Below are 230,686 nucleotides of genomic sequence, written 5' to 3' on the forward strand. Positions count from 1 at the left end.
TACGTCCGACGTTCGGCCCCTAGACACAGTTAGGCTCACCCAGTGCACCTCAAGACGCTCACGCTCCGGGGCTTCAAGTCCTTCGCGTCGGCGACCACCCTCGAGCTGGAGCCGGGCATCACCTGCGTGGTGGGACCCAACGGCTCCGGCAAGTCCAACGTGGTCGACGCGCTCTCCTGGGTCATGGGCGAACAGGGTGCCAAGTCCCTGCGCGGCGGCAAGATGGACGACGTCATCTTCGCGGGCACCTCCGGCCGCGCCCCGCTCGGCCGCGCCGAGGTCGCCCTGACCATCGACAACACCGACGGCGCGCTGCCGATCGACTACACCGAGGTCACGATCTCCCGCACGCTGTTCCGCAGCGGCGGTTCCGAGTACGCGATCAACGGCAACAGCTGCCGCCTGCTGGACATCCAGGAGCTCCTGAGCGACTCCGGCATCGGCCGTGAGATGCACGTGGTGGTGGGGCAGGGCCAGCTCGACGCCGTGCTGCGCGCGACGCCGGAGGAGCGCCGCGGCTTCATCGAAGAGGCCGCGGGCGTGCTCAAGCACCGCAAGCGCAAGGAGAAGGCGCTCCGCAAGCTCGAGTCGATGCAGGGCAACCTCGCGCGGCTGGGCGACCTGACCGCCGAGCTGCGCCGGCAGCTCGGCCCGCTGGGCCGCCAGGCGGAGGCGGCCCGCAAGGCGCAGACGGTGCAGCGCGACCTGCGCGACGCCAAGTCGCGCCTCCTCGCCGACGACCTGGCCCAGCTCACCGCCCAGCTCGAGCAGGAGCGCGCGGACGAGCGGTCCCTCCGGGAGCGCCAGGCCGAGACCGAGGCGGCCCTGACCGAGGCGCGCGGCACGTTGGCTCGCCTGGAAGCGGCCATGTCGGCCGAGTCGCAGCAGGTCAGCCAGGCGGGCGACACCGTGTTCGCCCTGTCCCAGACCCGGGAGCGGCTGCGCAGCCTGCAATCGCTGGCCGGGGAGCGGGCCCGCCTGCTGGGCACCGCCGAGCCCGCGCACCAGGGCCAGGACCCCGACGACCTCGAGGCGCAGGCCGCTCGTGCCCGCGCGAGCGAGGAAGAGCTCGTCACCGAGGTCGAGATGGCCCACGAGATCGTGGAGACCGCCGTCGACACCCGGGCCGAGGCCGAGGCGGCCGCCCAGGCCGCCGAGCGCGCGCACGCCGCGCTGCTGCGCGCCGCCGCGGACCGCCGCGAGGGTCTGGCCCGCCTGGCCGGCCAGGTCGCCGCTCGGCGCAGCCGCGTCGAGGCAGCGCAGTCCGAGCTGGACCGGCTGCGCGACGCCCTGCTCCAGGCCGAGGAGCGTGTGGAGGACTCCTCGCGCGATCTCAGCGCGCTCCAGACGGAGGTCGGCGGCGGGCTCGACGGCGACGGGGAGAGCCTCGACGTCGCGCACGAGGCGGCCTCCGAGGTGCTCGAGCTGGCGAAGGCCGAGGTGCGGCACCTCCAGGAGCAGGTGACGACGGCGCAGCGGGACCGCAGCTCGGCGGAGGCGAAGGTCGAGGCGCTGGAGCTGAGCCTGGACCGCAAGGACGGCGCCGGTACGCTCCTGGCCGCCGACCAGGCGGGCGTGCTGGGCTCGGTGGCCGCGCTGCTGGGCATCGAGGCAGGCTTCGAGGACGCGGTAGCGGCAGCGCTCGGCCCGGTGGCCGACGCCGTGGCCGTCGCGGGTGTCGACGAGGCCGTGGACGCCCTGCGGCTGCTCCGGGACGAGGACGCCGGCCGCGCCAGCCTCGTCGTCGGTTCCGACCGCAAGGCGTCGGGCGACGCTGTGACCCGCCCGGCCGTCACCCTTCCCGCCGGTGCCCGCTGGGCCACGGACGTGGTGCAGGTGGCCGGGCCGGCGTCGGCCGCGCTGCTGACGATCCTGCGCGACGTGGTTGTGGTGGACGACTTGGCGCGCGCCCGCGCGCTGGTGCGCGACGAGCCGGTGGTCGCGGTGACCCGCGCCGGCGACCTGCTGGGCGCCACGCGGGCCTGGGGCGGCTCGGCGGCCGCGCCCAGCGTGCTGCACCTGCAGTCGGCGCTGGCCGAGGCGAAGGCCGCCCGCGACGAGGCGGCGGCCCGCGAGACGGACGGCTCGACGCACCTGGAGCGCGCGCGGGCCGAGCGCACGGCAGCGCAGGAACGGTACGACGACACGGCCTCCCGACTGGGGGAGGCCGACGCCGCGCGTGCCGCGGCCGCCGAGCAGCTCGGTTCGCTGGGCGCGGCCGCGCGCGCCGCCCAGGCCGAGGCCGACCGGCACCGTTCCGCCCTGGCCGAGGCGCAGTCCCGCCGGGCGGAGGACGAGATCGAGCTCGAGGCGCTCGTCGAGCGCATGACGATCGCCGAGGAGGAGCCCTCCGACGACGAGGGCTCGGTCGACGAGGTACAGGCCCAGCGCGATGCCGCCGCGGCCGCTGCTACCGCGGCGCGCGGTCGGGAGACCGAGGCCCGGCTGGCGCTGCGTACCGCGGAGGAGCGGGCTCGCGCGGTCTCTGGCCGGGCGCAGGCGCTGACGGCCGCGGCCGAGCAGGAGCGTGCGGCCCGAGCGCGGGCCGCCGAGCGCGAGGAGTCGCGCCGTCAGGACGCGTCGCGCGCCGTGCTGGTGCAGCAGGCGGTCGCGGTGGCGCTGGAGCAGATCGCACGGTCGGTGGACCGTGCGGTGGCCGACAAGGCAGCGGCCGAGGAAGCCCGCGCAGCGGGCTCGGAGCAGCTGGTCGCCGTGCGGGGGAGCGTGGAGTCGCTGACGGGCCAGCTGCGCGAGCTGACCGACGTCGCGCACCGGGACGAGGTCGCCCGCGCGCAGCAGGTGCTGCGCCTGGAGCAGCTGCAGACGCGCGCGTCCGAGGAACTGGGCATGGACCCGGACGTGCTGATGGAGGAGTTCGGCCCGCACCAGCCGGTCCCGGTCTACGAGGGTGAGGCCGAGGTACGCGGGCGCAAGCGCCGCGCGGTGGTCGAGCGCGACGACGAGGGCAACCCCATCCGCTACGAGGGCGACCCTGCGCTGCCGCGCGGCGCCGCGGCGCGTGAGGACGCCCTCATCACCCGGACGCGTGCCCTGCACGAGGCCGGGATGCGGCCCGACGACCCGGCCGCGACCGCGGTGATCGTCGCGGCGGCCGGTGCCGAGCCGGAGGAGGGCCCTGCCGAGGACGAGACCGGCCCGAGCGAGGAGACCGCTCCCGGAGAGCCCAAGCCGGACCGGCTGGTCCCGTACGTCCGCGAGGAGCAGGAGGCCCGGCTGGCCAAGGCCGAGCGCGCGCTGTCGCGGATCGGCGCCGTCAACCCGCTGGCGTTGGAGGAGTTCGCGGCCCTGGAGGAGCGGCACCAGTTCCTCGTGGACCAGCTCGGGGACCTGAAGAAGTCCCGCGAGGACCTGTTGCAGATCGTCGACGACATCGACGAGCGGGTGCAGCAGGTGTTCGCCGAGGCGTTCCAGGACACCGCGGCCAAGTTCCTCGAGATCTTCCCGCGCCTGTTCCCCGGCGGTGAGGGCAAGCTGACGCTCACGGACCCGGACGACCTGCTGACCACGGGCATCGAGGTCGAGGCGCGCCCGGCCGGCAAGAAGGTCAAGCGGCTCTCCCTGCTCTCGGGCGGCGAGCGCTCGCTGGCAGCCGTGGCGTTCCTCGTGGCTATCTTCAAGGCGCGCCCCAGCCCGTTCTACATCATGGACGAGGTCGAGGCGGCGCTCGACGACGTGAACCTCGGCCGGCTCATCGAGATCTTCAAGGAGCTGCAGAAGGACAGCCAGCTCATCGTCATCACGCACCAGAAGCGCACGATGGAGGTCGCGGACGCGCTCTACGGTGTGACGATGCGGGGCGACGGCGTCACGACGCTGATCAGCCAGCGGATGGGCGACCGCGAGACGGTCACCGCCTGAGTCTCGCCCTGAGCCCGAGCCCGAATGGGTTATTTTTCGCACCCTCGGACAAAAGCGTCAGGTGTGAGGGATTTCTCCTGTCCCGCACGCGCGTGTTGTGCGGCGTGTCGCGTCGCTCTGGACGGCACGACCGGACAAGACACGACACAATAGGGCTATGTGGTGGTCGGTCATTTTGCTCGTGGTGTGCCTGGTCCTGGCGGTGGGCGTCTTCGTCGTAGCCAGTCAGATGGACGCGCCCGCGAACAAGACGGAGGAATTTTCGTTCCTCCAGTGGTTCCGGTCCATCATCATCCACCTTCGCGGTGACGCCAAGCGGCGCAGGGACGGCCGACGCCGCGGCGCCTCCGCCGTCGCGACGCACGCGGTGGGCGCCCCCTCCGTCTGGGTCGGCAAGCCTCCCGTCGTCAAGCCCGACACCTCGCCGGTAGACATGGGGATGTCGGAGTTCTTCGCCGCGACCATCGAGTCGAAGCCCGGCTACGTCGACGCCGAGGAGCTGACCGACGTCCTGAACCGGGCTCGGGACCAGGCACAGCGGACCCTGCACGTGCCGCTCGGGACCGTGCCGCTCAGGCCGGCGAACCTGGTCCCCGGCCAGCTGCGGGCGGTCCGGCCGGCCCGGACCGTGCGGACGGTGCAGAAGGTCTCCCAGGAGACGGCCCCGGCTGCGGAAGGCCCGGCCCAGGCCGCGAGCTGAGTCCGCGCTAGACCGTGCGGTGCGAGACGATCACCGGCGTACCCTCACTCCGCTCCGGCCGCCGTGGCCGAGAATTTGAGGGCTCCCACCCCGCCGTCCGCGAGATGAAAGAATCGCGGCGTGAACGAGCTTCCCTGGATCGAGATCATCGCCGCGTTCGTCGTCCTCGCGGGCGGTGGCGGCCTCGCCGGTGTCCTTGTCGGACGACGCCGGAGACGGGCCCAGGACCAGGGCGACGGCCTGGCCACCGAGCAGGCGCCGGAGGCGAGGTCGGAGACGGCGGCGGTCGAGCCGGGCGCGACCGGCTCGACCCGCGAGGCGCCCGACTCGGTCCCCGAGACCACAGGTCCGCCGCGCGCGGTGGTCGAGGCCCCGGCGCCCACCGCGGGCCGCCTGGTGCGGCTCCGCGACCGCCTCGCGCGCTCGGGCTCGCCGCTGGGCGCCCGGCTGCTGTCCGTCCTGTCCCGAGACGCGCTCACCGAGGACGACTGGGACGAGATCGAGGAGGAGCTGCTCCTCGCCGACGTCGGTGCCGGCCCCACCACCGAGCTGCTGGAAGCGCTGCGCACCAGGGTCCGCGTGCTGGGTGTTCGTGAGCCGACGGCGGTGCGCGACCTCCTGCGCTCGGAGCTCGTCGCGCTCCTGCAGCCGGAGCTGGACCGGACGCTGAAGACCGAACCGACCACCGCGGAGGACGGCACCCACCTGCCCGCAGTCACACTCGTGGTGGGCGTGAACGGCACCGGCAAGACGACGACGGTCGGCAAGCTGGCCCGGGTCCTGGTCGCGGACGGCCGCAGCGTTGTGCTCGGCGCCGCCGACACGTTCCGGGCCGCGGCGGCGGACCAGCTCACCACCTGGGGCAACCGCGTGGGGGTGCCGACGGTGCGCTCGGACCGCGAGGGCGCGGACCCGGCGTCGGTGGCGTTCGAGGCCGTCGCCCGCGGCCGGGACGAGAAGATCGACGTGGTGCTCGTGGACACCGCGGGGCGCCTGCAGAACAAGGCCGGCCTTATGGACGAGCTCGGCAAGATCGTGCGCGTGGCCAGCAAGGTTGCCGCGCCGAGCGAGGTGCTGCTGGTGCTGGACGCGACCACCGGTCAGAACGGGCTCTCGCAGGCCCGCGTCTTCGCTGAGGTCGCGGGTGTCACGGGCATCGTGCTGACCAAGCTGGACGGGACCGCGAAGGGCGGGATCGTGGTGCAGGTGCAGCGTGAGCTCGGCGTCCCGGTCAAGCTCATCGGCCTCGGTGAGGGCCCGGACGACCTGGCGCCGTTCGACGTCGAGGACTTCGTGGACGGAATTCTCGGCTGAGCCGGAGATGAACTCGGCTGAGTTAAGGTCTCGAATTCGGCCATGAATTGCCGAACGTCGGCGAAGTGTCCAATATATGAGAACGCTTATGCGCAGACTCGTTACAGGCGGATACCAGAGGAATCACGATCGGATCACGGTTCGCCTGGATATTTAACCCAATTCGGCTGCGAAATAAGACGTTTACATGCTTCCCGGCTGCGTCACGCGCTCGTAACCTCCGTGCAGGTCACGCGTAACGGCTTCCCGGGACGGTAGTCGCGGTGGGCCGAGTCAACAGGATCCGGTCCGGGGAGAGAGGCATCTGATGGAAGAGTTTGCTCTGGACAGTGGAAACACTGCCTGGATGATCACCGCCGCCTCGCTCGTGCTGCTGATGACGCCTGGACTGGCGTTCTTCTACGGCGGCATGGTGCGCGGTAAGAGCGTCCTCAACATGATGATGATGAGCTTCAGCTCGATCGGCGTTGTCGGTCTGATCTGGGTGCTCTACGGCTACTCGCTGACCTTCGGCAGCGACCTCGGTGGTTTCATCGGCAACCCCGCCGACTACTTCGGCCTCGCGATCACCGACGCCGACTCGCTGATGTTCGCCGCCGGTGTCCCGGCGACCGTCGCGGCGGGTTACCAGGCCACGTTCGCGATCATCACGGTCGCCCTCATCTCCGGCGCCATCGCGGACCGCGTCAAGTTCAGCACCTGGCTCGTCTTCGCCGCCCTGTGGGTGACGCTGGTCTACAGCCCCGTCGCGCACATGGTGTGGGGCCTCGGCCTCCTTGGCCCCGAGGGTCCGATCGCCACGGCCCTGTCGGTCCCGATCGACTTCGCCGGCGGCACCGTGGTGCACATCAACGCCGGCACCGCCGGCCTGGTGCTCGCGCTGATCATCGGCAAGCGCAAGGGCTTCGGTACCGAGGCCATGCGCCCGCACAACCTGCCGTTCGTCATGCTCGGCGCCGCCCTCCTGTGGTTCGGCTGGTTCGGCTTCAACGCCGGTTCCGAGTTCGCCGCCGACGGCACCGCGGGCCGCGCCTGGCTGAACACCCTCGTCGCGACCGGCGTCGCAATGCTCGCCTGGATGGCCACGGAGAAGTTCCGTGACGGCGCGCCCACCACGCTCGGTGCCGCTTCCGGCGTCGTGGCCGGCCTGGTCGCCATCACCCCGGCGGCTGCCGCGGTCGACACCTACGGCTCGATCGCCATCGGCCTCGTCGCCGGCATCCTCTGCGCCCTCGCCGTGGGCCTGAAGTTCAAGTTCGGCTTCGACGACTCGCTCGACGTGGTCGGCGTGCACCTGGTCGGTGGCCTCGTCGGCACCGTGCTGCTCGGCTTCTTCGCCACCGACAACGCTGAGTCCTTCGGCGTCTGGTACCCGGACGGCGCGCTCAACGGTCTGTTCTACGGTGGTGGTGTCACGCAGCTGATCACTCAGATCGTCGCCGCGCTGATCGCCGTCGTGTTCAGCGGCGTCGTCACCGCGATCATCGCCTACGGCCTCAAGTTCACCCTGGGCTGGCGCATCTCCGAGGAGGCGGAGGTTAGCGGCATCGACCTCGCCGTCCACGGCGAGACGGCGTACGAGAACTCCGGCTCCACCATCACCGAGGTGCGCTGACCGTGACCACGGTGCAGCAATCGACTTTTCAGGAGGTAAGCGCATGAAGCTCGTCACGGGTGTCATCCAGCCCCACCGTCTCGACGACGTGAAGACGGCGTTGGAGGGTGCGGGGGTTCGCGGTATGACCGTGAGCGAGGCCAGCGGCTACGGCCGTCAGAAGGGCCACACCGAGGTCTACCGCGGTGCTGAGTACACCGTCGACCTGGTGCCCAAGGTCCGCATCGAGGTGCTCGTCACGGACGCTGACGTCACCGCGGTGACCGACGCGCTCGTCGGCGCTGCCCAGACCGGCAAGATCGGTGACGGCAAGGTGTGGGTCGTGTCGGTCGACGACGTGGCCCGCGTGCGCACCGGCGAGCACGGCGACGCCGCCCTCTGACCGGGAGCGCTCACCGTCGTATGACAAGTGACCCGGTGCCCGAGGGCGCCAGGGAGCAGGCGGAGGCCCCGCACCCCACCGTCGGGGTGCGGGGCCTCCGCGACGAACTCCTCACCATCGCCGCGGACCTCACGGGTCCGGGCCGTTCGGGCCTGGCCCGCCGGTCCGCCGTCGGGCAGCGGGTCACCGAGCGTCTCGGCGCGCTGTTCGCCGAGGCGACCAAGGACGTCGAGCAGTCGGGTATCGCCCTGGCGGCCGTCGGCAGCCTCGGCCGGGGCGAGCTCGGCCCGCTGAGCGACCTCGACCTCGTGCTCGTGCACGACGGCCGTACCCACTCGGCAGCCGAGCTGCAGCAGGTGGCCGAGCGGCTCTGGTACCCGCTGTGGGACTCGGGGGTCGACATCGACCACGCGGTGCGGTCGCTGAGCCAGTCCCGGCAGGTGGCGGCCAGCGACCTCCCGGCGGTGATCGGCTGGCTGAGCGTGCGGGCGGTGGCGGGCGACGCCGTCGTCGTGCACCGGGCCGCGTCTGCAGTGCTGACCGACTGGCGCGCCGCCGCGCGGCGGCGCCTGCCCGAGCTCATCTCCTCCACGCGCGACCGCGCGCAGCGCGCAGGCGAGCTCGCCTACCTCATCGAGCCCGACCTCAAGGAGGCGCGCGGCGGCATGCGGGACGCGATCCTGCTGTCCGCGCTGGCGGCGACCTGGCTCACCGACCGCCCGCACGGCGCGGTCGACGCCGCCTACACGCACCTGCTCGACGTGCGCGACACCCTGCAGGTGGTCACTCGGCGGCGCACCAGTCGCCTCCTGCTCGCGGACCTCGAGGAGGTCGCCGAGCGCACCGGGTACGACGACGGCGACGAGCTGCTGGCGAGCCTCGCCGAGTCGGGCCGCGTGATCTCCTACGCGCTCGACATGACCATCCGCCGCGCCCGGCAGTCGCTGTCCCGCCCGGTGGGCGTGGGCAAGCCGATGATGGTCCGCGGACGGCGCACGCCGCCGCGCCTGCGCTCGGTGGGCGACGGCCTGGTGGAGCACGACGGCGAGCTGGTGCTCGGCGTGGGCACACGGCCGGCGTCGGACCCGCTGCTGCCCCTGCGGGCCGCGGCGACGGCGGCGCGGACCGGGCTCGTGCTGTCGCCCGTGACGATCCAGAGCCTGGAGCAGAGCCCGCCACTGCCCGAACCGTGGCCGCCGGCTGCGCGCGAGGCCCTGCTCGCCCTGCTCGCCGCCGGGCCGGCGCAGATCCCCGTCTGGGAGGCGCTCGACCTCGCCGGGGTGGTGACCTCCTGGTTCCCGGAGTGGGCGGACGTGCGCAACCGGCCGCAGCGCGCCGCGATCCACCGGCACACCGTGGACCGGCACCTCATCGAGACGGTGGCGGTGGCCGCCCGGCTGCGGCGTCGGCTGCCGGAGCTCGCACCCGGCGTCGGGCAGGGGACTGGGCCGGACGTCGGGGTGGGCGCCGGCGACCTCCTGCTGCTGTCCGCGCTGCTGCACGACATCGGCAAGGTGCGCGGCGCGGCCGACCACTCCGTCCAGGGCGCCCGGCTGGTGCCGGGCATCCTGGCCCGCGCGGGCTTCCCACCCCAGGTGGTCGACGACGTGACGCGGCTCGTGCGGCACCACCTCACGCTCGCCGACCTGGCCACCCGGGCCGACCCTGACGACCCGGCCACGCTGGAGACACTCCTGGAGGCGGTGGACCACCGGCGCGACCTGCTCGACGTGCTGCGCGCCCTGACCGAGGCCGACACCACGTCGCTGGGGCCCAAGCACTGGACAGGCTGGCGCTCGCAGCTCGTGGACGGGCTGACGGAGCGGGCGCGGAATTTGCTCACCGGATGAACTAGAGCGCTACCTGGATGAACTAGAGCCGACTGGTCTCGATTACGCTAGGCCCGTGTTCAATTCCCTGTCCGACCGGCTTACCTCGACGTTCAAGAACCTGCGCACGCGGGGCCGTCTCTCCGAGGCGGACATCGACGCGACCGTGCGGGAGATCCGCCGCGCCCTCCTCGACGCCGACGTCGCGGTACCAGTGGTGCGCGAGTTCACCGGCGCGGTGCGCGAGCGCGCGCTGTCGTCCGAGGTCTCGGGGGCGCTGAACCCGGCCCAGCAGGTCGTCAAGATCGTCAACGAGGAGCTCGTCGACATCCTCGGCGGGGCCACCCGCCCGCTCACGCTGGCCAAGACGCCGCCGACGGTCATCATGCTCGCGGGCCTCCAGGGCGCCGGTAAGACGACCCTGGCGGGCAAGCTCGCGTACGCACTGAAGGGCCAGGGGCACACCCCGGTGCTGGTCGCCGCCGACCTGCAGCGCCCCAACGCGGTGACGCAGCTGTCCGTGGTCGCGGAGCGTGCCGGCGTGCCGGTGTTCGCGCCGCACCCGGGCAACACGTCCGAGGCCGACGACCCCGCGGCCGACGCGCCCCTGGTCGGCGACCCGGTCGCCGTCGCCCGGGACGGTGTGGCGTACGCGAAGGACCGGCAGCACGACGTGGTGATCGTCGACACCGCCGGCCGACTCGGCATCGACGAGGTGCTGATGCGGCAGGCGGCGGACATCCGCGCGGCCGTGAACCCGGACGAGGTCCTGTTTGTCATCGACGCGATGATCGGCCAGGACGCGGTGAACACTGCCAAGGCCTTCGCCGACGGCGTCGACTTCACCGGCGTCGTGCTCTCCAAGCTGGACGGCGACGCCCGCGGTGGTGCCGCCCTTTCGGTCGCCAAGGTGACCGGCCGGCCGATCATGTTCGCGTCCACCGGCGAGAAGCTGACGGACTTCGAGGTCTTCCACCCCGACCGCATGGCGAGCCGCATCCTCGACATGGGTGACGTGCTCACCCTGATCGAGCAGGCCGAGAAGGCGTTCAACGCCGGCGAGGCCGAGAAGATGGCGCAGAAGCTGGCCACCGGCCAGGACTTCACGCTGGCCGACTTCCTGGTGCAGATGCAGCAGCTGAAGAACATGGGCTCGATGAAGAAGATGCTCGGCATGATGCCGGGCATGAGCCAGATGCGCGACCAGCTCGACCAGTTCGACGAGCGCGAGGTGGGCCGCATCGAGGCGATCATCCACTCGATGACGCCGACCGAGCGTGACAACCCGAAGATCATCAACGGCTCGCGCCGGGCCCGCATCGCCAAGGGATCCGGCACCACCACCACGGCCATCAACCAGCTCCTGGAGCGTTTCGAGAACGCCCAGAAGATGATGAAGCAGATGGCCAAGGGCGGCGGTATGGGCCCGGGCGGGATGCCCGCGATGCCGGGCGGCCCCGGCATGGGTATGGGCAAGAAGTCCCGTGGCAAGACGCTGCCGCCGAAGAAGGGCAAGAAGGGCAAGTCGGGGAACCCGGCCAAGCGGGCCCAGCAGGAGCAGGAGGCCATGCAGCGCGCCCTCGGCGGTGGCGCCGCCGCCAAGCCGGCCGCGTCCGCGGGCTCCGCCTTCGGCGTCGCGCCGAAGAAGGACGAGGCGCCCGACCTGAGCAAGCTCGAGCTCCCTGCGGGTCTGGAGAAGTTCTTGGGCCGCTGACGGCGGTCGGCAGGGCGTGTCCACAGGGTGAGTCGGGGAGATTGAAGGAGCCGGATGTCTGCGCTGGAAGGTCCGACCGCGGCGATCCGCGGGCGCATCCTGCTGGGTGACGACCGCGAGGCCGAGGAGATCTGGGTTCGCGGAGGCCGCGTGAGCCTCACCCGCCCGTCGGCGCAGGGCACCAACATGCGGGTGCTGGAGGGCTGGGCGGTGCCCGGCCTGGTCGACGTGCACTGCCACATCGGGCTCGCGGGCGACGGCGTGGTGTCCCTGGGCGAGGCCGAGAAGCAGGCGGTGGCGGACCGTGACGCCGGGGTGCTGCTGGTCCGCGACGCCGGCTCGCCGCTCGACACCGCGTGGGTGCACGAGCGCGCCGACCTGCCGCACCTGCTGCGAGCGGGTACGCATCTTGCGCTGCCCAAGCGGTACCTGCGCGGCTACGGGCTGGAGCTCGAGTCCCCGGACCAGCTCCCGCAGGCGGTGCGTACCGAGGCCCGCCGCGGCGACGGCTGGGTCAAGCTCGTGGGCGACTGGATCGACCGCTCGCTGGGGGCCGACGGTGACCTGCGGCCCCTGTGGCCCCAGGACATGCTCGTGGAAGCGGTCGCCGTGGCGCACGCCGAGGCAGCCCGGGTAACAGTGCATTCCTTCGCCGCCGAGACCATCGACGGTCTGCTGGCCGCCGGGGTCGACTGCATCGAGCACGGCACCGGCATGACCGCCGAGCACATGGCGGTGGCTGCCGAGCGCGGGGTCGCCGTCACCCCCACCCTGCTGCAGGTGGGGCAGTTCGAGAACATCGCGGCGCAGGCCGACGGCAAGTACCCCCGGTACGCGGAGCGGATGCGTGCCATGTACGCGAACCGCTACCAGCAGGTGCGCGACCTGCACGAGTCGGGTGTGCAGCTCCTGGTCGGCACGGACGCCGGCGGCACCATCTCGCACGGCCGGATCGCCGACGAGTGCGCCGAGCTGGTCGCGGCCGGCATCCCGGCGGCGGAGGTCGTGGCGATGGCGTCCTGGCGGGCGCGCGACTACCTCGGCTTCGGGGCCGTCGTCGAGGGGTCCAGCGCCGACCTCGTGGTGTACCCGGCGGACCCGCGCGAGAACATCGAGGTGCTGCGGTACCCGACCGCCGTCGTGCTGCGCGGTGTGATCTACCCGACCGCGCGCTGACCGCCCAGGGTGTGACGCACACGCGGTTGGTGGGGGCCTGCGGCGTCTGGCACAATGTGCAGGTACTCGGCGCGCCCGGGCCCCTCTCACCCGGTCAGGCCGCGTTCCGGTCCCACCCACTGCTTCACCCCACGTCGCGGTGCTCGGGACCAACCCATCAGATAACAGGAGAGACCACTTCGTGGCTGTCAAGATTCGTCTCAAGCGCCTCGGCAAGATCCGGGCCCCGTACTACCGTGTCGTCGTCGCCGACTCGCGCACCAAGCGCGACGGTCGTGTGATCGAGGAGATCGGCAAGTACCACCCGACCGAGGAGCCGTCGCTCATCGACATCAAGTCGGAGCGCGCACAGTACTGGCTCGGCGTCGGCGCACAGCCGACCGAGCAGGTCGCCGCTCTGCTCAAGGTGACCGGTGACTGGCAGAAGTTCAAGGGCCTGCCGGGCGCCGAGGGCACCCTGCGCGTCAAGGGCGAGAAGGCCGACACGGCTTCCGCTATCGAGGCCGTCAACGCCGATGCCGAGAAGGCCAAGGCCAAGGCTGCCGAGAAGGCTGCTGCCGCCGCCGCCGAGGCACCGGCTGCTGCCGCCGAGGGCGACGAGGCCTGATGCTCTCGGAGGCCCTCGAGCACCTGGTGCGCGGCATCGTGGACAACCCGGAGGACGTTCGCGTCTCTGCGAAGTCGCTGCGCCGTGGTGACCTGCTCGAGGTCCGAGTGCACCCCGACGACCTGGGCCGAGTCATCGGCCGGGGTGGTCGCACGGCCCGCGCTCTGCGCACCGTGGTCGGTGCACTCGCCACCGACGGCCCGGTGCGGGTCGACGTCGTGGACGTCGACCGGCGCTGAACGCCTAGCATTCAGCACGACGACGAGGCCCGGTCCGAACGCGGACCGGGCCTTGCTCATTCTCATTCTCAAGGAGAAACATGCAGCTGACCGTCGCCCGCGTCAGCAAGGCGCACGGGCTCAAGGGCGAGGTGGCCCTCGACGTGCGCACCGACGACCCCGAGACCCGGCTCGCGATCGGCGAGCAGCTCCAGACCGTGCCGGCCGGCGTCGGACCGCTGACCGTGACGCACTCGCGCGAGCACCAGGGCCGGTGGCTGGTCACGTTCGCCGAGGTCACCGGCCGGACCGCGGCGGAGGAGCTGCGCGGCACGGAGCTCGTCGTCGAGCAGGACGCCTCCGACGAGGAGGACGCCTGGTACCCCCACGAGCTCGAGGGCCTACGCGTCGAGCTCGAGGACGGCACCGTGGTGGGCAAGGTCATCACCCTGGAGTACCAGCCCGCGCACGAGGCGCTGCTCATCGAGGAGAGCCTGCCCGACGGCGGAACGGCCCGCACGCTCATCCCGTTCGTCCTGGCGATCGTGCCCGTGGTCGACGTCGCGGGCGGTCGCGTGGTGCTGAGCCCGCCCGGCGGGCTGCTGGCGCGGGACGCGGACGCCGCTGTCGTCGACCGTGCCGATGATGTCGACGTCGCCGACCGGGAAGACGACTGACGTGCGCGTCGACGTCGTCTCGATCTTTCCCGACTACCTGGCGGCGCTCGACCTGTCGCTGGTGGGCAAGGCGCGGCAGCGCGGCCTGCTGGACCTGCGCGTGCACGACCTGCGCGACTGGACCACGGACCGGCACCGTACGGTGGACGACACCCCGTTCGGCGGGGGAGCGGGCATGGTCATGCGACCGGACGTGTGGGGCCTTGCGATCGACGAGGTGCTCGGACTGCCGGACGGGGCCGGGGTACGGCCAGGTGCGCACCTGATCGTGCCGACGCCGTCCGGTGAGGTGTTCACCCAGCGGCACGCCGAGAACCTCGCGTCGGCCGAGCAGCTCGTGTTCGCGTGCGGGCGGTACGAGGGCATCGATGCGCGGGTCGCCGAGCACTACCGCTCCGCCGGGGTCACCGTGCACGAGCTGTCCATCGGCGACTACGTGCTCAACGGCGGCGAGGTCGCCTCGCTCGTCATGATCGAGGCTGTGGCGCGGCTGATCCCCGGCATGGTCGGCAACCCGGACTCGCTGGTGGAGGAGTCGCACGGGGCGGCGGGGCTCCTGGAGTACCCGGTGTACACCAAGCCACCGTCGTGGGCGGAGCTGGAGATCCCGGAGGTGCTGCTGTCCGGGCACCACGCGAAGATCGAGCGCTGGCGCCGGGACCGCGCGCTGGAGCGGACAGCGCAGCGCCGTCCGGACATGATCGCCGCGCTGGACGTGGCGAGCCTGGACAAGCACGACCTGGCGCTGCTCGGGGAGCTCGGTTGGGTGCCCGGCCCGGAGGGCCTCGTGCGGGCCTGATCTCGTACGGTCCAGGTCACACCCGCACGGGTCGTCGTCCCACCCGCATGTGTGGCAAAATGAACCGTTGGTGCGTCGCCGGTCAGGTCTCTGCCACAGGGGACGACCGGGGCGGGTTACCGCCCCCGACCGGGTCAAGCCGCACCACCCTTCACAACCTTCCGGGACTCTGCCGGCCGCCAGGCCGCGTCAGAGCCCACGAGATTCGCGTCTGACCTGTGGCAGGCCCGGAGAGAACAATGCAGAAGCTCGACATGATCGACGCAGCCTCGCTGCGGTCCGACATCCCGGAGTTCCGTGCCGGTGACACCGTCAAGGTCAACGTCAAGGTCGTCGAGGGCAACCGCTCTCGTGTCCAGGCGTTCCAGGGCGTCGTGATCTCCCGCCACGGCGGCGGGATCGGCGAGACGTTCGCCGTCCGCAAGGTCAGCTTCGGTGTCGGTGTGGAGCGTAAGTTCCCGCTGCACGCGCCGACCATCGAGTCGATCGAGCTCGTCACCCGCGGTGACGTGCGCCGCGCGAAGCTCTACTACCTGCGCGAGCTCCGCGGCAAGAAGGCGAAGATCCGCGAGAAGCGCGAGAGCTGAGGCCTACGCCTCAACGCACTCGGAACCGGCCGTCATCCTCTGTTCGAGGGTGGCGGCCGGCGTCGTACCTGCCCAGGTCTGTGCGGATTTCCGACAGGGTCGGTGTGTGATCGCGAGGCCATTTCGCCGCTGGCGCTCCGAGGTGACAGAGTTACCCCCGTGACGAGTTTTGACCGGGTGGTTCCGCCCACCCCTATCGATGGGACGCCCTTGAGCGCAGCAGATCCGTGGGCCGGCAGCGGGGAGCATCGTCGAAGCGGGGCGGCGCACGGTCGGGAGCCGAGAAAGCAGCAGTCAGGCATGTTCTCGATGCTCAAAGAGGTCGGCATCATCGTGATCAGCGCGCTGGTCCTCTCGTGGCTGATCAAGACGCTGCTCGTGCAGCCGTTCTACATCCCGAGCGCCTCCATGGAGGACACCCTCACGCAGGGTGACCGCGTGATGGCGTCGCGCCTGACGCCCGGCCCGTTCGACCTGGAGCACGGGGACATCGTCGTCTTCGTGGACCCGGGCGACTGGCTGCCGCCGTACGTGCCGCCGGAGCGTGGGCCGGTCGGCGATGCCGCGGTGTCGTTCCTGACCACCGTGGGCCTGCTGCCGCAGGACACGGGCGACCACCTCATCAAGCGCCTGATCGGCCTGCCCGGCGACACGGTCGTGTGCTGTGACGCCGAGGGGCGGGTGTCGGTGAACGGCACGCCGATCGACGAGTCGTACATCAAGCCGGGGTCGATCCCGAGCCAGGACCCGTTCGACGTCACCGTGCCCGACGGCATGCTCTGGGTGATGGGCGACAACCGCCAGGACTCCATGGACTCGCGGTACAACCGCAGCAAGCCGGGCGGCGGGTTCGTGCCGGTCGACAACGTGGTGGGGACGGCGTTCGCCACCGTGTGGCCGCTGGACCGCCTGAATTGGCACAGCCGCCCGAACGACGTCTTCGCGGGTGTCCCCGACGCACCTCCCGCGGGGCAGTAGGCCGTGCGCGCGGTACCCACGCTGCGTCAGGAGCGGGCGCTCCTCGCCTCCGGCGCCCGCCTCGTCGCGGGGATGGACGAGGTGGGGCGCGGGGCCCTCGCGGGCCCCGTGAGCGTGGGCGTCGTGGTGGTCGACGCCGCGACGCGCACCGGGCCGAAGGGTGTCGCCGACTCGAAGCTGCTGACGCCGGCCGCGCGCGAGGCGATCGCGCCCGCCGTGCGGCGCTGGGCGGTGGCCTGGGGTGTGGGGCACGCAGGCCCGGCCGAGATCGACGAGCACGGCATCATCGCCGCGCTCCGGATGGCCGGACGGCGCGCGCTCGCCCAGGTGCGGCTCGTGTGCGGTGACGTCGACGTCGTTGTGCTGGACGGCAAGCACAACTGGCTCTCGACCCCGTCGCTCGACCTGTTCGCGGCCGCGGACGCCACTCCCGCCGAGATGGGACCCGAACCCGCCGTGCGGACGCTGATCAAGGCGGACATGACCTGTACGTCGGTGGCCGCGGCCAGCGTGCTGGCCAAGGTGGAGCGCGACGGGATCCTCGTCGAGCTGGCGCAGCGGCACCCCGAGTACGCGTGGGACCAGAACAAGGGCTACAGCGCGAAGGCGCACATGGACGCCCTCGGGCTGCACGGGCCGACACCACAGCACCGCAGATCCTGGAACCTGCCCGGAACTGCCGCGTCGGTGGGATGATGTCGTCGTGAGCGCCGAAGACCTCGAGAACTATGAGACGGAGATGGAGCTCGCGCTCTATCGCGAGTACCGCGACGTGGTGGGCCTGTTTTCCTATGTGGTGGAGACCGAACGCCGGTTCTACCTGGCCAACCAGGTGGACCTGCAGGTCCGGTCCGCCGCGGGCGAGGTGTACTTCGAGCTGCGGCTCGGCGACGCCTGGGTGTGGGACGTCTACCGGTCGGCGCGCTTCGTGAAGTCGGTGCGCGTGGTGACGTTCAAGGACGTGAACGTCGAGGAGCTGGCTAAGGCCGAGCTGGCGCTCTGAAACTTTTCGGAGGCCAGCACAGACCTCCGTGACGAGACCCCAACGCTTCGAGCGGAACGCCGAGCCTGTGGATCGTCGATCTGTGCACAGGTGACCCCGCGTGCGCCGTCGGACCCTCCTGTCGTGACCAAGGCTGGTCACGGAGGTGGACGCGATGGCGAAGAAAGACGGCGTGGGCCGGTACGGCGAGCGGGTGGCGCTGCGGCACGTGGAGGAACGCGGCTGGTCGGTGCTCGACACCAACTGGCGCGGCAAGGACGGGGAGCTCGACATCGTCGCCCTCGACGGCGACGTGCTCGTGGTGGTCGAGGTCAAGACTCGGTCCGGGGTGGGCTTCGGGCATCCCGCGGAGGCGGTCACGCCTCGCAAGCTGGCGCGCATCAAGCGGCTGACGGGGCAGTGGCTCACCGCGTTCCGGGACGGGCTCGCCACGGCCCGGCTGCACGAGGAGGCGATGCCGGGCAGCCCGGTGCCGCTGCTGCCGGACGTGCGCACCCGCTTCGGCGCCATCCGGATCGACGTGGTGGCCGTGACCCTGCCGCGGCAGGGGCGAGCCGTCGTCGAGCACCTCGAGTCGGTGGCCTGATGGGTACGGCGACCACGCGGGCGGTATCGCTCGTCGGGATGCAGGGGCACGTGGTGGAGGTGCAGGCACACCTCGCGGCGTCGGTCCCGGGGTTCTCGCTGGTGGGGCTGCCCGACGCCGCCCTGAGCGAGTCGCGGGACCGGGTGCGGGCCGCGGTGACCTCTACGGGGCTGCAGTGGCCGGTCAAGAAGATCACGGTGAACCTGTCGCCCGCGTCGCTGCGCAAGCAGGGCAGCGCCTACGACCTGGCGATCGCCGTGGCGATCCTGGCGGGCGCCGAAGGGCCGTCGTCCGCCGGGCTGAGCCGGACCGGCCTCGACCGGATGGTGCACCTGGGTGAGCTTGGGCTCGACGGGCGGCTCCAGCCGGTGCGCGGGGTGCTGCCGAGCGTGGCAGCGGCGGTCGACGCGGGATACCCGGACGTCGTCGTGGCGGCCGGGGACCTCGACGAGGCGCGGCTGGTCCCCGGGGCGCGGGTGGTCGGTGCGGCGAGCCTGGCAGAGGTCGTGGCCCTGCACGGCGGGCCGCCCGAGCTGGTGCGGGACGTGGTGACCGTCCGGCCGGCCCGGCCAGCCCTGCCCGCGCGCCAGCCGGGCGACCTGGCCGACGTGATCGGCCAGGAGCGTCCGCGGGCCGCCCTGGAGGTCGCGGCCGCGGGCGGCCACCACCTGCTCCTGGTCGGCCCACCGGGCGCGGGCAAGACGATGCTGGCCTCGCGCCTGCCGGGGATCCTTCCCGACCTCACCGACCGGGAGGCCGTCGAGGTCACCGCCGTGCACTCTGTGGCGGGCACGTTCGACCCGGGCGGAGGACTGATCCGCAGGCCCCCGTTCGAGGACCCGCACCACACGGCCACGCAGGCGGCGGTGGTCGGGGGCGGGTCCGGCGTACCGCGCCCAGGGGCGGTGTCGCGGGCGCACCGGGGCGTGCTCTTTCTGGACGAAGCGCCAGAGTTCGGGAGCAAGGTGCTGGAGACGCTGCGCCAGCCGCTGGAGCAGGGCGAGCTGGTGATCCACCGGTCGGGCGGCGCGGCGCGCTATCCCGCCCGGTTCCAGCTCGTCCTCGCGGCCAACCCGTGCCCGTGCGGGCTGGCGATCGGCAAGGGGCTGGAGTGCACGTGCTCGCCAGCGCTGCGCCGCCGCTACTTCGCACGGCTGTCCGGCCCGCTGCTGGACCGGGTGGACGTGCAGGTCGAGGTGCAGCCCGTCGACCGGGTCGAGCGGGCGGAGGGCACCTCGGAGCCGACCTCGTCGGTGGCGGCCCGGGTCCTGGTCGCGCGCGAGGCTGCGCGGGCCCGGCTGACCGACACGCCCTGGTCCACCAACGCGGAGATGCCGGGGCGGTTCCTGCGGGACCTGCTCAGACCGCATCCCGGCCTGCTGGGTCCCATCGAGCGGGCGATGACCGAGGGCAGGCTCAGCCTGCGTGGGGTGGACCGCGTGCTGCGGATGGCCTGGACCCTTGCCGATCTCGCAGGGCGCGTCGCGCCCACCGCGTCCGACGTCGGGAACGCGCTGTTGCTGCGCACGGGAGGCGACCATGGCTGAACCGCTCTTCGAGCTGCCGCGCACCGAGCTGCGGTTCGACGTCGCCGACGCGGTGTTGGCACGCGCCGCCTGGAGCCGGATCGCCGAGCCGGGCGACCCTGTGGCTGGCGCCCTGGTGGGGCATCTCGGCCCCGCCGGCGCGCTCGACTGGCTGGTCGACGCCGCCCGGGCGCCAGAGCGGGCCGGAGCCACGCTCCGGCGGATCGGTGGCGGTGGTCTGGTAACCGGGGGTCCTGGGCCTGGTGCCGGTGGGGCTTCGGGTGGCCGGGCCGATGCGCCCGGGCGCTTGCTCGGGCCCGTCACCGAGGGCCCGCAGGTGGCCGGGACACGCGCGGCCGGGCTGGTAGTGGCCGCCGTGCGGCGCTGGGCGCCCCGGCTCGACCGGCTCGACCCCGAGGGCGAGCTGGCGGTGCTGGGCCGGTACGGCGGCACGTTCCTCACCCCGGACGACCCTCGCTGGCCGACGACGTTCGCCGACCTCGGCGTTCTCGCGCCGCTGTCCTTGTGGGTGCGTGGTGACCCCGACCTGGCCCGGCTGGCGGCGCGCTCGGTGTCGCTGGTGGGCTCGCGCGCCTGCACCGACTACGGCGTGCGCGTGACGCGCGCGCTGGCGTGCGGCCTGGCCGACCGTGGGTTCACGGTGGTCTCCGGGGGCGCCAACGGCATCGACGCGGAGGCGCACCGTGGTGCGCTGGTCTCGGGATCGCCCACCCTGGCGTTCCTCGCGGGCGGCGTCGACCGGCTCTACCCCGCGAGCAACACTGACCTCCTGTTGCGGGCCATCGAGCAGGGTGCGGTGGTGAGCGAGGTGCCGCCCGGGTCGGTGCCGGGCAAGCAGCGGTTCCTCAAGCGAAACCGGCTGATCGCGGCGTTCACGTCGGGCACGGTCGTGGTCGAGGCCGCGGTGCGGTCGGGGGCGCTGTCCACGGCGAACCACGCGGCGTCGCTGCTGCGCCCGCTGGGCGCCGTGCCGGGCCCGGTCACGTCGATGGCGTCGGCCGGCTGCCACGAGCTGCTCCGGCGCGGCGCTGCCATCTGCGTCACGGATGCCGCCGAGGCCGCCGAGCTGGTCGGCGACCTCGGCGAGACCGCACCGCGGCGGCAGGGCGAGACCCGGGCCGAGGACGACCTCGACGCGGCGGGCAAGGCGGTGCTCGACGCCCTGCCCGCACGGAAGCCGGCGCACGAGCACTCGATAGCCCGAGCGGCGGGACTAGCGCTCGGCGACACGACCGGGGCGCTGGGGCTGCTGGAGCTGATGGGCCTGGCCGAGCAGCGGGACGGAGGGTGGCGCAGGCGATGAACCGGGGGCGACCCGGCCCGACGCGACCTGACCAGGTCGGGTGGGTCGGGCCGGGCGGGGTCGAGTGGGTCCGACCTGGTCAGCGCGTGGGGTCGAGCAGGAGCTTGCCCACGGTCCCGCGCGAGCGCAGCGCCTCGTGCGCGTCCCGGGCGTCGGCGAGCGCGTACTCGCCGCCCGCGACGGCACGGATCTCGCCACGCCCGGCCAGCTCGAACAGCTCCGTCAGCGCGGTGCCGTAGATGTTCCCGGGCAGGCGGAACACGTGCGGCAGCCACATGCCGGCGACGGTGGTGCTGTGGCCCAGCAGGTTGCGCAGCTCGATGGCCTTGGGCTGCGTGCGCCCCGCCATGCCGTAGAAGACGAGGCGGCCGAACGGCGCTAGGGCCGCGATGCTCTGGTCGGTGGTGGTCCCGCCGACCATGTCGAGCACGATGTCGACGCGGCGCCCGTTGGCGTCGATGAGGGTCGTCGTCATGTCGTCGGCACGAGAGTCCACGGCGACGTCGGCCCCGAGCCGGAGGGCCAGGGCGCGCTTGTCGTCGGTGCTCGCCGTCGCGACCACCCGACCGGCGCCCCACGCCTTGGCGAGCTGCACGGCGATGGTGCCGACGCCGCCCGCGGCGGCGTGCACCACCACGGACTCCCCGGGTTCGAGGTGGGCGTTCTTGCGGAGCATGATCCAGGCGGTCGCACCCTGCACCAGCATCGACAGGGCGGTGAGGTCGTCGACGCCGTCCGGCACGGGGAACGTCATGGCCTCGTCGGTGACGGCGCGCTCGGCGTATCCGCCCCCGCCGGTAAGCAGCGCGGCGACCCGCGTGCCGTCCTGCGTGCGGCCGATCACCTCGGAGCCCGGGACGAACGGCAGCTTGGTCGGCGTCTGGTAGGAGTTCTCCACCTGATGGGTGTCGGCGTAGTTCACACCGATGCGCGTGACGTCGATGAGCACCTGCCCGGGCCCTACGGTCGGCTCGGGTACCTCGACGGACTTGAGCATCTCGGGTCCGCCGAACTCGGTCACCTGTACAGCACGCATCTTGTGGTCCTCCTACGGCTCGTCTTGACCAGCTGGTCCGGTCCGCCATCCTGGCATACCGACCGGTCGGAACGAAACCTCGGCGGCGCGCCTTCTCCGTCCTGCGGCGAGCGAGCTGCACACTGGAAAACGTGGACCTTACCGACCTGTCCGGCCTACCTCGGCTACCCGAGCACCAGTCCGACGCCGTGTCCCGGTTCGCCAGCTACCTCGACGCGCAGCGCGGGCACTCCGCCCATACGCGGCGCGCCTATGTGGCGGACGTGACCGACCTGCTCCGGTTCGCGATGCGGCACGGCAGCACACGGCTCGACGCTATCGACCTCACCCTGCTGCGCGGTTGGCTCGCGTCGCAGTCGGAGCGCGGGCTCGCGCGCTCCACGCTCGCGCGCCGGGGCGCCTCCGCCCGCGCGTTCCTGCGCTGGGCGCACCGCACGGGGCTGGTGCCCGTGGACCCGTCGGCCCGCCTCGCGAGCCCCAAGGTGCCCCGCACCCTGCCCACAGTGCTCGACGTCGACGCCGCCGGTCGGCTGCTCGACGGGGCGCGAGCCGCCGCGGACGACGCCGACGAGGCGACGCGGCCGGCGGCCCTGCGGTCGTGGGTCGCCGCGGAGCTGCTGTACGGCGCCGGGATCCGCGTGGGTGAGCTGGTGTCCGTCGACGTCGGGCACGTGGACTCCCGGGACCGGCTCGTGCGGGTGCTCGGCAAGGGCGGCAAGGAACGCGTGGTGCCGTTCGGCATCCCGGCTGCGCGATCAGTGGAGGCCTGGCTGACCGACGGCCGGCCCGCCCTGGTGACCGCCACCACCGGTGACGCCCTGCTCGTGGGGGAGCGCGGCGGCCGCTGGGGCCAGCGCCAGGTGCGCGAGGCCGTGCACCGGCTCGCGGCCCAGGCCGGGGTGGACGACATCGCTCCCCACGCGCTCCGGCACTCCGCCGCCACGCACCTGCTGCAGGGCGGATCCGACCTGCGTGCCGTCCAGGAGGTGCTGGGCCACGCCAACCTGGCGACCACCCAGCGCTACACCCACGTCGACGCCGAGCGCCTACGCACGGTCTACGCCCAGGCGTTCCCGCGCGCCTGAGCGCTCCCATCCGCAGGGCGTCAGCGGTCGGGTAGGAGCACTATCGGCGGGCGGTCCAACAGCGATAGCGGGTCGAGGTAGCGCTCGCCCCTGCGCACGCCCCAGTGCACGCAGGACTGCGGCGCGCAGTGGTTCGGCGCCGTCCTGTCGCCTGGATCACCGTCGCCTGTCCGCGCACCCTCGACCACGCCTATCGCCGTACCGGCGGTGACGGCGGTCCCGGTCGGCACGGAGGCGGCGACCGGCTCCAGGCTGCTGCGCAGGCCGTCGAGGTGGGTGACCACCACTACACCGCGCCGCGCGACCTGTCCGGCGAAGGTCACGACGCCGGGCCCGGGGGAGACCACGCGGGTACCTGCGGGAGCGAGCAGGTCCACTCCGCGGTGCCCCGCGCCCCACTCTTGCTCGGGCGGGTCGAACCGGCGCTCGACGCCGAACGGCGGGTCCACACCGGGGACGGGCGGCACGTACCCGGTCGCCGCGGGATCGTTCCGGCCCGCGCTGCTCGCGGCGCCGGCGGTCGAGGGGGTCCGGACGCCGCCGCCCGACGTGCGCAGCGTCTCGGCATCCGCCTGGACTGCTACGTCAGGTCCGGAACGCAGCGCAGCGGCGGGGGCACCTGCCGCGACCGTGACAAGAGCGAGTGCGAGAGCGAGCAGCGTGGCGCGGACCGCTGTGGGGAACGGGCCGAGGGTACGTGGCGGAGTGGTCATGCCGTCAGCCTCGCCCAGCGGGCCGGCGCTGCGCCGGGCCTGCGAGCCCACCTGTGCACAGCCGGGCCCAGACCGTTCCTGTGGTGATGCTCGCCGCCTACTGCCGCGGTCGCGAGGGGCTCTCAGCGGCCGCGGCCGACGTCACAACCGGGGCACCTCGGCCGAGTCCTCGTTGCCTGGGCTGGTCGGGTAGACTTCCACCCGCGACCGGTATGCGCTCCCCAACCGGCAGACGATCTGTTTGCCCGGCAAGGAGAGCACTGGTCGACAACGCGCGTCACGGTACGTCGCGTCCGGCAGCGGTCCGGCCCACAGGGTCGGCGTCGGGCGCACAGTGACGCCAGGGGCACCGAAGGTGCCGACCCAACCCAAACCGCGGACCGGGCTCTGAGCTCCGGCGCCGCCTGAATTGTGTGCGGAGTCCCCGAGTTGATCTCGGACCGCACCGAAAGGACGTGTCATGGCCGTCGTGTCCATGCGCCAGCTCCTCGAGAGCGGTGTCCACTTCGGACACCAGACCCGCCGTTGGAACCCGAAGATGAAGCGCTTCATCTTCACGGAGCGCAACGGCATCTACATCGTCGACCTGCAGCAGTCGCTGCACTTCATCGACACCGCCTACGACTTCGTCAAGGAGACGGTCGCTCACGGCGGCTCGATCCTCTTCGTCGGCACCAAGAAGCAGGCACAGGAGCCGGTGGCCGAGCAGGCCGCCCGCGTCGGTATGCCGTACGTGAACCACCGCTGGCTCGGTGGCATGCTCACGAACTTCACCACCGTCCACAAGCGCCTTCAGCGGATGAAGGAGCTCGAGGAGATCGACTTCGACGACGTGGCGGCCTCGGGCCTCACGAAGAAGGAGCTCCTGGTGCTGCGCCGCGAGAAGGACAAGCTCGCGCGCACGCTCGGCGGTATCCGGGACATGGCCAAGGTTCCCTCGGCCGTCTGGATCGTCGACACGAACAAGGAGCACCTCGCGGTGGACGAGGCCCGCAAGCTGGGCATCCCCGTCGTGGCGATCCTCGACACCAACTGCGACCCCGACATGGTCGACTACGCGATCCCGGGCAACGACGACGCGATCCGCTCCGTCACGCTGCTCACCCGCGTGATCGCGGACGCCGCTGCCGAGGGCCTCATGCAGCGCCACTCGGGCAACAAGACCGGTGCCGAGGCCGAGGCCGCCGCCGAGCCGCTGGCCGAGTGGGAGCGCGAGCTCCTGGCCGGCGCCGAGGGCACCGTCGAGACCCCGGCCGAGTCCGCCGAGGGCAACGTCACCGACGCCGCCGCCGAGGCTGCTGCTGCCGCCACGCCGGCTGGGCCCGCCGCCGTCGTCGAGGCCGTGGAGGCCGCCGAGGCCACGACGGCTCCGGCCGCCGAGGTCGTCGTCGAGACTGCCCCCGAGGCCGTCGAGGCCGTCGAGGCAGCTCCGGAGGCCGTCGAGGCCCCCGAGGCCGCTGAGGCAGAGGCCGAGACCGAGAAGTGACGCGCTGCGCTGACCGGGCCCGCGTCATGCGTGCCCGGTCAGCGCCCCGCTCCTGAAGGTCGCACGACCTCCCACGAACAACACGACTGCACGGAGGACCAGAACAATGGCGAACTACACCGCCGCTGACATCAAGGCGCTGCGTGAGCGGACCGGCGCCGGCATGCTCGACGTCAAGAAGGCCCTGGACACGGCCGACGGCGACACCGAGAAGGCCATCGAGATCATCCGCACCAAGGGCCTGGCCCGCGCCGCCAAGCGCGAGGGCAACGCCACGTCCGAGGGTCTCGTCGCCGTCAAGGTCGACGACACCGCGGCCGGCCAGGTCGCCACGATGATCGAGCTGAACGCCGAGACGGACTTCGTCGTCAAGAACGAGAAGTTCATCGCGCTGGCCGACGCCGTCCTGACGGCCGCTGCCGCCGCCGGCGCCACCGACGAGGTCTCGGCCTCGGCGGCCCCCACCGCGGAGGGCACCGTCGCCGACCTCATCGCCGCACAGGGCGCCACGCTGGGCGAGAAGATCGTCCTGCGTCGTGTCGCGCGCGTCGAGGGCCCCAAGGTCACGACGTACCTGCACAAGACGGCCAAGGACCTGCCGCCGTCGATCGGTGTGCTCGTCGTCACCGACGAGGCGGGCGCCGCCGTCGCCAAGGACGTCGCGCAGCACATCGCCGCGCTGGCGCCGAAGTACCTCACGCGTGACGAGGTCCCGGCGGACGTCGTCGAGAAGGAGCGTGCGATCGCTCTGGAGACCTCGAAGAACGAGGGCAAGCCGGAGGCCGCGCTGCCCAAGATCGTCGAGGGTCGCCTGAACGGCTTCTTCAAGGAGGTCGTCCTGCTCGACCAGCCGCTGGCCAAGGACCCGAAGACCACTGTCGGCAAGCACGTCGCCGCAGCGAACGGTTCCGTGACCGCGTTCGTGCGTTTCCGCGTCGGTTCCTGACGCAGCTCGTCGGCCCGGTCCGCGCTTCGGCGCGGACCGGGCCGACGCGTACGCGGGCCGGTTCCTCTCGACGGGGCGGTCCGCACGATGTCCCGGCAGTGACGAGAAGAAGGGTGACGGACCAGTGAGCGACGAGGCGACCCAGGACTTCGCGGTGGACGACGAGGGCAAGCCGGCCCGGCGTGTCCTGTTGAAACTGTCGGGTGAGGCATTCGGCGGCGGCAGCGTGGGGCTCGATGCCGACGTCGTCCGGCGGATGGCGAAGGAGATCGGTGTGGCCGTCCGAGACGGCATCCAGGTCGCCATCGTCGTCGGCGGCGGGAACTTCTTCCGCGGCGCCGAGCTGAGCGTGGCCGGGATGGACCGCGCCCGCGCGGACTACATGGGCATGCTCGGCACGGTCATGAACTGCCTGGCCCTCCAGGACTTCCTGGAGCAGGCCGGCGTCAAGACGCGGGTGCAGACCGCCATCACGATGGGCCAGGTCGCCGAGCCCTACATCCCGCTGCGCGCGATCCGGCACATGGAGAAGGGCCGCGTGGTCATCTTCGGTGCGGGCGCGGGCATGCCGTACTTCTCCACCGACACCGTCGCGGTGCAGCGGGCGCTGGAGACGCACTGCGAGCAGGTGGTCATGGGCAAGAACGGCGTCGACGGCGTCTACGACTCGGACCCGCGCCGCAACCCCGACGCGAAGAAGCTTGACCACCTGACCTACACCGACGCCCTCGTGAACCGGCTCGGCGTCATGGACGACACGGCGCTGGCCATGTGCCGCGACAACGACGTCCAGATGCGGGTCTTCGGTATGGAGGGCGAGGGCAACGTCACCCGCGCGCTGGCCGGTGAGCCGATCGGCACGCTGATCACCACACGCTGAGCGCGCGTGCGGCCCGGTCAGCCCCGGGGAAACGCGCGATCCTTTCGATGGCCGGGCAAAGTGTCCGTAGAGTGGCCCCGGCACCACCCGTAGACCGAATGACAGGAGCAGTGGTGATCGACGAGACCCTCCTCGAAGCCGAGGAAAAGATGGAGAAGGCGATCGAGGTCGCCAAGGAGGACTTCGCGGGCATCCGTACCGGTCGCGCGAACGCGGGGATGTTCAGCAAGATCACCGTCGACTACTACGGCGCGCCGACGCCGCTGCAGCAGCTGGCGTCGTTCAACATCCCGGACGCCCGCACCGTGCTGGTCGCCCCGTTCGACAAGAGCTCGGTGCCCGCCGTCGAGAAGGCGCTGCGCGACTCCGACCTGGGTGTGAACCCGGCGACCGACGGCAACGCCATCCGCATCGTGCTGCCCTCCCTGACGGAGGAGCGGCGTCGCGACTACGTGAAGCTCGCCAAGTCGAAGGCCGAGGACTCGCGCGTCTCGGTACGCAACATCCGGCGCAAGGCCAAGGAGACGCTGGACCGCATCGTCAAGGACGGCGAGGCAGGCGAGGACGAGGTCACGCGCGCGGAGAAGGAGCTGGACAAGATCACCAAGAGCCACGTCGAGATCATCGACCAGCTGCTCTCCAGCAAGGAGAGCGAGCTGCTCGAGGTCTGATGTCCGCACCGCCTCGAGACAGAACAGAGCGAGACATTGCGCACACCGACGTGAGCCCCGAACCAGAGCCCGCACCGGCCCCGAAGCAGTCCCGGGCAGGACGTAACCTGCCAGCCGCCATCCTGGTCGGCCTGGGGCTGCTCGCCGCCGTCGGCGCATCGCTGTACTGGCGGCCCGAGCCGTTCGTCCTGTTCGTCGTCCTCCTGATGTGGGCGGGGCTCTGGGAGCTGCGGCAGGCGTTCGCGCGTCGTGACCTGCGGCTGCCGATGGTCCCGCTGTACGTCGGGTCCGCCGGCATGCTCGTCTCGGCGTACCGGGGCGGCCCAGAGGCGCTGTTCGTCGCCTTTGTGCTGACCGTGGCCGCGGCAGTGGTGTGGCGGGCGCTTGACGGCTCGGGCCTGCGGGCCGTGCGGGACTCAGCGGCGGCCGTGTTCGCCGCCGCCTATCTCCCGTTCCTGTGCGGCTTCGTCATCCTGATGCTCGCGCAGCCCGACGGCGAGATCCGCGTGGTGCTGTTCATCCTCATGGCGGTCGCCAACGACACGGGCGGCTACATCGCCGGCGTCCTGCTGGGCCGGCACCCGCTGGCACCGAGCGTCAGCCCCAAGAAGTCCTGGGAAGGGCTGGCGGGCTCGATCGTGCTGGCCACGGCTGTGGGCGTGCTCGGCGCCGTGTACGGCCTCGGCGAGAGCCCGCTGCTCGGTGTTGCGCTCGGCGTCATGACCGCAATCACTGCCACGATCGGCGATCTCGCCGAGTCGCTCCTCAAGCGTGACCTAGAATTGAAGGACATGGGCTCATTGCTCCCGGGGCACGGGGGCGTGCTGGATCGCCTCGACTCGATGATCATCACAGCGCCCTTCGTCTATCTTGTGCTCTCGGTGGTTGCCTGATGAAAACTCCCCTTGCCCAGCCGGTCGTACGGCCGTCGGACGAGACCCCTGCGATCCCGCTGCAGATGGCGCCGAAGCGCCGCGGCAAGCCGCCGAAGCACTTTGCCGACCTCACTCCCGAGGAGCGGGTGGCCTCCGTCGTCGAGGCGGGCGAGCCCGCGTTCCGGGCCAAGCAGCTCGCGACGCACTACTTCACGCACTTCACGAGCGACCCGGCGAAGATGACGGACCTCCCGGCGAGCTCCCGCGACGCCCTGGCGAGCACGATGTTCCCCGAGCTGATGCGGCCCACGCGCAAGCTGGAGGCCGACGGCGGCACCACGGTCAAGACCCTGTGGCACCTGTTCGACGAGGCCAAGGTCGAGTCGGTGCTGATGCGCTATCCGCAGCGCACCACGCTGTGCGTCTCCAGCCAGGCCGGCTGCGGTATGGCCTGCCCGTTCTGCGCGACGGGCCAGCTCGGCCTGACCCGCAACCTGTCGACGGCGGAGATCCTGGAGCAGGTTCGTGCCGCGTTCCGCTCGCTGGCCGACGGCGAGATCCCCGGCGGCGTCACCCGGCTGAACAACCTGGTGTTCATGGGCATGGGCGAACCGCTGGCCAACTACAAGGCAGTCATCGAGACGGTGCGGACCCTGGTGGCGCCGCAGCCGGAGGGCTTCGGTATGTCGGCCCGCAACATCACGGTCTCGACGGTGGGCCTGGTCCCGGCCATGCAGAAGCTGACCAAGGAGGGCATCCCGGTCACGCTGGCACTCTCCCTGCACGCGCCCGACGACGACCTGCGCTCCGAGCTCGTGCCGATCAACACGCGCTGGAGCGTGGACGAGACGCTCGACACCGCGCGGAACTACTTCGAGGTCACCGGTCGTCGGGTGTCCATCGAGTACGCGCTGATCAAGGACATGAACGACCACGCCTGGCGTGCTGACCTGCTGGGCGAGAAGCTCAACGCCCGCGGCCGCGGCTGGGTGCACGTGAACCCGATCCCGCTCAACCCGACCCCCGGTTCGATCTGGACCGCGAGCGACCGGGATGTCGAGGACGAGTTTGTGGCACGATTGCGCGGTCACGGGATCCCGACCACGATCCGTGATACCCGCGGGAGCGATATCGACGGGGCCTGCGGGCAGCTTGCGGCTGAGGAGGACGACGAGTGAGTGGGATGTTCAACAGCGTTCCCGCGATGCGCACCGGGTACGACAAGGACGAGGTCGACGAGTTCTTCGACCACGCCCGGCAGGCTTATGAAGGACGCACTGCAGACCGGCTGACCAGCGCCGACATCCAGGCGTCGACTTTCGACCTGACGCGGGGTGGCTACAACACCCACGAGGTCGACGCGGCGCTCGACCGGCTGGAGGCGGCATTCATCGCCCGGCAGCGTGCGGAGTACGCGGCGGCACACGGCCAGCAGGCCTGGATGAACGCGCTCGCCGAGCGTGCACGTTCCCTGTACGGGCGGCTCGGCCGCCCGGACGGGGACAAGTTCGCGCCCGCCGACCGTGGCTCGCAGGGCTACGACAAGGACGACGTCGACGACCTGTGCGACCGGCTCATCGGGTACTTCGACCGCCAGGAGCCGCTGACCGCTGGCGACATCCGGTCGGCCACGTTCGGCCGGGCCCGCGGCGGCGACGCCTACGACGAGGGTTCGGTGGACGCATTCCTCAGCCGCGCGGTAGAGGTCCTGCTCGGGGTGGAGTGACGCCTCGGCGGTGCGGGCCGCCGGATTGCCGAGATGAGGCTAGGCTCTGTAAGACACGACATCCGACGGCAGACCGCACACTTTGGTTGGAGATGTGGCGGAGTGAGTGACGACGCTGAGTGGCTGGTCGAGCTGGGCGCCGCCCCGTCACCCGCCCAGTTTCTGTACCGGGACGTGATCGCCCGGCAACGTGCCGCCTACAGTTCCTTCGCGCGTGGCTATGAGGTCGACGCCGAGCGGAGGGAGACCTGGGCCGGCAGGTGGTTGCAGCCGGCCATGCGGCATATCGACCTCGGCGGGCGTAAGAAGTCCGCCGTGCGCGTGCTTGACGTCGGATCGGGCATCGGGACCTTCGCGGGGCATCTGGCCCGCGAAGGTTTCGACGTGTGGGCGATCGACATAGCCGACGAGATGGTGAAGCGTACCCGTGCGCGGCTGCGTGGCGTGTACGGATCCGACGCGCAGCGTCGTGCCGTCCGCGGAAGCTTCATGGAGCACGACTTCGCGTCTCAGCGGTTCGACCTGATCCTGGGCGTCGCCTTCGTCCATTGCCTGCCCAAGCCCGTCGACGTGTTGGCGATGCGCAAGATGGCCAGGCTGCTGACCCCGGACGGGATCGCGTACCTGACCACGACGGACGAACCCGACGGCGGGGAGGCTCTCGCGCTCAAGGACGCTATGCGCGGCGAACGCGACGGCACGCTCATGCGTCGCTACCGGACCCGGTACACACCGACGCAGTTCATCGAACGGATCCGTGCGAGTGGCCTCACCCCCTGGTCGTGGCCGAGACAGGGCGCTCCGGTTGAGCTCGACCGCTCGACGCCTAGTAACAACATGCCGATCTTCCAGGACACGCACGTCCGCAGAAAACGCTGGGTCGACGTCGTGGCGACCCGATCCGGGGTGCCGCTCCCGATGCCCACGGTCTACGCCGGCGCTGCAGAACCCGCCCGGTCGCACGAGAAGCCACCCACGGCTCCGCTGGCCGTCGTCGGCTGACCGAGGGGTCTCAAGCGGGTCGTCGCGCGGCGGCAGCCCTGGTTTCGCTCGTGAAGTCGTGCCCGGCGAGCCGGGAGAAAGCGGCCACCACGATCTCGAGGATGGCAGGGTTGCCGTTGTCGGACTCGTAGTGCTTGGCCTCGAGCCAGAACCGGGCGTCGGGCGCACCGCCGTAGTAGTGGTGCTCGATGATGCCGACCGCGCTCGTGGTCCCAGGGTCGGCGACAGTCAGGCTCACGGGCATGAACATGCGGTGCGTGTGGATGGTGACGGAGCCCTCACCGAACCGCGTGTTGAGGTCCTTGCCGAGGATCACGAGGGCCGCGTGTGACTCCCGTACCAGGACGTCAAAGCGCGTGTGGCCGTAGTACCAGCCCGTGACGCGACGGCCGGTGCGGTCCCACCGGAGCCATCGGGGCTCGGGCATCACGAAATGGACCTGGACACCGCGGGCGACGGCCTGTTCCACGATGGTGGGTGAGCGCGAGATCTTGGTCATCCCGATACCGCAACAGACGATGGTCCGGTGGGCGTTCTGGAAGATGTCGGTGAACTGGTCGGTGCCTTTCCGAGCATGGCCGATCTTGGAGATCCCTCGCAGGCGCTGAAGCTCGGCGCGCGCGATCCCGTCTCGGAGGATGCGTACGACGACGGTGGTGCCCAGACCGACGAGCAGAAGCGACATCGTGATGACGACCGTCGTCGTGACGGTGTCGTCCAGGAGGTTGGGGACGAAGGCGAGCAAGAGGTTGGCGACCGAGCCGACCGTGACCAGGAGTAAGCCTCCGCGGGTCCAGCGTTCCATGGCGATGCACCTCCGAGATGGCGATCTCTATGAGAGATATTCATCTACCTCAGGGCCGACTACCGTCACAGGTAATATAACTGTAAATTTCCGATAATGGATGTTCTGGCGGTCGCGACATTGGAGGAGGGCTGAACCTCGACCGGTCAGACGGCGGTCGCGGGCTCCTGGTCCTCGCGTAGGAGCACCTCGTGCCGGGTCGCCGTCAGGAAGCCCCGGATCGCGTCCCGGCTCCGGGTGAGGCAGTCGATCCGCGCCTGGACGCCCACCAGCTCCGTCGCGAGCTGCTCGGCGATCTCGCGCGGGCACGTCGGGTCGTGGCGGTCCGCGGCATCCTCGGCGTCGAGCAGGACCTTGACGAGCCGGGTCGGGATGCCCGCCTGGACCAGCCCCGCCACCCGCGACACCCGGTCCACGTGCGTCTCCGTATAGGTGCGGTAGCCGTTGGGCGCGCGGTCGGCCTCGAGCAGGTCCTGCTGCTCGTAGTACCGGATGAGGCGGGTCGTCACGCCCGTCCGCGCGGCAAGCTCACCGATCTTCATGGTTCTACCTCCGGGCAGACGCTTGACATTGACACTGGTGTCAAACTTTAGCGTTGCCGACATGGAGACAACAGGCAATTCCCCAGCAGCCGGAACGGTCGTCGATCCGCCGTCCGCCCACCCCGGGACGCCACCCGCCGCCGTCCTGCCCTGGTCCTCGCTGCTGGTGCTCGGTGCCGGCACGCTGCTCATGGTCACCGCGGAGATGCTGCCCACCGCGGTGCTCGAACAGATGAGCACCGGGCTCGGCGTCGCCGAGTCGAGCACCGGCCTGCTCGTGTCGGTATGGGCCGCGGTGGTGGTGGTCCTGAGCTTCCCGCTCGTCCGGCTGACGCGCCGGTGGGACCGCCGGGCCGTGATCGCCGGCGGGCTCGTTGTGCTTGCGATCTCGTCGGCGCTGACCGCTCTCGCTCCCACCTACCCGGTGGCGGTCGGCGCGCGCATCGTGGGCGCGGCCGCCGTCGGGCTGCTGTGGGCCACCACGAACGCGCACGTCGCCGACCTGGTCCCCGACCGTCTGCTCGGCCGCGCGATCGCCGTGGTGCTCGGCGGAGCGACGCTCGGGATGGTGGTGGGCACACCCCTGGCCCGCCTGGTGGCCGACGCCGCAGGCTGGCGAGCGGCCTTCTGGGCCCTCGCGGCCCTGGGCCTGCTGGGCGCGGCGGCGGTAAGGCTGGTCGTCGCCCGCGCGGCAGCTTCAGATGGCCCGACGGCGGAGGGCGTCGCCCGGGGCTCCGTCGACGGCGTTGTCGCCGCGCGCCGGGGCAGCGGACGGCTGCTGGCGGTGACCGCGCTCGTCGCGCTGGTCCTGGTGGGCCACTACGGCACGTACACCTACATCACCCGCCTCACCGAGGTGCCCGCCCAGGCGCTGCCCGGCGGGATGAGCGCGCTGCTGCTGGTGTTCGGGCTCGCCTCGGCGGTGGGGGTCGCGCTGGCCGGCCGGCTCGGCGACCGCAGCGGGCCCGCCCTGGTGGTGAGCGTGGCCGCTACCGGGCTGGCCGTCCTCGGCCTCGGCGTCGTGGACGTGAGTCCGGTGGTCGGGATCGCCGTGGTCGTGGCGTGGGGCGTTGTCTCGGGCGCTATGCCGCCGTTCGCCCAGACGCTGATCCTGCGGCTGGCCGGACCGGAGCGACGCTCGTTCGCCGGCGCGCTCATCCCTGTGCTGTTCAACGGGGGCATTGCCGTCGGGGCCGCGCTGGCGTCACTCGTGGTGGCGGCCTCGGGTGTAGCGGGTCTGCCGCTGCTGGCGGCCGTGGTGGTCGCCGCAGCGGCCCTGGGCCTTGCCGTGACGCTCCACCGCGCCTGACCCTCTTGGCTGTGGGCGGGATCATTGCGCCTAAGACGGGCAGGTAGTAGCAACGACCGCGCCCACGACCAATTCGGCCGGAGGGGTTAGCAGGGTGGGGCTACCGGGGTGTCCGAGCCGGTGTTGACGTACGCGTCCGAGACCCAGTTGCCCGGTCCGATGCGGTCCCAGATGTTGCTCGTGCCGTAGGTCCCGGTCACGGTGGTGCCGGTCGCAGTGCACTCGATCACGACGTTCGCGTAGTTGCCCGCCTGCCCGACTGCTGCCGTGTTGGTGCCCGGCCCTGAGCGCACGGTGAGCGGTCCGCCGCTGGTGCGGACGATGCCCCTCGGCCCGGACCCGGTCCACAGGTAGGTGACTGTCGTCCAGGCGTTGTTGGTCAGCCCGACGGCGTCCCAGAAGGTGCCGTCCGCGAGGTCGATCCCCGCGGGGTTGGCGACCTCACGGCCGTAGCCGTCGAGCCCGCCGTTGTAGTTGTCCTGGTAGGCGGCCTGCGCCTGCGGCCTGCCCTGCGGCAGGTCGGTCCAGGACTGGCGGGTCCCGGCCGGGTTCCAGTAGTCGTCGGTGATGTTCCAGGGGCCGACGTCCCAGACCGGGGCGTAGGCGCAGCGGCCGGTGCTCGCGGCGCAGACCCGTACGGAGTAGCTGCCCGACGAATCGTTCGGCGACAGGCCGCGACGCGACGGCAGCGCTACGAAGTGATCGCGTGACGTGATGACGTGCCCGTTCGCGGTGGTCCCGCCCACCAGGCCCTCGCGGGTCGCGAAGACGGAGTAGCTCCGCTCGTTCGCCGAAGGCGCGGCCTCCGCCGCCTCCTCCTGGAGCGAGCTCGACCGGACCGCCTCGGGGGTGAGCGTGACCGCGCGCACTGCCGGGCTCGTGTCGTCCTCGCCGACGAGCGTGATCCGCGCCTGGACGGTCTCGGCCGGCTCCGGGAGCGGGGAACCCGTCGGGACCCACTCGGTCCAGGAGTCTGGGCCCTGGTCGGTGAGGCGTCCGCGTACGTCGACCAGCACGGAGGTACCGGCTGGGGCGGTGGCGTCGACGTCGGCCGCGACGGTGGTCGCCGCCACGTCGAGCGTGACCGGCTCGGCGACGAGCTGGCCGAACGCCTCCTGGTGCGCGGGCGCCTGGGGGGACTCGGGCGCGCTGGCGCCCGCCGGGTCGGCATCCGCCGGCGCGTCGAGCCGGAGCGCCCCGCCGGTGTGGCGCACCCCGGCGTCGTCGGCGGTGGGGGTATCAAGATCGAGGGACCAGGCCTGCGCAGCAGGGCTGGTGCCGGGATCGGCGGCCGGATTCCCGGCGGCGACGACGGTTCCGGAGACGATCAGGAGGGTGAGGGTGGTGGCCGTCAGGAGCGCGGCACGGTGCTGAGTCTTGCGTACCTGGGTCGACATGCACCTGAATCTAGGGGTCCAGCTATTTCACCCGCGAGGGGAAGCGGGTGAAATCTTTGGTCGATGGCCGTGACCCGGTTGGTGCATGATCGTCTGGAGCATCCAAGATCAGTGCGACGAGCAAGGAGAACCACGTGTCCGAGTTTCTGACCGATCGGCCCGGAAAGTACGACCTCGACGGCGACGGGATCACGGACGTCGAGGTCGCAGACACCGACGGCGACGGTGTGGTGGACACCCAGCTGGAGGACTACGACGCTGACGGCGTCCCCGACGTCGAGCTGCACGACACCGATGGTGACGGGCGGCCGGACGTCGTGGTGGAGACCGCCGGCGGGACGCAGACGATCTCCGTGGACACCGACGGCGACGGCGAGGACGACGCGGTCGACTCGTTCCCCGTCTGAGCGGCTAGGCCGGGACCTGAGCCTTCGCGGGCCGGCCGTAGACGAGGCGGCGTAGCGCCACCTCGGCCGGCCCGCGTCGGCCCGTGCGCTCCTGCCAGACGGCGAACACCACGGTGATCGCCCAGACGAGCACGGCGTACAGCAGCATGGTCGACGACGTGAGGTGCTGGCCGAGCCCAAAGCCCCACGCGGCCAGGATCGGCGCGCACAGCACGGACTGCAGCAGGTAGGAGGTCAGCGACCGCTTGCCGACCGCCTGGACCGCGCCGGTGAACGGCCCGTCCGTGGTGAACAGGTTGTTCGACGGCGCGCCGGTGCGGCGCAGCGCCACCCGGTGGCCCAGCAGGCCGAACAGGGCCACGTAGCCCAGGCCGCCGAAGAAGCCGGTGAAGATCTGTACGGGGAGGAACACCCAGGCGGCGTGCTCGGGCACGGCAAGGATGCCGACGTGGTCGAGCGCCGACGGCAGCGGACCCAGCCAGCCGATGGTGATGCCGACGATGGCGACCCGGCGCAGCAGCGGCAGGTGCTCACCCGGGTTCTCCAGGATGCGGCGCCGACCGGCCCAGAACGCCAGCAGGAGCATCATCGGGACCACGAGCATGAGCAAACCCTGCGCGACCGTGCCGACCACCCAGAACCCCAGCCGCTCGACGATCGTGGCGAGGTACGACGTGTTCGTCATCGCGGCGTCCGACGAGGCGAAGCCGGTCAGGATCGCCTGCGCGTCCGGGCTGTCCGCCGGGAGCTGCGCCACGAACCACGCGCCGATCACGGAGAACGCCGTGAGCAGCGCGAGCGCACCGCCGAAGATCGACGCCCACACGATCAGGGTTCGGTCCTTGACCTGGAAGAAGAGCCACACCATGAGCAAGCCGGCCAGGCCGTAGGCGCCGAGCACGTCGCCCATCCACAGCAGGGCCGCGTGCACGAACCCGAACGCGAGCAGCAGCGCGTTGCGCTTCTGCAGGAGCCGGCGGGCGGCATCCTCCGTGGTGCCCGAGGCCACCTGGCGGTTGTAGAGCTGCATCATGCCGTAGCCGAACAGGAACGCGAACATGGGGTAGGTCCGCAGGTCCACCAGGACGATGATCAGGAAGGCCGCGATCTGGTCGAGCACCGACCCGTCGATGGGGTGCGAGCTGCCGATGCCTACCTCGCGACCCCACAGGTAGAACGGCGTGTTCGCGATGGCGATGAGCAACAGCATGAAGCCGCGCGCTAGGTCGGGCGCGGGTGAACGCTCCGACGCCTGGACTGGTCCCCGGGTAAGGGCGGTGGTGGGCATGGGTACATCTCAGCAGTTCGGGGCCGCAACCGCGAGCAAAGGTCACTCTCCCGCGCGGCGGATCTGCGCAGCCGACGGCGCGGGGTGCCGCCCCGCCGTCGGGCCAGAGTTAGTGCATACCGGACTGAACACCCGTTCTGGTACTTTCGTCGCACCATGGACAGGAGGAACGAGTGAGCACGGAAGCACTGCCGCAGCAGGCAGAGGACGAGACCTCGGAGCAGGGCGAGGGCACGGAGCGTGCGGAGAACCTCGAGACCCGCACGGCCGCAAGGCTGCACGAGCTGGTGGTGTCGGGCGCGGACAAGCTGCCCGGTGAGGTCGGTAGCACCGCGTCGCGGCTGGCCGTGGCGCTGCTGTCGTTCGGCAGCCAGGCCGCGGCGAAGGACCAGGACAAGCCCACCACTGCGCTCATGGGCGAGGCCGTCGGGCTCTTTCGCAGCCTCGACGACGACGACCCGGCCAAGCAGCGCGGCGCCCTTGAGCACGCGCTGGAGACCTTCACGACGTCGGCGCTCGGCGGCAAGGAGCGTGCGCAGGTGCTCGAGGTCGCCGAGGAGGCGATGAGCCTGTGGGCCAAGCTGCGCGGGACGTCGTCGGACCTCGCCAAGTCGGACGCCGCGGCGTCGATGCGCTCGCTCACGAGCGCCCTCCGCAAGGACGGCCGGGACGAAGAGGCGGACGAGGCGGAGACCGAGGCCAAGCGCCTGGAGTCCTGACCCCTCCCGCTCGCTGAGTGCTGGGTAGCTGTCGGGTCGATCGCACGAGGCCCGACAGCTGCCCAGCACTCAGTGGGTTCAGGGGCAGGGTTCAGGGGCAGGTGGGGGTGTCCGTCAGGGACACACCGTCCGGCATGTCCGCGGCGGTCGGTGCCCGACCCGCCATCGCGCAGGCTCGGGCGATCATCTGGTCGTCCGAGAAGGTCCACCCCGTGGTGACGCCGTGGTCCTGGATCACGAGCAGCTGCCCGTCGGCGGCGTGCACGTCGCTCGCCGCCGCCTCGCCATCGGGTGAGTAGAGGCGGGTCGCGAGCTCGCCGACCCGCTGGCCCGTCTCGATGTCGAAGAACGCCAGGGCCTGGCCGTGGTTGCGCGCCACGAGGTTCGGCCCCGGCAGCACCGCCATGACGTCGCCGTAGGTGCCGGCCAGGTCGAGCGACTCGGGGGCGCCCGGCGCGTCGACGGTGCGCAGGCGCACCGTCGAGTCCAGGCCGAGCGTGACCAGCCGGCCGCGCGAGGACGGGTCCTCGGCCCCGCTGATCATGTGCACCTGGTCCACGCTGCTGCCGCGCACGGTCCAGACGTCCGCCTCGCCCCGAGCCGCGGCGGCGAGGTCGGCGACCCGCAGCGAGAAGTCGCGGGGCGCGACGGCGACCTGGCTCCCGTCGTCGGCGACCGCCACCCGGCCGGGCTCCGCCCACGGGGACGCCAGCCGCGGCGTCGCGCCCAGCGGCCCGGGGACGTGTGTGGCCCGCTCCTGGAGCCCGGCGTCCAGCAGGTGCAGGCCGGAGCATGCGTCGACCAGCAGTACGTCGTCGGGCGTGCGCTGGGCGCTGACGATCGCCGCGCAGGCCGGGTCGCCCCGGTCGAGTCCCGGCCCGACGAGGTCGCGGAAACCCGCCTCGAACACGGCGGAGGTGCCGCCCTGGGTCCGGTAGGCGTCACCGTCGGGGGTGATCAGCAGCAACCGGTCGCGGTCGAGCCAGACCGGGAGCAGCGGCCGGCCGACGTCGGAGCTGCCCTCGGGCAGGGTCACGGTGCCCAGCCCGTGGATCATCACCGTGCCGTCCGACCAGGACGTAGCGGTGCTCGCGGGCTGGTCCGCCCCGTCCCGGAAGGTGGCCAGGACCGCCGTCGGACCGGGGGACCCGTCCGCCGCTGCCGCGCCGGCCGCGCTCGGCAGCGGAACGTCCCCGTCCGTGTCGGCGGTGCTCCACAGCGCGATCCGGCCGTCCGACGCCGCCGCTACGCGGTCGGTGCCGACCAGGACGGGCGGGCCGGTCTGCCCGATCCCGGACAGGTGCCAGGTGCGGTGCGCGTCCGCGCCGGCGTCGATCTCGCAGACGACCAGCCCGTCGTCGGTGGTGACCAGCGCGCGCGTGGTCCCGTCGTCGATCGCCACCACCCGCGGGTCGGACCAGGTGCGTGGGACCGGGCAGTCCGCGGAGCGCACCGAGCCGTCCGCCCAGCTGTGGACGGTCACCGTCGTGCTGTCGGCGGTCGTGCTCAGGGTTGCCCAGTCACGCAGCGACGGCGACGGCACACCACCCTCGGGCAGGGTGACCGGCTCCTCCTGGGGCGGCTGGAGGGAGTCGAGGCTGCGGACCTCGAGGGTGCCCGCCGCGGCGTCCGCTACGGCCAGGGTGCGGCTGGAGCCGATCGCGAGCGACGTGACCGCCAGGCTTGTGTCCGCCTTGGTGCGGAACGCGAGGCGCTGCTCGGCGGGCCGCTCGGCCCCGTCGTCGGACTGCAGGACCGCCAGGTCCCGGCCGGCGAGGTTGATGCTGCCGATCCGGTGCGTGCCGGACTCGTCGGCGCGCCACGCGATGAGCAGTGTGTCGCCCTCCGGCGTAACTGCGACCGCCGTCGCCCCCGGCAGGTCGAGGTGCGTCTGCCGGCTGGTGCTGCCCTCGGGCAGGGGGCCGAACCGGCCGACCGTCACCCCGAGGTCGTCCACCGCGGCGACCACCGTGCCGTCCGCGCTCCCCGCCACGACGGACCCGGGGTGCAGCGTGCCGGAGACCCTGCCGAACGGTGTGCGGTCGCCGCGCAGGACGGCGGGGGCGCCGTCGTCCGGGTTCCACCGCACCAGGTCGCCGGTATCGGTCCGGCCGACGATCCCGGTGTCCGTCGGGGCGACGTCGGCGAGCTCCGTCTCCTCGGGCACGTCCACGGTGCGCAGCAGGTACGGGTCCGCCGGCTCGTTCGCCGTGACGGCGTTGAACAGCGCGGTGCGGGTCTGCTCGTCGCGCAGCCGGTGTACCGCCTCGACCGCGAGCAGCTGCGCGGTGGCAGGGTCGTCCTGGTGCACCACGTGCGACGTCGCCCCGAGCAGGTGCGCGGCGTTGGCGTTCACCGCCTCGTTCGCGCGGTTCGCCTCCCGCGCAGCAAATCCGAACGCGCCGACGGACAGGACCAGCATGGCCCCCAGGCCCGTGATCGCGAGGCGGCTGCGCAGACCTGCCGAGCTCTGGCGCGCGATGTGTGCGCCGAGGATCTCCTCGGTGCTGACGTCTGGGCCGCGCAGCGGGGCGACGAGCTCGGCGAGCGCGGTGGGCCGGTCCGCGTGGTGCCGCCAGAACCTGCGCTGGCGCAGCCGGGTCAGGTCGGTCCACTTGGGCTCGTGGTCGATCCGCTCGGCGAGCGGGGCCGGCAACGCCGTGGTGCTGATGGTGTCGATCCTGTTCGCCGTCTGGTCCCAGACGATCTTGCCGCTCGTCAGCGCGACCAGGAGGGTCTCGGGCTCACGGTTGTCGAGCCACCAGGCCACCTCCTTGGCCACGTAGTGGGAGCTGGCGGCGCCCTCCGAGGCGAACAGGATGAGGTAGTCCGAACGCTCGAGCTTGCGCTCGATCGCCGCCCACAGGCTGGGGTTGTTCGCCAGGCCGGTCCGGTCGAGAAACACGTTCAGCTTGGGCACGTCGTCGCGCCGGTCGAACTCGAGGAGCTGGGCGTGGAAGGCGGGCGCGAACTCGCCGTCGGAGTCGCGGCTGTAGGACAGGAAGCCGTCGTACCGGTCCGTACTCGGGGCCGCGTGCGCTCTGGCGGTGGGTAACAGGGAGCGGACTCTCCGGTCGGTCATCCTCGCTCCCGCACCTTTCCTCGGCGAATGTTGCGGACCGGGAGAAATATATCCCCGCCCGGTAGTGTCGCCGCAGGTCATAGGAGGAAGGCACAAGATGTCGGCACCAGAGCTGGTGGCCCCCCGCGGCGGCCCCCGAAGGCTGCGGGCGCGCCGGTCGTGGGTGCGCGCAGGGTTCACCGCGCTGTTCGGTGTGGCGTTCGGTCTGGGCCTGTGGGGCTTCTCGATCTACCGGACCTCCCCGGACTTCGCCTGGGGCGCCACCGCGTGGGACGTCGTCTACTACTCCGTCCAGCTCTTCGTGCTCGGCGCCGAGGCGACGAACGAGGGCGGCGACCTGCCCTGGCAGCTGCAGGCGGCACGCTTCCTCGCCCCGGTCGCCACCGGCTACGCCGTCTTCGAGGCCGTGCGCTCGCTGTTCGCCGACCAGTTCGTGCTGATGCGCACCCGCCGGCTGCGCGGGCACGCGATAGTCGTCGGCCGCACCCCCGCTGCCGACCTCATCGCCGAGGCGCTCGCGGCCCGCGGCGCGCTCGTCGCGCGGGCTCCGGCCGGCGACGCCGAGTCGCTGCGCGACGCCGGGGTGGCCGGCGCCGCCGTCCTGTACGCCTGCGAGGCCGAGGACGACGAGCCCGGCGTCAACGTGCTCACCGTCGCCGTGGCCAAACGTGCCCACCGGTACCCCGACCGGGTCGGCCTGCGCCTGAACGCGCACGTCAGCGACCCCGAGCTTGCGCTCGCCCTGCAGGCGCGCCACCTGAGCCACCCGCAGCCGGGCGTGGACTTCTTCACGCTGGACGAGCTCGTCGCCCGCTCCCTGGTCCGCCGGGACGGTGCGGTGGCCCGGGGCGACGCCCCGCACGTCGCGGTGGTGGGGCACGGCACGTTCGGCCGGGCGCTCGTGGTCGCCTTCGCCCGCCTGCGGAGCGTCGAGATCGCATCCGGCGGCGCACCCCTAACGGTCACCCTGGTCGGGCCTGGCGCGCACGACGCCGCCCGGGCGCTGCGCGCCCGCTGGCCCAGCGTGCGCGCAGCGTGCCGGCTCGTGCCGGTAGACACCTTCGCCGACGTCACCGCGGTCGGCAGCCCGCAGCGGGTCTACGTCTGCCACGACGACGACGGCGAGGCGCTCCGGGAAGCGTTGCGCGACAGCGACCTCTGGCGCGCGAGCGAGGGCCCGGTTGTGCTCCGCCTGAACCGCCTGGCCGGGCTGGGCGAGCTGTTCGGCGCCCACGACGGCGCGATCCTCGACGACCTGGACGGCCGGCTCGACGTCGTCGAACCGCGCACGCTGCTGCGCAGGGCGACCGCGCCCGGCGTGCTGGTGCACGACGACGTCTACGACCTGATGGCCGTCTCCGCCCACCTGACCTACCTGCGCAACCAGCGCTCGCGCGGTGTGCCCTGGCAGAGCAGCCCGGCCATGGTCCCGTGGCCCGACCTCTCGGACGACCTGCGAGCCGCCAACCGCGCGCAGGTGCGCGCCATCCCCGACCGGCTCCGCCAGATGGGCTGCACCGTGGCGCCTGCCAGCGGCGGCGAGCACGGCCGGATCCCGGAACCCGTGGTGGACGCGCGGGCCGTGGACGAGCACGAACGCTGGACGGCCGAGAAGCTGGCGGCCGGCTGGACCTACGCCCCGGTGCGCGACGACGCACGGCGGCTGCACCCCGACCTGCGCCCCTGGGCGGACCTGTCCGAGCCCGACCGCGAGAAGGACCGTGCCGCGATCCGTGCGATCCCGGTGATCCTCGCGGACTTCGGCCTCCACGTGGTTCCGCTCGCCGACGACGCCGGCTGGGAAGCGGCGGGAGCGCCCGTGCCGGACCCGCGCGGCGTCGTCCGGGGCTGGCGGGTGTTCGGCCGCGGCCGGGCCGAGCCGGCCGGCGAGGGCTGACGCCGGGCAGCCCGGCCAGGCCTGACGTCGATGGCTGACAGGATGGGGCCCATGCGAAGCGTCACCCTCCTGGGCTCCACCGGTTCCATCGGCACGCAGGCCATCGACGTCATCGGGCGCAACCCCGACCGGTTCCGCGTGGACGCGCTGTCCGCCGGCGGTTCCGACCTGCCCGCCCTCGCGCGGCAGGCCGCGTCGCTCGGCGTGCGCGCCGTCGCGGTGGCCGACGACGGTGCACGCGCCGCGCTGACCACCCTCCTGCGCGAGGCGGGGGCCGACGGCGTAGAGGTGCTCTCCGGTCCGGGCGCCGCGACCGAGCTGGCCGGCCGGGGGAGCGGCGTCGTGCTCAACGGCATCACCGGGTCTGTAGGCCTGCGCCCCACCCTCGCCGCGCTCGCGGCCGGCTCGACGCTGGCGCTCGCGAACAAGGAGTCACTGGTGGTCGGCGGTGCCCTGGTAAAGGCGGCGGTGCGGCACGAGGGGCAGATCGTGCCGGTCGACTCGGAGCACTCGGCCATCGCGCAGGCGCTGCGCTCGGGGTCCGCCGCGGAGGTCCGCAAGCTCGTCGTGACCGCGAGCGGCGGCCCGTTCCGTGGCCGGTCACGGGCCGAGCTGCGGGACGTCACGCCCGCCCAGGCCCTGCGCCATCCCAACTTTTCGATGGGGCGTGTGGTGACCACCAACTCCGCGACCCTGGTGAACAAGGGCCTCGAGGTCATCGAGGCCCACCTGCTGTTCGACCTGCCGTTCAGCGCCATCGACGTGGTGGTCCACCCGCAGCAGCTGATCCACTCGATGGTCGAGTTCGTCGACGGCTCCACCATCGCGCAGGCCGGGCCGCCGCGGATGCTCGTGCCCATCGCGCTCGGCCTGTCCTGGCCGGAGCGGCTGGCCGACGTCGATGTGGCGATCGACTGGACCCAGGCCGCCACCTGGGAGTTCGCACCCCTGGACGACGACGCCTTCCCCGCCGTCCGCCTGGCCCGGCAGGTCGGGGAGGCCGGTGGGACCTACCCGGCGGTCTACAACGCGGCGAACGAGGTGTGCGTGGACGCGTTCCACGACGGCACCATCGGGTTCCTCGACATCGTCGACACCGTGGCCGCCGTCGTGGAGGCGCATGCGGCCACGGAGGCGGGCGACGCGACGTCGGTCGAGGGCGTCCTGGAGGCCGACGCCTGGGCCCGCGCTCGTGCCGCGGAGCTCCTCAAGTCCTGACGGTCCGGCCCTGCGCGACGTCCCTGCTGGGGTGTGGCGACCGGGTGACGCGTGTCGACTGGGATGGCCTGGGGAAACAGTAGGTCTGCGGAGTGCGTTGCTGCCAGTAGACAACGTCTACCGACAGCAACCGAGCTGGCTCGCGGAACCTTTACCCGGAGACCGACCATGCGGCCGCGGCATCGGCCGCCGTCCGTGCGGCGTATCCGTGATCGACAGGGCCGTGCCCGTGCCACGGACCCGCCGCTGTCCCGGTACCGCCGATGATCAGGGTGTCCGCGGCGCGGAGGGTCTCGGTCAGGTAGTCCTTCGCCGCGCGTACCGCGGGCTCCCAGTCGTTGTGCAGGGGCCGCAGGACGGCGCACGCCGAGCTGAGCGTGCAGCCCGTGCCGTGGGTGTTTCGGGTGGGGATCCGCGGGGCGGTCAGGGCGACGACGGCGTCCGGACCCGCCAGGTGGTCGACCGACTCGGCCGACTCCAGGTGCCCGCCCTTCACCAGGGCGAGCCGCGCGCCGAGCTTCAGCAGCGCCCGCGCCTGGTCGGCAGCCTCGGCGGCGTCCCGGGCCGGCTCGACGCCGAGCAGTACCGCGGCCTCGGGCAGGTTGGGCGTGACCAGGTCGGCCATGGGCAGCAGCTCGTCGCGCAGCACCGCCTCGGCGTCTCGCGCCAGGAGCCGGTCGCCCGACGTCGCGACCATCACCGGGTCGAGCACCACGTACGGCGCGCGTCCGGCGGCCCGCAGGTCGCGCAGGGCCGCGGCGATCGCGCGGGCGACGGCGGCGTCCGATGTCATGCCGATCTTCACGGTGTCCACCGCGACGTCGGCGAACAGCGTCTCCAGCTGAGCCGTCACCATGTCGGCGGGCACCGGAAGTACCCGCGTGACGCCGGTGGTGGACTGCGCGGTGAGCCCCGTGAGCACCGCGCAGCCGTAACCGCCGAGCGCCGCGAAGGTCTTCAGGTCTGCCTGGATCCCGGCGCCGCCGGACGGGTCCGACCCGGCGATCGTCAACGCCACCACCGGGTGTCTGGCGGGTCGGATGCGGGGAGCGGCGTCGGGCGCGGGCGCGCTCACGACAGGACCCACGAGGCGTTCCCTTCGCTAGAATTACCTAGAGCAGGTTCACGGGTGCATCTCAGCCGGGCTAGCGCCCTGGCGCCCCGCGCCATTGGGTCCAACCATAGGTCGTCGACGGCGGCGCGGGAACCGTGTCCAAGCAGCCGGCGCAGCCTCAGGCGCGTGCGGGGGCGACGCGGGACTGCGCCCCTGACTCGCGCACCTCGGTGCGGCGAGTCAGAGCCGCAGTCCGGGCTCCTCAGGAGCGGGGTTCGGCCCCGTGCCGCAGCCCGTCGACGAGACCACATCGACCTGTACCAGATCCACCGCCCCGACCCGGAGACGGACGTCGAGTACACGCTCGCGGCGCTGACCTACCTGATCAACTCGGGCAAGGTGCGCGCGATCGGTTCATCCACCATGCCGGCCGCCGACATCGTCGAGGCGCAGTGGGTCGCCGAGCGGCGCGGCCTGGAGCGCTTCCGCACCGAGCAGCCTCCGTACTCCATCCTGAACCGCGGCATCGAGCGCGACGTACTGCCGGTCGCCCAGCAGTACGGCATGGGCACGCTCGTCTGGAGCCCGCTCGCCGGCGGGCTGCTCACCGGCCAGTACCGCAGGGGCCAGAACAACGAGACCTACCGCTCCCGGTTCGGCTTCGAGCACCTGCGTGACGAGCACCGCCTCGACGTCGTCGAGCAGCTCATCCCCGTCGCCCAGGACGCCGGGGTCCCGCTGAACCATCTCGCGATGGCGTTCGCCATCGCCCATCCGGGTGTCACGTCCGCGATCATCGGCCCGCGCACCATGGAGCACCTGGACAGCGCGCTCGCCGGCGCTGAGGTGGCCCTGACGGACGACGTCCTCGACCGGATCGACGCCATCGTGCCGCCCGGTACCGACGTCGGCCGCCTCGACATGGCCTACGACCCGCCGGCCATCCAGCACGCACCCCTGCGCCGTCGACCCGCGGAGCAGCGGGCGGCTGCCGCCTGACGCTGCCGCTCCTCCGCTCAGAGCTTCGTCCACACCTCGCTCAGGACGCCCCGCAGGATCTGTTCCATCTCGGCGAACTCTGCCGGGCCCGTGGTCAGGGGCGGCGCCAGCTGCACCACGGGGTCGCCTCGGTCGTCGGTGCGGCAGTACAGGCCGGCCTCGAGCAGCGCCGGGTTGAGGAGCCCGCGCAGCAGGCGCTCCACCTCGTCGCCGGAGAAGGTCTCCCGGGTGTCCTTGTCCTTGACGAGCTCGATCGACCAGAAGTACCCGGCGCCGCGCACGTCACCCACGATCGGCAGGTCGTGCAGCTGCTCCAGCGTGGACCGGAACGCGGGCGCGTTCTCCTTGACCCGCCCGGTCAGGTCCTCCTGGTCGAAGATGTCGAGGTTCGCCATGGCGACGGCTGCCGAGACCGGGTGCCCGCCGAACGTGTACCCGTGCCCGAAGGTCGTGGTCCCGGTAGCGAACGGCTCGAAGATACGGTCCGAGACGATGCAGGCGCCGATCGGCGAGTAGCCCGAAGACATGCCCTTGGCGCAGGTGATCATGTCGGGCACGTAGCCGTAGTCGTCGCACGCGAAGATCGACCCGACGCGGCCGAACGCGCAGATGACCTCGTCCGAGACCAGCAGGACGTCGTACTTGTCGCAGATCTCGCGCACCCGCTCGAAGTACCCGGGCGGCGGCGGGATGCTGCCGCCCGCGTTCTGCACGGGTTCGAGGAAGACGGCGGCCACCGAGCCGGGCCCCTCCGTCAGGATCAGCGTCTCGATCTGGTCGGCGGCCCAGCGACCGAAGGCCTTCGGGTCGTCGCGGAGGCCTTCGTCGGCCCGGTAGATGTTGGTGTTGGGCACCTTGTGCGTGCCGGGCACCAGGGGCTCGAACGGCTCCTTGATGCGGGGCACACCGGTCACGGACAGGGCGCCGTGGGTGGTGCCGTGGTAGGCCACGGCCCGGGAGATCACCTTGTACTTGCCGGGCTTGCCCTGCAGCTTCCAGTACTGCTTGGCCAGCTTGAACGCCGTCTCGACGGCCTCGGACCCGCCCGTCGTGAAGAACACCCGGTTGAGGTCGCCGGGAGCGTGCTCTGCGAGCCGCTCGGCCAGGTCGATGGCCGGCGGGTGCGCGAACCCCCAGATCGGGAAGTAGGCGAGCTCACCGGCCTGCTTGGCGGCGGCCTCGGCGAGCGATCGGCGGCCGTGCCCGGCCTGGACCACAAAGAGCCCCGAGAGCCCGTCGATGTACCGGCGGCCGGCCGAGTCCCACACGTGGTGGCCCTCGCCGCGCACCAGCGTGGGCACGCCGGACTCCCAGGCGGACTGGCGCGTGAAGTGTCCCCAGAGGTTACGGCGGGCGGCGTCGTCCCGGGGTGTTCCGCGCGGCGTGACGTTCTGCCCTGTGGCTACGGGTGTCTCGGTCATCGCCCAAGGTTATGACCTGTCAGCGCCTTCGAGCCCAGTTGAACACCGCCAGGCCGGTCACCAGGGCGCCGACGGTGACCAGGGCGGTGGCCGCGACCGCCTGGAGCGGGTCGATCAGGGCCGCGTCCAGGGCCACCTGGACGGTGCCGATCAGGGCGTAGACGCCCGCGAACACGGTGATCGCGGAGAGCGTGCCGTCCATCAGCCGACGGCGTCCGCGCTCGCGCTTCGCCTCGGCCTCCCGCTCGCGGTCGCCGTGCAGGCGTTCGAGGGCGGCGAGCCGGGCGGCGATGGGCTCCTGGAGCAGCTCGCGCAGCCGCTCGGTGACCACTGCGGCCTGCTGCTCGAAGTGCGACGCCTGCAGCAGCTGGTTCAGCATCCGGGACTCCAGAGCGGAGGCCAGGAACGTGGGGGAGGTGATGGTGGTCAGCGTGGTGCGGACCTCCGAGGCGAACTCGTGCAGGCGCAGCTGCTCGCGGGTGAGGCGTTCCTTGCGGTCGGCGAGGTCGGCGCCGTTGTTCACGTCGTGGTCGGCGAGCATGGTCGCGACGAGCCGCAGGTGGTCCGCGAGGGTGGCGTTCCAGGCGCTGAACAGCCCGTTGAGGCTGGCCACGAACTCGGCGAGCGAGCCGTACTGGGAGATCTTGAAGTGCGCTGTGCCGACCAGCGCCACGGTCGTGGAGTTGGTGGCCACCGAGACGACGTCGCCCAGGTGCCGCACGCCCTCCAGCAGCACGGGATTGCGCTGGCGCAGGGTCCAGTCGCACAGCGTGGCCGTGCCGTAGGAGACCGGGTGCAGCAGCACCTGCGAGCCGAACGCGGCCAGCAGCTCGTCGCCCATGGTGACCGGCGTGCGCTGTGCCGCGGGTGCGGCCGGGCCGCGCCCCCGGCTCGCCTCGTAGACGGTGGTGACGACGTGCGCGCGCCCCTGGGCGATCTCCGTGCCCTCGCGGACCAGGTCGGTGGTGGCGCGCTGGAGCAGGTCGGCGAGGTCGTACAGCCGCTCCGGCGGCAGTCCGCCGCCGTGGTCGACGTCGACGGGTGAGCCGTCCGGGCCGATCCACCGCACCCGGATGTCGGCGTGCAGGTTGGACAGCCGGAACCGGGCGTCGCGGACCTCCTGCGGCTGCTGGTCGCGGGCCGAGTAGCGGAAGCGCACGTAGTGGTTGCCGAACTCGGTGAACCGGACGTCGCAGGACAGCTCGGCGATGAGCGTCCCGTCGGGCTGCTCCAGGCGCACGTTCGGCATGGACAGCGACACTCCGCCGTACGGGCGGGCGGCGCGGTCGACGCTCGCCCAGACGTCGTCCATCTTGAGGCGGCCGCGCACCGCGAAGGCCTGGACGCCGAGCAGCTCGGGCCGCTCGTCCCGCTCCGCGAGGCTCCGGATCGCCGCGACCGCGGCGGCCGGGCTGACGTCCCGGAGCCCGAACGGGTAGATGTAGATGGTCCTGAGGCGGTCGAGCGTGAGCCAGGTTGCGTCGAGGTTGCGGTACAGCTCAGTCAGGTGCATCCGGTAGGAGCGCAGCTCGCTGGCCAGGATGTAGTTGAGGTGCCGGTCTGTCTCGGCAGCGCGCAGGCCGTCGAGCGCTGGGCCCAGCCGCGCCGAGTGGCCCGCCATCGCCTCGTCGGCCGCCCGGGCGGCGTCGGCCAGCGCACGGAAGTAGCGGATGCGGGTAACGGCCTGCGGCACCAGGACGCGGCGGAACGGGGACGTGGGGTCGGGGATGGCGCGGGCGGCCCGGAGCAGGTCCGCGCAGCGTTCGCCGGCCTGCGTGGCGGCGTCGGCCAGTCGTTCCAGGCTGCCCGCGCTGCGGGCCGCGGAGGTGTGCATCTGGGTGATGAGGGTGCGCAGCAGCACGGCCACGGCGTCGCCCTCCGCCCGGCAGGCGTCGTCCGGGGCCTGGTCGCGGCACGTCTCCCAGGTCTCGACGAAGGCGCGCAGCGGGACGATGATCCGGCCGTGCCGGAAGGTGTACTGCAGGGCGTCGCTCGCCTGCGACCAGAGGTAAACCCCGAGCAGGGCCGCGGCGCGCGGCTGTCCGGCGACGGCGGTCAGCGCGGCAGCGGTCTGCGGGCCGCGCGGGTCGCCGGGCACCGGGTGGCGGCGGTTCGGCGCCTCGCCGTCGTCGCCCATGTTCCAGCGGGAGGCCGCCCAGATCGCGCTGACGTCTACGCCGATCTCGCGCAGCTGCCGCGCCACCCTGGAGTCGCCGTCCGCGGCCGGCCACGCCTCGGTCTGGAACATCGCGGCGAGGCTCTCGGTGAGCAGGGCGGGGCCGTGCGCGTGTAGCTCTCGGAACCTAGAGCTGGACGAATCCGACATGCGGTCAGGTTAATGACCGGTAACCAAAGTTTCAACGAATCACCATGAAATCGACAGGCGGTGAACGTCGGGTGCGTGCCACGAGGGGAGGTGTGCGCCGTCTTCCGGGCTGTCGGAGAGGTGCCGTAGTCTCGGTGCCGTGAGCATCGTTCCGCACATCGTTGGTGTGCTCGTCCTCCTGCTGGGCGTCATGGTTTCCGTCGGGCTGCACGAGCTGGGGCACATGATCCCCGCCAAGAAGTTCGGCGTGCGCGTGAGCCAGTACTTCATCGGTTTTGGGCCCACCGTCTGGTCGCGGACCAAGGGCGAGACGGAGTACGGCATCAAGGCGATCCCGCTGGGCGGGTTCGTGCGGCTCGTGGGCATGATGCCCCCCGCCCCGGCCGGCGCCCGGCGCGGCAAGGGCTTCTTCAGCGAGCTCATCTCGGACGCGCGCGACGCCTCCGTCGCGGAGGTGCGCCCCGGTGAGGAGCACCGCGCCTTCTACAACCTCTCGACGCCCAAGAAGCTGATCGTGATGTTCGGCGGGCCGTTCGTGAACCTCGTGATCGCCACGGTCCTGATCGGCGGGATCCTCGTCGGTTACGGCACCCTTGCCGTGTCCACGACCGTCGCCCAGCTCTCGGAGTGCGTGCCCGCGTCGGTCACGTCCACCGCCACCGGCGACGACTGCGCGGGCCAGCCGGCCGCGCCGGCCGCCGCGGCCGGGCTGGAGCCCGGCGACGAGATCGTCGCCTTCGGCGGCACCGACGTGACGAGCTGGCAGCAGCTCGTCGGCCTCATCAACGAGTCGGCCGGCCGCGAGTCCGAGGTGGCGGTGCTGCGCGACGGCGAGCGGCTCACCCTCTCGGTCACACCCGCCTTGACCGACCGCCCCGTCATCGACGAGCAGGGCGCGGCGGTCCTGGACGCGGACGGCGAGCCGGTCGTCGAGCCCGGCGGGTTCGTCGGCTTCTCCCCGCTCCAGGTGCGGGAGCAGCAGCCGCTCTCCAGCGTCCTGCCCGCCGTGGGCGACCAGGTCTGGCAGACGGCGACGATGGTGGCGACCCTCCCGGTCCGCGTGGCCGACGCCGCCACCCAGGCCTTCACCCCCGAGGAGCGCGCGCAGGACTCCGTGCAGTCCGTGGTCGGCGTCGCCCGGATCAGCGGCGAGATCATGGCCCTGGACGAGGCGATCTTCGACCGCGTGATGATCTACCTGAGCCTGATCGCGAGCCTCAACATCGCGCTGTTCGTCTTCAACATGATCCCGTTCCTCCCCCTCGACGGCGGGCACCTCGTCAACGCCCTCTATGAGGGCGGCAAGCGCACGGTCGCCAGGATCCGTGGGGCGGCGGTCCTGCCCGGCCCGGCCGACGTCGCACGGATGACGCCCGTGGCGTACGTGGTCTTCCTGATCCTGCTCGGCGTGGGCGGCGTACTCATAGTTGCGGACCTGGTGGATCCGGTGCGGATCACGTGACGCCAGACACGATGTGCGTTTTGCACCTTCTGAAGAGTGGATACTGAAGTCGTGAGCGCAATCAGTCTCGGCATGCCCGCAGCACCCCCGCCGGTCCTCGCCCCCCGCCGCAAGACCAGAAAGATCAAGGTCGGCAAGGTGGAGGTCGGTGGTGACGCACCCGTGAGCGTGCAGTCCATGACCACCACGCCCACCACCGACATCAACGCGACCCTCCAGCAGATCGCGGAGCTGACGACGGCGGGCTGCGACATCGTGCGCGTCGCCGTCCCGACGTCCGACGACGCCGAGGTGCTGCCGATCATCGCGAAGAAGTCCCAGATCCCCGTGATCGCGGACATCCACTTCCAGCCCAAGTACGTCTTCCAGGCGATCAACGCCGGCTGCGCGGCCGTCCGCGTCAACCCGGGCAACATCCGCAAGTTCGACGACCAGGTCAAGCAGATCGCCCAGGCCGCGAAGGACGCCGGCATCTCGATCCGCATCGGCGTCAACGCGGGCTCGCTCGACAAGCGCATCCTGGCCAAGTACGGCAAGGCCACCCCGGAAGCCCTGGTGGAGTCCGCGGTCTGGGAGGCGAGCCTCTTCGAGGAGCACGACTTCCACGACTTCAAGATCTCGGTCAAGCACAACGACCCGGTCATCATGGTCGCGGCTTACGAGCTGCTCTCCGAGCGCGGCGACTGGCCCCTGCACCTCGGCGTCACCGAGGCCGGCCCGGCGTTCCAGGGCACCATCAAGTCGGCCACCGCGTTCGGCGCCCTGCTGAGCAAGGGCATCGGCGACACGATCCGCGTCTCACTGTCCGCCCCGCCGGTGGAGGAGGTCAAGGTCGGCAACCAGATCCTGCAGTCCCTGAACCTGCGCCCCCGCAAGCTCGAGATCGTGTCCTGCCCGTCCTGCGGCCGCGCCCAGGTCGACGTGTACACGCTCGCCGAGAAGGTCACCGCAGGCCTGGAGGGCATGACCGTCCCGCTGCGCGTCGCCGTCATGGGCTGCGTCGTCAACGGCCCGGGCGAGGCCCGCGAGGCCGACCTGGGTGTGGCCTCCGGCAACGGCAAGGGCCAGATCTTCGTGCGGGGCGAGGTCATCAAGACCGTCCCCGAGGCGATGATCGTCGAGACCCTCATCGAAGAAGCGATGCGGATCGCGGATGAGATGCCGACGCCGGAGAATGAAGCACAGGCCGGTTCGCCGGTCGTCTCGGTCGGCTGAGCCGGAGCAGAACCGCAGGCTCAGGCGACACCGAAGAGTCTGATCGAACGGAGCAGAGCATGGCCCGCTGGCGCACCCCGGTTCCCGCCGGAGCGCGCCCCGACGGGCCGGCGGAACCGGGCGAACAAGACATCTTGGCGCGCCGTGAACGTCGTGCGGTCGCCCGTGCGCTGACCCGCGCGGACCTTGCGCAGGCGCTCGCGGTCTGCGCCGTCGACCCCGTCGCGTCGGTGCTGGCGACCGCCCGCCTGGAGATCGCGGCGCGGGCCGGCTTCGGTGCCGCCGCGGGGCAGGCGTGGGGTTTTCCCGACACCGGCCCGCTCGAGGCGGTGTGCTGGGCCGGCGCCAACCTGGTGCCTGTTATCCCGTTTGCCGAACCCGCGCGGCGGGCGCAGGCGGTCGTCGCCTTCGCCGACGTGGCGCGAGTGCACGGCCGCCGCTCGTCATCGATCGTGGGGGAGCAGGACGCGGCGCTCGCGCTCTGGGAGCGGCTGTCGCCGCACTGGCCCCCGGCACGCGAGGTGCGGGCGGACCAGCCGTCCATGGCCATCGACAAGGCGCCCCTGCTGGCCCCCGAGCCCACCGTCCGGCGCTCGACGCCCGCGGAGCTCGGCCTCGTGCTGCCGGCCTGCGTGCGCATGTTCACCGAGGAGGTCGGCTATTCGCCGGTCGCCTCGGGCGGCTCCGCCTACACGGAGCGGGTGCGTTCGCTCATCACGGAGGGCCGCTCGTTCATCCGGCTGGTGCCCGACGCCGGCGGGCAGCCCGCCGTCGCGTTCAAGGCCGAGCTCGGCGCGGTGGCCGGCGGCGTCGCGCAGGTCCAGGGTGTCTGGGTGGAGCCCGCCTTCCGCGGCCGCGGCTGGTCCGAGTCGGGCATGGCGGCGGTAGTAGCCGCGACCCGCGCCTCGGTGGCCCCGGTCGTCTCCCTGTACGTGAACGCTTACAACGAGCGAGCGGTCGCCGCGTACCGCCGAGTGGGTTTCGAGCAGGTGGGCACGTTCGCCACGGTCCTCTTCTGACCGCTCCACCCCTTTGAGTCCTAAGTTTCTTCGCTTTGACGCCCCTCAAGGCGAAGAAACTTAGGACTCGAAGGTGAACGGGTAGATCCTCAGCGGAGGAGCTTGGACATCCGGCGGTCCGCCAGGGGCTTGCCGCCCGTCTGGCAGGTCGGGCAGTACTGCATCGAGCGGTCGGCGAACGACACCTCGTGCACCGTGTCGCCGCACGGCGTCCCGTCCCAGCCCGGGCACGGCAGGCCCGCGCGGCCGTGCACACGCATCCCCGCCCGCTTGGCGTCCTTGAGCTCCTTGGCCGGTTTGCCCGACGCCGCTGCGATCGCCTCGGCGAGCACGTCACCGATAGCGGTGTGCAGCCGGGCGGTCTCCTCCGGCGTGAACGACCCCGTCAGCTTGTACGGGCTGAACCGGCTCACCAGCAGGATCTCGTCGCTGTAGGCATTGCCGATGCCCGCGATGGCGCGCTGGTCCCGCAGGAGGCCCTTGACCTGCTGGTTCTTCGCGGACAACAGGCCCGCCAGTACCTCGGTGGTGAACTCGGGGGCGAGCGGTTCCACGCCGAGGGACGCGATCATCGCGATCTCGGCAGGGTCGCGGACCACGTGCACCGCTAGGCGCTTGCGGGTGCCCGCCTCGGTCAGGTCGAACCCGGAGCCGTCGTCGAGCCGCACGCGCAGCGCGAGGATCGCGCCCCGGCTGGAGCCGCCCAGGGATGGCCGGACCGGTTTGGTGGACAGCGCGTCCGACCAGCGCACCCAGCCGCCGCGCGAGAGATGGAAGACGAGGTGGAGCGGGGCGCCGTCGGCCCCCGGACTGCCGGGCGCGGGGGAGACCACGAGGTCCAGCCACTTGCCGTGCCGGGCGACGTCCGTCACCTCGCCCCCGGTGAGCGCGGCGGGCGGCGGGTCGAAGGTCTTGAGCGCGGCGATCGAGCCGACCTCCACCGCGGCGACCGTGCGCCCCGCGGTCCGCGCGCGCAGAAAGTCGGCGAGCGCGGCGACCTCGGGCAGCTCCGGCATGGCCTCATCCTCCGAGACTTCCCGGGGCTCGGCAAGGCCTGCCCGGTCCTGCGCACGCGGCGTCGGGCCCGCCAGGTCGTGAGTTTGCCCCACAAACTCGGCACTTTGCACTGAGGTCGGCTCAGCCCTGGACCGATCTCAGTGCCAACTGCCGACCTCTCGGCCGACTACCGACCTCGCGGGGTCGACCCCAAGGGCGACTGCCGACCTCCCACCACGAATTTCCGGCGAGCCGGAGCGGCCCTCGCGGATAGGCTGTGCCCCATGTCTTCCGCACGCCTCATCCAGGGCGACGTGCTCCGCATGTCGTCCCTCTTCGTCCGAACCCTGCGCGAGGACCCGGCCGAGGCCGAGGTCGCGAGCCACAAGCTCCTCGTGCGGGCCGGGTACATCCGCCGCGCCGCCCCGGGCATCTACTCGTGGCTGCCGCTCGGCCTGCGGGTGCTGGCCAAGATCGAGGCGATCGTCCGCGAGGAGATGGTCGCCATCGGTGGCCAGGAGGTGCACTTCCCGGCGCTGCTGCCGCGGGAGCCCTACGAGGCCACCGGCCGCTGGGAGGAGTACGGCGCCGGCCTGTTCCGCCTCAAGGACCGCAAGGGCGGCGACTACCTGCTCGCGCCCACGCACGAGGAGATGTTCGCGCTCCTGGTGAAGGACCTGTACTCCTCGTACAAGGACCTCCCGGTGATCCTCTTCCAGATCCAGACCAAGTACCGCGACGAGGCACGCCCCCGCGCCGGCCTGATCCGCGGCCGCGAGTTCATCATGAAGGACTCCTACTCCTTCGACGTGAAGGACGAGGGGCTGGAAGTCAGCTACCAGAAGCACCGCGATGCGTACGAGAAGATCTTCCAGCGCCTGGGCCTGGACTACGTGATCGTCTCCGCGATGTCAGGTGCCATGGGCGGCTCCCGCTCCGAGGAGTTCCTGAGCCCGTCCCCGATCGGCGAGGACACCTACGTGCGCTCCGCCGGCGGCTACGCCGCCAACGTCGAGGCAGTGGTCACGCCAGTCCCCGCGGCAATCGGGTACGACGACGCCCCCGCGGCGCACGTCGAGGACACCCCCGACACCCCCACCATCGCCACGCTCGTCGCGGTCGCAAACGAGACGTTCCCGCGCCCCGACCGGCCCTGGACCGCCGCCGACACCCTGAAGAACGTGGTGCTCGCCTTGGTCCAGCCCGACGGGACCCGCGAGCTGGTCGTCGTCGGCCTGCCCGGCGACCGGGAGGTCGACCTCAAGCGCATCGAGGCCGCGCTGACCCCCGCCGAGCCGGAGCCCGCCACCGAGGAGGACTTCAAGAAGTTCCCCCAGCTCGTCAAGGGCTACATCGGCCCGCAGGCGCTCGGCCCCCAGGGCGAGCAGATCGAAGGGGCCGACGGCGAGAAGGTCCCCGCGATCCGCTTCCTCCTCGACCCGCGCGTCGTGCCCGGCACCCGGTGGATCACCGGCGCCAACCAGCCCGGCAAGCACGTGTTCGACCTCGTGGCCGGCCGGGACTTCACCGCTGACGGCACCGTCGAGGCCGCCGAGGTGCGCGCCGGCGACCCGGCACCCGACGGCTCCGGCCCCCTGGAGCTCGCCCGCGGCATCGAGATGGGCCACATCTTCCAGCTCGGCCGCAAGTACGCCGAGGCCCTGGGCCTCGTGGTGCTCGACGAGAACGGCAAGCAGGCCGTCGTCACCATGGGCTCCTACGGCGTCGGCGTCACGCGGGCGCTCGCGGCGCTCGCGGAGGCCAACCACGACGAGCGCGGCCTGGCCTGGCCCGCGCACGTCGCCCCGGTGCACGTGCACCTGGTCGCGGCGGGCAAGGACGCCGAGATCTTCGAGGCCGCGGCGAGGATCGCCGAGGAGCTCGCCGCCCGCGGCGTCGAGGTGCTCTACGACGACCGGGCCGGCAAGACGTCGCCCGGCGTGAAGTTCAAGGACGCCGAGCTGCTCGGCGCCCCGCTCGTGGTCGTGGTGGGCAAGGGCCTGGCCGACGGCGTGATCGAGGTCCGGCCGCGCGCCGGCGAGGCGGAGCAGCTCCCGGTGGCCGACGCCGCCGAGGCGATCGCCGAGCGGGTAGCGGCCCTCCTGGCCTGACCGCCTCTTGGTTGTGGGATCACGCCCACAACCAAGCTGCGGGTCAGGCCTGTTCCGGCAGTCCCGGGAACGGGACTGCCGGGGCGCCCCACTCGGCGCCCGCAAGGGTGGCGTCGGTGAGCAGCGCGATCAGGACGGCGCGGGTGCCCGGTTCGGCGATGCCGACCAGCGAGGCGTAGTTCTGGGCGAGGTCGCCCTCAAGGGCGCGGGCCAGGTCCGGCGTCGTCGTGTCCGCTCCGGGCACCACGTACGCGACGCGACGCGGGTCCTGGTCGGTGCCGTCGACCCCGGCCACGAGCGCCCAGGCCTGGGCCCGGGCGCGGTGCAGGCGCGCGCTCCCCTCGGCGCGGGTCCGGACCTCGCCCTCGGTCTGCGCGGCCCGCACCTCCAGGGCGTAGCCCGCGGTGTCCTCGGCCAGGACCAGCGCGCTCAGGTCCTCGGCCGACAGGCCGGTGGGGACGACGGGCGGTCCTGACGTCGCCGACGCCGGAGCCGCCGACGCGTCCTCGGTCTCGGTCGGGTCCGCTGTGGGGTCCTCCGGCTCGGGGATCTGGGTCGACGGGAGCTCCGGGCTCTGGGCGCCGGTGAGCTCCGCGAGGCTCCGGGCGTGCTGCGTCTGCGACGTGGAGATCGACGCGAGCAGCCGGCCGAGCGGCCCGACCTGCGTCTGGTCGGCCGCGGCCCGGGTGCGCGTGGCGGCGCCGGTCAGGGACGTGACGACGGACCGGGGTGTGGGCTCGGTGATGCTCGCCGAGGCGGAGGCCCTGGCGGACGGTTCGGTCACGATGTCGTCCAGGCCGGAGTCGTACTCACCGCCGAGCTGTTCCGCCTGCTCGACCGCGATGTCCGCGATCTCGGTGAGCTCGATCACGACGTCGGCCCGGACACCGTCGCCCTCCGCGGCGGTCTCGGCCTGGTCGGCCACCAGCAGGGCGTCGGCGACGGCGGTGCGCCGAGCCACCTCGGCCGCGTCCGGCACGGGCTCGGTCGGCGGCGGTGTATCCAACCGCACGCCACAACCTGAGAGAATGATCGCGCAGGTCAGAGCCAGCGCGGTCAGGCCTGACCGACGTCGAGGGCGGGCTGTGGGGCCGTAAGCGTTCATCGTGGCCGATGATGTCATGCTCCAGAACCCGATTTCGTGCCGAGCCGATTGCGTTCGGGTCACGGACGTCACGTTCTACGCGAAGTGCCAGGCCCTGGCGCTTCGTTACGCTAGCCATGCGAAAACAACAGCACATCGGTCGAACCGTTCCGGCTCGAACCGTGCCCCGCACGTGGGGGAGCCGACGGGAGGCAGTCGATGACACAGCATGCGGACGCGGTCCGTGAGGTGGTCGGACCGGTGGTCGAGGCCGCGGGACTGCACCTCGAGGAGGTCACCGCCACCCGGGCGGGCAACAAGTCGGTGGTCCGGGTCATCATCGACCTGCCGGACGACGCGGTGGGCAGCCTCGACTCCGACGCCCTCGGCGAGGCGTCCCGCGCCATCTCCGCGGCGCTGGACACGGACGACGTAGTGCCCGGCGCCTGCACGCTGGAGATCTCGACGCCCGGGACCGCCCGGCCGCTCACCGAGCTGCGGCACTTCAAGCGCGCCCGGACCCGGCTGGTGGCGCTGCGGCTGGCCGACGGCGGCCACGCCGAGGGCCGGCTGACCGACGTGCTGGCCGAGGCCGGCGGAGCGGTGCTGGTGCTCGAGGACAACAGGCGGATCCCGGTCGCCGACGTCGTCCGGGGCCAGGTCGAGGTCGAGCTCAAGCGCCTCGACGACGCCCAGGATGCCGAGGCTGTGGACTTGGGCGAGAGTGCAGGTGAGGGCACCGACGACGACTCGGACGGTGCTGGTACGGACGACACGACCGAGGGTCACCCCGGCCGCAACGAGGAAGGCTGACATGGATATCGACATGACGACCCTGCGAATGCTGGAGCGGGAGCGGGACCTCAGCCTGGACGTCCTCATCGCGGCCATCGAGCAGGCGCTCCTCTCGGCCTACCACCGCACCCCCGACGCCTTCAACCGCGCCCGCGTCGAGGTGGACCGGTCGTCCGGCCACGTCACGGTGTGGGCCCGCGAGGAGCTGCCCGTCGCCGAGGAGCAGGACGACCCGGAGGCCCGCCCCGCAGTGGAGTTCGGCCCCGAGTTCGACGACACGCCGCAGGACTTCGGCCGCATCGCCACCGCCACGGCCCGCCAGGTGATCGTCCAGCGGCTGCGTGACGCCGAGGACGACCAGGTGCTGGGTACCTTCCGCGGCAAGGAGGGCGAGGTCCTCGCCGGCGTCATCCAGCAGGGCCGCGACCCGCGGATGGTGCTGGTGGACGTGGGTGGCACCGAGGCGATCCTGCCGCCGCACGAGCAGGTACCCACCGAGGAGTACGTGCACGGTGAACGCCTGCGCGCCTACGTGGTCGAGGTGAGCCGCGGAATGAAGGGCCCGCAGATCACGTTGAGCCGTACGCACCCGAACCTGGTCCGCAAGCTCTTCGAGCTCGAGGTCCCGGAGATCGCGGACGGCTCGGTGGAGATCACCGCGGTCGCCCGCGAGGCGGGGCACCGCACCAAGATGGCGGTGCGCTCCCGGGTGCCGGGGCTGAACGCCAAGGGCGCGTGCATCGGCCCGATGGGTGCCCGCGTACGCGCGGTGATGGCAGAGCTGCACGGTGAGAAGATCGACATCGTCGACCACAGCGACGACCCCGCCGCGTTCGTGCAGAGCGCCCTGTCGCCCGCCCGTGTGTCCTCAGTCACAGTGGTCGACGCCGACGCGCGTGCAGCTCGCGCCATCGTGCCCGACTACCAGCTGTCCCTCGCGATCGGCAAGGAGGGCCAGAACGCCCGGCTTGCCGCCAAGCTGACGGGCTGGCGCATCGACATCCGCTCGGACGAGGCAACCGACGCCGACGCAGGTGGCGCGGCCGCCGACGCCCAGAGCGGCAGGTAACGCCGGGTGGGTCGGCGCGGTAGACTGTCCGAGTCTGGGCCACGCGCCCGTCTTTCGACCTGCCTCGCACCTGATTCGGGACAGCCCGTCAAGGGTCCGGTGCGCACGTGTGTCGGATGCCGGGGGCGCGACCAGCGGTCTGCACTCCTGCGTCTGGTGCTGGACTGCTCGACGCACGGTGAAGCGGTGGCAGGTCCACAGCGCATCGTCGTCGACGTCCGTGCCTGCCTGCCAGGTCGCGGTGCCTGGGTTCACCCGGAGCCGCGGTGCCTGGCGCTCGCTGAGCGTCGCAGGGCCGTACCGCGCGCACTGCGTGTTGACGGGCCTCTCGATCTCAGCGAGGTCCGAGCACACCTCGGCGAGTGAGTGCATCAGCCGCAAGACTGTTCCGACCGGGGCGCAACCATGCGTCCGGCCGAATTATGCGATTCGTCGACAAGGAAGCGGGTCAGACGCCGATGGGCACCCGATGAGCCCCCAGCGATGAGTACTCAGTACTAACGGTGGTCCTCCCTGTCCCGGGATGGACCGAGACAGGAGAGTTGTGGCCAAGGTCCGCGTCTACGAGCTCGCAAAAGAGCTCGGAGTGGAAAGCAAGTCCTTGCTTGCCGAGCTGAAGTCGGCAGGCGAGTACGTCCGTTCGGCGTCATCGACGCTCGAGCCGCCCGTCGTGCGGCGCATGCGCGACAAGTTCCCCGCCGGCGGCGCAGCCGGCTCGTCCGACAAGGGCGCAGCGGCGAAGCCCGCGAACAGCGCACCCAAGCCGGCCGCGAAGCCCGCGGCCCAGAAGCCTGCCGAGCCCACCCCGGCTCCGGCTGCGGCCCCCGTCCCGGAGGCAGCTCCGGCGCCCGCCAAGGCGCCGGCCAAGACCGAGGCTCCGGCGGCGTCCACCCCGGCGCCCGCCGCCCCGGCCCCCAGCCCTGCGCCGGAGGCTGCTCCCGCAGCGGCTCCGGCCCCGGCAGCAGACGTGGCGCCCGCGGCGTCCGCCAGCTCCGCAACGGCTGCCAAGCCCGGTGCACCCAAGCCTGCCGCGGCTCCCAAGCCCGGTGCGCCCAAGCCCGCCGCCGCAGCGCCCTCGGGCGCGCGTCCGGCTCGGGACGGCGGCCGAGGCGGCCGTCCCAGCGGCGACCGTCCCGGTGGCGGTACCCCGCGTCCGGGCAACAACCCGTTCGCCACCAGCCAGGGCATGCCCCGTCCCGGTGGCGGCCGCGGCCGCCCGGGTGCCGGTCCCAGCGACCGTCCGAGCGGCGACCGTGACCGTCCTGCTGGCGGTAACCCGCGTCCGGGCAACAACCCCTTTGCGCCCAGCCAGGGCATGCCCCGTCCGGGGCAGCGCCCCGAGCGGACCGACGCCCCCAGCGGCGAGCGCTCCGGCGGTCCTCGTCCGGGTGGTCCCCGTCCCGCCGCGCCCCGTCCCGGTGGCACCGGTGGCGGCGGCCCACGTCCTAACCCCGGCATGATGCCGGGCAAGACCTCCATGCCGCGTCCGGGCGACCGCCCGGCCCCGGGTGGCGGCCGTGGCCGTCCTGGTGGCGGCGGCGGTGGCCGTCCTGGTGCCGGTGGCGGCGGACCTGCCGGTGCAGGCGCTCCGGGTCGTCCCGGAGCCGGTGGCGGCGGGGGCGGCTTCGGCGGCCCGCGTCGTGGTGCCGGCGGTCGTGGCGCCACGCAGGGTGCCTTCGGGCGCGCCGGTGGCAAGCCGGTCCGCGGGCGTAAGTCGAGGCGGGCGAAGCGCCAGGAGTTCGAGGCCATGCAGGCCCCGTCGCTCGGTGGCGTGCAGGTCCCTCGTGGCAACGGCACCACCGTCGTCCGGCTGCGCCACGGCGCCTCGCTGAACGACTTCGCCGACAAGATCGACGCCAACCCGGCGGCGCTCGTGACCGTTCTGTTCCACCTGGGCGAGATGGCTACGGCCACGCAGTCGCTCGACGAGGACACGTTCGGCACGCTGGCTACCGAGCTCGGCTACCAGATCGAGATGGTCTCGGCCGAGGAGGAGGACCGCGAGCTGCTCGGGGCCTTCGACATCGACCTGCAGGCCGAGGAGGACGACGAGTCCGACGAGGACCTGGAGATCCGTCCGCCGGTCGTGACCGTCATGGGTCACGTCGACCACGGTAAGACCAAGCTCCTCGACGCGATCCGCAAGTCGGACGTCGTGGCGGGCGAGCACGGCGGGATCACGCAGCACATCGGTGCGTACCAGATCACGCACGAGCACGACGGCGCCGAGCGTGCCATCACGTTCATCGACACCCCGGGTCACGAGGCGTTCACCGCCATGCGTGCTCGTGGTGCGCAGGTCACCGACATCGCGATCCTCGTGGTCGCGGCCGACGACGGCGTGATGCCGCAGACGGTCGAGGCCTTGAACCACGCGCAGGCGGCAGGTGTGCCGATCGTGGTCGCGGTGAACAAGATCGACGTCGAGGGTGCCAACCCGTCGAAGGTCCGTCAGCAGCTCACCGAGTACAACCTGGTGGCCGAGGAGTACGGCGGCGACACGATGTTCGTCGACGTCGCGGCGAAGCCGGGCATCGGTATCGACAGCCTGATCGACGCCGTCCTGCTGACCGCGGACGCGTCGCTCGACCTGCGGGCGAACCCGACCAAGGACGCACGCGGTGTGGCCATCGAGGCGAACCTCGACAAGGGTCGCGGCCCGGTGGCGACGGTGCTCGTCCAGTCCGGCACGCTGCACGTCGGCGACGCGATCGTCGCGGGTACGGCCTACGGCCGTGTCCGTGCGATGTTCGACGAGCACGGCAACCCGGTCGAGGAGGCACTCCCGGCTCGCCCGGTCCAGGTGCTGGGTCTCACCAGCGTCCCGGGCGCCGGTGACACGTTCCTCGTGGCACCGGACGACCGGACCGGCCGCCAGATCGCCGAGAAGCGTCAGGCTGCGGAGCGCGCGGCGAACCTCGCCAAGCGCCGCAAGCGGATCAGCCTCGAGGACTTCGACAGCGAGCTCAAGAAGGGCAAGGTCGAGAGCCTCAACCTCATCCTCAAGGGCGACGTGTCCGGTGCCGTCGAGGCACTGGAGGACGCGCTGCTCAAGATCGATGTGGGCGAGGAGGTCGAGCTGCGGGTCATCCACCGTGGTGTGGGTGCCGTCACGCAGAACGACGTCAACCTGGCCACTGTCGACAGCGCCGTGATCATCGGCTTCAACGTGAAGTACGGCGAGCGCGTCGAGGAGCTGGCGGAGCGCGAAGGCGTCGACGTCAAGTTCTACTCGGTCATCTACCAGGCGATCGAGGACGTCGAGGCGGCCCTCAAGGGCATGCTCAAGCCGGAGTACGAGGAGGTCCAGCTCGGGTCCGCGGAGATCCGTCAGGTCTTCCGTTCCTCGAAGTTCGGCAACATCGCCGGTTCGATGGTTCGTTCGGGCACCATCCGCCGCAACTCGAAGGCGCGGGTGCTCCGCAACGGCACGGTGGTGGGCGACAACCTCACGATCGAGTCGCTGCGCCGCGAGAAGGACGACGTCACGGAGGTCCGCGAGGGCTTCGAGTGCGGTATCGGTCTCGGGTCGTTCAACGACGTCAACGAGGGCGACACCATCGAGACGTTCGAGATGCGCGAGAAGCCGCGCGCCTGACGCTGATGGTTCATTGAGTGCGGGGTATTCGCCCGGCCGGCTCGTCCGGACCGGGCGAATACCCCGCACTCACGCCCCGAAAGGAACAGTTCATGGTCGACAGTCCGCGGGCTCGCAAGCTCGCTGATCGCATCAAGGTGATCGTGGCGCAGATGATCGACACCCGGATCAAGGATCCGCGGCTCGGTTTTATGACGGTCACGGACGTCCGGGTGACCGGTGACCTGCAGAACGCCTCGGTGTTCTACACGGTCTACGGTTCGGACGAGGAGCGGGAGGGTACTGCCGCGGCACTGAAGAGCGCCACGGGCCTGATCCGCTCCGAGGTGGGCAAGCAGACCGGCATCCGCCTGACGCCCACCCTCGAGTTCCACCTCGACTCCATCCCCGATACCGCGGCAAACCTCGACGCGGCGCTGATCGATGCCCGCAAGCGGGACGCCGAGCTCGAGGCGCTGCGCGCCGGCGCCAAGTACGCGGGCGACGAGGACCCGTACAAGAAGCCCCGCGAGGACGCCGAAGAGGCCGAGTGACCTCCGGTCCCGCGCGGCACTCCTCCAGGCGCGGATACTTGTGCCCATGACGTCGCCCACCCCCCAAGCGCCGGTGCGGCGCCCGACGGCCGCCGACGGGTTCGTCGTCGTCGACAAGCCCGCGGGCTGGACCAGCCACGACGTCGTCGGGCGCATGCGGCGCCTGGCCGGGACCCGCAAGGTCGGCCACGCCGGGACGCTGGACCCCATGGCGACGGGTGTGCTCGTGCTGGGCATCGGCAAGGCGACCCGCCTGCTCACCTACGTGGTGGGTGCGGACAAGGACTACGACGCGACGATCCGGCTGGGAGTCGCCACGACCACGGACGACGCCGAGGGTGAGGTCGCCTCGGTGGCCGACCCGGGCGCCGTCGGGCAGGTGGACCGCGCGGCGCTGGACGCCGCGATCGCCGATCTCACGGGCGACATCCTGCAGGTCCCGACGTCGGTGTCCGCGATCAAGGTGGACGGCAAACGCGCGTACGCGCTGGTCCGGGCCGGCGAGGAGGTCGCGCTGCAGGCGCGCCCGGTCACGGTCTCCCGGTTCGAGGTGCTGGACGTCCGCACGGCCACGGCCACGGTGCCGGTCGTCGACGTCGACGTGCGCGTGACCGTCTCCTCCGGCACGTACGTGCGCGCCCTGGCGCGCGACCTGGGCGCGGCGCTCGGCACGGGCGGGCACCTGACGGCGCTGCGCCGGACCCGCGTGGGCGGCTACGACCTGGCCGGTGCCCGCACGCTGGAGCAGCTGGAGGCCCAGGCGGACGCCGACGGCACGCTGGCCACGCTCCCGACTGCCGACGCAGCCCGCGCTATCTTCCCGGTGCGTGAGCTCGACGAGGCGGAGGTGCGCGCGCTCGGCTACGGCCAGTGGGTGGAGCCCTCGGGCCGGGACGAGGTAGTCGCCGCGCTGTCGCCGTCGGGCATCCTCGTGGCGCTGCTGGAGGACACCCGCCGCCGAGGCGAGAACCTCGCCAAACCCGTGCTGGTGCTTGCGCCAGCAGGCTGAGCCCGGCTTGGCCCGGGCTCGGGCTAGGCTCTATGACCGGTGCCAGATGTCGCGCGAGCGGCCGTCGCACCCCGCGCCATCCGATTCATGAGGAGCTATCCGCGTGCAGCTGTGGACGGACCTGGAGCAGGTTCCCCCGGGATTCGGGCCATCTGTGGTGACGATCGGCAACTTCGACGGCGTCCACCGCGGCCATCAGGCGGTCCTCGACCGCATCCTCCGGCTCGCCCGGGGCGATGCGGCGAGCGCCGTCGCGGTGACGTTCCATCCGCACCCGGCGGCGGTCCACCGGCCGACGTCGGCTCCGGAGCTGATCACGGGCCTCGAGGACCGGCTGGCGCTCATGGAGCGAACCGGTCTCGACGCGACCCTGCTGGTCGGCTACACCCTCGACTTCGCGGCGCAGACCCCTGAGGAGTTCGTCTCGCGATACCTCGTGGACGGCCTCGGCGCGCGTACGGTGGTCGTCGGTCACGACGTGCGCTTCGGCAAGCAGAACGCCGGCACCCTGGCCACGATGGTCGAGCTCGGCGGGCAGCACGGGTTCGAGGTCGTCGCGATCGAGGACGTGGGCGACTCGCAGCCGGCCGACGGCGACGGGCACCAGCGCTGGTCGTCGACGGCGGTGCGCGCCCTGCTCGCGGAGGGCGACGTCGACCAGGCCGCCGACGTGCTCGGCCGCCCGCACCTGGTGCGCGGCACGGTGGTGCACGGCGACGCCCGGGGCCGCGAGATGGGCTTCCCGACCGCCAACCTGGGCGACATCACGGGGCTCGTCCCGGCCGACGGCGTCTACGCCGGCTGGCTGCGCCGGGGCTCGGCCGCCACCTGCGCGAGCCTGGCCGGGCCCGAGCATGACCGCACCGCGGTGTCCGGCGCGGGGCTGGGCCAGGAGGAGATCCTGCCCGCAGCGATCTCCGTCGGCACAAACCCGACGTTCGACGGCGTGGAGCGCCGCGTCGAGGCGTACGTGCTCGACCGCACCGACCTCGACCTGTACGACCAGACGGTGGTGCTGGAGTTCGTGGCCCACCTGCGGCCCACCCTGCGCTTCGACGGCATGGAGCCGCTCATCGCCCAGATGAACGACGACGTGGCCCGCTCCCGCAAGATCCTGCGGCCCTGAATGCCCGCGTTGAGGTGGGCATGACGTTCCTCGAGCTTTCCGACCTGTCCGTCGGGTACAGCGGTAACGCCGTCTGCCCGCCGGTCTCGCTGAAGCTGGCTGCCGGCGATGCCGTCGCCGTGATCGGCACCAACGGCACCGGCAAGTCCACGCTGCTGCGCACCGTCCTCGGCCTGCAGGAGCCGCTGTCGGGCAAGGTCAGCGCCTTCGGCCGGCCGGTGGACGAGCGCGAGCGAGGTTTTAGGGCCCGCGTCGCGGGCGTCATGGACGACGACGCGTTCTTTCCCGGCGTGACCGTCCGCGAGCACCTGGTGCTCACCGCACGCGGCCACGGTGTGCCCGGGGCCGGCGCCGCCGTGGATCGGGTGCTCGACCACGTGGGCATCACCGGGCACGGCGGCGCCATGCCGCACACCCTGTCCTCCGGGCAGCGCCGCCGGTTCCTGCTCGCGAGCGCGCTCGTGCGTCCGCGGGACCTGCTTGTGCTCGACGAGCCGGAGCAGCGCCTCGACACCGCCATGCGCGCCCGCCTCGCCGACACGCTGCGCGCCGAGGCGGACGCGGGCACCGCGGTCCTGTTCGCCACCCACGACGACCGGCTCCTGGCCGCGACCGGCGCGAGCGCGCTGTATCTGTCCGACGACGGCGCCGTGCTGGTCGAGCCGGCCGACGCACCGGGTGTGCTGGCGGGCTTCCGGTGACGGGCGCAGGCGCGCACTACGACGCGGGTATCGCCGTCGAACCCCCGCTCCCACGCCTGGTCGGGGACGACGACGAGCGGCTCACCGGGGCTGAGCTGCGCCGGCTGACCGCGCGCGTGCGGGCGCACAACCTGCCCGCCGCGCCGGGCCGGGTGGCGATGGACGTCGGCGAGGTGGTGGTCTCGCTCGCGATCGTCGTGCTGTACGTCTGGGGTTTCGGGGCGCCCCTGCGGGAGGTCCTCGTGTCCGACGCGACGGCCTTCGGCCTGGGACCCGGCCTGGTCCAGGCCCTGGTGCTCGCCCTGGCCGTGGTCGCGGGCACGTCGGTAGCGCTGCGCCTCGGGCCGGCCGGTCTACCCGCCGCCGGTGTGCGCTGGTGGGTCCCCACCGCGGCTGACCGGGCCGGGCTCACCTCTCCGTCGGTAGTGCGGGCGACACTCGTCGGTGTCGGCGCGGGCCTGCTCCTGGGCGGTGTCCCCGCTGCCCTCACCGGCGTCGGCCTCGCCGGTATCGCTGCCGACGCGGCGTTCGGCGGAGCGCTTGGCCTCCTCGTCGTCGCGGGCACGGGAGTGCTGCAGGTGACCGGCGCGGCGTCGGGCAGCGGGCCGGGCCGGGTGCTCGACCTACTGCTGGCCGCGGTGCCGGCGGTGGGCCTCGGGCTCGCGCTGTGGGCGCCCGCCTGGGGCGCCTGGGCCGTGCCGTGGTTCGTCCCGGCCGGGCTGGGCGCGGCCGGAGGGGTCGCGCTCGCGGTCTGGGCGCGGCGGCTGGACCGGCTCCGGGCCGGGGAGCTGCGTGCCCGCGCGTCGGCGGCGCTGCAGGCCTCGGTGGCCGTGCTCTCGCTCGACTCGGGCGGCCTGAGCCGGGCGCTGGGCACCGGCCCGACGGCGTCGCGCATCTTTCCCTGGGTGCCCCGCACCGCGCGGGGTCCGGCGAGCGCGCTGCTCGCGGCCGACGCCGTGCTCCTGCTGCGTTCGCCCGCCGCGCTGGCGGGGCTGGTCGCGCTCGCCGCGGCCGGCGCCGTCGTCGTGCAGGTGCCTGTGCTGGCCGGCGGGATCGGGCTGTGGGCGGTGCTTGCCGGCGCGGGTTACGCCGGGGCCCTGGCCGGCGCCGGGGGCCCGCGGGCGGCGGGGGAGAACCCGCGCCTGGACTCGCTGGTGCCGCTGGGGGCCCGGGCCACCCGCGCCGCCCGCACGGTGTGGCCGGCGCTGACCGCGGGGCTCGTGCTGCTGACCGTCCTGGCGATCAGCGGCGGTGGGCCCTTGCTCGCGACGGCGGCTCCCGCCGCGGTCGTCCTCGGTGCTGCCGCGGTCCGGACCGCCTACCGTGGGCCCGTGCCCTGGGACGTGCCGATGATCGCCACCCCGGCGGGTGGGGTGCCGACCGGGCTGGTGCTGCACCAGCTCAAGGGCCTGGACCTGGCGGTGCTCGGCACGCTCCCGCTCGCCTGGGCCGCGGTGTCGGGGGTGGCTCCGCCAGCGCTCGTCGTCGTGCAGGTGCTGTGCGCCGTCGGCGCGGTCGCCTGGGCGACGCACGCCAAGCGCACCTCGTGACACATTGCACGGGTGATGTCACGGTTCGCCGTCGCGTACGTCCCTCACTGGTGGAAGGCCTTCACCCCAGCGAAGGAGATACCGATGGCCCAGACCACGCAGGCACCGCAGCTCGGCGACCCCAACCAAACTCCGAACGAGGCAGTCGACCTGGCGCAGACGCCGGCCGGCCGCACGGTCCGGCGGATCGGGCACGGTGGCGTGTTCGTGCCCGCCGACCCGGACGACACGGGTAAGCCGCACGAAAGCACAGCGACCCTGATGCCACGCACCGAGGCGGCCGTACGCCGTGATCTGCGCGAGCATCGTTTTGACGCCACGACGTCGTTCGACTACCTGCTGCGGCGCCTGGCCGCACGCTATCCGGAGTCGCACCTGCCCGATGGTGAGCAGCTCGACGAGACCCGGGACGCCCTGATGCGACTCGGTGCCGCCATGATCGAGGCACCGGCGGGGCCGCCGGCACCGGGTGCGCCGCCCGTGCCTCCGCGCGACTCCACGATCCCGTCGGTCTACACCTACTGGGGTCAGTTCATCGACCACGACATCACGCTCAACACCAACGGTCCCGACGACGGCTCCGGCCCGGGTGGCGACCAGGCGCTCGGCGACGTGGTGAGCGACCCGTTCCGTACCTTCTCGCCGAAGGTGGTGCGACGCAGCCTGCACAACGGGCGCGTCCCGCTGCTCGACCTCGACAGCCTCTACGGCTCGGGCCCGCGGTTCAAGGGCGAGAAGGACCGCGGCACCACTCGCAGCGAGGCCGCCTACGTGCCCGGCTCGGCCAAGCTGCGGCTCGGCCGGATCAGCACCGCGGCCATCCCCGGGTTCAACCTCGTGGCGCCCGGCGACGACCCGCAGCGCGACCTGCCCCGCAGTGCCGAGCCGGGCAGCGAGCGGATGCCGCTGATCCCGGACAGCCGCAACGACGAGAACCTCGTGGTGGCGCAGTTCCACGTGGCCATGATCCGGTTCCACAACGCCGTCGTGGACTGGGTGGCGGACAAGGAGCCGTGGAACGCCACGACCCAGCGTGAGCTGTTCGACCGCGCGCAGGAGCTCGTCCGGTTCCACTACCAGTGGCTGGTCGTGAACGACTACCTGCGCACCCTTACCAAGCCCGGGGTGCTCGACTCGGTCCTGGCCACCGGGCCGTCGCTGTTCCGGCCCGCGCGTCGCGTGTCGATGCCGCTGGAGTTCGCGGTGGCGGCGTTCCGGTTCGGGCACTCGATGGTGCGTGGCGCCTACGACTTCAACGTCAACTTCACGGGCGGCGGCCCCGGGGGAGTGGCGAGCCTGGACGACCTGTTCCGGTTCACCGGCAACGGCGGGCTGGCGCCCGAGGGCATCGGCCCGTTCCCCGCCCTACCGTCGAACTGGCCCGTCGAGTGGCCCCGGCTGACCGACAAGGGTGACCCCCTGACGTTCCGCATGGCCCGCAAGATCGACCCCTTCCTGGCGGACGGCCTGGGCGACCTGCTGAACGAGGGCAACTCGGCTCCTGTCCCGATCAAGGCGCTGCTGAAGCACCTCGCGCAGCGCAACCTGCTGCGCGGCTACATGCTGGCGATCCCGACGGGGGAGGCCGTGGCAGCCGAGCTTGGGGTGCGTGCGCTCACGCCGGAGCAGCTGCGGCAGAACGCGTCCCCCGAGGTCTCGGCCGCGCTCGACGACCTGGAGGGCACACCGCTGTGGTACTACGTGCTCAAGGAGGCGGAGGTCCAGGGCAACGGCAACTTTCTCGGTGAGGTGGGCAGCCGCATCCTGGTCGAGACGTTCGTGTACCTGCTGCGCCTGGACGACGAGTCCTACCTGCGTCGGCCGGGCCGCGACTGGACTCCGGCGTACGGGGTCCGGTTCGAGGACCGGCGCCTGATCACGACGCTCCCGGACCTCCTGGCGTTCGCGGGCGTCTCCCCGATCGGTCAGGACGACGCCGGTGCACCGGTCTTCCGCCGCACGGGTGACGGCTATGCGGGCCACGACGGGGCGTGACTGGTCTCACCCCCGTCGTCGGGCAGCAGGGCTCAGCACTGGTAAAGTTGTATCGCCGTCTGAACGGCCGCGGATCCAGAGCGCCCCGGTGAACTAGTCCCGGAGCACCGCGCAACGACACTGAAGGAGAGCCATGCCGCTCGACACTGCCACGAAGCAGCAGATCATTTCCGAGTACGGAACCAAGCCGGGCGACTCGGGCTCGCCGGAGGTGCAGATCGCGCTCCTCACGCAGCGCATCAAGGACCTCACCGAGCACCTCAAGGAGCACAAGCACGACCACCACAGCCGTCGTGGCCTGCTGCTCCTCGTGGGCCAGCGCCGTCGTCTCCAGGGTTACCTCAAGGGGATCGACATCGAGCGCTACCGCGCCCTGGTCGACAAGCTCGGCCTGCGCCGCTGACCGTGACGCCTACCAGCCCGGCCCCCGATGCGGGGGCCGGGCTGGTCTGGTGAGATGCTGTAGCAGTACGAAAGCATGACCACGCCACCCGTGACCTCGTCCGGTCCTCGGTAGTGGCTCCCTGAACTCCTTCGCTCCGGCGAACGGCGGTTCGGTGGGCCTCGATCGATGACCGCCAGGCATGGGGGCGTTCCAAGAGAACACACCCAACAGAAGGAGGGCACCCGTGGAGGGTCCCGAGATCCAGTTCGCCGAGGCCGTTATCGACAACGGTCGCTTCGGCACCCGTACCGTCCGGTTCGAGACCGGACGCCTCGCCAAGCAGGCCGCCGGCGCAGTCGCCGCCTACCTCGACGGCGAGACCATGCTGCTGTCGACCACCGCGGCCGGCAAGCACCCCAAGGACCAGTTCGACTTCTTCCCGCTGACGGTGGACGTCGAGGAGCGGATGTACGCCGCGGGCCGTATCCCCGGCTCGTTCTTCCGCCGCGAGGGTCGCCCGTCGACCGACGCGATCCTGACCTGCCGCCTGACCGACCGCCCGCTGCGCCCCCTGTTCGTCAAGGGCCTGCGCAACGAGGTCCAGATCGTCATCACGGTCATGGCGCTGCACCCCGACGACGCATACGACACGCTGGCGATCAACGCCGCGTCGGCGTCGACCCAGATCTCCGGCCTGCCGTTCGACGGCCCGGTCGGCGCGGTCCGCATCGCGCTGGTCGACGGCCAGTGGGTCGCGTTCCCCAAGTACTCCGACAAGGAGCGCGCGGTCTTCGACATGGTCGTGGCCGGCCGTGTTGTCGGTGACGACGTCGCGATCGCCATGATCGAGGCCGAGGCCACCGACAACGCCTGGACCCTCATCAAGAACGAGGGTGTCGCGGCTCCGAACGAGACGGTCGTCGCCGAGGGCATCGAGGCGGCCAAGCCGTTCATCAAGGCCCTGTGCGACGCGCAGGCGCAGCTCGCCGCGCAGTCCGCCAAGGAGACGCAGGAGTTCCCGCTCTTCCCGGACTACCAGGACGACGCCTTCGCCGCCGTCGAGGCGGCCGTGGCCGCGCCGACGCGCGACGCGCTCACCATCGCGGACAAGCAGCAGCGCGAGAACACGCTCGACGAGCTCAAGGCGAGCGTGCACGACCAGCTCGACGGCCAGTTCGAGGGTCGCGAGAAGGAGCTGTCGGCCGCGTTCCGCTCGCTGCAGAAGAAGCTCGTCCGCCAGCGTGTGCTGACCGACGGCGTCCGCATCGACGGCCGTGGGCTCGCGGACATCCGCACCCTCTCGGCCGAGGTCGAGGTGCTGCCTCGCGTGCACGGCTCGGCGATCTTCGAGCGCGGCGAGACCCAGATCCTGGGCGTCACCACGCTGAACATGCTCCGCATGGAGCAGCAGATCGACTCGCTCGGTCCGGAGACGCGCAAGCGCTACATGCACAACTACAACTTCCCGCCGTACTCGACCGGTGAGACGGGCCGCGTTGGCAGCCCGAAGCGCCGCGAGATCGGCCACGGCGCGCTCGCCGAGCGTGCCCTGGTGCCGGTCCTGCCGAGCCGCGAGGAGTTCCCGTACGCGATCCGCCAGGTGTCCGAGGCTCTCGGCTCCAACGGTTCGACGTCGATGGGCTCCGTCTGCGCCTCGACGCTGTCGCTGCTGAACGCCGGTGTGCCGCTGCGCGCGGCGGTCGCCGGTATCGCGATGGGCCTCGTGTCCGACACCGTGGACGGCGAGACCCGCTACGCCGCGATGACGGACATCCTGGGCGCCGAGGACGCGTTCGGTGACATGGACTTCAAGGTCGCCGGTACCAAGGAGTTCGTCACGGCCATCCAGCTCGACACCAAGCTCGACGGCATCCCCGCCTCGGTGCTGGCTGCGGCGCTGGGCCAGGCCCGCGACGCCCGCCTGACCATCCTCGAGGTGCTCGACGAGGCGATCGACACGCCCGACGAGATGTCCCCGAACGCCCCGCGCGTCATCACGGTGAAGGTCCCCGTCGACAAGATCGGCGAGGTCATCGGGCCGAAGGGCAAGATGATCAACCAGATCCAGGAGGAGACGGGCGCGGACATCTCCATCGAGGACGACGGCACCGTCTACATCGGTGCCACCGACGGCCCTTCGGCCGAGGCCGCCCGCGCGGCGATCAACGCGATCGCCAACCCGCACATCCCCGAGGTGGGAGAGCGGTTCGTCGGAACCGTCGTCAAGACGACGTCGTTCGGCGCCTTCATCTCGCTGTCCCCGGGCAGGGACGGTCTGCTGCACATCAGCCAGATCCGCAAGCTCGTGGGTGGCAAGCGCGTCGAGAACGTCGACGACGTGCTCTCCATCGGCCAGAAGGTCCAGGTCGAGATCGGCGAGATCGACCCGCGCGGCAAGCTCTCGCTGGTCGCCGTGACCGACGAGGACGCGTCTGCCCCGGCCGACGCCGCTGAGCCGGCCGCCGAGGCCACCGCGCCTGCGGACGCCTGACATGACGTGGCACCTGCCGCTCGTCCCGACGGGCGAGCCCGGTGCCGAGCTGACCGCCGGGCAGGACGGTGCGACGATTCGTCGCTCCGTCCTGCCCGGCGGTGTCCGTGTACTCACCGAGCACATGCCGGGCCAGCGCTCGGCGACGGTGGGCGCGTGGATCGGCGTCGGCTCGCGGGACGAGACCGACGGCCACTTCGGCTCGACGCACTTCCTGGAGCACCTGCTCTTCAAGGGGACCGCCCGGCGGTCCGCGATGGACATCGCCGAGGCGTTCGACGCCGTCGGCGGTGAGGCGAACGCCGCCACAGGCAAGGAACACACCTGCTACTACGCGCGGGTGCTGGACTCCGACCTGCCGATGGCGGTCGACGTCATCTCCGACATGGTCACCTCCGCGCGCCTGGACGCCGACGAGCTCGAGACCGAGCGCGGCGTCATCCTCGAAGAGCTCGCGATGAACGACGACGACCCGACCGACGTCGTGCACGAGCAGTTCTCCGCCATGGTCCTGGGCGACCACGCGCTGGGCCGCCCCATCGGCGGCACCCCCGAGACCATCACCGCCGTCCCGCGGGACGCCGTCTGGGACCACTACCGCTGGAACTACCGGCCGGAGACCCTCGTGGTCACGGCCGCGGGCGGGATCGACCACGGCAAGCTCGTGCAGCAGGTGACCCAGGCGCTGTCCGACGGCGGCTGGGACCTCGACGCCGCGATCGCACCGCGCGAGCGCCGGGCCACCACCGAGGACCACGCGGGTGTGCCCGAGGTGGGCACCGAGCGGACCGTCAACCGGCAGGTCGAGCAGGCCAACATCATCGTGGGCTCCACCGGGATCTCGGCGACGGACGACCGGCGCTTCGCGCTGTCCGTGCTGAACGCCGTGCTGGGTGGTGGCATGTCGTCCCGCCTGTTCCAGGAGATCCGCGAGAAGCGGGGCCTGGCGTACTCCACGTACTCGTTCGCGTCCGCCCACGGCGGGCTCGGCACGTTCGGCCTGTACGCGGGCTGCGCGGCGGCCAAGGCGGACCAGGTCACGGCGCTGCTCGTCGAGGAGCTGGAGAAGCTCGCGAACGACGGGATCACCGAGGCCGAGCTCAAGCGGTCCATCGGACAGCTCTCCGGCGGTACCGTGCTCGGGCTGGAGGACTCCGGATCGCGGATGAGCCGGCTCGGCAAGGCCGAGCTCGTGTACGGCGACCTGCTGTCCCTGGCCGAGTCGCTCGAGCGCATCCAGGCGGTCACGTCGGCAGAGGTCCAGACCCTGGCCCAGGACCTGGCCGGCCGCCCCGCTCGGTGATCCGCGTAGGCCCGTTCGAGAACTAGGGTGATTGATCGTGAGTGACATCAAGGTGGCCGTGCTCGGCGCGGCCGGGCGCATGGGCAGGCAGACGTGCGCGGCGGTCGAGGCCGCTGACGGCCTGCAGCTGGTCGCCCGGCTGGACGCCGGCGACAAGGTCTCGGCCGAGACCCTCGCGGGGGCCGACGTCGCCGTCGACTTCACCGTCCCGGCCGTCACCGAGGCCAACATCCATGCGGTGCTGGACGCGGGGGTGCACGCGGTAGTGGGCACCACCGGCTGGGACGACGACGCCCGTGCCCGCGTCACCGCGCACCTCGCGGAGCTGTCCCCCCGAGGCTCCGGCGGCAAGGAGTCGCTGGGTGTGCTCATCGCCCCGAACTTCGGGCTGTCGGCGGTGCTGGCCATGACGTTCGCCGCGAAGGCCGCGCGCTACTTCGAGTCCGCCGAGGTCATCGAGCTGCACCACCCGAACAAGGTGGACGCGCCGTCCGGCACAGCGCAGCACACCGCCGCGGCGATCGCCGCGGCTCGCGCCGAGGCCGGGCTCGGCCGGTCGCCCGACGCCACCGAGGCGGGCTGGGAGGCGCGGGGCGCCGACGTCGACGGCGTGCGGGTGCACGCCGTGCGGCTGCGCGGGCTCGTGGCGCACGAGGAGATCCTCTTCGGCAACGAGGGCGAGCAGCTGATCATCCGGCAGGACTCGTTCGACCGGGCCTCGTTCATGCCCGGTGTGCTGCTCGCGATCCGCTCCGTCGTGTCGCGGCCCGGGCTGACCGTCGGGCTCGAGCACGTGCTGGACCTGTCGTGAGCGAGCCGGGGCCCGACCGCCCGGCCACGCCGTCGCCGTCGTCGACCTGGAAGCCGGCCAAGGGGCTGACGGGCGCCATCGCCGTGACGATGCTGCTCGCGCTGTACGTGTGGCAGATCGCGGGGCGCGGAATCTCGATGATCGGTACGGGCGAGCCGGTGCTGATCGCCATCGGCGCGGGCGTGCTCGTCATCCCGCTGCTGGTCATCGGCCTGATCGCGCGCGAGTACTGGCTGGCGGCGACGGTCCAGTCCATGGCGGACACGCTGTTCGCCGAGGGGAACCTTCCCGTGGACGACCTGCCGCGCTCGCCCGGCGGGCGCATCGACCGGGCGGCCGCTGACGAGGCGTTCGAGCCGTACCGGGTGGCCGTCGAGGCGGCCCCTGAGGACTGGCGCGCCTGGTACCACCTGGCGTTCGGCTACGACGCCTCGGGCGACCGCCGTCGCGCCCGCGAGTCCCTCCGCAAGGCCGCAACCCTCTACCGAACCAGCCCCCGCCCGTAGCCGGGCCCCGAACACACCTTTGAGTCCTAGGTTTCTCCGCTTTGAGGCGCCTCAAAGCGGAGAAACCTAGGACTCAAAGGGGAGTTGTGGCCGGGTCGGCCCGGTCAGTCGGTGAGGCTGGTCCAGCAGTAGAGGCCGTGGCCCGAATCCGCCGCGCGGACGGCTAGCGCGGCGAGCGGTAGCAGCGCGGCCGCGAGATTGCCCGGAGGGATGGCAGGCGCCCCGACGGAGGACCACGCGCGGGCTGCCTCGGCCAGGCGGGTGGGGCCGGCCGAGGCGAGATCGTCGGCGAGCGTCTGGGAGACCGTCACGATCCACGGACCCTCGTCGCCGCCGCTGGAGACGAGCGTCCCGTGCCGGGGGTGCGCGGTGACCTCACCGTAGGGCCTCCCGGACAGCACGCCCGCGAGCCCGCCGAGCATCACGAACGGGTCGACGGACGGCACCGCCACGGCGTCGAACCGCGGCAGGTCGGTGCCCTGGTCGGGCTCGGACGGCCCGCCGGGCGTGTGGAGCGCCGTCGCAGCCACCTCATCGGTAGGTGCGGCGAAGTACTCCGTGCGTATCCCCATGACGCCGATGGTCGCAAGGCCGTGTCACGGGACTGTCACGTGGGCGTGAAACCTGGAGTTTGCCTCGTGGTCCCGCCATTTCGGCGCCGCGGGCCCCGATCGGTGTCAGATCCCGGCGGACCAGCGGTGCTCGATGACCTCGCGGACGCCCGTCGCGAGCGTGCGGCTGCGGCCGTCCTCGCCGAGCCCGCTGGCCTCCAGGAACGCGGCGCGCGCGGCGTCGTCGGCCAGGGCCCAGGTCGTGACGGTGTCGGAGCCGTCCGAGCGGAGGCGGTCGACGGCGGCGGCCAGCAGACGCGACCCGTGCCCCGCGCGCTGCGACTCGGGCAGGACCTCCAGCGACAGCACCTGACCGGGGGAGACGGCGGCGAACCCGACGACGTCGGGCCCGTCGAGCGCGACCAGCACCGCAAAACCGGGACCGGGCGGCGACGTGATCGCGGACGACCAGCGTTCCTGCATGGCCGGGACGTCGAGCGCGTCGATGACACCCTCGCCGAGGACCCCGGTGGAGCGCCAGGAGGCGACCTGCACGGCGGTCACGGCGGACTCGTCACCGACGACGGCGGGACGGACGGACACGTCGGCAGTCTCACTGAACAGGGCCACCCGGCCACCCTAGCTGCCCGCTACAGCGCCACGTACACCGTCTCCTGGTACTCCTCGATGCCCGCCTCGCCGCCCTCGCGGCCCAGGCCGGAGGACTTCACGCCGCCGAACGGCGCGCTCGCGTCGGACACCAGGCCGCGGTTGATGCCGATCATCCCGGCCTCGATGTCGTCCATCGCGCGCTGCGCCCGGGCCAGCGACGTCGTGTACGCGTAGGCGGCCAGGCCGAACGGGGTGCCGTTGGCCAGCTCGTACGCCTCGTCGTCGGACCCGAAGGCCACGATCGGGGCGACCGGACCGAAGATCTCCTCGGTGACGATCCGCGCGTCCCCGCTGATGCCGGTGAGCACCGTGGGCCGGAAGAAGTGGCCCGGGCCGTCGAGCCGGGAGCCGCCGGTGAGGACCTGGGCGCCGTCCGCGACGGCGTCGTCCACCAGGGCGGAGACCTTCTGCACGGCGGCCTCGTTGATGAGCGGGCCCACGTCGGCGCCCGGCCGGGTGCCGGGTGCGGTCACCTTCGCGCCGACGGCTGTGGCGAGCTTCTCGGCGAAGGTGCGCGCCACGGCGTCGTGCACCAGGAACCGGTTGGCCGCCACGCAGGACTGGCCGGAGTTGCGCAGCTTCGCGACCAGCGCGCCCTGGACTGCCGCGTCGAGGTCGGCGTCCTCGAACACGATGAACGGTGCGTTGCCGCCCAGCTCCATCGAGCTGCGCAGCACGTTCTTGGCGGCGTGGGCCAGCAGCACCTGGCCCACGCGGGTGGAGCCGGTGAACGAGACCTTGCGCAGGCGGGGATCCTCGAACAGCGGCTCGGTGACGGGGCCTGCGTGCGTGGTGGGGAGCACGTTGACGATGCCCGTCGGCAGCCCGCGCCGCTCGGCCTCGGAGCGGATGATCTCGGCGAGCAGGAGCGTGGTCAGCGGGGTCAGCTCGGACGGCTTGACCACCACCGTGCACCCGGCGGCCAGCGCCGGGGCGATCTTGCGGGTCGCCATGGCGATGGGAAAGTTCCAGGGCGTGATGAGCAGGGCCGGCCCTACGGCCGGCGACTGACGTACTGCTTGTTGCCGCCCGACGGCGCCGTGCGCACCAGTCCGTCGGCGCGCACCGCCTGCTCGGCGAACCAGCGCAGGAACTCGGCGCCGTAGACGACCTCGGCCCGCGCCTCGGCCAGGGGCTTGCCGGCCTCGGCCGTGATGAGTGCGGCGATGTCGTCGGCGCGGGCGACGAGGCGGTCGAAGACGCCACGCAGCAGCTCGGAGCGTTCCCGCGGCGCCACGGCGCGCCAGGCGGGAGCTGCCGCGTGCGCGGCGTCGAGGGCGCGCACGGCGTCGGCGGGTGTGGCGTCGGAGACGTCGAAGATGGGCTCGGCGGTCGCCGGGTCGGTGACCTCGAACGTGGCGCCGTCCGCGGCAGGGCCCCAGTGCCCGGCGACCAGGAGGCCGGTGGGCAGGTGTGCCACGAGTGCTGGGGAGAGCGTCGTCGCCGTCATAATCCGAGTATCCACAGCCGCGCAAGCCGCTCGGGGGTCTCTCGGGAACCGCGTATCGTCTGGCCCACGCCCGCGAAACGGAGGATCACCATGACCGTGACTGCCGACCTGTACGACGAGCACGGCGAGGCACTGGCCTCGCTCCCGGTCCAGCTGCGCGACTTCGGTGGGGTGCGCGCCTTCTCGGGGCCCGTGCGTACCGTGCGCTGCCACGAGGACAACGCCCTGATCAAGGCGCTGACGCAGACGCCGGGCGAGGGTGCGGTACTCGTGGTGGACGGCGGTGGCTCGCTGCGTACCGCCCTGATGGGCGACCTCATCGCCGCCGCCGCCGTCGAGAACGGCTGGGCCGGCGCGATCATCTACGGGGCGATCCGCGACTCGGTGGCGATCGGCGGGCTGCAGCTCGGCGTGAAGGCGCTGGGCACCAACCCGCGCAAGTCGGCGAAGGCGGGCACGGGCGTGGTGGACGAGCCGGTCGAGATCGGCGGCGTTGTGTTCCGCCCCGGAGCCACGGTGTACGCCGACGAGGACGGTGTGCTGGTCGAGCGATGACCCGCTCGGCGGGTCGGTGGGCACCAAGACCGCTGACCGGGCGGTAAACGGTACGGTAGAGCCATGGTTCTTCCCACTGATCCCGCGCGCCCGTTCGGCGCGGTCCTGACTGCGATGGTCACCCCGATGACGCCCGACGGGGCCGTCGACCTGAAGGCAGCGGTCAAGCTGGCGAAGAAGCTGGTCGACGACGGCAACGACGGCCTCGTCCTGTCCGGCACCACCGGTGAGTCGCCGGTCACGCACACGCCCGAGAAGGAAGAGCTCGTCGCCGCGGTCGTCGAGGCAGTGGGCCACCGCGCCGCCGTCGTGGCCAGCGCCGGCTCGAACGACACCGTGCACGCGATCCGCATGGCCGAGCAGGCCGCGGAGGCCGGTGCGGACGGCCTGCTCGTTGTGTCGCCGTACTACTCGCGGCCCAGCCAGGAGGGCCTGTTCCAGCACTTCACGGCCGTCGCGGACGCGACCGACCTGCCCGTGATGCTGTACGACGTCCCCGGCCGCACCGTGGTGCGCATCGCGCCCGAGACCTACCTGCGTCTGGCCGAGCACCCGCGGATCATCGCGAACAAGGACGCCACGGGCGACGTCTACGCCGCCACCAAGCTGATCCCCGCGACCGGCCTCGCCTGGTACTCCGGCGACGACGGGCTGCTGCTGCCGTTCCTGAGTGTTGGCGGTGCGGGTATTGTGTCTGTGTCGGCCCACCTGGTCGGCGCACACTTCGCGGAGACGGTCCGCCGGTTCGACGCCGGCGACATCGCCGGAGCGATCGAGGTCTTCCGCACCACTACTGGCGTCGTCGACGCGATGAACGGCGCGGGCGCCCAGGCCGTCATGGTCAAGGCGGCGCTCGAGATCCTCGGCGTCACGGACAACCGGTTCCTCCGGCTGCCGAACGTCGCTGCATCGGACGACGAGGTGGTCGCCCTGCGCGCGGTACTGGCCGAGGCCGGTCTGCTGCGCGACGACCAGCCCGCACACCAGCCCGAGGTGAGCGTGCTCGCGGAGGCGAGCACCGCCGTCGGGCTTTGAAACTTTTCTGTTGGAACGAGGCCTTGGAGGCCACGTGAGTCATCCTCACCCTGAACTATCCCTGCCCCCCGCACTGCCTGAAGGCGGACTGCGTGTGGTCGCCCTCGGCGGCCTGGGCGAGGTGGGACGCAACATGGCGGTCCTGGAGCATGCCGGAAAGCTGCTCATCATCGACTGCGGAGTCCTCTTCCCGGAGGACAACCAGCCCGGCGTGGACCTGATCCTGCCGGACTTCGACTACATCAAGGACCGCCTCGACGACATCGAGGCGGTAGTGCTGACGCACGGCCACGAGGACCACATCGGTGCCGTGCCGTATCTGCTGCGGCTCCGCAAGGACATCCCGCTGGTCGGCTCGCGCCTGACGCTCGCCTTCATCGAGGCGAAGCTCAAGGAGCACCGCATCAAGCCCTACACCCTTGAGGTGAAGGAGGGGCAGCGCGAGAAGCTCGGCGTCTTCGACTGCGAGTTCGTCGCGGTCAACCACTCCATCCCGGACGCGCTCGCCGTGGCCGTCACCACCGCCGCAGGCACCCTGCTGCACACCGGTGACTTCAAGATGGACCAGCTGCCGCTCGACGGCCGCATCACCGACCTGCGCGCCTTCGCCCGCCTCGGCGAGAAGGGCGTCGACCTCTTCATGGTCGACTCCACCAACGCCGAGGTGCCGGGCTTCGTGACGCCCGAGGTCGAGATCGGCCCGGTGCTGGACAACGTGTTCGCGCACGCGGACAAGCGGATCATCGTCGCGTCGTTCTCGTCGCACGTGCACCGCGTGCAGCAGGTGCTGCGCGCCGCGCACGCCCACGGCCGGCGCGTCGCCCTCGTGGGCCGCTCCATGGTGCGCAACATGGGCATCGCCGCCGAGCTCGGCTACCTCGACGTGCCGCCGGGCGTGCTGATCGACCTGAGGAAGGCCGACTCGCTGCCCGACGACCAGATCGTCTACATGTCCACCGGCTCCCAGGGCGAGCCGATGGCGGCGCTGTCGCGCATGGCCAACGGCGACCACAAGGTGCAGGTCGAGACCGGCGACACCGTGATCCTGGCCTCGTCCCTCATCCCGGGCAACGAGAACGCCGTGTTCCGCATCATCAACGGCCTCACCCGCCTCGGCGCACGCGTCGTGCACGGCGGCAACGCCAAGGTGCACGTCTCCGGGCACGCCTCGGCCGGCGAGCTCATGTACTGCTACAACATCCTCAAGCCCAAGAACGTCATGCCGGTGCACGGCGAGGTGCGCCACCTCGTCGCCAACGGGGCTCTCGCGGTCCGGACCGGCGTGCCGGCCGACCGCGTGGTGCTCGCCGAGGACGGCGTGGTCGTGGACCTCGTGGACGGCAAGGCCTCAGTGGTCGGCGCCGTGCCCTGCGGGTACGTGTACGTCGACGGCTCGTCGGTCGGCGAGATCACCGACGCCGAGCTCAAGGACCGCGTGGTCCTGGGCCAGGAGGGCTTCGTGTCCGTCTTTGCGGTGATCGACACCGCCACGGGCAAGGTGCTCGCACCGCCGCAGGTGCTGGCCCGCGGTATGGCCGAGGATGCCTCGGTGTTCGACAAGGTGATGCCGGAGGTCACCGCGGCGCTCGAGAGCGCGATCGCGGGCGGGGCCACGGACACGCACCAGCTCCAGCAGATCATGCGCCGCACCATCGGGCGCTACGTGGCGACGCGGCTGCGCCGCAAGCCGATGATCGTCCCGGTCGTCGTCGAGGCGTGACCCGGAGCGCAGCGACCCGAGAGGTCGAGGCGTAGGGACAGCGGGAGAGCATTACTCCCCGGGCGGGGTAACGCTGAGGTAGCACTGCTCCCTCAGCGTTACCCCGCCCGTTGTCATGCCTCGGGAGCGTCCCCAGGAAAGTGCCGTCCGTGTACGAGCCGTGAGAGTCGCGGGGTTCACCCGTGGCTGGTGGTTGCCGGGAATTGCAGGGTGAGTACGGTAGCGGGAACACACCGGAGGCAGTTGATGTCCGATCCGCGCAGTCCCCGCCAGAACGGCGGTTTGCCCTGGGGGAGTCCCGACCCGCAACCAGGCCCTGAGCCGTACCCGGAGCCGCTGGGTAGCCCGGCGCACCCCCAGTCCCCGTACGCCTCGTCGCCCGACGCCGAGCACCCCGCGCGGCCGGAGCGCGCCCACGCGCGCCAGCGCCGCCGTCGGCCCGGTACGCCGCTGCCCGAACCCCCGGCCGGGCTGGGCGTCGGGGTAGTCGTGGCCGCGGGCTGCCTGCTCTTCGTCGAGCTGGCTGAGCTCGCGATCCTGCTCGTCACCGGGACCGAGCGCGAGGCCGGCGGGTTCGGCCTGGGCGCCGGGTTCGACTTCAACGGCGGCATCGCGACCGCGGTGTTCGCGCTCGGGGCCTATCTGGCCACCTGCGCCTGGCTCCACGCCGGCCGCCGGTTCGCCGAGGCGGCGAACCCCAGGGCGCGGTTCGCGCGCGGGCGGGCCTGGATCTGGCTTGGCTGGTGGGTGCCGGTGGTCTCCCTCTGGTTCCCCTACCAGGTGGTCCGGGACATCCGCGACGCGGTGGTGCCCGACGGCGCGCGCCGCGTCAGCCTCAGCCTGTGGTGGCCGTTCTGGCTCCTGGCGAGCTTGCGCCTCTACTCGCTGAGCCCTGGTCCGGGTGAGCTGATCGTCCGCGCTGTCGCGGCGGCGGCGCTGGTCGTCGCGTTCGTCCACTGGATCCGGATCGTCCGGGAGATCACGCGGGCCCAGGAGAAGCTGGCCGGACTCGGCTGATCCCGGCGGGACGCCGCCAGGGGTCAGTGGGTCAGCGAGCCAGGAGCGCGGCGCCCACCGCACCCGCGGCCCGGTCGAACGCCGCCTCCCGCCCGTCGGCGTCGCCGGGCAGGAGGCCTGCGAGCTCGAGCGACACGAGCCCGTGCACCAGACCCCACAGCCCGACGGCGACGTCCAGCACGTGCGCGGCCGGCACGCCGTCGAGCACCCGGGCTACCGCGTCGTGCAGCACCCGGAACGTGGCGCGGTTGACCGCGGACGCCGGGTCGCTGCCGGCGGGCGCCACGCCGCGGTAGAACATGACGCGGTAGAAGTGCGGGTCGGCCAGGGCGAATCTCCGGTAGGCGCCGCTGAGGGCACGCAGGTCCGCCGCCGGTTCGTCGCTCTGCCCGACGGCGGCGAGGTGGTCCGCGAACCGCCGGAAGCCCTCGTCGCTCACCGCCTCGACCAGCGCCTCGCGCGAGCCGAACAGCGCGTAGACCGCGGACGCGCTCGTCCCGGCCTCGGCGGCGACCTTGCGCACGGTGACGGCGGCCTCGCCGTCGGACGAGATGAGCCGGGACGCGACCTCGAAGAGCCGGGTGCGCAGGGCGTCGTCGTGCAGTCTCGGTCGAGCCATGGGGTGAGTCTAAAGCCTTGACGGGAGTTTGCGAACGCTGTTTGATAACAGTGTTACAAAACAACCCCCCAAGGAGGACGTCGTGCTCGAGCTCTCGGACCCGGCCCGCATCACCGCGGGCATAGTGCTGCTGACCATCGTCGGCATCGAGTCGGGCGGGTTCTTCCTGCTCAAGGTCTTCGGTGGCAAGGTCGCGACGACCGACCTGCAGAAGAGCTTCTACCGCGCCGGCCATGCCCACGCGGGCGTGCTGGTGATCCTCGGCCTGCTCTGCGTGCTGCTGGCAGAGGCCACGAGCCTGACCGGGTTCCCGCGCTGGCTCGCCGCCACCGGCGTGCTGTACGCGGCGATCCTCATGCCGGCGGGGTTCTTCTTCTCCGCGATGGGGGAGGGGCGCACCACCCCGAACCGCGCGGTGGTGCTGCTCCCGATCGGCGCGGCGGCCCTGGCCGTGGGCGTGGTGACGCTGGCGATCGGGCTGCTCCTGAGCTGAGCCCGAAGCGGAACCGCAGGCTCAGGTCATACCGATGGAGCCTGAGGACACACCGCGAGGGGTCCTGGGCCGGGCCGTCGGCGGCGGATACGGTTGCGACATCATGGCGACCCGCACGTCGGCCCGGCGAGGTTCCGGGAAGGGATCCGGGCAGGGCGCGAAGAGCGCCAAGCCCAAGGCTGCCGCGTCGAAACGATCGACGCAGCGTCGCGGGGCTGCCCGCCCGGCGAGGCAGGCGGCGTCCGTACCGGGGCGTCCGCCGTGGCCGGTCCGGGCGATCCGCGGCCTGTGGATGGGCATGGCGCACGCCGTCGGCGGCGCCACCCGTGCCGCAGGCCCGCGGACGGCGACCGACCCGACCGGCGGGGGCGCGCCGAACGCGGAACAGCAGGGAGGGCACGAACTGGAACCGGACCACCGGCGCGACGGCGTCGGCTTCGCACTGCTCGCCGTGGCGGTCATCGTCGCCGCACGCGAGTGGTGGGGCATCGACGGCGCCTTCGGCGACGGTGTGCACGCCGTGGTCGCGGGCACGTTCGGCATCGCGGGAGTCGCGCTGCCGGTGCTGCTGATCTGGCTCGCCTTCCGCGTCATGCGCCATCCCGAGCGGGCCCAGCAGAACGGCCGGGTGGCCATCGGGCTCAGCTTCCTGGTGGTCGCCACCTGCTCGCTGGTGCACATCAGCGCCGACCTGCCCTCGCCGGCCAACGGCTTCACCCCCGTGCAGAACGCCGGTGGCGTGATCGGGTTCCTCTTCGCGACCCCGGTGGTCACCGGCCTGACGCAGTGGTTCGCGATCCCGCTGTACGTCCTGGCGGCGTTCTTCGGCATCCTGATCGTCACGGCGACGCCGGTGCACCGGATCCCCGCGCGGCTGCGCGGCCTGTACGACCGGCTGACCGGCAACCACCGCGCGGCCGACGCCGTAGGCGAGGACGGGCTCGCCCTGGCCGACGGCGTCTCGGCGCACGACGGAACCTCCGGGCCGGCCAAGCGCAAGCGCCGGACCAAGCAGGAGATCGCCGCCGAGAAGGAGCGCCTGGCCGGGTTCGTGGGCGACGAGGCCTTCGAGAAGGCCGCCGAGATCGAGGCCGCCGAGCGTGCCGCCAAGGCCGGCAAGCTCACCACGCAACGCATCCCGACCAACGAGTCCGCCGGCAAGGTCACGGGCGCCCCCGCCATCGGCCCCGGGGTCCTCGGACCCGACGGCGAGCGGGCGACGTCGGGCACCAAGGCTGACGGGCCCAGGCCGCCGAAGGCGGGCGAACCCATGCCGCGGGGTGTGCAGCCCATGCTGGAAGGCGACACCGTCTACCTGCTGCCTGACGAGGACCTGCTGGTCGCTGGGCCGCCGCACAAGGCGCGGTCCGCCGCGAACGACCGGGTGGTCGAGTCGCTGACCGGCGTGTTCGAGCAGTTCGGCGTCGACGCCAAGGTCACCGGCTTCAGCCGTGGCCCGACGGTGACCCGGTACGAGGTCGAGGTGGGCGCCAAGACCAAGGTCGAGCGGATCACGTCGCTGTCCAACAACATCGCCTATGCGGTGGCGAGCGCCGACGTGCGGATCCTGTCGCCCATCCCGGGCAAGTCCGCGATCGGCATCGAGATCCCCAACTCGGACCGCGAGACCGTCGTGCTGGGCGACGTGCTGCGCTCGGGCGCCGCGCGGCGCACCGAGCACGCCATGGTGATGGGCGTCGGCAAGGACGTCGAGGGCGGCTACGTCGTCGCGAACCTCGCGAAGATGCCACACATCCTCGTGGCCGGTGCCACCGGCGCCGGAAAGTCGAGCTTCATCAACTCGATGATCACCTCGATCCTGATGCGGTCCACACCCGAGCAGGTGCGCCTCATCCTGGTTGACCCCAAGCGGGTCGAGCTCACCGTCTACGAGGGCATACCGCACCTCATCACGCCCATCATCACCAGCCCCAAGAAGGCCGCGGAGGCCCTCGACTGGGTGGTGCGCGAGATGGACGCGCGGTACGACGACCTGGCGCTGTTCGGCTACAAGCACATCGACGACTTCAACGCCGCCGTCCGGGCCGGCAAGGTCAAGCCGCTGCCCGGTTCCGACCGCAAGATCGCGCCCTACCCGTACCTGCTCGTGGTCGTCGACGAGCTCGCGGACCTCATGATGGTCGCCCCGCGCGACGTCGAGGCCTCGATCCAGCGCATCACCCAGCTCGCGCGCGCCGCAGGCATCCACCTGGTGCTGGCCACGCAGCGACCGTCGGTCGACGTCGTGACCGGCCTGATCAAGGCGAACGTGCCGTCCCGGCTCGCCTTCGCGACGTCGTCCGTGACCGACTCGCGCGTGGTGCTCGACCAGCCGGGCGCCGAGAAGCTCATCGGCCAGGGCGACGCGCTGTTCCTGCCCATGGGTGCGGCCAAGCCGATCCGGGTGCAGGGTGCCTGGGTCACCGAGTCTGAGGTGCACCAGGTCGTCGAGCACGTCAAGAGCCAGCTCAAGCCCGTGTACCGCGAGGACGTCGCCGCGCCCGCCGCGGCCAAGAAGCAGGTCGACGAGGACATCGGCGACGACCTCGACCTGCTGCTGCAGGCCACCGAGCTTGTGGTCACCACCCAGTTCGGCTCCACCTCCATGCTGCAGCGCAAGCTCCGCGTGGGCTTCGCAAAGGCGGGGCGGCTCATGGACCTGCTGGAGTCGCGGGAGATCGTGGGGCCCTCAGAGGGCTCCAAGGCACGCGACGTGCTGGTCCTCGCCGACGAGCTGCCTTCGGCGCTCGCGCTGATCCGCGGGGAGCAGCCGGCGCAGGGTGTCTTCGACCAGGTGACGCCCGACGACGACGGCGACGGCGCCCGCTACGCCGAGGACGACCAGTACGCCGAGGGGACGGACGGCCACATGCCGCCCGTCGCCACGGACTACCACGACGACGCCGAAGCGGTGCGCTGACCGCTCTCGTCAGCCCTCGACCATGCCCGCGGCGATAGATACCGCTAGCGGGCGGGGGGCGAGCCGGGACGCCAGCGACAGCAGCCGGTTGCGCAGGCCGGAGATCACGTACGCCGGCGTGCGGGCGCCGTCCAGGGCGCGGAACGCCGTGGCGACCACCTGAGCGGGGGTCTCCTTCGGCCCGAAGGCCTCGCCGTCGGTGCCTGCCACGTCGAAGAACTCGGTCCGGGTGGGCCCCGGGCACAGGGCCGTGACCCGCAGGCTGGTGCCGCGCAGCTCGTAGGCGAGCGCCTCGGTGAAGTTGAGCACGAACGTCTTGGTCGCCCCGTACACGGCCATGCCCGGGGTGGGCTGGAACGCGCTCGTGCTGGCGACGTTCACGAGGAACCCGCGGCCCGAGCCGGTCAGCTGCGGCAGGAGCGCGTGCGTGAGCTCCACCAGCACTGCCACGTTGAGGCGCACCTCGTCCGCGATCCGTGCCGGGTCGGCGTCGAGCAGCGGCCCGTGGGTCGCGAACCCGGCGTTGTTGACGAGCGAGTCCACGGTGATGTTCCGCTCGTCCAGGAAGGTGCGCAGGCGGCCGACGGCGTCGGCGTCGGTCAGGTCCAGGGCGAGCGGGTGTGCGGTCACGCCGTACTCGGCGGCCAGGGCGTCCGCGAGCTCGGTGAGGCGGTCGATCCGGCGTGCGACGAGCACGAGGTCCGAGCCGCGTGCGGCCAGCGTACGAGCGAAGGCGGTGCCGATGCCGGAGCTGGCACCGGTCACGACAGTAGTGGTGCCGGTGAGGTCCAGAGCCATGATCTCTCCTGATGTAGTCGGTGACAACATAGTGCGCTCTGCACGGGATGTTGTCAACGCCAACATTGAGCTAGACTCGCGGCATGACGCCGTCGGACTACCACCGCCAGAACCTGCGCGGCACGCTCCTGGAGCTGGCCGAGCAGACGGTCCGCACCGCGGGCGTCGAGGCGCTGTCGCTGCGGCAGCTCGCTCGGGACGCGGGTGTGAGCCACGCCGCGCCCGCACGGCACTTCCGCGACCGCCGGGCGCTGCTGGACGCGCTGGCGCTCGCCGGGTTCGAGCGGCTGGACGCGTCGATCGACGCCGCCGCGGCAGGGGAGGGGCCCTTCACCGTGCGGTTCCGGGGCGCGGCGCACGCTTACGTCGGCTTCGCCGTCGAGAACACCGAGCTGCTCGGGCTGATGTTCACGATCAAGCACGAGGAGGGCGCGAGCGCCGAGCTCGTCGAGACGGCCCGGCGCGCGATCGACACGACAGTCGCCCTGCTTGCCCGCGGGCAGGCCGAGGGAGAGGTGGCTCCCGGCGATCCCGAACGCCTCGCGCAGGTGGTGTTCGCGACCGTCCAGGGCGTCGCGATGCTCGTGACGGGCGGGCTCCTCGACGGGACGACGGCGACCGAGCTGACCGACTCCGCGGTGGACGTGCTGCTGCGGGCCCTGCCGGTGCCTTCAGATGAGGGCGCGCGAGCGGTCTTGGCCGACGGCTAGCCCGGGGTGGGGCTTTCCGAGGCGGGCGGTTCGGAGCCCCGTGGGATCACCCGTGGCGGCTCGCCCGTGGGACGGGGCGGCTCGAGCTGCTCCTCCGCAGCGTCGCCTGCGGCATCCTTTGCGATCTGGAGCCGCTCCTCGAGCTCGGCGACGGTGAGCGTGCCCTGGTCCGGGTGTGCGAGCGCCTCACGCGTGCTGCGGAGCCGGTGCGCGGCGGCCAGGTCCACGGTCGTCGCCGCCCAGCGCACGCCTGTGACCCGGGCGGGCGCCCCCGGCGGCTGCTTGATGTCCGCGACCAGCAGCAGCCCGACGGCGGACGCCAGGACGCAGCACTCGGGGCCCTGGTTGGAGAGCAGGTTGCCCAGGCCGTAGGCCGTCCACATCCCGTCGTTCCCGGGGCCGCCGCTCAGGCGCACGAGCTTCTGCGGCACGTGGGCGTGGTGCCCGATCACGAGGTCCACCTGGCCGGACTGGGCCAGGGCGTGCGCCGTCTCCTGCTGGTGCTCGGTCGGCTCGGTGACGTACTCGACGCCGTCGTGCAGGCTCACCACTACGAGGTCCGCGCCCGCGGCCCGTGCCGCCTTCGCCTGCTGGACGATCCGCTGCGCGTCGATGAGGTCCACCGACCAGTCGCCACGGGGCGCGGTGAGCCCGTTCAGCCCGTAGGTCGCTGACAGGTGGGCGATCGTGATGGTGCGGTCGCTCCGGTGCAGCTCGTAGTACTGGGCGCCGAGTGACTCCTGCTCGTCGCGCGCGGTCCCGACGTGGCCCATCTTGGCCTCGTCGAGCGCCCCGAGCGTGGCGGCCAACCCGTCGTACCCGGCGTCGACCGAGTGGTTCGACGCCGTCGAGCAGCCGTCCCAGCCCTGCTCACCCAGGTCCCGGACCAGCTCCGCGGGTGCGCGGAACATGGGGTAGCCCGTCGGCTCCGTGCCCGGCGGCGCGATCGGCACCTCCAGGTGGCACAGGGCCAGGTCCGCCCCGTCGACCCAGGGATCGATGCCGGCCAGCAGGGGTGAGTAGTCGATGCCGGACGGTCCGGTGGCGGACTCGGTTACCGAGACGTGGGGCAGGACGTCGCCCGCGGCCACGAGGGTGAGCTCGATGTCCTGCGGCGGCGGTGGCGGGGGTGGCGTCGTCGGCCCGGAGGGTGGGGCGCTGGAGGGGCTTTCCTGGGCGGTCGTGGGCGTACAGCCGGCAGCGACGAGGAAGACGCAGGCCAGTGCCGCCGACGCGAGGAGCGGCCGGACGCGGACGGGGGTCACCTGGGGATGTTATGGCAGGGCGGCGGCCGGAGCGAGTAATAGCCCCGTGCGCCGTCGGCGGCCCGGTTGCCGGTCCGGGTGCGGGCGAACCGCGGCTAGGCTTGAGCCATGGCCACCGATGCACCGTCACCGTGGAACATCGCGAACGTCGTGACGATGATCCGGATCGTCATGGTCCCGTTCTTCGCCTGGGCGCTGCTCGCCGAGGGCGGGGACGACGTCACGTGGCGCCTCGTGGCCACGGCGATCTTTGTGGTCGCGGCGGTGTCCGACCGGGTGGACGGCTACCTCGCCCGGTCGCGCGGTCTTGTGACCGACCTGGGCAAGCTGCTCGACCCGATCGCGGACAAGCTGCTCGTCGGCGCGGCCCTGATCCTGCTCTGGATCCCGCTCGGCGAGCTGCCGTGGTGGATCCCGGTGGTGATCCTCGTGCGCGAGCTCGGCATCACCTTCATGCGGATGGCCATGCTCAAGTACGAGGTGATGCCCGCCTCCCGGGGCGGAAAGCTCAAGACGGTGCTGCAGCTGGTCGCGATCTCGATGTTCCTGCTGCCGCGCGACGGCTTCGAGTGGTTCACGGTCCTCGCCTGGATCGTGCTGCTGGCCGCGTTCGTCCTGACGGTCGTCACGGGCCTTGAATACGTGTACCAGGGCTGGAAGATCCGCCGGGACGCACGGGCCAAGGCGCCGAACGTATGACCGCTTCGCGCCTGCTGGCCGCTGCGGCCGCGCGCGGGTGGACCGTCGGGGTGGCCGAGTCGCTCACGGGCGGGCTGGTGACAGCGTCGCTCGTCACTGTGCCCGGAGCCTCGAGGGTGCTGCGCGGCGGCATCGTCGCCTACGCCACGGACCTGAAGGCGTCTCTGCTCGGTGTCGACGCCGACCTGCTCGCCGAGCGCGGGGCCGTCGACGAGGCCGTGGCCGCCCAGATGGCGGCCGGCGTGCGTCAGGCGACGGGGTCTGACGTGGGCCTCGCGACGACGGGGGTCGCCGGCCCGGATCCCCAGGACGGCCAGGCGCCGGGTGTGGTCTTCGTCGCAGTGAGCACCCCCGTGGCGTCCGAGGTGCACCGGCTCGAGCTCGACGGCGACCGGTCCCAGGTGATCGGCGACGCCGCCCGTGGAGTGCTGGAGCTCGCCTTGCTCCTCGTCAGCGAGGCACCGGGTGAAAATCACGACGCACCCCCGGCAGATTTTCGATAAGTTACAGACAAGTGAAAGTTCTTGGCCTAATCTTGCACAGGGCTTGACGCGGACGTGCTTCGGGAACAAGGCTCGTATCAACGACGTTGGTCCCGGTGTGATCATGAATAAGCCGACCACCCGGAGCCGGCGTAAGAACACTCCGAGCGCGGGGTACGGTAGATCGACCTCCGGACTCGGAGCACGCACCACACGCAAGGCACGTCCGGTCCAGGCAGGGCAGGGCGTTAGTCCAGGGACAGGCACTGAGAGGGGGCGCGAGATGGTCGTACTACGGCGAGAAATCGGAGACGTGCTGCGTGACACGCGGCAGCGTCAGGGGCGCACCCTGCGCGAGGTTTCGTCGGCGGCGCGAGTGTCGCTGGGTTACCTCAGTGAGGTCGAGCGAGGGCAGAAGGAGGCGTCGTCCGAGCTTCTTGGCTCCATCTGCGAAGCGCTCGACGTGCCACTGTCCTTGGTGCTGCGTGAGGTGAGCGACCGCGTAGCGGTGGCCGAAGGATTCCAGATTCCCGACACGATCCCCGCGGACTTCGTCGCTGGGCTGCTGGCCAGGGGAGGCGACCGGACCGCAGCGCGGCGCGAGGTCGCACAGTCAAACCTGGCGCCGGTCGGCTGAGCCGGCCAGCGCGCGGTAGGGCTGCAACGAGGGCGGGACACCACCAGGTGTCCCGCCCTCGCTCATGCCCGCCGCAGCGCTACGTCTGGTCCGGGGCCTGGCAGGTCGGGCACCAGAACACCGGGCGCTCGTAGGGCTTCTCGTTCGCCGAGCCGACGCTGATCGGCGTGCCGCACCGGTGGCACGGGCGCCCGGCCCGGCCGTGCACGTACATCTCGACGCTGCCCAGGCCGCGGGCGCGTCCCACGGCCACGCTGCGCTCCATGAGCCGTCGGGCCGTGCGGAGCAGGTCGTCGCGCTCGTCCTCGCCCAGCGCCCCTGCCGCTGTCCATGGCCACAGCCGCCGCGCGAACAGCGACTCGGCCATCCAGATGGTGCCGATGCCCGCTACGGTGCGCTGGTCCAGGAGGGCGGCGCACAGGGGCCGGTCCGGTTCGCGGACGAGGCGCGCCGCGCCGTCGGGCAGGCCCGTGGTGGGGAACTCGTCGCCGAGCACGTCCGGGCCCAGCCCGCTGAGGATGCGGTGCTCGTCGTGGGTGCGCAGCAGGTCGAGCATCCCGAGGTGCCATCCGGTGGCGGTCCAGGCGTCCGTGGCGAGTACCGCCCGGATGGCGGGGTGCCGGGCCGAGGCGTCGCGGGAGCCCGTGCGATTCACCTTCCAGAGCCCCTCCATGCGCAGGTGGGTGTGCAGCGTGCGGCCGTCGTCGAACCGGGTGAGCAGGTGCTTGCCGTAGGCGCTGGTCTCCAGCGCGGTGGCTCCCGTGAGGTTCGCGGACCCGGCACTGGGCCAGCGCAGCTCTGCGCGGATGAGCGGCAGGCCGCGCAGCGCGGCGGTGAGGCGTTCGGCGGTGAGGCGCAGTACATCGCCTTCGGGCACGGATGCTCCCCTCGTCGTGGGGCTTCAGCGTAGTGGCCGCCCCACCGGGTCAGGCTGCGCATCCGGCATATCACCCCTCCGGCGGGAGCGTCCGCCGTCGACCCGGTGCTCGACCCGATCAGCTGGTACGCCTTTGTGCCCGGCGGCGGTGAGATGATCCTGGCCGGCGGCGTGGTCCTGGCGCTCGAACAACGGAGTCCGGGGCTGTCTGGCATGCCGTCGAGCCGGGTCTTGTGGTCAGCGGATCGAGATCCGCAAGCCTCGCGGTGTGATCGCGAAGCCCGCGGTCACGAGCGCCCGCGCGGCCGGATGGTGCCGCGCGGCGTCGAGCGCGGGGACACCGTCGACACGCTGGACCACCAGCCGCCCGAGCCGTTCCTCGCGCACCACGCGAGCCAGTGCCGCGGCCGCGGCCGCGAGCCGCGCGGGGCTCCGGGTGAACGACAGCACGGTGCGCCCGCCCCGCTCCACGAACAGGGTGAGGTCGCCGTGCGTGAGCACCACTACCGCCCCGGCCTTGCGGCCAGGCCGGTGGGCTGTGGTGGTCCTGCTGCCGGGCACCTCGTCCGACGCCGGCCCGGTGTCCCGAGCGGGTTCCGGGCCGTGCTCCGGACCTGCCGGCCAGGCGAGCGCCGCACCGTAGGGGTTGGCGGGGTCCATCGCGGCGAGCACGACGGTGCCGGTCGTGCTGGTCGTACCGCTCGCGCCGGTGCTGGTCGCCACGGCCGCCGTCCGCTCCGCCACGTCCAGCTCGGCCTCGACCGTGCGCGAGCGGTCCTGCGCGTCGACGCGCAGCCGGTCGACGGCGCCGGGCAGCGCGAACTGCGACCCGCCCAGGTGCTCCACGAAGTAGCCTCGGCGCACCGCCCCGCGCTCCTCCAGGCCCGACAGCACGCGATACACGTCGCGATAGCCTGCGCCGACCCCCTCGGCCGCCGCGCCGGACCGGGTGAGCACCCCGTGTCGTTCCAGCAGCACCTGGGTCAGGGCGTGCGCGCGCAGGGTCGGGTCGGCCTCGCGAACCGGGAGGGCCGCCCAGCGGCCGCCCCCGCCGGCGGCTGACACGTTCGCCCGGAGGGCCGAGGCGGGGCGCCCCGGCGAGAGGGCGAATCGGGAGCGGCGCACGGGCCGGGCCCGCGCGGCGGTGCGCGGCGCGCGGTGGGCTCCTGAACCGCTGACCCGCTCCCGGAGCGCGCCCAGCCCGTCGTTGGTGACCTGCCCGGCCCAGACGAGGTCCCACAGCGCCTCGAGGACGGCCTCCGGCTCGGCCCCGGTGAGCTCGCTCAGCCGGGTCAGGAAGAAGCCGCCGGAACCGGTCAGCAGGTCCAGCACCGCGCGGTGCAGGTCGGAGTCGAGCAGGCTCTCCTCCTCGATCGGTTCGAGCGCGGGGAGTGTGAGCGGGGCGCCGTCGGCCAGGTGGAGCGAGACCAGGCCGTCCCCGCCGCCGGAGCCAGGCAGGCGGGCGTGCCCGGACCACAGCACCTCGCCCGCGACCGTCAGCTCGTCGAGCAGCACGGGGGAGTAGTCGACCACGCGCGAGGGCAGCACCAGGGTCTCCAGGGCCGACGCCGGGACCGCCGCGCCCGCCAGCTGCTCGATCGCCTGGACCAGGCCGTCGGCGCCGCGCAGCAGCCCGGTGGAGACGTTCTGCCAGCGGGGCAGGAAGGTGCCGAGCGCCTCCTGCTCCACGGGCTCCACCTCGGCCCGCAGGACGGCCAGCGACCGCCGGCGCAACAGGCGGAGCACCCCGGGGTCGCACCACTCGTCGCCGGTGCCGCCGAGCGAACCGGGGCGCAGGCTCCCGCGGGCGAGCACGCCGTTCCCCTCCAGCCTGGCCAGCCCGTGCGCGACGACCGCCACACCGAGCCCGAACCGGTGCGCGACCGCCGGGGCCCCGAACGGCCCATGCGTCCGGGCATGGCGCCGCAGGAGGTCACCGAGCGGGTCGGGCACGGGCTCGGTGAACGTCTCCGGGATGCCCACCGGGAGCGCCACACCGAGCGCGTCGCGCAGTCGGCCGGCGTCCTCAGCGATCGCCCACTGCTCCGCGCCGGCAAACCGGACGCGGATGACCCGGCGGCTTGCCTCCAGCTCGTCGAGCCAGCGGGCTACCGCGTGGCGTGCCTCCTCGCGGGTGCGTGCCTCCAGAGCGTCGAGCGGGTGGGGCCCCGTGCGCCGGAGCAGGTCCCACAGGCCCTCGGCGTCGCGGGCCTGCCGGTCGGGTGCGAGCCCTGCGAGCTCGGCCTCGGTCTGCTCCACGGCGCCCGGGTCCAGGAGGTCAGCCAGGTCGGCGGTGCCCTGCTCGCCGAGCAGCTCGGCGAGCAGCTCCGGGTCGAGCGACAGGGCGGCCGCCCGGCGCTCGGCGAGCGGCGCGTCGCCGTCGTACAGGAACTGGGCCGTGTAGCCGAACAGGAGCGACTGGGCGAACGGCGAGGGGGTCGGCGTCGTGACCTCGACGACGCGGACGCCGCCCGCGCCGATCTCGCGCATGAGGTCGGCCAGCGCGGCGACGTCGAAGTCGTCCTGCAGGCACTCGCGGGCCGCCTCCAGGACTATCGGGAAGTCCGGGAACTGGCTGGCGACCTCCAGCAGCTGGGCGGACCGCTGCCGCTGCTGCCAGAGCGGCTGCCGCTTGTCCGGTCGGCGCCGGGGCAGCAGCAGGGCGCGGGCGGCGGCCTCGCGGAACCGCGCGGCGAACATCACCGACGACCCGAGCTCGTCGCGCACGGCACCCAGCACCTCGTCCGGGTCCAGGAGCAGGTCCTCGAGGGTGACCCGGCCCGGCGTGTGCTGCACCTGCGTGCCGCCGTAGGCATCCTCGTCGTCCAGGTGGATCGCTGAGCCGACGTCCCCTGCCGGGGCGACGTCCCCCGCCGGGGCGATGTCCCCAACCGTGCGCAGGTCCCAGGGGTCGCCCTCCCAGCCGCCGCCGGAGTCGGGCAGGCGCAGCACGATCCCGTCGTCCGAGTGCATGGCGGCCACGTCGAGGCCGAACCGGGCCCGCAGCCGGGCGGCGATCACGAGGGCCCAGGGCGCGTGCACGCGCGCGCCGAGCGGCGAGTGGATCACCACGCGCCAGTCGCCGAGCTCGTCCCGGAACCGTTCGATCACCACTGTCCGGTCGTCGGGCACACGTCCGGTGCCCAGGCGCTGTTCCGTGAGGTAGGCGGCGAGGTTGTCCGCCGCCCAGTCGTCGAGCCCGGCCTCGCGCAGGTGCTTGCGCCCGGCCACGGGGTCGGCAGCCAGTGCGGCGTCGGCCTCTCGCACGAACGCGCCCACCGCGCGGCCGAGCTCGGCCGGGCGGCCCGGTGCGTCGCCCTTCCAGAACGGCAGGCGGCCGGGCAGGCCGGGGGCCGGGGTCACCAGCACGCGGTCGGTGGTGATCTCCTGGATGCGCCAGGTACTCGACCCGAGTGTGAACGTGTCGCCCACCCGGGACTCGTAGACCATCTCCTCGTCCAGCTCGCCGACCCGCTTGCCGCCTCGGTTGCGCCGCCCACCGCTGGTCACGCTGTCGGTGAGCGCGTCGCCGGGCCCGGGGGTGGACCCGCCGTCGGGCCCGCCCCCGGCGGGCGGCTCTGTGGCGAGGAAGACGCCGTAGGCGCCCTTGTCCGGGATGGTGCCGCCGCTCGTGGCGGCCAGGCGCAGCGCTCCCGGCCTGCCGCGCAGCATGCCCGTGGCCCGGTCCCAGGTGATGCGGGCGCGCAGCTCTGCGAAGTCCTCGCTGGGGTAGCGGCCCGCGAGCATGTCCAGCACCGCACGCCAGGTCGCGTCGCCGAGGTGCGCGAACGGCGCCGCGCGGCGGACGAGGGCGAGCAGGTCGTCCTCGGCCCAGTCGTCGACGGCGAGAGCCGCGACCACCTGCTGGGCGAGGACGTCGAGCGGGTTGGCGGGGACATGCATGTGCTCGATCTCGCCGGCGCGCATGCGCTGCGCGATGACCGTCGCGGGCACGAGGTCGCCCCGGAACATCGGGAAGACCACCCCCTTGGACACCGCACCCACCTGGTGGCCGGCCCGGCCGATGCGCTGCAGCCCGCTCGCCACCGATGGCGGCGCGCCGACCTGCACCACGAGGTCGACCGCGCCCATGTCGATGCCGAGCTCCAGGGACGACGTCGCGACCACGGCGGGCAGCCGGCCCTCCTTGAGCTCCGTCTCCGTGCGCGTGCGCTCCGCACGGCTCATCGACCCGTGGTGGGCGCGGGCCAGGATGGTCTCGGGCGGGCCTGCCTGGCCCGGTACCGCCTCGGGCAGACCACGCTGCCCGGGCACGGGCCGGGGGATGCCCGAGGCGGTACCCGACTGGCCGGGCACCAGGGCGGCCCAGGTGCTTGCCGGGTCGGCGACGTCCAGCCCCTGACGCTGCGCCCACACCTCGTTCATGCGGGCGGTCAGCCGCTCGGCGCCGCGCCGGTTGTTGGTGAAGACGATGGTCGAGGTGTGGTCGGCCACGAGGTCGACCACCCGCTCCTCGACGTGCGGCCAGACCGAGGCCCGGCGCAGCGGGCGGGTCGCCTCGCCCGAGAGGTCGATCTCGTCGTCGCCGGTGCCCGTGCTCGTGGCGGCGCCCGGTGCGGCGTCGGACGGGCCGGTGGCAGGCGCGCTGTCGAGGTCCGCGAGGTCCGGGACGGGCACGACGACGTCGATCGCCCACTCCTTGGTGGACGGCGGCTGGACGACGACTACCTCGCGCGCCGAGCTGTCGTCCCGGCCGCCGCCGAGGAACCTGGCGACGGCCTCGACCGGGCGCACGGTGGCGGACAGGCCGATGCGCTGCGCAGGTCGGTCGAGCAGGGCGTCGAGCCGTTCCAGGCTGAGCGCGAGGTGTGCGCCGCGCTTGGTGCCGGCGACGGCGTGGATCTCGTCGAGCACCACTGTCTCGACGCCGGCGAGCCCGGCGCGGGCCGACGAGGTGAGGATGAGGAACAGGGACTCCGGCGTCGTGACGAGGATGTCCGGCGGGCGCGTGGCGAAGGTGCGCCGCTCGCCCGCGGGAGTGTCGCCCGTCCGCATGCCCACGGTCACGTCCGGAACCTCGATGCCGTCCCGGGCCGCGGCCTGGCGGATGCCGGTCAGCGGGGAGCGCAGGTTGCGCTGGACGTCGGCGGCCAGCGCCTTGAGCGGCGACACGTACAGCACGCGGCAGCGGCGGGCCCGCTCCTCGGGCGGGGGAGCGGCCATGATCCGGTCGATCGACCAGAGGAACGCCGCGAGCGTCTTGCCCGACCCGGTCGGCGCGACCACGAGCGCGTGCTGGTCACGGGCGACGGCGTCCCACGCCCCGGCCTGAGCGGCGGTGGGCTGTGCGAACGCGCCGGTGAACCAGGTGCGGGTGGCGGCTCCGAACCGGGAGAGCGGGTCGTCGGGCGTGGACATGGACCCATTCTGGCCCCGACCACTGACACGGGGCAGGGTTGCCGGAGCACGCCTGCGGAGACGTAGGGTTGACGGGTGCGCGAACGGGATTTCTGGCAGCTGATCGACGAGGTCTTCGGTCCTGGGTACGGTCGCGCCCTCGCACGCGAACAGGTGCTGCCCGCGCTCGACGGCCGCACCCCGGCGGTCGCGCTGGACGACGGCGACGAGCCGCGCGACGTGTGGCACGCGCTGTGCGACGCGCTGGACGTGCCCGACGCCGACCGCTGGGGCAAGGACAAGCACCGGCAGGCACCGCCGCCGCGGCGCTGAACGCCGTGCTCTGACCGCCGCGGGACCGTGCTGCTGAGACCGGCGAGATGTCCAGCGACACGCCGATGTGTCCTGCCTTGCCTCGAACACGCGTTCGGCTAGACTTCGACCACAGGCACGGATTTCGGAACGTCGTCCACAGGCGGCGGCCGGAGCAGGCGTCCGTGTCAGTGGCTCCGCGTACGGTCGGCACGACGTACTGAGCCATCCATATCGGCGCACCCAGCGCCCCGAAGACGAAGGTGTTGCACATGCCCGCACCAGCAGACCGCGAAAAGGCTCTTGAAGCGGCCCTCGCTCAGATCGACCGTAGCTTTGGCAAGGGATCGGTCATGCGCCTCGGTGACGAGATCCGCGCACCCATCGAGGTCATCCCGACCGGTTCGATCGCCCTGGACGTGGCGCTCGGTATCGGTGGCCTGCCCCGTGGTCGGGTCGTCGAGATATACGGCCCGGAGTCCTCGGGCAAGACCACGCTCGCCCTGCACGCCGTGGCGAGCGCGCAGCGCAAGGGTGGCATCGCGGCGTTCATCGACGCCGAGCACGCGCTGGACCCGGACTACGCCAAGAAGCTCGGCGTCGACACCGACGCCCTCCTGGTCTCGCAGCCGGACACCGGCGAGCAGGCGCTGGAGATCATGGACATGCTGATCCGCTCCGGCGCGCTCGACATCATCGTGATCGACTCCGTCGCCGCCCTGACGCCCAAGGCCGAGATCGAGGGCGAGATGGGTGACAGCCACGTGGGTCTGCAGGCCCGCCTCATGTCGCAGGCCCTGCGCAAGATCACGGGCGCGCTCAGCTCGTCCGGGACCACCGCCATCTTCATCAACCAGCTGCGCGAGAAGATCGGCGTGTTCTTCGGCTCGCCCGAGACCACCACCGGTGGCAAGGCGCTGAAGTTCTACGCGTCGGTCCGGCTCGACATCCGCCGGATCGAGACCCTCAAGGAGGGCACGGACGCAGTCGGTAACCGCACCCGGGTGAAGGTCGTCAAGAACAAGATGGCCCCGCCGTTCAAGCAGGCCGAGTTCGACATCCTGTACGGCGTGGGCATCTCCCGTGAGGGCGGCCTGATCGACATGGGTGTGGAGCACGGCTTCGTGCGCAAGTCCGGCTCGTGGTTCACCTACGAGGGCGACCAGCTCGGCCAGGGCAAGGAGAACGCGCGGGCCTTCCTGCGGGACAACCCCGACCTCGCCAACGACATCGAGAAGCGCGTCAAGGAGAAGCTGGGCGTGGGGCCGAAGGTCGACGCCCCGGCGGCCGACGCAGCGGAGTCCGCTGCTGCTCCCGCCACCGAGACGGCGCCGCTCGCAGGCACCGTCGCGGCGGCAAGCTCGTCCTCCCGGACGACCACCACGGCGAAGGCCACCAAGGCGACCACCACGCGCTCGAAGGCCACGAAGCCGGCTGCGGCGAAGACCGCGGCCACGGCCGAGGCCGCTGCGGAGAAGGCCCCGTTCTGACGTGCAGTACGGTGATCCAGCGGATGGTCCCGGCGTGGGGAAGCGTCGGGGCCGTCCGGCCACTCGGGAGGGCAGCCGCGTGAGCGGTTTCGGCCGCCCGGGCGGCAAGGGTCGAGGCTATTCGAACGGCAAGGATCGCACCCCCCGGCGCACGGTCGGGGAGCGTCTGGAAGCCGGCGAGATCACCCGGGACGACGCCGTCGAGAAGGCCCGCGAGGTAGTCCTGAGGACCCTGTCTGCGGCGCAGAAGTCCCGGCGCGAGCTGGAGCAGTCGCTGGCCCGCAAGGGCTACCCGGAGGACATCGTCGTGCAGGTCCTCGACCGGTTTGACGAGGTGGGCCTGGTGGACGACGCGACCTACGCCGACACCATCGTCCGCACCCGGCACTCCGAGCGGGGCCTTGCCCGGCGCGGCATTGCCGCGGAGCTACGCCGCCGCGGTATCGACGAGGACACGGCCGTCGAGGCGCTCGATCAGCTCGACCCGGACGACGAGCGGGCCGCGGGTGCGAAGCTGGCCATCAAGCTCATCCACCGCACGCGCAGCATGGAGCGCCAGGTGCGGGTGCGCCGCGCCGTCGGCTCGCTCGCCCGGAAGGGCTACGCGCCCGGCCTGGCGTTCGAGCTGGTCCGCGACGCGCTGGCCGCGGAGGGCGAGGACACGGACGACCTGGCCTACTCCGAGGACTGAGGTGATCCCCGCTGGCGCGGGGATCACCTAGGTCGTACCCGGGCCACAGCTCAGATGCTGTTGGGGCCGCCGGCCGCCGTCGCGATCGCCGTCGGGTTCCCGATGCCGGTGCCCTCGATCGTGGGCGCCGCCGTCCGGCTGGACAGCAGCCGCGCCAGCCGGTGTGCCACGACAGTGAGCAGCCAGTTGATCAGGATGAACACGACCGCCACGATGATCAGCGCCTGCAGCGGGTTCTGCTCGTTGGCCGAGAGGATCTGGGCCGACCGGAGCAGCTCGGAGTACAGGATGAACTGACCGAGCGCCGAGTCCTTGAGTACCACCACGAGCTGCGACACCATCGCGGGCAGCATGGCGACCAGGGCCTGCGGAAGCTGGATCGAGCGAAGTACCTGCCCGGGGGTCAGACCGATCGCCAGCCCTGCCTCGCCCTGCCCCTTCGGCAGGTTCCCGACGCCGGCCCGCACCAGCTCCGCGATGACGGAGCCGTTGTACAGGACGAGGGCCAGCACCACCGCGGCGAACGGCCGGTCGGCGATCCACTGGGCCTGCGCCGAGAAGAAGCTGTAGAAGAAGATCATCATCAGCAGCACGGGCACCGCGCGGAAGAACTCCACGACCACACCCGAGACCGCTCGGACCGCCCGGTTGGCCGACAGCCGGCCCATGCCGAAGAGGATGCCGAACAGGACCGCGCCGACCGTGGCGAACAGCGCTGACCGCAGCGTGTTCTGCAGGCCCGGCAGGTAGTAGTACTGCCAGGCCTCGGCGGACACGGCGTTCAGCCAGAGCGACGACTCGAACTGGCCCCGCTCGTTCAGGACGAGGACGAGCCAGCCGAGACCGGCGAGCACCGCCAGTGCAGCGACGGTGTTGCCGACGACGGAGAAGGCCCGGGCGCGGGGCCCCGGGATGTCGAACAGGATGGAGGCGCTCATCGCTGCACCGCCAGTCGGGTGGACAGCCAGGTGGTGGCCAGCCCGATCGGGATCACGAGGAGCACGTAGCCCACCGCGAAGGTCAGGAAGATCGCGACCATGAGGTCGGGTCGGAACTCGATCATGGTCCTCATCAGCGACGACGTCTCGGTGGCGACCGACGCGGCGGCAGCGACGGTCGAGTTCTTCAGCAGCGCGATGAGCGTGTTGCCCAGCGGCGCGATGGCTCCGCGGAACGCCTGCGGAAAGATGATCAGCCGCGCGGCGGGCAGAAACGAGAGCCCGATGGCCCGCGCGGCCTCGGCCTGCCCCACCGGCACCGTGTTCACGCCGGACCGGATGGCCTCGCAGACAAATGCGGCGTGATAGACGGACAGCCCGATCACCGCGAACCAGAAGAACGTGACGTCGAGCTGGTCCGAGAGCGTGATCCCGAGCTGCGAGAACACCACCAGGTACATGAACGTGAGGATGATCGTCAGGGGTGTGTTCCGGAAGATGGTCACGTAGGCGGTGCCGGCCCACTGGAGCGATGCGATCGGTGAGATGCGCATCAGCGCGAGTACGGAGCCGAGCAGCAGGGACAGCAGTGCGGCCCAGAACGTGAGCTGGATGTTGACCCAGAACGCGCCCAGGACGTCGAACCGCGCGAAGAGCTCGGCGAACCCGGCGAAGAAGTCGTCCACGGTCACCTTTCAGGAGGGGTGGTCAGGGTGTCTCGGCAGGAGCCGACGACACCGGACGTGCCCGGCGCAGGACCGGCAGCCAGCCAGGGGAGGCGGACGGTCCCGCGTCGGGCACGCTGGATCAGGGGTGGTCAGCGGGTCAGGCGCAGGCGTCGACCGTCGGCGGGTTCAGGTCGGCGTTCGGCGTGTAGCCGGTGCCCTCGGTGTTGGAGGTCACCAGCTCCTCCCAGGTGCCGTCCTCGATCATCTGCGTGATCGCGGCGTTGACCTCTTCGCACCGCTCCGTGCTGCCCAGCGGCAGGCCCACGCCGTAACGCTCCTCCGAGAAGGGTGCGCCGACAACCTTGAACTCGCCGGCGTTCTCCTCGGTCGCGGCCAGGCCGGCCAGGATGATGTCGTCAGTGGTGACGGCGTCGACCGCGCCCGAGGCGAGGGCAGTGGCGCACTCGGCGTAGCCGCCGCGCTCCACGAGCTGCACGCCCTCGGCGTAGTCGTCCTTGATGTTCTGCGCCGACGTCGATCCGGTGACCGAGCAGAGGTTCTTGCCCTCCAGGGTCTCCGGGCCGGTGATGTCGGTGTTGTCGGCCGCGACCAGCAGGTCCTGGCCGGCGATGAAGTACGGGCCGGCGAAGTCGATGAGCTCCTTGCGCTCGTCGTTGATCGAGTACGTGGCGAAGATCATGTCCACGTCGCCGTTCTGCAGGGCCGTCTCGCGGTTGGCCGAGATGGTCTCGACCCACTCGATCTGGTCCTCGGTGTACCCGAGCTCACCCGCGACGTAGCGGGCGACATCGGTGTCGAAGCCCGTGAACGTGTCGCCGTCCTGCAGGCCGAGGCCCGGCTGGTCGTACTTGATGCCGATGCGGATCGTGTCGCCGCCAGCAGCGGTGTCCTCGCCGGACGGCGCGCCGGGCTCGGCGCTGCCGCACGCGGAGAGTGCGAGAGTCGAGGCAGCCGCCATCGCCAGGAGGCCCATGGTGTGCTTACGCATGATTGCCCTTCGGTAGTGCGGGGCCCGGTACTGGACCCCGAGGGGGTGGGGATCAGTCGGTGAAAAGGTTCAGTGGGTCAGGATCTTGGACAGGAAGTCGCGGGCCCGGTCGCTCTTGGGCGCCGTGAAGAACTCCTCGGGGGGAGCCTCTTCGACGATCTGGCCGTCCGCCATGAAGACCACCCGGTCGGCGGCCTTGCGGGCGAAGCCCATCTCGTGGGTGACGACGATCATCGTCATCCCCTCCTGAGCGAGCGCGACCATGGCGTCGAGCACCTCGTTGACCATCTCGGGGTCGAGGGCTGACGTCGGTTCGTCGAAGAGCATCACCTTGGGCTGCATCGCCAGGGCTCGTGCGATCGCCACGCGTTGCTGCTGGCCGCCGGACAGCTGGGCGGGCATCTTGCCCGCCTGGTTGCCGACGCCCACGCGGTCGAGCAGCTTTCGGGCCTGCTCCTGTGCGTCCTTCTTGTTCAGCCCGCGGACCTTGCGCGGCCCGAGCGTCACGTTGTCGAGCACGGTCTTGTGCGCGAACAGGTTGAACGACTGGAAGACCATCCCGACCTCGGCGCGCAGCTGGGCGAGGGCCTTGCCCTCCTCGGGCAGCTCCTTGCCGTCGACGGCGATGGTGCCGTCGTCGATGGTCTCGAGCCGGTTGATCGCGCGGCACAGCGTGGACTTGCCGGAGCCGGACGGACCGATCACGACCAGCACTTCACCCTTGCGGACGGTGAGGTTGATGTCCTGCAAGACGTGCAGCGCGCCGAAGTGCTTGTTCACGTGCGTCAGCTCGACGAGGGGCGCCCCGAGGGCACGGTCCGGCGTCGGAGCGTCCGCGATCTCGTCGGCCACCGGTTGGTCGGTGGGCGAGGTGCTCTGGTCCATCCCTTGAACCTAACGATCCGATGTTTCAAGGACCAAGTCGACGGGTCATCGGGGCACAACGTTTCGGTAACAGATGCCCGCTTTGGGGCTGAAACTTCACGGTTCGGCGCGGTTCGGTGCGGCAGGGCGGGGGTCGTAAGATCGTGGGGATGTCCACGACCGTCCTGCCCCCAGTCCTGCCCGACGCCGCCGCGACCGCCACCTCGACCGGAATGTCGACCAGTACCTCGACCGGTACCGCCGTCCGCGACGAGGTGTCCGAGCTGCCGCCGCGCACCTACCTGGTGCGCACTCTGGGCTGCCAGATGAACGTGCACGACTCGGAGCACATGGCGGGCATGCTCGAACAGGCCGGCTACACCCGCGCGTCGAGCCAGGATGAGGCGGCCAGCTCGGCCGACGTCGTAGTGATCAACACGTGCGCCGTGCGCGAGAACGCGGCCAACAAGCTCTACGGGAACCTCGGCCAGCTCGCGAGCATCAAGGCCGCCCGGCCGGGCATGCAGATCGCCGTCGGCGGCTGCCTGGCCCAGAAGGACCGGGGCGACATCGTCTCGAAGGCGCCGTGGGTCGACGTCGTGTTCGGCACCCACAACCTCGACGCCCTGCCGGTGCTGCTGGAGCGTGCCCGGCACAACGAGGCGGCGCAGGTCGAGATCGCGGAGTCGCTGCAGGTCTTCCCGTCCACGCTGCCGACCAGGCGCGAGTCCGTCTACGCCGGCTGGGTCAGCATCTCGGTGGGCTGCAACAACACCTGCACCTTCTGCATAGTGCCGCACCTGCGCGGCAAGGAGCGCGACCGGCGCCCGGGCGAGGTCCTCGCCGAGGTCGAGGCGCTGGTGGCCGCCGGCGCGATCGAGGTGACGCTGCTGGGGCAGAACGTGAACAGCTACGGCGTCGAGTTCGGTGACCGCGGCGCGTTCGCCAAGCTCCTGCGCGCGTGCGGCCGGATCGAGGGGCTGGAGCGGGTGCGGTTCACGTCCCCGCACCCGGCGGCGTTCACCGACGACGTCATCGCCGCCATGGCCGAGACGGAGAACGTGATGCCGCAGCTGCACATGCCGCTGCAGTCCGGCTCCGACCGGATCCTGCGCGCGATGCGCCGCTCCTACCGCTCGGAGAAGTTCCTCGGCATCCTCGACCGCGTCCGCGCGGTGATCCCTGATGCCTCGATCACCACCGACATCATCGTCGGTTTCCCCGGCGAGACCGAGGAGGACTTCGCCGAGACCCTACGTGTGGTCGAGGCCTCCCGGTTCAGCTCGGCGTTCAGCTTCCAGTACTCGCCGCGCCCCGGTACGCCCGCCGCGACCATGGCGGACCAGCTGCCCAAGGAGGTAGTGCAGGAGCGGTTCGAGCGTCTGCTCGCCCTGCAGGAGCGCGTCGGCGCCGAGGAGGCGCAGCGACAGGTCGGCCGCACCCTGGAGGTGCTGGTCGCCGAGGGTTCCGGTCGCAAGGACGGTGCGCGGCACCGCCTGTCGGGTCGTGCCGCGGACAACCGGCTGGTGCACTTCGGTCTGCCCCCGCTGCCCGACGACGCCTCGGCCGGCTCGGGCACGCACCTCGCCGACACGGACCTCACGCAGGCGCCCGTCAGCCTGAGCGACCCCCGCCTGGCCGACGTCGTGCCCGACGGGCTGACCCGTCCCGGCGACATGGTGACCGTGACCGTCACCAAGGCCGCGCCGCACCATCTCATCGCCGACCCGGTTGCGGCGGGCCCGCTCCGCGTGCGCCGCACGCGCTCGGGCGACGCCTGGGCCGCCCGCGAGAAGGCACGGCTCGGCGGGGGAGAGGACCAGCACTCGCACGGCACGCCCGCGCCGTCGGGCCCGGTATCGCTGGGCCTGCCCACCCTGCGCGCGAGGTAACGCTACTTCGTCGTGTCGTCCGGGTTTGCCGGGTCGGCGTCCGACGGCGGCGCCAGCGACGCAACAGTGGAGAAGAACTGGCTGGCCGTGACCAGGCCGCACGACACGGTCTGGGCGAGCTGGTCCTCGGTGGCGCCGTGCTCGAAGTCCACCGACACCTCGGCGTACAGGGCGAGGCCCGAGCTTTCCTCACGCGTATAGACCTTGGGCCAGATGCGCTCGCGGTTCCAGTCGTTCGCTGCCTGCAGCACGGCCAGGCGGGACGCCGCAGGCAGGGCACCGGCCCAGCGGCCGCGCACCTGCAGGATCTCGTCGTGCTCACCGAGCAGCAGGAACCAGAACCGGTTGCCGTCCCACGTCCCGGTGACGTCGCCGTCGTCGTCGATGCGGAACCGGTAGCCGCGGCGCGAGAGGTCGTCACCGACCCGCTGGGTGCTCAGCGGTCGCGGCTTCTCGATCTGGACGTCGGCGATCGTGCGGGTCTGCATGCCGGAGCCGCGCCGGGCCGCCGGCGGGCGCGGGTTGAGCAGCCGCTTGAGCCAGCGGCCTGCTCCGCCTCCACTCCGGGCCGGGCTCACGGTGCGGACCGCAGGGGATCGGGGAACGTCTCGTCCAGGTGCTCGAAGAACATCGAGCCAGTGGTCAGCCCGCACTGCAGCAGCTGGTCCAGCTGGTCCTCCGTGACGCCGTGCTCCAGGTCGACGGTGACCTCGGTGTAGACGAGCACCGCACCGTTGTCGCGGACCCGGACGTACGTCTTGGGCCAGATGCGCTCGGCGTTCCACTCGTTGCAGAGCTCGAGGATCTGCTCCAGCCGCTCGATAGTGAGATCCCGGTGCCACTGCCCGCGCACCTGGAGCACCTCGGAGCTCTCGCCGACCATCAGGAAGTAGAACAGCCAGCCGTGCCACAGGCCGCCGACATCACCCTCGGAGTCCACGAAGTAGCTGAACCCGTTGTCGCCCAGCCACTCCACGACACGGTCGCGGGTCAGGGGCCGGGTGATCGAGGAGGGATCGTCGAGTCCGCCCGTCAGCTCTCGCAGCAGCACACCCTCGACCTGTGCGCGCAGCTCGTCGTCGTCGAGTTCCTTGGGCTCGGGCTGTTGCGGGCTGGTGGCCGCGCGGTCGCCGTCGCCCGCCGTGTTCCGGCGTCGTGACCCGAAAAACCTCACCAGCCCACAGTACCCGCCAGACCCCTCGATCCGCTGCGTCGAAGGTAGGAGAAAGGGGGTGGAATCGGCCACGAACGGCTGGAGCCCGCACGCGGTGCTAGTTTCGCGAAGTGCGCGCCCTGATCCTGCCCGCGACACCGCTGCTCGTCCCCGGGCTCACCCCTGGCCTGAGGCCCGACCCGCTGGGCACCGTCCGCCGGGCGGTGGCCACGGCGCTGGCCGGGCTGATCGCCGACGGTCACCTACCCCTGGTCCTGGCCCACGGGCCAGCGCTCAGGTGGGGGCGGCTGCGGCCGTCCCTGGCTGGTTCGGGCATCAGTGACCGCTGGCTGCCCGGCCTCCGGGCGTGGCACGACCTGCCGGCCGCGGGAACCGGCGCCTCGGTGGCGCTCCTGGCGCTCGCGGACGTGCTCGGCGAGCGGGTCGCGGACGTCGAGACGCTGGAGGTGCCGCCGGACTGGGACTGGGTCGACGGCGCCTTGCCCGACGACGCCCCGCCGTCGGGCGGCGGGCCGGCTGAACTGCTCCGCGACGCTCGCGGCCTGGTCGTCGCGGGCGGGGGAGCACCCGGCAGCCCGGACGCCGCCCCGGACGCGCTGACGGACGGGATCCGGGCGGCTCTGCGCGTGGCGGGCGCCGACGCGTGGGGCGTGCAGGCCCAGGTCTTCGAGCAGTCGCACGGACACCTGCCGGCGCAGTACCGGGTGACCACCCTGTTGTGATGCCTCGGGCGTCCCTGTCGTGAGGCCATCGGCGTCGGCCCGTAAAGTGGCCGGGTGATCGTTGTCGCCGTCGTGGGGCCTACTGCCACCGGAAAATCGGACCTCGCGCTCGACCTGGCCGAGGCGCTGGCCGCGTCCGGCACTGCAGTCGGCACGGCACCCGCCGAGATCGTCAACGCCGACGCCTTCCAGCTCTACCGCGGCATGGACGTCGGCACGGCCAAGGTGCCGCCGGCCGAGCGGCGCGGGATCGTGCACCACCAGCTCGACGTGCTGGACCCCGCGCAGGACGCCTCGGTCGCGCGCTACCAGGAGGCGGGGCGGGCCGACCTGGACACGATCGCCGGCCGGGGTGCGCGCGCCGTCGTCGTCGGCGGGTCGGGGCTGTACGTGCGAGCCCTGCTGGACGCCATGGACTTCCCTGGCACCGACCCGGAGGTCCGGGAGCGACTGGAGGCACGCGCCGAGGCGGAGGGCCGCCGCGCCCTGCACGCCGAGCTCGCGGGCCTGGACCCGCAGGCAGCGGAGAGCATCGGCCCGCACAACACGCGCCGCATAGTGCGCGCGCTGGAGGTCATCGAGCTCACCGGCCAGCCGTACACCGCGAACCTGCCGCGGCAGGAGTACGTGCGGCCGGCGGTACAGATCGGGCTGGACTGCCCACGCGAGGTGCTCGACGCGCGAGTCGCCGGCCGCGTGGACCGCATGTGGGCCGCGGGCCTCGTGGACGAGGTGCGCGCCCTGGCCAGCCCCGAGCAGGGCGGCACCGGGTCCGGCCTGGGGGTCACCGCCGCGCGCGCCGTCGGCTACGCCGAGGTGCTCGCCTGGTGGCGCGGCGAGCTCACCGAGGGCGAGGCCCGCGAGGCGATCACCGCGAACACGCGGCGGCTGGCCCGCAAGCAGATGGGCTGGTTCGGCCGCGACCCGCGTGTGCACTGGTTGGACGCCGCCTCGCCGCACCTGCTGGAGGACGCCCTCGCGATCGTGTCCGACGCCGATGCCGGGACCCTGCCGGTTGCGGGGACCGATCCGGTGCGCCGTAGCCTGGGTTCATGACGCAGCCTGCGGCCAGCCCTGTGCCCTCCACCCCGACTCCCGGCACGCTCGCCTTCACCAAGGGCCACGGCACCCAGAACGACTTCGTGCTGATCGCGGACCCGGAGGGTGTCCTCGACCTCAGCCGGGACGACGTGCGCCGGCTGGCCGACCGCCGCAGCGGCATCGGCGGCGACGGCGTGATCCGGCTCGCCCCGACGGCGGCGCTCGCGCGCGCGGGCGAGCAGGCCGCCCAGGACGCCCTGGCCGAGGACCCGACCGCCGAGTGGTTCATGGACTATCACAACGCCGACGGCTCGGTCGCCGAGATGTGCGGCAACGGCGTGCGCGTCTTCGCAGCGTTCGCGGAGCAAGAGGGGCTCGCGGACCTGTCCGTCGGCCCGCTCAGCCTCGGCACGCGCGCCGGCGTCAAGCGCGTCACCAAGGAACCCGGCGGCTGGTACGCCGTCGACATGGGCCCCTGGTTCCTGCCCGGTGGTGATCCCGCCGTCGCGAACGGGTACGACGCCGCGGTCGCCGTCCACGGCTGGAGCGCACCCCGGCCGGCCCTGAGCGTGGACCTCGGCAACCCACACACCGTCGTCGCCCTCGCGAGCGTGGACGAGCTCGCGGGGCTCGAGCTCTTCCACGCCCCCGAGGTAGCGCCCGTGCCGCCGCGCGGTACCAACGTCGAGCTCGTGGTGCCGCTCGGCGAGGAGGAGGGGCCGGACGGCGTCGTCGGCCGCCTGCGCATGCGCGTGCACGAACGTGGTGTCGGCGAGACGCCGTCGTGCGGCACCGGGGCCTGCGCCGCGGCGCTCGCGGTGCGCACCTGGCAGGGCGGGTCGTCCGGCGACGGCGCGCCTGACACGTGGATCGTCGAGGTGCCGGGCGGCGAGGTGCGGGTGCGGGTCCTGCCGAGCGGCAACGTCGAGCTGGCCGGCCCGGCGGAGCTGGTCTACTCGGGTCAGTTCGCCCGCTAGGCGCAGCCACGCCGAGGCTTGCCCGCTAGGCGCCGCCAAACACGGGCGTCAGCGTGTGACGCGCAGGACCCGGAAGCCGTTCGACGTCGTCTCCCGCTCGACCGGCAGGCCCAGCGTGTCGGTGATCCAGCGCGCGAGCGAGTCCGACCCCAGGTTCTTCTGCACCACGAGCCACGCCTCGGCGTCGTCCGCCAGCCTGGGGAGCCAGCGCGTCAGGAGCTCGTGCAGCGCGGGCTTGCCCACTCGGATCGGCGGGTTGGACCAGCACGTGTCGAACTCCAGGCCGTCCGGCACGTCGTCGGGCAGGACCGCGCGGACATTGCCCAGACCGAGCCGCTCGGCATTACGGCGCACCAGGTCCAGCGCGCGCTCGTTGACGTCGATCGCCCACACGGTCGCGTGGGGCGCCTCCAGCGCCAGGCGGATCGTGATAGGCCCCCAGCCGCACCCTAGGTCGAGCAGATTGCCCGACGGCGGGGGTGCGGGCGCCTCGTTCAGCAGCACCGCGGTGCCCTTGTCGACCCCGCCGGGGGAGAAGACCCCGGACGCCACCTCGACCTCCAGCGCGCGACCGGCAAGGTGGACGATGCGGGTGCGGCGCTCGTCGTCCGAGGCAGGCTGGGCGGTGAAGTAGTGGTCGGTGGACACGCGCACGATCCTAGGCGCTTGCCGCTCGTCGCGACCGGTGCCAGCCTGCCGACATGGAGATCGCTGAGGCCACCGGGGACCGGTGGGACGACGTGCAGACCGTGTTCGGCACGCGCGGCGGCGCCCATCAGTGCCAGTGCCAGCGCATCCGGCTCGGTGATCGCGCCTGGTGGTACATGCCGGTCGAGGAGCGCGCCCACCACCTGCGGGAGCAGCTTGATGCGGGGCCGGATGCCGACACGGCGGCAGGCCACGACTCAGTGGCCGACGGCGACCCGGCCGCGGGCAGCGATACGGGCGGGGTCGCGCCGACGTCGGGCGCCCTGATCGGCTACATCGACGGTGAGCCCGCCGGGTGGGTGGCCGTGGCGCCCCGCACCGAGTTCGTCCGGTACCGCGGCAGCCAGGTCCCGTGGGCGGGCCGGCACGAGGACAAGGACGACGACGGCGTCTGGGCGATCACCTGCTTCGCTGTGCGCGCCGGTTACCGCAAGCAGGGCCTGATGTACGAGCTGGCGGCCGCCGCCGTCGAGCATGCGCGGGAGCGGGGTGCCGACGCCGTGGAGGGGTACCCGATCGTCCCGGACCCGGGAAAGGACATCTCCTGGGGCGAGGTCAACGTCGGCACGCCCGGCCCGTTCGCGTCGGCGGGGCTGACGGAGGTCAGCCGCCCGACGAAGCGGCGCCGGGTGATGCGGCTGGACTTCTGACCCGTCAGAGTTCCCCTTGCTCGATGCCAGTTCGTGTGGTTGATACAACCAAGACGGACAAGGTCGAGCAACGCGGCCACCACCGGCAGTCCGGCGGAAAGACATAGCCGTGGGACTTTCGGCCGTGGGATCCTTGTTGTACGAACGTAAGAACAATCGAGAGTTAGGTAGTACATGACCCACACCCCGACAGAGCCCGAGCTCCCCGCAGAGGAGACGCCCGAACTCCGCGCCGGCCAGGCAGACGCCCAGGCGATCGCGAACGATGTCGTGGCACGGGTTCTCGCTCGGGCGGGGACCGCACGTGCCGACGGCGACACGGTGCACACCGTGGCCGACGGAGACCAGCTGGAGCTTGAGGAGCGCACCGCGCTGCGCCGCGTGGCCGGTCTGTCGACCGAGCTCGAGGACGTCACCGAGGTCGAGTACCGGCAGCTTCGGCTGGAGAAGGTGGTCCTGGTCGGCCTGTTCACGGGTGGTGAGCACGCCGCCCGTGACGCCGAGATCTCCCTGCGTGAGCTCGCGGCACTGGCCGAGACGGCGGGTTCCCAGGTGCTGGACGGCATGCTGCAGCGCCGGCAGAAGCCCGATCCGGGCACCTACCTGGGTTCCGGCAAGGCCCTTGAGCTGGCCCAGGTGGTCCTGGCGACGGGCGCCGACACCGTGATCGTCGACGGCGAGCTCGCCCCGTCCCAGCGCCGCGCGCTGGAGGACGTGGTGAAGGTCAAGGTCGTCGACCGCACGGCCCTGATCCTCGACATCTTCGCGCAGCACGCGAAGTCCCGTGAGGGCAAGGCGCAGGTCGAGCTCGCGCAGCTGGAGTACCTCCTGCCGCGCCTGCGCGGCTGGGGTGACTCGATGTCCCGCCAGGCCGGTGGCCAGGTGGGCGGCGCGGGCGCGGGCATGGGCTCGCGCGGTCCCGGTGAGACCAAGATCGAGCTGGACCGACGGCGCATCCGCGACCGCATGGCCAAGCTGCGGCGCGAGATCAACGCGATGAAGCCGGCGCGCGAGACCAAGCGGCTGAGCCGCAAGCGCAACGCGATCCCGGCGGTCGCCATCGCGGGCTACACCAACGCCGGCAAGTCCTCGCTGCTGAACGCGCTCACCGGCGCGGGCGTGCTGGTCGAGAACGCGCTGTTCGCGACGCTGGACCCGACCGTGCGGCGCACCAAGACCGAGGACGGCCGCGTCTACACGCTGACGGACACGGTCGGGTTCGTGCGGCACCTGCCGCACCAGCTCGTCGAGGCGTTCCGGTCCACGCTGGAGGAGGTCGGCGACGCCGACATCCTGCTGCACGTGGTCGACGCGTCCCACCCGGACCCGGAGGGGCAGATCGCGGCGGTGCGCGAGGTGCTGTCCGAGCTCCCGGCCTTCGAGGACGTCCGCGAGATCGTGGTGCTGAACAAGGCCGACATCGCCGACCCGACGGTCGTCGGCCGCATCCAGCGGCGCGAGCGGCACACCGCCGTCGTCTCGGCGCACTCGGGTGAGGGGATCGCCGAGCTGCGCGCGCGCATCTCGGACGAGCTGCCTCGTCCGGGCATCGCGATCGACCTCGTGGTCCCGTACGAGCGGGGAGACCTGGTGCACCGCGTGCACGAGCACGGTGACATCGACCTGTCCGAGCACGTGGCGGCCGGTACGCACCTGCGCGGTCGGGTGGACGAGCAGCTCGCGTCCGAGCTGCATCGGGTCGCCGTAGCGTCCTGATCCACGGCCGACGCGCCGTCGTCGGCCACGCAAGCCGCTTGCAGGAGCCCGCAATTCCTGCAAGCGGCTTGCGTGCTTCGGGACTAGGATCGACGACATGTCGAGACGGCTTGCGGATGTGGCGAAGAAGGTAGGGGTCAGCGAGGCGACGGTGAGCCGTGTCCTCAACGGGAAGCCCGGCGTGTCCCAGGGCACTCGGGACGCAGTGCTCACGGCCCTCGACGTGCTGGGCTACGAGCGGCCCACCAAGCTGCGCGGCAGTCGCGGCAAGCTCGTCGGGCTCGTCCTGCCGGAGCTCGTGAACCCGATCTTCCCCGCGTTCGCCGAGGTGATCGGCGGCGCGCTGGCGCAGCAGGGGTACACCCCGGTGCTCTGCACCCGCACGGCCGGCGGTATCACCGAGGCCGAGTACATCGACCTCCTGCTGGCGCAGCAGGTCTCGGGGGTGATCTTTGCCGGTGGTTTTTATGCCGAGCGCGAGGCCGACCACACGCACTACCGGCGGCTGGAGGACCTGGGCCTGCCCGTGGTGCTCATGAACGCGGCGATCGAGGACCTCAAGTTCCCGAGCGTGGCCTGCGACGATCTCGTGGCGATCGAGCAGGCGATGGGCCACGTGGCGTCCCTGGGGCACCAGCGGATCGGCCTGCTGCTCGGCCCGGCGGACCACGTGCCCTCCGAGCGCAAGCTCGCCGCCGCCCGCCGGTTCGCCAAGGCGCACTCCCTGAAGCTCGATTCCGACCTGGTGGTGCACTCGCAGTACTCCCTGGAGAGCGGGCAGGCCGCCGCCAACCGGCTGATCGAGCGGGGCGCAACGGCGATCGTCTGCGCCAGCGACCCGCTCGCCCTCGGCGCGATCCGGGCCGTGCGCCGGGTCGGCCTGACGTGCCCGGGCGACGTGTCCGTCGTCGGCTTCGACGACTCGGCCCTGATGAACTCCACCGACCCGGCGCTGACCACCGTGCGCCAGCCGATCGAGCCCATGGGCCGAGCCGCCGTGGACCTGCTCGCGGCGCTCATCGACGGCAGCGACGTGCCGCGCGACGAGCTGCTCTTCGAGCCCGAGCTCGTGGTCCGCGCCTCCACCGCCGCAGCGAAGGTTGTCGCGAATCAATAACCATCCTGTCAAGTTCTTGCGCGACTGTTGTCATGTGACTTACGGTTCACCGCATGACGACGACGTCCGAGCCGCCAGTGGAGCCGCAGCCCACCACCCCCGCGTGGTGGCGCAGCGCCGTGATCTACCAGATCTACCCGCGCAGCTTCGCGGACGGGAACGGCGACGGGACCGGTGACCTCGCCGGCGTCCGCGCGCGGCTCCCGTACCTGCGTGACCTGGGCGTGGACGCCATCTGGTACACGCCCTGGTACGTCTCGCCCCTGGCGGACGGCGGATACGACGTGCGCGACTACCGCCAGATCGACCCGGCGTTCGGCACGCTCGAGGACGCCGAGGCGCTGATCGCCGAGGCGCGCGAGCTGGGCATCCGGACCATCGTCGACGTCGTCCCCAACCACATCTCCGCGGAGCACGAGTGGTTCCGCGCCGCGCTCGCGGCGGGCCCGGGCTCGCCGGAGCGCGAGCGGTTCTGGTTCCACGACGGCAAGGGCCCCGACGGGGCGGAGATGCCGACCGGCTGGGTCTCGAGCTTCCAGGGCCAGACCTGGACCCGGACCACCGACCCGGACGGCACGCCCGGCCAGTGGTTCCTGCACCTGTTCACCCCCGAGCAGCCGGACCTCAACTGGAACCACCCGGACGTCCGCGAGGAGCACGAGGACGTCCTGCGGTTCTGGTTCGACCGCGGCGCGGCCGGCATCCGGATCGACTCTGCTGCGCTCATCATCAAGGACCCCGCGCTGCCGGAGGTTCCCGAGACGGCAGGCCCGGGGGAGCACCCCCACCTGGACCGCGACGAGATCCACGACGTCTACCGCGGCTGGCGCCGCGTCGCGGACTCCTACCCGGAGCCGCGGGTGCTGGTCGGCGAGGTATGGCTCGCCGACCACGAGCGGTTCGCCCAGTACCTGCGGCCCGACGAGATGCACACGGCGTTCAACTTCGACTTCATGGCGCGCCCCTGGGACGCGAAGGAGCTGCGCGAGTCGATCCGGACCACGCTGGAGGCGCACGCCCCCGTCGGGGCGCCGGCCACCTGGGTGCTCTCCAACCACGACGTGACCCGGCCCGTGACGCGCTACGGCCGCGAGGACTCGTCGTTCGACTTCGCCGCCAAGCGGTTCGGCACGCCGTCCGACGTGGAGCTCGGCACCCGCCGGGCGCGGGCGGCGGCGGTGCTGACCGCGGCGCTGCCCGGCGCCCTGTACGTCTACCAGGGCGACGAGCTCGGCCTGCCCGAGGCGGACGTGCCGCGCAAGCTCATCCAGGACCCCATGTACTTCCGGTCCGAGGGTGTGGACCCGGGCCGCGACGGCTGCCGCGTCCCCCTCCCGTGGACGCGCGCAGGCTCCAGCCTCGGTTTCGGGCCCGACGGCGGGGCGGCACCCTGGCTGCCCCAGCCCGAGGCATGGTCCGGCTACTCGGTCGAGGCGCAGGACGCCGACCCCGACTCGATGCTGAGCCTCTACCGGCGGGTGCTCCACCTGCGACGTGAGCTTCCGGCGCTGCACGCCGAGGAGCTGGCGTGGCTGGACCTCGCCCTCGATCTCGACACCGAGGGCGACGACGTCCTCGCGTTCACCCGCGGCCCGGGCTTCGCCTGCGTCGTCAACCTCGGGACGACGCCCGTCCCGCTGCCCGCCGGGGCGATCCCCCTCCTGGCGAGCGCCCCCGTCGACGGCGTCGTCGGACCCGACACCGCGGTCTGGCTCCGGCTGCCGTCCTGACCCTCAATTTCCTGCCACCTCAGAAGTACTTTCCCCAGAAGTGCTGCCCCCCGCGGCACACGACCAAGGAGTGACGATGAAGTCAGCACAGAAGCGCGCGACGTTCGCCCTGGTGGGCGTCCTGTCGGTCGCGGGATCCCTCACCGCCTGCGGGTCGTCGACGGATCCCGCCGACGACCCCACCGGCCCGGTGACCATCGAGGTCTCCATCGACGCCGGCCTGGAGCAGGCCGCGATCGACGCGTTCGACGAGCGCATCGCGCAGTTCGAGGAGGCCAACCCGGACATCCAGGTGGAGACCAAGGAGTTCACCTGGGAGGGCACGACGTTCGCCGCCGAGCTGGCCGGCGGCACGCTGCCGGACACCTTCCCGATCCCGTTCACCGACGGCCGCGCGCTCATCGCGGCGGGGCAGATCGCTGACGTCAGCGGCCTCGTGGCCGAGCTGCCGTACGCGGACCAGTTCAACCCCACCATCGCCGCCGCGGGCCAGGACGCCGAAGGCAACATGTGGGCCATCCCGGTCGCCGCGTACAACCAGGGCCTGCACTACAACCGGGCGCTGTTCGAGCAGGCCGGCCTCGACCCGGACAACCCGCCCGCCACCTGGGACGAGGTGCGCGAGGCGGCCAGGACCATCTCGGAAGAGACCGGCCAGGCCGGCTACGCCCACATGACGCAGGGCAACACCGGCGGGTGGATCCTCACCACCGAGACCTACGCGCTCGGCGGCCGCCTGGTCGAGGGTGAGGGCGAGGAGGCGACCGCGACCGTCGACAACGACGCGACGGTGGCCGCGCTGGAGATGCTCCAGGACATGCGCTGGGAGGACAACTCCATGGGCGCCAACTTCCTGTACGACTGGACCACCATCAACCAGGACTTCGCGGCCGGCAAGATCGGCATGTACGTCTCAGGTGGCGGCAACTACCCGAACCTGTTCACGCAGAACCAGATGAACCCGGACGAGTACGGGGTCACCGTGCTGCCCCTGGAGGGCGACAACGCCGGCACGCTCGGTGGCGGCACGCTCCAGGCCGTGAGCTCGGCGGCGTCGGAGGCCGAGCAGGCCGCAGCGGTCAAGTGGATCGACTTCTACTACATCTCCAAGCTGACCGACCAGGAGGCCGCGGTCGCGGAGGCCGAGGTCGCCGCCGAGACCGACCAGCCCGTCGGGGCGCCCGCCCTGCCGATCTTCGACCGGGCGACGTACGAGGAGCAGCAGAGCTGGATCGCCGACCTCGTCAACGTCCCGCTGGAGAACTTCGCGCCGATGACCAGCCAGATGTTCGACCAGGAGGTCATCCCCGAGCCCGCCGTCGCCACCCAGGACGTGTACGCGGCCCTCGACCCGGTGGTCCAGGCGGTGCTGACGGACGAGAACGCGGACATCGACGCACTCCTCGCCGACGCGCAGACCCAGGTCCAGGGAATCCTCGACCGTAGCTGATCGGCGATGACCACTCTCTCCAGCTCGCCCCGGACGGTGACGGCTCCGCCGTCGCCGTCCGGGCCCCGCCGGCGTGCCCGCCGCACTCCCCGGGACTGGCTGCGCGACGGCGGCCTGAGCACCCTGATCATCGCGCTGCCGATGATCCTGGTGTTCGGGGTCTTCTCCTGGTTCCCGATCGGCCGGGCGCTCGTCATGAGCGTCCAGGAGACCAACCTCGTATCGGTCCCGGAGTTCGTGGGGCTCGACAACTTCGTGTTCGTGCTGCAGGACCCGCTCCTGGGCAAGGCAGTGCTGAACACGCTGTGGTTCGCCGTGCTCGCGCTCGTGTTCGGCTACCCGCTGCCGCTGTTCGCGGCAGTGCTGATGAGCGAGCTGCGGCGGATGCGCGGCCTGTTCTCGGCGCTGGCCTACCTGCCCGTCGTCGTGCCGCCCGTCGTGGCCGTGCTGCTGTGGAAGTTCTTCTACGACGGCTCCGCCAGCGGGGTGTTCAACACCATCGCCGGCTGGGTGGGCCTCGGGCCCTACCCGTGGCTCCAGGACGCGGACAGCGCCATGCCGTCCCTGGTGCTGGAGGCGACGTGGGCGGCCGCCGGCGGGACGGTCATCATCTACCTCGCCGCCCTCGTCGGGGTGCGGACCGAGCTCTACGAGGCTGCCGAGGTGGACGGTGCGGGCGTCTGGCGCAAGATCTGGCACGTGACGCTGCCGCAGCTGCGCGGCGTTCTCTTCATAACGCTGATCCTGCAGATCATCGGCACGTCGCAGGTGTTCCTGGAACCCTTCCTGTTCACCGGCGGCGGCCCCAACAACGCGACCCTCACGATCCTCATGCTGATCTACGACTACGCGTTCGGGAGCAGCCTCGGCGGCAACTACGGGGCGGCGACCGCCCTGAGCCTCATGCTCGCAGGCGTCCTGGCCATCCTCTCCGCGGTGTACTTCCGCGTGACCCGACCGTGGAGCAGCTGATGACCATGGCGCAGCTAATGACAGGGAGCAGCTGACATGGCAGCGAACAACCAGACGGCGACGCTCGCCCGTCGGCGCACCGAGCCCGCCGGCGAGCGGGGGATCATCTCGTCGCACGACCGGCGCAGGCCGAGCGTCCGGGGCTCCCTCGGCGTGCTGCAGGGTGGCCTGCTGATCGGCCTGGTCGTCGTCGGGCTCGGGCCGATCCTCTGGCTCGCGAAGGCCGCCGTCACCCCCACGCAGGAGACCCTGCGCAACCCGCTGGGGCTGTTCCCCACCGGGGTCGACTGGGCCAACCTCGCCACCGCCTGGACCCGCGCCGAGATCGACCACTACTTCGTCAACACGGTGATCGTCGCGGTCGGCGCCTGGTTCTTCCAGATCCTGGTCGCGACGACGGGCGGCTACGTGCTGTCCGTGCTGCGGCCGCGGTACGGCAACGCGATCTTCGGCCTCGTCCTGGCGACCCTCTTCGTGCCGTCAGTGGTACTCCTCGTGCCGCTGTACCTGACCATCCTCGACGTGCCGATCGTGCACATCAGCCTGCTCAACACGTTCTGGGCGGTCTGGCTGCCCATGGGCGCCAGCGCGTTCAACGTGCTGCTCGTAAAACGGTTCTTCGACGGGCTCCCGCGCGAGATCTTCGAGGCCGCCCGCGTCGACGGTGCCGGACCCTTCCGGCTGCTGTGGAGCATCGTGCTGCCGATGTCGAAGCCCATCCTCGGCGTCGTCTCCGTGTTCGCCGTCATAGCCGCGTGGAAGGACTACCTCTGGCCGCTGCTGGTGCTGCCCGACCCGCAGAACCAGCCCCTGTCCGTGCGACTGCCTGCCATCGCCCCGTACCTGGAGCTCGACGTGTTCCTCGCGGCGCTCGCGATCTCGACAGTGCTGCCGATCGCACTGTTCCTCGGCTTCCAGCGCCTGTTCCTCAGCGGCGCCGGGCTGGGTGGGGCGGTCAAGGGATAGGGGCAGGACAGGCCCCGGCCGACCCCTGGCGACTGTGGACGACGCGGGGTGGATGTCGGTGGTCCGGCCTAGGATCGAGCGTGTGACCACCGTTCCCGAGACGCCCATCAAAACCACTGCTGACGAGCGGATCCCCGACGTCGAGGAGCTCCTGGACCTCGCCGTCGGGGAGCTCGGCGGCGGGCGCCGGGACGGCCAGCATCGGATGGCCGTGGCGGTCGGCGAGGCGATCGAGAAGGGCGAGCACCTGCTCGTCCAGGCGGGGACGGGTACTGGCAAGTCGCTCGGCTACCTGGTGCCCGCCGTGCGGCACGCGGTGGCGGCGCAGAGCAAGGTCATCATCTCGACCGCGACCCTCGCGCTGCAGCGCCAGGTCATCACGCGCGACCTGCCGCTCGTGGCGAAGGCGGTGGCGCCGCAGCTGCCGCGCGAGCCGCGGATCGCGCTGCTCAAGGGCTGGCACAACTACCTGTGCGTGCACAAGATCGGCGGCGGATACCCCACCGACGAGCCCACGCTCTTCGACCTGCCCGGCGGCGAGGACCACCCGCGCACGGAGGAGGCCCCGGGATCCGGTGGCGCTCGCGGTAAGCGCAAGGACGACGGCGCGACGCTGGCCGACCACGTCCGCCGGCTGCACGAGTGGGCGGGCGAGACGGACTCGGGCGACCGCGACGACCTGGTGCCCGGCGTGCCCGACCGGGCCTGGCGCCAGGTGTCCGTGACCAGGATGGAGTGCCTGGGCAACAAGTGCCCGATGCTCGCCGAGTGCTTCCCGGACCACGCGCGGGCCGCCGCCCGCGACGCGGACGTCGTGGTGACCAACCACGCGATGCTCGGGATCGCGGCCACGGGCAGCCCGGGCGTGCTCCCGGAGCACGACGTCGTGGTGGTGGACGAGGCGCACGAGCTCACGGACCGCGTCACGTCGTCGGCCACCGTCGACCTGTCCATGGCCTCGGTGGAGAACGCGGCGCGGCTGGCCCGGCGGCACGCGGGCACGAACACCGACGCCCTCGACAAGGCAGCTCAGGACCTCGGGACCTTGCTGGTCACGGCGCCCGCCGAGCGGTTCCCGGACGGCCTGCCGGACGCGCTGCGCACCGCCGTCGGCGGGGTGCGTGACGCCGCGCGTGAGGTGCTGAGCACGCTCAAGCCGGACGCGGGCGGGGCCGCGGCGAAGGAGGCCGGCCAGCCCGACCCGGGGCTCAAGATGGCGCAGGGCGCCATGCTGCAGCTCTTCGAGACGGCCGAGCGCATGGCGCTGACGGACACGACGGCCGACGTGCTGTGGTGCTCGCGGCCGGAGAACGGCTGGGGCAGCTTCGGCGACAACGTGACGCGCCTGCACGCCGCGCCGTTGCACGTGGCCGGGCTGATCCGGATGCACCTGCTGGGCGAGTCGACAGGCATCTTCACGTCGGCCACGCTCGCGCTCGGCGGCACGTTCGACGCCGTCGCCGGCACGCTCGGGCTGAAGGGTCAGGACGCCCCGCCGTGGCAGGGCCTCGACGCCGGCAGCCCGTTCGACTACCCGCGCCAGGGCATCCTGTACGTGGCGCGGCACCTGCCCGCTCCCGGCCGGGAACCCACCACGGAGGCGCAGCTCGACGAGATCGCCGAGCTGATCACGGCAGCCGGGGGCCGCACGCTCGGCCTGTTCTCCTCCCGGCGCGCGGCCAACGCGGCGGCCGAGGCCATGCGCGAACGCCTGGACTTCCCGATCCTGGCGCAGGGCGACGACCAGCTACCCACCCTGGTGCGGCAGTTCGCCGAGGACCCGGCCACCTGCCTGTTCGGCACGCTCTCGCTGTGGCAGGGCGTGGACGTGCCGGGGCCGTCGTGCCAGCTCGTGCTGATCGACCGCATCCCGTTCCCGCGCCCGGACGACCCGGTCAAGGCGGCGCGCGCCCGCGCCGTCGAGCAGGCGGGCGGCAACGGGTTCATGGCGGTGTCCGCGCAGCACGCGGCACTGCTGCTTGCGCAGGGCTCGGGCCGCCTCGTGCGGAGCATGGACGACCGGGGGGTCGTGGCCGTCCTGGATCCCCGGCTCGCGACCGCGCGGTACGCGTCGTTCCTCACCAAGTCGATGCCCGGCTTCTGGCCCACGAACGACCCGGCCCTGGTCCGCGCCGCCCTCGCGCGGCTCGACACCTAGCCTGGAGGCATGACAGCACCGTCGGACGGTCCTTCTGTTTCTCCCACCACCAAGCTCGCGGTAGTGGGCGCCGGAGCGGTCGGGTCCACGCTCGCCTTCGCCGCGCTCGCCCGCGGAGCGGCGCGCACCATCGCCCTGCTCGACGTGGACAGGTCGAAGGTCGAGGCCGAGGTGCTCGACCTGCAGCACGGCCTGATGTTCACGCCCCAGGCGCACGTGATCGGCTCGGACGACGTGGCGGTCTGCGAGGGCGCCGACATCGTGGTGGTGACCGCCGGGGCGAAGCAGAAGCCCGGGCAGAGCCGGGTCGACCTCGCTGAGGGGACGATCGGCCTGATGCGCACGATCCTGCCGGGCCTGGTCGACGTCGCGCCCGACGCGACCTATCTGATGGTGACCAACCCCGTGGACGTAGTGACCTACGCGGCGCTCAAGATCTCCGGTCTGCCGCGGGAGCGGCTCTTCGGCAGCGGCACGGTCCTGGACTCGTCCCGGCTGCGGGTGGTGCTCGCCGAGCGGTGCGGGGTGGCGGTCGGGAACGTGCACGCGTACATCGCGGGCGAGCACGGCGACTCGGAGATCGCCCTGTGGAGCTCCGCCTCGATCGGCGGCGTACCGCTGCTCGACTGGGAACCGGTGGGCGACGCCCGGTCGATCGACGCCGCGATGCGCGCGGAGGTGCACCACGAGGTGGTCGACTCGGCCTACCGCATCATCGCGGGGAAGGGGGCCACCAACTACGCCGTCGGCCTGGCCGCTACCCGCATCATCGAGGCGGTGCTCAACGACGAACGGCGGATCATGCCGGTGTCCTCGCTGCTGGACGACTACTACGGCATCAGTGACGTCTGCCTGTCCGTGCCGTCACTGGTAGACGGGCGCGGTGTCACGGGCAACGTGCGCGTCCCGATGTCCGACGAGGAGCTGACAGGCCTGCGCGCGTCCGCGGACAGCGTCCGCGCGGTCCAGAAACGCTTCGGCTTCTGACTGACTGTCGTGCCAAGTGCGACGAGAACGGGGTTGTGTTCGTGCCAGGTCGGCATCCGAACACAACCCCGTTCTCGTCGTCCGGGAGCGGTCTACAGGGAGCGGAGGACCGCTACCACGCGGCCCAGGATCCGCGCCTCGTCGCCCGGGATGGGCTCGTAGGCCGGGTTCTGCGGCAGCAGCAGCACGTGCCCGTCGGTCTGCTTGAACGTCTTGACCGTGGCCTCGCCGTCGAGCATGGCCGCGACGATCTCGCCCTGCTCGGCGACGTTCTGCTGCCGCACCACTACCCAGTCCCCGTCGCAGATCGCGGCGTCGACCATCGAGTCGCCGGCGACCTTGAGCAGGAACAGGTCACCGTCACCCACGAGCTGGCGGGGGAGCGGGAACACGTCCTCGACGACCTGCTCGGCGAGGATCGGGCCACCGGCCGCGATCCGGCCGACGAGCGGCACGTACGACGGCGGCGGGGTGCTGGCGTCGTCGGGCACCGAACCGCCCCAGTGGACCTGGCCGCTGCGCCGCGGCTCCGGCCAGTGGATCTCACCGCGTGTCGGCTTGTCGACCTGCTCCGCCAGCGGCTCGACGAGCTCCATCGCGCGCGGCCGGTTCGGGTCGCGGCGCAGGAAGCCCTTCTTCTCGAGCATCTGGAGCTGGTGCTTGACGCTCGACGGGCTGGCCAGCCCGACGGCCTCGCCGATCTCACGCATCGACGGCGGGTAGCCCCGCGTCTCGAACGACTGCCGAATCGTGTCCAGCACCAGGCGCTGCCGCTCGGTCAGGCGGTCGGTCGGCGAGATCGCGTGTACGTCAGCGACCGCCTTGTCGCCTGGCGCGTCCAGCGTGGCGACGCCGGAGTGCGCTGTGTCGACCGCTCTCGTGTCGCTGGTCCCGTCCCGTCCCGTCATGCCCGTGCCCCTCCCGTTCCGACAAATGTTCTCCCCTGCGCGACCCACTCTAGATCACAAACTCACATCCATCAAACGAATGTTCGAGCGTGTCTCGACATCGACGGTGTCCCGTGCTACACAATGGTACGTGCGTTCGACGAACGCGTGTATGAAGAATTCGCGAAACTCGGAGGAGGGGCCATGGGGGACGTGATCCCGCTGAGGCAGTACAGCCCGACGTTCGGGCAGGCGCATACACCTGCACCCCGGCTGGTCGCCGTCCCGGCGTACCCCCGGCAGGCGTACAACCGGCAGGAGCCGCGCACGTTCGCCGACCGGCTCGGGCTGGCCGGCCTGCGGCTCACGCGCCGCGGTCGCGCGGTCCTGGTGCTGCTGGCGATGCTCCTGGTCGCGCCGATGGTGACGTGGGGGGCAACCGCCGTCGCCAGTACCGCCGGTGAGCCCACTCAAGTTCGGGTGCACGCGGTGCGGCCGGGGGAGACGCTCTGGGGCTTCGCACGGCAGGTCGCGGAGCCGGGCGAGGACGTCCGGGCGGCGGTCGGCAGGCTGCAGGAGCTCAACCGGATGTCGTCGGGCACGCTGCGGGTCGGTGAGCTGCTGCTCCTCCCCGAGGAGTGACCAGAGCCCTTAGGAGTGACCAGAAGCCACAATCCGCCGTCAAATGTTGCGGCGATGTTGCAAGGTGGTGGTTTGCCCGCTTACGGTCGGGGCGCGACCGGAGGCCTCCGGTCGGTGGTCGACCACGCAGGAGTGAGCATGCACTGCCCGTTCTGTCGCCATGCCGACTCGCGCGTGGTGGACTCGCGGACCGCCGACGACGGCCTGTCGATCCGGCGCCGACGGCAGTGCCCCAACTGCAACAGACGGTTCACCACCGTGGAGACGGCGAGCCTCTCCGTCGTCAAGCGCTCCGGCGCCACCGAACCTTTCAGCCGCGACAAGGTCGCCGCGGGGGTGCGCAAGGCGTGCCAGGGCCGTCCGGTGAGCGACGACGACCTCGCGATCCTGGCTCAGCGGGTCGAGGAGACCCTGCGGAGCAACGGCAGCGCCGAGATCGACGCTTACGAGGTGGGCCTGGCGATCCTCGGCCCGCTGCGTGAGCTCGACGAGGTGGCCTACCTCCGGTTCGCGAGCGTCTACCAGTCGTTCGACTCGCTCGAGGACTTCGAGAGCGCCATCACGTCGCTGCGTGCCGAGCGCGCGGAGCGGGCCGCCGCCCAGGCCTGACGCCTGAGCGGCACAAGGTTTCGTAAAACTTTGGCAGCCTGGCGCTAGGTGGTGCAGGCTGGGCAGACGACGGACCCGATCGAGGGACCCCCGAAACAAGAGGAGGTGATCGGTGTGACGGACGACAAGCCCAATGCCGAGGAGGCCGAGGTCCAGGGCGCTGAGGAGCCCAAGGCCCCGACCGCGCCGAGCACGGATGCGAAGGCGCGGTTCAAGGAGGCGCTGGACCGCAAGAACGCGGCTCGGCAGCGCACGTCCGCGGGCGACGTGAACACCGGTGCGGTGCACGGCTCGGAGACGACCGGCCCCGTGCAGAAGATGTTCCGGCGCAAGAGCGGCTGATCCTCGGTGGTGGAGGCCGCTGAACCTGGTTAAAGGCCAGGTCAGCGGCCTTTGTCGTGCCCGCGAGGGGGTTGATTTGACCGTTTAGGCCCTGTTCAAGTGGGGGACATCCGCGAGCTATCCCCCGGATGCTTTCGACCAGTTCTGTGACGCTGCGTCCCGCACAGCACCTCAGCGAACTGAAGAAGGAGTCCGGTGACTCAGACAGCGCAGGCCCCTGCGTCCGTGGTGGACCTCTGGGCCGCAGTCGCCGCACAGGCCCGGCGGACACCGAACGCCGCGGCACTGATCGACGGAGCCGAGGAGCTGACCTACGCGGGCCTTGTCGCCCGGGTCGCCGAGACGGCGGACCGGCTGGCCGCAGCCGGCGTGCGGGCGGGTGACCTCGTCGGTGTGCGCCTGCCGCGCGGCCGGGACGCCGTCGTGGCCTTCCTGGCCACGTTGCGCAGCGGCGCCGGGTACGTGCCCCTCGACCCGGCCTACCCTGAGCCCCGCCTGCGGATGATGGTCGAGGAGACCCGGCCGAGGGCACTGGTCACCGCCGAGGGAGTGCTGCCGCTCCCCGACAGCGTGTCCCAGCACGAGCCGGCCTACGTCATCTTCACCTCCGGCTCCACCGGTCGGCCCAAGGGTGTGCTCATCGGTCGCGACTCGCTGCGCGAGTTCAGTCGCGTGTCCGCCGAGCAGTTCTCACTGGGGGAGGGCGACCGGGTGCTGCAGTTCGCGTCGCTGAGCTTCGACGCCAGCGTCGAGGAGATCTTCCCGACGCTGAGCAGCGGCGCCACGCTGGTCCTGCGCGACGACGACATGATCAGCCGCCCCGACCTGTTCCTCGACCGCTGCGGCGTGCTCGGGATCACCGTTCTCGACCTGCCGACCGCGTACTGGCACGAGCTGGTCTCGGCCCTCGACCGCGGCGAGGCGGCGCTGCCCGCCGCGGTGCGCTGCGTGATCATCGGCGGCGAGACCGCCCGGCCGGACGCGGTGCGCCAGTGGCAGCAGGCGGTCGGCACCACCGCACGGCTCTACAACACCTACGGCCCCACCGAGACCACCGTCAGTGCCACCTTCGCGGACGTGACCGAGTGGTCGGGCAAGGTCGTGCCGATCGGCGTCCCGCACCACGGAGTGACCTGCCGGGTGGGCGACGACGACGAGCTGCTCATCGGCGGCACCGGCGTGGCCCAGGGCTACCTGAACCGGCCGGAGCTGACCGCCGACCGGTTCGTCACGGGCCCCGACGGCGCGCGGGAGTACCGCTCGGGTGACCGCGTGCGCTGGGCGGACGGGCAGCTGGAGTTCCTCGGCCGGCTCGACGACCAGGTCAAGATCCGCGGCCACCGGGTCGAGCCCGGCGAGGTCGAGGCAGTGCTGCGCACGATCGCGGACGTCGACGACGCGGTGGTGCTCGTCGACGACCGCCGCGGCCGCGCCCGGCTCGTGGCACACGTGGTCACCGCCGCCGAGACCGACCTCGACGGCGTGCGCGGCGCGCTGGGCAACGTGCTGCCCGCGGCACTCGTCCCCAGCGCCCTCGTGCGCCACGCCCGCCTCCCGCTCACCCCCCAGGGCAAGATCGACAAGCTGGCGCTCGCGGCGGTGATACCCGCCGAACGGACCGCCGAGACCCTAGGCACGGCCCCGGAGCGAGCCGCAGCGGCGCTGTTCGAGGAAGTGCTCGGTACGGCGGTGACCGGCCCCGCCGACGACTTCCTCGCCCTCGGCGGCGACTCGCTGGACGCGGTGCGCCTCATCGCCGGCCTGCGCTCGCGGCACGGCGCCGCGCTGACCCTCACCCGGTGGTATGCCGACCCGACCGTCGCCGCACTCGCCGAGGTGATCGCCGGCGCCACCGACATGTTGGACGCCACCCCAGCCGGGCTCGCCGAGGACGTGCCCCACCCCCTGAGCCCCATTCAGCGCGACCACTGGATCGCCGAGCAGGTCTGTGCCGACCTCCCCGTCTACACCCTGGGCATCCGGTACCGCTGGACGGAACCGGTGGACGTGCCGGCCTTGCGTCGCGCGCTGGCCGAGCTGGCCCGCCGGCACCCGCTGCTGCGGGCCCGCTTCCCGGACGACGACGCCGAGCCGAGCCTGCGCATCGACCCCGCCGCGACGGTGCCCCTGACCGTTGGCGAGCCGGACCGGGCCGCCGTCGACCACCGCGACGGGCCAGTGGCGCACGCATTTCTGCACGGGGAGGAGCTCGTCCTGCTGGTGCACCACCTCGTGTTCGACGGCTGGTCGGCCGGTGTGTTCGGCCAGGAGCTCGCAGCGCTCTACCGCGCGGCGCTCTACGGGGGTGCCGACGTCGGTATGTTCGATGGCGGCGCGGCGGACGGCGGAGCGGGGGACAACCTGAGCGTCGTCGCCGGACTGGCCCCGGCCGCCCCCGCGCCAGACCTCGCCGGCCGTAGCGCACTCGCGAAGGCGGACCCCGCGCTCGTCTCCTACTGGCAGGACCGCTTCGCTGGCGCCGACCTCGGCCTGGAGCTGCCCGCCGACCGTCCGCTGCCCGCCGTCCGCTCGTACGCCTCCGCGCGCCTGACCCGGTCGATCGACCCGGACCTGCTCGACCGCCTGCGCCTCTTCGCGGGCGAGCAGCGCGCGAGCCTGTACATGGTTGTCGTGGCCGCCCTCCAGGTGGTGCTCCGGCGCTACACCGGGCGCACCGACGTGACCGTGCTCACGCCGAGCGCGGGCCGGTCGGCGGGCGAGCTGGCCTCGGTGATCGGCCCGGTGCTGAACACCCTTCCGCTGCGCGGGAACGTAAGTGGCGAGCCGACGTTCGGTGAGCTCGTCGCCCGGGTGCGTGACGCGGTGCTCGGCGACCTGGATCATCAGGACCTGGGGTTGCCCGACCTCGTGGCCGCGCTGTCCCGGTCCGGCGCCGGCAAACGCCTGAGCCCGGTGATGCTGACGGTGCACAACACCCCGGTGCCCGACGACCCGATCCTGCACTACGCCGGCGAGCTGCCGCCGGTCGCCTCGATGGTCGACCTGGCGATCGGCCTGGACTTTCCCGCCGACGGGGCAGTGCTCTACGCCGACCGTGCCGTCGAGCTGTTCGACGCCGAGCGTGTCGACGCGCTGCTGGGCCACCTCCTGACGGTGCTCGACGCCGCTTCCCGCGGCGCGACGGCCTCGATCACCCGGCTGCCGCTGCTCACCGACGTCGAGCACCGCCGCATCGTGCACGACTGGAACGACACCACCATCCCAGTGCCGGACGCCGCCGCGGTGCACGAGCTGTTCGAGCGCCGCGTCGCCGCGAATCCCGGCGCGCCGGCGCTCACCGTCGGGAGCGAGACCGTCAGCTACGGGGACCTCGACCGCCGGGCCAACCGGCTGGCCCGGCGGCTGCGGGGCGAGGGTGTGCTGCCCGGTCACCGGGTCGGGATCAACCTCGACCGCGGCATCAACCTGTTCGTCGCGATGTGGGCGGTGCTCAAGGCCGGCGGCGCCTACGTGCCGCTGGACCCCGCGTACCCGCGCGAACGCCTGGCCGCCATGCTGGCGGACAGCAACCCGACGGTAGTGGTCGACGACGCCTACCTCGCCACCGCCGCGCCCGATGACGACAGCGCCCTGCCGCCCGCCGCGGGCACGGACGATCCCGCGTACGTCATCTACACCTCCGGGTCGACCGGCACCCCGAAGGGCGTCGTCGTCACCCACCGCAACCTGGTGCACGCCGCCGGCATGTGGCAGGCGGCCTACGGGTTGCGGCCGGAGTGGACGTACCTCCAGGCGGCCAGCTTCTCGTTCGACATGTTCGTCGGCGAGACCCTGCGTGCGCACACGGCGGGCGGGCGCCTCGTCGTCGCGCCGCGCGAGACCATGCTCGACCCAGCCGACCTCTACGCCCTGATGCGGGCCGAGCAGGTGCGCACCACCGAGCTGGTGCCCGCGGTGCTGCGCGCGCTCCTCGACCACGTGGAGGAGACAGGAGGAGACCTCGCCTTTGTGCACCTGCTGATCGGCGGCGGCGAGAAGTGGCACGTCCGGGAGTACCGGCTGGCGCAGCGCCTGGTCGGCGCGGGTAATCGGGTGGTCAACTCCTACGGCGTCACCGAGGTGACCGTCGACAACGTCTACTTCGACGGCTCGGTGGACCACCTGACCGACGACGCGCCGCTGCCCATCGGCCGCCCGTTTCCCAACAACCGGGTAGCGGTGCTCGACGCCGGCGGGCAGCCGGTGCCCGCGGGCGTGGTGGGGGAGCTGTACCTCGGCGGGCTCGGTGTCACCGCCGGCTACTACGAGCGGCCCGACCTGACGGCACAGCGGTTCGTCCCCGACCCGTTCGCGGACGAACCCGGCGCCCGGATGTACCGCACCGGCGACTCGGCCCGCCTGCACCGCGACGGCACGGTCGACTTCCTCGGCCGGCTCGACGACCAGATCAAGGTCAACGGCTACCGGATCGAGCTCGGCGACGTCGAGGCGGCGCTCAGCACGCTGCCCGGCGTGGTGACCTGCGCGGCGGCCCTGCACCAGCGCCCCGGCGAGCTGGCGCAGCTCGTCGGCTATGTGGTGACGCGCGACGACGCCGACGCCGACGAGGCCGCCCTGCGGGACCTGCTCGCCGCCGGGCTGCCCGGGCACATGGTCCCGGGCCGGATCCTCACGCTCCCTGCGCTGCCGGCCACGCCGAACGGGAAGCTCGACCGGCGCGCCCTGCCCGCCCCCGGGGACCAGGGACCGGCCGCGGGACCGCAGCCGCGCACCGCCACCGAACGGCAGATCGCTGCCGTCTGGTCGGAGATCCTCGGCGTGGAGGCGCCCGGTATCGACGACAGCTTCTTCGCCCTCGGCGGGGACTCGTTCGCCGCCCTGAAGGTGGTGCGGCGCATCGACCCGTCGCCCAGCCTGGTCGAGCTCTACCGGAACGCCACGATCCGCCGGCTCGCCGCCGTCCTCGACGAGCGCGCCGACGGCGGGCCCGCTGAGCAGCGGCTCCTGCACCGGCTCACCGAGGCCGACGCCGACCTGGCCGGCGGCGGGCACACGATCGTGGCGGTGCCCTACTCCGGCGGCAGCGCCGTCGCCTACCAGGCGCTCGCCGACGCCGTCCCCGCCGGGTGGGCCCTGCACGCGGTCGAGCTGCCCGGCCACGACCGCTCCCGCCCCGACGACGTCCTCGAACCGCTCGACGTGGTCGCCGACCGCATAGTCGCCGAGCTGGGCGAGCTGGAGGGCCCGGTCCTGCTGTACGGGCACTGCCTCGGCGTCGCGCTCACCGTGGAGGTGGCGCGCCGCGCCGAGCAGGCCGGCACGCAGGTCGAGGGCGTCGCCCTCGGCGCGGGGTTCCCCACCGCGCGGCTGCCCGGGCGGGTCTTCGACTGGATCTACCGGAACCTGCCGATCGACCGCCTCTCGTCTGACCGCGAGTACCTGGAGTACCTGCGCGCCCGGGGCGGCTTCACCGACCTGGACGACGACGGGCAGAAGGCGTTCACGCTCCGCAACGTGCGTCACGACGCCCGCGACGCCGAGGAGTACTTCACCGCCGCCTACCGCGCGGAGCTGGAGCCGATGCGGGCGCCGGTGCTCTCCGTCGTCGGCGCACGCGACCGCGTCACAGAGCACTACCAGGAGCGCTACGAGGAGTGGCGGCACTTCACCGACGGTGCCGTCGGCCTGGCCGTGCTGCCGCGCGCCGGGCACTTCTTCGTCAAGGACCACGCGCGGCCGCTCGCGGAGACGCTCGTCGACTTCGTCGCCGACCCCGGGGCCATCGCCGACGTCGGCCAGTCGTCGCCGGGTGACGCGCTGGACCAGGCCGAACGGTCCCGTCCCGCGGCGCCCGTCGTCGAGCCCGACCTGCGCAAGTTCGGGGTAGTGGCGTTCGGCCAGCTGCTCTCCATGGTCGGCAGCAGCCTGAGCAGCTTCGTGCTGAGCATCTGGGTGTTCCAGCAGACCGGTTCGATCACCGACTTCGCCGTCGTCAACGCCGTCGGCCTGCTGCCCGGAATCATCGCCGGCCCCTTCGCCGGAGCGGTCGCCGACCGCTGGGACCGGCGCAAGGTCATGCTCACGAGCGACACCGTCGCCGCGGCGGCGATGATCGCGCTGCTCGTGCTGCTGCTCACGAACGGCCTCAACCTCTGGCAGGTCTACCTGACGGTGTCCGTCACGTCGCTCGCGGGTGCCTTCCAACGACCCGCCTACCTCGCCGCTGTCGCCCAGCTCGTGCCCAAGCGCTACCTCGGGCACGCGAGCGGCATCGGACAGCTCGGAGCGGGCGTCGGCACCGTGTTCGCCCCGATGCTCGGCGCCTCGCTCATCGGCGTGATCGGCATCAGCGGGGTGCTGCTGCTCGACACCGTGACCTTCGCCATCGGCGCGCTGACGCTCCTGCTCACCCGGTTCCCGGACCTCCTGTTCCGGCGCCGGCAGGAGAGCTTCGGCACGGAGATACGCAACGGGTGGCGCTACATCACCCGCCGGCCCGGGCTGCGGTCCGCACTGCGCTACTTCGTCATCGACCACGTCTTCTACGTCCTGGGCTTCGCCGTCATCACCCCGATGCTGCTCGTCGAGCAGCCCGCTGCGGTCATGGGCACCGCGCTCGGGGCCGCCGGTGCCGGTGCGCTGCTCGGCAGCGTCGCGATGGGCGTCTGGGGCGGCACGGCCCCGCGCACCCACGGGATGCTCATCTCCATGGGGGTCGCCAGTGTCGCGATGACGCTCGTCGGGCTCACCACGGAACCCGCCTTGATCATCGCCGGCATGTTCCTCATGGGCGTGGGGGAGTCGCTGGCCGACGGGCACTGGACGGCGATCGTCCAGGGCAAGGTCGGCCTCGAGCTGCAGGGCCGGGTGCTCTCACTGTTCATCACCCTGATGATGGTGACCGTGCCGATCGGCTACCTCGTCGTCGGGCCGCTGGCGGAGCGGTACGTCCAGCCGCTCCTGGAACCGGGCGGGGCGCTCGCGGACACGGTCGTCGGGCAGCTCGCCGGCGTCGGGCCCGGACGGGCGCTGGCCCTGCTGATCGTGCTCAGCGGCCTCCTTCAGGTCGGGTGGGCGGTGTTCGGCTGGTGTGACGCCCGCCTGCGCCTGGTCGAGGACGAGCTGCCCGACGCAGTGCCCGCGGGCGAGATCGGCTCGCGCGACGACCTGCAGCGCGAGGCGGACGAGCTGCTCGCCGCGACCACCGGTCGGAGACCTACCACCGGTCGGAGATCCCGCACCGAACCGGAGCCGTCATGACCACGATCCCCGGCACGCTGGACACGACCTCGACGATCGTCGTCGGTGACCTCCTTCCCGGGACCCGGGTGGTGCTCCGGGACGAGACCCGGTACCCGTCGGGCAGCCACAAGGAGCCCGCCGCCCACGCGGTGATCGCCGCAGCCCTTGCTGCGGGCCACGACCGGGTGGTTGTCGGTTCGTGCGGCAACTACGGCAAGGCCATGGCCGCCGCCGCGGCGGCCGCGGACCTGACCTGCACCGTTGTCCTGCCCCTGGACTGGAACGACGGCGGCGAGTTCATCGAGGCGGCCGGTGCCGACGTGCGGTTCGTCCCGGGCGGGTACGAGGACGCCGTAGACGCGGCCCGGCTGTTCGCGCAGGAGACGGGCGCGGCGGACGGCAACGTCGACGGCCCCTACCAGGAGGCGGTGCTCGACGGCCACGGGAGCGTCGTCGACTCGCTCCACGGCGCGCTCGCGGGAGCGCACGCCGCCCTGTGGCTGCCGATCGGGAACGGCACCACAGCGGTCGCCCTGCATCGGCGGCTCCGTGAGCTGCGCTGGACCGTGCCCCTGCACGGGGTCGGCTCACCCGGCAACAACCCCATAGTGACGAGCTGGCCAGGCGCCTACCGGGTGTTGCCGAGCGACGGCGTGGTCACGACCGAGCACAACGAGCCGCTGGTGAACTGGCACGCGCTGCACGGCCCCGAGGCGCTGGCCGCTATCGCCGACACCGGCGGTGCGGTGCACGGGGCGCACGACGACCAGCTCGTCGTAGCCCGGGCGGCGCTGGAACGGTACGGCGTGCAGGCCTCCGCGTCCGGAGCCGCGGGGCTTGCCGGGCTCCTCCAGCATGCGCGTTCCGCTCCCGTGAGCGGGGACCAGGTCGTGCTGGTGACGGGACGCTGAGGGTTCAGCGGTCGGCCTCGGTCGTCAGGCTCAGGGCGAGCAGCGGGCACAGCGCGACGGCCTGTTCGGCGTCGGCCGTCAGCTTGGCCGGGACCCGGACGAGTGCCCCGCCCGGCCCGGGCCGCGCGGTCTGGCTCGGCAGGGGATAGCCCCACTCGTCCCGGACGAGCAGCCTGGGCAGCAGCTCCGCGCAGAGCCCGCGGCCGTCGCACCGGGTCCAGTCGACGTGCAGCCCGCTCCGGCTCATGACCGCCTCCCGACGACGGCCGTGCACCGGCCGTGGGTGTGCGCCGCTACCTCCTCGGCGAAGACGTCCAGCGCGCTGAGCACCAGGCGCCCGGTGCCGTCCGGGTGGTGGCACGCGCCGCGCCCCGCGACGGTGGTGGTCAGCCGGGCGATCCGGTCGGTCGTGCCCGAAGGTGGCCGACCGGCGGCGAGCAGGTCGACGGCGCCGGCCAGCGCGGGCAGGCCGAACATGCATGGCCCGCACTGACCGGCGGACTGCCCGGCGAGGTAGCCCACGATCTCGGCAGTCGCACGCAGGCCGCAGCTACCGGCGCCGAGCGCGACGATGATGCCTGCTCCCGGCGTAGCGCCGCCCGACGGCGAGAGCGCCGCGCCCAGCTCGCCCGCGGGCAGCCACTGGCCGTGGTAGCCGCCGACCAGGACCGCCGAGACCTCCGCCGGGTCGGTCTGGCAGGCCCGGAGGACGTCCGCCACCCGGGTCCCGCCGGCGATCTCCAGGACTCCGCCGATGCGGACGTCGCCGGAGACCGTCACCAGCCGGGTCCCGGGGTCGTCCGGGGTGCCGGTGCCGCGGAACCAGGCCCCGCCATAGCGGGCGACCAGCGCGACGTGGGCCAGCGTCTCGACGTTGTGCACCAGGGTGGGCCGCCCGTGCAGCCCGGCTGCGCTGAGCCGGTGTCGCTTGTCGGTGGGCAGCGCGATGCCGCGCTCGATCGCGTTCACGACGGCGCTGGCCTCACCCGAGATGAACGTGTGCGGGGCGAGGACTACCTGCATCTGGGTGCCGTCCGGACGCTCGGCGAGGGCACGCCGCACCGAGTCCGCGCTGTCGGCGCGCACGTACAGGTACACGTCGTCCGCCGCCAGCGCGCCGGCGGCGGCCAGCAGCCCGTCGATGACCAGGTGCGGCGCGTGCTGCAGCAGGTTCGTGTCCTTCTGGCTGCGCGGCTCACCCTCCGCGCCGTTGCCGATGACCACGGGTTGGTGCCCGGTCGCCGTCGCCGTCAGCTTGCGCCACACCGGGAATCCAGCCCCGCCCCGCCCGGTCAGCCCCGAGAGCTCCAGCTCGCGCACCAGCCCGGCCCCGGGACGCTGCGCGGGCAGGGGCCCGTAGGCGGCCAGATGTGCCGCGAGACCGGCACTGCCGCCGGCGGCGAACGGCCAGGCGCCGTCGGGCGGGGAGGGCGTCCTGGTCGAGAGGACAACGGCCTGGGCGGTGCTCATCCAACCTCCTGACGGGACCGGGACGACTCCACGAACCAGCGCGACAACCGCCACCAGACGGCGCCCGCGACCGCGGCGACGCTCACGGCCGTGACGACGAGGAACCAGCCGGTGCCCGCGTCGGTGCCGTTGCCGATGCCGTGCAGCACCGCGACCGGCCACATGGCGTAGACCAGCCAGTGCACCGCCCGGTAGGTCCGCAGGCCCAGCCGGTGCCGCAGCAGCGCCGTGATGACGACGGCCAGCAGCAGGTCGAACGCGACGGTGCCGAGGCCCTGCCAGAACGGTCGGAACTCGCCGACGAACGGCACCACCAGGTCCGTCAGGGAGAGCTGGGCGAGCGGGTCGAACAGCAGCGTGACCACGTGCAGGCCCACGAACGCGGTAGCCGCCAGCGCGACGTCCCGGTGGACCAGCACGATGGCGAACCGGGGCAGCCCGGGCAGCGGCCGGCCGGACCGGGTCAGGATGCCGAGCACCACCGACGCGGTCAGCAGCACCAGCGCCGTGACGCCGCTGGCCCGGCCGATCGCCCAGAGCACCTCATCCACGGCGATCACCTCCGCCCTGCGCCGGCCAGCGGCCGACGGTGACCACCGCTGCCGCGCTGTCGACCAGCCGCGCGGTGACCTGGCGCGACGCGAGCCAGGCGGGCGCCCGGTGGCCGTTGACCACGGCGGCCGTGCTGTAGGCGTTGGCCAGCAGGCAGCTCGGCGCGACCACCGTGACGCTGCGCCACACGGGCGCGGCAGGCAGCCCGGTGCGCGGGTCGAGGATGTGGTGCACCTCCTGCCCGGCCCAGTCGTGCCGCCGCCGTCGTGTGCTGGAGGTCGCCATCGCCCAGCCCGAGCGCAGCGACACCTGCTGGGCCGGGTCGTCCGCGGTGTCCTGGACGAGCACCTGCCAGTCGAAGCCGGCGGCGCCCGCCGTCGCGATGTCACCACCGAGCGAGACCAGGACGCCCGCGCCGAATCGGTCGTGGACCGTGTGCGCGGCGAGGTCCGCGGCCAGGGCCTTGCCTGACGCGCCCAGGTCCAGCTCGACGCCGTCGGGCACGCTGAGCCGGCGGTCCCGGAGCCGGATATCGGCCCAGCCCCTGCGGGGCCGGACGACGGGGCCTCCGGGCTCCAGCGAGACGTCGACGACGTCGATGCCCCTGCCGAACCCGAGCGCGTCCAGCTCCGCGCCCAGCGTGGGGTCGACGGCGCCGTCCGTGCGACGCGCGGCCTCCAGCGCGCCCTCGATCAGCGCCGCCAGCATGGGGCTCACCTCTACGCCGCCGGCCAGCGCCCGCCCGGCGCGGGCCAGCTCGGAGTCGGTGCGATACCTGCTGCACGCGGCGTCGACCTCGGCCAGAACGCTCTCGACCAGCCGTACTGACGGCTCGAGCACCTCCGGCGCCGTCACGACGGCCGCCGTGGTGCTCCAGACCGGCCACTCGTGGCGGGCACTCCGCATCAGGATCCCGAGGACTGGGCGTCGGGTGCGCTCTCCAGACCGGGGGTCACGGGCGCACTGTCCTCGTCCGTCGTGTCCGGCACGGTGCCCGAGCTCGTGCCGGAGTCGGTGCCGAGGTCGGCGTCGTCGGCCTGCGCGGTGGCGGACCACAGCGCGGTGGCGGTGACGGCCGTGACCGCGACGCCGGTCAGGCTGACGACGGCGGTGGCGGCGACGGCTCGTCGTCGGCCGGCGGCGGGTGACAACATGTCGTGACCTCTTCCTGGACCCTGTTGCTGCTCGCGCCCAGGATGGTCGGGAAACCTTCGAGGATCCTTGGAGCCGGCCGTGGGTGGCCAGGGAGATCCGACTCTTAGGGCAGTCACAAACACGCTGATCACGCTGGTGTCTGTGACCAGCAGACCTGTTTTCACCCCATCGAACGTGCAGCCCGCGCCCGGCTCCACCGATCACGCGGCGACCGCTGTCGCTACCGCGACGGTGGAGATCGTGGTCCCGGTATTCAACGAGGAACGTTCCCTGCCCGGGTGTATCCGGGTGCTGCACCAGTTCCTCTCCGACGAGTTCCCCTATCAGTGGACGGTGACGGTCGCCGACAACGCGAGCACCGACCGGACGCTAGCCGTCGCGCGTGACCTGGCGGCTGAGCTCGACGGCGTCCGGGTGCGGCACGTGGACGGCAAGGGCCGCGGACGTGCCCTGCGCGAGGCCTGGGCGAAGAGTGACGCCGACGTGGTTGCGTACATGGACGTCGACCTGTCCACCGGCCTCGACGCGCTGCTGCCACTGGTGGCGCCGCTGGCCAACGGGCACTCCGACCTCGCGATCGGGTCGCGGCTGGCGCCGGGGGCACGCACGGTGCGTGGCCCCAAGCGGGAGCTGTTGTCCCGCGGCTACAACTGGCTGATCCGGGTGAGCCACGGCGCGCAGTTCTCGGACGCCCAGTGCGGGTTCAAGGCGGCCCGCACCGACGTCGTCCGGCCGCTGCTCACGCATGTCCAGGACGACGGGTGGTTCTTCGACACCGAGCTGCTCCTGCTCGCCGAGCACAACGGGCTGCGGGTGCACGAGGTGCCGGTCGACTGGGTGGAGGACGTCGACACCCGCGTGGCGGTCGCCTCGACCGTGTGGGACGACGTGCAGGGCCTCGTGCGCGTCGCACGCGAGAAGGCGTCCGGCCGTGCACAGGTGGCCGGCCTCCCGCGTCGTCCGGAGCCCCGGGCCGCGCACCCCGACGCGGTACTGGGCCGCCGGGAAGGCGGGCTGTCCTGGCAGCTGCTGTCGTTCGCGGGGATCGGGGTGGTCTCCACCGTCGCGAACCTCGCGCTCTACGCGATGTTCCGGACGATGTGGCCGGTCCTCGCGGCCAACCTGGCGGCACTGATCATCACCACGCTGTTCAACACCGAGGCCAACCGCAGGTTCACCTTCGCCGGCCGCCGCACCTCGACCGGCAAGGCGCACGTGCAGGGCCTCGTGGTGTTCGGCCTCTACTACCTGTTCACCTCAGCCGCCCTGCTCCTGCTGCACGCCGTAGAACCGGACCCCGCCCGTCTGGTGGAGCTGACGGTGCTTGGCGCCGCCTCGGTGCTCGGCACCGTGGGCCGGTTCCTGCTGCTGCGTGGCTGGGTCTTCCGCAACCCCCGAGAGAGGAACCTATGACAACCGTCGACCAAAAGCTGGAGACTGCGCCGCCGGACAGGCTCGACATCACTCCGGCGCGGACCGCGCCACCACGCACCCGCTGGGAGGGGCCGGCAGTCGGCGCGCTGCTCGGCGTCACCGGCCTGCTGTACCTGTGGGGGCTCGGTGCGTCCGGCTGGGCCAACGACTACTACGCCGCCGCTGTGCAGGCCGGCACCCAGAGCTGGACGGCGTGGTTCTTCGGCGGGCTCGACGCCGGTGGCGCGATCACCGTGGACAAGCCACCCGCCGCGCTGTGGGTGATGGGCCTGTCCGGCCGGATCTTCGGGTTCTCCACGTGGAGCATGCTCGCGCCGCAGGCTCTGATGGGCGTTGGTTCCGTCGCGCTGCTGTACGCGACGGTGCGCCGCTGGTCCGGCCCGGCAGTGGGCCTGTTCGCCGCGGCGGCGCTGGCGGTGACGCCGGTCGCGGTGCTGATGTTCCGGTTCAACAACCCCGACGCGCTGCTCGTGCTGCTGCTCGTGGTCGCCGCCTACTGCGTGGTGCGCGCGTGCGACGCCACCACCGCCCGGTCCGGCACGCTCTGGCTCGCGCTGGCCGGTACTGCCATGGGGTTCGGCTTCCTCACCAAGATGCTGCAGGCCTTCCTCGTGCTGCCCGCGTTCGCGTGTGTGTTCCTGCTGGCCGCGCACGCCCCGCTGCGGCGCCGGTTGTGGCAGCTGCTCGTGGCCGCCGGAGCGATAGTCGTCTCGGCCGGGTGGTGGGTCGCCACGGTGGCGCTCTGGCCCGCCGAGTCGCGGCCCTACATCGGCGGCTCGACCGACAACAGCGTCCTGGAGCTTGCGCTCGGGTACAACGGGCTCGCCCGCCTCGCGGCCGAGGACACGGGCCAGGCAGCCCCGGGAACCGGTGGCGGCGGTGCGGATGACCTCGCCGCCGGCCTTGGTCGACTCTTCGGCCCCGGGGTCGGGGAGCAGGTCGCGTGGCTGCTGCCGACCGCGCTGGTCGCGCTCGTCCTCGGCCTGGTGCTGACCCGTCGGGCGCCGCGTACCGACCGGGCGCGGGCAGGGCTGCTGCTCTGGGGCGGCTGGCTTGTGGTCAGTGCGGTGGTCTTCTCGATGATGGGCGGCAAGTTCCACCCGTACTACACCGTGACGATGGTCCCCGCGATCGGCGCCGTCGTGGCGATCACCGGCCGCGAGCTGTGGCGACGGCGGAACACCGAGACCGGCCGCGGGGGACTGGCCCTGCTGGCAGCGACCACCGGGGCCTGGGCCTTCGTGCTGCTGAGCAGGACGCCGGACTGGCACCCCGAGCTGCGCTACCTGGTCGCCGCGGCGACGCTCGTCGCGATCGTGGTGTCGCTCGCCGGGCGGGTGATGCGGGTCGGTCTGGTCGCCGCCCTGGCAGCGGCCCTGCTGGGCACCAGCGGCTACGCGATAGCGACCGCCGCCGCCCCGCACACGGGGGCGGAGCCCACCGCGGGCCCCGTGGTCGAGCCGGACGACGCCGACAGCGACGCCCGGGCCGCGGCCGTAGGCCCGGCCGCCGTGAGTGTCGAGCTCGTCGAGGCGCTGCAAGCGACGACCACCCGGTGGGCGGCAGCGACCGCCGGCGCCCAGTCCGCTGCTCCGCTCGAGCTGGCCAGCGGCGCCTCGGTGATCGGGATCGGCGGCTTCACCGGCACCGACCCCGCGCCCACCCTCGCCCAGTTCCAGGACTACGTCGCGAACGGCGAGGTCACCTACTTCATCGCCGGTGGTGTCGAGGAGGGCAAGACGGCGGCCAGCCGTGACGACGCGGCCGACGACGACGCAACCGACGACGACGCGGCGGCCGACCCGGCCGACGACCTGACGATCAGCGCCTGGGTCGCGGAGAACTTCACCGCTACCGATATCGGCGGCACGACCGTCTACGACCTCACCGAGGGGAGCTGACGGCGTCAGACGGCTGAGTGGCCGCCACCAACAGCCCGGCGGCCGCCCGCGGGCGGCGCCGTCCAGCGGTAGCGCAGCGACACCATCCGCAGGACGAACACCAGCACGGCGATCGCCGCGCCCGTGGCGAGGTTGAGCCAGCCCGCCCAGGAGACGAGGCTCGTGAGCCCGGCCCCGAGCAGGGCCGGGATGGCGTACAGGCCGCGGGCGCGGAAGATCTGCGGCACGTCGTTGGCGACGACGTCGCGGATGACGCCGCCACCGACGGCGGTCGCCACCCCCAGGACCGCGGCCGCCGCCGGGTGCATGCCCGCCGCGAGCGAGACGAGCGTGCCGGTGACCGAGAAGAGCGCCATCCCGGCGGCGTCGAACATGAGCAGGACGTCGTGGAAGCGTTCGACGGCGTGCGCGAAGAAGTAGACGACGACCGTGGCGACCACCGGGGGCAGGAGGTAGATCGGCGAGTCGAGGGCGCGCGGCACACCCTGGGCGAGCACCAGGTCCCGCAGGATGCCGCCGCCGAGGCCGACGCACGTGCCCAGCAGGAGCGAGCCGACGATGTCGAACTGCCGCCGGGCGGCGAGCAGCGAGCCCGATACCGCGAAGAAGAAGACGCCCAGGAGGTCGAGGGCGAGCGCCGTCCAGGTCACGGCCGGCTCACTGCGTGAACGCCGTCATGTCGGGCGGCCAGGCCCCCTGCGGCGGCTGCGCCTGCGGGGGCGGGAACGTGACGGGCAGGCGTGCGGGGAACCGCATCCAGGGACTGGTCGCCCACGTGACCTGTTTCGGGTCGCCGACGAGCTTCACCTGCAGGCGCTGGAGCAGCTCGGCGACCGCGATCCGCGCGATGACCCGCCCGAGCCGGGGCGCGGGGCACCGGTGCGGGCCCGCGCCGAACGAGAGGTAGGCGCGGTTGCCAACGGTGTCCCACGGGTCGTCGGACTGGATCAGCGGGTCATGGTTGGCGGCGTGCACGGCGACCACTACGGCCTCCCCGCGCTCGATCAGCTTGTCGCCGACCACCACGTCGCGCACGGCGAACCGGGGCATGAGGTTGGGGTTGGTCGTCGAGCGCCACAGCACCTCGTCAAGGGCGTCGTCGATGTGCAGCCGGCCCCCGGAGACCCGGTTGGAGAACCGCGGGTCGCTCAGGATCAGCACGAGGGTCTGTGCGATCCAGGCGAGCAGCGACTCGTTGGCCGCCAGGGTGATGGCGGTCAGCGTCTGGGCGCGTTCCAGGTCGCTCTCGAAGTTGTCGTGCACGGCCAGCACCCCGGCGATGTCCCGGGTGCCGCGCTCCCGGCTGTGAGCGATGTGCCCGGTGACGATCTCCAGCAGCTCGACGGTCCGCTCCCGTGCCGCGGCGCCAGCCTCGAAGATCGCCCGGGTGATCTCCTGCAGGCGCTGCGCCTGTCCTGGTTCGAGCCCGTCCAGCTCGGACAGCACCAGGAACGGGACTACCGCTGCGTACTCGGCGACCAGGTCCGCCCGGCCGCGGTCCTCGAACCGGTCGATGAGCATGCCGCACAGCCGGCGGGTGATGGCGCTCGCCCGGGTCTCGTCGACCTGCGACAGCGCGTCGTCGACGGGCGGCCGCATGCGGGTGTGCTTGACCCCGTCGGCGTCGGCGAGCGTGGGTTTCGGGGTGCGGGGGAGCACAAGGTGCAGCGCCGACTGCGGGCCGAGCAGGCCGGCGTCGTGCCCGCGCCAGATCGACGGGTCCTTGACGAAGCCGCGGTCGTCCCGCAGCACCCCGACCGCCTCGTTGTGGCCGAGCACCAACCACGCCGGCACGCCCGGCTCCAGGTCCACGGGGGCGACGGAGCCCCATCGCTTCCGCAAGCCCTCGTACACGGCGTTCGGGTCGGCGGCGGCGGTGGTCTCCACCAGCAGCGTGCGTTCGCCCGTGTCGCGCATCCTCGTCAGCAGGTCCGACGGCGGTCGTGCGGTCACGATTCCCCTCTCGGCGGCAACCTGGTTCCCCGCCATGTGACGGCGGGTTCAAGCCCTCGTCCCGGATGCTAACCGACGGAGGTTCGTAAACTCGGCACCTTTCGGGGCGCTGTCCGGTCCTGCCGCGTCGGGCGCTTGTCGCCGTCGGGGGGTATGGGCAGGATATGCGCCATGCCCCAGGCCACCCCGCTGCTCCGCCTCCTCAACGTGCTGCTCGCCCCCGGCCTGCGCACCCGCAAGGACCCCGACGCCGTCTTCGACCGCCTGCTGCGGGAGGAGCAGGACGGCCGCGTGCCGCTCGGCCCCGACGACCTCGCCGCGGTCGACGGCCTCCGACTGCTCCTGAGCGACCTCGCCGCGCATCCCGACCTGAGCGCCATGGGCTGGACGAGCACCCAGGACCAGATCCGCGAGCGGCTGCGCAACCGCGCCGTCGTCCGCGACCTCCAGGCGAAGCACCCCGAGGTGCGGGACGAGCCGGTGACGGCGCCGGTGTTCGTCGTCGGGCTGCCGCGGACCGGGACCACGCTGACCTACAACCTGATCGCAAGGCACCCCGGCAACCGCGGCCCCAAGCTGTGGGAGATGACCAACCTGGGCCTCCCGCGCCCGGAAGCCGAGCGCGAGCGGCTGATCGCGCAGGCGCGCAAGAAGTTCGCGACGGTGGCGAAGCTCAGCCCCGCGTGGGCGCACCTGCACCCCCTGATCGCCGAGAGCGAGGAGGAGGACTTCATGCTGCGCGCGCACACCGAGATGTTCGCCACCTGGGGTCCCATGCCGCGCTACCTGGAGTACCTGGCGGACGCCGACCTCACCGCCGACTTCCGGTTCCTGCGCGACGCCCTGCAGGTCATGGCGGCCGGGGAGGCGCCAGAGCGCTGGGTCCTGAAGCACCCCATGGACCTGTGGCGGATGCCGGAGATCCTGCGCGCGTTCCCGGACGCGCGGTTCGTCTGGACGCACCGCGCGCCCGGCGCCGCCGTCGCCTCCGGAGCCTCCATGGCCGAGGCCACGCACGTGATGTACATCAAGCCGGGGCGGATCGACCTGGAGCGCATCGGCCGGGAGTGGCTCGCGATCTCCGCGGGCGGGGTCGAGCGTGCGATCGGGCTGCGCGAACAGCTCCCCGCGGACGCGGTCATCGACGTCGTCTACGACGACCTGGTTGCCGAGCCCGAGACGGTGCTGCGCGGGGTGTTCGACCGCCTGGACCTGCCGTGGACCGCGACTGACGGGGCGAACCTCGCCGCGGCCACCGACCGCACGGGCCACCGCCCGCACGCGTACACGCTGGAGCGTTACGGCCTGGACGAGTCCCAGGTGGCGGAGGCGTTCGCGGCCTACAAGATCCCGGCCTCGACCCTCACCTGACCACGACTGATCAGCGGGCGGCCGGACCCGGCGGGAACTCCGGCCGCTCGAAGGCGTCGCGGATGCGCAGGCGGATGGTCGTGTCCAGGGCCTGGAGCTTCTTGGACGCGCCCCGCTCGGTCACGTCCGAGATGTCGGTGACCACGTAGCCGATGTCGCCGCGGGTGGCGAGCACCTGCCCCTCGATGTTGGCGCCGTGGTCGGCGAAGATCTGGTTCACGGTGGCCAGCACGCCGGGCACGTTGCGGTGCAGCACCTTGATGCGGCCCACGCCCGTGTGTTCGAGCTGGAGGTTCGGCAGGTTGACGCTGAGCATCGTCGAGCCGGTAGTCACGTAGTCGCTCAGCTTCTTGGCCACGAACTGGCCGATCGCCTCCTGCGCCTCCTCGGTGGAGCCGCCCACGTGGGGCGTGAGGATCACGTTGGGCAGGCCGCGCAGCACCGACTCGAACGAGTCGCCGCGCTTCTTGGGCTCCTCGGGGAAGACGTCGACGGCCGCCCCGGAGATGTGCCCGGAGGTGATGTGCTCGGCCAGCGAGTCGACGTCGACCACAAAACCGCGGCACAGGTTGAGGAAGATCGAGCCCGGCTTCATGCGCCCGAACTGCTTCTCGCCGAACAGCCCGGCGTTGCCGGAGCGCCCGTCGACGTGGAGCGTCACGATGTCGGCAGTCTCGAGCAGCTCGTCGAGCGTCTCGACGCGGTGGGCGTTGCCGAGCGCGAGCTTCTCCGCGGTGTCGAAGAAGATGACGCGCATGCCCAGGTTCTCGGCGAGCACGGAGAGCTGCGAGCCGATGTTGCCGTAGCCGACGATCCCGAGGGTGCGGCCCCGCACCTCGTGCGAGCCCTCGGCGGACTTGTCCCAGACGCCGGCGTGCAGGGCGCGGTCGCGCTCCGTCATGCGCCGGGTCAGCGAGATGATCTCCGCGATCGCGAGCTCCACCACGGACCGGGTGTTGGAGAACGGCGCGTTGAACACCGCGATGCCGCGGTTGGCGGCGGCGGTCAGGTTGATCTGGTTGGTGCCGATGCTGAAGGCGCCGACGCCGACGAGGCTGGTCGCCTCGGTCAGCACCCGGGCCGTCACCTCGGTCTTGGAGCGGATCCCCAGGAGCTGGACGCCGTCGAGCGCGGCGATCAGCTCGTCCTCGTCGAGGGCGCCCTTGCGCCAGTCGACCTCGTACCCGGCCGATTCGAGGATCGGGACGGAGGTGGGGTGGACGTTCTCGAGGAGGAGGGCTCGCTGCACGGACCCATGGTGCGCCAGGTGAGGCGGAAGCAACAAACGGACGGGGGCCGTGTCCCGCCTGCTGGGACGCGGGTCAGAAGCCCTCTGGGAGGTCCCGGGTGTGCACCACGACGAGGCGCTGCGTCGGACGGGTCATCGCGACGTAGAGGTCGCTCGTCCCGCCGTAGCCCTCGACGATCGCGGCCGGCTCGACCAGAACCACGCCGTCGAACTCCAGCCCCTTGGTCTGGCGCGGGGCGAGCACCGTCACCTGCGCGTCCTCCGGACGCTGCGCCACCAGGCGCGCGGCCTCCGCCGCGCCCACCGCGGTAGGCAGCGCCTCGGCGACGGCCTCGGCCAGCCCCGCGACGCTGCCCGACGGCGCGACGACGGCCACCCGGCCGGCGTCGGGCCCCACGAGCTCCTTGACGAGACTCAGGGCCTCCTCGACCACCCTGCCGGTCTCCGGCAGGGTGTCCATCAGGGTGTCCTGCGGCAGGTCCGGGTCCGGGGCGGCGCGGACGGCGACGAGCGAGCCCTCGACGTCCCGCGCGGCGCGCAGGTCCGAGACGGGCAGGCGAGCGGCCCGGGCGACCCGCTGCGCGGTGTCGGCGACCGTGGACGGCGTGCGGTAGGAGACGGTGAGCTCGGCCAGCCGCCACCCGTCGTGCAGCAGCGGGGTGAGCATGCGGTCCCAGCTCCGGGCGCCCGCGGCCGACGACGTCTGCGCGACATCGCCCACGATGGTCATCGAGCGCGTCGGGACGCGGCGCACCAGCGCGCGCCAGGCCATGGGGGAGAGCTCCTGCGCCTCGTCCACCACCACGTGGCCGTAGGTCCATGCCCGGTCGCCGGCGGCGCGTTCCGCCGTGGTCAGGGACGGGCCGCTCGCGGCGAACCGGGAGGCGAGCATCTCGGCGTCGACCAGGCCGTCGCCGGCGCCCGTCGAGGACAGCACGGTGCGCGCGTACTCGACCTCGCGAGCCTGCTCCGCCGCCCGGTTGCGGGCCTCGGCCAGTGCCACGGTGTCGTCCTCGCCGAGCAGCTCGTACGCCTCGTCGAGGATCGGCACGTCCGACTCCGTCCACGCGGCGTCCGGCGCCCGGTGCAGCAGGCGGCGCTCGCGCGCGGTCAGCTCGGGCGCCGCCTCGGCGAGCCGGTGCGGCTTGGCGAACAGGTCGCGGACCAGCTTCTCGGGGCTGATGGGCAGCCACGCGATGTTGAGCGCCACGCGCACGTCCCGGTCCGAGCGCAGGTCCTCGAACACGGACGAGCGGTCCTCACCCGACAGCGGCGCGTCCGCGAAGTCGCGGTACTGGTCGGTCAGGCGGTCGAGCATGTCGCGCACGAACGTCCCGCGCGCCAGGTTGTGCGGCTTGTGCGTGCGGCGGGCGTGGGCGATCGCGTCGCTCACGTCCCGGGGCCGGATCACGAAGTCGTGTCCCTCCACCCGGACGGTGACCTCCTGCTCCGGCACGCGCTCGCGCGCCCGCACGGCCCGGCGGATCACCTTGCGCCACAGGAGCAGGCCCTTCAGCCGGGCCACCTGCCCCTCGTCGACGGCGGTCGCCCGGATCCCCGGGATGAGGTCGCCGATCGTCGTCGAGACGACGCCGGTCTCGCCAAGCGACGGCAGCACCTGGTCGATGTAGCGCAGGAACGCGCTGGACGGGCCGACGATCAGCACCCCCGAACGCTCCAGGAGCCGCCGGTGCGCGTACAGCAGGTAGGCGGCGCGGTGCAGCGCCACCGCCGTCTTGCCGGTACCCGGGCCGCCCTGGACCACCAGGGCCCCGGACAGGTCGGAACGGATGATGCGGTCCTGCTCGGCCTGGATGGTCGCCACGATGTCCGTCATCCGGCCCGTGCGGCCCTGGGCCATCGCCGCGAGCAGCGCGCCCTCGCCGGACAGCGCGTCGGCGTCGATCTCCGTGTCGAGGTCCAGCACCTCGTCCTCCAGACCGGTGACCGAGCGGCCCTTCGTCACCAGGTGCCGCCGCCGGCGCACGTCGGCCGGGTGCAGCGCCGTGGCCCGGTAGAACGGCTCGGCGGCCGGGGCGCGCCAGTCGGTCAGCATCGAGCGGTGCTCGGCGTCGGTCAGGCCGATGCGCCCGACGTACCGCGTGGCGCCGTCGGACAGGTCGAGGCGGCCGAAGACCAACCGGTCCTCGACGGCGTCGAGCTGCGCGGCCCGGTCCTCGTACAGCGTGGCGAACGCGTCGCGCTCGCTGCGGTTCTGGTGCGTGCCGGTGGAACCCGCCAGGCGCACGTCCCTCAGGCGGTTCGCGGTCGTGCCGCGAAGAGTGTCAAGGCGGATGTACATCGTGTCGACGACTGCCTGCTCGTGGGCCAGCTCGCCCGCGATTCCCGTCACGCCTACCTCCGTGTTTCACCAGCGAAAAAACTTGGGCCGCAAACAACCGGCCGACCATTATCGCGCACCTGTCGGCCTGTCCGCTGACACAGCGTCATCTCGCTGGATAGGATCGCCGCCATGGCACTGGGCGGGGCAGGATCTAGGGGGCCCGGACGAGGGCCGGGACCCGAGGCGCGCTCGTCCTGGATCGACGGTCCGATCTCGGTGCTTCTCGTCGAGGACGACGACGCCGACGCCTTCCTCGTGAGCGAGCTGCTCGCCGACGCCGACGTCGAGGCGGACCTGCGGGCCGACCTGCACCGGGCGCGGTCCGTCGACGAGGCCCTCGGGGTCCTGTCGATGGTCTCCGTCGACTGCCTGCTGCTCGACCTGGGCCTGCCCGACGCCGAGGGGCTGGGCGCCCTGCGCCGCGTCATCGAGGGCATCGAGGTGCTGCCGGTGCAGCCCGCCGTCGTCGTGCTGACCGGGAACACGTCGCACGACCTGGGTTCGGCCGCCGTCGCGAACGGGGCCGACGACTACCTCGTCAAGGGCGACGTGGACGGCGACGCGCTCGCCCGCTGCCTGCGCTACGCGACGCTGCGGCGCCGGTCGGCTGCCCAGCAGATCGCCCTGTTCCGGAGCGAGGTGCGCGCCGCCGAGACCACCCGGCTGGAGCGCGCGCTGCTGCCCAAGGAACTGGTCACCGACGAGAAGGTCTCCGTCATGGTGGGCTACCTGCCCGGCGGGAACGGCCTGCTCGGCGGTGACTTCTTCGACACCGTGGAGCGCCCCGACGGCACGCTGGTCACCGTCATCGGCGACGTCGCCGGGCATGGCCCCGACGAGGCGGCGCTCGGCGCCGCCATGCGGACGGCGTGGCGCACGCTCGTGCTGGCGGACACCGCCGCCGACGACGTCCTGCCGCTGCTGGAACGTGTGCTCCTGGCCGAGCGCGGCCGGCCCGAGGTGTTCGTCACCATCTGCCAGGCGGTGATCTCGCCGGACCGCCGCCGGATGGACGTCTACCTGGCTGGGCACCTGCCGCCGCTGCTCGTGGTGCCCAAGGCGTCGACGGACCCGGCGGTGGCCGTGAGCCACCACTGCGAGGAGCTGTCCTCCGACCGCCGTGGCCGCGCCCTGGGCATCCCCGTGGAGGGCGGCTGGTCCGCGCACAGCATCCGGCTGCCAGAGGTCTGGACCGCGGTGCTCTACACGGACGGGCTCGTCGAGGCGGCGGTCGGCGCCGACCCGAAGGGCACCCCCATCCTCCCGCCCAGCGCGCACGGCAGGATGCCGCGCCTCGGCGCGCACGGCCTGCGCAGCGTCGTGGAGCGCGAGATGGACCAGGGCACCGACGAGGTCGTGACGCGGGTGCTGCGCCGCGTCCGTGAGCTGCACGGCGGCCCCCTGGTCGACGACGCGGCGCTGCTCTTCGTCGGCTGGGCCGGCGCGGGCGCTACCGGTCCCGCGGAGCGGACCTCCACGCTCGCCGACTCGGTGGAGTGGTCGCGGGCATGACGCTCGTGCCCGACGAGCACCGCTTCACCGGTGTCTCCATGCGCCGCCGCCTCGCGCGGCTCCTCGGCGCGGTCGCGGCCATGCTCGCGATAGCGCTCGCGGTGGCGGTGCTCGCCCTGGTCCAGTCGCGCGGCCTCGACTCCAGGGCCGACGGCCCGTACTACGAGGCGCTGGTCGACGCCGAACGTGCTTCCCTGGCGCTCTCCGACGCCGAGGCGTCGCTGCGCGCTTACCGGGAGACGTGCAACGACGCGGCGCTCGAGCCCTGGACCCGGGCCGTCGGGTCGACCGGCCGCATCACCATCCTGACGGAGATCGAGCGGCGCGAGCTCGCGGCGGACGCCGAGGTGACGCTCGCCTACCGGGAGGCGGCGGAGCTCACCGACGTCTGGTTCGAGAACTACGCGGAGCCCGTGGTGGCCGCGGTGGACGCCGCACCGGCGGGCCAGCTGGACTGCCAGATGGCGCTGATCGGCACGGTCCCGACGGCCGCCGAGGGCGAGGATCTGTACCAGAGCGCCCGCCTCGCCGTCCTCTTCTACCTGGGGGACCTGAGCGCGCAGCGCGACGCGATAGTGGCCAACGCCGCGGTCTGGGAGCAGGTGCTGCTGGGGGCGATGGTGGCCCTGGTGCTCGTCATCGTGCTCATGGGCACGCTGATGTGGCTCGCCCTGGAGTCCTGGGTGATCCGGCCCCTGACGGAGCTGACCGCCGGTGTGCGGGTGGTCAGCAGCGGCGTGCTCGGGCGGGAGATCCGGCCCGTGGGCGCGGGCGAGGTGGCGCTGCTTGCGATGCACGTCGAGACGATGCGCCGCGAGCTGGTGCACCAGGTGGAGGAGATCCGGCTGTCGCACCAGGAGGTCGAGAACGCGCACACCCTGCTCAGCGAGCAGGCGCGTGAGCTCGAACGGTCCAACCGCGACCTGGAGCAGTTCGCCTACGTGGCCTCGCACGACCTGCAGGAGCCGCTGCGCAAGGTCGCGAGCTTCACCCAGCTGCTGCAGAAGCGGTACGGCGGCTCGCTCGACGAGCGCGCCGACCAGTACATCGACTTCGCCGTGGACGGCGCCAAGCGGATGCAGCGCCTCATCCAGGACCTGCTGAGCTTCTCGCGCGTGGGTCGCACCGGGGTGCCGCGTGAGGACGTCGACCTGGAGAGCGTGCTGACGGGCGCGTTGTCCGAGCTCTCCGAGCGGGTGGCGGAGACAGGGGCCGAGATCGTCCACGACCCGATGCCGGTGGTGCACGGCGAGCGCGCCCTGCTGCAGCAGCTCTTCATGAACCTGGTCGGCAACTCGCTGAAGTTCCGCGACCCCGGCCGGGTGCCCGCCATCCGGATCGAGGTGCGCAGCATGCGTGCGCACTGGGAGATCTCGGTGGTGGACAACGGGATCGGCATCGACGCCCAGTACGCCGAGCGGGTGTTCATCATCTTCCAGCGGCTGCACCCGCGCGAGCAGTACCCGGGCACCGGCATCGGGCTCTCCCTGGTCAAACGCATCGTCGAGTACCACAAGGGCCGCATCTGGATCGAGCCCGCCGCCGGCGGCGGCACCATCGTGCGGTTCACGCTCGCGCGGCGACAGGGGCAGCCCGGCGCCGGGCGCCTTTCGACCGAACGGGCGCAGTCGACTACGCTCGGCTGAGGCGGCCTGACCAGGGCCGACGGCGGGGCGCGACGAAGGGCCCTGTCGACGTCCACACCAGGGTTACGGGCCGGGTGGTCAACTTGAGCGGTCATAAGGTGATGGAGATCCTCCTCGTGGAGGACGACCCGGGCGACGTCCTGATGACCCGGGAGGCGTTCGAGGACCACCGTGTCCCGAACAACGTCTCCGTGGTCGGCGACGGCGTGAGCGCGCTCGAGTTCCTGCGCAAGCAGGGGCAGTACGCCCAGGTCCCGACGCCGAACCTGGTGCTCCTCGACCTCAACCTGCCGAAGATGGACGGTATGGAGGTCCTCGCCGTGGCAAAGGGTGACCCCATGCTGCGGCACATCCCGGTGGTGGTGCTCACCACCTCGGACGCCCAGGAGGACGTCGTGGGCTCGTACTCGCTGCACGCGAACGCGTACGTGACCAAGCCCGTGGACTTCGACCAGTTCATCGACGTGGTCCGCCAGATCGACGACTTCTTCGTCTCCGTGGTGCGGCTGCCGGGTCGCTGAGCTCGGCCGGTGCCGGGCTGTTGCCGAGCCCTCGCCGGGCCGATGAGTAGAGTGCCCACGACGCTGAGGGCGTAACGGGAAGACACCCGGCCGTCGCGGCGTTGGACCTGAGCAGACACCGATACGTGTCGGGTGATCGGGAAGTACTCCGACGAGCGAGGGAGCGCACGTGCTTGACCCCCAGGGCATCTACGACGTCGACGAAGCAGCGGTCGAGCGCACGCTGGGTCGCAGCGTGCCCGGAAGCGCCGACGGGCCTGTTCTGCTCCACGCGGTCCGCGGGTTCGTGGACGCGGGCAGCGCGGGCGACATCGCCGTCGAGCACCTCATCGACGAGTTCCGGGTCGACCGACTGGTGACGTTCGACGTCGACCAGCTGCTCGACTACCGCTCCAAGCGAGCGACCATGATCTTCGACTCCGACCGCTGGGCCGACTACCAGGCGCCCTACCTCGCGATCGACCACCTGGTCGACGCCGAGGGCACCGGGTTCCTGCTGCTGCACGGCGCGGAGCCAGACCTGCAGTGGGAACGAGTGGTTGCCGGGGTGATCCAGCTCGTCGAGCGGTTCGGCGTGAGCCTGGTCGTCGGCATCCAGGGCATCCCGATGGGGCTGCCGCACACGCGGCCGCTGTCCCTGACGGCGCACGCGACCCGCCCCGCGCTCGTCGAGGACTACACGTCGTGGTTCGGCAGCGTGAAGGTGCCGGGCTCGCTCGCCGCGCTGCTCGAGTACCGCCTGGGCGAGGCGGGGCACGACGCGCTCGGCTTCACCGTGCACGTGCCGCACTACCTCTCGCAGGCGCAGTATCCGCCGGCGACGGTGGTGGCGCTGCACCACACGGAGCGGGCCACCGGCCTCGACCTCGCGATCCCGGCACTGGAAGAAGCGGCCACCGACGCCAAGATCGAGGTGGAGAAGCAGGTCGCGGACTCGGTCGAGATCGCCGCCGTCGTCAAGGCGCTGGAGGAGCAGTACGACGCGTTCGCGCGGTCCGTGGGGCGTCCGAGCCTGCTCGCCGAGACGACCCCGATCCCCAGCGCGGAGGAGCTCGGCGCGGAGTTCGAACGGTTCCTCGCACAGCAGAACGGTGACTAAAACCGCTGGTATCACAGCCCGGTGTGTCATAGCTGCGGCAGAATTGTGCCTGTTCCATGGCACATCTGATGGGTCCGTGCCACACTGGCGCACGTTGCAGTGACGTACCAAGGCCACGTCCGGCGTGTCGTGAGCAAGCGGGGAAAGCATTGCGGCAACGGGGGTGGGCATCGGGTCCGCCCCCGGATCCCGGACGGAAGGTCTTAGGACAGCATGGCGCAGGGTTCTGTGAAGTGGTTCAACGCTGAGAAGGGCTTTGGGTTCATCGCCCAGGACGGCGGCGGCGCCGACGTCTTTGTCCACTACTCCGCGATCCAGTCCAACGGGTACCGGTCTCTCGAGGAGGCCCAGCGGGTCGAGTTCGAGATCACGCAGGGTCCCAAGGGTCCGCAGGCGGAATCTGTCGTTCCGATCTGATGTGCTCGTGATCGAGGCCGCACTCCCTTCGGGGGGTGCGGCCTTTGTCATGTCCGGTGACGACTCAGGGCGCCGAGGCCTCCAGCGGCGGGTTCTCCAGTGGCGGGGTGTCCAGCGGCTGCGCCGTCCCGGCGAACGTCGCGGCGTCGTCGCCTACGAGCAGCGTTGCCGGCACGGCGAGGGTGCGCAGGGCGCGGCCCAGGCGGGGGTCGCGCAGGTCTGGCCCAGCGTCCTGCCCGGCGTCCTGCCCGGCGTCGGCGGGCAGCTCGCGCACGGCCGCCAGGACCAGGTTGCCGTACCGGCGCCCCTTGAGGATCGCGGGCTCGGCGACGGCGGCGAGCCGGCCGGACGCGGCAGCGTGGGGCCCGAAGGCCTGGGCGAGGCTCGCGACCTCCCGGCGCGCCATGGTCAGCGGCGGCCGGTCGGCGCAGTTCACGAGCAGGACGCCGCCGGGCCGCAGGACGCGGCGGGCCTCGGCGGCGAACCCGGTGCCCACGAGGTGCGCGGGCGTGCGGTCTCCCGCGAAGACGTCCCGGACCACCACGTCGTAGGAGGCGTCTCGCGCGGACGCGAGGGCGCGTCCGGCGTCGTCCGCGCGCAGGCGCAGCAGGGGGGAGCGGGGCAGGGCGAACCACTCGCGGACGAGCTCGAGCAGGCGGGCGTCCAGGTCGACGCCGAGCTGGCGGGAGCCTGGCCGCTCGTGCTCCACGTGCCGGGCGAAGGCGCTGCCGGCTGCGCCGAGGTGCAGCACACGGAGCGGACCGGCGGGCAGCAGGGCCACGAAGGCGGCCATCTGCTGCATGTACTCGAAGTCGAGGAATCCGGGGTCGGCAAGGTCGAGGCTGGAGCTGGGCACGCCGTTGACGTGCAGCGTCACTCGCTGCGGGGAGTCCGGGTCGCGAACCACCTCGGCGGTGCCGGTGCTGATCGGCACCGGGCCGACGGGCAGCTCGCCGGGGAGTGTCAGTGGTGCGGAGGAGGATGGGCGGCGTCGGGCGGTACGGCGGGCCATGAGGACAGTCTCTCCCGGGTCGGTGCACCGCTTGACAGAGTCGAACGTATGTTCGATAGTGGCGCACAAGGGGTTCGATCGGAGGTTCGAGATGGGCACCATGCACTCTCAGGGCGGGCGGGACGTGGTCTCCGCGCGCATGCTCGTGCCGCACGCTGTCCCGCCGGGCGTCAGCGCTCTGCTGCGCAAGGCGGACGCGGAGCTGGCCGAGGCGGCGCGTTCGGCTGATCCGGGGGACCGGTTCGTGCACGCGCACCTCGCGGCGATCCGGTCGGCTGCCGCGGTTGTTGCGCTCCGCGGTCGTCCGTCGGCGCGCTCGGGAGCGCGGACGGTGTGGGACATGCTCGCGCACGCCGAGCCCGAGCTAGCGGCCTGGTCCGGTTACTTCGCGTCCGGTGCGCCCCTGCGCGCAGCGGTCGACGCGGGCCGGCCGGAGCAGGTGGAGCCGGCACGAGCGGACGAGCTGCTGGCCTGCGCGGAGGACTTCCGGGACGAGGTGGCGATGCTCGTGGACCCCAACGCGGGGTTCTCGGCCCAGCGCCTGACCCTGGTGCCCGAGGCGTCGTAAGCCGGCGCCCGCGCAGTGGGGAGCGAGACCTGCCTCGGCGGCGCGGAGCCGGAGCGTTGGGCAGACAAGTGCTGAGCAACAGCAAGAACGGAGCAAGTCAGTGAGCAAGGGTCCGCGGTCAGCGGCGGCGAGACGCGACTGGGGGTCGGACGAGTCCGGCTGCTCGGTGCTGCACCTGGACATGGACGCCTTCTTTGCGTCCTGCGAGCTGGCCCGGCGGCCCGAGCTGAAGGGCAAGCCGGCGATCGTGGGCGGGCGGGAGCGTGGGGTGGTCCTGGCGGCCACGTACGAGGCGCGGGCGTTCGGCGTACGGTCGGCGATGCCGATGACCCGGGCCCGGCTCCTGTGCCCGCAGGCCGTGGTTATCCCGCCCGACCACACGCTGTACCACGACGTGTCCCGCTCGGTCATGGGCATGCTGCGGGAGGTCACCCCGCTCGTCGAGCAGATCAGCGTGGACGAGGCCTTCCTGGACGTCAGCGGTGCCCGACGGCGGCTCGGCCCGCCCACGGAGATCGGCGCCGAGCTGCGCCGGCGGATCGAGGCCGAGCACGGCGTGACGGCGTCGGTCGGCATCGCCCGGAACAAGTTCGTCGCGAAGCTTGCCTCGACGCACTCCAAGCCGGACGGGCTGATGCTCGTGCCCGTCGGGGCCACCGTGGACTTTTTGCACACGCTTCCCGTCGGCGCCCTGTGGGGGGTGGGCGAGAAGACGGAGAAGGCCCTTGCCGCGTGGGGCATCACCACCGTGGCGGAGCTGGCCCACACTGACCTGCCGAGCCTGCAGACGGCCGTCGGCCGGGTCAGTGGCGCCCACCTGCACGACCTCTCGTGGGGGCGCGACCCGCGACCGGTGGTGCCCGAGCACCGTGAGCACAGCATCGGTGCTGAGACCACGTTCGGCACGGACCAGGAAGACACGGTGGCGGTGAGCCGCCGGGTGCTGGAGCTGTCCGACCGCGTCGCGGCCCGGATGCGGCACCAGGGCGTCATGGCGCGCACGGTGTCCGTGAAGGTCCGTTCGAGCGACTTCGCGACGTTCACCCGGTCGCGAACGCTGGACGCCCCCACGGACGTCGCGCGAGACGTCTATCTCGTGGCGCGTGAGCTCGTCGCGAGCGTCGATCTGGGCGGGTTGCCGGTCCGGCTTGTCGGGGTACGGGGTGAAAACCTGCAGCAAAGAGACGGTTCCACCCGGCAGCCGACGCTCGAAGAGGCGACAGATCCTCGTTCCGGCGCGCAGCGCGAGGCTGAGCTCGCGCTCGACGCGGTGCGCGAGAAGTTTGGGAAAACGGCGATCGATCTGGGCCTGCAACACAAGAACGACACGCATCACCACTGATCTGCCCATATAGTCACTGGTATGCCCGGGATGTCGACTACCAACGGCGGCCCGGTCGGCCTATCCTAGAAGGGACACTGTTCCTTTGCGAGATCCGGGGGTCTCGATGCCTCTGTCCGAGTACGAGCAGCGGGTGCTGGAGCAGATGGAGCGCGCTCTGACTTCAGACGACCCGCGGCTTGCCAACACGCTTCAGTCCACAGGTCGGGGTAATGCGCTTCGTTATGTGCTGTCCGGGGCCGGCGTCGTCGTCGGTCTGCTTCTTCTAGTTGTGGGTGCGGCGACGTCTCGGACCTGGCTCGGTGCGATCGGCTTTGTGCTGATGTTCGCGGGTGTGGTCTTCGCGTTCCTCGGACCGCGCAAGAAGCAGCAGGACGGCCCGGTCGGCGTCGTCGCCGAGGACGGCACGGTCCAGCCGCCGCCAGGGGGAGCGCGCAAGCCCCGGAAGCGGCGGAGCGGTGGCCGTTCCGGCGGTTTCCTCGCGCGTCTTGAGGAGCGCTGGGAGAACCGGCGCAATCAGGGCGGTCGCTAGCCGGCCGACCCGTAGTGGCGGTCGTGACAGACCGTCGGCACGTGTGCGTGGCCAGGTAGGCGACTACTTGGCCGTGGCTGCACGACAGGAGCCGGGCCCCGTACGGGGCCCGGCTCCTGTCTGTCCCTGACCGGCCTGCCGGTCGGTCGCTGAGCGGGTCAGGGTTTGCGGGTGAGCACCGCGGTCAGCTGCGTGGTCACCGTCTCGGTGAGCTCCGCCAGGTCGGCGGCCGTTGGCGGCGTCGAGTGGCGGGCGTAACGCTCCTCCTCGGCGGCGTCGGCCAGGGCGGTCAGGCGCTCCGCGACGTCGTCGGGCAGGGGAGTGCCCGTGCGGGAGCGCACCTGGTCGGCGATGAAGGCCGGAGCGCGGCGCAGGGTGACCGACGGGCCCAGGCGTACGTCCTGCTCGGCGAGCAGCGCCAGGACCCGGGACCAGGCCCGCTCCGGATCGAGCACCTCGACCTCGGTGCGCCGGCGCAGCAGCAGCCACGCGGCCCCGCCAAGGACGCCGAGGCCCACGATCACCGCTACGACCCACGCCCAGCCGGGCAGGGTCTGGTCCGAGACCTCGTTGCGGTTCGAGCCCGCCGTGGCCGACGGGTTGGCGTCAGGCCGCTGGCTCGCCTGCTGCGTAGGCACCTCGTTCGCCCGCGTCGGGGTGGGCGAGGCAGTCGGGGCGTTGCCCACGCCCGGGTTCGCGTACGAGGGGAGCGGTCCAGTCTGCACCTGGGGCGTCGGCTCGAACCGGACCCACCCGACGGACGGGAAGTAGATCTCGGGCCAGGCGTGCGAGTCCTGCCCGGTGACCCGGTAGGAGCCGTTGCCGTCGGGCCGGCCGGGCAGCCAGCCGATCCCGATGCGGGCCGGGATGTCGAGGCTTCGCGCCATGACCATCATCGAGAGGGCGTACTGGGTGCAGTAGCCCTCCTGGTTCTGCAGGAAGTCCCAGACGGTGTCGGACGAGCCGCGGTAGTCGGCGTCCGGGTTGTACTCGAACCCCTGACCGGACCGCAGGTGGTTCTGCAGGGCGACGGCCGCGTCGAACCGGGTGGGCGCGTCCCCGGCGATGTCACGGGCGTACTGGGCGATCTCGTCGCGGTGCTCGGTGTCGGGCACCTCGGTGTAGCCGGCCGACCGGGGGTCGCCGGAGGTCGGGACGGAGCGCAGCAGCTCGGGGGTGAGCTCGCGGTCGACGACCTCGACGCGGTACTGAGCCCCCTCCCTGGTGCCGGAGCCGCGCACCTCGTCCCGGAGGGCGTCGTAGGCCCAGTCGTCGCCGATGATGTCGACCGAGCGCGGTTCGAGCGGCAGCGGCAGCTCGTCGCCGGTGAGCTGGCCGATCTCGATGTCCATCGCGCGCGGCTGCCCGAGGGCGCCCTCGCCCGGGGGCGCCAGGATGGTGGACGAGTCGAACTCCGCAAGGCCGCCGTCCGGCACGGCCCGGTGGGTCTGCACGCCGTCGAAGGCCGTCAGCGTCATGACCCGCAGCGGACCGCTCGTCTCGCCTTCGGCCATCCGGTAGGTCAGGACGGTGCTGGTGGAGCGAGCGCTCAGGGGCTCGCGCATGTCGAGGTCGGAGGACAGCTCGACCGTGTCGGACGGCGTGGAGATGAGCTGGCTCCACGACCCGGCCAGCGCGGGCAGGGCGGCCATGCCGGTCGCGACGCCGAGGGAGCCGGCCGCTACCGCGATCGACGTGAGCGCGGTGATCCCGGAGCGGAACCGCTGCGCACGGCGCACGGCCGCGGAGTCGGACTCGCTGTGCCGGCCGGGAGTCACCCCGACCGGGTCGACGGTGAGCAGCAGGAGCATCGCGGTGACACTGATGACGAACACCGGCCACTGCACCTCGCCCACCAGCGTCAGCGGTGGTGTCCAGAGCAGCAGCAGGGGTACCCCGGCGAAGCCGGGCATCCGGGCGCCGGCGAGGGAGTCCACGACCAGCAGCACCAGCAGGGTGCCGCCCACGGCCACCATGCTGATGGCCTCGTCGGGGCCGACCGGGGCGACCTGCGTGCTCATGGTCTCGGTGGCCTGCCGAAACCGTTCGAGGACCTGGTCCACGGAGTCCGGCCCCACGAACGGCTCGAAGCGCTGCCCGGGGCCGCCGTAGCGGGCCAGGACGTACCAGAAGGCGACCAGGACGCCGGCCGCCGTCGCCACGAACGAGGCGCTGCCCGACGCCCGGTCGGCGGCCCGGTCGGCGCTCACACCCTGGCCCGCCGCCCGGCGGGTAGCGGCGCGGTCCACGGCTGCGCGCAGCAGGAAGTACCGCACAGCACAGCTGGTGGCAGACACGAGGACGACGCCGGTAGTGCCGGCGGTGAGCCACGCGCCGGGGTCGATGACGAGGGCGAGCGCGTGCATGGACGCGATGACGGCGATGGCGACCAGCACGCCGGAGGCGACCGTGCGGACGAGCGGTCCGCGGTGGGCGGGGATCACAGCACCGGCTCCGCGAGCAGGGCCCAGGCACGCTCCGGGTCGGTGCGGGCCTCCGAGGTGGCGACGTGCCAGCCGGACGCGCGCAGCTCGGCGGCAGTCTGGTCGAGCTCGTGCTGGAACCCGGCGCCCCGAGGTGCCACGAGGAGCGCCCAGCAGGTTCCCTCCGCGCCGAGCGCCGCGAGGTCGTGCCGCGCGGCGGGATCGTGGGGCCCGAGCACGGCGATCACAATCTCGCCCGACGTCCGGTCGAGCCGGAGCGCACGCGCGGTGGTGCTCGTCGCGTGATGCCCCTCGGCGGCGCCGCGGTGGCCGCGGATGTCCACGCAGGCGTCGAGCAGGGCCGACCGGCTGGCGCGCGTCGACGCGAACCGCACCCCCTCGAGGCTGGGGGCCACGGTGGTGGTCAGCAGGCGCGTCGGGTGGCCGGCGTCGAGGAACGACGTCGCGATCGAGGCCGTGAGCTCGACTGCCCACTCGCCGTCGTCCACGGCGGCCGGGCGGCGGGGGCTTCCGGCCTCCTGCCAGTGCGGCAGCAGCGAGCGGTCGAGCAGGACGGTCACGGGGCGTACTCCTGCGCTCTCGTCGGCCCGGACCATGAGCTGGCCCCGGCGGGCGGCGCTCGCCCAGTGGACGCGGCGCGGGTCGTCCCCGGCGACGTACTCGCGCAGCACGGAGTCGTCGGTGGACTGGAGGCGCGCGCCGGTGGCGGAGTGGTCGACGTCGCCCACCGACCGTGTGCGCACGGCGAGCTCGACGGTGCGCGGCCACACCGGCACGTGCGTCGCGCGGCCTAGCGGCTGGGTGGCCCGGACCAGGCCGAACACGTCGGTGCGGGTGGTCAGCAGCGGGCCGAGCGACCAGCGGCCGCGGCGGGTCGGGGTCAGCGAGTAGTGCACGGTGATCCGGTCTGCCCGCGCCGAGACCCGGGCCCGGATGCCCTGGTGGCCTGCGAGCTCGTGCGCCGCCTGCTCGGACAGGCGCAGCCGGGACAGCCGTTCGTACGCGGCACCGGTCGCCTGGTGCGCGGCGACCAGGAGGCTGACCTCCGCCGTCCGGTCGCGCACCACGGGGTTCGGGGTCACTGCACGTGTTACATGCAGCGCCCCGCGTCCGGACTCGAGCCGCTGGATCCCGATGCCGACCCAGGCGACCGCCACGGCCAGCAGCGCCGCTGCGCCCAGCCCGACGAGGTCGGGCAGGGACAGCACCAGCCCGAGGGAGAACATGGCTCCGCCCAGGCAGGCGGCGCCGATGCCGCGGGGGGTCAGCCGGACCCGGCTGATCCGGGTGAGCGTGTCACGCCAGCTCATGTGCTGTTCGCCCCGGCCGTTCAGAACCCACGCCGGTCGGCGGGCTCGAGTGCAGGCACGGGCGTGCGCTGCACCAGCTCGTCCACGAGGGACTCGGGCGTGACACCACTGAGGCGGGCCTCGGTGGTGAGGATGAGGCGGTGGGACAGGACCGGCCGGGCCAGCCGCTGGATGTCGTCGGGCAGCACGTGGCTGCGGCCCGCCATGGCCGCTATCGCCTTCGCGGCCCGCAGGAGCTGGAGCGAGGCGCGCGGCGACGCACCGAGCCGCAGGCCGGGGTGCTCGCGCGTGGCGCCGACCAGGGCAACCACGTAACGCTTGACCGACGGCGAGGCGTACAGCGACCGCGCCACCTGCGCAAACCGCAGCAGCGTGCGTCCGTCGGTGACCGGCTGCAGGTGGGACAGCGGCGTGCTGGCCTCCTGCCGGTCGAGCATCAGGATCTCGTCCGCCGCGTTGGGGTACCCCACGGTGATGCGCGCCATGAAGCGGTCGCGCTGCGCCTCGGGCAGCGGGTAGGTGCCCTCCATCTCCACCGGGTTCTGCGTGGCGACCACGAGGAACGGCTTGGGGAGCTGGTGGGTGGTGCCGTCGACGGTGGTCTGGCCCTCCTCCATGCACTCCAGCAGCGCGGACTGCGTCTTGGGGGAGGCTCGGTTGATCTCGTCGCCGATGACGATGTTGCTGAACACCGGGCCGGGCCGGAACTCGAACTCGTGGCTGCCGGTGCGGAAGATGTTGACGCCCGTGAGGTCGCTCGGCAGCAGGTCGGGCGTGAACTGGATGCGGCCGACATGGCAGTCGATGCTGCGGGCGATCGCCTTGGCGAGCGTCGTCTTGCCGACGCCGGGCACGTCCTCGACCAGGAGGTGTCCCTCGGCCAGCAGGACGGCGAGCGTGATGTCGGCCAGGCCGGGCCTGCCGGTCACTACGGACTCGACCGCGGTGCGGACCCGGGCCATGGTTTCTACCAGCTCGTCGAGCGCGCCCGGTCCGGGCGCCGCCTGCGGGGCGGCCGCGCCGCCGAAGTGCGGATCCGCGAGACCGGACGAGACAGGTTCCGTGTGCACAGCGAGAGCCTCCATCAGGCCGGGTTAACAGGCCGGGTAACTGGCACGTGGACGCGCCGAGCGGAAGCCGGGCGGCTGGCGCTCGCCCGGCTGGTCCAGCGTAGTAGAGATGTAAAGCGGTCCGTTCGGTGCGTCACGTGGTCTTCACACATCCAAGAACTCGCCTTGCCCCGCCGGATCGGCCCCCCGGCAGGCCTGACGGGGGCTGCTGTGCCGCGGCTCAGAGCCAGCTACTCCGACATTCCACGCCACGCCGGACATGAATTCACTCCACTTGCTCTTTACCTCTTTGACCTGCGCATTGAGGGTCGGTGGGCAGTTCTCCCCGTGGTTTTTCCGAGTGCGGTGGTGGAAAGTGGAGTAGCGTGGAGTGTGCGGGAGTGAAAGGAGGTGCTGGCCGATGACTGCAGGTGCGGAAGGTTTCGCGGGTCTGGGCCTGCTCCTCGGCACGTACACCCCGAAGCTCGACGAGAAGGGCCGCCTGATCCTTCCCGCCAAGTTCCGGGGGCGCCTGTCCAGCGGTCTGGTCATGACCAAAGGGCAGGAGCGGTGCCTGTTCCTACTCCCGATGGACGAGTTTCAGCAGATCTACACCCAGATCCGGCAGGCGCCGGTGACGAGCAAGGCAGCGCGGGACTACACGCGAAACTTCCTGGCGGGAGCTAGCGACGAAGTCCCGGACAAGCAGGGCCGGGTCTCCATCCCGACACACCTGCGCGAGTACGCCGGCCTGGATCGCGAAGTCGTAGTGATCGGGGTCGGGACCCGCGTGGAGGTGTGGGACACGCAGGCCTGGGCCACATATCAGGAACTGACCGAGCCCGACTACATCGATCAGGCCGAGGAGATCTTCCCCGGTCTGAGCTTCTAGACAGCCTTCCAGGAAAGAGCGAGGGCAGGGCGAGCAACGGCCGTACGGCCAGGCCTCCTCCCGCAGGATCCGGCGCACTTCCCCGCCGCCGGAACCGTGCGGAGGGAGACCTGACCGGACGGCCGGCCTCGCAGGTCAGGGCAGTTCCGGCAGGGCAGCAGTACCAGGCAGCACCAGCAGGGCACGACGCAGGAGAGGAGACACCGATGAACGCGACCGACAACCGTCCCGGCACCAGCAGCGACGCCGCCGACCGCCACCTCCCGGTGCTGCTCCAGCGGTGCGTCGACCTGCTCGCACCGGCGCTCACCGAGCCCGGCTCGGTCCTCGTGGACTGCACGCTCGGCATGGGCGGGCACACCGAGGCCGTGCTGGAGCAGATCCCGACGGCCCGCGTCATCGGCATCGACCGGGACCCGCAGGCCCTCGCTCTCGCGGGCGCCCGGCTGGCTCGGTTCGGCGACCGGTTCACGCCCGTGCACGCGGTGTACGACGAGATCGTCGAGGTGGTCGACGAGCACGCCGGCGGCGCCGTCCAGGGTGTGCTCATGGACCTCGGGGTGTCCTCGCTGCAGCTCGACGAGGCTGATCGCGGCTTCGCGTACGCGCAGGACGCGCCGCTCGACATGCGCATGGACTCCACACAGGACCTGACCGCGGCCGACGTGCTCAACACGTACGACGAGCGCGACCTCGCGCGGATCCTGCGGGAGTACGGCGAGGAGCGGTTCGCCTCCAGGATCGCGAAGAACATCGTGCGCCGTCGGGCGGAGCGGGAGTGGGACCGCAGCGGCGAGCTCGTCGAGCTGCTGCGCGCCGCCATCCCCGCGGCCACCCGTAAGACGGGCGGTCACCCGGCCAAGCGCACCTTCCAGGCCCTACGGATCGAGGTGAACGGTGAGCTCGAGGTTCTGGAGCGCGCCGTGCCCGCCGCGATCGAGGCGCTCGCGGTCGGTGGCCGGATCGTCGTGGAGTCGTACCAGTCGCTGGAGGACCGGATAGTCAAGCGCGCGATAGCGCAGGGTACGACGTCGTCCGCGCCGTCCGGCCTGCCCGTCGAGCCCGAGACCCACCGGCCCTATCTCGAGGCGCTCACCCGGGGCGCGGAGGAAGCCGACGCCGAGGAGCTGGAGCGCAACCCGCGCTCGGCCTCGGTCCGGCTCCGCGCCGCCCGGCGTCTGCGCCCCACACCTGAACACCTGCGCAACCGCACTGCCACGCACCACACAGCGAAGGAGGACCGCCGATGAGTGCCACCACTGCCGCGACGGCCCGCGCCGCCCGTCCGGCCGAGCTGCCCCGCACCCGCCGGGCGCCGCTCACCGCCATCTCCGGGGGTGCCGCCCAGGGCGGCCGCCGCCTGGATGCCGTTCGCGCGCCGCTGCACGCGAAGAGCCGGGTGCCCTTCTTCGTGCTGTGCGCGACCCTGATGATCGTGTCGCTCGTGGCGGTGCTCGTGCTGAACACCACCCTGGCCCGCGGTTCCTACGAGATGTCCAGGCTGCAGGGTGAGGTCGCGCAGACCGCCCAGGACGTGCAGGGGCTCCGGGAGGACCTGAGCGCGGCCGAGACGGGCCTGGACGACAAGGCCCGCGGCCTCGGCATGGTGCCGGCAGAGAACCCGACGATGATCAGTGTCCTGACCGGCAAGGTGGTGGAGGGGACCGGCCAGTGACCCGGCCGACGTCGGACCCGGGTCGGCAGCGCGCCCCAGCGGGGCGTGCTGCCGGCCCGCGTTCTGCGCAGCCGCGTGCCGCGCAGCCGCGCCGGGCGCAGCCCGGCGGGACCTCGAAGCCTCAGCCCAGGAAGCCACAGGCCAAGGCCGAGCCCAAGAAGGCCCAGCCCAAGGCCCAGCCCAAGAAGCCGCAGGCCACGGCGCAGTCCAAGAAGCCTCAGCCCAAGAGGCCTCAAGCCAAAGCCCAGCCGAAGAAGGCCCAGCCGCGTGCGACCAGCACCCGGCTGGGCCTTCAGGCGCCCGAGTCCGCCCGGCGGGGGACGGGCCAGCCTCGCCCCGCCCGGTCCCGGGTGGCGCGACCGCTGCCGCCCCGGCCGGGCCGGCCGGAGATGCGGCAGCGCTGGCTCGTCGGCATCGCGGCCGTGGTGGTGCTGATCTTCCTGGTCCGGCTGTTCCACGTGCAGCTCGTCGAGGGCCCGAGCCTTGCCGAGCGGGCTCAGGCGGAGCGCACCGCGACCGCGGTGACGCCGGCGCACCGGGGTGACATCACGGATGCGAACGGGGTGATGCTCGCAACCTCGGTGGACCGCTACACGGTGGTCGGCGACCCGGTGGCGATCGAGGACTTCCGGGGCACGGCCCGGGGGGTGGACGCGGACGGCGAGATGATCGAGGACGGCGCCCTGGGCATCGCCCAGCTGCTCGCGCCGCTCCTCGACGTGCCGAAGAACGAGCTCGCGGCCCAGCTCGTGGGCGACTCCCGCTACGAGGTGCTCGCGCGGAACGTCGTGCCGGAGGTGCAGCGCGCCATCGCCGGCCTGGAGATCCGCGCCTACGTCCGGACCGACCTCACCTCCCGGCGTACCTACCCCTCGGGTTCGGTGGCGGGTTCGCTGGTCGGCTTCGTGGACGACCAGCAGATCGGGCGGGGCGGCATCGAGGCGGCGTACGACGACCTGCTGTCGGGCACGGCCGGCTCGGACACGTACGAGCGCAGCCTCGACGGCCTGCGCATCCCGGCCGCGGGGCAGGAGTCGGTCCCGGCGGTGCCGGGGGACAACGTCCAGCTCTCGCTGGTGCACGACATCCAGTGGAAGGCGCAGGACGCGATCGACGAGGCGCAGAGCGAGACCGGGGCGGAGTACGGAATCGCGATCGTGCAGGACATCCGGACGGGTGAGATCGTCGCGCTCGCGGACTCGGGCGCGGTGGACCCGAACGACCGGTCGACGGCGGCCGTCGCCGGCGGTTCGCGCGCCGTGCAGGCCATCTTCGACCCGGGCTCCACGGGCAAGGTGATCACGATGGCCGCGGCGCTGGAGGGCGGCTACTGGACGCCGGAGAGCCAGTTCAGCGTGCCCTACGCGTACACGACCCCGAACGGGCAGACGTTCCACGACTCGCACGAGCACCCGGTCCAGCGGCTCACCCTGACGGGCATCCTCGCGCAGTCGTCCAACACGGGGACGGTCCAGGCCGGCGAGAGCATCCCGATCCAGACCCGGCAGGACTTCCTGGAGAGGTTCGGGTTCGGGCAGCCGACCGGCCTGGGCCTGCCGGGTGAGTCCATCGGCCTCATGCCGCCCGCCGACGTCGCCGACTGGGACGGGCGCACGCAGTACACGGTGATGTTCGGGCAGGGCCTGTCCGTCAACGCCATGCAGGCGACCAGCGTCTACTCGACGGTGGCGAACGGTGGCGTGCGGATGACGCCGACGCTCTTCAAGGGCTCGACGAGCCCGGACGGCACGGAGACGCCGGCCGAGCGCGAGTCGGGGGAGCGGGTGATCTCGGAGGACACCGCCGACACCCTCCTGCGGATGATGGAGACCGTGACCGAGGACGGCGGTACGGGTGTCAACGCCGTGGTGCCGGGCTACCGGGTGGCGGGCAAGACCGGTACCGCGCAGATGCCGGCCGGCAACGGCTGGACGTACATGGCGTCGTTCATCGGTGTCGCACCGGCCGACGACCCCCGGTACACCGTCGCCGTGTTCCTCAAGAGCCCGCAGAGCTCGATCTTCGGCGGCGACGTCGCCGCCCCGGTGTTCAGCGACATCATGGGGTTCACGTTGCAGAAGATGGACGTGCCGCCGAGCACCACCGAGCAGGAGCCGCTCGCGACCGAGTGGTGACCCGGGTCCGGGTGGTGGGGTCGGCGGGCGGTCAGGCGCTCGCGATCCGGACGGTGCTCCCCAGGGTGGCCGTCAGGATGGACTCGATGGCGAACCCGGTGGCCGCCTCGAGGTCGACGGCCTCCGGGTCGAGCAGCCACTGCAGCTGAAGGCCGTCCATGACGGCGATCACCGCGGCGGCGGCCCGCTCGGGCTCGCTCTCCGGCAGGGTCACCTCACGCTCGGCGGCAAGCTGGCGCACGGCCTGGGAGATCTCGCCGCGCAGCACGGCGAACCGCTCGGCGACCCAGGTCGACGCCGGGTGCCCGTCGGTCACGGACTCACCGGTGAGCACCGCGTACGCCTGCACGATGCCGCGCCGGTCGGCGTTGAGCCGCGCGGTCGTGACCAGGTGGTGGAACAGGTCGATGCCGCCCGGGATGTGCTTGCCCTCGAGGTGCTGCACGTCCACGCGGTCGCGGTACTCGAGCACCTCCCACAGCAGCTTGTCCTTGCTGCCGAAGTGGTGCAGCACCCCGGCATGGGTGATGCCGACCTGGGCGGCGACGTCGACGAGCGAGCCCTGGTGATAACCCTTGGACCCGAAAACCCGCGTGGCAGCGGCGAGGATCTCCTCCCGGCGCTGGGTGCGGCTGGGCCGCTTGGCCTTCGGGGCAGCCTGCTCGGTCGCTTCTGACATGCCCTCACGATACAGAAGTTTGCGGGCTTACTTACCAGTAAGTAAGTGTGGTTGAATGCGGTCAGCCGTCCGACGCTGAACGGAGAAACAGTTGTCATCGCAGGCAATCACCAAGCAAGCCATCGCCCCGGAGCCCGAGCTGCTCCGCCTCCTCGACGAGCTCTCTGCCGAGGAGAAGGTGTCGCTCGTCGTGGGCGCCGCCATGTGGGCGACCACGGCTGTGCCCCGCCTCGGGCTCGAGCCGGTGGTGATGTCCGACGGCCCCGTCGGGGTACGCGGCCCGAACGGCGGGACGTCGGCGATGTTCCCCGCCCCGTCGGCGCTCGCGGCCACGTGGGACCTGGACCTGGCGCGGCGTTCGGGCACGCTGTTCGCGGCCGAGGCGCGGCGCCACGGCGTCGACGTCGTGCTCGCCCCGCAGGTGAACCTGCAGCGCACGCCCGTGGGCGGGCGGCACTTCGAGTGCTACTCCGAGGACCCGCACCTGACGGCCGAGATCGCGGTGGCGCTCGTCGGCGCCGCGCAGGAGCAAGGCGTCGGTATGTGCGTCAAGCACTACATCGCCAACGACTCCGAGACCGAGCGCACCCGCTACATCGCGCGCCTGGACGAGCGGACGCTGCGCGAGACCTACCTGGCGCCCTTCGAGCGGCTGGTGCACGAGGTCAACCCCTGGTCCGTCATGGGTGCCTACAACGGCGTCGACATCGGGGGCGTCTCCGCGCCGATGCTGGAGCACCGGCCCCTGGTGGTCGACCTGCTCAAGGAGGAGCTGGGCTACGACGGCCTGTTCGTCAGCGACTGGGTGGCCACCCAGTCCGTGGCGCCCGCCGTGCGCGGCGGGCTCGACCTGCAGATGCCCGGTCCGGACGGCCCCTGGGGCGACGGCCTCCTCGCCGCCGTCCGCTCCGGCGAGGTCGCGCAGGAGGAGCTCGACGACAAGGTGCTGCGCCTGCTGCGCCTGGCCCGCCGCACGGGCCGCCTGGTCCTCCCCGAGGACGAGGCCTCTGCCGTGGGCGCGAACGGTGCGCCCAGGACAGGACAGGAGTCGGCGGCGGTCACGCCCACGACAACGTCCCAGAGCCTGCTCCGGGAGCTGGTCGCCCGCTCCGTCGTCGTACTGAAGGACGACGCCGGTCTGGTGCCGCTCGTGCAGGACGTGGCCCGCCCGCTGCGCGTCGCGCTGCTGGGCCCCGCAGCCGTCGAGCCGTTCTTCCAGGGCGGCGGCTCCTCGTTCGTGCAGCCGGACCGCCTCACCTACCCCGCCGACGAGCTGCGCGCCGCACTGCCGCAGGGCTCCGAGGTGACGCTGCTCGCAGGCGCCCGCGCGCTGCGCAACCCGCCGGAGCTCGACGTCGACCGGTGCACCGACCCGGTCGCCGGCGGGCCCGGCCTGCACGTGGCGCTGCTCGCGGCCGACGGCAGCACGCTCGAGGAGTACACGGCCCACGAGTGGACCGGCTGGCTGCACGACGTGCGGCCCGACGCCGACACCGTCCGCCTGCGGGCCCAGGTCCGCCTCGACGAGCCGGGCACGCACGAGCTGGGTGTCGGCACCGTCGGTGTGCACAGCGTGCTCGTCGACGACGCCGAGGTCGCGGCCGGCAGCACCCGCGTGGACGAGGACATCGTGCTCTCCTCGGGGCACAACCACCCGATCGCGAAGGTCGCCACCGCGAGCGGCACCGCCGTCATGGACGCGACCCTCCAGGTGGTGCACGCCGTGGGCTACGGGCACTTCGTGCGCGCCGCCCTCGTGCACCGGCTGCCCGGTGCGTCGCTCGAGGAGCAGCTGACCCGCGCGGTCGATGCCGCCGCGGCCGCCGACGTCGCCGTCGTGCTGATCGGTACGACCGCCGAGGTCGAGTCCGAGGGCTACGACCGGCCCGACCTGGACCTCCCCGGCAACCAGGACGAGCTCGTGCGCCGCGTGGTGGCGGCCAACCCGCGCACCGTCGTCGTCGTCAACGCCGGGGCGCCCGTGCTGCTGCCCTGGCTCGACGACGTACCCACCGTCCTGTGGGCCTGGCTGCCCGGGCAGGAGACGGGCACGGCGCTCGCCGACGTGCTGACCGGCGCCACCGAGCCGTCCGGGCGCCTGCCCTGGACGCTGCCCGCACGCTTCGAGGACGTCCCGGTGCCGCACGCGCGGCCCGTGGCCGGCGTCGTCGACTACACCGAGGGGACCGACGTCGGCTACCGGGCCTGGGAGCGCCGGCTTGAGGCCGGCCCCGACGGCGCTGCGCCGTCCGGCCCCGCACCCGCCGCGCCGTTCGGGCACGGCCTGGGCTGGACCACCTGGGAGTACGAGGACGCAGTCCTCGCCTGGGGAGAGGCGCGCGATGCCCCCAAGACCCTGACCGTCTACGTGACGGTCCGGAACACCGGCCGCCGCGCGGGCCGCGAGGTGGTACAGGTATATGTCGAGGCACCCGACGGCGGCCCGAGCCGCCCCGTGCGGTGGCTCGGCGGCTTCGCGGTCGCGGACGTGCCCGCCATGGGCAGCGCCACGGTCCGGGTACCCGTCCCGGCCCGGGCGCTGCAGGTCTGGGACCCGCAGGCCAAGGGCTGGACCACGCCGCCGGGCACCTACCGGCTGCGTACCGGCAGGTCCGTGGGAGACCTGCGACTGACCAACGAGCTGACAGTCCGACCCGGGGAAGATCCCGGCGCCGGAACCAGGTGATCACACACACCATCCGTCCCGCACCCGTGGGACGCGTGCAAGGAGGCACACCGTGAGGATTCAAAAGCACGTCGCCGCGGCCGCAGCCGCGGCAGCCATCGCGCTGCTGGCCACGGCCTGCAGCGGAGGCGGTGGCGGTAACGAGACGCCTGCCGGTGGCGGGGAGACCCTGACCGTCGGTATGCCGAACGGCGTCCAGACCGAGAACCACAGCCCGTTCGCGACCGGTTCGTCCGCGCTCTCGCTCGGCTACGCGTTCACGATCTACGAGCCGCTGATGATGCGTAACCAGGCCAACCCGGCCGAGGAGCCGCTGCCCTGGCTCGCCGACAGCGTGGTCTGGAACGAGGACTTCACCGAGGCGGTCATCACGCCGCACGAGGGCATCACCTGGTCGGACGGCGAGGAGTTCACCGCCGACGACATCGCGTTCTCGATCCAGCTCCGCCAGGACTTCGAGGCGCTGAACACCGGCGCCCTGCCCTACGACACGGTCGAGACCGACGGCAGCACCGTCACCGTCACGTTCACCGCCGGCCAGTTCGTCAACCAGTCCAAGCTGTACGACCTGGTCATGGTGCCGGAGCACATCTGGGCCGACGTCGAGGACCCGACCACGGACACCAACCCCGACCCCGTGGGTACCGGCCCGTACACGCTGGAGTCCTGGACGCCGCAGGCCGCCACCGTCGTGGCCCGCGACGACTACTGGGGCGGCGAGCCCGCCGTCCCGGAGATCCGGTACTCGTCGTACAACGACAACAACGCCCTGACCACGGCCCTGACCACCGGTGAGGCGCAGTGGGGCTGGACGTTCATCGCCGACTTCGAGAACGTCTACATCGCCCAGGACCCCGAGCACTACAACCAGTTCGCCGCAGGCGCCCTCGGCATCGACGTGCTCTACCTGAACAACGAGACCAAGCCGTTCAACGACCTGGCCTTCCGGCAGGCGCTGAACATGGTGATCGACCGCCAGGAGCTTGTCGACGTCGCGACGTCCGGCGTGAACCCCGCGCTGACCAGCGTCACCGGCATGCCGATGCCCGCGGGTGAGCCGTTCCTCGCCGAGGACTACGCCGGCGAGGAGTACGCCGTCGACGTCGAAGGCGCCCGCACCCTCCTGGAGGACGCCGGCTACACCTGGGACGGCGAGCAGCTCGTCGACCCCGACGGTGAGGACGTCTCCTTCGAGCTGGTCAACCCGGCCGGCTGGAACGACTACCTGACCGCGCTCGACCTCATCAAGAACTCGGCCGCCGAGCTCGGCGTCACCGCCACGGTCAACCCCGTCAACCAGGACGGCTGGTTCGCCGACATCATCCCGCCGGGCGACTTCCAGGCCACCCTGCACTGGACCGACGGCGGCGCCACCCCCTGGGACATGTACGCCGACATCATGGACGGCGCGCAGTACGTCGAGGCGGGCCAGCCGGCCACCTGGAACTTCGGCCGGTTCCAGAACGACGACGCCACCGCGGCGCTCGCCGACTACGCTTCCGCGACCGACGACGCCACGCGCACCGAGGCGCTCGCCACGATCCAGCAGGTCTTCGTCGAGGAGGTGCCGGGCATCGCCATCTGGACGCGCCCGGCCACCGCGCAGTACTCGACGCAGAACTACGTGGGCTGGCCCTCCGAGGAGGACCCGTACAACCAGCCGCAGCCCACCGGGGTGCAGGCCGCCCAGATCCTGATGAACCTCGAGCCCGCGGAAGGCTGATGAGTCAGAGCACACCGGTGCTGGCCGCGCACGGCCTCACCAAGCACTTCCGAGCGGGCGGGCGCCGCGTCAGCGGTGGCTCGCCCGCCCGGGCGATCCACGCCGTGGACGGCGTGGACCTCGAGCTCCACCGCGGCCAGGTCCTGGCCGTGGTGGGGGAGTCGGGTTCCGGCAAGTCCACGGTTGCCCGCCTGCTGGCCGGGTTGATCCCGATCACGGCCGGCCAGGTGCTGCTGGACGGCGCCGACGCGCGGGTGCGCGGCCGGCGGGCGTTCCGCGCGTACGTGCGGCGCGTGCAGATGATCTTCCAGGACCCGTTCGCCTCCCTGAACCCCGTGCACCCGGTGCGCTACACGCTCACCCGGGCGCTACGCCTGCACCGGAAGCAGTCAACCGGCGGCAAGCTGCGGGGCAAGGAGCTGGAGGCGGCCCTGACCGAGCTGCTGGAGCGTGTGCACCTCACGCCAGCCGCACGGTACGTCGACTCCTACCCGCACGAGCTGTCCGGCGGGCAGCGGCAGCGCATCTCCATCGCGCGGGCGCTCGCCGCCGACCCCGAGGTGCTGCTCGCGGACGAGCCCGTCTCGATGCTGGACGTCTCGATCCGCCTGGGGATCCTCAACCTCCTGGCGGACCTGCGCGACCGGCTCGGGATCGCCGTCCTGTACATCACCCACGACATCGCGTCCGCGCGCTACTTCGCCGACCGGACCACCGTGCTGTACGCGGGGCAGGTCGTGGAGACCGGGGACAGCGAGTCGGTCACCCAGGAGCCGCTGCACCCCTACACGCGGCTGCTGGTCGCGTCCGCCCCAGACCCCGACGACCTGGCGGGCGCCGGCGCGGCTGCCGCGCGGGACCAGGGGACCGGCGGTGAGCCGCCGAGCCTCGTCGACCCGCCGCCCGGGTGCCGGTTCGCCCCGCGCTGCCCGTTCGCGAACGACCTGTGCCGGAGCGAGACGCCGGAGCTGATCGAGGTCTCGGCCGGACGGTCGGCCGCCTGCTGGGGCTACTCCGACCGGGACGACCGGCCCGACGTGGTCGCCGCCGTCCGACACGGGGAGGCGGCCGCATGAGGTTCCTCCTGAGGAGGGTCGTGTTCTACGCGCTGACCGCGTGGGCCGCGATCACCATCAACTTCTTCATCCCCCGCATGCTGCCCGGCGACCCCGTGACGGCCCTGCTGGGCCGCATGCAGGGCCGCATCGACAGCAATGCCGAGCACTCGCTGCGAGTCCTGTTCGGTCTAGACCAGGACACCACTCTGTGGCAGCAGTACCTCGACTACTGGGGCCTGCTCTTCCGGGGCGACCTCGGGCTGTCCTTCACGCACTTCCCGACGCCGGTCGCCGACATCGTGAACCAGTCGCTGCCGTGGACGGTGGGGCTGGTCGGCGTCGCCACGATCATCGCGTTCGTCATCGGCTCGCTCATCGGCACGTTCCTCGGCTGGCGCCGCGGCACGTGGGCCGACGGGCTGCTGCCAGTGGCCACGTTCTTCCAGGCCGTGCCGTACTTCTGGCTCGGGCTGATCACCATCGCCGTGCTGTCCGTGAACCTGGGCTGGTTCCCGTCCAGCGGCAGCTACGACCGCGGTCTGGTGCCCTCGTTCTCCGGGGAGTTCATCGGCTCGGTCATCTACTACGGATTCCTGCCCGCCCTCACGGTGGTGCTGTCCTCCGTGGCCGGCTGGGTGCTCGGCATGCGCAACATGATGGTGACGGTCTCCTCGGAGGACTACGTCACCGTCGCGCACGCCAAGGGCCTGCCCGAGCGGCAGGTCATGCTCGGCTACGCGGCGCGCAACGCCGTGCTGCCCCAGGTCTCCAGCTTCGCGCTGTCCCTCGGGTTCGTGGTCGGCGGCACGCTCATCATGGAGATGGTGTTCTCCTACCAGGGCATCGGCTACACGCTCTACCAGGCCGTCTCCACCCACGACTACCCCCTGATGCAGGGCTGCTTCCTGGTCATCACCCTGTCCGTCCTCGTGGCGAACATGGTGGCCGACCTCGCCTACGCCCTGCTCGACCCCCGCACCCGGACGGAGGACCGATGAACAACCGGCTGATGTTCCTGCGCAACGGCAAGGTGATCGCCGGCCTGGTCATCCTCGGATTCTTCACGCTGCTCGCGCTGTTCGGCCCGTGGCTCTCGCCCTACGACCCCAACCAGGTGAGCGACGCCCTGCTCACCCCGCCGTCCGCGGCGCACTGGCTCGGCACCGACCACACGGGCCGCGACATCCTGTCGCAGATCATCGTCGGCGCTCGCGGTGTGCTCGTCGTCGGCCTGGTGGCCGGGGTGAGCGCAACCGTGGTGGGCGTGCTCATCGGCGTCACCGCCGGGTTCGTCGGCGGCATCGGCGACGAGTCGCTGTCCGCGCTGTCGAACATGTTCCTCGTGATCCCGCAGCTGCCGCTGATCATCCTGATCGCCGCCCAGCTGCCGTCCGCCGGCGGGCTCACCGTCGCCCTGGTCATCGGTGCCACGGGCTGGGCGTGGGGCGCACGCGTGCTGCGCGCCCAGACGCTGTCGCTGCGCAAGCGCGACTTCGTGGAGGCCGCCCGGGCCAACGGGGAGCACACCTGGCGTCTGGTGCTCGTCGAGGTCATGCCCAACCTGACGGCCGTGATCGCCTCCGGGTTCGTGGGCACCGTGACATTCGCGGTGCTGTCCCAGGTCACCCTGTCGTTCATCGGCATCACGCCGGTCAGCGACTGGAACTGGGGCACCATCCTGTTCTGGGCGCAGAACAACCTCGCGCTGCAGCGCGGCGCGTGGTGGTGGTTCGTGCCCGCGGGCGCTTGCATCGCCCTGCTCGGCATGGCCCTGACCCTGGTCAACTTCGGTATCGACGAGATCGTCAACCCCCGCCTGCGGTCCACCGGCCAGCACGCGCGCTCGCTGCGTCGCCGGGGTATCCGGCCGCGTGTGGGGTTCACCCCGGTGGTGCGGGAGGCACGGTCATGAGCTCGACGGAGATCCGTACACAGACGAGTACGCACGCCCCGGTGGTGACGCCGTCGGACCCGGTCCTGGAGATCCGGAACCTGAGCGTCGACTACGGGTTCGGCGACGATCCCACGCACGTGCTGCGGGACGTCTCGCTGACCTTGCGTCGCGGCGAGGTGCTGGGGCTGGCGGGGGAGTCGGGCTGCGGCAAGTCGACCCTGGCGTACGCGGCCACCCGGCTGCTGGCCCCGCCCGGCCTCATCACGGGCGGCGAGGTGTGGCTCACGGGCCGCGACGGCAAGCGGGCCGACCTGCTGGCCCTGTCCGACACGGACCTGCGCGCCACCCGCTGGCGGGACATCGCCATCGTGTTCCAGGGCGCGATGAGCTCGCTCAACCCGGTGTACCGGGTGGACAAGCAGCTCGTCGACGGCATCATTGCGCACCGGCCGCGGATGCCGCGGGCGGAGGCCCGGGAGCGGGCGGCGGAGCTGCTGCGGCTCGTCGGTATCTCGGCCGACCGGCTGCGGTCGTACCCCCACCAGCTCTCCGGGGGCATGCGGCAGCGCGTGATGATCGCGATGGCGCTCGCCCTGGAGCCCCAGGTGCTCATCATGGACGAGCCCACGACGGCGCTCGACGTCGTCATGCAGCGCCAGATCCTGGAGCAGGTGATGGAGCTGCGCGAGCGCCTGGGGTTCGCCGTCATCCTCATCACGCACGACGTGTCCCTGCTGGTCGAGGTCGCCGACCGCATCGCGGTGATGTACGCGGGCGAGATCGTCGAGACGGCGTCCGCGCGCGACGTCTACGCGCGGCCGCGGCACCCGTACTCGGCGGGGCTGCTCGGGTCGTTCCCCCCGTTGCACGGGCCGCGGCGGGAGCTGACCGGGATTCCGGGGGCGCCGCCGGACCTGTCGAAGCGGCCACCCGGGTGCCCGTTCGCTCCGCGGTGCCCGCACGTCATGGACGTGTGCCGGGTTGAGCTCCCTGTACTGGGGCGGACGGCGCAGGCCGAGGAGGGCCGGCTGGTGGCGTGCCACCTGCACACCGCTGCTGGGGTCGGGGAGAAGCTGCCGGACCTGTTGGCGCGGTAGGGCTCTTGGCCCGGGGGCGGTGCGGGCCCCGGGGAGAGATATAGCCGTAGGGGTGTGTCAGCTGTGCGTAGACAATGTCTACGCACAGCTGACACACCCCGTTGCGGTATTCCCGCCCGCTGCCTGTAGATCGATCAGGCGTGGGAGTAGCGCTGAAGTTCACCCCTTGCCAGGGGAAGTTCACCCTGCTGTCAGTAAAGAGACAGTCTTTCTCGCCCATAACCTCCTTCCTGTGGATATTCCGGGCTTGGGTGGTGCGCGCCGCATGGCCGCGACGGTGTGGGGACGGGCGGCGCGAGGGGTCCGGACGCGGGCAGGCACCGCCGTTGCTTCGGTGACGGCGCTGGTGGTGCTCGCGACGGGGGCGTCGGCGCTGGTCGCGACCGGTGGCGCCGACGGCGTGCTGTCCGCGATGGGTCTGGACGACGAGCCCGTGCTGGAGTGCGCGGTCGAGGAACCCACGATGCCGGAGGCCCTGGCGACCGCCGCCCGGTGCGGGCACGAGGTCGAGGCGCTGGACGAGAAGACCCCATGGCAGGCGTACTTCGGCCAGCCGTCGGGTCAGGTGCGCCTTGAGGTCGGGAGCAGCGCGATCGAGTCCGACGCCGACGGGGACGGCGTGTTTGAGCCCGTCGAGACCGCGGTCGTCGAGGACGAGTCAGGCCGCCTGAGCCCCGCCGCCCCCGCGGTGGCGATGAGCTTCTCGCCGGGCGGCGCCGACGCCGCCGTCGAACCGGAAGTGCTGGCGACGATGACCTCCGCGGACGGCCAGGTCCTGGACGTCGAGGCGCCGTTCGAGCTGACCGAGCCCGTCGTGGACGGTGACCGGATCGTCTATCCGGACGTCCTGTCCGTCGACGGCGAGCCGACCGGCGTCGACCTCGTCGTCATCGTGAACGCCGACGGGTCCGGATTCAGCCAGGTGCTGCGGATCGCGGACGAGGAGGCGGCGCGGAATCCGCGCCTCGCGGAGCTCGGCGCCGATCTTGGCTTTGGCGTGAGCGCGACGGATGCCGGCGGCGCGGACCTGGACGTCACGAGCGCGGCCGGGGCGTTCACGGTGACCGATCCGGGAGCGGTCGAGCCCGAGGCGGACGCCGACGGCGCGGACGTGTTCCGGTCGTCCCGCCCGTTGATCTGGACCTCGGAGCAACCTGCCGAGGAGCAGCCTGCGGAGGAACAGTCCGCAGAGGCGCAGCCCATGGACCAGGGCGCGGCAGCTTACGCGGGTTCGGCGACGTCGTTCGACGCAGGAGCGCCCTCGCCCTCCCCGTCGGCGTCCGCCGCCCCGGACCCAGAGGATCCGCTGGACGGGCCGCTGGTACCGACCGCCGTCGTGGAGGTTCCGGCGGAGGACGCGGACTCCGAAGACCCCGTGGTCGGCGCCGCGATCGAGACCGCGGCAGAGGACGAGTCGACGGCGTTCCCCATGTTCGCCGCCCTTGCGGTGTCGGGAACGCTCGTCGAGGTCACGGCTGTGCGCAGCGCGTGGCCGGACAGCTCTTCCTCGTACCAGTTCGACGGCGACTCCGGCGTCGGCCGGTGCTTGGCGCCGGACCCGTACGCGGGGTACCAGTGCGGGCTGACCAGCACGCACCGGATCATGTACGAGTTCGGCGGCCTGGGCGGGGTGGGGAGCCTGGCGTCGTCGGACGTCACGAAGGCCGTCTTCAACATCAACGCCACCTTCTCGTACAACTGTGACAAGACGGGGGTCTGGGTCTACCAGAACGGCTCGAACGCGGTCAGCTCGGCTACGACCTGGAACAACCGCGGGTCATGGTCGACGAGGCTCGCCTCGGCGCTGGTGACGCACCGGTCGGACTGTGCGGGCATGGTGCGGTCGGTCGGGTTCGACGTCACGGCGGGCGCGAAGAAGGTCGCTTCGTCGAACTGGTCGTTGCTGACCCTGGGTGTCCGGTCGGCGAACGAGACCAACATGGTCGGCTGGAAGCGGTACATCGGCCGCAACGACGGCAACGGGGGTGTCGGCCCGCGGGCGACGCTGTCGGTCACCTACAACCGCGCACCTGGTATCCCGTCGAGCTTGACGACGTGGTTCGGCAAGTCGGACTACTCCTGCAAGACCGGGACGGACCGTCCGGTGCTGCGCACGAACATGCCGAGACTCTCGGCGTTCATCCGCGACCCGGACGGTAACGCGACCAAGGCGCGGTTCCAGGTCTGGCGGGTCTCCAGCAACGTTCAGGTGTGGGGCGCCTACATGCCGTCCTACCTGGGCTCGGGGCGCACGCACAAGATTCAGGTGCCGACCGGCGAGGTGCTCTCCAACGTCGTCTACAAGTGGCGTGTCCTGGCCAAGGACTCCACGGGACGCGAGGGCTCGTGGTCCAAGTGGTGCGAGTTCACCGTGGACATCATGAAGCCTGACCCACCGAGCATCGAACCCGTGACCAGCGGTTCGGGCGTGGAGGCGGTGTACACGGACGACAACAACGAGTCCGGCGGCATCGGGCTGACGGGCAAGTTCAGGTTCGGCCGGTCGGGCAACGCGGACGTCGTCCGGTTCGTGTACGGGTTCGGCGACGCCTTGACGCCGAAGTCGGTCGCAACCTCCTCCGGGGGCACGGCGGTGGTCTCCTTCACCCCGACCAAGCCGGGCCCGTTGACCGTGTACGCACGGTCTGTCGACCGCGCGGGCAACATCTCCGAGCCGGCGAAATACGTCATCGACGTCGCCGCCCCGCTGGCCACTCAGGTCTGGCGGACCGACGAGGGCACGGGCACGACGGCGGCCGACTCGGTCGGCGGGCTGGGATCGCAGCCCCTGGAGTTCGCCGGCACCAGTGGCGGCCTCCCGACGTGGGGCGATGGACCGCATGAACTGTTCGGGTCTCGGTCCGGGGACCGCGCCGTGGTTTTCGACGGCGTGGACGACCGGGCCTCCACGGTTAACCGTGTCGTGGACACGAGCAAGCCGTTCGTCGTCAGCGCGCACGTCTGGCTGGATCCGGCAGCCGACCTCGCCGCGCCGCACGTCGCGCTGTCTCAGAACGGGGCGGGAACCAGCCCGTTCACGTTGGGCTACCGCCCATCGTGTGCGTCGGTGGGTGGGGACCCGTGCTGGGCGTTCTTCATGTTCCAGACCGACAGCAACGCACCGACCGCAGTACAGGCACAGTCGTCGTTCCGGGCAGTGCCGGGACAGTGGGTCCACCTGACCGGGTCGTTCGACGACGCCTCCAAGAAGCTCACGCTGTGGGCGTGCGAGGTGGGTACACCCGAGCAGCCGAAGCCTGCGGAGCCGATCAAGTCGGTCTCGACCACCACGGTGACGACGCCCTGGACCTTGGACCGGCCGTTCGTCGTGGGCCGCCGGTGGTATGCGGGCGCGATGGACAACTTCTGGCAGGGCCGGATCGACAACGTGCGGGTCTTCGACGGGCAGATCGTGGCGGAGAACAAGGTCCGCCGGTTGTGCCAGGGCGCTGACGACATCGACTTCGTGGGTGGCGCCCCGGCGCTGGATCCGACCATCAAGGACAAGTCCGTCGAGGAGCTGAGCCAGTGACCGCGCGAGGAGCGAGCAGAGACGTGCGGAAGCCGACAAGCCAGATGGGAACTGCGGTGACGGGGACGGTTGAGCGGGTGCGTGGCGAGGTTGCCGCTGGGATGGTCCGGGCGCTGCGGATGGTGCGGTCCGGTTGGCGTGGAGGAGCTCGACGTGCAGGCGTCATCACCGTTGCGAGCGGGCTGGCGCTTGCCCTGGTGGTCGAGCCTGCACTGGCGGTAGGCCCGAACGTCGGCGTCGACTGCCAGACGACGGCGACGGACCAGGCCAGCGCTCTGGACCTGGCCGAGGCCTGCGGCCTGGACGTAGAGATCACCACGGCTCGCTCGCCGTGGTCTACGTTCACCGCGACCGAGGACGGCACCGTGACCCAGGAGGTCACCATGGTGGCGACCCGGACCGCGGTGAGCGGGGCCTGGGGACCGGTCTCGAACCGGGTCACCGACCCGATCCCCGAGGACGGGGTGCTCTCTGTCGCGGCGCCGGTCTACCCGATCACCGTGTCCGACGGGACAGCGGGGGTGCCGCTCGCGACGATCAACCGCGACGGGCACACGCTCACCTACGACAGCCCCTTCGACCTCACCGAGCCGGTTATCGACGGGGACACGGTGACGTACCCCGCCGTCGCGGGAGAGGGTGCGGACCTCGTCGTCACCATCAACCCGGACGGCACGGGTATCTCTACGGCGCTGCGCCTGGCCGATCGTGCCGCCGCCAGGCGCGCGGACGATCAGCTCGGTCTGGACGAGCTCACCTTTCCTGTCACCACGTCGGCGGGGCTGACCGTCACGCAGAGCGCCGGCGGTGGGTTCGACGTCGTCGATGCGTTCGGACAGCAGATCTTCCAGGCCCCGGAGCCGAAGATGTGGGACTCCGCGGCTTCCGGCGGGAGCGGCCAGGACGCCGGTGCGCTGGGTCTGTTCAGCTCCGGCGGTGCGCCTGCGGACAGCGTTGGGCCCCGGCCCGCAGGACGCTGGGAGCAGGTCAGCGGCGTGGACGCCGACGACCCAGAGGCGCGCGCGAGCGCGCCCCTCCTCGGCGACCAGCAGCTGTCGATGCCGGTGGACCTGGTTCCGGCCAGGGCTCGGCACAACACCGACGCGTCCGCCGGTTCGACGCCGGACGCCGCTGCCGGCGCCGCCGCTGCTGTCCCTGGCGCGGACCCCCTCGGCACCTCCGCGCCGGGCGTGGACCTGACCGGCGGACTGTCCGTCGGTGGCGACTCCCTGGACGCGTCCGGCGGGTTCGGCTCCGCGGGCGCCACCGAGTCCTCGACGGTCGGGGTGCGGATCCGCCCGGATCGCGACTTCCTGCTGTCCGACCCGGACACGGTCTTCCCCGCACTGATCGATCCGACCGTGACTTCCGCGGGCAACGAGTGGCTCATGGTGCACGAGGGCACCCCCGATGCCACCAGCGGGTACATGTTCGAGGGCAACCAGGGCCTGGGGCTGTGCGACGTCGCGGTGGCAGCTACCTGCCTGGAGAAGGTCCGGTTCCGGCTCGGCTGGCAGTTCACCGGCCTCGACCACCTCGGCCTGCTCGAGCCCGATGCGATCACCTCGGCCACGTTCAGCGTCTACGGCGACCACAGCTGGGACTGCACGGCGCGCACGGTGCGGCTGTTCGGCACAAGGCCGATCGACGCGGCGTCCACGTGGGCGTCCTGGGCCGCCACACCCTTCGGGACGGAGCTGTCCCGCCAGACAGTGGCGCACAAGCCCGCGTGCGACAACTCCGGGTGGGTCGACTTCGACGCGACGTCCGGCGTGAAGAACCTGGCCGAGACCGACACCGACACGCTCAGCCTGGGCCTCGCCGCCCTGAATGAGACCGACATGACACTGGGGTGGAAGCGGTATCGCCACGACGGCAAGCTGACCATCGAGTACGAGCCGAATGCCGCCTCGGCGGACGCCGAGGGCTCCGACCTGGCGGCGCGCACGGAGAACCTCGACCCCGCGGAGGAAGCCGCGGACGAGGCAGCGCCGGACGCGGTGACGCCGACGGCGATTCCGGTGACGGATCCGCCGGAACCAACCGCAGACCCGGCCCTGGTGCCGGTGCAGAACGCGCCCGAGGCCGCGGAGGCCACGGTGCCCGTGCCCGAGACGCTGACCGAGGTCCCACCGGAGACGCTCGGCGGGCTCAACCTGAAGGTCGGCGCGCCAGCGCCGGCGGAGGGCGCACCCGAAGCGGCGTCGGAGGTGCACGTCGAGGTCGCCGACCAGGCCACGGCCATCGGCGCCGGGATAGCCGGGGTGCTCCTGGACGTCACGGACACCACCGCCGAGGCTCCGCCAGAGGCCGGCGTACGGCAGGTCCAGGTCGAGGTGGACTACGACGCCTTCACGGACCTGGCCGGTGCTGACTGGTCCGGCCGGCTCGGCGTCGTCCGGATCCCTGAGTGCCATGCCACCACCCCGGACCTGGAGGAGTGCTCGCCCACGCCCGTCGACTCGACGAACGACGTCGAGGCCGGGACCGTGACTGCGACGCTCGACCTGGCAGCGGCCGGGACGGCGGCGGCAGCAGCGGCGGCTGCGGCAGAGACGCCGGCCGCTGAAGAGACACCGGCGGTAGCCGGCGCGGCCGAGGAATCCGGGGCAGCGGCGAACGCCGCCCCGGACGCTGAGATGACGGCGCTCGCGGCGACTGGGGGCGACACGTTCGCGGTCACAGCGGGCACAAGCTCCGCGGCCGGTAACTGGGGCGCCACCCCGCTGTCGTCGGCGTCGTCCTGGTCTGTCAGCGGCGGTACGGGCTCGCTGGGCTGGTCCTACCCGATCCAGGTCCCCGCTCCGGGCGCGGGACCGTCGCCCGAGCTCGCGGTCGGGTACTCGAGCGCCGCCCTGGACGGGCGAGTGTCCAGCACCAACAACCAGTCCTCGTGGGTCGGGGACGGGTGGGACATGACCAGCGGGTTCGTGGAGCGCCGCTACGTGCCCTGCTCCGAGGACCAGGACGAGGCGCGTGGCGACGACCCGAACAACACGTCTCGCAAGACGGGTGACCTGTGCTGGGACAGCGACAACGCGTTCCTGACGTTCAACGGCACGTCGTCGGCCCTGGTGAAGGACGACGACTCCACCACGGCCGGTGTGATCGAGTGGCGCCCGGAGGCTGACGACGGCACGCTCGTCCAGCAGTACGGCCGTCCCACGGGAGCCGCTGCCAAGACCGACGCCGGGTGGGCCGGCGAGTACTGGAAGGTCACGACTACCGACGGGACCACGTACTCGTTCGGCAAGGACGCGCGGTACTCCGGGGACACGCTGGCGCAGAACTCCCGGTGGACCGTCCCGGTCTACTCCAACCACCCGGACGAGCCCGGGTACGAGACGTCGTTCGCGGCGTCCGGCCGGCAGATGGGGTGGCGGTTCAACCTCGACTACGTCCGCGACACGTCGGACAACACGATGACCTACCGGTACGCGAGCGAGACCAACCGGTACGGCGCCAACAACAACACCGGTGCCACCCGCACCTACACCCGCGGCGGCACGCTGGACTGGATCAGCTACGGCACACGCGCCGGATCCGAGCCGGTAGCGTCCAGCGGTGCAGGCGCGCCGTACCTGGTGGACTTCGCGGTCGCCGAGCGCTGCCTGGCGGCGTCGACGGACTGCGAGACCGGCGACCGCGATACCCATGCGGTGCGCTGGCACGACACCCCGGTTGACCTGGAGTGCTCGTCGAGCACCCACTGCCCGGACGTCCGGAGCCCGGCGTTCTTCTCGACCAAGCGCCTCACGAGCGTCGTGACCAAGGTGGACGTGGGCGGGACGCTGACGGCGAAGGACACCGTCGCGCTGACGCAGACGTGGCGCGACCTGGGCGACGGCACGGGCCGAATCCTGTGGCTCGACGCGATCAAGCGCACGGCCAACGGTCCGAGCAGCTCGTCGTCGGACGACGTGGTCTTCAACCCGATCCGGTTCGCCGGCAACGCGCAGAAGCCCGGACGTGTCGCGGACACGGTCTCGGACGGCCTGCCGGTGATGAACCGCATCCGGGTCGAGGAGATCACCACGGAGACCGGCGCCAAGATCGACATCGAGTACACGGCGACCCAGTGCAACGCGAGTACGCATCCCGCCGTCGCGCAGGGTTACATCCCGATCGCGAACCAGTCGGCGAACGCGTCGCGCTGCTTCCCGGTGGTGTGGCACCCCTGGGGCATGCCTGAGCCTCGGAGCGAGTACTTCCACTCCTACATGGTGTCCAAGGTGACCCAGTCGCCAGGCGAGAGCGGGGAGCTGACCGGCTCGGTCGTCACCTCGTACGCGTACGGCGACGGCATCGAGTGGGCGCGGATCGACGATCCGCTGACGCCGAAGAAGGACCGCACGTTCTCGATCAACCGCGGGTACAAAACCGTGACCACCACTACGGGGTCTGGATCTGTGGCTGCGAAGACGAGGACCCAGTATCTGCAGGGCACTGGCGCGGAGGTCAACCTCCCGGACTCGATTACTACCCGCAATGCCGTCGACCACGAGCGGTTCGCCGGTATGCCGGTGGTAAGCACGGTGCTGAACGGCGAGGCAGAGGTCTCGAAGACGATCACCTTCCCCGAGGCAGCCCAGACGGCGAGCACAGGTAGTGCGGGGACGGATGACCTGCTCGTCGCCACCCGCACGACCAGCATGGACACGTACACGGCGTCGTACACCGCCGACGGCTCGCTGGAGTTCGTGACGCGTACGGATACGGAATACAACGCGGACGGACAGGTCACCGAGGTCGACGACTACGGTGCGTTCTCGGAGACGGCTGAGGACAACACGACGTCAGACGATCTGTGCACCACAACCGACTATCTGAAGAACAGTGCCAAGCACCTGGTGGTGCCCTCGGTGACCAAGACGGTCAGTGTGCGGTGCTCCATCACGCAGACCACTCCCGAGCAGCTGGTCGGGGCGTCGGAGATCAGCTATGACGGGGCCAATCACGGCATCGACCCGACCAGAGGTCTGCCGACGAGCGTACGGACGAACGACAAGGACGGCGTTCTGAACGACGCATCCCCGGTGGTCAGCACCTTGTACGACAGCCGCGGCCGCGCGACCAGCTCGACCGATCCGCTGGGACGGGTGTCGCGGACGGCGTACACCGAGGCCAACGGCGTGACTACTCAGGTGGTCACGACCAGCCCCGACCCGGACGGCGCGGGGGACGGTGACGGCGACGGTGTCACCCTGACCGCACACGAGTCCACGACCGTGCTGCACCCGCTCCTCGGCGTACCGACCACGGTGCGGGACGCCAACAACAAGCCCACGACGGCGACCTATGACGCCGCCGGTCGCCTGCTGTCGGTGACCTACCCGGATCGGGAGGGCAAGTCGGCGAACGTCACCTACGCCTACTCGACCTCGCGCAAGGGTGTGAACACCGTGACCACCAAGACGTTGGCCGCGGACGGCGCCGGCTACCACGTGTCGGTGGCTCTGTACGACGGGCTGCTGCGACCGGTCCAGACCCAGACCGAGTCCCTGGACGGCGACGACGAAGCCGTCAACGGCCGGATCATCACCGACACGGAGTACGACGACAACGGCCGGGTCGCCTTTACCACTTCTGGCTGGTTCGCAACCGGCAACCCGAGCACGACCCTGGTGGGCGCGGCCGTCGAGCCGGACGCCACCACGGTCTTCACCTACGACGGTCTTGGCCGGGTCCGGACCGAGGCCCTGTTCACCGGTGTGATCGTGAATCCCGCCTATGAGCAGTGGCGCACCACCACGCACTACGACGGCGCCACGACGACCGTGGTGCCCCCGGACGGCGCGACCCCGACCCAGACAGTGGTTGATGCCCGGGGCCGGACGGTGGCGATGAGCCAGTTCTTGCGTGATCCGGTGGAGGACGCCGGGGTGCGCACGCTGTCCGGTGTGCTCGGCCTGGAGGAGCAGTCCACGACGTACCGGTATGACGGCGCTGGGCGGTTGTCCAAGGTGTTGGATACCTATGACAACGAGTGGACTTACACCTACGACAAGCTCGGTCGGCAGACCCAGGCGATAGATCCTGATGCGGGCACGACAACCACGAAGTACGACGACGCGGGTCAGGTCACCTGGGTCATGAATGGTGCGAACCAGAAGCTCTTCTATACCTATGACCAACTGGGGCGTCGCACGACGGTCCGGCAGGACACGGACGATGGTGCGATCCGGGCCAAGTGGACCTACGACGTTTTGACGTCCTATGCCGGTCCGAACCCGGGACCGGCCAAGGGCCAGGTCACCAGCTCCACGAGGGTCGCTGGTTCCGCGGACGGGGACGGGAACTTCGTCACGGCGGTGACGGGGTTCGATGCGGCCTATCGTCCGACGGGGACGGCGACGGTCATCCCGTCGACGACGACGACGGGCGCTTTGGCGGGGACGTATGAGCAGAAGGTCACGTACACCGCGGACGGGCAGGTCGCGTCCACGACGTATCCCGCGGCGGGCGGGTTGCGCAAGGAGACGGTCACTACCCAGTTCGACGACGACACGAGCGTCGCGGAGTGGATGGGTGGCGGGTTCGGCTGGGGCACGTATGTCGCTAGCTCTCGTACTGATGGCTTTGGGCGGTTGTCGTATCTCGACCTCGGTAACACGTACGGCACTGTTGTGTCCTACGGGTACGAGAGCGGTACGAGCCGGTTGCTGAGCGTGCGGCTGGACCGGGAACGGATCGGTGGCCGGGAGCTTGATCTCACCTACGCGTATGACGATGCCGGGAACGTGCTGAGCGTCAAGGACAAGCCGACCACTACGGGTCGTGCCACGGACCGGCAGTGCTACCAGTACGACGCGCTGCGCCGGCTGACTGAGGCGTGGACGCCCGCGACGGGTAACTGCGCGTTGGCGAGGTCGATCCCGGCACTGGGTGGGGCGGCGCCGTACTGGTCCTCGTTCGAGTACGACGCTTTGGGCAACCGCACCAGCGAGACCTACCGCACCCGGGGTCTGGCGGGGGATGTTGATGGTGGGCAGACCACCACGATGGACTACTCCTATGCGGGCACCCGGGACCTGAACGCGGACGGCGACACCACGGATGTGGGTGAGTTCGCAGGTCCGCACGCGGTCACGTCGATCACCACCGACGGGCCAAGCGGGTCCACGGGGACGTCGTTCACGTACGACACGGCGGGCCGGACGCTGACCCAGACCCAGGACAGCGACTACCTGACTACCGCACTGTCGTTGGGGTGGGACTCGGAGAGCGAGCTCGCCTCGACCAGCACCGCGACCACTGAGTATGCCGAGCCCGAGCCTGGCCCAGGGGACGACGACACCGACGGTGACCAGTCCACCGGGACGGGCCCGGACCGGGGTACGGGAACGACGACGACCGCCGCCGGGCGCAACCTGTACACCGCTGACGGGGACCGCATCATGCGCACGGCCCCGGACGGGTCGATCACGGTCTACCTCGGTGGGCAGGAGATCACCAAGGCCGCCAACGGCACGGTCACCGCAGCGAGGTACTACAGCTTCGCCGGCCAGACGGTTGCGATGCGTACCGCGAACGGCCTCGGTGGTGTGACCTCGCTGATCAACAACCCGCAAGGCACCCCGCTCGCGTCTGTCCACAACACCAACTGGACCACCACTTCGGTGGACAAGCACTACACGCTGCCGTTCGGCGAGCAGCGCGGCGACGTCTCCGCACCGGGGGACCACGAGTTCCTCGGCAAGGTCCGCGACACAGCCACCGGCCTCACATTGGTCGGCGCCAGGTGGTACGACGAAACCGTCGGCAGATTCCTGACCGTCGACCCGATCATGGACCTGACCGACCCACAACAGTGGAACGGCTACGCCTACGCGAACAACAACCCTGTCACCTGGTCTGATCCGTCGGGGTTGATCATCCTCCCTCCGATGATCGATGGGGTGTTGATCGCTCCACCGGCGGCAGGTACGGGCGGTGGTGATACGGATTCGGGTGGCGGTGCGAGCGGGCCAGAGGACGACATTCCTGTCGTCACCATCTACGTGGGAGACGGCTCCGATATTCCGCTGCACGGCCTGCCCCCAGGCACGTTCGTCGAGCAGAGCGTGCTCGCGATGCTCAAGTCCGTCCCGGGCTACGGGTCCTGGGTCGACGAGCTACGGCCGATGGTTCTTCCGTGTGCCGAGACGGATGCTGTCCTGGGAGACTCGTGCCAAGGCGGATCGCTGACGGCTCAAGACCTGGGCGACATCGCTTACGAGCTCTTCCTCGGGGATGTCGTCGACTGCGCCCACGGCGAGATCGGCGGCTGCGCCTGGGTCGCGGTCGGCTTCGTAACTGGCGGCATCGGCAAGGCTGCGAAAGCAGTCGACGTCACAGGCGACGCCCTCCGCGCTGCAAACACAGGTGCTAAGGCCGCGGATGATGTTCCGACGGGCTGCAACAGCTTCGTACCAGGGACGATGGTCCTCCTGGCGGATGGGACTCGGAAGCCGATCGAGGACGTCGAGCTCGGTGACGAGGTCCTGGCGGCGGACGAGGACACTGGCGAGAAGACTGAAGGGAAGGCTGTCACCGCGCTGATCCGCGGCGAGGGCCAAAAGAACCTGGTCACGGTCACGGCTACCGACATCGACGGCCAGACTCAGCGCATCGTGGCCACTGATGCGCACCCGTTCTGGGCGCCAGACCAGCGCGCGTGGATCGACGCGATCGATCTGACTGTGGGTGGGTGGCTGCAGACCGCGGTTGGTTCGTGGGTCCAGGTCACCGCCATCGACGTCGAGCGCAAGCGTGCTGTCGTGCATAACCTGACGGTGGCGATCGACCATACCTACTTTGTCGCGGCGGACGAGACTGCGTCGGCGGTGCTGGTCCACAACGCCAGTTGTCCGCTCGTCGACTGGAACAAGCAGGAGAAGCATTTCCCAGGGCACCCGAACTTCCAGCCGGGACGGAGCACGACGACTGCCGATCCTCGCGTCCTTGTTCAGCGAGCCGGTACCGGTACCCCGGTCGGCAACACACCGGTTGGGCTGCCGGGGTCCAAGGAGAGAGTTGACTACGGCGAGGTCATCGGACATTACGCGGACCGCGACACCGGCGAGCTGATTCCAACGACGATCGGACTGCTCCACTACAGTAAGAACGGGGTCCACATTGTTCCTGGACGACCGGTAGGGTTGGGCTGATGGACTTCAGAGTGAGCGCGCTCCTTTCACTGCAGCGATCGTTGTGGGACCTCGTGACCCCAAACCTGCGCGGTGTTGCGGCGACGATCGAGCACCCGAAGATCTTGGTGCGGTTCTTGTTCGAGAACCGTCCGACCGTCGAAGACCGTGAGAACGTTTCGGAGGCGGAGACCTACACGATCGCGGACTTCACCGAAGGCATGGATATAGTCTTCACGCCGGATTGGGTCTCGATGTCGCAGCCACGCGAACTAGCGGAGGGTGAACAATGGATCTACCTCCGCAAGGAAGAGTGAGTCGAGTACCCATGCGGGCGATCGAGTCGCGGATGGGAACAATGCTTCGAGCCGTCGCGCTCTGTTCCGTCCTGATCGCCGTCTGGGCCCTCCTGTTCCGCGCTCAACCCGCGTCCGGGCTCACGGCCCCCCACGGCTGAAGCCCGCGAGGGGGCGCTTCCGGCTTCCAGGAAGCTGTCGAGTCTCAGGCGGGTATCACCGCAGTTCAGGTCGGGGATTCGATCTGCGCGCTTGACCCCGTCACAGGGCAGCTACTTCAGGGAGCCTTCTGATGGGATGGAGAAGATGACGGTAAAACCTCTGGGGACCTTGGCTCCGACTGACCGCGCTACGCCGTGGTCGGCGCAACGACTCGACCGTTCGCGCGAAATGCCCAGTGACGTTCGGGTGCGGGTACTGGACTACTTGACGGGGTGTCCCGTCTTCCTCGCGTGGATGGAGGTGACACGTGACGAGATCGGCGGTCAGTTCGAGGTTGCTGGAGGGTCTGCGATTGCCTCGGACGGGGTCTACTACTGGCGTCTGGACGGGATCGAGTACATCAGGGAATACGGGATTCCCGTCCCTCATGATGCAGTCGCGTACTTCGAAGCCCGAAAGTGGATCGTGCCCACGATCGAACGAGCCGAGTACATTCAAATTTACCGAGAACTGGACGAGCTTTTCGGAGGCGGAGAGGTCGTTGGATGAACTCTCCTGGTTTCGTTCGATCCTGAGATGAGGAGGATTGGACGATGCCCAGTCCCGAAATGATCCTGATCGGCTACTGGGCCGGTGAGCGGGCCCCGGGTTGGCCGTCACCGGGTGAATTCATTGACGAGTCGTGGGATTCTGATACGCGCGATCTGATAGCCGACTACTTGCAACGAGGGTTCTTGGTGAGGGCCTATATGGGCTACTCGCCATGCCTAATCTGGTCGCAACAACGGAGATCTCGAACTTAGTGATGGAACGTTCGTGTGGCCAAACGGGCTGGTTCACTATGTGGCGGACCATGCTGTGCGACTCCCAGACACCTTCGTATCGCATGTTCTAGGAGAAATCGCCGCCTACGAGACCGCAGGTCGGAAGGAATCTTGGTGGCGCGGGCAACGTGGTCAGGCTGAGTGATCACGGACGCCGGACACTCCGCTGAATCCGAAAGGGACCGCCCCACAACCGCCACCCCAGCCCCACAGACGGGACAGGCCACTCCCTCCGGAGACGGTAGGTTCTACCCCGTGACATCCCCGTTCGACCGGATCCGTCCGGCCGCCACGACAGCGCGCCAGGTATCCGACCTCGCCGTCGCGTTCGGCCTCACCATCGTCCCAGGTCAGCCCGCCGACGCCGCGGTCACCTGCGTGGCCTCGGACAACCGGGTCATCAGGCCGGGAGACCTGTTCGTGGCCCTCCCGGGTGCCCGCGCGCACGGCGCGCAGTTCGCCGCCGACGCCGTCGAGCGCGGGGCCACTGCCGTCCTTACCGACGCCCGCGGGGCCGAGCTGATCGGCACCAACAGCACAACACCGGTCCTCATCGCCGAAGACCCCCGCGCCATCCTCGGCCAGGTCGCCGCCTGGGTGCTCGGCAATCCCGCCGACGAGTTGATGACGTTCGGCGTCACCGGTACCAACGGCAAGACGACCACCACCTACCAGCTCGACCACCTGCTGCGGGCCATGGGCTGGGTGGGCGGCCTGATCGGCACCGTCGAGACCCGCTCCGCCGACCGCGTCATCCCCAGCATCCTGACCACGCCCGAGGCCGCCGACCTCCAGGCCCTGCTCGCCGCGATGCGCGAGGACCACGTGCGCACGCTCGCCATGGAGGTCTCCTCCCACGCGCTCGCGCAGCACCGGGTCGACGGCGTGGTGTTCGGCGTCGCCGGGTTCACCAACCTGACGCAGGACCACCTCGACTTCCACGGCGACTTCGAGTCGTACTTCGCCACCAAGGCCGACCTGTTCACGCCCGCCCGCGCGCGTCGCGGCGTCGTCACCATCGACGATGCCTGGGGCGAGCGCATGGCCAAGGCTGCCCAGATCCCGGTAGTCACGCTCACCACGCTGAAGGGCAAGGACGCCGACTGGACGGTGACCGACGTCGCGCCGTCGGGCACCGGATCCGCCTTTACCCTGACGCATCACGACGGGCGCACCCTGCGCACCTCCACATCACTGCCTGGCGGCTACAACGTCGCCAACGCGGCACTCGCGGTGACGATGGTGCTGGAGGGCGGCTCGGACCTCCGCGACGTGGTCGAGGCGCTGGCAGCCGGCGACGGCCTGAGCGCCACCGTGCCCGGTCGCATGGAAGTGCTCGCCACCGCGCCGCGCGTGGTCGTGGACTTCGCGCACAACACGGAGGCCCTTGAGCTGGCCCTCGCGGCTCTACGCCCGACGACGAAAGCCCGGCTCACCGTCGTCTTCGGCGCCACCGGCTCCCGCGACCCCGGCAAGCGGCCGTTCATGGGCGCCGCTGCGGTGCGCGGCGCCGACGTCGTCTATGTGACCGACGACGACCCGCACGACGAGGACCCCGCGAAGGTGCGGGCCGAGGTGCTCGCGGGCGCCACCCCCGAAGGTGCCGCCGGCGGCACGCCCGGGACAGTCGTACAAACAGCGGAAGACGGCGCCTCGCGTACGGTGGAGGTCCACGAGATCGCCCCCCGGGCGGACGCCATCCGCGCTGCGATCCTCGCGGCTGCCCCGGACGACACAGTGCTGGTGGCGGGCCGCGGACACGAGACCGTCCAGGAGATCGCGGGCGTTGACCACGTGCTCGACGACCGCGTCGAGGCACGCGCAGCGCTGGCCGCGCGGAATGCGCAAGGCCGGCAGGACCACATGCAGGAGAGGACGACAGAGGCATGATCGAGCTGACTGCGACGCAGGTCGCCGCAGCCACCGGCGGGCGGCTGCACGCCGACCCGGACGTGACGGTCACGGGGGCGGTGATCGTCGACTCGCGCCAGGCCGGCCCGGGAGCGCTCTTCGTGGCGCTGCCGGGGGACCGGGTGGACGGGCACGACTTCGCGGCCTCCGCGGTCGAGTCCGGCGCCACGCTGGTGCTGGCGGCCCGCGAGCTGGACGGCCTGCCGACCGTCGTGGTGGACGACCCGCAGGCGGCCCTGGGCGAGCTCGCGCGGTACGTCCTGGCGGCGGCCCGCGACCGGGCCGACGGCATCGTCCCGAAGGTCGTGGCCGTGACCGGCTCGGTCGGCAAGACCACCACCAAGGACCTGCTCGGCCAGCTCCTCGGCCCGGAGGTGGACGAAGGGGCGATCGTCGTCACGAAGGGCTCGCTCAACAACGAGATCGGCCTGCCGCTGACGGTCCTGCGGGTCACCACCGCCACGCGCTACCTGGTCCTGGAGATGGGTGCCGACCGGGTGGGCAACATCGCCTATCTCACGCGCATCGCGCCGCCCGACGTCGGCGTCGTGCTGTCGGTCGGCGTCGCGCACGTGGGCATCTTCGGCAGCGTCGAGGCCATCGCGAAGGCCAAGGCCGAGATGGTCTCCGGGGTCGTGGACGGCGGCTCGGTGGTGCTCAACGCCGACGACCTGCGGGTCGCGGCCATGGCGGGCCAGGTCGCTCCCGGCACGAGCGTGCGGACCTTCGGCACCATCCCGTCCGCCGACGTCCGCGCCGAGGACATCTTGATCGACGCCGCGGGGCGGGCGAGCTTCACACTCGCCGTCCGCCCCGGCCAGGCCGACGAGCAGCGCGCCGACGTCACGCTGCAGCTCGTCGGGCCGCACCACGTGAACAACGCGCTCGCGGCTGCGACCGTCACGCTGGGCCTCGGGGTGCCCGTGGCCGAGGTCGCGACGCGGCTCTCGTCGGCCACCCCCCGCAGCCCGCACCGGATGGCCGTCACCGAGCGGCCCGACGGCGTCACCGTGATCGACGACGCCTACAACGCGAACCCGGACTCGATGAAGGCCGGCCTGCGCACGCTCGCGGTCGTGGCCGGCCGGACCCGGCGTTCGGTCGCCGTGCTCGGCGCGATGCTGGAGCTCGGTGACGCCGCGCGCGCCGCGCACGACGAGATCGGCCGTCTCGTGGTGCGGCTGAACATCAAGCAGCTGATCGTGGTCGGCGAAGGTGCCTATCACATCCACGAGGGCGCCATGCAGGAGGGTTCCTGGGGGTCGGAGTCGATCTTCGTGCCCGACCTGGACGCAGCCCGCGAGCTGCTGGACGCTTCGCTCGAACCCGGCGACGTAGTGCTCGTGAAGTCGTCCCTCGGCTCAGGGCTCTGGGCCCTCGGGGACCACCTGTCGCTGGCCAAGACCGTAGAGGACAACCACAAGTGATCGCGATCCTGGTCAGCGCCGCAGTGGCGCTGCTCGTCGCCCTGCTGGGCACGCCGGTCTTCATCCGGTTCCTGGTCCACAAGAACTACGGCCAGTTCGTCCGCCAGGACGGTCCCACGGGGCACTTCATAAAGCGCGGCACGCCCCAGATGGGCGGCGTGGTGATCATCGCCGCGACCGTGATCGGGGTCGCGGCCTCGATGATGGTGTCCAGCCGGCTGCCGAGCGTCTCGGCGCTGCTCGTGCTCTACCTCATGGCGGGCCTGGGCCTGGTCGGCTTCCTCGACGACTTCACCAAGATCCGCAAGCAGCGCTCCCTCGGCCTGACCCCGCGCGCCAAGCTGATCGGGCAGGGCGTGGTCGGCATCTCCTTCGCGGTGCTCGCGCTGCAGTTCCCCAACGAGAACTCGCGCACCCCGGCGTCGACCAGGATCTCGTTCCTGCGCGACACCGAGCTCGACCTGGCGTTCTTCGGCGCCACCGCGGGCCTCATCCTCTTCGTGATCTGGGCCAACCTGCTGGTCTCCGCCTGGTCCAACGCGGTGAACGTGACCGACGGCCTCGACGGCCTGGCCACCGGCGTCTCGATCATCACGTTCGGTGCGTACGTGCTGGTCGGGATCTGGCAGCTCAACCAGTCGTGCCAGTTCTACGCGACCGCCGGGCCACGCTGTTACGAGGTGCGCGACCCGCAGGACCTCGCGATCGTCGCCGCCGCCGTCACCGGCGCCTGCGTCGGCTTCCTGTGGTGGAACGCAAACCCCGCCAAGATCTTCATGGGCGACACCGGCTCGCTCGCCCTGGGCGGCGCCCTGGCCGGCCTGTCGATCCTGACCCGCACCGAGCTGCTCGCCGTGATCATCGGCGGCATGTTCGTGCTCATCGTCTCGTCCGTGGTGATCCAGGTCAGCTTCTTCAAGATGACCGGCAGGCGGGTGTTCAAGATGACGCCGCTGCACCACCACTTCGAGCTGTCCGGGTGGGGCGAGGTCACCATCGTGATCCGGTTCTGGCTGATCGCGGGCCTGCTCGCGGGCCTGGGCATGGGCATCTTCTATGCCGAGTGGGTCGCCTCGTGACCGAGGCTCCTGGCCTCGGTCCGCACGACGACGACACGCAGGGCGACCAGTACGGCACCATCGAGCCGCGCGTCCCTCTGGCTGAGGCTCGTGTCGTCCTGGCGGGCCTCGGCCTCACCGGACGGTCCCTGCAGCGTGTGCTTACGCCGCGGGTCGCCTCGCTGGTCACCGTCGACGACAAGGCGGACGACGCCGCCCACGGCAAGCTCGACGCCGACGGCGCGACCAAGGTGATGGCGCAGGCCGACCTGCTGGTCGCCTCGCCGGGCTTCGCCCCGCACCACCCGGTCGTCGCGGCGGCGCTGGCCGCTGGGGTGCCCGTGTGGAGCGAGGTCGAGCTCGCCTGGCGCCTGCGGGTCGACCGCCTCGGCGCCGCCACACCCGCCGCGTGGCTCGGCATCACCGGGTCCAACGGCAAGACGACCACCGTCGAGATGCTGGTGGCGATCCTGCGCGCGGCTGGCCTGCGCACCGCCGCCGTCGGGAACGTCGGCCGGTCCCTCGTGGAGGCGGCCCTGGACCCCGCCCTCGACGTCATCGCGGTGGAGCTCTCCAGCTTCCAGCTCCACTTCACGCACACGATGTCGCTGGAGGCGGGGGCGGTCCTCAACGTCTCGCCCGACCACCTCGACTGGCACGGCTCGATCGACGCGTACACGCGCGACAAGGGCCGCATCTACGAACGCGTCCAGCGCGCCTGCGTCTACAACGTCGCCGACCCGAAGACCGAGGAGCTGGTGCGCGAGGCCGACGTCGTCGAGGGCGCACGCGCCGTCGGCTTTGTGGTCGGCACCCCGAGCCCGGGTGACCTCGGGCTGGTCGACGACGTCCTGGTGGACCGCGCCTTCCACGCCGCGGACGACGACCCCGACCGCCGCAAGAGCGCCGCAGAGCTCGGCACCCTCGCCGACCTGAAGCTGCTCGGCGACCACAACGGCGTGGTGCCGACGCACATCGTGGCGGACGCCCTGGCCGCCGCCGCCCTGGCCCGTGCGCACGGCGTGCCCGCGGCCGCCGTCCGGGACGGGCTGCGCTCCTTCGGCCCCAGCGAGCACCGCATCCAGCGCGTGGCCGAGGCCGACGGCGTCACCTACGTGAACGACTCGAAGGCGACGAACAGCCACTCCGCGGCCGCCTCGCTGGCGGGCTTCGCCCACGGCACCGTGGTGTGGATCGCGGGCGGGCTGGCCAAGGGCGCCACGTTCGACGAGCTCGTCACGTCCCGCGCGGACCGGATGCGCGCCGCCGTCGTCATCGGCGCGGACCCCCGCCCGCTGGCCGACACGCTGGCCCGACACGCGCCGCAGATCCCGGTTGTCGTGATAGATCCCGGTGACACTGGGACGGTGATGCGTAGGGCGGTGGCCGCGGCGCGGGACCTGGCACAGCCCGGGGACACCGTGCTCCTGGCCCCGGCCGGCGCGTCGCACGACCAGTTCGTCTCGTACGCCCAGCGCGGCGAGGAGTTCGCACGGGTGGTGCGTGAGCTCACCCACACGCACTGACGCGCGGGAGGGACAGCGGATGACCACGACGGGAACGCGCCGCGACGCTTCCGAGCGTTGGCTCGGCCAGTGGAACTCCAACGTCACCAGCTACTACCTCCTGGTGGGCACCACGGGCCTGCTGACCGTGATCGGCCTGATCATGGTGCTGTCCAGCTCGACGGTCACCTCCATCGCCGAGGGGGAGTCCCCCTACGCGGCATTCCTGGACCAGGCGCAGTACGCGCTGATGGGCCTGCCGGTGCTCCTGATCGCGGCCCACCTGCCGATCCGCTGGTACAAGCGCCTCGCGCTGCCCGGGCTCATCGTCGCGGTGCTCCTGCTGGTCGCGGTCATCTTCCTGGGTGTGATCAGGAACGGTCAGCAGAACTGGCTCATGCTGGGGCCGCTCTCCTTCCAGCCCTCAGAGCTCGCCAAGCTGGCGCTCGCGATCTGGCTCGGCACGGTGCTCGGACGCAAGCAGGCACTGCTGGGTAGCTGGTCGCACGCGATCATGCCGGCGGTGCCGGGCGCCGTGGTGGTCCTCGGCCTGGTGCTCGCCGGAGGCGACCTGGGCACGGCGCTCGTGATGGGGCTGCTGGTGGCCGGAGCCTTCTTCGTGTCCGGCGTGCCGATGTCCCTGCTGGGGCTCGGCACCGCGATCGCGGCCTTTGTCGTCGGCTACGTGTTCATCCTGCAGCAGGGCAGCGGCGACCGGCTCCAGCGCATCATCGCGACCTACGGCGCCTCGTGCGACGAGAGCTCGGAGTGCTACCAGTCCCTGCACGGCCTGTTCGGCCTGGGCACCGGCGGGCTGTGGGGCGTGGGCCTGGGCGGCAGCCGCGAGAAGTGGAGCTACCTGCCCGAGGCGCACAACGACTTCATCTTCGCCGTGATCGGCGAGGAGCTCGGGTTCTTCGGCACCGTGCTGGTGCTCGCGCTGTTCGCCCTGCTCGGGCTCGCGATGAGCCGCGTGATCCGGCGGCACACCGACCCGTTCGTCAAGGTGGCCACGGCGGCGGTCGCCTGCTGGGTCGTTGGCCAGGCGTTCGTGAACATCGGCGTGGTGATCGGCGTCCTGCCTGTGATCGGCGTGCCGTTGCCGCTGGTTTCCTCCGGCGGTTCGGCGCTGATCACGACGATGGCCGCGCTCGGGATGATCATCTCGTTCGCGCGGACGGAGCCAGGGGCTGCCAAGGCTCTGGCTGCACGCGGTAGCGTCGTCCGCAAGTCACTGGCCGTGCTGGGCGGCGCGGTCCGTAGACGGTAGAAATGTGCACGGCGGCACTTGTCTGTGATCAGAACCTTGCACAGCGGGCCGCTTCCGGTCCGCCCGGACCTACGGCCCGGGCGACGACGAGAAGGTGATGATGAGCTCAGCAGTTGTGTCGGTGGTGCTCGCCGGTGGCGGTACCGCGGGACACGTGAACCCATTGCTCGCGGTGGCCGACGAGGTGCGGCGCCGGGAGCCCGGCGCGCGCGTGCTCGCGCTAGGCACCACAACCGGCCTGGAGGCCGAGCTCGTGCCCGCTCGCGGTTACGAGCTGCGACCGATCCCGCGGGTGCCGCTGCCCCGCCGTCCGAGCCCCGACCTGCTGCGGCTCCCCGGCCGGCTGACGGCCGCGGTGAAGGCCGCGGAGGCCGCGATCGACGAGATCGACGCGCAGGCAGTGATCGGTTTCGGCGGGTACGTAGCCACCCCGGCGTACCTCGCGGCCAAGCGCAAGGGCGTGCCGATCGTGATCCACGAGCAGAACGCCCGGCCTGGCCTGGCCAACCGGCTCGGTGCCCGCTGGGCGGCCCGCGTGGGCCTCACCTTCGCCGGGACGCCGCTGCGCGGCGGCATCCTCACGGGACTCCCGCTGCGGCAGGCCATCGCCGCCCTGGTCGAGACCCGGGAGGCCGACGCCGCGGGCGTGCGGGCCCGGGCCGCGGCCGAGCTGGGCCTCGACCCGGCGCTGCCGACGCTCGTGGTCACGGGCGGCTCCCTGGGCGCGGTACGCCTGAACCGCGCGGTGTCGGGCGCCGCGGCCCAGGTCCTCGCGGCGGGCGCGCAGGTGCTGCACCTGACCGGGAAGGGCCGGAGCGACGAGGTGCACCAGACGGTCGCGGACATCGACGGCCGCCGCTACCAGGTCCGTGAGTACCTCGAGCAGATGGAGCTCGCCTACGCGGTGGCCGACCTCGTGGTCTGCCGCTCCGGCGCCGGCTCGGTGGCCGAGCTCGCCGCGCTCGGGATCCCCGCCGTCTACGTGCCGCTGCCCATCGGCAACGGCGAGCAGCGGCTCAACGCCGCCCCGCTGGTCGAGGCAGGTGGTGGCATCCTGGTAGCTGACGCCGATCTCACCCCCGACTGGGTGGCCACCAACGTTCCAGCGCTGCTCGCGGACCGCGAGCGGCTCGGTGTCATGGCAAAGGCCGCGCGGTCGGCCGGCACCAGTGACGGCGCGGCTCGCGTCGTCGATCTCGTCGAGCAAGCCGTACGGTCAGCAGGTACCGACACCACGGAGGTCAGGTCATGAGCACCACGGTCACGGATCAGATGACGGATCAGGTCGCGCGGCTCGGGCGCGTCCACATGATCGGTATCGGCGGGGCGGGCATGTCCGTCGTCGCGCGCCTGCTCGCCGGGCACGGGGTGGACGTTCAGGGCTCCGACGCCGCCGAGTCGGACACATTGGAGGACCTGCGGGCCGCGGGCATCCGGGTGTGGGTCGGCCATGATCCCGCTCATCTCGCGGGCGTCGACTCCGTGGTGATCTCCAGCGCGGTGCACGAGGACAACCCGGAGCTCTCCGCGGCCCGGGCCCGCCGTCTGAACGTGTTGCACCGCTCCCAGGCGCTGGCCGCCCTCATGGAGGGGCTGCGCGGGGTCGCCGTCGCCGGCGCGCACGGCAAGACGACGACGTCGGCGATGATCGCGACGATTCTGCGCGAGGCGGGCCTGGACCCGTCCTACGCGATCGGCTCCACCGTGCGGACCGCCACCGGGTCGACGCCGGGCGGCCACCTGGGCACGTCCGACGTGCTCGTGGCCGAGGCCGACGAGTCGGACGGCTCCTTCCTCAACTACACCCCCACCATCGCGGTGGTGACGAACGTCGAGGCGGACCACCTGGACCACTACGGCACCCCGGAGGCCTTCAACGGGGCGTTCATCCGGTTCGCGCGCCGCCTGGTGCCCGACGGCTGGCTCATCGCCTGCGCCGACGACGAGGGCTCGCTCTCGGTGGGCGCGACGATCTGCGCCACGGGCGGCCACGTCATCACCTACGGCACCGACGACACCGCGCGTGTGCGGGTCACGGACATCTCGACCACCTCGGAGGGCACGACGGCGGTGCTGCGCGGCGACGTCCTGGGCACCAACGAGCAGGTCGCCGACGGCGCCGGTGTGTCCGGCAACGTGCCGGGAATCCAGATGCGGCTCAAGGTCCCGGGCAAGCACAACGTGCTCAACGCGACCGCCGCCGTCATCGCGGCGGTGCAGCTCGGCGTGGCGCCCGAGCAGGCTGTCGCCGGAGTCGAGGCGTTCGTCGGCACCGGCCGTCGCTTCGAGGAGAAGGGCGAGGCCGACGGCGTTCGTGTCGTCGACGACTACGCGCACCACCCCACGGAGATCCGCGCGGTCCTCACGGCGGCTCGCGAGATCGCCGACGGCGGGCGGGTGCTCGTCCTGTTCCAGCCGCATCTCTTCTCGCGCACGCGGATCTTCGCCGACAAGTTCGCGCACGAGCTGTCCGCCGCCGACGAGGTGGTGGTGACGGGCATCTACGGGGCTCGTGAGGAGAACGACCCGTCGATCACGCCCAGCACCATCGTCGACCTCATGACCGGCCACGACGCCGTCTACGCGGTGCCGGACCGCCTGGACGCGGCGCACGCGATCGCCGACCTCGCCCGCCCGGGCGACGTGGTGCTCACCGTGGGCGCGGGTGACGTGACGCAGCTCGCCCCCGCCGTCCTGGCCCGCCTCGCGGGCCGCGTGGCGACCGGTTCGGCTGCCGCCTCGGGGCCGGGCGAGGACTGATGCGGCCGCCCGCGCGCCCTCGCGCCGCGGGCTCGGCACGGCCGCGCCCGGCAGACCAGGGCGTGGCACAGCACGAGAACGACGGTCCTCCGGCCCCGGGCGCTACCGCCCGGGGCCCGAGGACCCAGGACCGGTCCGGCCGGTCGACGGCGACCGCGCGGTCTGCCGTGCCGCCGCCTCCACCCTCGCCCGAGCAGCCGCCGGCGCCACCTGCTCCACCCGCCGCGCAGCGGCCGGCCCCGGCGAGCCGCCTCGACACCGGCCGCGCGACGCCGTCGGGATCGCGTGCCGACGTCGTCTCCGACCAGCTCGCCGACCGCCTCGCCGAGCGCACGGCGATGGCGCGCTACCGCTTCTGGCGCCGGATCGGCTGGGGTGCCGTGGCCCTCGCCTGCGCGGCGGGCCTGGTCTGGGTGACGTTCTTCTCGCCGCTGCTCGCGCTCGACCCGGAGCAGGTGCGGGTATCGGGGCAGGGCACGACGATCGACGTCGAACAGGTGCGCACCGCCGCGACGGACCAGGCGGACGTGCCGCTGCCGCGGATCGACACGGTGGGCCTGCGCGAGGAGATCCTCGCGATGAACGGCGTCAGAGACGTCGAGATCACGCGGACCTGGCCCGACGGGCTGACGGTGGCGCTCACGTCGCGCGAGCCGGTGGCCGCGGTGCCACAGCCCGGCGACGTGTACGCCCTGATGGACACCGATGGTGTGCGCGTCGGCACGGTGGAGGACGTCCCGGACGGCCTGCCCTCGATAGTTCTCTCGCTCGACGACGGCGAGGCCAGCCGGCGCGCCATGGACGCGGCGCTCTCCGTGCTGGGCGCGCTGCCGCCGGAGCTGGGCGCCGACATCCGGACGGTGCACGCGGCAACGCAGGACGACGTGCGTACCACCCTGTCCGACGGGCGGGTGATCCGGTGGGGGAGCGGGGAGCAGGTCGAGCTCAAGACCAGGGTCGCCCAGACGCTGCTGGAGGCCGAGCCGTCGGCGACGACGGTCGACGTGTCGTCGCCCGAGCTGCCGGTCACGAACTGATCGCTGAAATGACATCGATGTGATTTCTCGCGTGCATCGGTGCGCGACACGCGCGACGATGTCTTCGACACACCTCGATGGCCCACCTACCGTCGAACTCAGCAGCAACCTGACATAACTCTAACCCTCTACCTCAACCTGAGTGTTCATGGGACGAGAGTCGGGACTCGGGACCCGAATCGAAAGGCGACGACGTGGCAACTCCGCAGAACTACCTGGCAGTAATCAAGGTGGTCGGCATCGGCGGCGGTGGTGTGAACGCCGTCAACCGCATGATCGAGGTCGGCCTCAAGGGCGTCGAGTTCATCGCCATCAACACTGACGCACAGGCGCTCCTGATGTCGGACGCGGACGTCAAGCTCGACGTCGGGCGCGAGCTCACGCGCGGCCTTGGTGCCGGCGCGGACCCGGAGGTGGGCAAGAAGGCCGCCGAGGACCACGCCGAGGAGATCGAGGACGTCCTGCGCGGCGCCGACATGGTCTTTGTCACCGCGGGCGAGGGCGGCGGCACCGGCACGGGTGGCGCTCCGGTCGTGGCGCGCATCGCGCGTGCGCTCGGAGCGCTGACCGTCGGCGTCGTCACGCGTCCGTTCACGTTCGAGGGCCGCCGTCGCGCCGTGCAGGCCGACAGCGGTATCGAGAACCTCCGAGACGAGGTCGACACGTTGATCGTCATCCCGAACGACCGGCTCCTGGCGATGTCGGACCGGAACGTGTCCGCGATCGCGGCGTTCCACTCCGCCGACCAGGTCCTGCACTCCGGTGTGCAGGGCATCACGGACCTCATCACCACGCCCGGCCTGATCAACCTGGACTTCGCGGACGTGAAGTCGGTCATGCAGGGTGCGGGCTCGGCGCTCATGGGCATCGGCTCCGCACGCGGCGAGGACCGCGCGGTGCAGGCCGCCGAGCTGGCGATCTCGTCGCCGCTGCTCGAGGCGTCGATCGACGGTGCGCACGGTGTGCTGCTCTCGATCCAGGGCGGCAGCGACCTCGGCCTCTTCGAGGTGCACGAGGCCGCGCGCCTGGTGCAGGAGGCCGCGCACCCGGAGGCGAACATCATCTTCGGTACGGTCATCGACGACGCGCTGGGCGACGAGGTGCGGGTCACCGTCATCGCCGCGGGTTTTGACGGCGGCCTGCCCAAGGAGCGCAAGGACAGCCGGGCGCTCGGCCAGGTCTCGGGTGCGGTCTCGGCGGCCACGCGTAGCCCCGCCACGGCGCCGGTCCCGCTGCCCGACGTGTCGGACGCGGCGCGCCGGATTCCCGAGCTGCAGGGTGTCAACGGCATGCCGCCGTCGGTCCCGCCGGCGCACCCGGTGCCCGTCTCGACGCTGCCGCGCGTGATCGACGACGAGGGTTCGGACGACGTGCCGCGCACGCTGGACGAGCCGGCCGTCGTGGTGCACGGCTCCTTCAACCGGCAGGACGTGGGTCGCGAGCAGGAGCGCGTCGAGGTCCCGCCGCTGTACGACGAGAACCCGCGCAGGTCGTCGTCGGAGGACCTCGACGTCCCCGACTTCCTGAAGTGACTTCCTGAAGTGATCGGCCGGGTAACCTCGCACACGTGAGCGACACCCGGACTCTTGCAGGCGTGCACCCCGTCGATCTTGGCGACGGGGTGCACGCCTTTTTCACGACCGGTGCGGGCGGCGTGTCGCCGGCCCCATGGGCGACGTCGGACGGCGGCGGCCTGAACCTTGGCCTGAACGTGTCCGACGACGCGGCCCGGGTGGCGGCCAACCGTTCCCTGGTCGTGGAACGGCTCGGCGCGCCGGTGGCGTTCGCCACCCAGGTGCACGGTGACGTGGTGCTCGAGCTCGGCGGTGCCGAGCGGAGCCTCTGGGCCGCGCCCCGGCCGCCGGACTCCGCGGGGGAGGGCGACGCGCTCGTCACCGCCGAGCGCGGGCTGGGCCTCGGGGTACTGGTCGCGGACTGCGTGCCGGTGCTGCTGGCCGACCCCGTGGCGCGAGTGGTCGGTGTGGCGCACGCGGGGCGCAAGGGCGTCCTGGCGGGTGTGGTGCACCGCGCGCTGGACGTGCTGGTCGCCCGGGGAGCGGATCCCGCGCGCGTGCGCGCCGCCGTCGGACCCGCGGTGTGCGGGCGGTGCTACGAGGTGCCTGGCGCGATGCGCGACGAGGTGGCCGCCGCGGTGCCCGAGACCTTCGCGACGACGCGCGGCGGCACGCCAGGTCTCGACCTGCCTGCCGGGGTGGTCGCGCAGCTGGCCGCGCGTGGCGTCGTCGTGACCCGTGTCGAGCGCTGCACGGTCGAGGAACCAGACCTCTTCTCGCACCGACGCGCGAGCCTGGCGGGTACCACAACGGGGCGACAGGCGGGCATCGTGGCGCTGATGTGACCGGGATTACTCTCGCTTGGTGTACGCGACACGCCGGTAGCACCCTCCTGACCTGCGAAATCACACGGATGTCGTTTTTAACGAGCATTCGCTGAACAACTTTGGCAAAGTTGTTCGTGGCACGGCGTGTCGCACTTCCGGGTCGGATTGCGCCGGGCTACTTTTGTCAAGGCGACCTCGACGAGGGGTCAAGGTCGGACCTGTTGTACGGGACCGGTGGACACCGACAGAAGGACGCACAGCAGGCGACGAACGGAGAAAGAGCGATGGCCGGAGCACTTCGCAAGACCATGCTGTATCTGGGCCTCGCCGACGATCAGGGCGAGCAGGAGTACCTCGACGACTACGACGAGGGCCTGGAGGAAAACGTGGAGGATCACCGGCACGCACAGGTCACGCCGCTGCACCGCGACGGTGTGCCGCGTGAGGCCATGTCCTCCTCGGAGCTGCGCCGCATCACGACGGTGCACCCCCGGTCGTACAACGATGCCCGGAGCATCGGCGAGGCCTTCCGCGCCGGAACTCCGGTCATCATGAACCTCTCCGACATGGACGACGCCGACGCCAAGCGCCTGGTCGACTTCTCCGCCGGCCTGATCTTCGGTCTGCACGGCTCGATCGAGCGGGTGACCAACAAGGTCTTCCTGCTCTCGCCCGAGCACGTGGAGATCTCGGCTGAGGAGCAGAGGCCCATCGAGAAGCCGAACGGACGCGGCGGCTTCTACAACCAGAGCTGATCCCTACGAGACCATGGGTGAGGGGCGGCCGCAGCAGCGGTCGTCCCTCACCCATGTCCGTCTCCGTGGTCTGCCTCTGTGCGGGTTCACCACTGGCAGTTCACGCGAATCCCGGCCCGGACAGGTTAGGTTGTCCCTTGTGATCTGGGACTTCATCGGCTTCGTGCTGTGGCTCTTCCTGCTGTTTCTCATCGGACGGCTGATCTTCGACTGGGTGCAGTTCTTTGCCCGGGACTGGCGGCCGCGTGGTGTGCTGCTTGTGATCGCGGAGGCGATCTACACGGTCACCGACCCGCCGCTGCGGTTCCTGCGCCGCCTGATCCCGCCGCTGCGGCTTGGCCAGGTACAGCTGGACCTGGCGTTCATCATCCTGTTCTTCGGCGTCTCGCTGCTCTCTACGGTCATCAGCGGTCTCTAGTGATGACCGGGCGCGTGGGGAACTTGTGCCGGTTCGTGAAGGGCTCGGTCGGTGCGAGCCGGCAGTGCCCCTGGAATCATTGACCAGCGCATGGATACGGCCTGGGGTGACACGGCACACTCTGTGAGGAAATCGTGCCCGGGTATGCTCCCGGTGTCCCGCGCCGATGTCGTCCGCTACCGTGGGCTCAGACGGAGGGCGCGCGGCTGGGCAGCTCCGACGTCCGAGTTCCGCGTTCCTAACGTTCTAACTTTCGAGGTGACACGATGGCACTGCTTACTGCAGAGGACATCCTCAACAAGAAGTTCTCCGCGACGAAGTTCCGCGAGGGCTACGACGTCGAGGAGGTCGACGACTTCCTCGACGAGGTCGTGCGGACCCTGACCAACGTCCAGGAGGAGAACGAAGGCCTCCGGCAGAAGGTGGCCGCCGCTGAGCGACGGATCGCCGAGCTGTCACGCAACGACGCCTCGGCTCCCGCCCGTGCGCAGGCCGCTCCGGTCGCGGCGCCGGTCATGCCGTCAGGCCCCGTGGGCCCCAAGGGCAACGGCCCGGAGCCGGAGTCGGCGACAGGGATGCTCCAGCTGGCGCAGAAGCTGCACGACGACTACGTGCGCTCGGGCCAGGAAGAGGGCGACCGGCTCATCACGGAGGCCAAGTCCGAGGGTGCGCGCATCGTGCGCGACGCCGAGGAGACCTCGCACCGCACGCTTTCCCAGCTCGAGCAGGAGCGTTCGCTGCTGGAGCGCAAGATCGACGAGCTGCGTCTCTTCGAGCGCGACTACCGCACACGTCTGAAGAGCTTCCTGCAGAACCTGCTCGGCGACCTCGACTCGCGCGGCTCGGCACTGCCGCCGCGCAACAACCAGCAGTCCGGCCGACCGGCCGAGATGGCCCAGGGCATCTGACAAGAGCAGCTCGTCGAGCACGGCGGCCGGGTGTCCCCACCTCACACCAGGCGGCCGAGCGCGACACGCCCACACGATTGGGGCACGCCACACCGGCGTGCCCCGTTGTGCGTTTGGCTGCTTGTGCTTACGCTTCGTGCACTTGACCACCGGGGGCGACCGTGAAGGGGAACCCATGACCAAGATCTCGACCGCGACGAGAGCCGCGATCAAGCAAGAGTTCCCGAACCTGACGCGCGACGTGAAGAAGTTCCCCGTCCGTGACGGTGAAGAACCTTGGACCCCGCGTGAGGCGGAAGAGCTGGCCGCGCTGCTGCTCGACGACAAGGAGCGGCTGGAGCGAGAGCTGCTCATCGCCGACAAGGAGCTGTCCGAGCTGTTGCGCAGCTCGGGCGACGGCGCGGGCGACGACCCGGCCGACTACGGTTCGAGCGCACTGGAGCGCGAACAGGAGCTCACGCTCGTCAACAACATGCGTGACCTCCTGGACCAGACGAACCACGCCCTGGAGCGCATCCGGAAGGGCACGTACGCCACGTGCGAGGTCTCTGACCTGCCCATCGGCAAGGCGCGGCTCCAGGCGTTCCCCCGGGCCACGCTGTCCGTCGAGGCCAAGGCCCGCGAGGAGCGCCGCGGGGCCTGAGTGACCCCGCGCGGCGCTGGCGCCGCGCGGGATCCCGAACCGGATATCAACGCTGTGATGTCTGAGTTACGGGTATTCCTGGTGCATTGCCGCGGAGTTCGATCCTGGAATGTCGTTTTTGATTCCACTCCCACCATGTGCGCCGCATCACGTTCCGATTGACAGGGTCAATTTCACCCCGGATGCTCGTCGAGTTGAACCACACACGTGTGGTTCGGCGCTATTCTGACGGAGCTATTCTAGGGGGAAAACAATGATCCGAGGATTCCGTGCAACCTGTCGTGCCGGCGCTGCTGTGGCCATGACGGCCGGGCTGGTCGTCGCCGCGGCAACGGGTGCGAGCGCGTCGGTGCTGTCCGAGGGCGACTCGCCCGCAGAGCGCGTGATCAGCGCGACCGAGACCAGCGATGTGCTTGGCGGGATCGAGGGTGCGGTCGGCGTCGTCGGTGCCGACGGTGCGTTCGACGTGCTCGGTGCCACCACGGGTGCAGAGCTCCCCACGGAGGGCCTGGCGGTCCCCGAGGAGGTCGCCACGACCGGTGACGTCGTCTCTTACGACGAGGACGGCCAGTTCAACGTGCTGAACAACGTCTGTGTCGCTCCCTGGTACTGGGAGGGTCCGGGCAACGTCGGCAGCGTCGGCAACGTGACCGACTACAAGGCGTGCAACACCGGTGACACCGAGCTGGGTGGCGAGGGTTCGGTCAACATCGCCAACAACCTGTGCGTCGCCCCGTGGTACTGGGACGGCCCGCTCAACCTGTTCAGCAAGGCAAACGTGACCAAGTACGCGGCCTGCAACTGACGTTTACGTCAATTGACTCTCGCCGTGCGGTGACACGGCGGTAGTGCTGCGCCAGGTGAGGCCCTTTCCCGGATCAACGGGAAAGGGCCTCACTGCTTTGCGCTCCGCGCCATTATCGGCTTTTGATGCACATTCCGGCGAGCTTCGGGACGGCGCGGGCCTGGCACCCGCCCGCGGCATGGGACACTTTCGTTGATGTCTACTCCCGCTGAACCCTCCGCCGTGGCCGGCGACACGGAGCCCGCAGCCACGCCCCCGTCGTCGGGCAGCCGTGTGCTCATCGTCTGGACCGTCGCGCTCGCGGCCGTCGTCCTGGCCGCCGACCAGCTGACCAAGTGGTGGGCCGAGTCCGCCCTGGTCGAGAACGCCCAGACGATCCCGCTCGTAGGTGACCTGCTCGGGCTGCGCCTGATCTACAACCCGGGTGCCGCGCTGTCGATCGCCTCGGGCATGACCTGGCTCCTGACCATCGTCGTGGTCGTCGTTGTGGTGTTCATCATCCGGGCGATCGGCCGCATCGGGTCGCGGGGCTGGGCGGTCGCGCTCGGCCTGCTGCTCGGCGGCGCCGTCGGTAACCTGATCGACCGCCTGGCACGGGAGCCCGGGTTCGCCCGCGGCCACGTCGTGGACTTCATCGACTACGCGGGCTTCTTCGTCGGCAACGTGGCCGACATCGCCGTCGTCGCTGCCGCCGTGCTCATCGCGCTGCTGTCGCTGCGGGGGATCGGCCTCGACGGCAAGCGGCACACGGACGCTGAGCCTGATTCCGAGCCGGATGACCAACCGGATGCTGCGAAGGGCGACCCTGCCTGATGGCGCTGCGGACGCTGCCCGTCCCTGACGGGCTCGCGGGCGACCGGGTCGACGCCGCCCTGGCCCGCATGCTCGGCCTCTCGCGGACCCGTGCGGCGGAGCTCGCGGAGGCGGGCGCCGTGAGCCTCGACGGGCGCCAGGTGGGCAAGTCCGACCGTGTGGTGCCTGGCGGCTGGCTCGAGGTGGACCTCCCGGAGGAGCGCCCCGCCGTCGAGGTGGTGGCGGAGCCCGTGCCGGGCATGGGCATCGTGTACGACGACGACGACCTCGTGGTGATCGACAAGCCGGTCGGTGTAGCCGCGCACCCGTCGCCGGGCTGGACCGGTCCCACGGTCGTGGGGGCACTGGTCGCGGCGGGGTATCGCGTCTCCACGTCGGGCGCGGCGGAGCGGCAGGGCATCGTGCACCGGCTCGACGTCGGGACGTCCGGCCTGATGGTGGTCGCCAAGTCGGAGCTCGCCTATACGGGCCTCAAGCGCGCCTTCAAGGAGCGCACCGTCGACAAGATCTATCACGCGCTCGCGCAGGGCCACCCGGACCCGACGTCGGGCACCATCAACGCGCCCATCGGACGGCACCCCAGCTCGGACTGGAAGTTCGCGGTGACCGCGGACGGCAAACCGTCGGTGACGCACTACGAGACCCTTGAGATGCTGTCGGCGGCGTCGCTGATGGAGGTGCACCTGGAGACCGGTCGCACCCATCAGATCCGGGTGCACTTCGCGGCGCTGCGCCACCCGCTCGTCGGCGACCTGACCTATGGCGCGGACCCCGTGCTGGCCTCCAAGGTGGGGCTGACGCGGCAGTGGTTGCATGCCCACCGGCTCGGTTTTGAGCATCCGGTCACGGGGCGGCGGGTCGAGGTGGAGTCGGCGTATCCGGCCGATCTGGAGGCTGCGCTCGAGGTCGTGCGGGGCGCGTACAGGTGATGTGAGGTTCCGCTCGGCGTTCCTCCGAGCCGGGTGTCGGTGGGTCGATCTAGACTCGCCGCATGCCCTCCGCTGCCGCTGAGAAGTCCGCCGACTTCGTCCACCTCCACGTCCACACCGAGTACTCCATGCTGGACGGTGCGGCGCGGATCGGGGACCTGTTCGAGGAGGTCAACCGGCTCGGGCAGAAGGCGATCGCGACCACCGACCACGGCTACATCTTCGGTGCGTTCGACTTCTGGTCCAAGGCGAAGGCGGCCGGGGTCAAGCCGATCATCGGCGTCGAGGCGTACATCACGCCGGGCACGAGCCGGTTCGACCAGAAGCGCGTCCGGTTCGGCCAGCAGGGCCAGGAGGCGGACGACGTCTCGGCGCGCGGTGCCTACACCCACATGACGCTGCTGGCCCGCAACAACGAGGGCATGCACAACCTGTTCCGGGCGAGCTCGCTGGCCTCCCTCGAGGGGCAGATGGGCAAGTGGCCGCGCATGGACCGCGACCTGCTGGAGCGGTACAGCGCGGGGATGACGGCGACCTCGGGCTGCCCGTCGAGCGAGATCCAGACGCGGCTCCGGCTGGGCCAGTGGGACGAGGCGGTCCGGACCGCCGGCGAGCTGCAGGACATCTACGGCAAGGAGCACTTCTTCGTCGAGCTGATGGACCACGGGCTGGAGATCGAGACCCGGGTGACCAAGCAGCTTCTCGAGCTGAGCAAGACGATCGGCGCGCGGCTGGTCGCCACCAACGACCTGCACTACGTCCGCGAGGAGGACTCGGCCAGCCAGGAGGCCCTGCTCGCGATCAACTCGGGCTCCACGCTGGACGACCCGAACCGGTTCAAGTTCGACGGCACCGGCTACTACGTGAAGTCGGCCGCCGAGATGCGGAAGATCTTCAAGGAGCTGCCCGAGGCCTGCGACAACACCCTGCTCATCGCCGAGCAGTGCGACGTCTCGTTCGACACCTCGGCCAACTACATGCCGCGCTTCCCCGTCCCGGCGGGGGAGGACGAGACGAGCTGGTTCATCAAGGAGGTCGAGAAAGGCCTCCACTACCGGTACCCCGGCGGCATCCCGGCCGACGTTCGCGAGCGGGCCGACTACGAGGTCGGGGTCATCGTCCAGATGGGCTTCCCCGGTTACTTCCTCGTGGTCGCCGACTTCATCAACTGGGCCAAGGACAACGGGATCCGCGTCGGGCCGGGCCGTGGCTCCGGTGCCGGCTCCATGGCCGCATACGCGATGCGGATCACGGACCTCGACCCCATCCCGCACGGCCTGATCTTCGAACGGTTCCTCAACCCGGACCGGGTGTCCATGCCCGACTTCGACATCGACTTCGACGAGCGTCGGCGCGGGGAAGTCATCCGGTACGTCACGGAGAAGTACGGCGAGGACCGGGTCGCGCAGATCGTCACCTACGGGACCATCAAGGCCAAGCAGGCGCTGAAGGACTCCGCCCGCCTGCTCGGCATGCCGTACGCCATGGGGGAGAAGCTCACCAAGGCGATGCCGCCCGCGATCATGGGCAAGGACATCTCCCTGGGCGGCATCTTCGACCCCACTGACAAGCGGTACTCGGAGGCCGGCGAGTTCCGCCAGGTGCACGACACCGACCCCGAGGCGCAGCGCGTGGTCGAGCTCGCCCGGGGCATCGAGGGCCTGAAGCGGCAGTGGGGTGTGCACGCCGCCGGCGTCATCATGTCGAGCGACCCGCTGATCGACATCATCCCGATCATGCGCCGCCCGCAGGACGGCGCGGTCATCACGCAGTTCGACTACCCGACGTCCGAGGGCCTCGGCCTGATCAAGATGGACTTCCTCGGCCTGCGCAACCTCACGATCCTCGACGACGCGCTCGAGAACATCGTGAACAACGGCAAGCCGCCGCTCGACATCGAGGCGCTCGAGCTGACGGACACCGCCACGTACGAGCTCCTCGCGCGCGGCGACACGCTGGGTGTGTTCCAGCTCGACGGCGGACCCATGCGCTCGCTCCTGCGGCTCATGAAGCCCGACAACTTCGAGGACATCTCCGCCGTCCTCGCCCTGTACCGCCCGGGTCCGATGGGCGTGAACTCGCACACGAACTACGCCCTGCGCAAGAACAAGCAGCAGGAGATCACGCCGATCCACCAGCAGCTCGAAGAGCCGCTCGGGGAGATCCTGGACGGCACCTACGGCCTGATCGTCTACCAGGAGCAGGTGATGGCGGTCGCGCAGAAGGTCGCCGGCTACACGCTCGGCGAGGCCGACCTGCTGCGTCGGGCCATGGGCAAGAAGAAGCGCTCCGAGCTGGAGAAGCAGCAGGAGAAGTTCTTCGGCGGCATGACGGAGCGCGGCTTCTCGAAGGAGGCCCAGCAGACGCTGTGGAACGTCCTCGAGTCGTTCGCCGACTACGCCTTCAACAAGGCGCACACCGCCGCCTACGGGCTGGTGTCCTACTGGACCGGCTACCTCAAGGCGCACTACCGCACCGAGTACATGGCCGCGCTGCTGACGAGCGTCAAGGACGACAAGGACAAGTCGGCCCTGTACCTCAACGAGTGCCGTCGTATGGGCATCACGGTGCTCCCGCCGGACGTCAACGAGTCGCTGGCGAACTTCGCTGCCGTCGGCAAGGACATCCGGTTCGGCCTCACGGCGATCCGGAACGTCGGCGCCAACGTGGTGGTCGCGATCATCGCCGCCCGGGAGGAGAAGGGCGCGTTCACGTCCTTCCAGGACTTCCTCGACAAGGTGCCCGCCGTGGTCTGCAACAAGCGCACCATCGAGTCCCTGATCAAGGCCGGTGCGTTCGACTCGCTGGGGCACACTCGGCGCTCGCTGCTGGTCGTCCACGAGCAGGCGGTGGACTCCGTGATCAGCGTGAAGCGCAAGGAGGCCGAGGGGCAGTTCGACCTGTTCGCCGACTTCGGTGGTGCGGACGAGGACGAGGCGGGCATGGGCTTCTCCGTGGACATCCCGGACCTGCCCGACTGGGAGAAGAAGCAGAAGCTCCAGTTCGAGCGCGAGATGCTCGGCCTGTACGTGAGCGACCACCCGCTGTCCGGCCTGGAGCACGTGCTGCAGCGGGCCGCCGACACGTCGATAGCCGCCCTGATGGCTGACGAGTCCCGCCCCGACGGCTCGACGGTGGCCGTGGCCGGCCTGCTCACCTCGGTGCAGCGCAAGATGAGCAAGAACGGCAACCCGTGGGCGGCCGTGACGGTCGAGGACCTGGAGGGCGCCGTCGAGGTCATGTTCTTCGGTGAGACCTACCTCGCGTACTCGACGATGCTCGCCGAGGACCAGGTGGTGGTGCTGCGGGGCAGGGTGCGGCGCCGCGACGACACCATGCAGCTGCAGGCCATGGAGGTGGCCCTGCCGGACATCACGGTGGGCTCCGACTCCCCGCTGGCCGTGACCGTGCCGCACACCCGGGCGATCGAGGCGACCATGGTGCGCCTGCGGGAGGTGCTGGCCACGCACCCAGGGTCGGCGGAGGTCCACGTCGCTGTGGCCGAGCCCGGCAAGCGGACGGTGGTGAGGGCCGCGGACAGCCTGCGCGTGGAGAAGTCGCCGGCGCTGTTCGGCGACCTCAAGGCGCTCCTGGGGCAGGGCTGCCTGTCGTGACCGAGGTTGGAGGTGCTGGGTCCGGGCCGGCGGCCGAGACCGATCGCTACCGGGAGGGCGACCATGAGCGCTTCTCCCTCGTGCCGGCCGCGTACCTGTTCCTCCGGCGCGAGGGCCAGGTGCTGCTCCAGCTACGGCAGGGCACCGGCTATCGCGACGGGTACTGGGCCTGCGCGGCCGCCGGTCACGTCGAGGAGGGCGAGTCGGTGCTCGACGCTGCGGTGCGCGAGGCCCACGAGGAGCTCGGCGTGGTCGTGGCACGTGACGACATCCGGCCGCTGACGGTCCTGCACCGCGGCGAACCGGGCGGGCCCGCCGTCGAGCAGCGTGTCGACTTCATGTTCGAGGTCACCCGCTGGACGGGGACGCCGTCGATCCAGGAGCCCGAGAAGGCCGCCGACCTGGCCTGGTTCCCGTTCGTCGCGCTCCCGGAACCGCTGGTGCCGCACGAGGCGGCAGTGCTGCGCGCGATGCACGACGGCGGGCGCCACGGCACCGAGATGCCGCGCGTCCTGACGTTCGGGTTCTGACCCTCGAACGCGCTGGCCCCTCGGGCGCGCCCACCGCGACCAGGCTGGCCCCGCCATGGCCCGCCCCCAACACGACAGCGGCGCCAACACGACAGCGGCGCCGCCCCACTCGGGAGCGGCGCCGCTGTTGTCAGGCGGTCAGTGCGTCACAGGTTCTTGCACTGGCCGAGCTCCCTCCCGCGGGTCGTGTTGGGCGACCCGTTGTTGGTGGGCGCCGGGTCGTTGCTGAGGCAGGTGAGCACCCCGGTGATCCGGTTGCCCCCGATCACCGGACCCTCCGACCGGGTCACGGTGACCGGTCCGGTGATCTGGTTGCCGGCGCAGTCCGCCGCCGGGTCACCGATCGTGACCCCCGAGCTCCGGTTCACGGTCAGAGTGCCGGTGATGCGTGTGTCGCACACCCGGACCTCTGTCGCGTCGGTTGCCCGGACCAGGGCCGTGATCCGCGAGTCGGTCACGCGTAGCCCCGCGCCGTCGGACACGGTGACCTGGCCCACCACGGTGGCGCCGTCGATGCACGTGGTGCCTTCATCGACGGTGATCCGGCCGTTCTGCCGGCCGGTCAGCACCTCGTCACACGGGGCCAGGCCCGTCACGGCGACGTCGGCCGACGTGACCGCGGGCGCGTCGAACGGGTCATCCGTGACGTGCTCGGCGGAGTTGGTGTACGTGCCGGTGATGGCATCCGGATCCACCGTGACCTCGTACGACAGCTCGGCCGGCTCGAAGCTCGGGGGCACGTAGTCGAGGCAGATGCTGCCGCCCTCGGTCAGGGTGAGTGACGGGTCGCCCGCGTTCACGACGGCGGTGCCGGCCGTGCCCACGAGGTTTTCGATCCCGACGGTGGCCACCTCCGGCAGCGCCCCGAGGTCGCCGTACTCGAACGTGATCTCCGGCCGGTTGTCGGCCACCGAGTTGTAGACCCAGGCCTGGAACGTGCCTACGGAGTTGGACAGGTCGGTCGGGTCACCGCCGAAGACGAACGGGTCGTCCCACTGGATCACCGCCACCTGGCCGCCAGAGGTGGCCAGCCGCACGCCGCGGTTGTTCGCCAGCGAAAGCTCCAGGTCGGACCAGAGCGGGGCGATGACGCCGTTCGGCACCTCCACGTTGGGCACCTCCTGCGGGGTCCACGGCTCGCCGGCGTAGCCACCGGCGATGGTGATCAGACCGTCGTCGGACACGGTGAGGTTCGGCGACTGGTCCGCGTAGTGCGGGAACGGGCCGATGTTCGCGAACGCGTTGATGGCGGCACTGTCGCCATCGAGCGGGCTGAAGCCGATACCGACCGAACCCAGGTCGAGGAACCCGGCCCAGGCCGCGCACTGCGGATCATCCGCAGGCGTAGACGCCTCGTAGGCGCCTACCGCGCCCACCTGCGTGGGCATGTCGACCTCCCACGTGATGGTCTGCCCGTCGACGACGCCGCCGGCGGTCACCGAGGCCGGGTCGATGGTGAGCCCGTCGGGCACCGTGTCGGTGACGGTGTAGGTGCGGTCCTCCGGGGTCACGTTGGGTGCGACGGTGATGTCGTACCCGATCGTGTCGCCGATGGCGGCCGACTCAACGGATGCCGTCTTGGTCACGTCGTCGGCGACGCGCGACAGGCGGACCGGGATCTCGCCGATGTCGCCCGGGGTGTCCGGCGAGCTGCCGAGCACCGCGGTGCCGAAGTACAGGTCACCCGCGGCGGCGTCGGGCAGGTCCCAGTGCACCCGCACGTCGTACGGGTCGCCCACCGGCACCTCGCCATCCGGCCCGGCTACACCGGCATTGCCGGAGTCCGAGGAGGGGACGACGGCGGTAGCGAGCGTGTGCGCGTCCGGCTGGTTGGCGCTCCCGCCCCAGTTCTGGACCACCACCCACCAGGTCCCGGCCTCCGGGTCGGGAATGTCGCAGGACTCGGCCGCGGACGACGTCGCCGACGCGCAGACCTCCGTCGCGGCGCTCGGTGTGTCGCCGGTGCCCACGAACATGTCGAGGTCCGGCGCCTCGGCGGCGGTGATCTCGGCTACGAGCCGCGCCGCGTCGGCGGGCACCTCCAGGGTGGTGACCTGGACCTGGCTCAGGTCGTCGTACGGCGACGTGTTGGTCGGGTCCTGGCTGAGGGAGCCCTCGTGGAGGTCGGCCTTGGCCAGGCCGCGCACCGAACCGGTGAAGTCGCTCACCGCGATGGACCGCAGGTCGGTCACGGCCTGCGAGCCGGTGTTCCGGCGCGTGGTGATGTCGATCTCGTCCGGCAGGATCGCCCCGGACGGGACGACGGCGACCGGCAGGGTCACCGTCGGGACGTCCTCGTTGCTCGGGGTGAGCGTGATCCGCCCGAACAGGGTCTCGCCGTCGGGTGCACCCTCGACGTCAGCGGTGACCGAGATGCCGAGGTCGTCGCCAGGCGACACGGTCGCCTGCGACAGGTCCACGGACAGTGTGAGACCAGAGTCGGAGACGGCGCTCGCCGTCCACGTGACGTCGGCCGGAGCGGAGGCCGGCGCCTGAGCGGTGCGCTCCCACGAGCAGCTTGCCAGGCACTGGGTGTCGGCGAAGGACGCCAGGTTGAGCGTCTTGGGGTCGCCGCCCTCCTCCGGGTTTGCGGCCAGGTAGTTCGCGCCGGTCTCGTCGAACAGCAGGCCCGCCCGTGCGGCAGCCCCGATGTCGATGTGTCCGCTGCCCTGCTCGTACGGGGTGGCGGGCGTGCCGTCGTGGTTGAGCACGCTGGTGCGCGCGGTGGTCATGAGCGCCGACTGCTGCTGCGCCGGGGTCCAGGTCGGACGGGCCTGCGTGAGCAGGGCGCCGGCGCCGGCCACGTGCGGGCTGGACATCGAGGTGCCCGAGATGATGCCGTACTGGACGTGGTCGTACGCGCCGTCGGCCACGCCGTTCGCGGCGAGGATGTCGACGCCGGGCGCGGTGATGGAGGGCACGATCGTCTCCACGGCCCGGTTGGGTCCGCGCGAGGAGAAGCTGGCCATCGTGTCGCCGAGCGTGTCGTCGATGGTGAAGTTGGTGCCCGAGATGGCGCCGGAGTGCCCGGTGCCCTCGGCCAGCCAGGCGCGCAGCGTCTCGCCGTCGGCGTAGGAGATCGCGACGCCGGGGAGGGCGAACGCGTCACCGAGCAGGGAGCCGGCGTTGACCTCGTCGTTCGTCAGCACAAAGCCGGTGGCGCCCTGCGCCGCGACGTTGGACGACTTCTCCACGCGGCCGTTGCCGCCGCCACGGGTGCAGACCACGATCTTGCCGGCGTAGTCCGCCTCGTGGCCCGTGGTCGTGGTGCAGTACGGGTCGCCCACGGAGCCCGCGTCGATGATCGCGGTGACGGGCAGGGACCCGGTCAGGGACTTGCCGGTCAGGTTCGGCAGGCTGCCCGCGCTGCTGGTCAGGTCGATGAGGGAGTTCAGCGCATGCCGGTTGTGCGTCGAGGCGCCCACCGAGGTGAGCCACGGTGCGTCGGCCGGGGAGCCGGTTGTGGCGAACCCGGGGCCGTCGTTGCCGTTCGAGGTCGCCACGAAGATGCCCGCGGCGCGCGCGTTGAGGAACCCGATCGCGTCGAAGTCGTTCCACAGGTCAGACGGTGAGGGCGAGCCGATCGAGTAGTTGATGACATCGACGCCGTCGGCGATGGCCTGGTCGATCGACGCCGTCAGGCCGGCGCTGGTGCAGCAGCCCCGGTAGCTGATGACGTTCGCGTGCGGGGCGACGCCGGAGATGTCGAACGTCGGCAGGGTCGTGCCCGGGGAAGCGGTCGGGGTCACGTCGTCGACGACGTTGCCGCCCGAGGTCGAGGCCGTGTGCGAGCCGTGCCCGTTCTCGTCCAGGGCGCTGCGGTCCTCGGCGGTGAGGAACCCGTAGGCGCCGATCAGCTTGCCGTTACAAGGGAAGTCGGGGTCGTACTGGTCGGTGTTCGCCGGGTCGCACACCCCCAGGTAGTTGCCCGCGCCCAGCGGGTTGGTGTGCGTGTAGCCGTCGTCACCGGTCTCGGCGAACGAGGGGCTGCTCGGGTGGATACCGGTGTCGATGGTGCCGATGACGACGCCCTCACCCTGGTAGTCCTCGGGCAGGCCCAGCTCCTCGACGGCGTTCCACAGCGCGTCCGCGTTGCTCCAGACCGGGCCCGCGTCCGTGTGCAGCACGTGCTCCTTGTCGAGCGCGATGTGCGCGACGGCGGGGTCCTGCGCGATCTCTGCCGCTTCCTCGGGCGTCAGGACGGCGGAGAGGCCGTTGACGGCGTACTGGTAGGTGAACGGCACCTCGACGTCGTGCCCTACCGTGCGTTCCATGCGGGTGACGAAGTCGTCCTGCTCCGCCTCCAGGAACTCGGTGTACTCGCGCACCCGGGGCGCGGACGGGTCGAGCGTCCGGCCGGCCCGGGGGGTGGTGGCGTCCAGCCCGGCGACGCCGCCGGTGTAGGTCGGCACCGCTGCCTCGGACAGGCGGATCAGGTAGGTGCGTTCCGCGGTGCCGCGGCCCAGGGCCAGCTTCTGCACGGCGGGCTCGCGCTCGACACCGGGCTGCGGGGTCGTCTCGGCCGGTACGAGGTCCTCGGCGAGGAGGTCACGCGGGTCGGTCTTGTCCGCCGTCGGCGGGGCGAAGGGGGTGATCGCGGCCGCGGTCGGCGCGAACGCCGCCGCTAAGGCCGTGACCGCCGCTATGGCGAGCAGGGGCGTTCTGGACCGGTGTGACATCTACGGCTCCCTTGGTGTGGCAGCGATGGCGATGAAACGAGCTGGTGCTCGTCATTCCTCGCGTACGGGGGAGGTCGTGTCAATGCTTATGCACCCGATTCACCCGGGTAACGTCCAGGCAGCCAGCAGGGTGCGGGCGTAATTTTTGCGGCGCAATGCCCGGTTTGGGCGCAAAGATCGCGCCCACAACAAGAAGCGGTCAGTGGAAGCGGCCGCGCACTGCCTCGCCGTGGGCCGGGAGGTCCTCGTCGTTGGCGACCGCGACTATGCGGTCGGCGAGCTCGCCGAGGGCGTCGCGCGTGTACTCGATCTGCTGCACCGACTTCAGGAAGCTGTGCACGCCCAGCCCGCTCGCGAAGTGCGCGGTGCCGCCCGTGGGCAGCACGTGGTTGGACCCGGCCATGTAGTCGCCCAGCGACACCGGCGACCACGGGCCCACGAAGATCGCGCCCGCGCTGTGCACGCGCGCGGCGACCGCCTCGGCGTCGGCGGTCTGGATCTCGAGGTGCTCCGCGCCGTAGGCGTTGACGACGGCGAGCCCGGCGTCGACGTCGTCCACCAGGACGATCGCGGACTGCGGGCCGTCCAGCGCGCGTGCGACACGCGTCGCGTGCTTGGTGGCGGAGGCCAGGTCCATGGCCCGGGCCTCGACCGCGGCAGCCAGCTCTACCGAGTCGGTGACCAGCACGGACGCCGCCATCGGGTCGTGCTCCGCCTGGCTGATCAGGTCGAGGGCCACGTGCCCGGCGTCGGCGGTGCCGTCGGCGAGGACGGCGATCTCGGTGGGCCCGGCCTCGGCATCGATGCCGACGACGCCGCGCACGAGCCGCTTCGCCGCGGCCACGTACACGTTGCCGGGGCCGGTGATGACGTCGACGGGCTCACACAGGGTGTCGCCGTCCTGGGGCTCGCTGCCGGCCGCCCCGAAGGCGAACATCGCGACGGCCTGTGCGCCGCCCACGGCGTAGACCTCCTCGACGCCGAGCAGCGCGCACGCCGCGAGGATGGTCGGGTGCGGCAGGCCGCCGTTGTCCTTCTGCGGCGGGGACGCCACGGCCAGGCCGGGTACACCTGCCTCCTGCGCCGCGACGACGTTCATCACCACGGATGACGGGTAGACCGCCAGCCCTCCCGGTGCGTACAGGCCGACCCGCTGGACCGGGATCCAGCGCTGGCGCACGACGGCGCCCGGCGCGAGCTCGGTCACGTGGTCGGCCGGCAGCTGCGCGGCGTGCACCCGGCGGACTCGGCGGATCGCCTCCTCCAGGCCCTCGCGCACGAGCGGGGTCAGGCTGTCGAGCGCGTCGGTCAGGGACTCGGCCGGGACCCGCAGGTGCTCGGGCGCGATCCCGTCGAACCGCAGCGCGATCTCGCGCAGCGCGGCCGCACCGCCCTCGCGGACCTGGCGCAGCAGCGGCTCGACCGTCAGGACCGCCTCGTTGACGCCGACCTCGGCACGGGGCAGGACGTCGAGGAGGTCGCGGCGGCCCAGGGACCGGCCACGCAGGTCGATGCGTTGGATCACCGGGCCAGTCTATTGCGGACGGCGGGAGACAATGCTGTGGTGTCCAACTCTGAGTCTGCTTATGTTCCCGAGGTCCCGATCCGCGACGACGTCATCCGGCTCGGCCAGTTCCTCAAGCTCGCCGACCTCGCCGAGGACGGCGTCCAGGCCCGCGAGCTGATCACCGACGGCGAGGTGCGTGTCAACGGTGAGGTCGAGACCCGCCGCGGCAGGCAGCTCGTGCGTGGGGACGTGGTGAGCGTGGCGGTACCCAAGGGGGAGCTGGCGGCCCAGGTGGGCTGAGCCGCCGTCAGGACGCTACGTAGGTCCTACGTAGGTCAGGACGCCATGTAGGTCGACGCCATGACCCTGTCGATCGTCACGCGCAGCACCACCCGCTCCGGGTTCGGCTCCAGCGTGCGGTAGCGGCGCGCGTACCTCGCGACGGCGTCGGCGATCTCGGCCTCGTCCTCGCTGACGGCGATGGTGCCCTCCAGCGTGATCCACCGACCGCCCGCCACCTGGCAGAGGGCGGCGCGCGGGGCTCCGCCGTCGGGCAGGGGAGCGGCGTGCCGGGCCTTGAACGACGTGCGGTTGGTGGTGGTCCGCGCCACCCCGGCGTCGGCGTCCCAGGTGAAGGCGACCGGGACCACGTGCGGCGTCCCGTCGGGGCGCAGGGTGGTGAGGGTGGCGAGGTGGCGCTCGGTGACGAAGACGAGCTGCTCGGGGTTCAGGCGGATCACTGGGCGAGTCTAGGTCGCGGTCTCGCAGGAGTGTGGTTATCCCTCATGTCGCCCGCTTTGCCCGCTTGCTAGCGTCCTGAACAAATTACTGGACGCGTCCGGCGCCCGGTGAGGTACACGAACCGAGGTGGTCCCGTGAGAACCCGTCGTTCTTCCCTCTTCGCGGCCGCGGTGCTCGCCGCCGCGCTCGTCACGGGCGCCGCCGTCGTCCCAGGGCTCGTCGCCCCGGCCGCCGCCGCTGCCTGCACCGGTCCCACCTGGACCGAAGGCCCTACCTACACGGCCGGCACCAAGGTCACCTACAGCGGGCACACCTACACCGCGCTGGTGACGCACACCGCGCACCCCGGCGCGGGCTGGACGCCCAGCTCCACCCCGAGCCTCTGGTCCGACGACGGCGCGTGCACCCCGGGCACCGACCCCGATCCCGACCCCACTGACCCCGATCCCGACCCGACGGACCCGACCCCGGACCCCGAGCCGACGCCCACGGACTGCAGCCAGCGACCACGCCCGTCGGGCAAGGTGCTGCAGGGGTACTGGGAGAACTGGGACGGCGCGAGCAACGGCGTGCACCCGGGCATGGGCTGGATCCCGATCACCGACTCGCGGATCACCCAGCACGGGTACAACGTGGCGACCCTCGCGTTCCCCGTCATCCTGTCCGACGGCACGGTCAAGTGGGAGGACGGCATGGACTCCGGTGTCCGGGTCCCGACACCCGCCGAGATGTGCGCCGCGAAGGAGAGCGGCCTGACCATCCTGATGTCCATCGGCGGCGCCACCGCGGGGATCGACCTGTCCTCGCAGGCCGTGGCGGACCGGTTCGTCGCGACGATCGTGCCCATCCTGCGCGCGTACAACTTCGACGGGATAGACATCGACATCGAGACGGGCCTGACGGGCAGCGGCTCGATCACGCAGCTCTCGACGTCGCAGGCCAACCTGATGCGGATCATCGACGGCGTGCTCGCGGGGATGCCCGCCGGGTTCGGCCTGACGATGGCCCCCGAGACCGCCTACGTGACCGGCGGCAGCGTCGTCTACGGCTCGATCTGGGGCTCCTACCTGCCGATCATCAAGAAGTACGCCGACAACGGCCGCCTCTGGTGGCTCAACATGCAGTACTACAACGGGTCGATGTACGACTGCTCGGGCAACTCCTACGCGGCCGGGACCGTGGCCGGCTTCCAGGCGCAGACGAACTGCCTCAACACCGGGCTCGTCATCCAGGGCACCACAATCCGGGTGCCCTACGACAAGCAGGTGCCTGGGCTACCCGCCCAGACGGGCGCCGGCGGTGGGTACATGACGCCGTCGCTGGTCTCGCAGGCGTACGGGTCCTACAACGGGGCGCTCAAGGGCCTGATGACCTGGTCCATCAACTGGGACGGGTCAAGGGGCTGGACGTTCGGCGACAACGTAAGGGCGCTGCAGGGGCGGTAGGGGTGGCGTCGAGACCGCGGGGAGGGCTGACCTCAGCCCTCCCCAGGGTCCCCTGGGCTGACGACGGGCAGACCGAGGTGGTCTGCGGCACGGACCATCTGCTTGTCGTACGTGACAACCGCGACCAGGTCCTCGCCGAGCGCGGCCGCTGTCGCGACATGAATGGCGTCAAGCGACCTGATGTGGATGTCGATGGCTGCCGCATCGCCGACAACCCGGCGGCTGATCTGGCGCCTCGCGACCGGGCCCAGGACTGGGGCGACGTGTTCGGCATGGTCCAGGCCCTCGCGGACAGCGAACCGGGCGAGCTCGATGTCCAGGAGAACTGACGAAGTAATGGCGATACCGTCACCCGTGCTGCTGACCAGGTAGTCGACCAGAGCGTTCGAGTGTTCCTCGCGGCGGACCTGCTTGAGCGCGGCCGACGTATCGAGGTAGAGCGCCTTCACAGGCGGTCTTCGCGCAGCTCGTCGAGCACCTCGGCCGTCGGCCTGTGCGAGCCGACGTCGATCGACGGTACGTGAATCTGCGTGGTGACCGGCAGCTCGTACTCGCCCTCGGCGACGAGCCGATCGAACGGGCTCATGTGGATCGGCACGATCCGCGCGATCGGGTGGCCGTGATCGGTGACCATGACGCTGTCGCCGCCCCGGACGACGTCCAGAACACGCCGGGTGTGCTGGTTCAGTTCGCGGACGCCAACGACAGACTCGTCAGGCCGCTGCGAAATCGGTTCGCTCGACATGGTCCCACGGTACGCCCCGATGTCTGACGCCGCACTACATGTCTGACATGGAGGTCAGGCCTCGAGGCGTCAGGCGCCGATCGAGTTCAGCATGGTGATCTCGTCGTCGGGCAGCGTGAGGCTGGCAGCCGCGACGTTCTCGCGCAGGTGCGCTACCGAAGACGTCCCCGGAATCAGCAGGATGTTCGGCGAATGCTGCAGCAGCCAGGCCTGGGCGACGGCGGCCGGAGTGCTCCCGATCCGCGTGGCCACGGCGGTCATCTTCGCCGACTGCAGCGGCGAGAAGCCGCCGAGCGGGAAGTACGGCACGTACGCGATGCCCTGGGCCGCCAGCGAGTCGACCAGCTCGTCGTCCTGCCGGTTGGCGATGTTGTAGAAGTTCTGCACGCACACGACCGGCGCGATCCACTGCGCTTCGGCCACCTGCTCCGCCGTGACAGTGCTAACGCCCAGGTGCCTGATCAGGCCCTCCTGCTGCAGCTCGGCGAGCGCGGTGAACGGCCGGGCGAGCGAGCCCGGTTCCGGGGCCTCGAGCCCGCCGACGCGCAGGTTCACGACGTCGAGGCGGTCGAGGCCGAGGTGCTCGAGGTTCTGCTCGACCTGACGGCGGAGCTGGTCGGGCTCTCGGGCGAACGGCCAGCCGCCCTCGGCGTCGCGTACCGCGCCCACCTTGGTGACGATGTGCAGGTCTTCGGGGTAGGGATGTAGGGCTTCGCGGATGATCTGGTTGGTGATGTGCGGGCCGTAGAAGTCGGCGGTGTCGATGTGGGTGACGCCGAGCGCGACGGCCTCGCGCAGGACGGCGACCGCCGCGTCGTGGTCGGCGGGCGGGCCGAAGACGCGGGGGCCTGCGAGCTGCATGGAGCCGTAGCCGACCCGAGTGAGGGTGAGGTCGTCGGCGAGCGGGTAGGTGCCGCCGGGCAGGATCTGTGTGGTCATGCCTCCAGGTTTCGCCGCGCCGCTGTCGACAGGTAGTATCCAGCGGATCCTAGGAGTGCGGGGACCAGGCGCCGTCAGGGCGTGCGGCCTACCGTGTTCGGTATGGGCGACAACCAGCTGGGTGAATACCTGCGGGCACGGCGCGAGCTAGTGCTGCCCGACGACGTGGGGCTTCGCTCCGCAGGTGTGCGCCGGGTGGCGGGACTGCGCCGCGAGGAGGTGGCGCTGCTCGCGGGGATCAGCTCCGACTACTACCTGCGGCTCGAACAAGGCCGGGACCGGAACCCGTCGGTGCAGGTCGTGGAGTCGCTGGCCCGCGTGCTGCTCCTAGACGAGCCTGCCACGCGGCACCTGCTCGGACTCGCGGTCCCGGCGGCGCGGCGACGTCGACGCGGCCGCGCCGTGAGGTGGTGCCCGACGGGACCCTGCGGCTGCTGGGCCGGGTTGGCATCCCGGCGTTCGTCGAGGGCCGGTACTTCGACGTGCTCGCGGGCAACGGGCTGGCAGGGGCGCTGTCGGCGAACCTTCGGCCGGGCCACAACCGGATCCGAGACCTCTTCCTCGACCCTGCCGAGCAGGCCATGTACCCGGAGTGGGGCGACCTCGCAGCGATGATCGTGGCCAGGCTGCGTGACGCGGTCGGCACCGACATCGACGACGAGCGCGTGACCCATCTCGTGGGGGAGCTGTCCGTCGCGTCCGAGCAGTTCCGCACCCTGTGGGCGCGACACGACGTGAACGTCGGCATCCCGCGAATGTCTCACCTGCTCCACCCGCAGGTGGGGGAGCTGGAGCTCGACATGGAGAAGCTCGCCATCGCGGGGACCGACCGGCAGATGCTCGTGCTGCTGCACGCGGACCCGGCGTCGCCGACCGGGGAACGGCTCGCGCTCCTGGCGTCGCTCGCGGCGTCTGTCCCGGTGGCTCCGGACGAGCGAGGAGCGATCGCCGACGACGGCGCGGCGACCGAGCGTGCCGACGCGACCTAGAGGCTCGCGGCCTGGATCTGTGGATAACCCGCTCGCGGTGTCGGTGGGTGCTCCTAGGATCGATGACGTGACCAAGGACCCCTTCGCAGACCTCCCCTTCCAGATGGAGGAGCCACCGGACGACGCAGCGCTCCTGTTCGACGTCGGTGATGCCGCGCCGCCGCCGTCCCTGCGGAACGCGCCCGAGGACCAGGCGGCCAAGCTGCGGATGCTGCGGGGCCTGCTCGACGAGGAGGTCGCGACGCGGGAACCCGCGCCGGTGCCGAAGCAGGTTCCGGCACAGGAAGTCGTCCAGGAGGTCGAGCAGGAGTCGACGCCGCAAGAGCCGGTGGCTGGGGAGACGGCTCCCGAGCCGCCTGCCCGCGCGGTCCCCGCCGCAGCCCCCGGAGACTCGCTGCGTGCTGAGGCCGAGGCCGCGCTGCGCCAGCTCGTGGGCCGGGACGACGCGCGGCTGCGCGACGACCAGTGGACCGCGATCGAGGCGCTCGCGGCGTTCCACCGCCGGGCGCTCGTGGTGCAGCGCACCGGGTGGGGCAAGTCGGCCGTGTACTTCGTGGCCACCAGGCTGCTGCGGGCCCGCGGCGCGGGGCCGACGGTGATCGTGTCGCCGCTGCTGGCGCTCATGCGGGACCAGATCGCGGCGGCCGCGCGCGCCGGGATCCGCGCGGTGACCATCAACTCGGCCAACATGACCGAGTGGGACGAGGTGCACGCGTCGATCGCGCGCGGCGAGGTGGACGTCCTGCTGTGCTCCCCGGAGCGACTGAACAACCCGGGCTTCCGCGACGAGGTGCTGCCGCGCCTCGCGGCCGACGCCGGGCTCGTGGTCATCGACGAGGCGCACTGCATCTCGGACTGGGGGCACGACTTCCGTCCCGACTACCGGCGCATCCGCACGCTCCTGGCCGACCTGCCGGCGGGCATCCCCGTGCTCGCCACGACGGCCACGGCGAACGAGCGGGTCACGCAGGACGTCGCCGAGCAGCTCGCCGTGCACGGGGAGGGCGCCGACGCCGAGGAGGTGCTGGTGCTGCGCGGCGGGCTGGACCGCGAGTCGCTGTACCTGGCCGTCCTGGAGCTCGGCGACCAGCCCACCCGCGTGGCGTGGCTCGCCGAGGCGCTCCAGGACATCGACGGCTCGGGCATCGTCTACTGCCTCACGGTGTCGGCCGCGGAGCAGGTGGCGGAGCAGCTGCGTGGGTATGGCCTCGCGGTGGCGTCGTACACCGGCCGGACGGAGCCCACCCAGCGCGAGCAGCTGGAGGCGGACCTGAAGAACAACGACGTCAAGGCGCTGGTCGCGACGTCCGCCCTGGGGATGGGCTTCGACAAGCCGGACCTGGCGTTCGTGGTGCACCTGGGCGCGCCGTCCTCGCCCATCGCGTACTACCAGCAGGTGGGTCGAGCCGGCCGTGGGGTGGACCAGGCCCTGGTGGTGCTGCTCCCGGGTCAGGAGGACAAGGCGATCTGGGACTGGTTCGGCGAGCAGGCCTTTCCCGCCGAGGGGCAGGTGCGGGTCACGCTCGACGCCCTGGCCGGCGGCGGCACCATGTCGACCGCCGCGCTGGAGACGCAGGTGGACCTGCGTCGTAACCGCCTGGAGACCATGCTCAAGGTGCTCGACGTCGACGGCGCGGTCCGGCGGGTGCGCGGCGGCTGGGAGGCAACGGGGCAGCAGTGGTCGTACGACGCCGAGCGTTACGCCCGGGTCGCTGCCACCCGGAGCGCCGAGCAGCAGGCGATGGTCGACTACGTGAACACCCAGGGCTGCCGCATGGCGTACCTGCGGGCCCAGCTCGACGACCCGGACCTGCAGGCGGGCTGGCAGTGCGGCCGCTGCGACAGGTGCGGCGTCATGGAGCTCCCGGAGGCGCCCGACGTCGAGGCGGTCGCCGCGGCACGCGCCGAGATGGACCGCCCGGGCGTCGAGGTCGAGACCCGCAAGATGTGGCCCACCGGCCTTGCCTCCATCGGGCTGGACCTCAAGGGCAAGATCGCACCCGCCGAGCTGGCCGAGACGGGGCGCGCCGTCGCCCGGCTCGACGGACTCGGCTGGTCCGGCCCGCTGCGTGACCTGCTCGCGCCCGGCGCGGCCGACGGAGAGCTGCCCGTGCCGCTGCGCCGGGCCGCCGCGCGTGTGCTGGACGAGTGGAGCGCGCTCCACCCGGCCGACGATCCCGCGGAAGACGGCGCGACCGGCGACAGCGAGACCGGCGAGGCCGAGCCTGCGGGAGCCGCTGAGCCCGGCCCGCTCGTGATCGAGGCCGTCGTCGCGGTGCGGTCGATCAAGCGGCCCCAGCTCTCCTACCACCTGGCCACGGGCCTGGCGAAATACCTGGGTGTGCCGATGATCGGTGCCATCGGGCCGGTCGCGGGGCAGGAGGAGCCCGGTCGGCACGACCTGAACTCAGCCATGCGGCTGGCGGGTGTGGCCCGGCGCCTGCAGCTGCAGCTCGGCGAGGGCGCGCTCCGCGGGTTGCCGGGCCGGTCCGTCCTGCTGGTGGACGACTACACCGACTCGGGCTGGACCCTCACGGTCGCCTCCCGGCTGCTGCGCCAGGCCGGCGCAGCGGCGGTCTACCCGTTCGTGCTGGGCGTGCGGTGACCAGGCCCACTCGCCCGGTGGGCGGACCGATGCCGGGTCAGCGCTCCGCGGTTCGTAGACTGGACCGGTGATGACTCACGCCGTCGACCAGCACAGCGCTCCGGCGCGCCCGGTGCGGCTGCCGCTGCGCCCCGAGCTGGCGGGCGAGAAGCCGTACGGGGCGCCGCAGCTCGACGTACCGGTGCTCCTGAACGTCAACGAGAACCCGTACCCGCCCAGCGAGGACGTCGTCGCCACCATCGCCGAGGAGGTGGCCCGCGCCGCCCGCGGTATGAACCGCTACCCGGACCGCGATGCCACGGCGCTGCGGCGGGACCTGGCGGACTACCTCACGCTCGAGACCGGGGTCAGCCTGGAGCACCTCGACGTCTGGGCGGCGAACGGGTCCAACGAGGTCATGCTGCACGTGCTGCAGGCCTTCGGCGGTCCCGATCGCACGGCCCTGTCGTTCGCGCCGACGTACTCGATGTACCCGGAGTATGCGCGGGACACCCACACGGCCTGGGTGGTCGGCCGGCGGGAGGACGACTTCACGCTGGACCCGGCCTACGCCGCCGAGACCATCCGTCAGGTGCGCCCGTCGGTGATCCTGCTGGCCAGCCCGAACAACCCGACCGGCACGGCGCTGCCGACGGCCACGATCGAGGCGGTCTGCGCGGCCGCGCTCAGCGTCGACCTCGACGGTGCGCGTCCCGTCGTCGTCGTCGACGAGGCGTATGCGGAGTTCCGGCGCCCGGGCACGCCGTCGGCCGTCGCCCTGCTGGCGACCTACCCGAACCTGGCAGTCACGCGCACCATGTCCAAGGCGTTCGCCGCGGCCGGTGCCCGGCTCGGTTACCTGGCCGCGTCGACCGAGTTCGTGGACGCGCTGCGGATCGTGCGGCTGCCGTACCACCTGAGTGCCATCACGCAGGCCGCGGCAACCGCTGCGCTCCGGCACCGCGAGTCCCTCATGGCGCAGGTCGCCACGCTGCGCGCCGAGCGCGACGCCGCGGTGGCCTGGCTGCGTGCGCAGCGGCACCCGGACGGGAGAGCGTTCGACGTCGCGGACACCGACGCCAACTTCGTGCTGTTCGGCACGTTCGGCGATCGGCACGCCGTCTGGCAGGGTCTGCTGGACCGCGGGGTCCTGATCCGCGAGACCGGCCCGGACGGCTGGCTGCGGGTGTCGATCGGCACGTCCGCCGAGATGGCCGCGTTCCGCGCGGCGCTCACCGAGGTATTGCAGGAGCAGGAACACGAGCAGGGATCCGAGCAGGGAGAGGAGCGGGCATGAGCAGGACAGCACGCGTGGAGCGCGCCACCTCCGAGTCAAAGGTGCTGGTCGAGCTCGACCTCGACGGCACCGGGCGCACCGACATCAGCACAAGCGTCCCGTTCTACGACCACATGCTCACCGCGCTCGGCAAGCACTCGCTGATCGACCTCACCGTGCACGCGACCGGTGACACGCACATCGATGTCCACCACACCGTGGAGGACGTCGCCATCAGTATCGGTGAGGCGCTGCGGGAGGCGCTCGGCGACAAGGCCGGCATCTCGCGGTTCGGCGACGCTCTCGTACCGCTCGACGAGGCGCTCGCGCAGGCCGTCGTAGACGTGTCGGGGCGGCCCTACCTGGTGCACGAGGGCGAACCGGCGGGCCAGGAGTACCACCTCATCGGCGGCCACTTCACGGGGTCGCTGACGCGGCACGTGCTCGAGTCGATAGCGCACCACGCGGGCATCTGCCTGCACGTGCGGGTGCTCGCCGGCCGCGACCCGCACCACATCGTCGAAGCTCAGTTCAAGGCCCTGGCGCGCGCGCTGCGGGCCGCCGTCGCCATCGACCCCCGGGTCGACGGCATCCCGTCCACGAAGGGTGCGCTCTAGCAGCCATGTCCGACAGCCCCAGGCCCGAGAACGACGGGTTCAACAGCAGCACGCCCCCCGGCGACGACCTGCCCGACTTCGATTTCGACAGCCTCGAGATCCCGGACGACCTGTCGTCCCTGACCGGCGGCGGCCAGCCGGAGTTCGCGGCGCTCATCACGCAGATCGCCGGCGCGGTCCCGCTCGCGGCGGCCAGCTCGCTGGCGCAGCTCGACCTGGACGCGGTGCCTACCCCGGTCGGCGCCGTCGGCGTCCTGAAGGACCTCGCGGGGGACGCGCCCGATCAGGCCGCGGCTGCGATCTCCCAGCTCGTGCGAGGCGTCCCGCTCGTCCTGATCACCCGCACGGGCGAGCAGATGACGGCGGTCCGGTTCGCCGACGGAGTCCGCGGCGACGAGCTGGCCCCGGGCCTCGTGCTCGGCGGTGCACCCGAGTCGGTCGTCGACCTGCTGACGGGCGCCACGTCCGTGGCCGACCTCGACGGAGTGGTCGCGTCGACGTCGATCAGCAAGTTCAAGGCGATGCGGATGCTGACCTCCGCGGCGCGCAAGGCACGCAAGAGCCTCGGCAAGGGCGAGCCGGGTCCGGACAGCGCGGACGGGGCCTGAGCGTGGGCGAACGCGTCGTCGTCCTGGACTACGGCTTCGGCAACGTCCGGTCCGCCGTCCGCTCGCTCGAACGGGTAGGTGCCGAGGTGACGCTGACCGCCGACCGGTCCGCAGCACAGGAGGCGGACGGTCTTGTGGTGCCCGGCGTCGGCGCGTTCGCCGCGTGCATGGCGGGCCTCCGGGCTGTCCGCGGGGACGAGATCGTCGGTCGGCGGCTGGCCGGCAACCGCCCGGTCCTCGGCATCTGCGTGGGCATGCAGGTCATGTTCGACGCCGGGGTGGAGCACGGCGAGCGCGCGGACGGCATCGGCGAGTGGCCCGGCGTCGTCGAGCGGCTGCAGGCCGACGTCGTGCCGCACATGGGCTGGTCGCCGGTCGAGGTGCCGGAGGATTCGGCCCTCTTCAAGGGGATCGCCGACGAGCGGTTCTACTTCGTGCACTCCTACGCCGCCCAGACATTCACCAAGGGCCACGACGAGAACGCGGTCGGGTTCTTCAGGCCCCCGAAGGTCACCTGGGCCGACCACGGCGGCCGGTTCGTCGCCGCCGTGGAGGACGGACCCCTGGCGGCGACCCAGTTCCACCCGGAAAAGTCCGGTGACGCGGGAGCCCACCTCCTGGAGAACTGGCTCCGCTCGCTCGGCTGACCAGGCAACACCCCGACACAAAGCAAACTTGGAGAGACATGACCGCACGGCTCGTGCTCCTGCCCGCCGTCGACGTCGCCGACGGCCAGGCCGTCCGCCTCGTACAGGGCGAGGCCGGCTCGGAGACCTCGTACGGCGACCCGCTGACGGCGGCCCTGGACTGGCAGTCCGGCGGCGCCGAGTGGGTCCACCTCGTGGACCTGGACGCGGCCTTCGGCCGCGGGTCCAACGCGGAGCTGCTCGCCCGGGTGGTCGGTGAGCTGGACGTGCAGGTCGAGCTGTCGGGCGGCATCCGCGACGACGAGTCGCTGGAACGTGCGCTCGCCACCGGCGCGCGACGGGTCAACCTGGGCACCGCCGCGCTGGAGGACCCGGCCTGGACGGCCAAGGTCATCGGCGAGCACGGGGACCGCGTGGCCGTCGGGCTCGACGTGCGCGGCACCACGCTCGCGGCGCGCGGCTGGACCAGGGAGGGCGGGGACCTCTGGGAGGTGCTCGCCCGCCTCGACGAGGCAGGCTGCGCCCGCTACGTCGTCACCGACGTGACCAAGGACGGCACGCTGCGCGGCCCCAACCTGGAACTGCTGTCCGACGTCGCCGCGCGCACCCCCGCGCACGTCGTCGCCTCCGGCGGCATCTCCTCGCTCGACGACCTGCGTGCCCTGCGCGCGCTGCGCTCCCCGGACGGGCGCCCCATCGAGGGCGCGGTGGTCGGCAAGGCGCTGTACGCGGGCGCGTTCACGCTCCCCGAGGCGCTCGACGTCGCCGGTCGCCCCGGCGACGGTGTCGCTGGGTCCGCGGGCGACGGTGTCGCCGAGTGAAGTCGATCCAGCCCTCCAGCCAGTTCGCGGGCGACGACGGCTCGGCCGACGCCGAGCTGACGCGGCTGCTGTCCGGCTATACGACGGGCACGGTCCCGCTGCGCGACGTCGTCGCACGGCTGGCCGAGACCCGGGTGCTGGTGCCGGTCCTGGCCGAGGTCGGCGCCGTCGAGCAGGACCCGGACGGGCTCACGGTGGACAAGGAGGCATCCTCCGGGATCGTCGCCCTGGAGGCGCCGGACGGCCGCCGGGCCCTGCCCGTCTTCACGTCCGTCGCCACCATGCAGGCGTGGCGAGCCGACGCACGGCCGGTGCCGGTCGAGGCGACGCGCGCGGCGCTGTCCGCGGTGAACGAGAACTGGGCGCTGGTAGTGGTGGACCCCGCGGGGCCCGCGACGGCGCTCGTCCCGCGGCCTGCCGTCTGGGCGCTGGCGCAGGGCAAGCCGTGGCAGCCGGCCCTGGTGCCGCACGAGGACGGGCTGGCCGTGGATCCGGAGGTCGCCTCAGAGGTCGCGGTCGCAGCCGCCCCCGTCCAGCACGTGGTGCGGGCGCACGCCGAGCCGGGCCGCAAGGCGGAGGTCGCGGTGGTGCTCGCGCTGGACCCCGGGCTGGATCGTGCCGGGCTCGACAGGGTGCTCGCCCAGGTCAACGCCCGGCTGGCGGCGTCAGAGGTGATCTCGGCGCGAGTGGACTCGCTGGAGCTCCGCATCGGCGCGGCCCGCTAGTCGAGAAAGCGCGAAGCCCGAGCGCCACAACCGTCCGGATGGGTCTCGGGCTCACTTCTCAGGGCTATTGCCCGTCGCATCTCGAAGGTTACCGCGCTCAGCAGCCCTGCGCCGGCGTGAACGCCGTGTCGTCGGCCAGCATCTCCTGCAGCGTCGAGAGGGGCACGAGCAGGCTGTTGTCGTCGGCAGTCTTCGCGTAGACGACGCCGATCACCCGCCCCCCGGCGTCCAGCGCCGCCGAACCGGACGACCCCGGCTCGACCGGCGCGTTCGTCAGCAGCACCTCGCCGAGGTTCGCGTTCAGGGGGTCCCGTGTGCTGCTCATGACTTCGCCCTGCGTCACGGTGAGCTCGCCGCCCTCGGGGTAACCCACCACGGTGACCGGGTCGCCGGGCTCCGGGTCGGCCTCCGCCAGCTCCGGGTACGACGGCAGGGGATCGGTGGTGCGGACGATGGCGAGGTCCGCGAGGGCCGCCGTCGCGGTGGCGCCGACGGTGATGTCGTGCCCGTCGTAGGTGCTGACCTCGAGGTCCCTGGACTCCGCGACGACGTGCCTGTTCGTGATCAGCGTGTGGTCGTCGACGGCGAAGCCGGAACCCGTCGACAGCTCCTCGCAGCCCACGTTGCGGATCCGTACGGCCATGCGCTCCACGGCGTCGAACCCGTCCGGGCTCAGTGAGGCGCTGCCGGCTGCGGGGGAGAGGTCAGCCGGTGTCGTCGGCACGATGTCGCTCGGCACCGGGTCGGGCATCGGCGGCAGCACGCCGCAACCGCCGAGCCCACCGGTCAGGACCAGCGCTCCGGCGATCGCGAGCGAGCCGAGCGCCCGCCCGGCCCGGCGCCGCGCCGTCGGCCCCAGAGCATTCGGCCCCAGAGCATTCGACCCCGAAGCATTCGGCCCCAGCCCCGTCGACCTCAAGGCTGCAGCTCCCGCTGCAGAGCCTCGTTGGCGTCCTCGGCGTCCGCGCACAGCGCGTTGACCTGGCGTTCGTAGCGGCTCAGGTCGGCGGGCTCGTACTGGTCGGCCTCCTTGAGGTAGCCCACGAGCTGCTCCTGACCCGACACGCACTGCCCCAGCGCGGAGGCCACGGTGGCCGCGGCGGCGCTGACCTGCGTCTGGTAGTCGAGGTACTGCTGAGAGACGACGTTCTCGTCGCCGAGCTGCGCCTTCTCGTTCGCGAGGTCCGTGATGCGCGACGTTGCCGCGGACAGCTGGTCCCGGGCAGCCTGCAGCTCGGTGTTGGCTCCTTCGAGCTGCATCCGCAGCGAGGCGACCTCGTCCGCGTACCCGTGCGCCTGCTCCTCCCAGTCGGAGGCGTTGCGCTGCCAGCGCACGGTGGTCACCCACAGGTAGGCGCCGACGGCGATCGTGGCGACCAGGAGGACGGCGAGCCAGCGGGAACCGCGACGCGGACCCGGTGCGTGCGCGGGCTCGGGCGCCGCCACGACGGGAGCCTCGGTCATCAGACGACGGAACCCGTGTACTTCTCGCCCGGTCCCTCGCCCGGCGCGTCGGGGACGACCGACGCCTCACGGAACGCGAGCTGGAGGCTGCGCAGGCCGTCCCGCAACGAGCGCGCGTGCTCGTTGCCGATGTCCGGCGAGCTCGCGACCACGAGCGCGGCCAGCGCGGTGATCAGCTTGCGCGCCTCGTCGAGGTCCTTCAGCTCCTCGGCGTCGTCGCCCTCGGCCAGCCCGCACTTCACCGCGGCGGCACTCATGAGGTGCACGGCGGCGGTCGTGATGACCTGGACGGCCGCGACCTCGGCGATATCGCGTACGGCCTGGTCAGCGCCTACCGGAGCGTCGATGCCGGTGGGGGTCTCATCGGTGGTGCTCATGGGCACCATCCTTTCATCCCCTCGGGGGTGCGGACAGCCACCCGGCCACCGGACCAGTCTGGGTTAGCCTGCGTGCGTTCAACGGTGAAACAGGGGAGGCTCTTTCGATGCACGACGACATCAAACTGACCACCGAGCGCGCGACACGAGTGCTGACCGAGCGGATCTGGCCCGCGGTGCACGGCACGTCAGTACCGCTCGACATCGAGTGGCATGCCCTGCCAGGGGAGCCGATCGCTCCCGCCGAAGGCCTTGCCCTCGCGATGGAGCCGTACGAGGTGGGCACCCCCTGGGGCCCGGCCTGGGGCACCACCTGGTTCCGGCTGACGGGCACGGTCCCCGCCGAATGGGCCGGGCGGACCGTCGAGGCGGTAGTAGACCTGGGCTTCGACGCGAGCATGCCCGGCTTCCAAGCCGAGGCACTGGTCTACCGGCCGGACGGCAGCCCGGTGAAGTCGATCAACCCGCCCAACCAGCACGTCCCGGTGGCCGACGTCGCAACCGGCGGCGAGCGCGTCGAGCTGTTCCTGGAGGCGGCGTCGAACCCCGTGCTCCTCGACTTCCCTGCCTTCCAGGTGACCCAGGAGGGTGACACCACCACCTCCTCCCCGCGCCCCCTGTACACGACCAAGCGCATGGACCTCGCGATCTTCGAGACCGAGGTGCACGACCTCGCCCTCGACGTCGAGGTGCTGCTCCAGCTGCAGGCCGAGCTGCCCACCGGCCCTCGCCGCATGCGGATCCTGCAGGCCCTCGACAACGCCCTCGACGTGCTCGACCTGCAGCGAATCCCCGAGACAGCCACTGCTGCCCGGGCGGCGCTCGCGGACGTGCTCGCCAGCCCGGCGGAGGCGAGCGCCCACGAGATCTCGGCGGTCGGCCACGCGCACATCGA

At 71.6% G+C, this 230,686-nt stretch carries 188 protein-coding genes, 3 pseudogenes and 1 riboswitch (1 of these 192 cut by a window edge); of the genes and pseudogenes, 140 read left to right on the forward strand and 51 right to left on the reverse strand.

Going from position 1 to position 230,686, the window contains the following annotated elements; genetic code table 11:
* Positions 1–42: 42 nt before the first annotated feature.
* The 19 genes from smc (at position 43) to dprA (ending at position 20,914) form a co-directional block, all read left to right on the forward strand.
* Positions 43–3,879, forward strand: coding sequence for a chromosome segregation protein SMC (smc, locus tag AB1046_RS00795; RefSeq protein WP_369371882.1), 3,837 nt, complete (start codon positions 43–45; stop codon positions 3,877–3,879).
* A 157-nt stretch (positions 3,880–4,036) separates the two neighbouring features.
* On the forward strand, positions 4,037–4,579 hold the full coding sequence (locus tag AB1046_RS00800) for a hypothetical protein (protein WP_369371883.1): 543 nt from the start codon (positions 4,037–4,039) through the stop codon (positions 4,577–4,579).
* Between the two features lie 120 nt (positions 4,580–4,699).
* Positions 4,700–5,893, forward strand: a complete 1,194-nt coding sequence (ftsY, locus tag AB1046_RS00805; protein WP_369371884.1) for a signal recognition particle-docking protein FtsY — start codon at positions 4,700–4,702, stop codon at positions 5,891–5,893.
* Positions 5,894–6,200: 307 nt separating this feature from the next.
* Positions 6,201–7,508, forward strand: a complete 1,308-nt coding sequence (locus AB1046_RS00810; protein ID WP_369371885.1) for an ammonium transporter — start codon at positions 6,201–6,203, stop codon at positions 7,506–7,508.
* Positions 7,509–7,551: 43 nt separating this feature from the next.
* Positions 7,552–7,890: a P-II family nitrogen regulator gene (locus tag AB1046_RS00815; RefSeq protein WP_369371886.1), complete on the forward strand. Its 339-nt coding sequence runs from the start codon at positions 7,552–7,554 to the stop codon at positions 7,888–7,890.
* Positions 7,891–7,910: 20 nt separating this feature from the next.
* Complete coding sequence (locus AB1046_RS00820) at positions 7,911–9,740, forward strand: HD domain-containing protein (RefSeq protein ID WP_369371887.1); 1,830 nt, start codon at positions 7,911–7,913, stop codon at positions 9,738–9,740.
* A 55-nt stretch (positions 9,741–9,795) separates the two neighbouring features.
* Positions 9,796–11,433: a signal recognition particle protein gene (gene ffh / locus AB1046_RS00825; RefSeq protein WP_369371888.1), complete on the forward strand. Its 1,638-nt coding sequence runs from the start codon at positions 9,796–9,798 to the stop codon at positions 11,431–11,433.
* 54 nt (positions 11,434–11,487) lie between these two features.
* Positions 11,488–12,609, forward strand: coding sequence for an amidohydrolase family protein (locus AB1046_RS00830; RefSeq protein ID WP_369371889.1), 1,122 nt, complete (start codon positions 11,488–11,490; stop codon positions 12,607–12,609).
* Positions 12,610–12,790: 181 nt separating this feature from the next.
* Positions 12,791–13,216 carry a 30S ribosomal protein S16 gene (gene rpsP / locus AB1046_RS00835; RefSeq protein ID WP_369371890.1) on the forward strand — a complete coding sequence of 142 codons (426 nt, stop codon included), beginning with the start codon at positions 12,791–12,793 and terminating at the stop codon, positions 13,214–13,216.
* Positions 13,216–13,455, forward strand: a complete 240-nt coding sequence (locus tag AB1046_RS00840) for an RNA-binding protein (RefSeq protein ID WP_369371891.1) — start codon at positions 13,216–13,218, stop codon at positions 13,453–13,455. Before rpsP ends, AB1046_RS00840 begins: the two co-directional genes overlap by 1 nt.
* Positions 13,456–13,535: 80 nt before the next feature.
* Entirely contained in the window at positions 13,536–14,111 is a 576-nt protein-coding gene (rimM, locus tag AB1046_RS00845) for a ribosome maturation factor RimM (RefSeq protein WP_369371892.1), read from the forward strand.
* A 1-nt stretch (position 14,112) separates the two neighbouring features.
* Positions 14,113–14,910: a tRNA (guanosine(37)-N1)-methyltransferase TrmD gene (gene trmD / locus AB1046_RS00850; RefSeq protein WP_369375527.1), complete on the forward strand. Its 798-nt coding sequence runs from the start codon at positions 14,113–14,115 to the stop codon at positions 14,908–14,910.
* Positions 14,911–15,149: 239 nt separating this feature from the next.
* Positions 15,150–15,497 (forward strand): 50S ribosomal protein L19, encoded by a 348-nt coding sequence (gene rplS / locus AB1046_RS00855; RefSeq protein ID WP_369371893.1) that lies wholly within the window; start codon positions 15,150–15,152, stop codon positions 15,495–15,497.
* A 300-nt stretch (positions 15,498–15,797) separates the two neighbouring features.
* Positions 15,798–16,475 (forward strand): signal peptidase I, encoded by a 678-nt coding sequence (gene lepB / locus AB1046_RS00860; protein WP_369371894.1) that lies wholly within the window; start codon positions 15,798–15,800, stop codon positions 16,473–16,475.
* Positions 16,476–16,478: 3 nt separating this feature from the next.
* The gene (locus AB1046_RS00865; RefSeq protein WP_369371895.1) at positions 16,479–17,171 is read left to right on the forward strand and encodes a ribonuclease HII; all 693 of its coding nucleotides are present in this window, start codon (positions 16,479–16,481) and stop codon (positions 17,169–17,171) included.
* A gap of 7 nt (positions 17,172–17,178) precedes the next feature.
* The gene (locus tag AB1046_RS00870) at positions 17,179–17,478 is read left to right on the forward strand and encodes a DUF2469 domain-containing protein (RefSeq protein ID WP_119137991.1); all 300 of its coding nucleotides are present in this window, start codon (positions 17,179–17,181) and stop codon (positions 17,476–17,478) included.
* A 154-nt stretch (positions 17,479–17,632) separates the two neighbouring features.
* The gene (locus AB1046_RS00875; RefSeq protein ID WP_369371896.1) at positions 17,633–18,064 is read left to right on the forward strand and encodes a YraN family protein; all 432 of its coding nucleotides are present in this window, start codon (positions 17,633–17,635) and stop codon (positions 18,062–18,064) included.
* Entirely contained in the window at positions 18,064–19,611 is a 1,548-nt protein-coding gene (locus AB1046_RS00880; RefSeq protein WP_369371897.1) for a YifB family Mg chelatase-like AAA ATPase, read from the forward strand. Before AB1046_RS00875 ends, AB1046_RS00880 begins: the two co-directional genes overlap by 1 nt.
* Positions 19,604–20,914, forward strand: coding sequence for a DNA-processing protein DprA (dprA, locus tag AB1046_RS00885; RefSeq protein ID WP_369371898.1), 1,311 nt, complete (start codon positions 19,604–19,606; stop codon positions 20,912–20,914). The genes AB1046_RS00880 and dprA overlap by 8 nt, the downstream gene beginning before the upstream one ends.
* Positions 20,915–20,993: 79 nt before the next feature.
* On the opposite strand, the gene AB1046_RS00890 is transcribed toward dprA, so the two are convergent.
* Positions 20,994–21,950, reverse strand: a complete 957-nt coding sequence (locus AB1046_RS00890; protein WP_369371899.1) for a zinc-binding alcohol dehydrogenase family protein — start codon at positions 21,948–21,950, stop codon at positions 20,994–20,996.
* 131 nt (positions 21,951–22,081) lie between these two features.
* Here AB1046_RS00890 and AB1046_RS00895 point away from each other — a divergent pair, with 131 nt between their 5' ends.
* A complete protein-coding gene (locus AB1046_RS00895) occupies positions 22,082–23,035 on the forward strand; it encodes a tyrosine recombinase XerC (RefSeq protein WP_369371900.1) in 954 nt (317 codons plus the stop codon).
* A gap of 20 nt (positions 23,036–23,055) precedes the next feature.
* On the opposite strand, the gene AB1046_RS00900 is transcribed toward AB1046_RS00895, so the two are convergent.
* Positions 23,056–23,748, reverse strand: a complete 693-nt coding sequence (locus tag AB1046_RS00900; protein ID WP_369371901.1) for a M23 family metallopeptidase — start codon at positions 23,746–23,748, stop codon at positions 23,056–23,058.
* 460 nt (positions 23,749–24,208) lie between these two features.
* Between AB1046_RS00900 and rpsB the strand changes: the two genes are divergently transcribed.
* The 8 genes from rpsB (at position 24,209) to AB1046_RS00940 (ending at position 31,334) form a co-directional block, all read left to right on the forward strand.
* A complete protein-coding gene (gene rpsB / locus AB1046_RS00905) occupies positions 24,209–25,234 on the forward strand; it encodes a 30S ribosomal protein S2 (protein ID WP_369371902.1) in 1,026 nt (341 codons plus the stop codon).
* Positions 25,235–25,340: 106 nt separating this feature from the next.
* Positions 25,341–26,180, forward strand: coding sequence for a translation elongation factor Ts (gene tsf, locus AB1046_RS00910; protein WP_369371903.1), 840 nt, complete (start codon positions 25,341–25,343; stop codon positions 26,178–26,180).
* A gap of 124 nt (positions 26,181–26,304) precedes the next feature.
* Positions 26,305–27,060 carry a UMP kinase gene (gene pyrH / locus AB1046_RS00915; RefSeq protein ID WP_369371904.1) on the forward strand — a complete coding sequence of 252 codons (756 nt, stop codon included), beginning with the start codon at positions 26,305–26,307 and terminating at the stop codon, positions 27,058–27,060.
* Positions 27,061–27,173: 113 nt separating this feature from the next.
* Complete coding sequence (gene frr, locus AB1046_RS00920; RefSeq protein ID WP_369371905.1) at positions 27,174–27,731, forward strand: ribosome recycling factor; 558 nt, start codon at positions 27,174–27,176, stop codon at positions 27,729–27,731.
* Positions 27,732–27,781: 50 nt separating this feature from the next.
* The gene (locus tag AB1046_RS00925) at positions 27,782–28,624 is read left to right on the forward strand and encodes a phosphatidate cytidylyltransferase (RefSeq protein ID WP_369371906.1); all 843 of its coding nucleotides are present in this window, start codon (positions 27,782–27,784) and stop codon (positions 28,622–28,624) included.
* Entirely contained in the window at positions 28,624–29,784 is a 1,161-nt protein-coding gene (rlmN, locus tag AB1046_RS00930; RefSeq protein WP_369371907.1) for a 23S rRNA (adenine(2503)-C(2))-methyltransferase RlmN, read from the forward strand. Before AB1046_RS00925 ends, rlmN begins: the two co-directional genes overlap by 1 nt.
* A 5-nt stretch (positions 29,785–29,789) precedes the next feature.
* Positions 29,790–30,332: a DivIVA domain-containing protein gene (locus AB1046_RS00935; protein ID WP_369375529.1), complete on the forward strand. Its 543-nt coding sequence runs from the start codon at positions 29,790–29,792 to the stop codon at positions 30,330–30,332.
* A 102-nt stretch (positions 30,333–30,434) separates the two neighbouring features.
* Positions 30,435–31,334 carry a class I SAM-dependent methyltransferase gene (locus AB1046_RS00940; protein ID WP_369371908.1) on the forward strand — a complete coding sequence of 300 codons (900 nt, stop codon included), beginning with the start codon at positions 30,435–30,437 and terminating at the stop codon, positions 31,332–31,334.
* A gap of 10 nt (positions 31,335–31,344) precedes the next feature.
* Here AB1046_RS00940 and AB1046_RS00945 read toward each other — a convergent pair whose 3' ends face one another.
* Entirely contained in the window at positions 31,345–32,139 is a 795-nt protein-coding gene (locus tag AB1046_RS00945; RefSeq protein ID WP_369371909.1) for a hypothetical protein, read from the reverse strand.
* 146 nt (positions 32,140–32,285) lie between these two features.
* On the reverse strand, positions 32,286–32,681 hold the full coding sequence (locus tag AB1046_RS00950) for a MerR family transcriptional regulator (protein ID WP_369371910.1): 396 nt from the start codon (positions 32,679–32,681) through the stop codon (positions 32,286–32,288).
* A gap of 61 nt (positions 32,682–32,742) precedes the next feature.
* Between AB1046_RS00950 and AB1046_RS00955 the strand changes: the two genes are divergently transcribed.
* Positions 32,743–33,990, forward strand: a complete 1,248-nt coding sequence (locus AB1046_RS00955) for an MFS transporter (protein WP_369371911.1) — start codon at positions 32,743–32,745, stop codon at positions 33,988–33,990.
* Between the two features lie 86 nt (positions 33,991–34,076).
* Here AB1046_RS00955 and AB1046_RS00960 read toward each other — a convergent pair whose 3' ends face one another.
* A complete protein-coding gene (locus tag AB1046_RS00960; RefSeq protein WP_369371912.1) occupies positions 34,077–35,387 on the reverse strand; it encodes a hypothetical protein in 1,311 nt (436 codons plus the stop codon).
* A 134-nt stretch (positions 35,388–35,521) separates the two neighbouring features.
* Between AB1046_RS00960 and AB1046_RS00965 the strand changes: the two genes are divergently transcribed.
* On the forward strand, positions 35,522–35,794 hold the full coding sequence (locus AB1046_RS00965; protein ID WP_369371913.1) for a hypothetical protein: 273 nt from the start codon (positions 35,522–35,524) through the stop codon (positions 35,792–35,794).
* A 4-nt stretch (positions 35,795–35,798) separates the two neighbouring features.
* Here AB1046_RS00965 and AB1046_RS00970 read toward each other — a convergent pair whose 3' ends face one another.
* Complete coding sequence (locus tag AB1046_RS00970) at positions 35,799–37,082, reverse strand: DUF418 domain-containing protein (protein WP_369371914.1); 1,284 nt, start codon at positions 37,080–37,082, stop codon at positions 35,799–35,801.
* A gap of 173 nt (positions 37,083–37,255) precedes the next feature.
* On the opposite strand from AB1046_RS00970, the gene AB1046_RS00975 reads away from it, so the two are divergent.
* The gene (locus AB1046_RS00975; protein WP_369371915.1) at positions 37,256–37,801 is read left to right on the forward strand and encodes a hypothetical protein; all 546 of its coding nucleotides are present in this window, start codon (positions 37,256–37,258) and stop codon (positions 37,799–37,801) included.
* A 91-nt stretch (positions 37,802–37,892) separates the two neighbouring features.
* On the opposite strand, the gene AB1046_RS00980 is transcribed toward AB1046_RS00975, so the two are convergent.
* Complete coding sequence (locus AB1046_RS00980; RefSeq protein ID WP_369371916.1) at positions 37,893–40,883, reverse strand: hypothetical protein; 2,991 nt, start codon at positions 40,881–40,883, stop codon at positions 37,893–37,895.
* A 97-nt stretch (positions 40,884–40,980) separates the two neighbouring features.
* On the opposite strand from AB1046_RS00980, the gene AB1046_RS00985 reads away from it, so the two are divergent.
* Both AB1046_RS00985 and dxr read left to right on the forward strand, forming a co-directional pair.
* Positions 40,981–42,780, forward strand: a complete 1,800-nt coding sequence (locus AB1046_RS00985) for a RyR domain-containing protein (protein ID WP_369371917.1) — start codon at positions 40,981–40,983, stop codon at positions 42,778–42,780.
* A 51-nt stretch (positions 42,781–42,831) separates the two neighbouring features.
* On the forward strand, positions 42,832–43,998 hold the full coding sequence (gene dxr / locus AB1046_RS00990) for a 1-deoxy-D-xylulose-5-phosphate reductoisomerase (RefSeq protein WP_369371918.1): 1,167 nt from the start codon (positions 42,832–42,834) through the stop codon (positions 43,996–43,998).
* 151 nt (positions 43,999–44,149) lie between these two features.
* Here dxr and thiD read toward each other — a convergent pair whose 3' ends face one another.
* The gene (gene thiD / locus AB1046_RS00995; RefSeq protein ID WP_369371919.1) at positions 44,150–45,085 is read right to left on the reverse strand and encodes a bifunctional hydroxymethylpyrimidine kinase/phosphomethylpyrimidine kinase; all 936 of its coding nucleotides are present in this window, start codon (positions 45,083–45,085) and stop codon (positions 44,150–44,152) included.
* Positions 45,075–45,172: riboswitch (TPP riboswitch) on the reverse strand. Its footprint overlaps the gene before it by 11 nt.
* A gap of 66 nt (positions 45,173–45,238) precedes the next feature.
* Here thiD and AB1046_RS01000 point away from each other — a divergent pair.
* The gene (locus AB1046_RS01000) at positions 45,239–46,051 is read left to right on the forward strand and encodes an aldo/keto reductase (RefSeq protein WP_369371920.1); all 813 of its coding nucleotides are present in this window, start codon (positions 45,239–45,241) and stop codon (positions 46,049–46,051) included.
* Positions 46,052–46,068: 17 nt separating this feature from the next.
* Here the strand turns inward: AB1046_RS01000 and AB1046_RS01005 are convergent, their stop codons facing one another.
* Both AB1046_RS01005 and AB1046_RS01010 read right to left on the reverse strand, forming a co-directional pair.
* A complete protein-coding gene (locus AB1046_RS01005) occupies positions 46,069–47,472 on the reverse strand; it encodes an aspartate aminotransferase family protein (RefSeq protein ID WP_369371921.1) in 1,404 nt (467 codons plus the stop codon).
* 19 nt (positions 47,473–47,491) lie between these two features.
* On the reverse strand, positions 47,492–49,720 hold the full coding sequence (locus tag AB1046_RS01010; protein ID WP_369371922.1) for a hypothetical protein: 2,229 nt from the start codon (positions 49,718–49,720) through the stop codon (positions 47,492–47,494).
* A gap of 217 nt (positions 49,721–49,937) precedes the next feature.
* On the opposite strand from AB1046_RS01010, the gene AB1046_RS01015 reads away from it, so the two are divergent.
* The 3 genes from AB1046_RS01015 to AB1046_RS01025 all read left to right on the forward strand — a co-directional run bounded on the left by AB1046_RS01015 (position 49,938) and on the right by AB1046_RS01025 (position 53,494).
* Positions 49,938–51,260, forward strand: coding sequence for an RIP metalloprotease (locus AB1046_RS01015; RefSeq protein WP_369371923.1), 1,323 nt, complete (start codon positions 49,938–49,940; stop codon positions 51,258–51,260).
* Positions 51,261–51,332: 72 nt separating this feature from the next.
* On the forward strand, positions 51,333–52,475 hold the full coding sequence (gene ispG / locus AB1046_RS01020) for a flavodoxin-dependent (E)-4-hydroxy-3-methylbut-2-enyl-diphosphate synthase (protein ID WP_369375531.1): 1,143 nt from the start codon (positions 51,333–51,335) through the stop codon (positions 52,473–52,475).
* A gap of 59 nt (positions 52,476–52,534) precedes the next feature.
* Complete coding sequence (locus AB1046_RS01025; protein WP_369371924.1) at positions 52,535–53,494, forward strand: GNAT family N-acetyltransferase; 960 nt, start codon at positions 52,535–52,537, stop codon at positions 53,492–53,494.
* Between the two features lie 89 nt (positions 53,495–53,583).
* Here the strand turns inward: AB1046_RS01025 and AB1046_RS01030 are convergent, their stop codons facing one another.
* Positions 53,584–54,510, reverse strand: coding sequence for an Fpg/Nei family DNA glycosylase (locus AB1046_RS01030; RefSeq protein WP_369371925.1), 927 nt, complete (start codon positions 54,508–54,510; stop codon positions 53,584–53,586).
* 264 nt (positions 54,511–54,774) lie between these two features.
* Here AB1046_RS01030 and AB1046_RS01035 point away from each other — a divergent pair, with 264 nt between their 5' ends.
* On the forward strand, positions 54,775–56,601 hold the full coding sequence (locus tag AB1046_RS01035; protein ID WP_369371927.1) for a proline--tRNA ligase: 1,827 nt from the start codon (positions 54,775–54,777) through the stop codon (positions 56,599–56,601).
* 43 nt (positions 56,602–56,644) lie between these two features.
* On the opposite strand, the gene AB1046_RS01040 is transcribed toward AB1046_RS01035, so the two are convergent.
* On the reverse strand, positions 56,645–57,613 hold the full coding sequence (locus AB1046_RS01040; RefSeq protein WP_369371928.1) for a DUF4439 domain-containing protein: 969 nt from the start codon (positions 57,611–57,613) through the stop codon (positions 56,645–56,647).
* 291 nt (positions 57,614–57,904) lie between these two features.
* Here AB1046_RS01040 and rimP point away from each other — a divergent pair, with 291 nt between their 5' ends.
* From rimP to AB1046_RS01115, 15 genes and pseudogenes are all read left to right on the forward strand, one after another.
* Complete coding sequence (gene rimP / locus AB1046_RS01045; protein WP_369371929.1) at positions 57,905–58,498, forward strand: ribosome maturation factor RimP; 594 nt, start codon at positions 57,905–57,907, stop codon at positions 58,496–58,498.
* Between the two features lies 1 nt (position 58,499).
* Positions 58,500–59,549: a transcription termination factor NusA gene (gene nusA / locus AB1046_RS01050; RefSeq protein ID WP_369371930.1), complete on the forward strand. Its 1,050-nt coding sequence runs from the start codon at positions 58,500–58,502 to the stop codon at positions 59,547–59,549.
* A gap of 99 nt (positions 59,550–59,648) precedes the next feature.
* A complete protein-coding gene (locus AB1046_RS01055; RefSeq protein ID WP_369371931.1) occupies positions 59,649–59,915 on the forward strand; it encodes a YlxR family protein in 267 nt (88 codons plus the stop codon).
* A gap of 178 nt (positions 59,916–60,093) precedes the next feature.
* On the forward strand, positions 60,094–63,147 hold the full coding sequence (gene infB / locus AB1046_RS01060) for a translation initiation factor IF-2 (RefSeq protein WP_369371932.1): 3,054 nt from the start codon (positions 60,094–60,096) through the stop codon (positions 63,145–63,147).
* A gap of 92 nt (positions 63,148–63,239) precedes the next feature.
* Positions 63,240–63,680: a 30S ribosome-binding factor RbfA gene (gene rbfA, locus AB1046_RS01065; protein ID WP_369371933.1), complete on the forward strand. Its 441-nt coding sequence runs from the start codon at positions 63,240–63,242 to the stop codon at positions 63,678–63,680.
* A 46-nt stretch (positions 63,681–63,726) separates the two neighbouring features.
* Positions 63,727–64,689: a tRNA pseudouridine(55) synthase TruB gene (gene truB / locus AB1046_RS01070; protein ID WP_369371934.1), complete on the forward strand. Its 963-nt coding sequence runs from the start codon at positions 63,727–63,729 to the stop codon at positions 64,687–64,689.
* A 103-nt stretch (positions 64,690–64,792) separates the two neighbouring features.
* Positions 64,793–65,815 carry a bifunctional riboflavin kinase/FAD synthetase gene (locus tag AB1046_RS01075; RefSeq protein WP_369371935.1) on the forward strand — a complete coding sequence of 341 codons (1,023 nt, stop codon included), beginning with the start codon at positions 64,793–64,795 and terminating at the stop codon, positions 65,813–65,815.
* 20 nt (positions 65,816–65,835) lie between these two features.
* On the forward strand, positions 65,836–66,516 hold the full coding sequence (locus tag AB1046_RS01080; RefSeq protein ID WP_369371936.1) for an ATP-binding cassette domain-containing protein: 681 nt from the start codon (positions 65,836–65,838) through the stop codon (positions 66,514–66,516).
* On the forward strand, positions 66,513–68,066 hold the full coding sequence (locus tag AB1046_RS01085) for a DUF6297 family protein (RefSeq protein ID WP_369371937.1): 1,554 nt from the start codon (positions 66,513–66,515) through the stop codon (positions 68,064–68,066). The genes AB1046_RS01080 and AB1046_RS01085 overlap by 4 nt, the downstream gene beginning before the upstream one ends.
* An 84-nt stretch (positions 68,067–68,150) precedes the next feature.
* The gene (locus AB1046_RS01090; RefSeq protein ID WP_369371938.1) at positions 68,151–70,061 is read left to right on the forward strand and encodes a heme peroxidase family protein; all 1,911 of its coding nucleotides are present in this window, start codon (positions 68,151–68,153) and stop codon (positions 70,059–70,061) included.
* Between the two features lie 133 nt (positions 70,062–70,194).
* Complete coding sequence (gene rpsO / locus AB1046_RS01095) at positions 70,195–70,464, forward strand: 30S ribosomal protein S15 (RefSeq protein ID WP_020016810.1); 270 nt, start codon at positions 70,195–70,197, stop codon at positions 70,462–70,464.
* Positions 70,465–70,690: 226 nt separating this feature from the next.
* Positions 70,691–72,937: a polyribonucleotide nucleotidyltransferase gene (locus AB1046_RS01100; RefSeq protein ID WP_369371939.1), complete on the forward strand. Its 2,247-nt coding sequence runs from the start codon at positions 70,691–70,693 to the stop codon at positions 72,935–72,937.
* A 1-nt stretch (position 72,938) separates the two neighbouring features.
* A pseudogene (locus tag AB1046_RS01105) lies at positions 72,939–74,266 on the forward strand (M16 family metallopeptidase).
* 11 nt (positions 74,267–74,277) lie between these two features.
* On the forward strand, positions 74,278–75,051 hold the full coding sequence (gene dapB / locus AB1046_RS01110; RefSeq protein WP_369371940.1) for a 4-hydroxy-tetrahydrodipicolinate reductase: 774 nt from the start codon (positions 74,278–74,280) through the stop codon (positions 75,049–75,051).
* 89 nt (positions 75,052–75,140) lie between these two features.
* Positions 75,141–75,557 carry a hypothetical protein gene (locus tag AB1046_RS01115; RefSeq protein ID WP_369375533.1) on the forward strand — a complete coding sequence of 139 codons (417 nt, stop codon included), beginning with the start codon at positions 75,141–75,143 and terminating at the stop codon, positions 75,555–75,557.
* Positions 75,558–75,661: 104 nt separating this feature from the next.
* Here the strand turns inward: AB1046_RS01115 and AB1046_RS01120 are convergent, their stop codons facing one another.
* From AB1046_RS01120 to AB1046_RS01130, 3 genes and pseudogenes are all read right to left on the reverse strand, one after another.
* A complete protein-coding gene (locus tag AB1046_RS01120) occupies positions 75,662–76,129 on the reverse strand; it encodes a hypothetical protein (RefSeq protein ID WP_369371942.1) in 468 nt (155 codons plus the stop codon).
* A 105-nt stretch (positions 76,130–76,234) separates the two neighbouring features.
* Positions 76,235–76,738 (reverse strand): N-acetyltransferase family protein, encoded by a 504-nt coding sequence (locus AB1046_RS01125; RefSeq protein ID WP_369371943.1) that lies wholly within the window; start codon positions 76,736–76,738, stop codon positions 76,235–76,237.
* 20 nt (positions 76,739–76,758) lie between these two features.
* A pseudogene (locus AB1046_RS01130) lies at positions 76,759–78,230 on the reverse strand (NAD-dependent succinate-semialdehyde dehydrogenase).
* A 90-nt stretch (positions 78,231–78,320) separates the two neighbouring features.
* Here AB1046_RS01130 and rraA point away from each other — a divergent pair.
* From rraA to AB1046_RS01150, 4 genes are all read left to right on the forward strand, one after another.
* Positions 78,321–78,785 (forward strand): ribonuclease E activity regulator RraA, encoded by a 465-nt coding sequence (rraA, locus tag AB1046_RS01135; protein WP_369371944.1) that lies wholly within the window; start codon positions 78,321–78,323, stop codon positions 78,783–78,785.
* Positions 78,786–78,848: 63 nt separating this feature from the next.
* Entirely contained in the window at positions 78,849–79,820 is a 972-nt protein-coding gene (gene dapA, locus AB1046_RS01140; protein ID WP_369371945.1) for a 4-hydroxy-tetrahydrodipicolinate synthase, read from the forward strand.
* A 34-nt stretch (positions 79,821–79,854) separates the two neighbouring features.
* The gene (locus AB1046_RS01145; RefSeq protein ID WP_369371946.1) at positions 79,855–81,540 is read left to right on the forward strand and encodes a ribonuclease J; all 1,686 of its coding nucleotides are present in this window, start codon (positions 79,855–79,857) and stop codon (positions 81,538–81,540) included.
* A 246-nt stretch (positions 81,541–81,786) separates the two neighbouring features.
* The gene (locus AB1046_RS01150; protein WP_369371947.1) at positions 81,787–82,557 is read left to right on the forward strand and encodes a DUF4328 domain-containing protein; all 771 of its coding nucleotides are present in this window, start codon (positions 81,787–81,789) and stop codon (positions 82,555–82,557) included.
* Positions 82,558–82,588: 31 nt separating this feature from the next.
* On the opposite strand, the gene AB1046_RS01155 is transcribed toward AB1046_RS01150, so the two are convergent.
* Positions 82,589–83,176, reverse strand: coding sequence for a TetR/AcrR family transcriptional regulator (locus AB1046_RS01155; protein ID WP_369371948.1), 588 nt, complete (start codon positions 83,174–83,176; stop codon positions 82,589–82,591).
* 82 nt (positions 83,177–83,258) lie between these two features.
* Between AB1046_RS01155 and AB1046_RS01160 the strand changes: the two genes are divergently transcribed.
* Positions 83,259–83,669: a hypothetical protein gene (locus AB1046_RS01160; RefSeq protein ID WP_369371949.1), complete on the forward strand. Its 411-nt coding sequence runs from the start codon at positions 83,259–83,261 to the stop codon at positions 83,667–83,669.
* Positions 83,670–83,967: 298 nt separating this feature from the next.
* The gene (locus tag AB1046_RS01165; RefSeq protein WP_369375535.1) at positions 83,968–86,589 is read left to right on the forward strand and encodes a DNA translocase FtsK 4TM domain-containing protein; all 2,622 of its coding nucleotides are present in this window, start codon (positions 83,968–83,970) and stop codon (positions 86,587–86,589) included.
* Positions 86,590–86,598: 9 nt separating this feature from the next.
* On the opposite strand, the gene AB1046_RS01170 is transcribed toward AB1046_RS01165, so the two are convergent.
* Positions 86,599–87,387, reverse strand: a complete 789-nt coding sequence (locus AB1046_RS01170; protein WP_369371950.1) for an SDR family NAD(P)-dependent oxidoreductase — start codon at positions 87,385–87,387, stop codon at positions 86,599–86,601.
* Between the two features lie 83 nt (positions 87,388–87,470).
* On the opposite strand from AB1046_RS01170, the gene AB1046_RS01175 reads away from it, so the two are divergent.
* Entirely contained in the window at positions 87,471–88,097 is a 627-nt protein-coding gene (locus AB1046_RS01175) for a TetR/AcrR family transcriptional regulator (RefSeq protein ID WP_369371951.1), read from the forward strand.
* On the opposite strand, the gene AB1046_RS01180 is transcribed toward AB1046_RS01175, so the two are convergent.
* The gene (locus tag AB1046_RS01180; protein WP_369371952.1) at positions 88,094–89,362 is read right to left on the reverse strand and encodes a CapA family protein; all 1,269 of its coding nucleotides are present in this window, start codon (positions 89,360–89,362) and stop codon (positions 88,094–88,096) included. The genes AB1046_RS01175 and AB1046_RS01180 overlap by 4 nt on opposite strands.
* Positions 89,363–89,470: 108 nt before the next feature.
* On the opposite strand from AB1046_RS01180, the gene pgsA reads away from it, so the two are divergent.
* The 3 genes from pgsA (at position 89,471) to AB1046_RS01195 (ending at position 91,180) form a co-directional block, all read left to right on the forward strand.
* Entirely contained in the window at positions 89,471–90,061 is a 591-nt protein-coding gene (gene pgsA / locus AB1046_RS01185) for a CDP-diacylglycerol--glycerol-3-phosphate 3-phosphatidyltransferase (RefSeq protein ID WP_369371953.1), read from the forward strand.
* Positions 90,058–90,564, forward strand: a complete 507-nt coding sequence (locus AB1046_RS01190; RefSeq protein WP_369371954.1) for a CinA family protein — start codon at positions 90,058–90,060, stop codon at positions 90,562–90,564. Before pgsA ends, AB1046_RS01190 begins: the two co-directional genes overlap by 4 nt.
* A 262-nt stretch (positions 90,565–90,826) precedes the next feature.
* Positions 90,827–91,180: a helix-turn-helix domain-containing protein gene (locus tag AB1046_RS01195; protein ID WP_369371955.1), complete on the forward strand. Its 354-nt coding sequence runs from the start codon at positions 90,827–90,829 to the stop codon at positions 91,178–91,180.
* Between the two features lie 79 nt (positions 91,181–91,259).
* Here AB1046_RS01195 and AB1046_RS01200 read toward each other — a convergent pair whose 3' ends face one another.
* Positions 91,260–92,057 (reverse strand): DNA-formamidopyrimidine glycosylase family protein, encoded by a 798-nt coding sequence (locus AB1046_RS01200; RefSeq protein ID WP_369371956.1) that lies wholly within the window; start codon positions 92,055–92,057, stop codon positions 91,260–91,262.
* Positions 92,058–92,294: 237 nt separating this feature from the next.
* Positions 92,295–97,436, reverse strand: a complete 5,142-nt coding sequence (locus tag AB1046_RS01205) for a DEAD/DEAH box helicase (RefSeq protein ID WP_369371957.1) — start codon at positions 97,434–97,436, stop codon at positions 92,295–92,297.
* A gap of 75 nt (positions 97,437–97,511) precedes the next feature.
* Between AB1046_RS01205 and AB1046_RS01210 the strand changes: the two genes are divergently transcribed.
* From AB1046_RS01210 to AB1046_RS01220, 3 genes are all read left to right on the forward strand, one after another.
* The gene (locus tag AB1046_RS01210) at positions 97,512–97,748 is read left to right on the forward strand and encodes a DUF3046 domain-containing protein (RefSeq protein ID WP_369371958.1); all 237 of its coding nucleotides are present in this window, start codon (positions 97,512–97,514) and stop codon (positions 97,746–97,748) included.
* A gap of 251 nt (positions 97,749–97,999) precedes the next feature.
* Positions 98,000–99,217: a recombinase RecA gene (gene recA, locus AB1046_RS01215; protein WP_369371959.1), complete on the forward strand. Its 1,218-nt coding sequence runs from the start codon at positions 98,000–98,002 to the stop codon at positions 99,215–99,217.
* A 79-nt stretch (positions 99,218–99,296) separates the two neighbouring features.
* Positions 99,297–99,908: a regulatory protein RecX gene (locus tag AB1046_RS01220; protein ID WP_369371960.1), complete on the forward strand. Its 612-nt coding sequence runs from the start codon at positions 99,297–99,299 to the stop codon at positions 99,906–99,908.
* Between the two features lie 50 nt (positions 99,909–99,958).
* Here the strand turns inward: AB1046_RS01220 and AB1046_RS01225 are convergent, their stop codons facing one another.
* The 4 genes from AB1046_RS01225 to AB1046_RS01240 all read right to left on the reverse strand — a co-directional run bounded on the left by AB1046_RS01225 (position 99,959) and on the right by AB1046_RS01240 (position 103,408).
* A complete protein-coding gene (locus AB1046_RS01225) occupies positions 99,959–100,846 on the reverse strand; it encodes an amino acid ABC transporter permease (protein WP_369371961.1) in 888 nt (295 codons plus the stop codon).
* Positions 100,843–101,532 (reverse strand): ABC transporter permease subunit, encoded by a 690-nt coding sequence (locus AB1046_RS01230; protein ID WP_369371962.1) that lies wholly within the window; start codon positions 101,530–101,532, stop codon positions 100,843–100,845. Before AB1046_RS01230 ends, AB1046_RS01225 begins: the two co-directional genes overlap by 4 nt.
* 139 nt (positions 101,533–101,671) lie before the next feature.
* Positions 101,672–102,523, reverse strand: coding sequence for a glutamate ABC transporter substrate-binding protein (locus AB1046_RS01235; protein WP_369371963.1), 852 nt, complete (start codon positions 102,521–102,523; stop codon positions 101,672–101,674).
* 69 nt (positions 102,524–102,592) lie between these two features.
* Positions 102,593–103,408 (reverse strand): amino acid ABC transporter ATP-binding protein, encoded by an 816-nt coding sequence (locus tag AB1046_RS01240; protein WP_369371964.1) that lies wholly within the window; start codon positions 103,406–103,408, stop codon positions 102,593–102,595.
* A gap of 212 nt (positions 103,409–103,620) precedes the next feature.
* Here AB1046_RS01240 and miaB point away from each other — a divergent pair, with 212 nt between their 5' ends.
* On the forward strand, positions 103,621–105,279 hold the full coding sequence (miaB, locus tag AB1046_RS01245; RefSeq protein ID WP_369375537.1) for a tRNA (N6-isopentenyl adenosine(37)-C2)-methylthiotransferase MiaB: 1,659 nt from the start codon (positions 103,621–103,623) through the stop codon (positions 105,277–105,279).
* Positions 105,280–105,281: 2 nt separating this feature from the next.
* Here miaB and AB1046_RS01250 read toward each other — a convergent pair whose 3' ends face one another.
* Both AB1046_RS01250 and AB1046_RS01255 read right to left on the reverse strand, forming a co-directional pair.
* The gene (locus AB1046_RS01250) at positions 105,282–105,857 is read right to left on the reverse strand and encodes a YbjN domain-containing protein (protein ID WP_369371965.1); all 576 of its coding nucleotides are present in this window, start codon (positions 105,855–105,857) and stop codon (positions 105,282–105,284) included.
* Entirely contained in the window at positions 105,854–106,453 is a 600-nt protein-coding gene (locus tag AB1046_RS01255) for a YbjN domain-containing protein (RefSeq protein WP_369371966.1), read from the reverse strand. Before AB1046_RS01255 ends, AB1046_RS01250 begins: the two co-directional genes overlap by 4 nt.
* A gap of 110 nt (positions 106,454–106,563) precedes the next feature.
* On the opposite strand from AB1046_RS01255, the gene AB1046_RS01260 reads away from it, so the two are divergent.
* From AB1046_RS01260 to dapF, 3 genes are read left to right on the forward strand one after another with little or no spacing between them, the layout of a single operon-like run.
* Positions 106,564–107,175, forward strand: a complete 612-nt coding sequence (locus AB1046_RS01260; RefSeq protein WP_369371967.1) for a hypothetical protein — start codon at positions 106,564–106,566, stop codon at positions 107,173–107,175.
* A gap of 54 nt (positions 107,176–107,229) precedes the next feature.
* Positions 107,230–108,231 carry a tRNA (adenosine(37)-N6)-dimethylallyltransferase MiaA gene (gene miaA / locus AB1046_RS01265; protein WP_369371968.1) on the forward strand — a complete coding sequence of 334 codons (1,002 nt, stop codon included), beginning with the start codon at positions 107,230–107,232 and terminating at the stop codon, positions 108,229–108,231.
* A complete protein-coding gene (gene dapF, locus AB1046_RS01270) occupies positions 108,228–109,193 on the forward strand; it encodes a diaminopimelate epimerase (protein WP_369371969.1) in 966 nt (321 codons plus the stop codon). Before miaA ends, dapF begins: the two co-directional genes overlap by 4 nt.
* Positions 109,194–109,241: 48 nt before the next feature.
* Here the strand turns inward: dapF and AB1046_RS01275 are convergent, their stop codons facing one another.
* Positions 109,242–109,841, reverse strand: coding sequence for a class I SAM-dependent methyltransferase (locus tag AB1046_RS01275; protein ID WP_369371971.1), 600 nt, complete (start codon positions 109,839–109,841; stop codon positions 109,242–109,244).
* A gap of 53 nt (positions 109,842–109,894) precedes the next feature.
* Between AB1046_RS01275 and AB1046_RS01280 the strand changes: the two genes are divergently transcribed.
* From AB1046_RS01280 to AB1046_RS01320, 9 genes are all read left to right on the forward strand, one after another.
* Positions 109,895–110,551 carry a GNAT family N-acetyltransferase gene (locus AB1046_RS01280; RefSeq protein ID WP_369371972.1) on the forward strand — a complete coding sequence of 219 codons (657 nt, stop codon included), beginning with the start codon at positions 109,895–109,897 and terminating at the stop codon, positions 110,549–110,551.
* Between the two features lie 174 nt (positions 110,552–110,725).
* Complete coding sequence (gene hflX / locus AB1046_RS01285) at positions 110,726–112,267, forward strand: GTPase HflX (protein ID WP_369371973.1); 1,542 nt, start codon at positions 110,726–110,728, stop codon at positions 112,265–112,267.
* Positions 112,268–112,364: 97 nt separating this feature from the next.
* Complete coding sequence (locus tag AB1046_RS01290) at positions 112,365–113,384, forward strand: LacI family DNA-binding transcriptional regulator (RefSeq protein ID WP_369371974.1); 1,020 nt, start codon at positions 112,365–112,367, stop codon at positions 113,382–113,384.
* 53 nt (positions 113,385–113,437) lie between these two features.
* Positions 113,438–115,114 (forward strand): glycoside hydrolase family 13 protein, encoded by a 1,677-nt coding sequence (locus AB1046_RS01295; protein WP_369371975.1) that lies wholly within the window; start codon positions 113,438–113,440, stop codon positions 115,112–115,114.
* 76 nt (positions 115,115–115,190) lie between these two features.
* Complete coding sequence (locus tag AB1046_RS01300) at positions 115,191–116,564, forward strand: ABC transporter substrate-binding protein (protein ID WP_369371976.1); 1,374 nt, start codon at positions 115,191–115,193, stop codon at positions 116,562–116,564.
* 6 nt (positions 116,565–116,570) lie between these two features.
* Positions 116,571–117,536, forward strand: a complete 966-nt coding sequence (locus AB1046_RS01305) for a carbohydrate ABC transporter permease (RefSeq protein WP_369371977.1) — start codon at positions 116,571–116,573, stop codon at positions 117,534–117,536.
* Positions 117,537–117,572: 36 nt separating this feature from the next.
* Complete coding sequence (locus tag AB1046_RS01310; RefSeq protein ID WP_369371979.1) at positions 117,573–118,502, forward strand: carbohydrate ABC transporter permease; 930 nt, start codon at positions 117,573–117,575, stop codon at positions 118,500–118,502.
* Between the two features lie 82 nt (positions 118,503–118,584).
* The gene (locus AB1046_RS01315; RefSeq protein ID WP_369371980.1) at positions 118,585–120,660 is read left to right on the forward strand and encodes an ATP-dependent DNA helicase; all 2,076 of its coding nucleotides are present in this window, start codon (positions 118,585–118,587) and stop codon (positions 120,658–120,660) included.
* A gap of 9 nt (positions 120,661–120,669) precedes the next feature.
* Positions 120,670–121,647, forward strand: coding sequence for an L-lactate dehydrogenase (locus tag AB1046_RS01320; RefSeq protein ID WP_369371981.1), 978 nt, complete (start codon positions 120,670–120,672; stop codon positions 121,645–121,647).
* Positions 121,648–121,739: 92 nt separating this feature from the next.
* On the opposite strand, the gene lexA is transcribed toward AB1046_RS01320, so the two are convergent.
* Entirely contained in the window at positions 121,740–122,489 is a 750-nt protein-coding gene (lexA, locus tag AB1046_RS01325) for a transcriptional repressor LexA (RefSeq protein ID WP_369375539.1), read from the reverse strand.
* A gap of 249 nt (positions 122,490–122,738) precedes the next feature.
* Here lexA and AB1046_RS01330 point away from each other — a divergent pair, with 249 nt between their 5' ends.
* From AB1046_RS01330 to AB1046_RS01350, 5 genes are all read left to right on the forward strand, one after another.
* The gene (locus tag AB1046_RS01330; RefSeq protein WP_369371982.1) at positions 122,739–123,176 is read left to right on the forward strand and encodes a LysM peptidoglycan-binding domain-containing protein; all 438 of its coding nucleotides are present in this window, start codon (positions 122,739–122,741) and stop codon (positions 123,174–123,176) included.
* A gap of 138 nt (positions 123,177–123,314) precedes the next feature.
* Positions 123,315–123,785, forward strand: a complete 471-nt coding sequence (gene nrdR, locus AB1046_RS01335) for a transcriptional regulator NrdR (RefSeq protein ID WP_357463254.1) — start codon at positions 123,315–123,317, stop codon at positions 123,783–123,785.
* Between the two features lie 114 nt (positions 123,786–123,899).
* On the forward strand, positions 123,900–124,127 hold the full coding sequence (locus AB1046_RS01340; RefSeq protein ID WP_369371983.1) for a DUF5302 domain-containing protein: 228 nt from the start codon (positions 123,900–123,902) through the stop codon (positions 124,125–124,127).
* 195 nt (positions 124,128–124,322) lie between these two features.
* The gene (locus tag AB1046_RS01345; protein WP_369371984.1) at positions 124,323–131,348 is read left to right on the forward strand and encodes an amino acid adenylation domain-containing protein; all 7,026 of its coding nucleotides are present in this window, start codon (positions 124,323–124,325) and stop codon (positions 131,346–131,348) included.
* Positions 131,345–132,241: a pyridoxal-phosphate dependent enzyme gene (locus tag AB1046_RS01350; protein ID WP_369371985.1), complete on the forward strand. Its 897-nt coding sequence runs from the start codon at positions 131,345–131,347 to the stop codon at positions 132,239–132,241. The genes AB1046_RS01345 and AB1046_RS01350 overlap by 4 nt, the downstream gene beginning before the upstream one ends.
* A 4-nt stretch (positions 132,242–132,245) precedes the next feature.
* On the opposite strand, the gene AB1046_RS01355 is transcribed toward AB1046_RS01350, so the two are convergent.
* The 5 genes from AB1046_RS01355 to AB1046_RS01375 are packed head-to-tail and all read right to left on the reverse strand — an operon-like array spanning position 132,246 to position 135,417.
* Positions 132,246–132,488 (reverse strand): ferredoxin, encoded by a 243-nt coding sequence (locus AB1046_RS01355; RefSeq protein ID WP_369371986.1) that lies wholly within the window; start codon positions 132,486–132,488, stop codon positions 132,246–132,248.
* A complete protein-coding gene (locus AB1046_RS01360) occupies positions 132,485–133,711 on the reverse strand; it encodes an NADH-ubiquinone oxidoreductase-F iron-sulfur binding region domain-containing protein (RefSeq protein ID WP_369371987.1) in 1,227 nt (408 codons plus the stop codon). The genes AB1046_RS01355 and AB1046_RS01360 overlap by 4 nt, the downstream gene beginning before the upstream one ends.
* Positions 133,708–134,262, reverse strand: a complete 555-nt coding sequence (locus AB1046_RS01365; RefSeq protein ID WP_369371988.1) for a ferric reductase-like transmembrane domain-containing protein — start codon at positions 134,260–134,262, stop codon at positions 133,708–133,710. Before AB1046_RS01365 ends, AB1046_RS01360 begins: the two co-directional genes overlap by 4 nt.
* Positions 134,255–135,169, reverse strand: coding sequence for an FAD:protein FMN transferase (locus tag AB1046_RS01370; protein ID WP_369371990.1), 915 nt, complete (start codon positions 135,167–135,169; stop codon positions 134,255–134,257). The genes AB1046_RS01365 and AB1046_RS01370 overlap by 8 nt, the downstream gene beginning before the upstream one ends.
* Positions 135,169–135,417 carry a hypothetical protein gene (locus AB1046_RS01375; RefSeq protein WP_369371991.1) on the reverse strand — a complete coding sequence of 83 codons (249 nt, stop codon included), beginning with the start codon at positions 135,415–135,417 and terminating at the stop codon, positions 135,169–135,171. The genes AB1046_RS01370 and AB1046_RS01375 overlap by 1 nt, the downstream gene beginning before the upstream one ends.
* A gap of 142 nt (positions 135,418–135,559) precedes the next feature.
* Here AB1046_RS01375 and AB1046_RS01380 point away from each other — a divergent pair, with 142 nt between their 5' ends.
* Both AB1046_RS01380 and AB1046_RS01385 read left to right on the forward strand, forming a co-directional pair.
* The gene (locus AB1046_RS01380; protein ID WP_369371992.1) at positions 135,560–136,831 is read left to right on the forward strand and encodes a glycosyltransferase; all 1,272 of its coding nucleotides are present in this window, start codon (positions 135,560–135,562) and stop codon (positions 136,829–136,831) included.
* Positions 136,828–138,753 carry an ArnT family glycosyltransferase gene (locus AB1046_RS01385; RefSeq protein ID WP_369371993.1) on the forward strand — a complete coding sequence of 642 codons (1,926 nt, stop codon included), beginning with the start codon at positions 136,828–136,830 and terminating at the stop codon, positions 138,751–138,753. The genes AB1046_RS01380 and AB1046_RS01385 overlap by 4 nt, the downstream gene beginning before the upstream one ends.
* A gap of 5 nt (positions 138,754–138,758) precedes the next feature.
* On the opposite strand, the gene AB1046_RS01390 is transcribed toward AB1046_RS01385, so the two are convergent.
* Both AB1046_RS01390 and AB1046_RS01395 read right to left on the reverse strand, forming a co-directional pair.
* Complete coding sequence (locus AB1046_RS01390; protein ID WP_369371994.1) at positions 138,759–139,403, reverse strand: trimeric intracellular cation channel family protein; 645 nt, start codon at positions 139,401–139,403, stop codon at positions 138,759–138,761.
* Between the two features lie 7 nt (positions 139,404–139,410).
* A complete protein-coding gene (locus AB1046_RS01395) occupies positions 139,411–140,706 on the reverse strand; it encodes a cytochrome P450 (protein ID WP_369371995.1) in 1,296 nt (431 codons plus the stop codon).
* A 171-nt stretch (positions 140,707–140,877) separates the two neighbouring features.
* Between AB1046_RS01395 and AB1046_RS01400 the strand changes: the two genes are divergently transcribed.
* Positions 140,878–142,077: a sulfotransferase gene (locus tag AB1046_RS01400; RefSeq protein WP_369371996.1), complete on the forward strand. Its 1,200-nt coding sequence runs from the start codon at positions 140,878–140,880 to the stop codon at positions 142,075–142,077.
* Between the two features lie 10 nt (positions 142,078–142,087).
* Here the strand turns inward: AB1046_RS01400 and serA are convergent, their stop codons facing one another.
* Positions 142,088–143,326, reverse strand: a complete 1,239-nt coding sequence (gene serA / locus AB1046_RS01405) for a phosphoglycerate dehydrogenase (protein ID WP_369371997.1) — start codon at positions 143,324–143,326, stop codon at positions 142,088–142,090.
* A 73-nt stretch (positions 143,327–143,399) separates the two neighbouring features.
* Complete coding sequence (locus AB1046_RS01410) at positions 143,400–145,679, reverse strand: AAA family ATPase (RefSeq protein WP_369371998.1); 2,280 nt, start codon at positions 145,677–145,679, stop codon at positions 143,400–143,402.
* 120 nt (positions 145,680–145,799) lie between these two features.
* Here AB1046_RS01410 and AB1046_RS01415 point away from each other — a divergent pair, with 120 nt between their 5' ends.
* From AB1046_RS01415 to AB1046_RS01435, 5 genes are all read left to right on the forward strand, one after another.
* Positions 145,800–147,182 carry a PP2C family protein-serine/threonine phosphatase gene (locus tag AB1046_RS01415; RefSeq protein ID WP_369371999.1) on the forward strand — a complete coding sequence of 461 codons (1,383 nt, stop codon included), beginning with the start codon at positions 145,800–145,802 and terminating at the stop codon, positions 147,180–147,182.
* Positions 147,179–148,828 (forward strand): ATP-binding protein, encoded by a 1,650-nt coding sequence (locus tag AB1046_RS01420; RefSeq protein ID WP_369372000.1) that lies wholly within the window; start codon positions 147,179–147,181, stop codon positions 148,826–148,828. Before AB1046_RS01415 ends, AB1046_RS01420 begins: the two co-directional genes overlap by 4 nt.
* A 101-nt stretch (positions 148,829–148,929) precedes the next feature.
* The gene (locus AB1046_RS01425; protein WP_369375541.1) at positions 148,930–149,349 is read left to right on the forward strand and encodes a response regulator; all 420 of its coding nucleotides are present in this window, start codon (positions 148,930–148,932) and stop codon (positions 149,347–149,349) included.
* Between the two features lie 169 nt (positions 149,350–149,518).
* Positions 149,519–150,448: a proteasome assembly chaperone family protein gene (locus AB1046_RS01430; RefSeq protein ID WP_369372001.1), complete on the forward strand. Its 930-nt coding sequence runs from the start codon at positions 149,519–149,521 to the stop codon at positions 150,446–150,448.
* A gap of 213 nt (positions 150,449–150,661) precedes the next feature.
* Positions 150,662–150,865, forward strand: a complete 204-nt coding sequence (locus tag AB1046_RS01435; protein WP_369372002.1) for a cold-shock protein — start codon at positions 150,662–150,664, stop codon at positions 150,863–150,865.
* A 64-nt stretch (positions 150,866–150,929) separates the two neighbouring features.
* On the opposite strand, the gene AB1046_RS01440 is transcribed toward AB1046_RS01435, so the two are convergent.
* On the reverse strand, positions 150,930–151,877 hold the full coding sequence (locus AB1046_RS01440; RefSeq protein ID WP_369372003.1) for a spermidine synthase: 948 nt from the start codon (positions 151,875–151,877) through the stop codon (positions 150,930–150,932).
* A 91-nt stretch (positions 151,878–151,968) separates the two neighbouring features.
* Between AB1046_RS01440 and AB1046_RS01445 the strand changes: the two genes are divergently transcribed.
* From AB1046_RS01445 to AB1046_RS01455, 3 genes are all read left to right on the forward strand, one after another.
* A complete protein-coding gene (locus AB1046_RS01445; protein WP_369372004.1) occupies positions 151,969–152,445 on the forward strand; it encodes an SAV_6107 family HEPN domain-containing protein in 477 nt (158 codons plus the stop codon).
* A 100-nt stretch (positions 152,446–152,545) separates the two neighbouring features.
* Positions 152,546–153,787: a DNA polymerase IV gene (gene dinB, locus AB1046_RS01450; protein ID WP_369372005.1), complete on the forward strand. Its 1,242-nt coding sequence runs from the start codon at positions 152,546–152,548 to the stop codon at positions 153,785–153,787.
* A 106-nt stretch (positions 153,788–153,893) separates the two neighbouring features.
* Positions 153,894–154,319, forward strand: coding sequence for a DUF3040 domain-containing protein (locus AB1046_RS01455; protein WP_369372006.1), 426 nt, complete (start codon positions 153,894–153,896; stop codon positions 154,317–154,319).
* A 158-nt stretch (positions 154,320–154,477) separates the two neighbouring features.
* Here AB1046_RS01455 and AB1046_RS01460 read toward each other — a convergent pair whose 3' ends face one another.
* The 3 genes from AB1046_RS01460 to AB1046_RS01470 are packed head-to-tail and all read right to left on the reverse strand — an operon-like array spanning position 154,478 to position 159,143.
* Positions 154,478–156,763 (reverse strand): transglutaminase domain-containing protein, encoded by a 2,286-nt coding sequence (locus tag AB1046_RS01460; protein WP_369372007.1) that lies wholly within the window; start codon positions 156,761–156,763, stop codon positions 154,478–154,480.
* Positions 156,760–158,073, reverse strand: coding sequence for a DUF58 domain-containing protein (locus tag AB1046_RS01465; RefSeq protein WP_369372008.1), 1,314 nt, complete (start codon positions 158,071–158,073; stop codon positions 156,760–156,762). The genes AB1046_RS01460 and AB1046_RS01465 overlap by 4 nt, the downstream gene beginning before the upstream one ends.
* Before the next feature lie 20 nt (positions 158,074–158,093).
* Positions 158,094–159,143 carry an AAA family ATPase gene (locus AB1046_RS01470; protein ID WP_369372009.1) on the reverse strand — a complete coding sequence of 350 codons (1,050 nt, stop codon included), beginning with the start codon at positions 159,141–159,143 and terminating at the stop codon, positions 158,094–158,096.
* 400 nt (positions 159,144–159,543) lie between these two features.
* Between AB1046_RS01470 and mraZ the strand changes: the two genes are divergently transcribed.
* The 4 genes from mraZ to AB1046_RS01490 all read left to right on the forward strand — a co-directional run bounded on the left by mraZ (position 159,544) and on the right by AB1046_RS01490 (position 163,824).
* Entirely contained in the window at positions 159,544–160,014 is a 471-nt protein-coding gene (gene mraZ / locus AB1046_RS01475; RefSeq protein ID WP_369372010.1) for a division/cell wall cluster transcriptional repressor MraZ, read from the forward strand.
* Positions 160,015–160,220: 206 nt separating this feature from the next.
* Positions 160,221–161,264 carry a 16S rRNA (cytosine(1402)-N(4))-methyltransferase RsmH gene (gene rsmH, locus AB1046_RS01480; protein WP_369372011.1) on the forward strand — a complete coding sequence of 348 codons (1,044 nt, stop codon included), beginning with the start codon at positions 160,221–160,223 and terminating at the stop codon, positions 161,262–161,264.
* Positions 161,261–161,689, forward strand: coding sequence for a hypothetical protein (locus AB1046_RS01485; RefSeq protein ID WP_369372012.1), 429 nt, complete (start codon positions 161,261–161,263; stop codon positions 161,687–161,689). The genes rsmH and AB1046_RS01485 overlap by 4 nt, the downstream gene beginning before the upstream one ends.
* On the forward strand, positions 161,686–163,824 hold the full coding sequence (locus tag AB1046_RS01490) for a penicillin-binding transpeptidase domain-containing protein (RefSeq protein ID WP_369372013.1): 2,139 nt from the start codon (positions 161,686–161,688) through the stop codon (positions 163,822–163,824). The genes AB1046_RS01485 and AB1046_RS01490 overlap by 4 nt, the downstream gene beginning before the upstream one ends.
* A 31-nt stretch (positions 163,825–163,855) precedes the next feature.
* Here AB1046_RS01490 and AB1046_RS01495 read toward each other — a convergent pair whose 3' ends face one another.
* Positions 163,856–164,503: a TetR/AcrR family transcriptional regulator gene (locus tag AB1046_RS01495; protein WP_369372014.1), complete on the reverse strand. Its 648-nt coding sequence runs from the start codon at positions 164,501–164,503 to the stop codon at positions 163,856–163,858.
* Positions 164,504–164,594: 91 nt separating this feature from the next.
* Between AB1046_RS01495 and AB1046_RS01500 the strand changes: the two genes are divergently transcribed.
* The 29 genes from AB1046_RS01500 to AB1046_RS01640 all read left to right on the forward strand — a co-directional run bounded on the left by AB1046_RS01500 (position 164,595) and on the right by AB1046_RS01640 (position 209,627).
* Positions 164,595–167,189 carry a beta-glucosidase gene (locus tag AB1046_RS01500; RefSeq protein ID WP_369372015.1) on the forward strand — a complete coding sequence of 865 codons (2,595 nt, stop codon included), beginning with the start codon at positions 164,595–164,597 and terminating at the stop codon, positions 167,187–167,189.
* 52 nt (positions 167,190–167,241) lie between these two features.
* Positions 167,242–168,912, forward strand: coding sequence for an ABC transporter substrate-binding protein (locus AB1046_RS01505; RefSeq protein WP_369372016.1), 1,671 nt, complete (start codon positions 167,242–167,244; stop codon positions 168,910–168,912).
* A complete protein-coding gene (locus tag AB1046_RS01510) occupies positions 168,912–169,988 on the forward strand; it encodes an ABC transporter ATP-binding protein (protein WP_369372018.1) in 1,077 nt (358 codons plus the stop codon). The genes AB1046_RS01505 and AB1046_RS01510 overlap by 1 nt, the downstream gene beginning before the upstream one ends.
* The gene (locus AB1046_RS01515) at positions 169,985–170,968 is read left to right on the forward strand and encodes an ABC transporter permease (RefSeq protein WP_369372020.1); all 984 of its coding nucleotides are present in this window, start codon (positions 169,985–169,987) and stop codon (positions 170,966–170,968) included. Before AB1046_RS01510 ends, AB1046_RS01515 begins: the two co-directional genes overlap by 4 nt.
* Positions 170,965–171,882, forward strand: a complete 918-nt coding sequence (locus AB1046_RS01520; protein WP_369372021.1) for an ABC transporter permease — start codon at positions 170,965–170,967, stop codon at positions 171,880–171,882. The genes AB1046_RS01515 and AB1046_RS01520 overlap by 4 nt, the downstream gene beginning before the upstream one ends.
* Complete coding sequence (locus AB1046_RS01525) at positions 171,879–172,961, forward strand: ABC transporter ATP-binding protein (protein ID WP_369372022.1); 1,083 nt, start codon at positions 171,879–171,881, stop codon at positions 172,959–172,961. The genes AB1046_RS01520 and AB1046_RS01525 overlap by 4 nt, the downstream gene beginning before the upstream one ends.
* Positions 172,962–173,226: 265 nt before the next feature.
* On the forward strand, positions 173,227–176,493 hold the full coding sequence (locus AB1046_RS01530) for a hypothetical protein (protein ID WP_369372023.1): 3,267 nt from the start codon (positions 173,227–173,229) through the stop codon (positions 176,491–176,493).
* A gap of 56 nt (positions 176,494–176,549) precedes the next feature.
* Positions 176,550–185,642 carry a polymorphic toxin type 50 domain-containing protein gene (locus AB1046_RS01535; RefSeq protein WP_369372024.1) on the forward strand — a complete coding sequence of 3,031 codons (9,093 nt, stop codon included), beginning with the start codon at positions 176,550–176,552 and terminating at the stop codon, positions 185,640–185,642.
* Positions 185,642–185,938, forward strand: a complete 297-nt coding sequence (locus tag AB1046_RS01540; RefSeq protein WP_369372025.1) for a hypothetical protein — start codon at positions 185,642–185,644, stop codon at positions 185,936–185,938. Before AB1046_RS01535 ends, AB1046_RS01540 begins: the two co-directional genes overlap by 1 nt.
* Before the next feature lie 276 nt (positions 185,939–186,214).
* Positions 186,215–186,628 (forward strand): hypothetical protein, encoded by a 414-nt coding sequence (locus AB1046_RS01545; protein WP_369372026.1) that lies wholly within the window; start codon positions 186,215–186,217, stop codon positions 186,626–186,628.
* A gap of 530 nt (positions 186,629–187,158) precedes the next feature.
* Positions 187,159–188,793, forward strand: coding sequence for a UDP-N-acetylmuramoyl-L-alanyl-D-glutamate--2,6-diaminopimelate ligase (locus tag AB1046_RS01550; RefSeq protein ID WP_369372027.1), 1,635 nt, complete (start codon positions 187,159–187,161; stop codon positions 188,791–188,793).
* Positions 188,790–190,241, forward strand: a complete 1,452-nt coding sequence (murF, locus tag AB1046_RS01555; RefSeq protein WP_369372028.1) for a UDP-N-acetylmuramoyl-tripeptide--D-alanyl-D-alanine ligase — start codon at positions 188,790–188,792, stop codon at positions 190,239–190,241. The genes AB1046_RS01550 and murF overlap by 4 nt, the downstream gene beginning before the upstream one ends.
* Positions 190,238–191,320 carry a phospho-N-acetylmuramoyl-pentapeptide-transferase gene (gene mraY / locus AB1046_RS01560; protein ID WP_369372029.1) on the forward strand — a complete coding sequence of 361 codons (1,083 nt, stop codon included), beginning with the start codon at positions 190,238–190,240 and terminating at the stop codon, positions 191,318–191,320. The genes murF and mraY overlap by 4 nt, the downstream gene beginning before the upstream one ends.
* Before the next feature lie 59 nt (positions 191,321–191,379).
* Positions 191,380–192,825 carry a UDP-N-acetylmuramoyl-L-alanine--D-glutamate ligase gene (murD, locus tag AB1046_RS01565; RefSeq protein WP_369375543.1) on the forward strand — a complete coding sequence of 482 codons (1,446 nt, stop codon included), beginning with the start codon at positions 191,380–191,382 and terminating at the stop codon, positions 192,823–192,825.
* A 19-nt stretch (positions 192,826–192,844) separates the two neighbouring features.
* A complete protein-coding gene (gene ftsW, locus AB1046_RS01570) occupies positions 192,845–194,074 on the forward strand; it encodes a putative lipid II flippase FtsW (protein ID WP_369372030.1) in 1,230 nt (409 codons plus the stop codon).
* A 100-nt stretch (positions 194,075–194,174) separates the two neighbouring features.
* On the forward strand, positions 194,175–195,326 hold the full coding sequence (gene murG, locus AB1046_RS01575) for an undecaprenyldiphospho-muramoylpentapeptide beta-N-acetylglucosaminyltransferase (protein WP_369372031.1): 1,152 nt from the start codon (positions 194,175–194,177) through the stop codon (positions 195,324–195,326).
* Complete coding sequence (gene murC / locus AB1046_RS01580) at positions 195,323–196,834, forward strand: UDP-N-acetylmuramate--L-alanine ligase (RefSeq protein WP_369372032.1); 1,512 nt, start codon at positions 195,323–195,325, stop codon at positions 196,832–196,834. The genes murG and murC overlap by 4 nt, the downstream gene beginning before the upstream one ends.
* 62 nt (positions 196,835–196,896) lie before the next feature.
* Complete coding sequence (locus tag AB1046_RS01585; protein ID WP_369372033.1) at positions 196,897–197,871, forward strand: cell division protein FtsQ/DivIB; 975 nt, start codon at positions 196,897–196,899, stop codon at positions 197,869–197,871.
* A 194-nt stretch (positions 197,872–198,065) separates the two neighbouring features.
* Positions 198,066–199,403 carry a cell division protein FtsZ gene (gene ftsZ, locus AB1046_RS01590; protein WP_369372034.1) on the forward strand — a complete coding sequence of 446 codons (1,338 nt, stop codon included), beginning with the start codon at positions 198,066–198,068 and terminating at the stop codon, positions 199,401–199,403.
* Between the two features lie 35 nt (positions 199,404–199,438).
* Complete coding sequence (gene pgeF / locus AB1046_RS01595) at positions 199,439–200,230, forward strand: peptidoglycan editing factor PgeF (RefSeq protein ID WP_369372035.1); 792 nt, start codon at positions 199,439–199,441, stop codon at positions 200,228–200,230.
* Positions 200,231–200,496: 266 nt separating this feature from the next.
* Positions 200,497–200,967, forward strand: a complete 471-nt coding sequence (locus AB1046_RS01600; RefSeq protein WP_369372036.1) for a cell division protein SepF — start codon at positions 200,497–200,499, stop codon at positions 200,965–200,967.
* Between the two features lie 130 nt (positions 200,968–201,097).
* Entirely contained in the window at positions 201,098–201,385 is a 288-nt protein-coding gene (locus AB1046_RS01605; RefSeq protein WP_369372037.1) for a YggT family protein, read from the forward strand.
* Positions 201,386–201,651: 266 nt separating this feature from the next.
* Positions 201,652–202,293, forward strand: a complete 642-nt coding sequence (locus tag AB1046_RS01610) for a DivIVA domain-containing protein (RefSeq protein WP_369372038.1) — start codon at positions 201,652–201,654, stop codon at positions 202,291–202,293.
* Positions 202,294–202,468: 175 nt separating this feature from the next.
* A complete protein-coding gene (locus AB1046_RS01615; RefSeq protein WP_369372039.1) occupies positions 202,469–202,936 on the forward strand; it encodes a TraR/DksA family transcriptional regulator in 468 nt (155 codons plus the stop codon).
* Between the two features lie 301 nt (positions 202,937–203,237).
* Entirely contained in the window at positions 203,238–203,741 is a 504-nt protein-coding gene (locus AB1046_RS01620) for a hypothetical protein (protein WP_369372040.1), read from the forward strand.
* Positions 203,742–203,936: 195 nt separating this feature from the next.
* On the forward strand, positions 203,937–204,554 hold the full coding sequence (locus AB1046_RS01625; protein WP_369372041.1) for a signal peptidase II: 618 nt from the start codon (positions 203,937–203,939) through the stop codon (positions 204,552–204,554).
* On the forward strand, positions 204,554–205,483 hold the full coding sequence (locus tag AB1046_RS01630) for an RluA family pseudouridine synthase (RefSeq protein ID WP_369372042.1): 930 nt from the start codon (positions 204,554–204,556) through the stop codon (positions 205,481–205,483). Before AB1046_RS01625 ends, AB1046_RS01630 begins: the two co-directional genes overlap by 1 nt.
* Positions 205,484–205,545: 62 nt before the next feature.
* Complete coding sequence (gene dnaE / locus AB1046_RS01635) at positions 205,546–209,097, forward strand: DNA polymerase III subunit alpha (RefSeq protein WP_369372043.1); 3,552 nt, start codon at positions 205,546–205,548, stop codon at positions 209,095–209,097.
* A complete protein-coding gene (locus AB1046_RS01640; RefSeq protein ID WP_369372044.1) occupies positions 209,094–209,627 on the forward strand; it encodes an NUDIX domain-containing protein in 534 nt (177 codons plus the stop codon). Before dnaE ends, AB1046_RS01640 begins: the two co-directional genes overlap by 4 nt.
* Positions 209,628–209,773: 146 nt before the next feature.
* On the opposite strand, the gene AB1046_RS01645 is transcribed toward AB1046_RS01640, so the two are convergent.
* Both AB1046_RS01645 and hisD read right to left on the reverse strand, forming a co-directional pair.
* Positions 209,774–214,306, reverse strand: coding sequence for a S8 family serine peptidase (locus AB1046_RS01645; protein WP_369372045.1), 4,533 nt, complete (start codon positions 214,304–214,306; stop codon positions 209,774–209,776).
* Between the two features lie 199 nt (positions 214,307–214,505).
* A complete protein-coding gene (hisD, locus tag AB1046_RS01650; RefSeq protein ID WP_369372046.1) occupies positions 214,506–215,831 on the reverse strand; it encodes a histidinol dehydrogenase in 1,326 nt (441 codons plus the stop codon).
* A 36-nt stretch (positions 215,832–215,867) separates the two neighbouring features.
* On the opposite strand from hisD, the gene AB1046_RS01655 reads away from it, so the two are divergent.
* On the forward strand, positions 215,868–216,113 hold the full coding sequence (locus AB1046_RS01655; protein ID WP_369372047.1) for an RNA-binding S4 domain-containing protein: 246 nt from the start codon (positions 215,868–215,870) through the stop codon (positions 216,111–216,113).
* A gap of 35 nt (positions 216,114–216,148) precedes the next feature.
* On the opposite strand, the gene AB1046_RS01660 is transcribed toward AB1046_RS01655, so the two are convergent.
* Complete coding sequence (locus AB1046_RS01660) at positions 216,149–216,553, reverse strand: pyridoxamine 5'-phosphate oxidase family protein (RefSeq protein ID WP_369372048.1); 405 nt, start codon at positions 216,551–216,553, stop codon at positions 216,149–216,151.
* Positions 216,554–216,688: 135 nt separating this feature from the next.
* Between AB1046_RS01660 and AB1046_RS01665 the strand changes: the two genes are divergently transcribed.
* Positions 216,689–217,999: a glycosyl hydrolase family 18 protein gene (locus AB1046_RS01665; protein WP_369372049.1), complete on the forward strand. Its 1,311-nt coding sequence runs from the start codon at positions 216,689–216,691 to the stop codon at positions 217,997–217,999.
* 32 nt (positions 218,000–218,031) lie between these two features.
* Here AB1046_RS01665 and AB1046_RS01670 read toward each other — a convergent pair whose 3' ends face one another.
* The 3 genes from AB1046_RS01670 to AB1046_RS01680 all read right to left on the reverse strand — a co-directional run bounded on the left by AB1046_RS01670 (position 218,032) and on the right by AB1046_RS01680 (position 219,683).
* Positions 218,032–218,448 carry a type II toxin-antitoxin system VapC family toxin gene (locus AB1046_RS01670; RefSeq protein WP_369372050.1) on the reverse strand — a complete coding sequence of 139 codons (417 nt, stop codon included), beginning with the start codon at positions 218,446–218,448 and terminating at the stop codon, positions 218,032–218,034.
* The gene (locus AB1046_RS01675; protein WP_369372051.1) at positions 218,445–218,744 is read right to left on the reverse strand and encodes a type II toxin-antitoxin system Phd/YefM family antitoxin; all 300 of its coding nucleotides are present in this window, start codon (positions 218,742–218,744) and stop codon (positions 218,445–218,447) included. The genes AB1046_RS01670 and AB1046_RS01675 overlap by 4 nt, the downstream gene beginning before the upstream one ends.
* 69 nt (positions 218,745–218,813) lie before the next feature.
* A complete protein-coding gene (locus AB1046_RS01680) occupies positions 218,814–219,683 on the reverse strand; it encodes an oxidoreductase (protein WP_369372052.1) in 870 nt (289 codons plus the stop codon).
* A gap of 102 nt (positions 219,684–219,785) precedes the next feature.
* Here AB1046_RS01680 and AB1046_RS01685 point away from each other — a divergent pair.
* The 9 genes and pseudogenes from AB1046_RS01685 to AB1046_RS01725 form a co-directional block, all read left to right on the forward strand.
* Positions 219,786–219,977: pseudogene (locus AB1046_RS01685) on the forward strand (helix-turn-helix domain-containing protein); the annotation flags it as partial.
* A gap of 116 nt (positions 219,978–220,093) precedes the next feature.
* The gene (locus AB1046_RS01690; protein ID WP_369372053.1) at positions 220,094–220,672 is read left to right on the forward strand and encodes a hypothetical protein; all 579 of its coding nucleotides are present in this window, start codon (positions 220,094–220,096) and stop codon (positions 220,670–220,672) included.
* 67 nt (positions 220,673–220,739) lie between these two features.
* Complete coding sequence (locus AB1046_RS01695) at positions 220,740–223,277, forward strand: RecQ family ATP-dependent DNA helicase (protein ID WP_369372054.1); 2,538 nt, start codon at positions 220,740–220,742, stop codon at positions 223,275–223,277.
* A 70-nt stretch (positions 223,278–223,347) separates the two neighbouring features.
* Positions 223,348–224,553, forward strand: coding sequence for a histidinol-phosphate transaminase (locus tag AB1046_RS01700; protein ID WP_369375545.1), 1,206 nt, complete (start codon positions 223,348–223,350; stop codon positions 224,551–224,553).
* Positions 224,550–225,149 carry an imidazoleglycerol-phosphate dehydratase HisB gene (gene hisB, locus AB1046_RS01705; protein WP_369372055.1) on the forward strand — a complete coding sequence of 200 codons (600 nt, stop codon included), beginning with the start codon at positions 224,550–224,552 and terminating at the stop codon, positions 225,147–225,149. Before AB1046_RS01700 ends, hisB begins: the two co-directional genes overlap by 4 nt.
* Before the next feature lie 5 nt (positions 225,150–225,154).
* Complete coding sequence (locus tag AB1046_RS01710; RefSeq protein WP_369372056.1) at positions 225,155–225,757, forward strand: hypothetical protein; 603 nt, start codon at positions 225,155–225,157, stop codon at positions 225,755–225,757.
* Between the two features lie 2 nt (positions 225,758–225,759).
* Positions 225,760–226,404 (forward strand): imidazole glycerol phosphate synthase subunit HisH, encoded by a 645-nt coding sequence (hisH, locus tag AB1046_RS01715; protein WP_369372057.1) that lies wholly within the window; start codon positions 225,760–225,762, stop codon positions 226,402–226,404.
* Positions 226,405–226,442: 38 nt separating this feature from the next.
* A complete protein-coding gene (gene priA / locus AB1046_RS01720; RefSeq protein ID WP_369372058.1) occupies positions 226,443–227,225 on the forward strand; it encodes a bifunctional 1-(5-phosphoribosyl)-5-((5-phosphoribosylamino)methylideneamino)imidazole-4-carboxamide isomerase/phosphoribosylanthranilate isomerase PriA in 783 nt (260 codons plus the stop codon).
* Positions 227,222–227,950, forward strand: a complete 729-nt coding sequence (locus AB1046_RS01725) for an SseB family protein (RefSeq protein ID WP_369372059.1) — start codon at positions 227,222–227,224, stop codon at positions 227,948–227,950. Before priA ends, AB1046_RS01725 begins: the two co-directional genes overlap by 4 nt.
* A 97-nt stretch (positions 227,951–228,047) precedes the next feature.
* Here AB1046_RS01725 and AB1046_RS01730 read toward each other — a convergent pair whose 3' ends face one another.
* The 3 genes from AB1046_RS01730 to AB1046_RS01740 form a co-directional block, all read right to left on the reverse strand.
* Positions 228,048–228,758 carry a serine protease gene (locus AB1046_RS01730; protein WP_369375546.1) on the reverse strand — a complete coding sequence of 237 codons (711 nt, stop codon included), beginning with the start codon at positions 228,756–228,758 and terminating at the stop codon, positions 228,048–228,050.
* 107 nt (positions 228,759–228,865) lie between these two features.
* A complete protein-coding gene (locus tag AB1046_RS01735; protein WP_369372060.1) occupies positions 228,866–229,414 on the reverse strand; it encodes a hypothetical protein in 549 nt (182 codons plus the stop codon).
* Positions 229,414–229,791 (reverse strand): DUF1844 domain-containing protein, encoded by a 378-nt coding sequence (locus tag AB1046_RS01740; RefSeq protein ID WP_369372061.1) that lies wholly within the window; start codon positions 229,789–229,791, stop codon positions 229,414–229,416. Before AB1046_RS01740 ends, AB1046_RS01735 begins: the two co-directional genes overlap by 1 nt.
* A gap of 107 nt (positions 229,792–229,898) precedes the next feature.
* On the opposite strand from AB1046_RS01740, the gene AB1046_RS01745 reads away from it, so the two are divergent.
* Positions 229,899–230,686: the start of an alpha-mannosidase gene (locus tag AB1046_RS01745; RefSeq protein ID WP_369372062.1), read on the forward strand. It continues 2,272 nt past the right edge of the window; only the first 788 of its 3,060 coding nucleotides appear in the window; its start codon is at positions 229,899–229,901; its stop codon lies beyond the right edge, outside the window.

This window comes from Promicromonospora sp. Populi, from assembly GCF_041081105.1.
GTDB lineage: Bacteria > Actinomycetota > Actinomycetes > Actinomycetales > Cellulomonadaceae > Promicromonospora.

What these genes read in the sequence shown, in the direction of transcription:
- AB1046_RS01025 (WP_369371924.1), top strand. Translation starts at nt 52,535, where the DNA reads ATGGCCCGCTGGCGCACCCCGGTTCCCGCCGGAGCGCGCCCCGACGGG.
- AB1046_RS01090 (WP_369371938.1), top strand. Translation starts at nt 68,151, where the DNA reads ATGGCCCAGACCACGCAGGCACCGCAGCTCGGCGACCCCAACCAAACT.
- murC (WP_369372032.1), top strand. Translation starts at nt 195,323, where the DNA reads ATGAGCACCACGGTCACGGATCAGATGACGGATCAGGTCGCGCGGCTC.
- AB1046_RS01300 (WP_369371976.1), top strand. Translation starts at nt 115,191, where the DNA reads ATGAAGTCAGCACAGAAGCGCGCGACGTTCGCCCTGGTGGGCGTCCTG.
- rbfA (WP_369371933.1), top strand. Translation starts at nt 63,240, where the DNA reads ATGGTCGACAGTCCGCGGGCTCGCAAGCTCGCTGATCGCATCAAGGTG.
- AB1046_RS01155 (WP_369371948.1), bottom strand. Translation starts at nt 83,176, where the DNA reads ATGGCTCGACCGAGACTGCACGACGACGCCCTGCGCACCCGGCTCTTC.
- AB1046_RS01235 (WP_369371963.1), bottom strand. Translation starts at nt 102,523, where the DNA reads ATGCGTAAGCACACCATGGGCCTCCTGGCGATGGCGGCTGCCTCGACT.
- AB1046_RS01710 (WP_369372056.1), top strand. Translation starts at nt 225,155, where the DNA reads ATGTCCGACAGCCCCAGGCCCGAGAACGACGGGTTCAACAGCAGCACG.
- truB (WP_369371934.1), top strand. Translation starts at nt 63,727, where the DNA reads ATGACGTCGCCCACCCCCCAAGCGCCGGTGCGGCGCCCGACGGCCGCC.
- rraA (WP_369371944.1), top strand. Translation starts at nt 78,321, where the DNA reads ATGACCGTGACTGCCGACCTGTACGACGAGCACGGCGAGGCACTGGCC.
- AB1046_RS01630 (WP_369372042.1), top strand. Translation starts at nt 204,554, where the DNA reads ATGGCGCTGCGGACGCTGCCCGTCCCTGACGGGCTCGCGGGCGACCGG.
- AB1046_RS00875 (WP_369371896.1), top strand. Translation starts at nt 17,633, where the DNA reads ATGGCGAAGAAAGACGGCGTGGGCCGGTACGGCGAGCGGGTGGCGCTG.
- AB1046_RS01330 (WP_369371982.1), top strand. Translation starts at nt 122,739, where the DNA reads ATGGGGGACGTGATCCCGCTGAGGCAGTACAGCCCGACGTTCGGGCAG.
- AB1046_RS01400 (WP_369371996.1), top strand. Translation starts at nt 140,878, where the DNA reads ATGCCCCAGGCCACCCCGCTGCTCCGCCTCCTCAACGTGCTGCTCGCC.
- AB1046_RS01005 (WP_369371921.1), bottom strand. Translation starts at nt 47,472, where the DNA reads ATGACCGAGACACCCGTAGCCACAGGGCAGAACGTCACGCCGCGCGGA.
- AB1046_RS01515 (WP_369372020.1), top strand. Translation starts at nt 169,985, where the DNA reads ATGAGGTTCCTCCTGAGGAGGGTCGTGTTCTACGCGCTGACCGCGTGG.
- AB1046_RS00980 (WP_369371916.1), bottom strand. Translation starts at nt 40,883, where the DNA reads ATGACCGACCGGAGAGTCCGCTCCCTGTTACCCACCGCCAGAGCGCAC.
- AB1046_RS01440 (WP_369372003.1), bottom strand. Translation starts at nt 151,877, where the DNA reads ATGGCCCGCCGTACCGCCCGACGCCGCCCATCCTCCTCCGCACCACTG.
- AB1046_RS01615 (WP_369372039.1), top strand. Translation starts at nt 202,469, where the DNA reads ATGACCAAGATCTCGACCGCGACGAGAGCCGCGATCAAGCAAGAGTTC.
- AB1046_RS01375 (WP_369371991.1), bottom strand. Translation starts at nt 135,417, where the DNA reads ATGTTGTCACCCGCCGCCGGCCGACGACGAGCCGTCGCCGCCACCGCC.
- rimM (WP_369371892.1), top strand. Translation starts at nt 13,536, where the DNA reads ATGCAGCTGACCGTCGCCCGCGTCAGCAAGGCGCACGGGCTCAAGGGC.
- AB1046_RS01240 (WP_369371964.1), bottom strand. Translation starts at nt 103,408, where the DNA reads ATGGACCAGAGCACCTCGCCCACCGACCAACCGGTGGCCGACGAGATC.
- AB1046_RS01600 (WP_369372036.1), top strand. Translation starts at nt 200,497, where the DNA reads ATGGCCGGAGCACTTCGCAAGACCATGCTGTATCTGGGCCTCGCCGAC.
- AB1046_RS01010 (WP_369371922.1), bottom strand. Translation starts at nt 49,720, where the DNA reads ATGTTCCAGACCGAGGCGTGGCCGGCCGCGGACGGCGACTCCAGGGTG.
- AB1046_RS01735 (WP_369372060.1), bottom strand. Translation starts at nt 229,414, where the DNA reads ATGACCGAGGCTCCCGTCGTGGCGGCGCCCGAGCCCGCGCACGCACCG.
- AB1046_RS01415 (WP_369371999.1), top strand. Translation starts at nt 145,800, where the DNA reads ATGGCACTGGGCGGGGCAGGATCTAGGGGGCCCGGACGAGGGCCGGGA.
- rlmN (WP_369371907.1), top strand. Translation starts at nt 28,624, where the DNA reads ATGAAAACTCCCCTTGCCCAGCCGGTCGTACGGCCGTCGGACGAGACC.
- AB1046_RS01350 (WP_369371985.1), top strand. Translation starts at nt 131,345, where the DNA reads ATGACCACGATCCCCGGCACGCTGGACACGACCTCGACGATCGTCGTC.
- AB1046_RS01175 (WP_369371951.1), top strand. Translation starts at nt 87,471, where the DNA reads ATGACGCCGTCGGACTACCACCGCCAGAACCTGCGCGGCACGCTCCTG.
- rsmH (WP_369372011.1), top strand. Translation starts at nt 160,221, where the DNA reads ATGAACGCGACCGACAACCGTCCCGGCACCAGCAGCGACGCCGCCGAC.
- dapA (WP_369371945.1), top strand. Translation starts at nt 78,849, where the DNA reads ATGGTTCTTCCCACTGATCCCGCGCGCCCGTTCGGCGCGGTCCTGACT.
- AB1046_RS00970 (WP_369371914.1), bottom strand. Translation starts at nt 37,082, where the DNA reads ATGCCCACCACCGCCCTTACCCGGGGACCAGTCCAGGCGTCGGAGCGT.
- AB1046_RS01495 (WP_369372014.1), bottom strand. Translation starts at nt 164,503, where the DNA reads ATGTCAGAAGCGACCGAGCAGGCTGCCCCGAAGGCCAAGCGGCCCAGC.
- dxr (WP_369371918.1), top strand. Translation starts at nt 42,832, where the DNA reads ATGCGAAGCGTCACCCTCCTGGGCTCCACCGGTTCCATCGGCACGCAG.
- AB1046_RS01455 (WP_369372006.1), top strand. Translation starts at nt 153,894, where the DNA reads ATGCCTCTGTCCGAGTACGAGCAGCGGGTGCTGGAGCAGATGGAGCGC.
- dnaE (WP_369372043.1), top strand. Translation starts at nt 205,546, where the DNA reads ATGCCCTCCGCTGCCGCTGAGAAGTCCGCCGACTTCGTCCACCTCCAC.
- AB1046_RS01170 (WP_369371950.1), bottom strand. Translation starts at nt 87,387, where the DNA reads ATGGCTCTGGACCTCACCGGCACCACTACTGTCGTGACCGGTGCCAGC.
- AB1046_RS01465 (WP_369372008.1), bottom strand. Translation starts at nt 158,073, where the DNA reads ATGAGCTGGCGTGACACGCTCACCCGGATCAGCCGGGTCCGGCTGACC.
- murF (WP_369372028.1), top strand. Translation starts at nt 188,790, where the DNA reads ATGATCGAGCTGACTGCGACGCAGGTCGCCGCAGCCACCGGCGGGCGG.
- AB1046_RS00815 (WP_369371886.1), top strand. Translation starts at nt 7,552, where the DNA reads ATGAAGCTCGTCACGGGTGTCATCCAGCCCCACCGTCTCGACGACGTG.
- AB1046_RS00880 (WP_369371897.1), top strand. Translation starts at nt 18,064, where the DNA reads ATGGGTACGGCGACCACGCGGGCGGTATCGCTCGTCGGGATGCAGGGG.
- AB1046_RS01510 (WP_369372018.1), top strand. Translation starts at nt 168,912, where the DNA reads ATGAGTCAGAGCACACCGGTGCTGGCCGCGCACGGCCTCACCAAGCAC.
- priA (WP_369372058.1), top strand. Translation starts at nt 226,443, where the DNA reads ATGACCGCACGGCTCGTGCTCCTGCCCGCCGTCGACGTCGCCGACGGC.
- AB1046_RS01190 (WP_369371954.1), top strand. Translation starts at nt 90,058, where the DNA reads ATGACCGCTTCGCGCCTGCTGGCCGCTGCGGCCGCGCGCGGGTGGACC.
- AB1046_RS01360 (WP_369371987.1), bottom strand. Translation starts at nt 133,711, where the DNA reads ATGAGCACCGCCCAGGCCGTTGTCCTCTCGACCAGGACGCCCTCCCCG.
- AB1046_RS01370 (WP_369371990.1), bottom strand. Translation starts at nt 135,169, where the DNA reads ATGCGGAGTGCCCGCCACGAGTGGCCGGTCTGGAGCACCACGGCGGCC.
- AB1046_RS01520 (WP_369372021.1), top strand. Translation starts at nt 170,965, where the DNA reads ATGAACAACCGGCTGATGTTCCTGCGCAACGGCAAGGTGATCGCCGGC.
- AB1046_RS00955 (WP_369371911.1), top strand. Translation starts at nt 32,743, where the DNA reads ATGGAGACAACAGGCAATTCCCCAGCAGCCGGAACGGTCGTCGATCCG.
- AB1046_RS01425 (WP_369375541.1), top strand. Translation starts at nt 148,930, where the DNA reads ATGGAGATCCTCCTCGTGGAGGACGACCCGGGCGACGTCCTGATGACC.
- AB1046_RS00945 (WP_369371909.1), bottom strand. Translation starts at nt 32,139, where the DNA reads ATGGAACGCTGGACCCGCGGAGGCTTACTCCTGGTCACGGTCGGCTCG.
- AB1046_RS01305 (WP_369371977.1), top strand. Translation starts at nt 116,571, where the DNA reads ATGACCACTCTCTCCAGCTCGCCCCGGACGGTGACGGCTCCGCCGTCG.
- nrdR (WP_357463254.1), top strand. Translation starts at nt 123,315, where the DNA reads ATGCACTGCCCGTTCTGTCGCCATGCCGACTCGCGCGTGGTGGACTCG.
- rimP (WP_369371929.1), top strand. Translation starts at nt 57,905, where the DNA reads ATGACACAGCATGCGGACGCGGTCCGTGAGGTGGTCGGACCGGTGGTC.
- dprA (WP_369371898.1), top strand. Translation starts at nt 19,604, where the DNA reads ATGGCTGAACCGCTCTTCGAGCTGCCGCGCACCGAGCTGCGGTTCGAC.
- AB1046_RS01445 (WP_369372004.1), top strand. Translation starts at nt 151,969, where the DNA reads ATGGGCACCATGCACTCTCAGGGCGGGCGGGACGTGGTCTCCGCGCGC.
- AB1046_RS00900 (WP_369371901.1), bottom strand. Translation starts at nt 23,748, where the DNA reads ATGACCACTCCGCCACGTACCCTCGGCCCGTTCCCCACAGCGGTCCGC.
- AB1046_RS01225 (WP_369371961.1), bottom strand. Translation starts at nt 100,846, where the DNA reads ATGAGCGCCTCCATCCTGTTCGACATCCCGGGGCCCCGCGCCCGGGCC.
- AB1046_RS01030 (WP_369371925.1), bottom strand. Translation starts at nt 54,510, where the DNA reads ATGCCGGAGCTGCCCGAGGTCGCCGCGCTCGCCGACTTTCTGCGCGCG.
- AB1046_RS00840 (WP_369371891.1), top strand. Translation starts at nt 13,216, where the DNA reads ATGCTCTCGGAGGCCCTCGAGCACCTGGTGCGCGGCATCGTGGACAAC.
- AB1046_RS01295 (WP_369371975.1), top strand. Translation starts at nt 113,438, where the DNA reads ATGACGACGACGTCCGAGCCGCCAGTGGAGCCGCAGCCCACCACCCCC.
- AB1046_RS00890 (WP_369371899.1), bottom strand. Translation starts at nt 21,950, where the DNA reads ATGCGTGCTGTACAGGTGACCGAGTTCGGCGGACCCGAGATGCTCAAG.
- AB1046_RS01195 (WP_369371955.1), top strand. Translation starts at nt 90,827, where the DNA reads ATGGTCGTACTACGGCGAGAAATCGGAGACGTGCTGCGTGACACGCGG.
- AB1046_RS01740 (WP_369372061.1), bottom strand. Translation starts at nt 229,791, where the DNA reads ATGAGCACCACCGATGAGACCCCCACCGGCATCGACGCTCCGGTAGGC.
- AB1046_RS00985 (WP_369371917.1), top strand. Translation starts at nt 40,981, where the DNA reads ATGTCGGCACCAGAGCTGGTGGCCCCCCGCGGCGGCCCCCGAAGGCTG.
- AB1046_RS01310 (WP_369371979.1), top strand. Translation starts at nt 117,573, where the DNA reads ATGGCAGCGAACAACCAGACGGCGACGCTCGCCCGTCGGCGCACCGAG.
- AB1046_RS01700 (WP_369375545.1), top strand. Translation starts at nt 223,348, where the DNA reads ATGACTCACGCCGTCGACCAGCACAGCGCTCCGGCGCGCCCGGTGCGG.
- AB1046_RS01645 (WP_369372045.1), bottom strand. Translation starts at nt 214,306, where the DNA reads ATGTCACACCGGTCCAGAACGCCCCTGCTCGCCATAGCGGCGGTCACG.
- AB1046_RS01545 (WP_369372026.1), top strand. Translation starts at nt 186,215, where the DNA reads ATGGAGAAGATGACGGTAAAACCTCTGGGGACCTTGGCTCCGACTGAC.
- AB1046_RS01165 (WP_369375535.1), top strand. Translation starts at nt 83,968, where the DNA reads ATGGCGCACGCCGTCGGCGGCGCCACCCGTGCCGCAGGCCCGCGGACG.
- hflX (WP_369371973.1), top strand. Translation starts at nt 110,726, where the DNA reads ATGACCCACACCCCGACAGAGCCCGAGCTCCCCGCAGAGGAGACGCCC.
- dapF (WP_369371969.1), top strand. Translation starts at nt 108,228, where the DNA reads ATGACGCAGCCTGCGGCCAGCCCTGTGCCCTCCACCCCGACTCCCGGC.
- AB1046_RS00960 (WP_369371912.1), bottom strand. Translation starts at nt 35,387, where the DNA reads ATGTCGACCCAGGTACGCAAGACTCAGCACCGTGCCGCGCTCCTGACG.
- AB1046_RS01205 (WP_369371957.1), bottom strand. Translation starts at nt 97,436, where the DNA reads ATGTCCACGCCCGACGACCCGCTCTCCCGGTTCGGAGCCGCCACCCGC.
- AB1046_RS01675 (WP_369372051.1), bottom strand. Translation starts at nt 218,744, where the DNA reads ATGTCGAGCGAACCGATTTCGCAGCGGCCTGACGAGTCTGTCGTTGGC.
- recA (WP_369371959.1), top strand. Translation starts at nt 98,000, where the DNA reads ATGCCCGCACCAGCAGACCGCGAAAAGGCTCTTGAAGCGGCCCTCGCT.
- AB1046_RS01420 (WP_369372000.1), top strand. Translation starts at nt 147,179, where the DNA reads ATGACGCTCGTGCCCGACGAGCACCGCTTCACCGGTGTCTCCATGCGC.
- AB1046_RS00810 (WP_369371885.1), top strand. Translation starts at nt 6,201, where the DNA reads ATGGAAGAGTTTGCTCTGGACAGTGGAAACACTGCCTGGATGATCACC.
- AB1046_RS01620 (WP_369372040.1), top strand. Translation starts at nt 203,238, where the DNA reads ATGACGGCCGGGCTGGTCGTCGCCGCGGCAACGGGTGCGAGCGCGTCG.
- nusA (WP_369371930.1), top strand. Translation starts at nt 58,500, where the DNA reads ATGGATATCGACATGACGACCCTGCGAATGCTGGAGCGGGAGCGGGAC.
- tsf (WP_369371903.1), top strand. Translation starts at nt 25,341, where the DNA reads ATGGCGAACTACACCGCCGCTGACATCAAGGCGCTGCGTGAGCGGACC.
- pgsA (WP_369371953.1), top strand. Translation starts at nt 89,471, where the DNA reads ATGGCCACCGATGCACCGTCACCGTGGAACATCGCGAACGTCGTGACG.
- AB1046_RS01150 (WP_369371947.1), top strand. Translation starts at nt 81,787, where the DNA reads ATGTCCGATCCGCGCAGTCCCCGCCAGAACGGCGGTTTGCCCTGGGGG.
- AB1046_RS01280 (WP_369371972.1), top strand. Translation starts at nt 109,895, where the DNA reads ATGGAGATCGCTGAGGCCACCGGGGACCGGTGGGACGACGTGCAGACC.
- AB1046_RS00830 (WP_369371889.1), top strand. Translation starts at nt 11,488, where the DNA reads ATGTCTGCGCTGGAAGGTCCGACCGCGGCGATCCGCGGGCGCATCCTG.
- AB1046_RS00820 (WP_369371887.1), top strand. Translation starts at nt 7,911, where the DNA reads ATGACAAGTGACCCGGTGCCCGAGGGCGCCAGGGAGCAGGCGGAGGCC.
- AB1046_RS01680 (WP_369372052.1), bottom strand. Translation starts at nt 219,683, where the DNA reads ATGACCACACAGATCCTGCCCGGCGGCACCTACCCGCTCGCCGACGAC.
- mraZ (WP_369372010.1), top strand. Translation starts at nt 159,544, where the DNA reads ATGACTGCAGGTGCGGAAGGTTTCGCGGGTCTGGGCCTGCTCCTCGGC.
- ftsW (WP_369372030.1), top strand. Translation starts at nt 192,845, where the DNA reads ATGACCACGACGGGAACGCGCCGCGACGCTTCCGAGCGTTGGCTCGGC.
- hisB (WP_369372055.1), top strand. Translation starts at nt 224,550, where the DNA reads ATGAGCAGGACAGCACGCGTGGAGCGCGCCACCTCCGAGTCAAAGGTG.
- AB1046_RS00800 (WP_369371883.1), top strand. Translation starts at nt 4,037, where the DNA reads ATGTGGTGGTCGGTCATTTTGCTCGTGGTGTGCCTGGTCCTGGCGGTG.
- AB1046_RS01625 (WP_369372041.1), top strand. Translation starts at nt 203,937, where the DNA reads ATGTCTACTCCCGCTGAACCCTCCGCCGTGGCCGGCGACACGGAGCCC.
- AB1046_RS01355 (WP_369371986.1), bottom strand. Translation starts at nt 132,488, where the DNA reads ATGAGCCGGAGCGGGCTGCACGTCGACTGGACCCGGTGCGACGGCCGC.
- AB1046_RS01525 (WP_369372022.1), top strand. Translation starts at nt 171,879, where the DNA reads ATGAGCTCGACGGAGATCCGTACACAGACGAGTACGCACGCCCCGGTG.
- murG (WP_369372031.1), top strand. Translation starts at nt 194,175, where the DNA reads ATGAGCTCAGCAGTTGTGTCGGTGGTGCTCGCCGGTGGCGGTACCGCG.
- AB1046_RS01485 (WP_369372012.1), top strand. Translation starts at nt 161,261, where the DNA reads ATGAGTGCCACCACTGCCGCGACGGCCCGCGCCGCCCGTCCGGCCGAG.
- rpsB (WP_369371902.1), top strand. Translation starts at nt 24,209, where the DNA reads ATGGCCGTCGTGTCCATGCGCCAGCTCCTCGAGAGCGGTGTCCACTTC.
- AB1046_RS01035 (WP_369371927.1), top strand. Translation starts at nt 54,775, where the DNA reads ATGTCTTCCGCACGCCTCATCCAGGGCGACGTGCTCCGCATGTCGTCC.
- lepB (WP_369371894.1), top strand. Translation starts at nt 15,798, where the DNA reads ATGTTCTCGATGCTCAAAGAGGTCGGCATCATCGTGATCAGCGCGCTG.
- ispG (WP_369375531.1), top strand. Translation starts at nt 51,333, where the DNA reads ATGCCCGCAGCACCCCCGCCGGTCCTCGCCCCCCGCCGCAAGACCAGA.
- AB1046_RS01290 (WP_369371974.1), top strand. Translation starts at nt 112,365, where the DNA reads ATGTCGAGACGGCTTGCGGATGTGGCGAAGAAGGTAGGGGTCAGCGAG.
- rpsO (WP_020016810.1), top strand. Translation starts at nt 70,195, where the DNA reads ATGCCGCTCGACACTGCCACGAAGCAGCAGATCATTTCCGAGTACGGA.
- AB1046_RS01530 (WP_369372023.1), top strand. Translation starts at nt 173,227, where the DNA reads ATGGCCGCGACGGTGTGGGGACGGGCGGCGCGAGGGGTCCGGACGCGG.
- rplS (WP_369371893.1), top strand. Translation starts at nt 15,150, where the DNA reads ATGCAGAAGCTCGACATGATCGACGCAGCCTCGCTGCGGTCCGACATC.
- AB1046_RS00950 (WP_369371910.1), bottom strand. Translation starts at nt 32,681, where the DNA reads ATGAAGATCGGTGAGCTTGCCGCGCGGACGGGCGTGACGACCCGCCTC.
- AB1046_RS01120 (WP_369371942.1), bottom strand. Translation starts at nt 76,129, where the DNA reads ATGGGGATACGCACGGAGTACTTCGCCGCACCTACCGATGAGGTGGCT.
- AB1046_RS01385 (WP_369371993.1), top strand. Translation starts at nt 136,828, where the DNA reads ATGACAACCGTCGACCAAAAGCTGGAGACTGCGCCGCCGGACAGGCTC.
- AB1046_RS01320 (WP_369371981.1), top strand. Translation starts at nt 120,670, where the DNA reads ATGACAGCACCGTCGGACGGTCCTTCTGTTTCTCCCACCACCAAGCTC.
- AB1046_RS00935 (WP_369375529.1), top strand. Translation starts at nt 29,790, where the DNA reads ATGTTCAACAGCGTTCCCGCGATGCGCACCGGGTACGACAAGGACGAG.
- miaB (WP_369375537.1), top strand. Translation starts at nt 103,621, where the DNA reads ATGTCGACCAGTACCTCGACCGGTACCGCCGTCCGCGACGAGGTGTCC.
- AB1046_RS01610 (WP_369372038.1), top strand. Translation starts at nt 201,652, where the DNA reads ATGGCACTGCTTACTGCAGAGGACATCCTCAACAAGAAGTTCTCCGCG.
- AB1046_RS01435 (WP_369372002.1), top strand. Translation starts at nt 150,662, where the DNA reads ATGGCGCAGGGTTCTGTGAAGTGGTTCAACGCTGAGAAGGGCTTTGGG.
- AB1046_RS01115 (WP_369375533.1), top strand. Translation starts at nt 75,141, where the DNA reads ATGCTGCTCGCGCTGTACGTGTGGCAGATCGCGGGGCGCGGAATCTCG.
- AB1046_RS01080 (WP_369371936.1), top strand. Translation starts at nt 65,836, where the DNA reads ATGACGTTCCTCGAGCTTTCCGACCTGTCCGTCGGGTACAGCGGTAAC.
- AB1046_RS01540 (WP_369372025.1), top strand. Translation starts at nt 185,642, where the DNA reads ATGGACTTCAGAGTGAGCGCGCTCCTTTCACTGCAGCGATCGTTGTGG.